The organism is Spongiactinospora rosea (assembly GCF_003315795.1).
Taxonomy (GTDB): Bacteria; Actinomycetota; Actinomycetes; order Streptosporangiales; family Streptosporangiaceae; genus Spongiactinospora; species Spongiactinospora rosea.
Window position 1 is genome coordinate 1 of the sequence record NZ_QMEY01000013.1, and the last position, 227096, is coordinate 227096.

Consider the following 227096-nt stretch of genomic DNA (forward strand, 5'->3'; position numbering starts at 1 on the left):
TCCGCCACGCCCTGGCGGCTCGCGGCCAGGCCAAGATGGACGGCTTGTACGCCGGACGGCCCGCCGTGCCCACCGGCAAGCTCATCCTCGACGCGCTGGCCGGTATCCGGCTGATCCCGGGCACCGGCCAATCACCCCCGATCATCCCGCACCCCACCGATCTCCAACTCGATCTCCTGGACCTCCTCGACATCGATCCACGAGACCTCCGCTGAAGATCACTCACGTGCGGAAAACGGGGCTAGCCGGCTATGCGGCGGCCACCTGGCCCTGCACGCGGCGGGTGACCTTGCGCTCGATCACGAACGACAGGAACGGGATCGTCCCGGCGAGCAGCACCCCGAGCGTGTACGGCCAGGTCCAGCGCGCCTTGAGGCCGAGGTTGAGCGCGGCGAGCAGGTAGACGGCGTACAGGAAGCCGTGGATCGGCGAGATGATCGACACCGGCCCCGGCACCGCGAAGGCGTACTTCAGCACCATGCCCGCCACCAGCAGCAGCAGCATGACACCGACGATGTAGGCCAGCACTCGGAACGGCTTCAGCGCGGATTGCACGGTCATCTACCTCATTGACGATTCGGACAGGGCCACACTATCGGCGTCGCCGTCGTGCTCCGGTTCGCGTTCCTCGCGGACGCGGGTGCGGTGGGCGTCGCGGACGTAGTGGAACCACAGGAAGATCGTGAAGACGCCGAAGATCCACCAGTTCGCGGCGTAGGCGAGGTTGCGCCAGGAGAACTCGCCGGGCGTGCTCGGCGGCGTGACCGGTACCGGGTCGGCCGCGACGGCGGGGGCCGGGCTCTGCGCGGTGGCGACCACGTAGCCGTCCCGCAGGCGCGCGCCCGGCCAGACGTTGATCAGTTCGGCGGTGGACACCGACAGCACCTGCCCGGCGGGCAGTGTGCGCACGTCGCGGCGCAGTGAGTCCACCTGCTCGGGGGGCAGCAGCCGCCCGGTGACGGTGACCTTGCCCTGGGGCAGGGCCGCCGCCGGATCGCCCGGCCTGGCCACCCGGCCGCGTACGACGGGCACCTGCGTGCCGTCGCCGAGGTCGAGGGAGTCCAGCAGCCAGAACCCGCCCTCGCGTCCGGCGACCAGCAGGCTGCGCGCGGGGTCGAAGACCCCTTCGGCGGTCACCTTGCGGTTGGTCGCCGCGCGGGTGATGTGCTCGCCCGGCTTGGACAGCGTGGCGAGCGCGACCGCGGGCGGGTCGCTCACGGTCTGGGGGCGGCCGGAGTCCTCGAAGACGCCGAGCTGCCAGCGGCCGAGCAGGCCGAAGGCGACCAGCGCCGCGATCGCCACCAGGTGCATGCCCACCAGGCGCGAGGAGAACACGGTCCGCAGCATGCCCCCAACGGTATCCGCCCGCAGGCCCGCCCCTTTCTCCGGCCGCCCGCGGACGCGGCTGAGGGCCCTTCTGTTGCCGCCGCCACCGGTTGCCGCCAAATAGGACAAACACCTGACGGGGGCCTTGGCTGAGTGACTAGAGTCATCGTCATGGCAGATCAGATCGACCCGGCGGGCAACACGCAGCAGTTCCGGGCCTTCGCACAGAACAACGAAGGGGAGGCCGCCAAGCAGCGGCCTTCCTACCTCATCCCCGTCGTGGTGGGCGTGGTGGCGGTCATCATCGTGGCCGTCGGCGCGTTCCTCCTGTTCAGGTAGGGCGAGCACGCGCCAAGCCGACGCCGGCGGCCCCAGGCCGCGCGGCGCTTCCGGCATTGGCGAGACCCCCGTCGCCCTTCCGGCTCATCTCTCCGTGACGACCAGCGCGCTGCCGCCTCCGCGTCTGGCCGGCTCGGCGACCGCCCGGCCCCTGCCTCCGCCGAGGAGTTCGAGCGCGGTGGCCGCCCCGATCTCCGGGGTCGGCGTGAACGAATGGCCCCGCGCGGTGAGCGCCGGGCCGTGGGCGGCGATGAAGGCGGGCTCGGCCTGGGTCTGCGCGGTGTTGCGCTGGGTGGCGCGCGGCGCGGCCAGCGCCTGTGGCAGCGTCATCCCCAGCTCGTAGCGGCCGATCAGGATCTGCAGCACGGTCGTGATGATCGTGGAACCGCCCGGTGAGCCGACGGCGAGGACCGGACGCCCGTCGTCCAGCACGATCGTCGGGGCCATCGAGGAACGGGGCCGCTTGCCCGGCCCGGGCAGGTTGGGATCTCCAGGGGCGGACCCGAAGGTGAAGTCGGTCAGCTCGTTGTTGAGCAGCAGCCCGCGTCCGGGGACCACGATGCCGTTGCCGCCGGTGGACTCGATGGTGATGTTGTAGGCCACCACATTGCCCCAGCGGTCCGACACCACCAGGTGGGTGGTCTCGGGGCCCTCGCGGGCGGGCGTCGCGTCCGGTCCCGGTACGGCGGCGCGGCACGGCCCGTAGGAGCCGTCCGGATCGCCCGGCGCGGCGGGGTGGGCGAGCGCGGTCGCGCCGATCAGGCAGGCGCGCTCCCCGGCGAAGCCGTCGGACAGCAGCTCGCGCAGCGGGACGTCCGTGAAGGCCGGGTCGCCGACGTACCTCCCCCGGTCGGCGAACGACAGCCGGGACGCCTCCAGGTACTCGTGCAGGCCGGCCTGCGGCAGGGCCTCCAGGATGTTCAGGGCCTCGCCGACCGTCGATCCGCCCGAGGAGGGCGGGGCCATGCCGTACACGTCGAGTCCCTGGTAGCCGACCCTGGCCGGGGCGCGCTCGATCGCGCGGTACGCCCGCAGGTCGGACAGCTCCATCAGCCCCGGACGCACCTTGCGGGACGCCCCCGCGCGGACCGGCGGGCGCTTGACCGTGGCCACGATCTCGGCGCCGAGCCGCCCGCCGTACAGCCAGGACGGGCCGCGCCGGGCCAGCTCGCGGTAGGTGCGGGCCAGCTCGGGGTTGCGGAACACCGAGCCGACCGCGGGCGGTGCGCCGCCCGGAAGGTACAGGCGGGCGGTGGAGGTGATGTCGGCGAACCTGGCCTGGTTCGCGGCGGTCTGGTCGTGGAAGGTCTGGTCCACCACGAAGCCGCGTTCGGCGACGCGGATCGCGGGCCGCAGCGCCTCGCGGAGGCCGATGGTGCCGAACCGGCGCAGCGCCAGGTCCCACTGCGCCACGCTGCCGGGCACGCCCGCCGACAGGCCGCTGGTGATCGCCTCCTCCGCGGGGATGGCCGCGCCGTTCTCCTGGAGGGAGGTCGCGGTCATGGCGCGCGGGGCGGTCTCCCTGCCGTCGATGGTGTGGACCTTGCCGCGGCGGGCGTCGTAGTAGAGGAGGAAGCCGCCGCCCGCCAGTCCGGCGGAGTAGGGCTCGGTGACGCCGAGCGTGGCCGCGGCGCTGATCGCCGCGTCGATCGCGTTGCCGCCGCGGCGCAGCACCTCGACGGCCGTGCGACTGGCGTCGAGGTCGACGGTGGCGACGGCTCCGCCGTACCCCTCGGCGACCGGCGTCTTTCCCGGCGCGGGAGCGGTCACCGGCCCGCTGAGCAGCAGCAACGCGGCGGCCGGTACGGCAAGGCGGGCGATCACGAAGCGCTCCTTCCCTGGCGGAACCTCAGCATGACTCAATCCGCAGGGCGACTCAACAGCCCGCGCCCGTACACCCGCTGGGGGATCGGGGCATGCCCCCGCGGGCCGACGCGACCATCGAGGCCGTGGCGTACGGTTGCGCATGTGCGAGCACCGAACCGCTGGACGGACATCGCCCCCGCCGTTCTGGTGGGCGTCTTCCAGCTCACCACCGGCCGAGGGGCCTGGGTGGTGCAGCCCGAGCGGGTGCCCACCGACGCCCGCGGCTACGCGCTGCTGGCGATCGGCCCGGCCATGGTGCTGCTGCGGCGGGTCTGGACCACGCCCGCGCTGGTCATCACGACGGTCGCGACCTGCGTGTACCTCCTGGCCGGGTACGCCTACGGGCCGGTGTTCGCGGCGCCGATCGTGATGCACTACACGGCGGTCACGCGGGGTCACCGGCGGGCGGCGTGGCTGTCGGCGCTCGGGTTCTCGGCGTTCATCTTCGCGTACACGACGTGGATCGCTCCCACGCCGCACATCGACTGGTTCCACAATCTGTCGGCGTTGGCGTTCGTGCTGCTGGTCCTGACCGTCGCGGAGATCGTCAAGGCGCAGCGCGAACGGCTGGCCGAGCGGCGCAGGGTGGCCAGCGAGGAGGGCCGCCGCCAGGCCAGCGAGGAGCGCCTGACCATGGCCCAGGAGCTGCACGACGTGCTCGCGCACAACATCTCGCTGATCCACGTGCAGGCGTCCACCGCGCTGCACCTCATGGACGACCACCCCGAGCAGGCCCGTACCGCGCTGGCCACGATCAAGCAGGCCAGCAAGGACGTGCTGGGCGAGATGCGCTCGGTGATCAACGTACTGCGCGAGGACGCGCCGCGCTTCCCCACCGCGGGCCTGGACCGGCTCGACGACCTCATCGAGCGCACCGGGCTCGACGTCGCCAAGCGCGTCGAGGGCGCGCGGCGGCCGGTACCGCCCAGCGTGGAGCGTGCCGTCTTCCGCATCATCCAGGAGTGCCTGACCAACGTCACCAGGCACGCGCCCGGCGCGAAGGTCGCCATCACCTTGGAGTACGGCCCGCGCGAGCTGGTCATCCGGGTCGCCGACACCGGCTCGGCCGAGCCGGGCGCGCTCACCGACGCGGGCGGGGGCAACGGCATCCCCGGCATGCGCGAGCGCGCCCACGCACTCGGCGGCACGCTCACCGCCGCGCCGGGCGCGACGGGCTTCACCGTCGTGGCCAGGCTCCCGCTACCCGCCGCCGCCCCGGAGGAGCCATGATCAGGATCATTCTGGCCGACGACCAGGGGCTGGTCCGGGCCGGTTTCCGGGCGCTGCTCGACGCCCAGCCGGAGATGACGGTGGTCGCCGAGGCGGCCGACGGGGCCGAGGCGGTACGGCTGGCCCGCGAGCACCGCCCCGACGTCGTGCTGATGGACATCCGTATGCCCGGCACCGACGGGCTGACCGCGACCCGCGCGATCGGCCGGGACGAGACGCTGAGCGATGTGCGGATCATCATCCTGACGACGTTCGAGCTGGACGAGTACGTCTTCGAGGCGGTCCGCGGCGGCGCGGCCGGGTTCCTGGTCAAGGACACCGAACCGGCCGAGCTGATCCAGGCCGTGCGGGTGGTGGCGGCGGGCGAGGCGCTGCTGTCGCCCAGCGTCACCCGCAGGCTGATCGCCGAGTTCGCCTCCCGGGCCAAGGAGCCGCTGGTCAGCGAGGAGCTGGACCTGCTCACCGACCGCGAGCGCGAAGTGCTCGCGCTGGTGGCCTCCGGCCTGACCAACGACGAGATCGGGGCCCGGCTCTACATGTCGCCGGCCACGGCGAAGACGCACGTCAGCCGTACGATGACCAAGCTGCACGCCCGCGACCGCGCCCAGCTCGTGGTGATCGCGTACGAGTCGGGGCTGGTCAGGCCGGGATGGTCGGCGGGCTAGCGGGAAGCGCGCGGATCAATTACTCTCTGTTGCCATACGCTTACCGCTCTCTTGGTGCGGGCGCGGGAGGGGCACATGAGAGAGCAGGCCGGCCTTTACGCCGGGGAGATGGAGCACGAGCTGCTGGCCGCGGCCGGCGGTGGCGACGCCGACGCGGCGCACCGGCTGGGCCGGTTGCACGCCAGGCGCGGCGACCAGGAGGGCGCGCGCCACTGGTGGGAGCGGGCGGCGGTCACCGGCAACGTCGACAGCGCCTACAACCTCGGGGTGTGGCACGAGCGGCACGGCACGTTCGACGAGGCGCTGCGGTGGTATGAGATGGCCGCCGGGCTGGGCGACGCGGAGGCGGCGGCCAACCTGGCGACCCTGCTGCTGGAGCGGCGCGGCGACGTGGCCGCGGCGCGGTGCTGGTTCGAGCGGGCGGCGCAGCGGGGGTCCGGCCCGGCGGCGCGGCGGCTGGCGCTGCTCTGCGAGCGCGACGGCGAGACCCGCACGGCCCGCGCGTGGCACCGCGAGGCGGCGCTGCGCGGCGACGCGGCCTCGGCGTTCGACCTCGGGTGCCTGGCGTACGAGTCGGGCGAGGACACCGAGGCGCTGCACTGGTGGGAGATCGCCGCCAGGGGCGGCCACACCGACGCGGCCTGCGCCACCGGGCTGCTGTTGCAGGCGACCGGCGACCCGGAGGGCGCGGAGGCGTTCTTCCGCCTGGCCGCCGCCGCCGAGCAGCCGGCCGCCGCCTCCCACCTGGGCGGCATGGCCCTGGCCAGGCGCGACCTGACCAGCGCCCGCGCCTGGTTCGAGCGGGCGGCCGACGCCGGGCGGGTCGGCGACCAGCGGATGGCCGGGTTCGTCTGCGTCGAGCTGGGCGACGCGGCCGCGGCGAGCCACTGGTTCGGCCGCGCGGCGGCCAGCGGCGACGCCGAGGCCGCCTACAACTTCGGGCTGCTGCTGATCGCCGAGGACGGCGACCTCGCGGCCGGGCAGCAGTGGTTCCGCCAGGCGGCGCTCGGCGGGCACCACCGCGCCGCGCGCGAGCTGGGCACGCTGCTGTCCATCACCGGCAACGCCGAGGAGGGCGAGCGGTGGCTGGCCGAGGCGCCGCCGCCCGGCCTGGGCCGGGTGTGCGACACCGCGCTGGTGGCGAGGGCGGAGCTGGCCGCCACGATCACCGGCCGCCACGGTGACGCGCCGCTCGACGCGGGCAAGCTCGTCGAGATCCTCGGCACCTGGGACCAGATCACCAGAGACCTGCCCGACCACGCGGGCGCGGTGGCCTGGCTCGGTGACCTGGCGGTGTTGCCGGAGAGCGCGATCGACCGGCTGTCATCGGCCCGCGCGACGCTGCTGCGGCCGGGCGGCGCGCCCTGGCCCGGCCCCACGGAGGTCGAGGAGGCCCTGGCCACCGCCCGGCTGCTGCGCCGGCGGCTCACCCCCGAGTCGTGCGGCGGCTGATCAGCCGGTCAGCACCTCGGTGGTGGCGGTCCACGGCAGGCCGTGCGCCTGGGCCACCGGCTCGCTGGTCAGCGCGCCCGCGTGGGTGCTGAGGCCGTGCGCGAGGGCAGGGTCGGCGCGCAGCGCGTCCCGCCAGCCGTGGTCGGCCAGCTTGACGGCGTACGGCAGGGTGGCGTTGGTCAGCGCGTAGGTGGAGGTGTTGGCCACCGAGCCGGGCATGTTCGCCACGCAGTAGAAGATCGAGTCGTGCACCGGGAACGTCGGCTCGGCGTGCGTGGTCGGCCGGGAGTCCTCGAAGCAGCCGCCCTGGTCGATCGCGATGTCCACGAGCACCGAGCCCGGCTTCATCCGGGAGACCAGCTCGTTGGAGACCAGCGTCGGGGCCTTGGCCCCCGGGATCAGCACCGCGCCGACCACCAGGTCGGCGGCCAGCACCTCCTGCTCGATCGTGTAGGCGGTGGAGACCACGGTCTTGAGCCGCCCCTGGTAGATCGCGTCGATCTCGCGCAGCCGGTCCAGGCTGACGTCCAGGATGGTGACGTCGGCGCCCATGCCGACGGCGATCTGCGCCGCGTTCAGGCCGGAGACGCCGCCCCCGATGATGACGAACTTGGCCGGGGCGACGCCCGGCACGCCGCCGGGCAGCACGCCGCGCCCGCCGTTGAACCGCATCAGGTTGTAGGCGCCGACCTGCGGGGCCAGCCGCCCGGCCACCTCGGACATGGGGGCCAGCAGCGGCAGGGTCCGGCCCACCTGGACGGTCTCGTAGGCGACGGACGTCACGCCGCGGGTGAGCAGCGCGTCGGTGCAGGCGCGGGAGGCGGCCAGGTGGAGGTAGGTGAACAGCACCTGCCCATCCCGCATCCGGGGATATTCCTCGGCTATCGGTTCTTTGACCTTGAGTATCATCTCGCCCTGCGCCCAGACTTCGTCGGCTGAGTCCAGGATCTTGGCACCGGCGTAGAGATACTCCTCATCCGGGATGTGCGAGCCTTTGCCCGCGCCGCGCTGGATGTAGACCTCGTGTCCGTGGCGTACCAGTTCATGGACGCCCGCGGGCGTGGCGGCGACGCGGTACTCGTGGTTTTTGACCTCGGCGGGCACACCGATCTTCATGGTGGTCCTTTCGTGGCGCATACGGCGGGCACCCCGTTGGGCCGGCCGCGGGCGCGAATGGTCGGAGCTCTTCAAGTGTGCATCGCAACCCCACCCTTGCCAAGGGAAAGCGTGGCATCAGTGTGAAAGAACTTCGGTAATCGTGGTGTCGAGTTGTAACCACCACGAAATCCGCGTGACGATTCCACGCTGTAACGAAGCGGGTAACCTACCCGGCGGTGGTGTGCCGGCCGGTCCGCCGCCGCCTGTGATCCAATGAGCCGGGTACGGCACTGCGGGCCGGCAGGCAAGATGAGATGACACATGTTCCGTTCCGACCCGGAGAGACGTCGTGACTCCTGACCAGATCGAGGGTGCCGTCGCCGCGGGCATGCCCCAGGCCGTGGAAGACCTCAGGCGGCTCGTCGCCATCCCCTCGGTGGCCTTCCCCGGCCACCCCGAGGAGCCCGTGTACGCCGCCGCCGCGCTGACCGAGGCGCTGCTGCGCGACGCCGGGCTGCCGGAGGTCCGCCAGATTCCGGTCGAGGGCAGCTTCCCCGCCGTCTACGGCGAGGCCCCCGCCCCGCCCGGCGCGCCCACCGTGCTCCTCTACGCCCACTACGACGTCCAGCCCGCGGGCGACCCGGCGCTGTGGAAGACCCCGCCGTTCGACCCCACGCTGATCGACGGCGAGCTGTACGGCCGGGGCGCGGCCGACGACAAGTCCGGCGTCATCTCCCACGTCGCCGCGCTGCGGGCGTTCGAGGGGCGGTTCCCGGTCGGCATCAAGGTCATCATCGAGGGCCAGGAGGAGTACGCGGGCGAGCGCCTGGAGGCGTTCGTCGAACGCAACCCCGAGCTGCTGCGCGCCGACGCCATCGTGGTCGCCGACACCGGCAACCAGCGGCTCGGCGACCCGGCGGTGACCACCTCGCTGCGCGGCATGGGCGCGTTCACCATCGAGGTGCGCAGCCTGCACGAGTCGGTGCACAGCGGGCAGTTCGGCGGCGTCGCCCCGGACGCGCTCGCCGCCCTGATCCGCATGCTGGCCGCGCTGCACGACGACAACGGCGACATTCGCGTCCCGGGGCTGCCGCGCGGCGCGTTCCTCGGCACCGGCCCGCTGGAGGAGGACTTCCGGGCCAGCGCCGGGGTGCTCGACGGCGTCGCGCTGGTCGGGTCGGGGTCGATCGCCGACCGGCTGTGGGCCTCGTACGCCATCACCGTGACGGGCGTGGACGCGCCCTCGGTCGCGCACGCCATCAACGCGGTCCAGCCGGGCGCGCGGGCCCGTGTCACGGTACGCGTGCCCCCGGCGGGCGACCCGCGGCTGACGGTCCAGGCGGTCTGCGACTACCTCCGCCAGGTCGCGCCCTGGGGCGTACAGGTCTCCTTCAGCGACGAGATCTACGGCACCGGCTTCCTGGCCGACGCGGGCGGGCGGGCCCGCGCCGCGCTCAACAAGGCCATGGAGCACGCCTACGGCCGCACGCCGCGCGACATCGGCGCGGGCGGGTCCATCCCGCTGGTGTCCACGCTGGTCAAGCAGTTCCCGGCGGCGGAGATCCTGCTGTTCGGCGCCGAAGACGACAACGCCTCCATCCACGCCCCCAACGAGCGCCTCAACCTGGAGGAGCTGCGCCGCACCGCCACGGCCGAGGCGCTGTTCCTGCAGCGGTACGCCGCGACCGCGCTGCGATGACCGGCGACGGTCCCCGCTGCGCGGACTGCGGCGGCCCCGGCGGCGCGGAGTGGTGTGCGGCGCTGTTCGGGGAGCTGCTGACGCTCGACTATTCGCGGCGGGAGCCGTGGGGAGCGCTGCACGCGGTGTCGGTGGCGTGCTACCACTTCCAGCACCCGTCGCGGGCGATCGGCGGGTCCGGCCCGTTCTACTGGTCCCTCCTGCACCTCTACCTGCGGGAGGGCCGCGATTCGCTGATCGCCGCCACCCAGCGGGCCCGCCGGAACAACACCCACCGCACCGGCGGGCGCAAGCCGGGCCCAGGCGACTTCCCGGGCGCGCCGCCCTTCCCGGCACGGGCGGTCCCGCCCGCGGCCTTCACCACCACGATCGCCGACGTGGCGGCGGGCGGCGACTTCCCGGCCGAGGGCTTCGAGGACCGGGTCCGATCCTGGGCCACCGCGACCGTCTCGGCCTGGGCCGCGCCCGGTTCATGAGCCCGGGCGGTCGCCGGGGTTACAGTGGGTGGCGTGTCGGACGCGCGGCGCGGGGCGGTGCTCGTTTGCGCGGCCTATGTGCTGTGGGGGCTTTCGACCCTGTACTGGCCGCTGCTGGAGCCGACCGGACCGGTGGAGATCCTGACCTCCCGGGTGCTGTGGTCGCTCGGGGCGCTCATCGTACTGCTGAGCGTGCTCGGGCGCTGGGTCCGGGTGCGGGCGCTGGCGCGCCGCGCGGGGACGCTCCGGCTGCTCACCGTGGCCGGGGCGCTGATGGGCGCCAACTGGGGGCTCTTCCTCTTCGCCGTGCTGAACGGCCAGGTGGTGGAGGCGGCGCTGGGGTTCTTCGTCACGCCGCTGGTCAGCGTGGCGTTCGGGGTGGTGCTCTACCGTGAGCGGCTGCGGCCGGGGCAGTGGGCGGCGGTCGGGCTCGGGGCGGTGACGCTGGGCCTGCTCACCGTGGAGTACGGCGGGCCACCCTGGATCGCGCTCGGCCTGGCCGCGAGCTTCGGCACCTACGGCCTGATCAAGAAGCACCTGAGCGTCGGCGCGATCGAAGGGCTCTTCGTGGAGACGTCGGCGCTGTTCCCGTTCGCGCTGGCGTACACGGTCGTGCTCCAGGCCACCGGGCAGGCGACCTTCGGCCACGTCTCCGCGCTCAACACCGCGCTCGGCATCGGGGCCGGGCTCGTGGTGCTGGTGCCGCTGCTGCTGTTCGGCGCCGCCGCGCCGCGCATCTCGCTCACGATGATCGGGATGCTCCAGTACATCGAGCCCGCCGTGCAGCTCCTGCTCGGCGTGCTGGTCTTCCGCGAGGCCATGCCGGGCCTGCGGTGGGCCGGGTTCGCGCTGCTGTGGGCAGCCCTGGCGATCTTGGCGATCGACGGTCTGCGGGCCGCCCGGTGAGTGGGTTGCGGTGGAACGGCCGTCACCGCTCGGCTTCCGGCGGGCGGACGTCTTGGCCGTTATGGCCGCACTCCGCGGCCAGCGCGGCGAGCAGCGCGACGGTGGGCGGCGGGTCGGGCGGCTCGCCGTACCGGGCGGCGAGGACGCGGCGGGCCGCGCCGGGCAGCTCCCTGACCCGTACGGCGGGCGCGCGGTGCGCGGCCAGCGCCAGGCCGGGCAGCACGCTCACGCCCATGCCCGCGGCCACCATCGCCTGCACCGCCACGTAGTCGTCACTGGTGAAGACGATGTCGGGGGCGAACCCGGCCGCCCGGCACAGGTCGAGCAGGTGGATGCGGCAGCGTTCGCAGCCCGCGATCCAGGGCTGATCGGCCAGCTCGGGCAGCTCACCGGTCTCGTCGCGGGTGAGCAGGTGGCTCGGGTCGTCCAGCAGGCGGGTGAGCCGGACGCCGTTGTCCTCGGGCGCGGTGTCGGCGTACCGGAAGATGACCGCCACGTCCACGTAGCCCGCCCGCAACATCCGCAGCGCCTCCGGTGGTTCGGCCTCGGTGATCCGGAGCGCGAGGCCGGGGTGCTCGCGGGCCAGGCGGGCGGCGGCGCGCGGCACGAAGGTGCCGAGCGCGGAGGGGAAGGCGGCCAGCCGTACCCGGCCGGAACGCAGGCCGACGTGGGCGGCCAGCTCGTGCTCGGCGGCGTCGAGCCGGCCGAGGATCTCCCCGGCCCGCTCGGCGAGCAGCCGCCCGGCCTCGGTGAGCCGGATGCCGCGGCCCGCCCGCTGCACCAGCTTGGCCCCCGTCTCGGCCTCCAGTTTGGCCAGGTGGTGGCTGACCGAGGGCTGGGAGTAGTGGAGCTCCCTGGCGGCGGCGGTGACCGAGCGGTGCCTGGCCACCGCGGCGAGCACGCGTAGCCGCACGATATCCAGCATGTATCAACCGTATCTATGGATCGGAACGGATATCCGCATTGGACGTGATGTATCACCGCTGTCCACCCTGAAGGTATGAAGACGACGACGATCGCACGACCGGACATGGCCGAGTTCACCCGCGCCGTCGGCGCGATCGTGGCCCGCGGGCTGTCGCCCCGGGACACCGCCCGCACGGTCGCGGCGCTGCTGCGCGAGGGCATGCCGCAGGTCTCCGCCCTGCTCACCGAGGAGCAGCGGGCGGGCGACCCGGCCGGGTACGTCTCGCACGTGCTGCACGCCCGGCCGGAGTTCTCCATCGCCGCCGTGGTGTGGCGGCCCGGCCAGCGCACGGTGATCCACGACCATGTGGCGTGGTGCGCGTTCGGCGTGCTCAGCGGCATCGAGCACGAGACGCTGTACCGGCTCGACGGCGACCGCCTGGCGGAGATCGGCCGGGCCGACAACCGGCCGGGCGAGGCGGGCGGCTTCGCCCCGCCCGGCGACATCCACATGGTGCGCAACACCAGCGCGGAGGTCGGGGTGTCCCTGCACGTCTACGGGGCCGACCTGGGCAGGCTCGGCAGCAGCATCCGGCGGGTGTACGACCTGCCCGTGGTCAGGTGACTACCTGGGCAGCCGCCGCCAGGCGGCGCGCGGGAGCAGGCTGAGCACGGTGAACGCCGGGCCGAGCAGCCGCGGCACCCACACGGTGGAGTCGTGCCCGGAGCGCAGCGCGGCCACCACCGCGTCGGCGACCTGGCCGGGGGTGCTGGACAGCGGGGCCGGGCTCATCCCTGCCGTCATCCGGCCGCGTACGAACCCGGGTCGTACCAGCAGCACCCGCACGCCCGTGCCGTGCAGCGAGTCGCGCAGGCCCTGGGCGAACCCGTCGAGCCCGGCCTTGGCCGAGCCGTACACGAAGTTGGCCCGCCGCACCCGCACGCCCGCCACCGACGACAGCACCACCAGCGTGCCGTGGCCCTGCTCGCGCAACCGGCGCGCGGCGCTCAGCCCGGTGGAGACGTGCCCAGCGAAGTTGACCATGACGTCCGCCGCCGCGGCGGCCGGGTCGGCGTCGTAGCCGTCCTGCCTGCCCAGCACGCCGAACGCGCCGATCACCACGTCCAGGTCGCCGACCAGCCCGGCCGCCGCCTCGATCACCTCAGGGTGGGTCTCCGGCCGGGCCGCGTCGAACTCCAGCAGGTGGACCTCAGCGGGAAGATCCGGAGGCACGGCGTTCGCCGCGTCCCGCAGCGCGAGCACCACCCGCCGCGCGCCGCCCCGGACCAGCCGCGCCACGACGGCCAGCCCGATCTCACTGCGCCCGCCCAGCAGCAGCACGGTGTCCACGCCGCCGAGTGAGTTCTTCACAGGTCGAGTCTCCTTGCCAGGTCGGACCGGAACACGCCGTGGGGGTCCACATCGTGGCGGATCCGCCGCCACTCGGCAAGGCGCGGGTACATGGCGGGCAGCAGGGCGGCGTTCAGCCGGGAGTCCTTGGCCAGGTAGACGCGCCCGCCCGCGGCGGCGACCCGCTCGTCGAAGCCGCGCAGCAGCCCGGCGAGCCCGGGGCGGCCCACCGGGATGTCCAGGGCGAGCGTCCAGCCGGGCATCGGGAACGACAGCGGCGCGGGAGTGCCGGGGCCGAACCGCTTGAGCACGGTCAGGAACGACACCACCCCGGCCCGCGCGAGCCGGTTGACGATGTGCCGCAGCGTCTCCTCGGCCCCGTCGGGCACCACGAACTGATACTGCACGAACCCGCGCGGCCCGTAGATCCGGTTCCAGTCCGCCACCGAGTCCAGCGGGTGGAAGAAGGGCGCGATGTGCTGGATCGTGCCGTGCGCTGCGCGGGGCGCACGCCGGTACCAGACCTCGTTGAAGGCCCGCACGGTCACCGGGTTGAGCAGCCCGCCGGGCAGCCGCCTGGGGGCCGAGAGCCGGGTTCGCGGCGCGAACGCCAGCGGGTCCCCGGCCGTGCCGGGGAGGTCGGCGCGGCGGGCGTGGTCGCCCAGGGTGAGCACGCCGCGCCCGGTCCGCGCGCCCCCGGCCAGCAGGTCGATCCAGGCGACCGTGTAGCGGTGGCGTCCGTCGGCGGCGGCCATCTCGGTGAGCGTGTCGTCCAGGCCGGTGGTGCGCCGGACGTCCACCAGCATCCGGGAGGTCTCCACGGGCACGCAGCCGAACTCGGCCTGCGCGATCACGCCGGTCAGTCCCATGCCGCCGACCGTGGCGTGGAACAGCGGGTCGCCAGGGCGCAGGGTGCGGACCGCGCCGTCGGCGGTGACCAGGTCGAGCGAGCGCAGATGGGCCCCGAAGGAGGAGTCCACATGGTGGTTCTTGCCGTGTACGTCGGCGGCGACGGCCCCGCCCACGGTGACGTGCCTGGTCCCGGGGGTGACCGGGACGAACCAGCCGCGCGGCACGAGCGCGGTCATCAGCTCGTGCAGGCCGACCCCGGCGGCGGCGGTGACCACGCCCGTCTCGGCGTCCAGCCGCCAGGACGTCAGCGCGGTGCAGTCGATCACCAGGCCGCCGGCGTTCTGGGCGGCGTCGCCGTACGCGCGGCCGAGGCCGCGGGCGATCAGGCCGCGCGGGGCGGGATCGGCGACCAGCGCGGCGAGTTCGGCGGTGCTGCGGGGGCGGCGGACGTCGGCCGGAGTGGGAGCGGTACGGCCCCAGCCGGACAGGAAGGCGGGCGGGCCTTGCGGGGTGGTCATGTCAGATGGATCCCGAGCACGAGGAGGGCGAGCTGGACGGCGATGAAGATCTGCAACGGCCGGTCGCGCAGGGCCAGTTCCTCCGGCTCCTCCCCCGCGCCCCGGTCCACCAGGAGATTGTGCCGGAGTACGACCAGCACGAACGGCACGATGCTGAGCCCGTGGAAGGGCCCGGGGTGATCGTTCAGCGCCCACAGGCAGTACGTGACGATCATCGCGCCCGAGCACATGGTACGGACCTGCGCGAGGTAGGCGGGGCTGTAGGCGGCCAGGGTCGCCCGGGTGGCCGAGCCGGTCTGCGCCCGGCGTTCGGCCTCGCGCTTGCCCGCCACGAGCTGGAGCGAGCCGAGCGAGATCACCACCAGAAACCAGCTCGTCACCGGGACGCCCACCGCGACCGCCCCGGCGAAGGCCCGTACGACATGGCATGCGGCGACCGCGACCAGGTCCACCACCGGCTGCCGCTTCAGCCAGAACGTGTAGCCGAGGGTGAGGGCCAGGTAGGCGGCCACCACGGCGGGGAGCCGCCAGCCGCCGGTCAGCGCGGCGACGGCGGGGGCGCTCACGGCCAGCAGCGCGCCCGCGACTCTGGCCAGCGGGACGGGGATCAGGCCGGAGGCGACGGGGCGGTGGCGTTTCCTGGGGTGCTGCCGGTCGGCGTCGGCGTCGGCGGCATCGTTGATCAGGTACGCGCCGGAGGCGGCCAGGCAGAACGCCGCGAAGGCGATCAGCGCGGCCCGCGCGCCTGCGGGGGTGAACAGCTCTCCGGCGGCCAGGGGGGCGGCGAGCACCAGCCCGTTCTTCACCCACTGCCGTGGGCGCAGTGCCCGGACCAGCCCGACCGCCCGCGTCCGGCGGGATACGGCGGGCCGCCGCGTCAACGCCGGCCCGGCGCTCACCCGGAGACCGTCCGGGCAGGGAGGGATGTGCCTGGGGGTAAATGGGACACCTGTGGAGTTTATCCAGCCTGGGGCTACAACTCCGGAAAAACCGACATATCAGCCTAAGAAGCTATTTCCCACGCGCGGCCGTTGCACAACGGCGGGCCGTATGTGTAGGTCCGGCCGTCGCCTACCGTGGCCACCAGCGAGTTGCCCGGCGCATGCTCCTCGCACATCCATCCGGGAAAGCTGATCGAGGTCCCCTCCCCCGGCCCCAGCACCGCGAACGGCCGCGCCTGCAACCGCCCCCGCACACTGACCGTCTCCCCCGTCCCGTTCGCGATCACCAGGTACTCCCCGGCCCCCGCCGGAGCGCACCCGCCCAGCACGACGACACACCACAGGGCCACGTAGGCCGCCGGGGTGGTGGTGGGCATGGAGGTGAGCATGGTGCGCCTTTCCTGGCGGGGGTGGTGGTGCCGGGTGTCCGCCGCCGTACTCGGCTCATTCCCTCCCGCGGGTCGCGCTAGCCGCCCGGCTCGGGGTCGCGGGGCAGGTCGAGGAGGCGTTCGGCGATGATGTTGAGCTGGACCTCGGTGGTGCCGCCGTAGATGGTCATGGCCCTGGTGGCGAGGATGGCGCGGGTCCAGTAGCCCGCGTCGCCGAGCTTGGTGTCGGCGGCGGTCACCGCGCCCGCGCCGAGGAGGGTGACCGCGCACTCGGCCACGCGCTGGGCGTGCGCGGTGGACAGCAGCTTGCGTACCGACGCCTCCGCGCCCGGCTCGCCGCCCGCGAGCTGCTTGAGGGTCACGCGCAGGGCCAGCGCCTCGATCGCGTGCGCCTCGCAGATCACCGCGGCGATCTCGGCGCGCTCGGCGGGGGACGGTTCGCGGCTGAGCCGGCCGGCCATCGCGAGCAGGTCGGGTACGGCGGCGCCGGACCGCCCCGGTCCCGACGACAGCAGCACCCGCTCGTTGGACAGCGTGTTGCGGGCCACCCGCCACCCGTCGTCCACCGCGCCGACCACCTGGTCGTCGGGCACGAAGACGCCGTCCAGGTAGACCGCGTTGAACATGGCCTCGCCGGTCATCTCGGTCAGCGGGCTGACCGTCACGCCGGCGGACTTCATGTCCACCAGGAAGTAGGTGATGCCCTCCCGCTTGGGCTTGTCCGGGCTGGTACGGGCCAGGCAGATGGCCCACTCGGCGGTCTTGGCGAAGGAGGTCCAGACCTTCTGCCCGGTGAGCCGCCAGCCGCCGGGGGCGCGCTCGGCCCGGGTGGTCAGCGACGCCAGGTCCGAGCCCGCGCCCGGCTCGCTGAACAACTGGCACCAGGCCAGCTCGCCGCTCAGCGTGCGAGGCAGGAAACGCTCCTGCTGCTCGGGCGTGCCGTACGTCGCGATGGACGGCACCACCCACGCGCCGATGAGCATGTGCGGGGTGCGTACCCTGGCGGCCCGCAGCTCCTGGGCGATCAGCACCTGTTCCAGCGGGCCCGCCGCGCGCCCCCACGGGCGGGGCAGGTGCGGCATGACGAACCCCGCTTCGGCGACCGCCCTGCGCTGCGCCGCGCCGGACAGGCGGGCGACCTCGGCGACCTCCTCGCGCAGCCGGGCGCGCACCGGCGCGGCGCCGGGCGGCAGGTCGATGCGCATGGAACGGGTCACCCCGCCCAGCGCATGATCGGCCACCACCGAGGCCCACCCCGCCGAAGGGCCGATCAGCGCGCGCAGCGACAGAGCACGGCGGTAGTACAGGTGGGCCTCGTGGTCGTAGGTGTAGCCGATGCCGCCGAAGGTCTGGATGGCGTCGGCCGCGCAGCGGACCGCGGCGTCCGGGGCGGTGACCGCGGCCACCGCGGCGGCGAAGGCCGCCTCCTCGCCCTGACCGGCGGACCTGGCCGCGTCCCACACGGTGGCGCGGGCCTGTTCGAGCGCCACCAGCATCCGCGCGATCTTGTGCTTGACCGCCTGGAACTGCCCGATCGGGCGGCCGAACTGCTCACGCGTGCGGGCGTGCGCGGCCGCGGCCGACACGCACCAGGCGGCGACCCCCGCCGCCTCCGCGCCGAGCAGCACCGCCGCGAGGTCGCTCACGCGGTCGCGGGTCAGCCCGTCGAGCACCCGCTCGGCCGGTACGACCAGCGCCGAGGCCGCGACCACGGCCACGCCGCGGGTGAGGTCCAGGGCGGGCAGCGGCGTGACCGTCACGCTCTCCCTGGGCAGCGCCACCCACTCCTCGCCCCGCTCGGTGCGCACCGCCAGCACCAGTACGTCGGCCTGCGCGCCGCCCACCACCGGCTCGGCCCTGCCGTCGACGGTGAGCGTGCCGTCGTCGTTCCTGGTGCCGGTGAGGGCCCCGCCGCACAGCGCGACCGCGCCGGTCAGGCCGCCACTGGCCAGGCCGGGCAGCAGCTCGGCGGGGGCCTTGCCGGTCGCGGCCGAGATCACGGCGGAGGCGAGGACGGTGGGCAGGCAGGGACCGGGGGTCAGGCGTTCGGCGAGGGCCTCGACGACGATGGCGGTCTCCAGCAGGCCGTAGCCGGAACCGCCGTACTTCTCCGGCAGGTGCAGGCCGAGCAGGCCCTGACCCGCCAGAGCGTTCCAGTACGCGGGCCGCGCGGTCTCGTTCTCCGGCCCTCCGGCAGCCACGGCGGCCACGGCGGCACGGACGGTCTCGGCGGGGATATGCCTTTCCAGCCAGCCGGACACCGAATCCCGGAGGGCCCGGTGTTCCTCGCTGAATCCGATCGCCATCGTCCACCTTCCCCGCACGCTGCTCCGGCCGGGCAGACCGGAACCCACAGAATCATATTCTGGTGCGGACGCCCCTCGCGGGGGCGTCCGGAAACACCGCTCAGCCCAGTGTGACGCCGTTGACCACCTTGGCGATGTCCGGCCATAGGACCTTACGGGTGTCCGGGACGCTCACGAGGACCATGCCGGGCCTGCGCTTGCCGGTGTCGGCCACCACGATCGCCGCGCGCGAGGTGTGCTTCGCGTCGCCCGTCCGGTAGGTCACCGTGTAGGTGAGCACCCAGCCCTTGCCCGCGGCGAGCGGGCGCGAGCCGGTCCAGGCCAGCGTGGCACCGGGCGGATGGTAGGCGCTCAGCGACCACCTGGCCCCGGCCGCCGCCGCGGCGCGCAATTCGGCCTCCCCGGACGGCGACGCGTGCGCGGCGCCGGGCAGCAGGCCGGACACCACCATCGTGTACGGCGCGCGCCACTTGCCCGCCCGCTGCGCCCGGGAGAACGGCGAGGAGTCCGGGACCGTCCAGGGGGCGGCCAGCCGGGGATAGGCGAGCCCGGCCTTGGGGTCCTCCACCAGGCCGATCGCCACGCTGCCCGATCCGGCGTGGACCGGCAGGCCCTTGGACTTCGGAACGGGCGGCACGCTGGGCGGGGCCGCGGGCGTGGGCGTGGGGGACGTCGTCACCTCGGCGCTGCGGACGGACGAGCGCCTGCCGTACTCGTCGCCGCCGAACACCACGAAGATCAGCACCACGACGATCACGGTCGCCACCGTGGCCGCGATCGTGTACGCCACCCGCATCGGCAACTCGGCCACCCGCGCGAACGGCCCGGTCCGCCGGTCCGCCGGCCGCTCCTGGGGCAGCAGGGAGTACACCTCGGCGGCGGGCCGCGCGGGCACGGGAGGCGGCAGCCGCCGCGGGAACGATCCAGTCTGCTTCAGATCCCGCAGATCGGCCGTGGCGGTGACGTCCACACCGGCCTCCCCCGGCCGCGCAGGCACCGGACGATGCGTCGGCCCTGCCGATCGAGGGCCCGCCGTGCCGGGCTCGGCCGGACGGCCGGGCGGCTCAGCCGATCGGAGATCGGTCGTGGTGGTGAGATCGGCGCCGGGCGGATCGGCGGGATGGGGGCCCTCGGCGGCGGAGCCGCCCTTCGCGGGTCGGGGCCGTCCGGGGGCGGGGGCGTCCTTGGTGGGGTGGGGGCGGCTGGGGGTGGGGGCGCCCTCGGCGGGGACGCGTGGCATGGGAGTGGTCGCATCGTCAACGTCCGCCATGGCCGCAGGTTACGTCACACCTCTCGTCCGCGCAGCCCCACCCGCGTCACGATCTTGCCGTCTCCCCAGGTACGGACGCCCGGCGGACTACCGGCCACCGGGTTGGGGAACGTACCAAGGATGGGGAACGTGACTCGGCGTCTGACGCTCGTCCTCTGCTCGGCCGCGCTCGCCACCGCCACCGCGTGCGGCGGCCCGCCGGGCGTCGGCGGGCAGCCCGCCACCACGCCGACCGGCCCCACTCCGACCGGTACCGCCGCCCCCACCACCACCCGATCCCCGGCCACGACCGGCACGCCGGCGACCGGGGCGCCCGTGACCGCGCCCGAGGCGGCGGTCGCGGTGGAGCGGGCGTACGAGCAGGTCATCGGTGCGGTGCTGCCGTCGATCGTGCAGATCACCACGCGCACCGGCCTCGGTTCGGGCATCATCTACGACACCGCCGGGCACATCGTCACCAACGCCCACGTGATCGGCGACGCACGGTCCTTCGAGGTCACCCCGGCGACCGGCGGCACCCCGAGGGCCGCCAGGCTGGTGGAGTCCTTCCCGATCGGCGACCTCGCGGTGATCAAGGTGGACGACGCCGCCGGTCTGGTCCCGGCCAGGTTCGGCCATGCGAGCAGGCTGCGGGTCGGGCAGATGGTGCTGGCCATGGGCAACCCGCTGGGCCTTTCCGGCAGCGTCACCGAGGGCATCATCTCCGCGCTCGGCCGTACGGTCTCCGAGCCCGAGGGCCGGGGCTCGCCCGGGGCGACGATCACCAACGCCATCCAGACCTCCGCCCCGATCAACCCCGGCAACAGCGGCGGCGCGCTGGTCAACCTCTCCGGCGAGGTGGTCGGCATCCCCACCCTCGCCGCCACAAACCCCGAGCTGGCGGGCGCGGCGGCCCCCGGCATCGGCTTCGCGATCCCGTGCAGCACGGTGACCGACATCGCCGGGCAGATCATCCGCGACGGCAAGGTGACCAACACCAGGCGGGCCGCCCTCGGCGTGACCGTCTCGGGGTCGGTCGGCGCGGACGGCCGCCCGGCGGGGGCCAACGTCATCCGCGTCACCCCGGGCGGCGGCGCGGACCGGGCGGGCATCCGCGCCGGGGACAGGGTGACGTCGGTCAACGGCATCGAGACCGCGACCGTCGCCGCCCTGTCCGAGGTGCTGGCCACCCTCAAGCCCGGCCAGACGGTCAAGGTGGAGATCACCCACCAGGACGGCTCGACGGCGACGGTCGATGTCAAACTGAGCGAGCTGCCCAGCGAGTGACCGCTATGCCAGGCTGTCCAGCCACGCCTGGTGCAGGTCCGCGAAGCGGCCGGAGGTGGCGATCAGCCGGTCGGGGGAGCCGTCCTCCACCACCCGGCCGTCCTCCATGACCAGCACCCGCTCGGCGATCTCCACGGTGGACAGCCGGTGCGCGATGATCAGCGCGGTGCGGTCGGCCAGGATGGTCCGCAGCGCCCGCTGGACCAGGCGTTCGCTCGGTACGTCCAGGCTGGAGGTGGCCTCGTCCAGGATGAGCACCGCCGGATCGGCCAGGAACGCCCTGGCGAAGGCGATGAGCTGGCGCTGCCCCGCCGACATCCGGCCGCCGCGCTTGCCGACCTCGGTGTCGTAGCCGTCCGGCAGCGACGCGATGAAGTCGTGCGCGCCGATGGCCTGCGCCGCGGCCATGATCTCCCGGCGTCCGGCCTGCGGGCGGCCGAACCTGATGTTCTCCGCCACCGTGCCGGTGAACAGGAAGTTCTCCTGGGTCACCATGACCACCGCGCGGCGCAGCGTGGTCTCGTCGAGCTCGCGCAGGTCCACGCCGTCCAGCAGGACGCGCCCGGCCGTCGGGTCGTAGAACCGCGAGATCAGCTTGGCCACGGTCGTCTTGCCCGCGCCGGTCGCGCCGACCACCGCGACCGTCTGCCCGGCCGGGATGCGCAGGTCCAGCTTGCGCAGGATCGGCACGTCGGGCACGTACGAGAACTCGACCCCCACAAAGCTCACCTCTCCCCTTGCCTCGGGCAGCGGCGTGGGCTTGGCGGGTTCGGCCACGTCGGGCTCCTCCTCAAGGACGCCGGACAGCTTCTCCAGCGCCGCGCCCGCCGACTGGAGGGTGTTGTAGAACTGGCTGATCTCCTGCATCGGCTCGTAGAACTGGCGCAGGTACAGCAGGAAGGCGGCGAGCACGCCGACCGTGACCTGCCCGCCGAAGGCGAGCCACCCGCCGTACACCAGCACCACGGCGATGGTGACGTTGCCGATCAGCTTCACCCCGGGCATGAACATCGCGACCAGCCGCATGCTGTGCGCGTTGGCCGCGCGGTAGCCCTCGTTCAGCTCCCCGAAGATCTCCTGGTTGCGCGGCTCGCGGCGGAACGCCTGCACCGCGCGGATGCCGGTCATCGACTCCACGAAGTGGACGATCACCAGGGCCACGGCCTCGCGGGTCCGGCGGTAGGCGATGCTGGACTGCCTGCGGAACCAGCGGGTGAAGAACAGCAGGATCGGCAGCGGCAGCAGCGCCACCAGGCCGAGGTGGACGTCCAGGGCGAGCAGCAGCACCGCGGTGCCCGCGAGCGTCAGCACGGCGGTGACCAGGCTGTCGAACCCGGACGCGAGCATCTCGGCGATCGCCTCCACGTCGGAGGTGAGCCGGGAGATGACCCGCCCGGAGGTGTACCGCTCGTGGAAGGCCATCGACAGCTTCTGGAAGTGGTCGAACACCCGCCTGCGCAGTTCCAGCAGCGTCTCCTGGCCGATCCGCCCGGACAGGCCCAGGAACGCCCGCCGGGTGAGCGCCTGGACCACCGCCGCGGCCAGGGTCAGGCCGACGATGACCAGCAGCGTCCCCGGCCCCTGCCCGGCCAGCATCGGCGGGATGCCCTCGTCGATGCCGACCTTGACCAGGAACGGGATGGACAGCGCCGCCGCGTTGCTGAGCACGATGATCGCGACCAGCAGGGCGATGGATCTGCGGTGCGGCCGGAGCAGGTCGCCGAGCAGCTTGCGGGAACGGGCCCGCAGCAGCACTGAGACCTGCTCGGAAATCTCGTCCTGGCTCTCACTGGCGACGCCGCGCCAGCTTCCCACGCCGCCTGCCCCTGGGCCGGGCTCCGGCTTGGTGACCGTCATCGCAGCGCCTCCCGCTGGTCCTCGGTGTCGAGCCCGGCGTCCTGCGCGAGCAGTTCGCGGTACTCCGGCACCTGGGCGAGCAGGTCCTGGTGGCGGCCGACGTGGGTGATGGTGCCCCCGCGCAGCAGCGCCACCTTGTCGGCGAGCAGCACGGTGGAGGCCCGGTGGGCGACGATCAGGCCGGTGGCCTCGCGCAGTACGTTGCGCAGCGCGGCCTCCACCAGGGCCTCGGTCTCCACGTCGAGCGCGGACAGGGTGTCGTCGAGGACCAGGATGCGCGGCCTGCTGAGCACCGCCCTGGCCAGGGCGAGCCGCTGGCGCTGGCCGCCGGACAGCGACAGCCCCTGCTCGCCGATCCGGGTGTCGAGGCCCCAGGGCAGGTCGTAGGCGAAGGCGGCCTGCGCGATCTCCAGGGCGTCGCGCATCTCCTCCTCCGTGGCGTCGCGGCGGCCCAGCGACAGGTTCTCCCGGACGCTCATGGAGAACAGCGTCGGCTCCTCGAAGGCGGTCGCCACGGCCGAGCGCAGCGCGGGCAGCGACAGGTCGCGTACGTCGTGCCCGTCGATGGTGATCCGGCCCGCGGTGACGTCGAGCAGCCGGGGTACCAGCGCGGTGAGCGTGGTCTTGCCCGAGCCGGTGGCCCCGACGACGGCGACGGTCTCGCCCGGACGTACGTCCAGCCAGACGTCGTGGAGCAGCGGCCGGTCGGCCTCGCCGGGGAAGTGGAAGCCGACGCCCTCGAAGCGCAGGTGCCCGCGGGGCGGCTCGATGGCGGCGGGGCCGCCGACGATCTCGGGCTCGGTGTCCAGCACCTCCATCACCCGGTCGGCGGCGGTCATCGCCTCCTGCCCCATGGCCAGGATGTGGCCGAGCGAGGCGATCGGCCAGACCAGGGAGAGCATCAGGGTGGTGAAGGCGACCAGGGTGCCGAGGGTCAGCGTGCCCGCGCCGACGGCGAGCGCGCCGAGCAGCAGCACCAGGGCCAGCGTGACGTTCGGCATGACGGTGAGGAACGTGAAGAACTTGGCCGACAGCCGTACCTTGGCCATGGCGCTGCGGTAGAGCGTGCGCGCGGACTCGTCGTAGCTCTCGTAGGCGTGGTGCCTGCGGCCGAAGGCGCGGATGGTGCGCACGCCGAGCGCGGCCTCCTCGACGAGCGTGGCGAGGTCGCCCTGCTCGTCCTGCACCTGCCGGGAGATGCGGATGTAGTGCTTCTCGAAGCGCAGGCACATGATCACGATCGGTACGGCGGAGCCCGCCACCAGCAGGCCGAGCGGCCAGTGCATCCGCAGCAGCAGCGCGGTCACGGTGACGAGCTGGATGATGTTCATCACCAGGAACAGCATCCCGAACCCGAAGAAGCGGCGGAGCACCGACAGGTCGGTGGTCACCCGGGACAGGAGCTGGCCCGACTGCCAGTGGCCGTGGAAGCTCATCGGCAGGCGCTGCATGTGCTCGTACACGTCGTCGCGGATCGCGGTCTCCAGGCCGAGGACCGGCCCGATGGAGGTCCATCTGCGGAGGAAGGTGAGGAACGCCTCGGTGCAGCCGAGGCCGAGCGCCAGCAGGCCGAGCGGCACGAGGGCGCCGGGGTCGCGGTGGGCGATGGGGCCGTCCACCACCTCCCGGCCGACCAGCGGGATGGCGATGCTCGCGGCGATGCCGAGGGAGGCGGCCAGCCAGAGGATCACCAGGCGGCCCGCGTAGGGGCGGAGGTAGGACTTCATCCGCCACAGGGAGTTGGCGGCGAGCCGGGTGCGGGTGGGAGGGGTGGGGGGCGCGGGAGATCTACTGTCGGAAGTCATCGCTGGGCAGGGCACTCCTCATCGATGTAGGGGGCACGGACGGTCGGGGTGTGCGGGGATCGTGCGGGGTCGGGGCCGCGCGACGCTGCGTCGCGGGCCGTACGGACGGGCGGATCGCGGCCATACGGCACGGGACGAGCAGATGCCGGGGCGGATCGGGCCGTACGCGCATCACGCGCACGCCCAGCGCGCACCCGGGCGGATCAGGACCGTGCAGGATCGTGCAGATCAGAACAGTGCGGATCAGAGCAGGGCAGGTCAGGACCGTGCGGCGGGGAGCGGATCGGGGCCGTTGCGGCAGAGCCCGCCTGGTTTCCCCCCTCGGCGGCCCCTCGAATGGGCGCTCCCCCCGTTCTAGGGTATTCCCCCCGATCAACCCATTTAATGGACGCCGGGGACACATTGCCACCACCCGCAGACACTGCGTCACGACGTTCCGCTTGCCGGGCCGCCCCGGCCGACGGATGATCGCGGATGTGACCTACCGCACACTGGATGAGATTCGCGAAACCCTCAGCCCGGCGGAGGAGCGGTTCGAGCGCGCCCGTCGTACGGCGGGGCTCTGGCTGGCGCCGCTCGCCGGCCTGGGGGTCTACCTGGCCACCCCGGGCCTGCCCGACGCGCAGCGGAAGCTGGCGGCCGTCCTCGCCCTGGTGATCGTGGCCTGGATCACCGAGGCCGTCCCGATCCCGGTCACCGCCGCCCTCGGGCTCTCGCTGTGCGCGCTGCTCGGCGTGGCTCCCGCGGCCGAGGTCTTCGGGGCGTTCGCCAGTCCGACGATCTTCCTGTTCATCGGCGGGTTCGTGATCGCCGAGGCGATGATGCGGCACGGCCTGCACCGCAGGTTCGCGTTCTGGATCCTGTCGCTGCCGGGCGTGGCGGCCTCCACGTACCGCACGATGATCGCGTTCGGCCTGGCCACGATGGCGCTCAGCGCGTTCATCTCCAACACCGCGACCACCGCGATGCTACTGCCGATCGCGCTCGGGGTGGTGGCGACGCTGTCGGGGTTCGTGGCCGGTGGCACCGACCCGCGCCGGTTACGGTTCGCCACCGCGATCATGCTGATGCTGGCCTACTCGGCGTCCATCGGCGGGCTGCTGACGCCGATCGGCTCGCCGCCCAACCTGATCGGCCGCGGCCTGATCGAGGACGCCACCGGCACCCGGATACCGTTCTTCACCTGGGTCCTCATGGCCGCGCCCATCGTGCTGGCGATGTTCGCGGTGCTGTGCGTGGTGCTGCTGTGGCTCAACCGGCCCGAGGCGCGGCGGATCGAGGGCGCCGGCGCGTACGTGGCCGCGGAACGCGCCGGGCTCGGGCGCATGTCGGCCGGGGAGCGCAACACGCTCATCGCCTTCGGCGTCGCGGTGGCCCTGTGGATCACGCCGGGTGTCGTGGCGCTGGTGGCGGGCGAGGAGTCGGCCGCCTACCGGACCGCGCTGGCCCGCGCGGACGAGGGCGTCGTCGCGATCGTGGCCGCCGCGCTGCTGTTCGTGCTGCCGGTGGACTGGCGGGCCCGCCGCTTCACGCTGACCTGGAACGAGGCGGTGCGCATCGACTGGGGCACGATCCTGCTGTTCGGGGCGGGCATCGCGCTGGGCAAGCTGCTGTCCTCGACCGGCCTGGCCGAGACGATGGGCCGCAACGCCGCCGCGCTGCTCGGCGTCTCCTCGCTGCTCGGGCTGACCCTGCTGGCCACCCTGGTGGCCATCGTGATCAGCGAGACCACCAGCAACACGGCCAGCGTGGGGGTGGTGGTGCCGATCATCCTGCCGATCGCGACCGCCGCGGGGGTCGAGCCGCTGGTCCCCGCCCTGGCCGCGGTGTTCGGCGCGTCCTTCGGGTTCATGCTGCCGGTCTCCACGCCGCCCAACGCGATCGTGTACGGCTCGGGCATGGTGCCGATCACCCGGATGGTGCGCTCGGGGCTGGTCTTCGACCTGATCGGCGCGGTCGTGATCGTGGCGGGCGTGATGCTGATGGCCCCGGCGGTCGGGCTAGGCTGAACCCCTTGACGATTACGATGGGTGATCGGAACAATACGTCTTGAACACGCTTCGCGGCGTGCGGTGAACCACCACCACTCGGCGTGAGGATCGGCATCACCCACGCGGGTGCCGCCCCCAGCGGGCCGGGGCCCGCCGCTCACCCAGAGCGGCGGCCCCGGTCCCGTGCGGTCCTGCGGCGCTGCGCGGGCTTCACGACAGGCCGGTGATCCTGGCCGAGCCGAGTGAGGCGTTGGCGATGACCTGCGCCGCGGTCCTGATCGAGGAGTTCTGGTTGAGTTCGGTCAGGGTCGCCCGGTTGAGCGCGTGGACCCTGAACTCATAGGTGTTGATCGAGCTGGGCGAGCACGGGCCCTGGTAGCCCCACAGGCTCGCGCTGCCGCGGTAGTAGATCTGCCTGGATCCGGCGGGCACCGGCGGCTGGTAGAGGTGGGCGACGTTCTGCGGAAGCGATGTCGTGCTCACCGGAATGTCGTAGATGATCCAGTGCAGCAGATTGTTGTTGCTGAGGTCGCGCATGATGATCGCGTAACTCTGCGCGCCGGCCGGGGCGTCGGACCACGCCAGCGGCACCGACTCGTTCTTCTTGCGCGAGTCCGGGGGCCTGGCGCTGGTGCACTCGTGGACGATGGGGATGGTGCCGCCCTGGGCGAAGGCGCTGCTGGTGATGGTGAACGCGGCGCGGTTCGCGCCCGAGTTCGCGGTCGCCGGGGAGGCGGCGGCGATGGCGGCCGCCGCGGCGCAGACGGCGAGCGCGACGTGCGACACGACTCGTCTGATGGTCACAGTGGGCTCCTTAAATGGGGTGACTGTGGTGCTCCATCCTTTTTCATATGTTTTTACTGTTGGTGTGGCACAGTGTACGGACGGTGCTTTTCCTTGCCTACCATCTATTTAATTGGCATATCGCCCTATGGCGAAAACGGAGGGGCGGCCACGACGTCCACCGTGACCGCCCCCGCTCCCGCGCTATGACGCCATCAGTTCGCGCAACCCTTCGTCGATGAACCGGACGTCCTCCGGATTGCTGCCGTGCCCCGCGAAGTGGCCCCAAACGCCCGGGATGACCCGCAGCCGGGCATTGGGGATCCGCTCCACGGCCCACGCCTCGTCCTCCGGCGGGAAGTAGAGATCCTTCTCCGCCGGCATGACCAGCGCCTTGGCCTTGATGGAGGCCAGCGCCGCCTCGGTGTCACCGTTGAATCCCGGGGTCAGCCCCACGTCGGCGGAGTGCCAGACGCGCAGCATGGTGAGCAGGTTGTTGGGATCTCTGTCGTCGAGGAAGAAGCCTTCCCAGAAACCGACCAGGAAGTCCTCCAGGGAGGTGTAACCCAGTCGCTCGTACAGGTGCTGCCAGTAGAACGCCTGGGAGAACCCCCATCCGGCGTAGACGCGGGCGGCGGCCCGCAGGCCGGTGGTCAGCCGCCGCTCGCCGTAGAAGCCGCCGTTGTAGTTCCCGTCGGCGGTCAGCGCGGCCCGCACGCCCTCCAGGAACACCTTGTTGTGCGGGCTGGTGTGCGAGGAGCCGCAGAAGGGCGCCATCCGCTGCACCATGTCCGGGTGGCTGACCGCCCACTGGTAGGTCTGCCCCGCGCCCATCGACCAGCCGGTCACCAGGGCCAGGCGCTCCACGCCGAACCGCTCGGTGACCAGCCGGTGCTGGGCCTCCACATTGTCGTACATCGTGACGCGCGGGAACCTGGCCTGGTCGTACGGCTCCGGCGTGTTGCTCGGCGAGCTGGACAGGCCGTTGCCGAACTGGTTGGGCACGATGATGAAGTAGCGTTCCGGGTCCAGGGTCATGCCCGGGCCGATCAGCCACTCGTTGTCCCAGTGCCGCCCGGAGTACCAGGTCGGGTAGACGATCACGTTGTCCTTCGCGGGGGACGGCTCGCCGTACGTCTTGTAGGCGAGCCGCGCCCCCCGCAGGGTCGCGCCGCTGAGGAAGGTGAAGTCCCCCAGCTCGAAGATCTCATAGTCGGACATGTCAGCTGCTGCTGGCGCAGGAGCCCCGGTCGGCCTTCCTCGGGCCGTCCGCGGTCGGGCGGATGTCGAAGTCGAAGATCTCGGTGGGCAGGTAGAGGGTGCAGCAGGCGTTCGGGATGTCCACGACCCCGCTGACCCGGCCCTCCACCGGCGCGGCCCCGAGCAGCAGGTACGCCTGCGCCCCGCTGTAGCCGAAGGTCTTCAGGTACTCGATCGCGTTCAGGCACGCGTTGCGGTAGGCGAGCGTGGCGTCGTTGTAGTAGTTGGTGTCGGTGTCGTGATCGACGGAGATGCCGATGAACGACATGAACTCCGAGTAGCGCGGCTCCACGTTGCCCGGCAGGAACACCGGGTTGGTGGTGATCCCGTACTTCTCCATGCCGCCCTTGATCAGGTCCACATGGAAGTCGATGAACCCGCCCATCTCGATGGCGCCGCAGAAGGTGATCTCGCCGTCGCCCTGGCTGAAGTGCAGGTCGCCGCCGGAGAACAGGGCGCCGGGCACGTAGACCGGGTAGAAGACCCGCGCGCCCCGGCTGAAGTTCTTGATGTCGTGGTTGCCGCCGTTCTCGCGGGGCGGCACGGTACGGGCCCCCTCGCGGCCGACGCGATCCAGGTCCGGGCCGCTGAGCGGCCCGGCGAGCACGCCGTCGCCCAGCGGCGGCAGCGCCAGCGGCGGCACCCGCTGCGGCGCGGTGTCGATCAGGGCCTGCTCGCGGGTGTTCCAGCGGTACAGCAGGTCGGGTGAGGGGGCGGTGCCGAACAGCCCCGGGTGGGTGATGCCGGTGAACCTGACCCCCGGGATGTGCCGGGAGGTGGCCTGCTGGCCGTGGAAGTCCCAGATCGCCTTGTAGGCATCGGGGTACTGGTCGGTCAGGAAACCGCCGCCGTTCTGCTTGGCGAAGATCCCGGTGTAGCCCCAGCCCTGGCCGGGCAGGCTGCCCGACTCCTGCGGCACCGGGCCGATGTCGAGGATATCGATGATCAGCAGGTCGCCCGGCTCCGCGCCCTCCACCGCGATGGGGCCGCTGAGCATGTGGCAGACCGACAGGTTCACATCACGTACGTCGTTGGCGGAGTCGTTGTTGCCGATCTGGCCGTCGGTCCATTCGCGGCACTCCACCCGGAACTCCGCGCCCGGCCGTACCGTGACCGCGGGCGGGATGTCGGGATGCCACCGGTTGTGACCCGGGGCGGCCTGGTCGCGCATGGAACGCGCCTGGTCGACGCTGAAGACGACTTCGGGCATGGCAGAGTCTCCCGTCAGATCAGGGTCGGGGAAGCTTGGCCCACCGCGGGTCGGGCGGGGGCGCCGGGCGCTTCGGGCGCGCCGGGACCCGCTGGGTGACCTGCGGTTCGTGGGCGCTCGCCCGCTCGGCGTCGAGCGCCCGTACCAGTGCGGGCGCGGTGCGCGCCAGCATCGGCGGGGTGTAGACGCGTACGGCGGGCTCGCCGCAGCCGACGCACTCCTCGGTCACCGCCGCCTCGCCGATCGGCCGCCGCACTTCGAACGGACCACATACGGCACACCGGTAGGGATACGTCGCCACGGTCATCAGCCTCCCCAGTATTGCTTCATAAGAAAACTATTTTTCTGCGAAGCAATCGTCAATGGGGCGCGGCTCGAAGTTCAGAGGTCCGCGATCACGTCGAAGCGCAGATCGTCGGCGACCGCGAGGAACATCCGCTGCTCCAGGTGCCTGGCCCTGACCTGTACCGGGCCGCGCGGCCCGTCGTACCCGAGCCCCTCCGACACCTCCAGCATCCGCCGCGCGCTCAGCTCCCCCGCCCTGCGCAGCAGCTCGGCCAGCAGGCGGACGCCCTCGTAACAGGACTCCCCCAGGCTGTTCAGCATCGGCGCCCTGAGCCCGAAGCGGTGGTGGTAGCGGGCGTCGAAGTCGAGCCCGGCGGCCGTCGGCAGCGCGGCGAAGTAACCGGCCGCGGCGAACAACCCGCGCGTCCCGGCGCTGCCGGTCGCCAGCAGCATGTTCTCCTCCATCAGCGGGCTGAAGCGCAGCGCGTCGATGCCCGCCGCGCCGTACTGCCGGTTGAACGCCACGGCGTCATCGCCCACCAGCAGCATCAGCACCGCGTCGCAGGGCGTGGCGCGCAGCCGGCCGAGCACGCCGCCGAAGTCGCCGGTGCCCAGCCTGACGTAGATCTCGTCGGTCAGCGTGCCGCCCAGGTCGGCCAGGTAGGACCGCACCTCGGCGGCCGTCCTGCGCGGCCACACGTAGTCGTCGCCCACGATCGCCCAGCGGCGTACGCCCAGCTCGGCGCGGAACCAGCGGAGCGCGGGCCGGAGCTGCCGCGCGGGCGTCTCACCGGTCAGGAACACCCACGGCGCCCGCTCGCCGCCCTCGTACAGCGCGGTGTAGACGTACGGCACGCGCCCGGCGATCCGCGGCGCCACGACCTCGCGTACGGCGGAGATGTGCCAGCCCACCACGGCGTCCACCGCGCCGCCGGACACCAGCAGGTCGATCTCGTCGGCCACCTGGCGCGGCGGGGCGCCGCCGTCCACCGTGATCAGCCTGATCTCCCGGCCGAGCACCCCCGCGCCCGCGTTGATCTCCTCGGCCGCCAGCCGGGCGCACAGCTCGCAGGACGGCCCGAATATGCCCGCGGGCCCGCGCAGCGGTACCAGGAGCGCGACGTCGATGGCCCCGGTTGATGCGACCATACTTGGTATTAGTACCGGAATCTCCCCCCACGGAACGGTAATCTTCAGGTCACAGATGGAGACGACGACCGAATCCCCGGATCCGGCGGGCGCCACCGCCCGCGGGATCGACCTGCCCCGGCTGCTCACCCTGGCGGAGCGGCGGGTCACCACGCGGCTGTCCGCCGCCCTCGGCGCGGCAGGCGGCACCGTGGAGGAGTGGCGGGTGATGGGCCTGCTCGCGGACGGCGACGGCCACCCCATGTCGGAGATCGCCGACCACGCGCTGCTGGCTCCGCCCACGCTCACCAAAATCGTGGACCGGATGGTCTCGGACAACCTCGTCTACCGCAGGGCCGACGAGACCGACCGCCGCCGGGTGCTGGTGTTCCTGTCCGAACGCGGGCATGAGGCCCACCACCGCCTGTCCACCGCCGCGGACACCGAGCTCGCCGCCCTCGCCGCCCATCTCGGCGTCCCGGAGACCGGCCACCTCGCCACCCTCCTCACCGCCCTCGCCGCCCGCCGCTGAAACCAGCGGAAACCAGGCCGAAACCGGCGTAAGGCCGGTGCTGAGATCGGCGCTGAGACCGGGCTGGATCGGTCCTGGATCCGGCTTGATCGGAGTCGGACCGGAATTGTCGGTGGCCTCCTCTATGTTGGGGCGGTTGTCACGTTGTCCACCGCGAGTGGCGTTGCTGCCCTTTTGGCCGTTTCGCCGGAGGCCCCTCTCATGACCGAACCGACCGCCGCCGACGCCGACACCGCCTCGCGCTGGTTTCGCGGCCCGTTCCGTCCCTTCCAGTACGGCCAGTACCGCCTGCTCACCGGCTCGCTGACGGCCTCCCTGCTGGGCGAGGGGCTGTGGCTGATGGCCATGGTCTGGCAGGTGATCGCGCTCGGCGGCGGCGCCGCCGACCTGTCGATCGTCTCGACCGGCACCGCCGTGGGCATGGTCGCGACCGCCCTGCTCGGCGGCGTGGTCGCCGACCGGGTGCCGCAGCGCCGTATCCTGCTGGTCACCGAGACCGTCCTGGCCACCGCCGCCATCGTGATCGCGGTGCTCGCGCTGCTCGGCGTCGTGCAGATCTGGCAGCTGGCCGCCGTCGCGCTGATCCGCGGCCTGGGCAGCGGCTTCTACTACCCCGCCTACTCCGCGATGCTGCCGTCGATCGTCCCGGCGAGTCACCTGCTCGCCGCCAACGGCTTCGAGGGCATGCTGCGCCCGGTGGCCCTCCAGGCGGCGGGCCCCGCGCTGGCCAGCCTCATGGTCGCGGCCCACTCCCCCGCCGCCGCGCTGACCGTGGGCGCGGCGGCGCAGGTGGCCGCGGCGGTCTTCCTGGTCCTGCTCCGCCCGGTCGCGCTGCGGCGCGACCGCAGCGCCGAGGCGGGCGGGCATCCCGTCCGCTCGATGCTGGCCGACCTGCGCGAGGGTTTCGTCTACATGGTCAAGACGCCCTGGCTGCTGGCCACGCTGGTCTTCTCCGCGCTGATGGTCCTGCTGGTGATGGGGCCGATAGAGGTGCTGATCCCGTTCGCGGTCAAGGACGGCGCGGGCGGCGGCCCGAAGGATCACGCGATCGTGATGGCCGCCTTCGGCATCAGCGGCGCGATCGCGTCCCTGGCGATGGCCTCCCGCAGGCTGCCCAGGCGCTACCTGACCGTGATGAACGTCATGTGGGGCCTGGCCAGCCTGCCGTTCGTGCTGATCGGGGTGGCCGACCAGATCTGGCTGATCGTGGTGGCCGCGTTCGTGCTCGGCGCGCTGTTCAACGCCCCGATGGTGATCTGGGGCACGCTGTTGCAGCGCCGGGTGCCGCCCGCGCTGCTCGGGCGGGTGTCCAGCCTCGACTTCTTCGTGTCGCTGGTCTTCATGCCGATCTCGATGGCGCTCGCCGGTCCGGTGAGCGAGGCGGTCGGCCTGACCCCGACGTTCGTGATCGCGGGCCTGCTTCCGCTGCCCATCGCCATCGCGGCGATCCTGCTCGCCCGGCTGCCCGCCGACGAGATCGCCCACCCCCTCGACCACCCGGCCGAGGACGCCGTACCGGCCCCGGCCACGAGCTGACCGGCAGGGCTCCCTCTGGGGAGCCCTGCCGGTGGGTCAGGCCAGCAGGGTCTGGCCGATCCAGCCGTCCGGGCCGCAGCCCGGCGGGACGGCGAAGACGGCCGAGCCGATCGGGATGGTCCACTCGTTCAGCAGGTCCGCTTCGGCCAGTCTGCGCTGGACGGGCACGAACTGCCGGTCGATGTCGGCCTGGTACGACGCGAAGAGCAGCCCGGAGTCGGCGGTGCCGCGCTCGGACACGCCCTCGTCGTAGTTGTAGACCCGGCGGAAGATCCGCATGCCGGGGTCTTCGACCCGGGCCCTGCGGATGTGCGCGTACTCCGAGATCATCGGCAGCCCGCTGGTGCCGAGCCGGGCGAAGTCCGGCTCGTCGTGCTCCTGGCGGCCGGTGAGGGGGGCGCCGGTGGCCAGGCGGCGTCCGACGGTGAACTCCTTGGCCACCACGTCGGCGGCGTCCCAGCTTTCCAGCTCGGCCCGGATCCGGCGCAGGACCAGCGTGGTGCCGCCGTGCAGCGGGCCGCCGCCGGTGATCCAGACGGCGCGCTCGAAGTCCGGCGTACCGGGGGCGGGGTTCACCGTGCCGTCGAGCTGGCCCATCACGTTGCGCTGGGTGAGCCCGGGGCGCTGGGTGTGCGCGGCCCGGCGGAACCCGCGCTGGGTCCACCGGACGTCCGCGAACGACCGCGCGTCCTTGACGATCATACGCAGCGCGTGCGCCACGGTGAGCGGGTCGTCCGCGCAGATCTGGACCAGCAGGTCACCGCCGCTCCAGCGGTCCTCCAGCTTGTCGATCTTGAAGCCCGGCAGGTCCTCGACCGGCGCCTTGCCTCCCACGGCGGCGAACAGCCCGGGGCCGAAGCCGAACGTGACGGTGAGCCGGGCGGGCAGCGCCGCCAGCTCCGGCTCGGTGTCGGCCAGCGCCGGTCGTCCCTGGGTGAGCCTGCGGGCGTCATCGGTGAGCAGCCGCATCATCCGCGACACGCTGTCCCGGTCGGCGCCGCGCCGCAGGTCCAGCCCGAGGAACACGGCGTGGGCCTGCGGCGACGTGGCGATCCCCGCCTGGTGCGGGCCATGGAACGCCTCGACGGCCGTCCCGTCCGCCACGCTCCCGGCCTGCGCGGGCGTCGCCCGCCCGGCCGTGGCCACCGCCCCGGCCACCGCCGCCGCCCCGCCGTACAGGATCCCCCGGCGGCTGACCCCGGCGGCCGTCCCGGACTCCCGGCGCGCCTGCCGCCGGTCACCCGCGACGGCCTTCGGGCGAGACTCCGGCCGGAGGCCCGCGTCCGCGGTCGTGCCGGGCTCCGATCGGATGCCGGGGACGGCCCTCTGGAGGGCCGGGGACTCTCGGTGGTCACTCATGGGTGCCGCCCTCGTCCATGTCCTCCATGCCCGGCTGGTAGTTCTCCTTGGCGCCCGCGAAGTCCTTGCCCATGGCGGTGAAGGAGAAGGTGCCGCCGTCCTTGAAGGTGAGGGTGAAGGGGATCTCGGCGCCGGGCTCGACCTTCTTGGCGATGTCCATCAGCATGATGTGGTCGCCGCCGGGGGTGAGCCGGTGGGAGCCGCCCGCCGGGATCACGAAGCCGCCCTCCTTCGGGCGCATGATCATTTTGCCTTTCGACTCCACGACCTCGTGCAGTTCGACCTTCGGGGACAGCGGCGTGCTGCCCGCGACGACGGTGATGTCCGCGCCGCTGTTGTTGACCAGCGTCCCGAAGGCGGCGGACATGCCCTTGTCCGCGGTCTTGACCCAGGGGTCGGTGATGCTGAGCGCCGCCCCGGTGGGCTTGCTGGACGCCGGCGCGCTCGCGGACGCCGACGCGGGGGCGGCGGCGGGGGCCGCCTGGGAGGTGCCGCAGGCCGTGGTGAGCGCGGCGACGGCCAGGCCGACAGTGGCGATGGTGACACGCTTGAACATGGATGTGAGCCCTTCTCAACTGATTCGAGCCCGGCGGGCGGTCCGCACACGCCGGGAACACCCGAACCGGCGTACGGCCGGATCAGGCGGACACGGTGAGAAGGGCTCCAGGGGGCCCGCGGCGGCCCATGCCGTGGCCGAGCGTGAGCGAGTACCGGGGCACCGGGTGCTCGGCCGGGACGATCGTGATCGGCCGGCCGTACGGCACGGGGGCGGCGATCAGGACCGGCGCGAGACGTACCGCGAACCGCCGGATCAGCGCCCACAGCAGCGCCTCGCCGCGAGCCAGCCAGATCGCCGCCAGCACGACCGCCCAGCCGTGCATGACCAGCATGCCCAGGTCGATCGTGATCGCGGCGGAGTGGCCGTGCGCGTGGGCGGCCTGCGGCTCGGCGGCGTGCGCCGCCGAGAACAGTACGTGCAGCCCGGCCTGGGCGGCGGCGAGCATCGGCAGGATCACCGCGAGCGGACGCTCCCGGCCCGCCAGCGCGTGGGCCGGGCCGAAGGAGAACAGCAGCGCCACCAGCGCCGACACCGCCGAGACCGACCCGCCCGCGAACGCGTGCGCGCCGACGCCGAGCATGACGGAGACCGCGGCGAAGGCGGCGGCCCGCAGCAGGCGCAACGGCGACGTGGCTGACATATCGCCATCATTCTGGCACCGCCCCCCGACGCCCGTCGCACCACTCCCGTGGAGATGACCTTTGACGCCCGCACGGACGTCATGAAAACGCGGAGACGGCTTCGTACGGTGACCGGGAAGGCCATCACCTCGATGGCCCGGACCAAGGGGGTTCTCATGGGACGCTGGGAAGGAAAAGACCAGTGGGGGCGTCCGGTGGAGTCGTCACCCGGCAGTGATCCGACGCTCAAGGACTCATCGCACGCGCCCGTCGAACCGGGCAATGTCACCTATCCCGACCCGGTCTCCGGCAAATATCCCGACGGATCGGACAGCGTGAAGTTCGGTGGCGGCGGCTCCGGCGATGACGGAGGCGGCTTCCTGGACATGCTCGGCGACCTGTTCTCCTGACCGGGCCCACGCGGCCCGCGGCGCAGGCGCGCATGACCGGCCGGCCTCGCTGCTCCGCCGCCGGAGCAGCGAGGCGCTCAGGCGGTGAGGCGTTCCGCCTCGTGGTACAGGGCCTCAATGAGGAGAAGCTCCACCAGCGTGTCCTTCTCCAGGCCGTCGAGCACTTCCATCGGGCCTCCCTGAGTACTCGACGCCCGGAACTGCGCGCCCGTTGACAGACCCGCGACCACGCGCATGAATCCCGGCGCGCGCGACCCCGGGCCTCAGCCGAGGTGCGCCGAGACGGCCTGACCGCCTTCCACGGCGTACCGCACCAGGGTGGTGAGCACTTCCTTGACCGACGCGCGCTCGCGTACGTCGCAGAGGACGACCGGGATGGTCCCGGCGAGGCCCAGCGCCCGCCGTACCTTGGCCGGGTCGTAGCGGCGGGCCCCGTCGAAGCAGTTGACGCCGACGACGAAGGGGATGCCGCGCTGCTCGAAGTAGTCCACGGCCGGGAAGCAGTCCTGGAGCCGCCGGGTGTCGGCCAGGACGACCGCGCCGAGCGCGCCCAGGGCGAGTTCGTCCCACATGAACCAGAACCTGTCCTGGCCCGGCGTGCCGAACAAGTACAGCCACAGCCCCTCGCGGATGGTGATCCGGCCGAAGTCCAGCGCCACCGTGGTGGTGATCTTGGCCTCCACGCCCGAGGTGTCGTCGACTCCGACGCCCCGCTCGCTCAGCAGTTCCTCGGTGTGCAGGGGCCGGATCTCGCTGATCGTGCCGACCATGGTGGTCTTGCCGACGCCGAAGCCGCCCGCGATGAGGATCTTGATGGCCAAGGCCGGAGCGACGGTCGTCGTGCCCGGCTCAGAGGCTGCGTAGTCCATGCAGCACTTCCCTGTAGATACGTTCGTCGATCGTCTGCGTCGCGGGACGCGGGCGCTCGATGGTGATGAAACCCTCGCGGCGCAGGTCGCCCAGGATGACCCGGGTGATGTTGAGCGGCAGCGCGAGGTGGGCCGCGACGTCCGCCACCGGCGTGGGCCTGCGGCACAGCGAGAGCACGGCGCGATGCTCCGGAATCAGGTCCGCGGGCTCGTAGGAGCCGCTGACCGTCCTGACGATGGCCACCAGGTCGAACGACTCGCCCTGCGGGCGCGCCCTGCCCCCGGTCAGCCCGAACAGCCGGATCAGCGGCCCTGGATCCTCGCCTGTCACTGCCTCCCGCCGTTCCAGGCGGGCGCCGGGGCCGCTCCCCTCGGCTGCGTGGAGAGGTGCTCACCGACCCGCTTGACCAGGAGCGCCATCTCGTAGGTGACCATGCCCAACTCGGCGTCGGCGGCGGCCAGTACGGCCAGCCGGGCGCCCTGCCCGGCCGCGGTGACGAACAGAAAGCCGCCCTCCATCTCGATGATCGTCTGGCGTACGCCGCCGAGCGCGAAGTGCCGTCCCGCGCCCATCGCGAGGCTGTGGCTGCCCGCGGAGATGGCCGACAGGTGCTCGGCGTCCTCCCGGGTCAGCTCCCGGGAGCCGCCCATGGCCAGGCCGTCGGCCGACAGCACGATGGCGTGCCGGATGCCGGGCACGCGCTGGGTGAGGTCGTCCAGCAGCCAGCTCAGTTCATTTCTGGGGTCGGGCATCGGGATGGTCGTCCTTTCCGTTCCACGCGTCGTCTCCCTGCTCGGCCTGGCGGCGGCCCTGCTGCCAGCCGCGTTGCATGGAGGACATCAACTGGGCGAGCTCTTCCGGAGAGCGCACCGAGACCGCCCGCCGCTCCATCGTGGAGCGGGCGGCGCGAAGCTGGGGGGCCATGCTGGCCTGGGGGACCCGCATGGGCAGCCCGTCTAGGTCCGCGTCGGCGTCCTGGGCGGGCACGGTGACGCTCCACCCGCCCGCCGGGGCCGGAGCCGGAGCCGTTCGCCGCCGCCGTTGCGGGCGCGAGGGCCCGGTCTCGAACCAGGCCCCCTGCTCAGGTCCGGGCTCGGGGGCCACGGCCGTGGTGCCGAGCGCGCGCATCGCCCGCCCGCCGGTGCGGACGACCGCCGCGTGGTCCGTCTCGGACGGCGCGGCGGCGGCCGGTTCCTCCCCGGCCAGCAGGGCGGAGGGCAGCAGCGCTATCGCGGTGGTCCCGTCGTACGGCGAGGGCCGCAGCATGATCTTGATGCCGTGCCGCGCCGCCAGCCGGGACACCACGAACAGGCCGAGCCGGTCGCTGTCGGCCAGGTCGAACTCCGGCGGGGTGGCCAGCCGGGCGTTGAGGTCGTCGAGGGTGGCCTGGTTCAGGCCGAGCCCCCGGTCCTCGATCTCCAGCGCGAAGCCGTTGGCCGCGCTCATGCCGCGGATCTGCACCGTCGTGTGGGGGGGCGAGAAGACCGTGGCGTTCTCCACCAGCTCGGCGATCAGGTGGATCACGTCGGTGACGACCGCGCCGACCAGCAGCGGGGCGTTCGGCATGGGGGCGACCGTGACGCGGGTGTAGTCCTCGACCTCCAGCACCGCCGAGCGTATGACGTCGAACAGCGGCACCGGGTCGCGCCACCGGCGGGCGGGGGCCGAGTCGGACAGGATGATCAGGTTCTCCGCGTGCCGCCGCATGCGGGTGGTCAGGTGGTCGAGCTTGAACAGGTCCTCAAGGATCTCCGGCTCGTCCACCCGGCGTTCCATCGTGTCCAGCAGGGCGAGCTGGCGGTGCAGCAGCGCCTGGTTGCGCCAGGCCAGGTTGAGGAAGACCTGGGAGACGCCCTTGCGCAGGGTGGCCTGGCCGACGGCGGCCTCGATCGCGGTACGCCGTACCGCCGAGAACGCCTGCGCCACGCGGTCCACCTCGGCGGTGTCGCCGCGGTCGAGGGCGGGCGCCTCGGTGGCGGGGTCCACGTCGTCGCCGCGGCGCAGCCGCTCCACCAGCCTGGGGAGCCGCTGCTCGGCCAGCTCGGTCGCCGACGCCTGCAACCGCAGCAGCTCGGCGATCAGCAGGCGGCCGAAGCGGAAGGACAGCGCGATCGACAGGAGCACGGCGGCCAGGCCCAGCAGCACGACCAGGCCCGACCGCCAGTAGGCCGCGGTCTTCTGCGCCTCTGTCTCGGCCATGACGCGGACCAGTTCGCGCTGGGTGCCGCGGTTGATCACGTCGAGCATGTGGGCGGCGTCGCTCTTCCACCGGACGGGGTCCACCGGCGGCGCGTTGCCGCTGGTGTCCCATCCGAACAGTTCGTCCTCGGTCGCGAGCAGCCGCTTGTAGGGGGCGCCGTGGATCAGCTCGTCGAGGTTCACCCGCAGCTCGGGGCTCGCGTCGCGCTCGGCGGTGGCGAAGATCGTCCGGCGGCTGTTGAACGCGGCCACGAACGCGGCGCGGTCGGTGGGGCCCATCTTGTTGTGCACGGTCGTGCTGGTGATGATCGCGTGCTCGCGGCCGAGATACTCGGCGGTCGAAGTGTAGGCCGCCATGCCGCTCACCGCGCGGTAGACCGACACCTCGCTCGGCGGCTGGTGCTCGCCCAACTGCTTGTTCGCGACGCTGATCAGGCCGTCGTACGCGTTGATGATCTTCAGTGGCGGGGTGAGCGCGCCCGAGTCGGCGGTGGTGCGCAGCGCCTGGAGTCCGTCCAGCGCCCGTACCACGTCAAGTACCTGGGCCGGGGTCTCCGTGTCCGGCGCCGCAAGGTCCAGGGTGCCGATCACGTCGCGCAGCCGCTCGGCCTTGCCGTCGGTGACCCGCCGCTGCTCGATCAGCGGCGCGTAGGAGCCGGTGCCGCGCGGCGCCTCCGCGGACAACTGGCGCTCTCGCTGCAACTCAACGATCAGTTGCAGCACCGGCGAGCCGATGGCCTCCCAGCGGTCCTGCGCCTGCGAGACCGTGATGATCTCCGCGACGCTGGAGGACGTGATGAACCCCCACAAGGCGACCATAGAGATCAGTGGCAGGAGCAGGATCCGAAACAGCTTGGACCGAATCGGCGGGGGCGAACTCATCCATCATGTCCAATTTTGCGTGTGGTGGTGCGGCCGGGCAGCCGTGAGCCCTGAGCCGCCCCCCGACATTGCCCGCTACGACTGGTGCCTATGGTGCGTCCACTATGCCGATGGGGCACATGTACTTCAAGCGACCTATGTGAACAATCACAGGAATTGTTCTACCAGAGCGCACATTCATGCACAGTGAGTGACCGATGTGCCCGGCTTCTCGCACACAGTGACGATCGACCGGCGTGATCCCCTGCCCGACCCGCCGATGGATCGCTCCACTATCCGATCATGAGCGCGGGCCGGGCCGGGGCAGCAGGCAACCGGCGCGGCCGAGGTCGAGCTTGCCGCCCGCGCCGACGCAGGTGGTGAGCCAGTACGTCTGCGTGCCGTACGCGAGGTTCTTGTGCACGCTGATGACGCCGTCGCGGTCCATCTCGCACGGGTTGTCCAGCGTGCACCGGCCGCCCTCCCGGTTGCTGGTGTTGTTGATCCCCACGACCTGGCCGGTCGCCGCGTCGACGATCGGCGAGCCGGACGTGCCGGGGCCGGTGTCGCACTTGCGGGTGTACCGGATGACGTCCTTGGTCACGTTGCCCGTCTCCAGCACCCGGTAGACGAGCTTGCCGATGCCACATGAGAAGATCTTCCTGTGACTGCCGGAGATGACCTTGATGTCCGTGCCCACCTGGGGGCGCTTCGATGACAGGGTCAGCGGCCTGACACGGTACTTCTGCTCCAGTTGCCGGTAGGTCTCGTTCAGCCGGTAGAGCGCGATGTCGGTACCGGTCAGCGTCACGTAGACCGCCCTGGCCGTGAAGAGCGAGGCCACCGGCTCCCCTGCGGCGTCGAGCAGGTCGAAGGCGCGCTGGGCCGGCCGGTCGACCAGCACCTCGTCCGCGACCGGCCCTGCGCCCTCGTAGCAGTGCCCGTTGGTCATGATCAGGGCCGGGTCGTCGGGCGCGCCGGACGGCGTCCGTACCAGAGCGCCCGAGCAACCGCCCACGTTGATGGTGCCCGCCAGGTCCACGGTCGCGGCCTGCGCCGGGGGCGACATGAGGGTGAGGCCGAGGAAGGCGGCGCCGAGCACCGCGCCGATTCGCCGAAAGATGGGCATGTCACGTCCGTTCGCGTTCATGGGGAGGGGCCGCGCTCACTGCGCCGCGGGGCAGGTGCCCGTGGTGGTACGGCCGGTGCGGAAGAACTCGATCACCTTGGCGCTGCACGGGGTCCGGATCACCCCGCCGTGGTCGTTGTCCGGGAACGTCAACAGGGCCCCGCCGGCGGCCTTCGCGGTGTCCACGGCCCATGAGTACGGCGTGGAAATCTCGGAGCGGTGGCCGGAGATCTGGAGCGGGCTGGTCCCCTTGACCGGCTTCCACGGTTGTTCGGGCCATGGCCACCCCGCGCAGAAGCCGGCGAACTGGGTGAACAGGCCGCCGCTCATCGGGAAGGCACGCTCGCGGGCCCGCGCGTCGGCCCACAGCCGCTCGAAGTCGCGTCCGCCGGCGCCCTCGTTGCAGAAGATCGCGTTGTACTGGACGGCGTTCAGCCCGAAGGGCGTGTCATCGAACCCGAACACCTGCGGGGAGGCCGGGTCCGGACGCGCCGACCGCGGGACGCCGCCTTCGCGGGCGGTGGCGAGGTCCCTGGCGTTGGAGACCCACGAGGAGGGGTCTCCGCCCGCCGTCGTCCGGACCCAGTCGCCGTCCAGCACCGCCCCCTTGTCGATCACCCGTGGCCTGCGGTCGAGCCGGTCGCGCAGCGCGGAGATCGCCTTGCCCGCCGCGGCGGTGGTCGTGCCGAAGTGGAACTCGTCGTCGTGCCTGGCCAGCCAGGGCAGGAACAGCTGATACTGCCGCTCGGCGAACGCTTCCACCGAGGCGTCCATGGCGGTGAGGTCCATGACGGGGGGCATCGGCGACTCCACCCACATCCTGCCCACCCGGTGGTCGAACAGCGACCGGTAGTTCACGGCCACCGCGGTGCCGTAGGACACCCCGTAGAAGTCGATCGTCGACTCGCCGAGCGCGGCCCGGATCGAATCGACGTCACGGGCGATGTTCGTGGTGGTCAACTGCCGGGCGAAGCCGGGGTCCTTCGCGACGCACCGCCTGTTGTACGCGGCGGCCTCGTCGAAGGACGCCCTGGCCCGCGCCTTCTCGTCCTTGCCGGGCTTGGCCGACGACGGCTTCTTCCGCTCTTCGTCGCCCGGACAATCGATCTTGTCGCTGTAGCCCGCCCCCCGGGGGTCGAGCCCGACCAGGTCGTGATCGACGGCCAGCTCGCGCAGGGCGTTGGCGGAGTAGGACGACGGGGCGCTGATGTTGCTGATGCCCGGACCGCCGGGGCTGATCACCAGTACGCCCCGGCGTTTGCCGGGATCGGCGGCCTTCAGCCTGCTCACCGCGATCTTGATGGTGCGACCCTCGGGTTTCGCGTAGTCCATCGGAACGCTCAGCATCGTGCATTCCGACTTGGTGTCCTCGGGGACGGGCCAGTCCTTGGCCGTCGTGGCGCACGGACGCCACTTCAGCGGCTCCGCCGCGGCGGCCGGGGCGGCGACGTTCACGACCGGCAGCCCGATCAGGAACGCGACCGCGACCGCCGCCGGGCGGGTGAGAAGGCGAGTGCTGAGCATCGTCGAGTCCTTCGGTGGTCCTGCCCGCGTGCCCGCGGCACGGCGGGGCACGGCGGGGCACGCCGTCGGGCGTGCGCCCCCAGGGTGGCCCGCCCACTTCTCCATGGCGTCGCAGCCGTGTATCGGCCACCGCGCGGCCGTGTATCAAGCCTGTATCAGCGTCTTCGCAGGACACCGGCCGTCCGGCGGGCGCGTAAGGTACAGCGTGACCTCCATCCTGCTCGTCGAGGACGACGAGGTGATCCGCAAGACCGTCGCGATGGCCCTCCAGCGGTACGGCTACCGCCTCGGCACCGCCGCCGACGGCCTGAGCGGCCTGGAGTCCTTCCGGTCCGGCGGCCACGACCTGCTGCTGCTCGACGTGATGCTGCCCTGGCTGGACGGCATCGGCCTGTGCCGCAGGGTCAGGGAGGAAAGCCAGGTGCCGATCCTGATGATGTCGGCGCGCGGCGACTCCCCCGACGTCGTGGCGGGGCTGGAGGCGGGCGCCGATGACTACGTGGTCAAACCGATCGACGTCCCGGTGCTGGTGGCCCGGATCAGGTCGCTGCTGCGCCGTACCACCGCTCCCGCGCCCGCCGCGCCGGGCGTGCTGCGGTTCGGCGAGCTGACGGTGGACCCGGCCGCGCTGGAGGTACGGCTCGCCGGACGGCTGGTCGAGCTGACGCCGACCGAGCTGCGGCTGCTGCTGGAGTTCGCGGCCAGTCCGGGGATCGTGCTGGAGCGTGCCACCCTCCTGCGCGACGTGTGGGACTACGGCTGGGACGGCGACAGCCGGGTCGTCGACCTGTGCGTGCAGCGGCTGCGCAAGAAGATCGGCGCGGACCGGATCGAGACGGTACGCGGCTTCGGCTACAAACTGCGCGGGGCCTGATGCCGCTCTCCCTGCGCTGGAAGGTCGCCGCCCTGATCACGCTGGCCTGCTGCGCGATCACCGCCGCGGTCGGGCTGCTGGTCCACCGCACGACACTCTCGCTGACCATGTCGCGGGGTGAGGAGCGGGCGCTGTACGAGGTCGAGCTGGTCGTCACCCAGTACCGCGCGAACGCTCCGCCCGACGAACGCTCCCCGTACACCGATTGGATCATGCCCGTGGACCGGCTGCCCGCGCCCCTGCGCGAGAAGCTGGCCGTGGAGTCCCCCGCCACCTGGTACTTCGACGAAAACCCCGAAGCGCTGGCGATGTGGGCGGCACGGTCGGTGGGCAAGGGGCTCGTGGCCGTCGCGCCGATGGACATGACCGCGTCCATGTCCGCCTGGCGCGCGCTCGACCGGGCCATGGTCAAGGCCGCGCTGACCGCGCTCGCCGTGGTACTGCCCGCCTCGCTGCTGCTGGCCGAACCGGCCTACCGGCGGCTGCGCCGGGTCGCCGCGACCGCCCGCACGATCGCGGACGGCGACCTGGACGCCCGCGTCGACCCCGGCCGGGGCGCGCGCGACGAGATCACCGACATCTCCGCCGCGGTGAACTCCATGGCGGCGAGCCTGCACCACCGGCTCCGGGCCGAGCAGCGGTTCACCGCGGACGTCGCGCACGACCTGCGCACCCCGCTGATGGGCCTGGTCACCGCGGCCGAACTACTGGACGACGGCGAGGCCGCGGACCTGGTACGCGACCGGGCGCGGGTCCTGCGCACCCTGGTGGAGGACCTGCTGGAGGTGTCCCGGCTGGACGCGGGAGCCGAGGTGGCCGAGCGGGTGCCGGTGCCGCTGGCCGAGCTGGCCCGCCAGTCCGCGGCCCGGGTGGGGGTGGCGGCAGGCGTACGGGCCTCGGGGGACCCGGTGGCCGAGACCGACCCGCGCCGCCTGGACCGCATCCTCGCCAACCTGCTGCTCAACGCCCACCGCCACGGCGCGCCCCCGGTGGAGATCACCGTCGGGGACCGTGTGATCGAGGTCCGCGACCGGGGGCCGGGCTTCTCACCCGACCTCCTCGCCGGCGGCCCGGAGCGCTTTCGCACCGGCAGCGCCGAACGCGGCCACGGCCACGGCCTCGGACTCACCATCGCCCTGGGCCAGGCGGGCGTCATAGGCGCGGACCTGACCCTGTCCAACGCCCCTGACGGCGGAGCCGTCGCCACCCTCCGCCTCCCCTGACCCCCTGCGGCCCCTCGGGTCAGTCGCCGCCGTCTCCGCCGCCGTCGCCGAACCCCCCGTCGCCGCCGGAGCCGCTGTAGCCGGCGCCGCCGTCACTCCCGGAACCGCTGGACGTCGTGGTCAGGAACCCGATGACACCACCGACGATCAGCATCACGACCACGAACTCCCCGACGGCCTTCCTGCCGAACACGTCCACGGCGATGATCAGCACCCCGAAGGCGAGCGCGACCCCGATCAGGAACGCGCGCACCATGACGACCTCCAAGGTTCCTGTGAACCTCATTATGGTCATCGGAAAGTAATCGATTCAATACTCAGTGCTAGATCGTCCGGTATGCTGGTGGCGGGTGAAGATGTCCAGCAGGACACCGATGGGCACGTCCGCCTCGGTCGGATAGCGGAAGTGCCGGTCGGCATTGATCGTGTAGTTGTTCCGGCGGCCGACCTTGGAGCGGGTCAGATATCCCGCCTCATGCAGGTCGGACACGATCCCCTGGGCCGCGCGCTCGGTGATGCCGATGGCCGACGCGATGTCGCGCAGGCGAGCCTGGGGGTCGCGGGCGATCTCCAGCAGGACCCGCGCATGGTGGGTCAGGAAGGTCCACGAGGAGGGCTGCCGGTCAGGACTGGTGTTGGCCACGTCACATCTTCCTACACGGCGAAGCGGCGACGCACTCCGCGTTGGCGGCGTCTTCAGAAGAATTATATCGGAAAGACTTTTCGTGTATCGTTGTTCCGACGTACGCTGGGCATCCGCCAGTTGAGCATCCATCCGCGAGCAAGGGGATAACCATGGTCGTCACACGGCACACCCGTCCATGCCGCGTATGGACCCCGCCGATCGACGCCGTCCTCTACCTGGACGGCATCTTGCGCATCACCTACACCCCGGCCCCACGCGGCGGCCGGGCCCTCCTGGTCGGCGAACTCGACGCGACCAACATCGCGGCGGTAGCCCCGATCCTGACCCAGGCCGGCGCCGAGGACACCATCACCATCGACCTCGGCCTGCTTGAGTTCATCGACATGGCCGGCCTCCGCATGCTGACCACCCTCTGCCGCAACGGCACGGCCACCCTCACCAACGTCCCACCCGCCATGAACCGCGCCCTCGCCCTCCTCTCCGAATCCGACCCCGCCGACCTCCCCGACTGCGCCTGACCCCCTCCAACCACGAAACCGCCCCTGACCTGGCAGGTCAGAGGCGGTTTGCTGAATATGGGGGCGGCGGGAGACGAACCCGCCACCCCATGGCCTCCCACCTGCGGCTCTGCCCATGGCGCCAGGTCAGGCCGGACGGTGTCGTACACCGGGCAGGCTGTGACGCCACGCCGCGCCGTACTGCGCAGTAGGGGCCGACGAGCGGGGTTCGGGGGGGAGGGCCCGCGGGCAGATCAAGCATTACCGCTGTGACACCGGCACATCCGCAAGGTGACCGGACGCGTACGTGATCACGTCATCGGCAGCGGAATCGCCGGGTCTCCAGCCGGTGTCCCGGTTCCATCGACGACCGATGCGGCTACGCCCAACGAAGTACGCGCCGCTGTCGCGTACCCTGCCGAACTCCACCTCGATGTCCCGGCCGAATGCGCCTCGGCAAGCGCGCCCCTCCACAGGGACCGACCGGCACACCGTTGATCGCCGCACGAGCGGCTGCCGTCGCCCTTCGACCGCCTGCGTGGATGCCGGGGGCCATCCGGCGGCGTGATCGAGTCGCGCTGGACGACCACGCCAGGCGCCCTATGAAGAACCCGGCTCAGCGTGGCCTTCGCTCCCCAGGTCGGCGGGATGGCGCCCGGTGGGCGCCCATCCGAAAGAACCGGCCGTGGCCGCTGAGCGCACGGCGATGCACAGGTGCCCGGCTCCGCCCTTCCACGGCGTACCGATCGCCGATCGTCGACCCCGACGCCACGGCTCGGCACATTGAACTTCTTTCAGCCGGCCGCTTGGCCCCGGTCAAAGGCGTCTTCATCGGGCTGGGGCCGGGCCTGATCCCCCGATGAACGCCTGGCCACGCGGCCTCTCACCAGGGAACTTGAGGCTGAAAAGGTTCACCGCCGCGCAGAACTGCCACCGCGACCACGCCCCGGCAGGTGACCCCGACCGGTGATTCCACTCCGCTGGACGCCCACCCACCATTCCTCGCCGAGATTCTCCTCAGCGACGGCAGGTTCATAACCGGCCGGAAATCGGCACGTCACCCTCGGTCATTTCCTCATGGTCACGTCACCGGTTCAACTGATCCGTTGTGGCGGCCCCGGCTATCGGCATGATTTTCGGCCGCCCGGTAATTGTTAATGTATCGGCATCCAGGTTCGTTGCGGCTGTTGTAGCGAACAGAATGTATTGCCGTATACAACCTCGGCGCGCGGCCTCATCATAGAATTGGATACCTATGGATACGACGATGAAAGGGCGAGGGTTTGGCCTGCTGGCCGGCGGGTTAGGAGTCGTGACCGTCCTTGTAGTCGGTTGTTCTGGTGGGACGCAGGGAAAGGGTGGTGGTGCGGCGGGCGATGAGAGCGGCCCGATAGGCTCGTCGGTCACCGAGGCGAGTCTGCGCGGCACGTGGGAAGATCGGCGGCTGCTGTTCTCTGCCGAGGAGAAGATCACCGCAGACTGCATGACCCGGCACGGATTCCGCTATGTGATGAACAAGCTGCCCGCGACCGAGGAGAAGTCGGTCGACAACACCTTGACAGGCGACGATCTCGAACTGAAGTCCAGAGTGGGATACGGTGCGAACTTCGATGATCCATCGTCCGGCGGCGAACCGGATGATCCCAATCAGGACTATCTCGACACCCGGTCGGACGACGATCGAAGTGCGTGGACGGCCCGGTTGTCCGGCACGAAGGAGCCGGTGCGGGTGACCCTTCCCGATGGCGGGGAGATGGCCGCGAACGCCGACGGATGTATCGGTGAGGCCCGCTCCAGGCTTTACGGGGACTTCAAGACCTGGCTGACCGGTTCTTCTATAGTGAACACGATGAGCGGGCGCGTTCATGCCCTTCTACCGAAAGATCCCGCCTACCTGGCGAAGGTCGCGGAGTGGCGGACCTGCATGGCGGCGAAGGGATATCGATACGACAGCCCCGACGCCTCCACCGACGCCGTGATGGCAGAGCTGGAAAAGGCGAAGAAGGCCGGAGAAGAGGCGTCCGGGCGGGCCGCCCGGCGGGCGAAGGAGCTACGCATCGCCACTGCCGACGCCGAATGCGACCGCCGGGTGCGGCTGTCGGCGACCGTGCGCGACCTTTACCAGAAATACTGGGCGCAGGAGGCGAGAAAGAGCGAGAGCGCCATCCTCGCCTATCGTGAGCTGCTGACCGCTGCCATCGGCCGCGCCAAGCAGGTCGTGCGGGAATGACGAAGGGGGTCTTTTCCGCGCGGCGCACGCTGGCGCTGTGGGCGGCGGTTTCGATCGCACTGGCGGCGGGAGCCTGGTGGCTGGGCGCGCGGGTCGAGTCACGATCGCAGGCGGCGGCCAGGGCCGCGCCCCCGCCGCCCTCGGTCATCACCGCCCCCGTCGAGTTCCGCGCGCTGGTCCGCCGTACGGTCACCCGTGGCACGGTCAAGGCACAGCGAGAGGAGATCGTCCGCGTCGAAGGCGAGCCTGCGGAGGGCCGTCCCGTCATCACCGGCGTCCATGTCGCGCTTGGAAGGACGGTACGCGAAGGCCAGGCGCTCGTGGACGTGGCCGAGCGCCCTGTGTTCGTCTTCCGCGGGCGCATCCCGATGTACCGGGACCTGACGATCGGCGCGCAGGGGCGCGACGTGCGGCAGTTGCAGCAGGCGCTGGCCCGGCTGGGCTATCCGAGCTGGGACCGTCCCGGCGTCTTCGGCCCGCGTACCGGCGCGGCCGTCCTGCGCTTCTACCAGGCGAAGGGATACACCGCCACCGTCCCCGCGCCCACCGCCCAACCGGAACGGTCGCCCAAGCCCTCGGCGGCATCGGCCCCAGAGCGGGACCACGCCTCGACGCCCGAGGCGGCCGGGGTGCGCGTCGGCGTCAACGAGGCGGTATTCGTCAACCGGCTCCCCGCCAGGGTGACGGCCGTGTCGGCGGCGGTTCGGGGCAAGGCGGACGGCGAACTGCTGCGCCTGGCCGGGGACCGGCTGATCGTGACCGCCTCGCTGAGCCAGGAGGCCAAGCGGGACGTCCGGCCAGGCGATCGGGTGGAGATCGAGGACGAGGCCCTCGGCAAGCGCTATGCCGGACGGGTCACCACGGTACGGGAGCGGGCACCGGCCACGGCGAAACGGGGCGAAGACGAAGAGCCGCAGGGCGATTCCGCCGACGAAGGCGCGTACGTCGTGACCGTGAAGACCGATCGCTCCCTGCCGCTGAGCATGCGCGGCAGGGACGTGCGCGTCGCCGTGAAATCGGGAGGCAGCGGGCGCAAGGCGCTCGTCGTACCGCTCGCGTCGGTGGTGACCCGTGCCGACGGCCATGCGCACGTGACCGTGCTTGCGTCCGGTGGCGCGAAACGCGAAGTGCCGGTTGAACTGGGACTCGCAGTGGACGGATTCGTCGAGCTGACGGGTTCGCCGAAACTCGCCGCGGGCGAGGAGGTCGTGGTCGGCCAGGAGCGGCCCGGATGACGCCGGTCGTGGAGTGGCGTGACGTCAGCCGTACCTACGACGCCGCGCCGCCGGTCGAGGCGCTCAAGCCGTGTTCCCTCACCATCGCCCGGGGCGACCACGTGGCGGTCATCGGCCGGTCCGGCTCGGGGAAGTCCACGCTGCTCAACCTGCTGGGCCTGCTGGACGCGCCGAGCGGCGGCACCTACCTGCTCGAAGGCAGCGACGTCGGCGGGCTGACCGAGGCGGCCAGGACAGGCGTGCGCAATCACCTGCTGGGCTTCGTCTTCCAGGCGTTCCACCTGTTGTCGTACCGCACCAGCCTTGAGAACGTCGAGCTCGCGCTGCTGTACTCGGGCGTCCCCCCGCGCCGACGCCGGGACAGCGCCGCAGAGGCGCTGACCAAGGTCGGGCTCGCGCATCGGCTCGACGCGTTCCCGCCGACGCTGTCGGGCGGTGAGCGGCAGCGCGTCGCCATCGCCCGCGCCATCGTCAAGCGGCCCAGCCTGCTGCTGTGCGACGAGCCGACGGGCAGCCTGGACAGCGTCACCACGGGCACGGTCCTGGACCTGCTCGACGAACTGAACGGGGACGGGCTCACCGTGGTCGTGGTCACCCACGAAGACGATGTCGCCAAACGGGCGCGGCGGCTGGTCGAGATTCACGACGGACTGCTGACCGAGGCACGGGCGTGAGCCCGGCGCGTTCCGCACGTGGCCGGGCCGACGGCGCGCTCCGCTCCAGGGTGGCCCCGCGCGACCTGATCGACGAGGCGCTGATCTGGATCGTCCGGCGCAGGGCGCGATCGCTCCTGACCGCGCTCGGCACGCTGCTCGGAGTCGGCGCGTTCGTGGCCACACTGGGCCTGACCAGTACCGCCGCCGCGCAGATCAGCGGCAGATTCGACGCGTACAAGGCCACGGAGGTGGTCATCCAGGACGGCCGTCCCGACACGCTCGATCCGCCCTACCCGCGCGACGCCGAGGGCCGTCTGCGACGGCTCAACGGCGTCGTCGAGGCGGGCGTCTTCTGGTCGGCGGCCGACGAGAGGCTACGCGTCCGCACCACCGAGCGCCGAGTGCCCGGCGAGGAGGGCGAGCACGGGATCACGCTGATCGCCGCCTCCCCCGCCGCGCTGCGCGCCGCCGGCGCCTCCGTCTCCTCCGGGCGGCTGTACGACGACGGCCACGCCCGCCGCGGCGACGACGTGGCCGTACTGGGGATCGGCGCCGCCCGCAGGCTCGGGATCACGAGCGCGGCCGGGGCCCCCGCCGTTTTCGTCGGCGACCACGCGCTGACCGTGATCGGCATCATCGACGACGTCGCGAGGAACCCCGACTTCCTGCTCGGGTTGATGGTCCCCGTCGAGACCGCCGAACGGCTGTGGGGCGACCAGGGCGCCCAGCGTAAGATCCTCATCAACACCCGGCTGGGAGCCGCCCAGCTCATCGGCTCCCAGGCCGCGATGGCGCTGCGCCCGCAGGATCCTGAACGTCTCGCCGTGATCGTCCCTCCCGACCCACAGACCCTCAGACAGGGGGTCGAGGGCGACCTCGGAAGCCTGTTCCTGCTCCTCGCCGGCGTCTCCCTGCTCGTCGGCGCCGTCGGCATCGCCAACACGACGCTGGTCTCCGTCATGGAGCGCACCGCCGAGATCGGCCTGCGCCGCGCCCTCGGGGCGCGCCGCCACCACATCGCCGGTCAGTTCCTGATCGAAAGCTCCCTCCTCGGCAGCGCGGGCGGACTGCTCGGCACCTGCACCGGCATCATCATCGTCACCGGGGTCTCGCTGGCCAGGCAGTGGAGCGCCGTCATGGAGCCCGCCCTCGTCTTCTCCGCACCGCTCATCGGCACCCTGACCGGCCTGATCGCAGGCGTGTACCCGGCCGTCAAGGCCGCGGGGATCACCCCCGTACAGGCGCTCAACCGCTGACCGAAGGACTGTGTCCCGATGTCGGCCTGGCCGCCGCCCGCCGGCACAGCCACCAACGTGTTCGGGGACATGCTCTGGCCAGGGCGTGCTTGTACCGCGGCTGGACGTGGCGCGGCGCGGGGGGCCGGCCCGGTACACGCGAGGGCTGACGTCCCCGCTCCGAGCGGGCGTATGACCATGGTGTGACCCCGCACACGAACCGCCCCTGACCCGGGTGGGTCAGAGGCGGTTCGTAGATGTGGAGGTGGCGGGAATCGAACCCGCGTCCTTCAACCCCAAAACAGGGCTTCTCCGGGCGCAGCCTGCTTTAGATTTTCTCAGCCCCGGCGATCACACAGGCATGTCGCCGACGGGCTCAGCCACTGTGAGATTTCCCGCGCGACCCCCGTGGCCGGGGTCGGCGGTTGAGCCTCCTAGCGATGCCGGGCTCGGGCCGGAGGCGGTCCCGAGTCGGCAGAGGTCACTCGCTGCTTAGGCGGCGAGGCCCAGGCTGGCCTGGGAAACCTCAGCGTGCTTCTTATTGGCACTTGTTGTTTGCGGTCACAGGATTAACGAGGTTATGTCCGCAGTCCTCGGCCCGCTTCCCACTGCCTTGCAAGGTCGAAGTCGAAGCCGGTCACCCCCATGTGCTGTTGTCAAGCTGTCGGTGTCCGTCCAGGCCCACCGAGTGATCTGACGATACCCTCTACAACACCCTTCATGCCAACATGATTCCCGATCGTCCAGGGGCCGCCATGATCGAGCTTCCGCAGGACTATCCGATCGTCGAGCGTGACGCCGTACGCCTGGTCGTGTGCGACTCCCTGGAGCGGATCCTGCTGTTCCACACGCGTGAGCCGGTGCACCCCGAGCTGGGGACGTGGTGGGAGCTTCCCGGGGGCGGGATGGACCCTGGGGAGACGTTCGTGGAGACGGCGGTGCGGGAGTTGCGGGAGGAGACGGGGATCGTCGTGGCGGCGGCGCAGGTGGGGCCGCCGAGCTGGCGGCGGCGGGCGTCGTTCCGGCATCGGGACAAGCGGCATGTGCAGAACGAGGTCGTGGTGCAGGTGCGGCTCGCCGTGCCGGGGCCCGACGTGGACGAGGCCGAGCGGCTGGACTACGAGCTGGAGGACTACTTCGGCTTCCGCTGGTGGGCCGTCGCCGACGTCGTGGCGAGCCAGGAGGCGTTCTATCCGGGCAGGCTGCCCGGGCTGCTCACCGGCTTCCTGGCCGGGGAGGAGATCGACGAGCCGTTCGAGCTGTGGTCGTGAGGCGCGAAGCCCCGGGAGCGCGGCACGCACGCACGCGCTCCCGGGGCCGACCGGCAGGGTCGCGCCGGTCCGGACGGCAAGGCTTCCCCCGAGATGAAGCCTTGTCCCATCACGGCGACTGAGCCCGCAACCCCCCAAGCGGTGCCCAGTCACCTAGTAAGACGCGAACGGCACCACCGATGGTTGCTCCGGGTGCTTCCGTTTTTTCGTAGCGTCACGCCGTGCTGTGCACGCCGTGGAAGAAGGCCCCCGCGATGGCCGCCGGGTCGTTGCCCTCGGCCAGTACGGCGACGGCCACGTCGTCCTGGTAGCCGATGAACCACGAGCGGTCACCCGTGGTGAACGAGCTGATGCCGTACACCTGCGGGCCGTTGGCGTTGGCCGTGGCGGCGGTGCCGGAGGTGACCCCGGCGCGCATGAGGCCCCTGAGCATGTCGGTGCGGGCGGGGTCGAGCTTGATCGGGTTGGGCTGGCGGACCGGTGGGGTCTCGGCGGCCGGGTCGGGGGTGGCCGGCTGCTTGACCAGGACCGGCGGGTGCCAGGTGCCGTTCTTGATCGCGCCCGCGATCAGCGCCATGGACAGCGGGCTGACCTTGATGTTCTGGCCGACGATGGCCTTGGCCCTGGCGGCGCTGCTGGTGAGCCTGGGCAGCGAGCCGGAGAAGGACTTCAGGGGCAGTTGCCAGTCGCTGCCGATGCCGAAGCTGCGGGCGCTGGCGGACAGGGTGCCGGCGTCCACCCGGCGGCCGAGCGCGGCCAGCGCGGTGACGCAGGCGTTGGCCAGGCTGCCCTTGAAGGTCGGCGTGCCCCCGGTGGAGCCGCCGGTCTGCTGGAACCGGGCGCCGCCCACCGTGCGTTCGGACGGGCAGGGCAGCCGCTGCTTGGCGGTGACCCCGGCCTGCAGCAGCGCGTCGGCGGCCACGATGGAGAACACGCTGCCCGCGGCGAACTTCCCGCCCAGCGCGTCCTTCTCCTGGTGGAACTGCTGGGTGGCGACCGCCAGGACCTCGCCGGTGGACGCCTTGACCGCGACCAGCGCGGCCTTGTTGGCGCTGGCCACGGCGACCTCGGCCGACCCCTGGAGGCGGGCGTCGATGGTGGTCTGGACCGGGGCGTTGGAGCGGCCCTCCCACTTGGCCAGCTCGGCGACCTCCTTGCCGGTCTTCAGGTCAAGGGTGATCACGCGGATCGCGGTCGCGCCGGTGAGCTGGTCCTGGTACGCCTTCTGCAGCCCGCTCAGGCCCACCGAGTCGCCCGCCCGCTGCGGGCCGCCGAGCTGCTGCTCGGTCTCCGGGGTGATCGCGCTCACCCGGCCGACGATCTGCGTGGGGGCGCCCGGGTCGACCGGCTGTTTCTGCGGGCGGATGGTGATGCCCTGGATGGCGTTCAGGCGCGACTGCAGCTCGGCGTACTTGCGGCGGCCGAAGGTGACCAGCGGCGCCAGCTCGTTCGGCGGGGCCGAGTGGATCCGGCTGAGCAGCCGGTCCTGGGCGAAGCCGGTCACCTCCGCCAGCTCCTCGCACAGCCGCTCGGGGTCCTTCAGGTGGGCCGGGGTGACCCCGGCGACGTAGAGAACGGCGTCGCGTTGCAGCGCGTCGCGGTTGCGGTCGAGCACCGGCTGGCGGCTGTCGGAAATCGGCGGGACCGCGAACCGCTGTCCCTCCTTGAGCTGCGGGTGCAGCACACTCGGCGACCAGCGGACCTTCCAGGCGCCGTCCACCAGGTGCAGCGGCAGCTTGCCGTGGTAGACCCACAGCGGGTTGTTCTCCCCCAGGTCGACCTCGGCGCGGAAACCGGCCTGCGAGGCGTCGCCGGACCGCGACACGCCGGTGAGGTGGAAGCGCAGGGACGCCGCGTCGAGCTGCAGGCGTACCTCCGCAAGGGCCTTTGCCACGTGCCCCGGGTCGCCGTCGGTACGGCGGGCGGCCATCTCGTAGTCGCCGGACTGCCAGCCGACCAGGAAGTCGCGTACCGCGTCGTGCGCCGAGGGCTCCTCGAAACAGCCGGACAGCAGCGGGGCGGAGGCGGCGAGCGCCAGGGCCGCGGCGACGGTCTTCCTGACCGGGGTCCGGGCGGGTAGGGCAGATGCCACGGTCACCTGTACCTGTGCCGCGTCTCGCGGGCCATCTCCCGCTTCGCCTGCTTCTCGGCGAGCGCGTGCCGCTTGTCCCAGTCCTTCTTGCCGCGGGCGAGCCCCAGCTCCACCTTGGCCTTCCCGTCCTTGAAGTACAGCTCCAGCGGCACGACCGTCAGCCCGCCCTCCTTGGTCTTGCCGGCGAGCTTGTCGATCTCCTTGCGGTGCAGCAGCAGCTTGCGTGTACGGCGAGCCGCGTGGTTGGTCCACGTCCCCTGGGAGTATTCGGGGATGTGGACGTTGATCAGCCACATCTCGCCGTCCTTGACGGTGGCGTACCCCTCCGAAAGCGATGCGCGACCGGCCCGGAGGGACTTGACCTCCGTGCCACGCAGCACCATGCCCGCCTCGAAGGTGTCTTCGATGTGGAAGTCGTGGCGGGCGCGTTTGTTTCTGGCGATCGTCTTGCGCCCGGTCTCGTGTGGCATGCCTTCGAGCCTACCGGCCGGTCTCAGACCCGGAGGTAACGGCGGAGCGTGACGAACGACGCCATCACACAGATGATCACGCCGATGGCCATCGTCAGCATGATCACCCAGGCGACGTCGTTCCAGCCCAGCGCGCTGCTGCCGAGGTACTGGCCGACGCTCTCGAACAGGAAGACCTTGGACATGATCAACAGGGTGGCCGCGACCACCCCGCCGACCAGACCGGCGATCATGCCCTCCATCACGAACGGGAGCTGGATGTAGAGGTTGGAGGCCCCGACCAGGCGCATGATGCCGGTCTCCCGGCGGCGGTTGTAGGCCGACAGGCGCACGGTGTTGCCGATCAGCAGGATCGCCGCGAAGACCAGGATGAACGCGACCGCCAGCGCCGACCAGCGCAGCCGTTCCAGCAGCGAGAACCAGATCTCCAGGATCTTCTTCTGGTCCACGACGTTGGAGACGCCAGGCGCGCCCTTGATCCGCTCCATGACGGCGGAGTAGCTCTCCGGGTTCTTCACCTTGACCCGGAAGGACTCGGGCATGTCCTCGACCTTCACGGCGGCGACCAGCACGCTGTCGGCGCCGTACTGGTCCTTGAAGTTCTGGTACGCCTTGGTGGCGTCCTCGTAGTAGACCTGCTGGACCTCGGGCATCGCCTGGATCTGCTGGCGCAGCGTCTCGCGCTCCTGCTCGGTGACGCCGCCGGTGTTCTTGCACGCCTCGAACGGTGAGTCCTTCGAGCAGAGGAAGGCCGAGATCTCCACCTTGTCGGCCCAGAAGGTCTTCATGTTGGAGACCTGGGCGTTGATCATCAGTCCGACGCCCAGCAGCGCCATGCCGATGGCCACCGTGACGATGACCGCGACGGTCATCGTGAGGTTGCGGCGAAGGCCGATCCACACCTCGGAAAAGATGAAATTCGCCCGCATGCTCTTCCTGTAACTCCTGGTCCGGTCTAAGGATGCTGGTCAGTACGCCTGGCCGTACACTCCGCGCGACTGGTCTCGGACGATCTTGCCGTCCTCCAGCTCTACCACGCGCTTGCGCATGGAGTCGACGATCGCCGCGTCGTGTGTGGCCATGACGACCGTGGTGCCGGTCCTGTTGATCCGGTCGAGCACCTTCATGATGCCGATGCTCGTCGCCGGGTCGATGTTGCCGGTGGGCTCGTCGGCGAGGAGGATCATGGGGCGGTTGACGAACGCGCGGGCCATCGCGACCCGCTGCTGCTCACCGCCGGACAGCTCGTCGGGCATCCGGTGGGCCTTGCCCTCCAGGCCGACCAGCTCGACGACCTCGGGAACGACCTTTCTGATGAAGCGCCGGGGCTTGCCGATCACCTCCAGGGCGAACGCGACGTTCTCGTACACGTTCTTGTTGGGGAGCAGCCGGAAGTCCTGGAAGACGCAGCCGATACGGCGGCGCAGGTGCGGGACCTTGAAGTTGGACAGGCGGGCGAGGTCCTTGCCGGCGACATGGATCGCCCCGGCGTTGGGCCGCTCCTCCTTCAGGACGAGTCGGAGGAACGTCGACTTGCCTGACCCCGAGGGCCCGACGAGGAACACGAACTCCCCCTTGTCCACGTCCACGCTGATGTGGTCGAGGGCGGGGCGGTTCTGGTTCGCGTAGACCTTGGTGACGTTATCGAAATGGATCACGGGCGCATCACGGCATGTCAGTCTAGGGGTTCGGGACGGTCGCGGGGGTGGTAGTGGCCACATCCCGCCGTTCGCCGGCCGGGGGGCGTAGATCTTTACCCTTGATCGACGTTCCGGTTGGCCATGGCACAGTCTAGGGGGAACACTGGCATGGAAGGTCCATAACGGAAACAAAACGATTGCGCGTATAGCATCGGTAGGGCAATGAAGGAGGGGAGCAGACCATGAGCTGCGATCATCTGATCTGCGCGCGGTGCGCCGGGCCGGTCGCCGAAGGCCGGTGCCCGCAGTGCCGCGCGATCAGGGACGAGCTGCACGGGCGCGGCCCCGGCGGCATTCCGCCGGCGCTCATCGTGGCCGCCCTGATCGCGCTGCTGGTCGTCTCCCTGGGGCTGCGCGAGCTGGTGCTCGGCTGACCCCGCCGCGGGCTCAGTCGCCCTTACCGGACTCCTGACGGCGCATCCAGCGGATCTCCGCCTCGATGAACGAGTCGAGGTCGCCGTCCAGGACGGCGCTCGGGTTGCCCGCCTCCACGCCGGTGCGCAGGTCCTTGACCATCTGGTAGGGGTGCAGCACGTAGCTGCGGATCTGGGTGCCCCACGAGGTGGTGGACTCCCCGCGCAGCTCGGCCATCTTCTCGGCCTCCTCCTGCCGCTTGCGCTCCAGCAGCTTGGCCGACAGCACCGCCATCGCGGTGGCCTTGTTCTGGAGCTGGGAGCGCTCGTTCTGGCAGGAGACCACGATGCCGGTCGGCAGGTGGGTGAGCCGCACCGCGGAGTCGGTGGTGTTGACGCCCTGGCCGCCGGGACCCGACGAGCGGTAGACGTCGACCCGCAGGTCCTCTTCGTTGATCTCGATGCGGTCGGTCTGCTCGACCACGGGGACGATGTCCACGCCCGCGAACGAGGTCTGCCGCCTGCCCTGGTTGTCGAAGGGGCTGATCCGCACCAGGCGGTGGGTGCCGTGCTCGCCGCGCAGCGTGCCGTACGCGTAGGGCGACTTGATCGCGAACGTGGCGGACTTGATGCCCGCCTCCTCCGCGTAGGAGGTGTCGTAGACCTCGGTCGAGTAGCCCTTGGCCTCGGCCCACCTGATGTACATCCGCAGCAACATCTCCGCCCAGTCGGCGGCGTCGACCCCGCCCGCCTGGGAGTTGATCGTCACCAGGGCCTGGCGCGAGTCGTACTCGCCGGACAGCAGCGTGCGGACCTCCAGCGCGCTGACCTCCGTGCGCAGCGCGGCCAGCTCCCGGTCGGCCTCCTGGCGGGTGTCCGGGTCGTCTTCGGACTCGGCCAGCTCGTACAGCACGGCGACGTCGTCGAGCCGCCCCGCCAGGCCCTCCACCCGGTTGTACTCGGCCTGGAGGTGCGAGAGCCTGCTGGTGACCTGCTGGGCCGCCTCCGGGTCGTTCCACAGGTCGGGCGCGGCAGCCTGCTCGCCGAGCTCCTCGATCTGCCTGCGCATGCCGTCGAGATCGAGCACGTCCTTGATGCCCTTCATGGTGCCGACGAGCTCGTTGATCTCTTCTGACGGATCGATTACTGCCACGGTTGTTAAGCGTACGCGACCGAGAGCCCCTGTCAGGCAACGAGCAGGCCGTAACATGGGCAGGCGGCGGGCTAAGGGGGAGGCGATCGGTGCGAGCGAACGGGCGGCGTCGGGTGCTCGTGGCCACGCTGATGCTGCTGCCGGTCGTGCTGGCGGCGTGTTCGGCCGGAGGGCGGGAGGCGGGAGGAGCCTCCCCCGTCGCGGCGACCACGCCCGCGGCCACGCCCGGCGGCACGGCCACCGCGAGCACGGCGCCCGTCCCGGTGGTGACGCTGGAGGAGGCCCGCCGGGTGGTGACGCGCCTGCTGGCCACCGACGACGTGCTGCGGGCGGGCGGCGAGCTGCGGATGGCGCTGGAGATCGTCCGCGACGGCCAGGCCGCGCTCACGACCGCCGCCTACCGGGCCAACGACATGGAGCCGCCCCGCTACGGCTGGGGCGATCCGGTCCTTTACGTACCACGCCTGGACCGCGCCCCCTACTGGTTCACCGCGGTGGTCGAACGGCGCGACGGCCCGGGTGGGCGGGAGCGCGAGGACGACGCCCGCTCGGCCGTGCTGACCTTCATGAAGGAGAACGACGAGTCGCGCTGGCAGCTCAGCTTCGCCACACTGCTCTACTCCGGCGCCGAGCCGCCCGAGGTGGCGCTCGACGCCGAGGGCTACGCCACGGCGCTGTCCACGCGTGACGAGAGCCTGGAGATCAGCCCGCAGCTGATGGCCCCGCTGCATGCCACGGTGGCCGAGGAGGGCTCCCAGGGCTTCTCCGCGGCGCTGATCGCGCCGGGCGAGCACACCACCGGCTACTCCGCGGAGATCGCCGAGCGCAAGCAGCAGGCCAGGCACGACGGGCTCAACTTCGACTCGATCTTCGGCGCGACCAAGTCGCCGGTGTTCGGGCTGCGCACCCGCGACGGCGGCGGTTTCGTCCAGTACGCGATGACCCGCACCACCACGCTGAGCGCCAAGCTGCCCAGCGCGCCCTGGATCGCGATCCCGCAGGACGCGCGCTGGGCCGCCGAGCAGCCGGCGATGGCCAAGGAGATGCGGATCATCGAGACCCACCAGTACGCCGCCGAGGTGCCCGCCAAGGGCTCCCGCAGGCCGGCCGAGGTGATCGCCTTCGATGGGGCGATCACCCGGGTTTCCGGCAAGTAGGGCGCGTCCTCACGCCTCGCTGTGCGGCAGTCCGCTGGTGGCCACCAGCGTCCTGATCGCGCGCAGCGCGACCGACAGCGTGGCGAGGTCGAAGGTGTCGCTCTCCCAGATCTCCGACAGGGTCTGCCGGGAGCGGGCCACCGCCGCGGAGTTGGCCTCCGACCAGTTGGCCAGGCGTTCCTCGGGGGAAAGGCCCGGCTTGGTGTGGGTGAGCACGTCGCGGGTGAGCGAGGCGTGCGCGGCGTACAGGTCGTCGCGCAACGCCGCCCTGGCCATGGAGTTCCAGCGGTTGTCGCGGGGCAGCGCGATCACGCGTTCGCGCAGCCTGGCCAGTTGCAGCCGGTCGGCGAGGTCGAAGTAGACCTCGGCCACCTCGCTCACCGGGCGGCCGGTCAGCGAGGCCACCTCCACCAGGTCGAACGTGCTGTACGCGGGCACCATGGCGGCGGTCCGCTCGGCCAGCTCGTACGGCACGCCGCGGCCGGCGAACCCGTCCCGGCGTTCTTCGAACGCGGCGAGGTCGGGCCCGCACAGCAGCTTCGGCAGGTGTGGAATGAGGCCGTTCATCCCCTTGGCGAAGAAGCTCACCGTGGACGCCAGGTCGAGCGGCGGCCTGCGGTTGCCGAGCAGCCAGCGGGTGCCCCGCTCGGTGAGCTTGCGGGCCTCCAGCAGCATGGCGAGCTGGGTGCCGGTGTCCACCTTGTTGTCCAGCGACTCCACCGCCTGCCAGAAGGTCGGCATGTCGAAGACCTCGCGGGTCACCAGGTACGCCCGGGCGATGTCGGAGACCGAGGCGCCGATCTCCTCACCGAACCGGAACATGAACGTGGTGCCACTGCTGTTGACCAGGTCGTTGACCACGCGGGTGGTGATGATCTCGCGGCGCAGCGGGTGGGAGTCCATCTGGGCGCGCAGCCGCTCGCGCAGTTCCGAGGGGAAGTAGGACACCAGCCAGGACGCCAGGTAGGGATCATCGGGCAGGTCGGAGGCCAGCAGCGCGGCGTCGGTGCCGAGCTTGGTGTAGGCCAGCAGCACCGAGAACTCCGGCGCGGTCAGCCCCAGCCCAGCCTGGCGGCGCTCGGCCAGCGCCTTGTCCGAGGGCAGGAACTCAAGGTCGCGGTCCACCCAGCCCTCGCGTTCCATCCGGCGCAGGTAGCGGGCGTGGATGTGCAGCATGGCGGGGGCCTGGGCGCGGGAGGCGGCGAGCACGACGTTCTGGGCGTAGTTGTCGCGCAGCACCAGGCTCGCCACCTCGTCGGTCATGTCGAGGAAGAGCTGGTTGCGCTGCTTGTCGGTCAGTTCGCCGTCGCGGACCACCCGGTCCAGCAGGATCTTGATGTTCACCTCGTGGTCGGAGGTGTCCACCCCGGCGGAGTTGTCGATGAAGTCGGTGTTGATCAGCCCGCCGTTGCGGGCGAACTCGATCCGGGCGAGCTGGGTGAGGCCCAGGTTGCCGCCCTCGCCGACGACCTTGCAGCGCAGGTCGGCCCCGTTGACCCGGAGGCCGTCGTTGGCCTTGTCGCCGACGTCGGCGTTGCTCTCACCGCTCGCCTTGACGTACGTGCCGATGCCGCCGTTCCACAGCAGGTCCACGGGCGCGGTCAGGATGGCGCTGATCAGCTCGTTGGGCGGCATCGCGACGACGTCGCCGGGGATGCCGAGCGCCGCGCGCACCTGCGGGGTGATCGGGATGGACTTCGCGGTGCGCGGCCACACCCCGCCGCCCGTGGAGATGAGCGACCTGTCGTAGTCGTCCCATGAGCTGCGCGGCAGCGCGAACAGCCGGGCGCGTTCGGCGTGGGACCCGGCCGCGTCGGGGTCGGGGTCCAGGAAGACGTGCCGGTGGTCGAACGCGGCCACCAGGCGGATGTGCCGGGACAGCAGCATGCCGTTGCCGAACACGTCGCCCGACATGTCGCCGATCCCGGCCACGGTGAAGTCGGTGGTCTGCACGTCCACGCCGGTGGACCTGAAGTGGTACTTCACCGACTCCCACGCGCCCCGGGCGGTGATGCCCATGGCCTTGTGGTCGTAACCGATGGACCCGCCGGAGGCGAACGCGTCACCCAGCCAGAAGCCGTACTCCTTGGCCAGCGCGTTGGCGATGTCGGAGAAGGTCGCGGTGCCCTTGTCGGCGGCGACGACCAGATAGGTGTCGTCGCCGTCGTGCCGCACCACGTCCGGCGGCGGGACGACCTCGTTGTTCACCAGGTTGTCGGTGAGGTCGAGCAGGCCGGAGATGAACATCCGGTAGCAGGCGATGCCCTCGGCCAGTACGTCCTCACGGGACCCGGAGGCGGGCGGCCGCTTGACCACGAACCCGCCCTTGGAGCCGGTGGGCACGATCACGGTGTTCTTCACCATCTGCGCCTTGACCAGGCCCAGGATCTCGGTGCGGAAGTCCTCCATCCGGTCCGACCAGCGCAGGCCGCCCCTGGCGACCTTGCCGAACCGCAGGTGGACGCCCTCCACGCGCGGCGAGTAGACGAAGATCTCGTACTTGGGCCGCGGCGGCGGCAGCACGCTGATCGCCTGCGGGTCGAACTTCAGCGCCAGGTACGGCTTGCGCCGCCCCTCCGCGTCGCGCTGGAAGTGGTTGGTGCGCAGGGTCGCCTGGATCATCTCCAGGTAGGCCCGCAGGATGCGGTCCTCGTCCAGGGAGGCCACGTCGTCCAGCGCGCCCAGGATCTCCTCGCGCAGCGCCTCGCTGACCTCCTCGCGCACCTCGGGGCCGCGCTTGGGGTCCAGCCGCGCCTCGAAGAGCAGCACCAGCAGGCGGGCCAGCCGCACGTTGCCTGCCAGCACCGACTGCATGTACTGGAGGCTGAACGTCGAGCCCGCCTGGCGCAGGTACTTCGCGTACGCCCGCAGGATCGTGACCTGCTCCCAGGTCAGCCCCGCCTGGAGCACCAGGGCGTTGAAGCCGTCGGCCTCCACCTCGCCCCGCCACAGCGCGGTGAACGCGTCCTGGAACAGCTCCTTGAACGCCTCCGCGGCGACCTCCGGCGAGGCGGCGCTGCGCAGCCCGAAGTCGTAGATCCAGGCGTCCCTGGTAGCGGGGTCGCCGTCCCGGTCCACCTCATACGGCCGCTCGTCCACGACCTCGACGCCCAGCCGCGACAGCAGCGGCAGCGCGTGGGACAGCGAGATCGGCCGGTCCAGCTTGTAGACCTTCAGGCGGCGCTCGCCCTCGGCCGCGTCGTAGGGCTCATAAAGGTTGATCTCGATGTCGTGGTCGCCCTCGGCCAGCCGTTCCAGGCGGCGCAGGTCGGCCACCGCCATCCGGGGCGGGAAGTCGGCCTTGTACGCCTCGGGGAAGGCGGCCTGGTAGCGCTTGATGAGCGCGGGGGCCTCCTGCTCCGGGCACAGCTCGGTGACCGCGTCGGCCAGGTCGTCCTCCCAGGTGCGGGTGGTGGCGGCCAGCCGGGCCTCAAGCTCCTCGGCGTCCACGCCGGCGCCGGTCTCCGGCAACGGCCTGCCCCGCTCGCCGCGGACCACCACGTGCAGCCGCGCCAGCGCCGACTCGCCGATCATCACGCTGTAGTCGATCGAGCTGCCGCCCAGCGCGGTGAGCAGGAGCTCCTGCATGCGGGTGCGGACCTTGGTGGTGTAGCGGTCGCGCGGCAGGTAGATCAGGCAGGAGATGTAGCGGCCGTAGTCGTCGCGGCGCAGGAACAGCCGGACCTGCTTGCGCTCGCGCAGCCGCAGTACGCCCAGCGCCATCGGCACCAGCTCGTCCACCGAGATCTGGAACAGCTCGGCCCTGGGGAAGGTCTCCAGGGTCTCGATGAGGTCCTTGCCGTCGTGGCTGTCGGGGGCGAAGCCCGCCTCCTGCAGGACGGCGGCCAGCTTGCGGCGCAGCACCGGGATGCGGGAGATCGACTCGTTGTAGGCGACGTGGGTGAACAGCCCGAGGAACCGCCGCTCCCCCACCACCTCGCCGTCCGGCGAGAACAGCTTGACGCCTACGTAGTCGAGGTAGGCGTGCCGGTGGACGGTGGCGCGGGTGTTGGCCTTGGTGATGATCAGGATCTGCTTCTCGCGGGCCTTGGCGCGCAGTTCGGCGGGCATCGCGGCGAAGCTGTCGGAGCCCGCCTTGTCCATCCGCAGGATGCCGAGCCCGGTGCCGGGTACGGCGTGCAGGGCGTCGCCGTCGCCCTCCTGGGCCAGCCGGTACTCCCGGTACCCGAGGAAGGTGAAGTGGCCGTCGGCGAGCCAGTGCAGCAGGTCCAGGCTGTCCTCGACCTCGGCGGGCGGCAGCGGCGGCGGCGAGACCGAAAGGTCCTCGGCGGTCCGCACGGCCAGCGCCCGCATCTTCGCGAAGTCCTCGACCGCGTAGCGCACGTCGGCGAGCACCCGCTGGAGGTCGGCTTCGAGCTGCTTGAGCACCGCGGCGTCGGGCTGCCGGTCGATCTCGATGTGCATCCACGACTCGGCGAGCCGCTGCCCGGTGACATCGTCGTCGCCGGGGCCGAGCATCTTGCCGGTCATGTCGCGCCGTACGTCCATCTGGGGGTGGACCACCAGGTGGACGCCGATCTCCTGCCGGTCCAGCTCCATGGTCACCGAGTCGACCAGGAACGGCATGTCGTCGGTGACCACCTCCACGACCGAATGGCCCGGCTCCCAGCCGTTCTCCTCAAGCGTGGGGGTGTAGGCGCGCACCAGGGCCCGGCCCTGCGGGCGGTGCCCGGCCAGCCTCCGGTGTGCCATCGCGGGGCCGTAGACGTCCACCGGGTCGCGGTCGAGAAGATCCTCTGGCGCCACGTGCCGGTAGTAGGTGCGGAGGACGTCGACGGCCTCCGCCACGCTCACATTATCGCCACCGGCCCGATGCGCGCAGGTCTCGGCCGCGGCTTTGAGCAGATCGTCCTTGGCCTCATCGAGCGACATGTCGCTGTCTCACTCCTTTGTGAGTGTGGTCACTTCGTCCGGATTCACAGCCACGAGCGAAGCTCCCACAAGAGAGGGAAGTAGTGCAGCAGGGTCCGCCCTCTCAAGTACGGTGCCCCCGTCGAGCCTCCCGTACCGGACTTCGTGCCGATCTGGCGCTCCACCATCTGCACGTGGCGCATGCGCCAGTGCGCGGCGGTCTCGTCGTGGGTCAGCAGATCCTCCGCCAGCCGCCACAGATCGTCGTGCGATCCCCGGTCCCGGGCCACGGTGAGCAGGGACTCCATGATCTCGTCGTCGGAGATCGGGAGCCCTCGCCGGGAGAGCGCGGTGAGGTAAGCATCCCACAGTGTGGGCTCGGAAAGGCGCCGCCGCAGCCGGGCGACCTCGGCGTCGCTCGCCCCGCGAAACCTTTCCAGGTAGGCCGCGTCCTTGGCCCCTGACAGGAACTCCAGCTCCCGGAACTGCACCGACTGGAACCCGCTCGCGGGCGCCAGCAGGGCGCGGAACTCCAGGAAGTCCTGGGGGGTCATGGTCTCCAGCACCTCGACCTGCTCCACCAGCACGCGTTCGATGGCGTGGACCCGCCTGAACTTGTGGCCCGCCAGCCACAGCTCGCCTTCGGCCATGGCGTCCCTGGCCTGCTCCAGCTCGTGCAGCAGCAGTTTGAACCACAGCTCGTAGACCTGGTGGACGGTGATGAACAGGAGTTCGTCGGGGGCGGAGGATTGCGGCACCTGCTGCGCGAGCAGGTCGGGCAGCCGGAGGTAGGCGCCGTACGACAGGCGCGCGCCCTCCTCACCGAAGCTGCGGGGCGGTACGGCTTTCGCCGGCCCTTCCCCGTCCGGGACGGCACTCACCTGACACCCCCCAATCCGCCCGGTCGTCATCGACCGGGAGACGTACCCGATGCATCGCCGTATCCGATATCACCTGAAAAGCCGTCGTACGTCAACGCGGCGCCCCTCCCCCGCCCGGCCGTACCCCGAGGGCGACCACGACCCGCCGTTCGGTGGCCCCGGCGCGCAGCCGCACCGCGTGCGGTGTGCCGGGGTCGAGCAGCAGGTCGAAGCCGTCGGGCAGCAGGTCGAGCAGGTCCTGGCCGCGGGCGCTGAACCACCCGGTACGCCCGGCCGCGAACCGCACCAGCGCGTCTCTCGCGGCGAACCCGACCAGGGCGGGCAGCGAGCTGAAGACCGGGATCACCATCCCGCCGTCGATCCGCCTGGCGATGAAGCCGGGCGCCTCGGCGGCCTCGCAGAAGATGTCGGAGCCGCAGAAGACCTCGTGCAGCCTGCGGGCGTCGAGCGTGCCGCCCGCGTAGCGCCCGGCCGCCTCGGCCAGCGCGCCGCCCCCGGTGTCATCCGGAGACGCCACCGCGCTTTTGGGGCCCGCGGGACGCTCGTCCCCTCACCTCCGAACTGCTCCCGGAAGCGCAGCATGATCCGCTCGGCCTCTTCGTGGGAGATCTCGATGAGGTCGCCCGCCACGTCGCCGCGCTCCCAGGCGCGGATCTTGCCGGTGGGACGCCACTTGAGGTCGCGGTGGATGGCCTCGTCCACCGGTACGCCGTTCTGCCGGACCCGCCGCCGGGCGAGCCCCGCCGGGCCGTCCCGGTCGTCCGGGCCGAGTAGGAGCACCATCGCGTAGTACTGGACCCGCTCAGCCATCCGCCCCACTGATCCTCGTCGGAATCACGATCGCCCCAGGCCCTCGCCGGCGCCGGAACCGCGTCGCGCACCTCAGCTTCATTGTTCCGCCTCCCCGGGCGGGCCCTCTCATCCGGGGCCGCCCTCGGAGGGAAGGCCGGAGGGCCGGGTCCCGGGTTCGGCCTCGTCGTGCCCGGCCGCGGCGGCCATCAGGGCCTCGGGCGCGAGCCGCCCGACGGCACGGCCGGGCGCGGCGGCCCAGGCCGCCCAGTCGGGCGCGTCGTGGGCGAACGCGACGGGCCGCCGCGCGCCGTAGACCAGCCCTTCTGCGGTGTCCCCCGGCTCGCGCCGCCAGCCGTCCGGGTCGGCCAGCCGGCGCGCGGGGGCGAACTTCCACAGCGTGCCCGCCAGGCCCGACACGCTCGCGGCGGCCTGCCCGGGGTCGTCATGGGAGCCGTCCGGCACCGGAGTGCCGGGGGCGAACACCTCGGAGTTGACGAACACCTGCTCGCCCTCGCGGAACCGCTGCGGGTCGTGCTCCACCAGGCGTTCGAGCAGCAGCAGGCGGCGGTTGACGTCGGTGACCCGCCCTCCCGCCCACGTCCCGAGGCGGCGGACCGTGTCGGCGTGCGCGGTGTCCAGCCCCGCGCTCCGCAGCAGGCCCCACAGCTCGGCCCCCGCCGCCGACAGCGAGGACTCCGCCCTGCGCAACTCCTCCATCAGCGCCCGCACCCCGGCGGGGACCATGCCCTCCAGCTCCACCGGCGGCTACTTCGGAGTCCGGGCCAGCAGGGCGCGCAGCTCATCGACCGCCCCGGTGCACGCGCCGAGCAGCGCGGCCCGGGAGGCGGCCAGTTCGTCGCCGAACCGGTCGCCCGCCGCGCCCGTCCAGACCTGCCGGGACATCAGGCCCAGCGCGCGGTCGAGATCACCGCGCACCTGGGCCGTCAGTTCTTCGGCCCGGCGCAGTGCCCGCTCCACCTGCTCGCGAGTCATGCGCACATTGCATCGCGACACGAGGGGGAGGACAAGTGCTTTGGGTCATTCGGGAATGAAGTGGGAGAGTACTTCGGGATTGGCCATGGCGTCCGGATTGGCGGCCTGCTCGACCGGGGTGCCGAGCAGGATCTTGCGTACCGGGACCTCCAGCTTCTTGCCCGACAGGGTGCGCGGGATGCCCGGGACCTCGTGGATCGCGTCGGGGACGTGGCGCGGCGAGAGCTCGGTGCGCAGCGCCGCGCGCAGCCGGGACACCAGGTCGTCGGTCAGCGCCTCGCCCGGGGCCATGGTGACGTAGAGCAGCAGGCGGCCCTCCTGGCCGAGCCTGCCGGTGTCGATCACCAGGCTGTCGGCGATCTCGGTGAACCGCTCGACGACCCGGTAGAACTCGCTGGTGCCCATCCGCACGCCGCCCCGGTTGAGGGTGGAGTCGGAACGGCCGTAGATCACGCACCCGCCGTCGGGCAGGATCTTCAGCCAGTCGCCGTGCCGCCACACGCCGGGGTACTCGGCGAAGTAGCTGTCCCGGTAGCGGTCGCCGGACGGGTCGTTCCAGAACATCACCGGCATGGACGGCATGGGCGCGGTCAGCACGAGTTCGCCCACCTCACCGACCACCGGGGCGCCCTCGGGGTCGAAGGACTCGATGCGGGCCCCCAGGCAGCGGCAGGGGATGACGCCCGCGCGGACCGGCAGCAGCGGGACCGCGCCGACGAAGCCGGTGCACACGTCGGTGCCGCCGGCGAACGAGCCGAGCGGGATGTCCGGCCTGACGTGGGTGTAGACCCAGGCGAAGCCCTCGGGCGGCAGCGGCGAGCCGGTGGAGCCGATGCCGCGCAGCCGGTCCAGACCGGTGGGCCGCAGCTCCGCCTTGAGCGAGGCCATGATGTACGGCGCGCCGGTGCCGAAGTAGGTCACGCCCTCCTCGGCCACGATGTCCCACAGCGCGGCGGTGTCCGGCTGGGTGGCGCTGCCGTCGTACAGCACCAGGGTGGCGCCGACCAGCAGGCCACCGGCCAGGTAGTTCCACATCATCCAGCCGGTGGTGGTGTACCAGAAGAAGACGTCGTCCTCGCCGAGGTCCTGGTGGAAGGAGAGGGTCTTGAGGTGTTCCAGCACGATCCCGCCGTGGCCGTGCACGATCGGCTTGGGCAGGCCGGTGGTGCCGCTGGAGTAGAGCACCCACAGCGGGTGGCCGAACGCGACCGGCTCATAGGCCATCGGCGCGGCCTCGGCGCGCAGGTCGGCCCACTCGGTGTCGCCGTCGGCCGGGGTGGTGCCCAGGGCGCGGATCCACACGGTGGCCCGCAGGCCGGGCAGTTTGCCCGCGATGTCGCGTACGGCCTGCGTCCGGTCGTACTCCTTGCCGTTGTAGCGGTAGCCGTCCACGACGATCAGGACCTTGGGGTCGATCTGCGCGAACCGGTCGGTCACGCTCGGCACCCCGAAGTCGGGCGAGCAGGAGGACCACACGGCCCCCAGCGACGCCGTGGCCAGCAGGGCGATCAGCGCCTCGGGGACGTTGGGCAGGTAGCCGGCGACCCGGTCACCGGGGCCCACGCCCAGCCGTACCAGGCCCGCCCGCACCCGCGCGACCTCGTCGCGCAGCTCGGCGTACGTCAGCGTGGTCCGCGTGCCGCGCTCGTCGCGGGCGATGATCGCGAGCCGGTCCGGCGCGGTGTCCGCCCGGCGCAGCGCGTTGGCGGCGTAGTTGAGGGTCGCCCCGGGAAACCACTCGGCCTTCGGCATCGTCCCGCCGAGCACCGGCCCTTCGCCGCGCTCGCCGACCACGCCAAAGTAGTCCCAGATCGACGACCAGAATCCCGCCAGGTCGTCCACCGACCACTGCCACAGCTCCTCATACCCGGCCTCACCACGGCCCAGCCACTCCGCGTAACGGGTGATCCGGGCGTTCGCCACCACATCGGCGGTCGGCTCCCAGAGCAGCGCGCCTTCCTCAACACCATCCACAGCCATGGCACTCATCTTGTCGTCGCGTGCGCGGAAAGTCACCACCGGCCTCCCCGTTGGCCCCCGTGGGTCCGCAGGTGGTCGATGGCCATCCGGGCCGCGGTGCCGATGACGGCGTCCGCGCGGGGCTGGTTGAGCGCGGTGGCGTGCGAGCGGGTGAAGACGGCGACGGCGTACCGGCCGCCGTCGGGGTACTCGACCACACCGGCCTCCGCGCGCAGGGTGGGCAGCGTGCCGGTCTTGCCGCTCACCGACACGTCGTCATAGGGAAAGCCCGACGACAGGCGGTGCGGCCAGACCTGGAGGCCGAGCAGGCGGCGCACGAAGGCGCACGATTCGGCGCTCGCCGCCTCGTCCCGCCAGACCATGGCGAGCAGCCGGGTCAGCTCGGCGGGGGTGCTGCGATTGGTGCTCGCCGGGTCCAGCACCCGCAGCCCGGCGATGACGCCCGGGTCGGTGACCGGCCACTCGCCGCCGTCGGTGTCCAGCAGGGCGGCCGTCTCCCGGCAGTCGTGCAGGACGCGGGTGGCGGTCAGGCCCAGGTCGTCCAGCATGGCGTTGACGGCGTCGATGCCCACCCGCGCCAGCAGCACGTCGGCGGCGGTGTTGTCGCTCACCGCGATCATCAGGTAGCACAGGTCGCGCAGCGTGACGGTGACGTCGTCGAGCATCGCGGAGATGCCGGTGGGGCCGAAGACGCGCTCGGCGGCCGGTACGGCGACCCGCTCCGCGGGGACCAGCAGCCCGGCGTCGGCCTGCCGGACGAACGCGACCAGCAGCGGCAGCTTGAAGACCGAGGCGATCGGCACCGCCGCGTGCGCGCCGAAGCCGACCTGCGCGCCGGTGTCGATGTCGGCGGCATGCAGCCAGCCGGTGACCCCGGCCGCGCGCAGCAGCCCCCCGGGGTCGAACGCGTCGGGGCCGCTCATGCCAGGAACCCCGTCGCCGGGCGCTGCCTGGGCCGCCGCCGGGGGGCCGCGCCCTCGTCGGTCATGCCGGCGTTCTCCTTCAGGATGCGTTCGGCGATCGTCGCGAACTCCGCCACCGAGGGCGTGGAGTCGCGCCACGCGGTCGAGACCCGCCAGGCCAGCGGCGACCCCAGCAGCGGACGCCAGCGGACCCCCGGTACGTCGGCCCGCGGCCCGAAGGCCACCGCCGAACCGGCCAGCACCAGCCCCAGCGACATCCCGTGGTGGACGGCGGGCGGGTCGAACCCGTGCGCGCGGCACTCGGCGACGGTCTCGGCGTGCAGGCCCGGCTCGCCCTCCCGGGGGAAGAGCACCAGGTCACGACCGGCGAGGTCGGCCAGGTGGACGGTGGACCCGGCGGTCAGCGGGTCGTCGGCGGGCAGCAGTACGCCGGGCGTCTGCACCAGCACCGTCCCGAACCGCAGCCCCTGGGCAGTGATCGGATGCCGCACGATGCCGAAGTCGAGCAGCCCCCCGGTCAGCGCCGCCACCTGGTCGGCCGTCCACATCTCGGCGGGCGCGGGCCGCAGCGCGGGATCTCGCTCGCGCAGGCTCTCCACCAGCGCCGCGATGACCGCCGCCCCGAGGTCGGGCGGCACGCCGACCTTCAGCGCGCCGCCGATGCCGTGCCTGGCCAGCTCCATCAGCCGGTCGGCGCGGGCGACGATCTCCCTGGCCTCGCCGAGCAGCATCCGCCCGGCGTCGGTGAGCCGCACCTGCCGCGCCGAGCGGTCGAACAGCCGCACGCCCAGCTCCTCCTCCAGCCGTTTGATCCGCTGGCTGAGCGGCGGCTGGGCCATGCCGAGCCGGATCGCGGCGTTGCCGAAGTGCAGCTCCTCGGCCAGCACGGTGAAATAGCGCAGGTGCCGGACAAGGTCCATGAACGGCGATGATATCCAAACAAGTATGTGATCCTGACAGATAGCCGTATTGGACATGACGGCGGCTCTCTGGTGTTCTCGAACGGCACACGAACATCGGGGGTGACACATGCGCAATCGGCTGCTGATCGGCGGGGCCGCGGTGCTGGTCGCGGCGCTGGCCTCGGGCGGCGCGCTGTGGGCGCTGCGCACGCAGGGCTCGCCGGAGGAGACCGCCGCGGCGTACCTCGCCGCCTGGGCGCGGAAGGACTACGCCGCGATGCGGCGGCTGACCGTCGGCCCGCCGGCCGACTTCGAGGGCAGGCACACCGCCTTCGCCCGCGGCCTGGACCTCACGTCCGCGACGTTCCGGCCCGGGGAGGCCAAGGAGGGCGAGGACGCCACGAAGGTGGCCTTCCGCGCCGACCTGCGCGGCACGGTGGACTGGTCCTACGACGGGGCGCTGCGGCTCGTGGAGCACGAGCGCACCTGGCGGGTGTCCTGGACGCCTGCCGCGATCCACCCGGACCTGGCCCCCGGCCGCACGATCGAGGCGGTCACCGTCAAGCCGGAGTACGCGCCGATCACCGCGGCGGGCGGGGAGCGCATCGACGGCACCGACGCCCCCGGCTCGGTGCAGCAGATCGTCGAAGGGCTGCGGGAGACCTATCGGGGGCGGCTGGTGGGGTCGGCGGCGGGCAAGGTCGTGCTGCGGGAGAAGGGCAAGACCGTGCGTACCCTGGCCGAGACCGGGGCGCGGGAGGGAAAGCCGCTGGCCACGACCATCGACCTCACGGTGCACCGGGCGGGCGCGAAGGCCCTTGCGAAGGTGAAGAAGCCGGTCGCGCTGGTGGCGCTGCGGGCCTCCACCGGCGAGCTGCTGGCCGCGGTGAACAAGCCGGGCGGGTTCAACCGGGCGCTGCTCGGCAAGTACCCGCCGGGGTCCACGTTCAAGGTGGTGACCGCCTCGGCGCTGGTCGCGGACGGCATCCGGCCCGACCAGACGGTGGAGTGCCCGGCCGAGCGGAACATCGGCGGCTTCCCCTTCCACAACGCGGGGTTCCACGACTACGGCACCCTCTCCTTCAGGGACGCCTTCGCCCACTCGTGCAACACCACGTTCGGGGAGATGAGCGTGCGGCGGCTCTCCGGCGGGCGGCTGGGCGAGGTGGCGGCCGGGTTCGGGTTCGGCGCGCCGATCACGCCGGGGGTGCCCGCCGTGCGGGCGGAGTACCCCGCGCCCAAGGACGACACCGACCTGGCCTCGGCCTCGATGGGGCAGGGCCGGGTGCTGGCCAGCCCGCTCAACATGGCGGCGGTGGCCGCCGCCATCGCGGACGGCACCTGGCGTCCGCCCCGGGTCGTCGCCGCCGACCTGGTGCCGCCCGGCGGGGCCAAGCCGCGCAAGGTGGAGGCCGAGGTGGTGCGCGCACTGCGGTCGCTGATGCCCGCGGTGGTCAGCGAGGGCACCGCGAACAAGGTGTCCTTCCCCGCGGGCTCGGCGGGCAAGACGGGCACCGCGGAGTACGGCTCGGGCAAGGAGCCACCGGCCCACTCGTGGTTCATCGGCTACCGGGGCGACCTGGCCTTCGCGGTGATCGTCGAGGGCGGCGGCTCCGGCCCGGCGGTCGCCGCCCCGGTCGCCGCCCGCTTCCTGTCGGCGCTCCCCTCTGACGGCTGACCCGGGGAGGGTCAGCCGGCCAGGCGGCCGGTGGGGTCGCCGGTGAGGCGGGCGACGGCCGCGACGACCTCTGAGGGGTTGGCCAGGTCGGGCAGCACCAGGTCGGCCCCGGCGGCGCGCAGCTCGGCGTCGGTGGACCGGCCGGAGGCCACCGCGATCATCGCGGCCCCGCCGATCCTGGCCGCCTGCACATCGCGCGTGGAGTCGCCGATCAGCACGGTGCTGGACTGGTCGAAGGCCCGGCCGTACTTGGCCTTGGCCCGGCTCTGCGCGACTTGGAGCAGGGTGGCCTTGGGGTAGACCTCCTCGCCGTAGCCGCCCACCTCGAAGTCGATGTGCCGGGACAGGCCGAAGGCGGCCAGCTTGTGCACCGCGTTGCCCTTGATCGTGCCGGTGAGCACGGACTGGACGACGCCGTGCAGCCTGGCCACCCCCGCCAGCGCGTCGGCGGCCCCGGGCATCATCCGGCCCTGCTTCGCCAGGCGGTCGCGGCGGGCGGCGAAGCTGGTGCCCAGCGCCTCGATGAACCGGGGCAGGTGGTCGTCCTCGGCGTCCACGCCGTTGATCGCCAGCGTCTCGAAGATGATCTCGGAGTCCGGGCGGCCCAGCGCGGGCGCGAGCTTCACCAGCGGACGCCCGGTCACCTGCCGGAACGCCTCCGCGTAGGCGTCGCGGGCGACGATGGTGACATCGACCAGCGTCAGGTCGATGTTCCACAGAACGAGGCGGTTAATCGGGGCCTCCGGGGGCTCGGGGGGTGGTCGCACGATGCGCCGCCCGAGATCGCGGACGACCCCCCAAGCGTACGGCCGGTCCGGTGGCCCGGTCGCCCCGCCCGCCCGATCGGGTCTGGGCTCAGGCGTGGCCGAGCGCCTCGGCGAGGGTGTCCACCACGGGCACGCCCAGGGTCTCCAGCTCGGTGCGTAGCGACATGCCGCCGGTGTAGAGCACCGCCCTGGCCCCGACGTGCTGCGCGGCGTGCGCGTCGTCGAGGCTGTCGCCGATCACCAGCACTTCGGCCGGGTCCACGTCCAGGGCCGTGAGGTGGGCGACCAGGTGTTCGGCCTTGCGGCCGCCGGCCTCGGCGCGCAGCCCGTCGATCCGGCGGAAGTGCGGGTGGATGCCGAACTCGGTGACCTTGGGCACCAGCCGTTCGTGCGTCCACATCGACAGCAGCGACTGCGAGCCGCCGGCCCGCTCCCACTCGGTCAGGCTGGTGCGGCAGTCGCCGGTGAGCCCGCAGTCGAGCATCAGCCGGTGGTAGTGCTCGTGGAAGGCGGTGTCGAGCAGCAGCCATTCGCCGTCGCGCAGCGGCCTGCCCAGCATCCGCTCATAAAGCAGCCAGATCGGGCGCGTGTAGACCTCGCGGAAGCCCTCGGCCGTCAGCGGGGGCAGGCCGTACGGCCGGAAGACCTCGTTGGTCGCCCCGACGACCGCCTCGATGTCGTGGAAGAGTGTGCCGTTCCAATCCCAGACGATGTGCGTGGCCGACTTGTCATGCTTCATAGGGGGATCAGTTTAACGGAGGAGGTCGTCGATCTCCTGGGTCGCGTACCACAGCAGCTCGTGCGCCTCGGCGCCGTCCACGGTGAACCGGGCGTCGTCGTCGCCCAGGTCGGCGGCGGGCAGCGCGGCGACGGCCGCGTCCACGTCGAGCACCGCGGTCAGGTCGTCCACGTGGACCGCGGCCATGGCGGCGAGCGGCACCGGCTCGGCCAGCCGGACCCGGCCGCGCTCTTCGAGCCCGCCGCACGGCCGGACCTCGGCGTCCTCGACCTCGGCGGCGATCACCACGCGGCGGGCGGCCACGGCGATGCCGTCGGCGCGGTCGGCGGCCAGCATCCGCAGCGACGCGCGGGCCGCCTCGGTCAGGGCGACGTACTCCAGCTCCTCGGTGTCGCCGGAGACGTACCACTCGATCAGCGACGGCGTGACGGCGAAGCCGGTGAGCGGGGCGGGGCCGAGCCGTCCGGCGGCGGCCACACGGGCCAGCGCGGGGAGCGTGCTCGGCAGATAGACGCGCATGGGTTCCTCGATCGTGACGGGATCACGCCGGACCCCGGTGGTTCCAGAGGGGCGGCACCCGGAGGGCGCCGGTCATTGCAAGAGTGTGCCAGCCCCGGCCGCGTGGTGCGCGCACAACCCGCGGGACCGGCCCCGGCTCACCCCAGGGAGGTCCCCAGCATGGTCTCCAGGCGGCCGATGGTCTCGACGGGGTCGCGGTGGTGGATGCCGGTGATGCCCAGCCCCCGCGCGGCCACGATGTTGGCCTCGATGTCGTCCACGAACACGCACTCCCCGGCGCTCAGGCCCACCTGGCCGAGCGCATGCTCGAAGATGCCCGGCTCGGGCTTGCGCATGCCCACCTCGCCGGAGATCACCACGGCGTCGAACAGCAGGTCCCAGCCCTCGCGCGAGTAGTAGTCGCCCCAGGAGTTGGACAGCAGGCAGGTGCGCACCCCGGCGGCGCGGGCGGCGGCCAGCATGGCGTACATCGGCTCGACCGGGCGGAAGCCCAGGAACATGCGGGCCAGCAGGCCCTCGGCGAGCGGCGGCACGCCGTCCAGGGTGACCAGGCGGGCGGCCAGGTCGCGCTCGAAGTCGGCGGGGTCGATCTCGCCGCGTTCCAGGGCGTGCACGATGTTGCGGGCGCGGTCCGTACCACCCGGCTCGTCCTCGTAGGCGTGCAGGATCAGCTCGCGCATCACGTCGTAGTAGTGGGAGGCGTCGATCCGGTCGGTGGCGATCCACTCGCCGATGGCATCGGGCAGGCCCGTGGTGAGCACCCCGCCCCAGTCGACCAGCACACCCTTGTACATTCCGCCTCCTGTCTCGCCGTCCCCCAAGGGTATGCAAAAGACCGCGAAAACGGAGATTCAACCTCCCGCGCGTTGCTCGATGCGCTGGGCCACCCTGCGGTGTTCGGCCGACCCGATGACCCGCGCGGCCTCCGCCGCGTCGGCCCGCGGCGCGCTCTCCAGCAGGCCGCGCGCGGCCTTGAGGGTCAGCAGCCGGCGTACCGACTGGTCCAGCCGCTCCTGCGAGATCCGCCCGGACTTCACGGCCTTGATCACGGCCGCGTGCGCCTCCGGCAGGTCCGGCGGCATCAGCAGCAGGTCGGCGCCCGCCAGCACGGCCCGGACCGCCACCTCCCCGTCGCCGTACTTCTTGCGCACCCCCGCCATGTCCAGCGCGTCGGTGGAGACCACGCCGTCGAAGCCGAGTCGTTCGCGCAGCAGCCCGGTGAGGATCTTCGGTGACAGCGTGGAGGGGTCGCCCGAGGAGTCCAGCTTGGGCATCACGACGTGCGCGCTCATCACCGCGTCCACGCCCGCCTTGATGGCGGCGGCGAACGGCGGCGCGTCCAGCTTGGCCCACTGGCTCCTGGTGTGCGCGATCACCGGCAGCCCGCTGTGGCTGTCGACGTTGGTGTCGCCGTGCCCGGGGAAGTGCTTGGCGGTCGAGGCCACCCCGGCGTCGTGGAAGCCGCGCACCGCGGCGGCGACCATGCGGGACACCTTCTGCGGGTCATTGCCGTAGGAACGCGGGCCGATGACCGGGTTGCGCGGGTTGATGTTGACGTCGGCGACCGGCGCGAAGTCGAGATTGATGCCGAGCGCGCGCAGCTCGGTGCCGGTGACCTCGGCGGCCTGCCTGGCCAGCCTGGGGTCCCCGGTCTTGCCGATGACCGCGGCGGCGGGCAGTTTGGTGACCAGCGGGGCGAGCCGGGAGACCGTGCCGTTCTCCTGGTCGGCGGCCACCAGCAGCGGGATCTCCGGCGACGCCTGCTGCATGCCGTTGGTCAGGCCGACGATCTGCCCGACGCTCTTGACGTTGCCCGCCCAGGGGAAGACGATCACGCCGCCGGGGCGGTACTTCTTGATCGCCTTTGCGGGGGTGGCCACGCCGTACCTGCTCTGGTTCTCGCCGGAGGAGGCGTCGGCCGAGGCCCCGTACAGCACCGGCATGAAGAGCTGCCCGACCTTGTCGGAAAGGCTCATGTCGGCCAGCACGCGGTCCACCTCCGAAGTCGTGCCGGTCGAGGTGCCGGTCGGGGCCGGCTCTGACGCCGGGGGCGAGGACGTGGAGGGCGCGGGGGCGGGCCGTTCGGCCGGTGCGGACGTACGCCCGCCCGCCGAACCGCCCGCCGTCCCGCAGGCCGTGGCCAGCGACCCCGCCACCAGCACCGCACCGAATCGGCTCGCCGTACCCGTGAATCGGATCATGCCTCCACGCTAACGCGTGCCCCGCCGATCACATGGCCAGGCTCGCGAGACCGGGAAGCTGGGTGCGGGCCGCCGCCCTGGCCTCGTCCGCCGAACCGGCCTCCCGCGCCGCCTGCGCGGCCAGGCCGCACTGGTCGGCGGTGTGCCGGGTCAGCGCCGCGCGCACGGCGGGCAGCGACGCCGCCCCCATCGACAGCGAGGTGACCCCCAGCCCCACCAGTACGCAGGCCAGCAGCGGATCGGCCGCGGCCTCCCCGCACACGCCGCACCCCTTGCCCGCCGACACCGCCGCCGTGGCCGCCGTGTGGATCAGGTCCAGCAGCGCCGGTTGCCACGGATCTTGCAACGCTCCAAGGGAGCCGAGCTGGCGGTCCGCGGCGAACGCGTACTGGGCCAGGTCGTTGGTGCCGATGGAGAAGAAGTCCACGGCGGGGGCGAGGTCGGCGGCGCGCAGCGCGGCCGAGGGGACCTCGATCATGATCCCGGCCTCCGGCAGGCCCGCCGTACGGCACGCCTGGGCGAACCACTCGGCCTCCTCGCGGGTGGCCACCATCGGCGCCATCACCGCGAGCCGGGCCGTGTTGCCGTCGGCGGCCCTGGCCAGCGCGCGGAGCTGGGTCTCCATCACCTGGGGATGGGCGCGGAACATGCGCAGCCCGCGCTCGCCGAGCGCCGGGTTGGGCTCCTCGCCGGGCGGCGGCAGGAACGCGAGCGGCTTGTCCGCGCCCGCGTCGAGGGTGCGGACGATGACCCGGCCGCCCGGGAAGGCGTCCAGGACCTCGCGGTAGGCGGCGTACTGCTCCTCCTCGCCGGGAGCCTGCGCCCGGTCCAGGAACAGGAACTCCGTCCGGTACAGCCCCACGCCCTCCGCCCCGGCGGCGAGCGCCGCGGGCAGGTCGGCGGGGCCGCCGATGTTGGCCAGCAGCGGCACCGGACGCCCGTCGGCGGTCATCCCGGGGCCGGTGGCCGCGGCGAGCACCGCCTGCCGGGCCTCGTCGGCCTTGCGCGCGCCGTCCACCTCGCCGGCCGGGGGGTCGGTGCGGACGATGCCGGTGGCGCCGTCCACGAGGACCGGGGTGCCCGCCTTGATGCCGGTCGCGCCCGCGCAGGCCACCACGGCGGGCACGCCGAGGGCGCGGGCCAGGATCGCGGTGTGGCTGGTCGGGCCGCCCTCCTCGGTCACGAACGCGGCCACCACCTCGCGCGAGAGCAGCGCGGTGTCGGCGGGCGCGAGGTCGCGGGCGACCAGGACGAACGGCTCGCCGCCGCCCTCCGGGACGCCCGGCATGGGCTGCCCGGTGAGCACGGCGACCGCCCGGTCGCGCACGTCGTCCAGGTCGGCCGCGCGCTCGGCCAGGTAGCCCCCGGCCGCGGCGAGCGCGTCGCGATAGCCGCCGAAGGCGTCGTAGACCGCGCGGGCGCCCGCGGTGCCCGCGCCGATCGCGGTGTTCACGGACTCGGCCAGCGCCGGGTCGCGGGCCATCATGGCCTGCGCGGAGAGCACGGCCTGGGCCTCGCCGCCCGCCTTCTCCCCGCGCGCCTCAAGGTCGGCCGCGACCTGTTCGAGCGCGGCGTGGACACGGGCCCGCTCGGCTTCGGCGTCTCCGTCGTGGCGCGCGCCGACCGGGGGTTCGGGGACCTCCGCCACCAGCAGGTGGACCGGGCCGTAGCCGATGCCGGGGCTGACGCCCGTGCCGGACAGCGCCGTCGTGCCGTCCATCGGCGTCAGGGCGCGGCGGCGATGGCGACCAGGGTGTCCAGCACCTCGTCGGCCCCCTCGCCGTCGGCCGTGATCACGATGGTCTCGCCCTGGCGCACGTCCAGGGCCAGGACCGAAAGGATGCTCTTGGCGTTCACCGGCTGGCCGCCGAGCTTGCCCACGGTGACGTCAAGGTTCACCTTGGCCGCCGTCTGCACGAACGTCGCGGCCGGGCGGGCGTGCAGCCCTACCTCGGCCATGACGGTGACCCTGCGTTCTGCCACGTTTCCTACTCCTTTGGGTTGATCTTTCAGTGCTCAGCCGTCCGGGCCTGCGCCGGGCGGCCAGGTGACGGCGGTGAGGTCGGTGACGATGAGATCGGCACCGGCCAGTTCCTCGTGGGGGTGGGTGGTCGCCACGGCCACGCAGGTCATGCCCGCGGCCTTGGCGGCGGCGACCCCGGCCGCGGAGTCCTCGAAGGCGACACACTCGGCGGGGTCGGTGTCGAGCAGGCGGGCCCCTCGCAGGTAGCCCGCCGGGTCGGGCTTGCCGATCTCGACGTCCTCGGCGGCGACGATGGCGTGCACGTGGTCGCGTACGCCGACCTCGCGCAGCCGCTTCTCCGCCCACCAGCGCATGGCCGAGGTGACCACGGCGATCGGCGAGCCGTGCTCGGCGACCGCGCCGACCAGCTCGGCGGCCCCGGGGACCGGCACGACCTCCGGGAGCCCGGCGTGGTCCTCGTAGGAGAACAGCTCGCCGATGAGGTCATCGATGTTCCGGCCGGGGAACAGCGCGGGCATCTCGCCCAGTACGTCGCGCAGCCGGCGGCCCATGAAGGCACGCAGCAGGGCCGCGTCGTAGGCGACCCGGTGGTTGACGAACAGCAGCTCGTACTGGGCCAGGCTGCGCACCTCCGTGTTGATCAGGGTGCCGTCGAGGTCGAAGAGCGCGGCCTTCATGTTCGCCTTCCGTGCTCGTCCTTTACTCGTTCGCTCGTTCCAGGGTGCCCGCCGTCTCGTGGGCCCTGCCCGCCTCAGGCCCTTTAATGGCTGTTTTGAGGGGGCTCACGCCCAGTCGAACAGGGCGTCGCCCGCCTCGATCGTGCCGTGGGCCAGCGGCACCACCGCCCCCGCCGGGGCGTCCAGCGCGACCACCGGGCAGACCGGCGAACGCCCACCGGCCTCGACCTCCGCCGGATCCCACGCCACCACCGGCTCCCCCGCCCGGATCCGGGCCCCCTCGGTGGCCAGCACGGAAAAGCCCGCTCCCCGGAGCTGGACGGTGTCGATGCCCAGATGGACCAGCACCCCCCTGCCGTCGTCGCCGACGATGACGAAGGCGTGCGGGTGCAACTTCATGATCTTGCCGTCGATGGGCGCCACCGAGACGAGCGGGGCGCGCGGCGGGTCGATCGCCAGACCCGGACCGACCATGCCCGCCGAGAAAACCGGATCGGGCACGGTCGAGAGCGGGGCGGCCGAGCCCGCCACCGGAGCGCGAACGGTGGTGCTCATGCGACCCCTCGCCCTTCGTCAGCCGAGCCCGCGAGGTCACTCGATGGTGTCCTCGATGACTTCCTCGATGTCGCTGGCTATCGTGTCGGCCTCCGGCCCCACGACGACCTGGACGATCTTGCCCGCCGTCATGACACCGTGGGCCCCGGCGGCGCGCAGCGCCGCCGTGTCCACCTTCGAGGCGTCCCGGACCTCCGTGCGCAGTCGAGTGATGCACGGCTCGATCTCGATGATGTTCTCCGCACCACCGAGACCGGCGATGATCGCCTCGGCGTCTGCCGCCATGGCATCCTCCTCGTTGTCCGTGACCAGGCTAAACGAAGTGACCCGGCGGATCGCGCGCAGCACGGCCAAGGGTCGTTACTCGGTTTGCGTGACCTTCTTCAGACCGCGCGGCGAGTCGGGGTCGACCCCAAGCCTGCGGGCCAGCGCCTCGGTGAGCAACTGGCCGGGGACGATCAGCCCGAGCGGGGCCACCCACTCCGGCAGGTCCGGACCGTTCAGCGCGGCGGTGGAGGCGCGGGCCAGGCCGTCGCCGCCGCCGATGCCGTACGCCGCCGCGCCCGCGCCGGTGACCCGCTCGGCCAGCGCCACGGTGCCCGGCAGCGTCGGCCCCTCACCGGCCGCGACCAGGATGGCCGGGGTGTCCTCGTCCACCACGGCGATCGGGCCGTGCAGCAGGTCGGCGTAGGACAGACCCATGGCGTGCAGGTAGCACGCCTCCTTGAGCTTCAGCGCGGTCTCCAGGGCGGTGGAGAAGGCCAGGCCGCGCCCGGACACGACCACGCCGGGCTTGCCCGCGAGGCCCGCCACGACGGCCTCCAGGTCGCCCGGGTCGTCGATCAGCTTGGCCACGGCGTCGGGCACGCGGTCGAGGTCGGCGGCGTCCACGTCGGCACCGAGGCCGAGGGCCAGCACCGCGAGGGCGGCGAGCTGCGTGGTGTAGGTCTTGGTGGCCGGTACGGCCTTCTCCTCGCCCGCCTCGGTGCACAGCGCCAGGTCGGCGGCCTCGGCGAGCGGGCTCTGCGGCCCGCCGTTGGTGATCGCGACGGTCTTGGCCCCGCAGTCCTTGGCCCAGGCCAGGGTCTCGACGATCTCCTCGGTACGGCCCGACTGGGACAGCCCGACCGCGAGCACGCCGGAAAGATCCACCTTGCGCTTGTAGGTCGTGGCGATGGAGGGCGCGGCGAGCGTGGCCAGCCGCCCGGTACGGGCCTCGGTGAGGTACCGGCCGTACACCGCGGCGTTGTCGGAGGTGCCACGGGCGATGAAGAGCGTCTGCCGAGTGCCCTCGGCCACCCGCTCCACCTCGCCGACCCGCGGGAGCAGCGAGTCGAGGGTGGCCCGCAACGCCGCCGGCTGCTCGCCGATCTCCCTGCGCATAAAGGTCGTCATCTTCCGCCCAGTCTCCTTGAGATCGGCCTGTTATGGATCCGTCGCCGGACGATGCGTTGACACTCAAATCCAGCATGTGGTCTAGTCCGGACTAGACCAGTACGAACCATAACTCATGCCACCCGCATCGATCGAGGGGAGGCTTCGTGGCGGAGATCGACCCGGACAGCCCGGTGCCGAAGTACTTCCAGCTTCGCGAAATCCTCCTCGACCTGATAGAGAGCGACGAGCTGCCCATCGGCGCGGCCATCCCCTCCGAGCGGGAGCTGTGCCAGCGGTTCGGCCTGTCCCGGATGACGGTACGGCAGGCGGTCGATCACCTCGTCTCCGAAGGCCGGTTGCACCGGGTCGCGGGCAAGGGCACCTTCGTGGCCCGCCCGAAGATCGAGATGGCGATCCGGCTCACCTCCTTCAGCGACGACATGCGCGCCCGCGGCCTGGAGCCCGGATCACGCGACCTCGACCGGCGGATCGTGCGCGCGAGCGCCCACCTGGCCAGGGAGCTGGGCATCCAGCCCGGCGACGAGGTCCACTTCATCGAGCGCCTGCGGCTGGCCGACGGCGAGCCGCTGAGCATCGACCGCTCGCACATCCCGGTCGCCCTGGCCCCCGACCTCTCCGCCCACGACCTCGCCAACCGCTCGCTGTACAGCCTGCTCGAATCCCGCTACGGCCTCATCCTGGACGGCGGCGAGCTGACCATCGACGGCGGCATCGCCGATCCCGGCGACGCCGACCTGCTGAAGCTCCCCCGGGGCGGCGCCGTGCTGTTGCTCCAGCGTCGTTCCTTCGCCGGCGGCGTCTGCGCCGAACTCGGGGTCTCGACCTATCGCGCCGACCGCTACCAGCTCCGTACAGTGCTGGAAATCCCGCAGCGGCGCAGCTGAATCTCCTCCCCAACCGACCCCCAGGAGGAACCCCCGATGAGCTCCACTTCGGACGCGGCACATCCTGCCGCGCCCGCGCCACAGTCGACGCTCATGGGCGCCCTGTCCCGGATCGGCCGCTCGCTCATGCTGCCCATCGCGGCGCTGCCCGCCGCCGCGATCCTGATGCGGCTGGGTCAGGACGACCTGCTCGGCCGTACCGACAACGCGACGATGGACCGGATCGCCCTGATCATCAAGGGCGCCGGCGACTCACTGTTCGACGCGCTGCCCCTGCTCTTCGCGGTCGGAGTCGCGGTCGGCTTCGCGCGCCGGGCGGACGGCTCGACCGCGCTGGCCGCGGTGATCGGGTACCTGGTGTTCGACCGCATCACCAAGCTGATGTTCTTCGAGTCCGACCTGCGGCCCCAGGTGTCACAGCGGGTGGTGGGCGCGGACAACACCATGGTGGACATGATCAACCTGGCTTCGGCCAACCCCACGCGGGTGCTCGGTGGCATCCTGATAGGTGTGGTGACCGCGCTGCTGTGGCAGCGGTTCTACCGGACGAAGCTGCCGGCGTGGCTGGCGTTCTTCGGCGGACGCCGCTTCGTCCCGATCATGACCTCGCTGGCCGGGCTGGTGCTCGGGGTCGTCTTCGGCCTCATCTGGCCGCCGATCGGCGACGCGATCAGCTCCTTCGGCGACTGGCTGGCCACCAACTCGACGGTCGGGGCGGGCCTGTACGGGCTGTTCAACCGGTTCCTGATCCCGCTCGGGCTGCACCACTTCCTCAACTCGATCGTGTGGTACCTGGTCCCGGAGTGCACGGCCGGCGTCGAGGGGACGATCGCCAACGCCGCGGGCGACCAGTACTGCTACTTCGCCGGGCACGTCGGCTCGGGGGAGTTCATGGCCGGGTTCTTCCCGGTGATGATGTTCGGCCTGCCCGCCGCCGCGCTGGCCATCTGGCGGGCCGCGCCGCCGCACCGCCGCGGGACCGTGGGCAGCATCATGATCTCCGCCGCCCTGGTCTCCTTCGTGACCGGCATCACCGAGCCCATCGAGTTCGCGTTCATCTTCGTCGCCCCCGTGCTGTTCGTCGCGCACGCCGTGCTGACCGGCGTCTCGATGGCGCTCACCGCGGCGATGGACGGCTGGCTCGGCTTCGGCTTCTCCGCCGGGCTCATCGACGCCCTGCTCAACGCCTCCAAGTCGAACACGAACAACTTCTGGCTGATCATGGGCCTTGGAGTGATCTACGGCGTCGTGTACTACGTGATCTTCAGTTTCCTGATCAGGAAGCTGAACATCATGACCCCCGGCCGCGAGCCGGACTCCGACCTGGACACGGGTGAGACCGCCGCCACCGGCGGCAGATCGCCCTCCCAGGCCACTTGACCCTCCCCCTAAAGCGGTCCCGGACGCTCCCCCTCCCCCACCTCCACGGGCGTCCGGGACCGCACCCCCTCGCCGGTATTCGCGCGAGCTGCCAGTCTGGATGTCATGAATGAGGAGCAGATCCCGCAGATCGGCCCGTGCTACGCGTGCGGGCGCGCGTTCCGCGTCGATGCGGGGGAGGTCGTGATGTTCACGGTCGATCCGGAAACCGGTCTGCCCCCGGGATTGTCCGTGCTGGGCACGCGGCGCGAACCCAGCCCGGAGGCGGTGGCCAGGGCGGTCGAGAAGCCGGTCTGCCCCGACTGCGTGGCGCGGGCCGAGCGCTTCACGGCGGAGTCGGACACCCCGCCCTCGTGGCCCACCTGGCCGTGAGCGCGGCTCCTTCTAGGGTGGCTGAGCGTTAGCGGACCGATCGGATCGGCAGGATCAGCAGCGATCCGGCCAGCGCCAGCAGGCCGCCGGCCGCGTACAGGGCCGGGTAGCCGCCCAGGCCGCCCACCACGAACGCGGCGGCGAACGGCGCGACGACCTGCGGCGCGTTGAGCGCGATGTGGAAGACGCCGAGGTCGCGTCCGGCGCCGTCGGCGGCGGGCAGCACCAGCGTGACCAGCGCCTGGTCCACCGACAGGTAGGTGCCGAAGCCGATGCCGCTCAGCACGGCCGAGGCCAGTTGCGCGTCCCAGGTCGGGGAGAGCAGCGGCAGTACGGTGGCGACGGTGATCAGCAGCGAGGACAGCAGCACGAACAGCTTGCGGCGGTCCAGCCGGTCGGCCAGCGGTCCCATGATCAGCATGCCCAGCACCAGGCATCCGGTGGTCACGGACGTGCTGGTGGCGGTCGCGGCGGCGGGTTCGAGCCCGGCGGGCAGGCGGATGTAGTCGGTGAGCGCGTACAGGCTGAAGGAGCTGACCGTGAAGTACCCGAGGAACATCACCGCGCGGGCGGCGAAGGCCCAGGCGTAGTCGCGGGTGCGCAGGCTGGCCACGGCTCCCGCGATCTCCGCCCTGATCGAGCCGCCGCGCGCGGGCGCGGGGTCCGTGGAGGGCGCGCTCTCCTTGGCGACCAGGGCCATGGCCAGCGAACCCGCCAGGAACACGGCGGCCAGCAGGCAGTAGGCCAGGAAGACCGAACCGGACAGCGCCGCGCCGATCCAGACGCCGACGGCGCCGCCGATCGGGATGCCGAGGCCGTTCAGGGTGGAGGCCAGCCCCAGGCGGCGCGCGGGCACCCGGTCGGCGACCACGGCGAGCACGATGTTGAGGCCGATATTGACCGTGCCCTGGACCAGGAACCAGCCGATCAGCAGCCCGGTGACGGTGGAGACCGAGCCGAGCAGTACCAGCGACGCGGCGGCGGTGATCCCGCCGGCCAGGAACCACGGCGAGCGGCGTCCCCAGCGGCCCTTCGTGCGGTCCGACCAGGCGCCGACGATCGGCGGCACGCAGACGGAGGCGATCGCGCTGATCCCGGTCACCAGGCCGAACGCGCCCAGCTTGCCCGCGGGGTCGGCCGCCGCGACCTGGCCGGGCAGCAGGATCGAGACGGACGCGGTGATGGCGATGTAGCCGACCGTGTTGAAGGCGAGCATCGCGCCGAGGAGCAGGGGAAGCCGGCCGGTGCGCGGGACCGCGGACCGGCTGAGCGAGGAGGTCATGCTTATTCCTTCTTGCGGGGTGGATCTGTGCGGGGCGGCAGGTCGAGACCGCCGGCCAGCTTGGTGAAGGTGCGGTCGAGGAGATCCAGGCAGACCGGGATGTCGCCGTAGGAGCCCGCGGCCCACTCCTGCAGGGCGACGCGCATGGCGGCGAAGGCGACCGAGGCCAGCACCCTGGCCTCCAGGCCGACGCCGATCGAGGAGCGGTCCGCCAGGTGGCGGGCCAGCCGTTCCTCGCGCAGCGTGAACCTGCGCATGTTCTCGCCCATGAGAGCGGGGTTGTCCTGCATCAGGGCCTGGACCCTGAAGCGGCGCTGGAGTTCGGCCTCGTCGAGTGCGGGGTCGGTGAAGTAGTCGCGGGCCGCGCGGTGCAGCGCGGTGAGGGCGGACTCGTGGTCCGGACGGGCGTCCAGCAACGCCAGCCAGTCGTCCATCACCTGTTCCTCGTGGGCCAGGACGACGTCCTCCTTGGTGGCGAAGTAGCGGTTGAACGTCTTGCGCGACACCACGACCTCGTCGGCGATCTGCTGGACGGTCGTGGCGGCGAAGCCCTGCTCCTCGAACAGGCGCAGGGCCACATCGATGAGGGCACGCCGGGTGTTGGCCTTCTTGCGCTCACGTAGTCCCGTCATGGCGGCACTGTAGGCGAAAGTGTCTCAATGGGACAAGTGTCTTGGTTATGAAGGTTTGAGCTGCTATTAGTTGTCCCGTTGGGACAGTTTTGATCGGGTTTCAGGAGGATCGAGTATGAGCGCCGCCCCATGGACCGGTGCCGCGCGGGACGTCATCGGCAGACTCGCCGGGCCGCTCGCCCACGAGCTGGACGTACGGGCGCTGCCCCGCGACGACGGCCGCGACCGCTACGAGGTACTGGCGGAGAACGGCCGGACCGTGCTGGTCGGCACCGGGCCCGTCGCCGTGGCGAGCGCCTTCAACCGCTACCTGCGCGACGTCGCGCACGGCCAAGTCTCCCGCTGGGGCGTGCACCTGCCCGCCACCGCACCGCTTCCGGCCAGGCACATCCGCGCCGCCACGCCGTACGACCACCGGGTCGCCTACAACCTCACCGTGGCCGGCTACACCACGCCCTTCTACCACTGGCCGGAGTGGGAGCGTGAGCTGGACCTGCTGGCCGCCTCCGGGATCAACGCCGCGCACCTGACGCTCGGGCAGGAGCTGGTGTGGCTGGAGGCGTTCCAGGAGTTCGGCTACACCGAACGCGAACTGCTGGAGTGGATCGTGCCACCCTCCCACCAGGCGTGGCAGTGGCTCAACAACATCCACAGCTTCGGCGGCGGCACCACCCGCGGCCTGGCCGAACGGCGGGCCGAACTGGCCGTGCGGGTCCTCGGCCGGATGCGGGAACTGGGCATCCGGCCCATCCTGCCCGGCTTTTCCGGCGCGGTCCCCGACGGCTTCGCCGAGCGCAACCCCGGCGCTCGCACGGTCCCGCAGGGCCAGTGGTTCATGGACGTCACCGGTCCGCGGCGGCCCGACTGGCTCGACACCACCACGCCCGCGTACGCCCAGGTCGCCGAGGCGTTCTACCGGCACCAGCGCGACCGCTTCGGCCACCACGACGCCTGGGCGGTGGACCTGCTGCACGAGGGCGGCCGCCTGGGCGGCGCCTCCCTCACCGACGCCGCCACCGGCATCGAACGCGCGCTGCGCGCGGCCGACCCTGACTACCTGTGGGTCATCCAGGCGTGGACCGGCAACCCGCGCGAGGAGATGATGGCCGCCATCGACCGCTCGCACGCCCTGGTCATCGACCTGACGGGCACGGTGTGGCGGAGGACGTCCGGTTTCTGGGGGACGCCGTGGGCGTACGGCATCCTGCCCAACTACGGCGGGCGGCACGGCCTGTACGGCTCCCTGCCCGACATCGCCGCCGCCCCGGCCGCTTTCGCCGCGGAATCGTCCGTGGCCGCCCCCGTGGGGCTGTCCAACATGGCCGAGGGGGTGGACACCAACCCCGTGGTCTGGGACCTGTTCGCCGACCTGACCTGGGCCGGCGAGCCCATCGACCTGGACACCTGGCTGCCCCGCTGGGTGTGGTCCCGGTACGGTCAGGTCGATCCCGACGCCCTCGCCGCCTGGCGCACGCTGCGCGCGTCGGCGTACGCGAACTGGGGCCCGCCCCTGGAGACGCAGCTCGACGACATGCCCGACATCGCCGGCGAACTGGACGTCTACGCGGCCACCGACAGCGTGTTCGCCGCCGAACCCTCCCTCTCCCCCGACCAGGCATCGGTCGTCGGCCCGCGCCGCCTGCACTACGACCCCGCCGACGTGGAGACCGCCTGGCGGCACCTGCTCGCCGCCGCCCCCCGGCTCCGCCACGCCGACACCTACCGCTACGACGTGGTGGACCTCACCCGCCAGGTCCTCAACGACCGCGCCCGCGCCCTCGCCCCCACCCTCGCGGACCCCGCCGCCCAGCAGCGCTTCCTCCACCTCCTGGACCTCCAGGAACGCCTCCTCGCCACCCGCCCGGAATTCCTCCTCGGCCGCTGGCTACGCGACGCCAGAAGCTGGGGCGCCGACGAGCCCGAGTCCCGCCAACTGGAACGCGCCGCCAAACGCCTCGTCACCGTCTGGGGCGACGCCGACTCGGCCATCCTCACCGGCTACGCCAACCGCGACTGGTCGGGCCTGATGGGCGGCTACTACAAGGAACGCTGGACCGCCTTCTTCACCAAGGGCGACACCGACTGGAACACCCACGGCCAGGATTGGTCCGACCGCCCCGAAGAGTTCCCCGCCGAGCCCACCGGCGACCCCATCGAGGTGGCCCTCACCATCCTCACCGAAAACCCCTGACCCCGCTTTTGTGTTCGTAAGGCGCTCCCCGCCGGCGCGCCGCTGATAATCTCCGGGCGAACATGGCCGGCCAGAAATCTGGCCGGCCTTCCCTCGCGTGAAATCAGCACACGGACCTGAAAGCGAACCCTTGCCTTTACGTGCGGCAAACGCATGCCCTCGTCTGCGCCACGGCCCGATGGTGGCCGCGATCGTCCTCGCCGGAGCGGTCATTAACTGTGCGCTGGGGCTGACCGACCTGTATGGATTTCGGTCGGGGATATACGACATGGTGATCTTCGATCAGGGGGTTCGCGGATATGCGAACCTCACCGGGCCGCTCTCCGACGTCAAAGGCAACTGGGAGACCCCTGGCGTGCCCTTCTCCTTGCTGGGCGACCACTTCTCCCCCATATTGGCACTGATCGCACCGCTGTACCGGCTCCATGACGGCCCCGAGACGCTGATCGTCGCGCAGGCGGCGCTGTTCGCCCTGGCGGTCGTACCGCTCTGGTCCTTCACCCGCCGGGCCCTGGGGACGTCCGCCGCATACTTCTTCGCCATCGCCTACGTCATATCGTGGCCGATCGCCGAGGCGGTGGTATTCGACTTCCATGAGTACGCGTTCGTGCCGCTGCTGACCGCGCTCGTCTTCGAGCGCATCCAAGCCGGCAAGACCGCGCACGCCCTGATATCGTCGGGCGCGCTGCTGGCGGTCAAAGAGGACATCGGGATCTTGGTGGCCGGTCTGGGCGTCGGGTTCATGCTCACGCGAGAGCATCGAAAGCCCGGGATCGTGCTGTTGTGCGGCGGTCTGTTACAGACGTTCGTCGCCACTCAGGTCGTGATCCCGGCATTCGGCGGCGGCGCCGGGCGCTATTGGTACTACTCGGGTTTGGGCGGCACTCTGCCGGACGCGGCGATCCGCATTCTGACCCATCCGGGCGACGCGTTACACGTTCTGGTGACCCCCGGCGCCAAAGTATGGACGGTGTTGTTACTCATCGGCCCGCTGTTATGCCTCCCTCTCTTCTCCCCATACGCCTTCGCCGCCCTCTCACTACTGGCGCTTCGGATGCTGGCCACCGACCAGGGCGCGGCCGGCTGGTGGGGCACCGGCTTTCACTACAATTCCGCCGTCGTCATGGCGCTCCTGTGCGCCGCCGTGGACGGCCTCGCCCGGCTTCGCCGCCGCGTCCGGCACCCGATCCTCCGATTACCCGGCCGCTACGCACCCCAGGCGCTGATGGTCGCGATGCTGGCGACAGTACCGTTCTTCCCCTTCTCGAACCTCGTCTCCCCGGCCTGGTACCGAACCCCGGCCCGCGCCCCCGCCGCCGAAGCGGCGATGGCCACGATCCCGGACGGCGTCCTCGTGGAGACCGCCAACACGCTGGGCCCGCACATCACATCGAGAACGCGCGTCGTGGCCTGGGCCGCCAAAACGGCCGCACGACCACAGCGCGCCCCTTGGGTCCTCGCGGATCTCATCGCGAAACAACCGCATTTCCCGTCGATCGACGCTCAGGCCACGGATGTCGCCGACCTTGTCGTGCGCGGCTACCGCGAAGTGTTCTCCTCTGACGGCTACGCCGTATTGTGCGCCCCGGAGGCGTGCGTCAAACCCCACCCCCGTTGAGTCCGCACACGACAAGCCGGCGCCTCTTGTGACCGCCTGATGTCCGAAGCCTGATCACCGAGCCACCCCCCTGGCTTGCCGAACGACCAGCCGGGGGCTCCATCGGCTAGGGGGCGGTCGGCCTCATACCGTGTAGTTCGACCACCTGCGCGACGGCCAGCGCACACCGGTGGTACCGGAAGTCGTCCCAGGCCACGAAGACGTTGTGCCCGGCAGGCTTCGGTTCGTGCGCCACACCGGGACGGTACAGATCCGCCAGTACCCCGGCCGGCCTGACCGTGGTCACGGTGAAGAGGGCGGAGTCCCGGCGGAGCATGGGGCACTCCGCCACGGCCTTGGGGATGCAACTCCAGCAGGTCGGGGGCGCGTTGGTACGCCCGCTGTCCGGGCCAGTGCGCTCGAACACGGTCGAGGTCACCGCCCACGGAATCAGCCCGCTATGCGGGTCCGTCGCCGTGTCACCGCAGACCTGGCAAAGCAGTCTGTCCATCGATCGCCACTGCCGCAGCGTGTTGAGCTTGCGCATCTGCGCGGGACCGCGCCGGTCCGGCCGGTCCCGGAGATCGTGGATCCGGGCACGGAGAATGCCGCCCACGCTGCCCAGCCGTCCCGCGTACGGGTCCACCCAGTCATCGGGGCGAGACGGCAGGTAGGCCAGGCGCATCCGGCCCGCGTACGGCACGAACCCGATCGGGTCGGTCACGAGTTCGTTCGCGTAGGCGATCGTGTAGGGCACGATCGTGTACCCGCTCCACCGTCCATTCATGTCACGGAACGTTACGGCGAGCCGACGGAAAGTTGTTTCCGCGTGGAAACCGGCGTCAGACTAGATTCATCCGCCAGGCTAGGCCGCGAACGTCACGGCCCCCTCGACGGTCCAGTATGTCGGCGACCAGTTCCTTGATGAACGGATGGTTGTGCACCATTGACGGGGATAGCTGCTCGGCCTTCCGCAACTCACGGACGGCGTCTTCGTCCCGATCGAGCATCGCGTGAGCGCGGGCCCGTTCCAAGAGCAACATCGCCCGGCGGCTGTGGGATGGAAGTGCGCGCGGATCGACCCTGTTCGCGTGCTCAAGGGCCTGCCCCGGACGCCCCGCCTCGACCTCCAGCGTGGTACGCCACACGCCCACGTTGGCCACGCCGAAGTACTCGAAGGCATCCGGCGCATCGCCCAGCGGCTCGGCGAGTCGCGCCGCCTCGCCCACCTGGCCGGCGGCGCCGTCGCGGTCGCCGAGTACCTCGCAGGCGAGTGCGGCGCTGAGCCGGAGCATGCCGTGCACCTGGTGCGCGAAGAGATCGTCCCCGATGTGCAGCTCCACCTCGTCAGCGATCCGGGGCGTCATCAGCAGCGGCTTCGGTGTACCCGCCGAGCAGCGCGCGTGCGCACGCCCGAACGCCGCCGCACCCCGCCAGACGGGATCCCCGAGAAGTTCGGCCGCCTGCCAGCCGCGTTCGCCGCCGAGGTAGGCCAGATGCACCTCGCCCAAGCCCCGGGACATGAACGCCGCCTTGCACCCCGCTGCCAGGATCAGCATCTTCAGGGCCTCGCTTCGCACCGGCTCCAGGCTCGTCGCGATGTGGACGTACAACTCACCGATCAGGTCCGGCAAGATCCTTATCAGCGTGGCGTCGTCGGCTCGTCTGAAGGCCATGTCCGCTTCGTGAAGCACCGTCCGCAGCACCTCAACGGGCCGCGCCGGCATGTCAGGCGGGTCATCAGGCCCCGCGTCCATCAAGACGCGTTGCAGCGGCACGAGGTTGTAGTTGGGATGATTAGGCCGAATCTCGGGTGCCGGATGACCGAGCAGGAAGTCGGCGGACACCTCAAGCGCTTCGGCGAGCGCCACGATGTCAGTGCGCTTGTCGAGCCGGGTCCTACCGTTCTCGATCTTGCTGAGCCAGCTCTTGGACCGCCCGACCAGCCCGGCGAGCGCTTCCACGGATTTGCCTCGGGCGCGACGCGCGATACGGACATTCTCACCGATCCGCCGCACACGGTCCTCAACAGGACTGGACATGGCCCTACCTTGGGGGAATTCAGTTCGGCACTGCCCAGATTACGCCTACAGCCCCGGAAGCAGGTGTGGACTTGCAGGCGGTCTTCCTAGAATGGCTTCCAGACCCACCCGGTCGAGGCGTCAGGCGAGCAGGTGCAGGACCCGCTGGGCCTGGCGTTCTAGGGTGCCTGCGGGACTGCGGGCGGTGAAGGGTCCTGCGGGGCCGAGCATGAGGAGCCAGCCGAGCGCGAGCAGCCGGCGAAAGTCGTGGATGCGGCGGTGCTCCTTTTCGGTCACGTTCACGGCGGCCAGCAGGTGCTCGGTATCGAAGGTGCCGTCGAGGCGGGAGGTGTGCTCGCAGAATTCGGCGATCTCGAAGGCTCGGTCGCTGCGGCCGGAGTCTTCCCAGTCAAGGAGGCGGACCTGCCGGTCGCCATCATCCCAGAGGTAGTTGGCGTGGTTGCCGTCGGACAGGCCGAGGACGGGCGGCAGTGGATCAGAGATCAGCCGGTCGGGGGCGTTGGTGGCCAGCCACGTCGCTCCCTCCTGGAAGGCGTGGCGGACGTCGGCGTCGTGGCCGAGGTCGGGGCGCTTGTCGGCCCAGGTACGGACCTTGGCCACGGCCGCGGCGGGTCCCCAGGCGGCAGGCTCGACCGCCTCAAGGACCGGTCCTGGGATCGCCTGGTGCAGTCGCGTGAACGCGGCGGCCACGGCATCGATTTGCGCGACGGTGGCGGGTGCGCCGCGCAGTACGTGGCCGGGCAGGCGGCTCATCACCACTGTCGGCGGGCTCACGTTGAGGTCGGCTCGTATAGGGGCGGGGGCCAGGCCGGGCGCGTGTTCGGCCAGCAGCGTCAACGCCGTCCACTCGCGTTGCGGTTCGCGTCGATCCCATGAGCGGTAGCGCTTGATGACGACTTCGTCGCCGAATTCGAGGTCATGGGTGGTGGATTGGCCGACCGCCACTCGCGCTGCCCTTCTGCCGGTGCCCGGAAGGTTCCTCCCGGGCATCTCGTGCCGGTCGAGGATGGTCTCCCGAGGTTATCGCGGGGACACCTTGCGAGGTGGGTCATCCTGAGTGAGCGCGGTCAGCGGTGTGCCTCTTCGTCGCGGCGCGAGGACCTGAGCAGTCTTGCCGTACGGCGGTCTGGCCTCGCGGTCTGGTCCTGCTGGGCTCTCAGCCTGGCGCGCCCCCATAGATGGCATTGGTCTGGTGGGCGAAGCAGGCGTCTCAGGAGGAGAGGTGGGGACGTGACCGGCGGGGGCGCTAGCGCCGGCTTTGGAAGGGCGTCCGAGCGGAGCGCGGCCCTTGCCGCGCGGTAGCGCGGCCCTTGCCGCGCGGTAGCGCGGCCCTTGCCGCGCGGTAGCGCGGCCCTTGCCGCGCGGTAGCGCGGCCCTTGCCGCGCGGTAGCGCGGCCCTTGCCGCGCGGTAGCGCGGCTTGAGGCGGCGCGCGGTAGCGTGGGCCATTGGGCGCGAAGCGCCATGAGCCGTTGGGCGTTGAGGTGTAGGTCAGTGGGGGGTCAGGAGCCGGTGCGCCAGGAGTGGAGGTAGGTTTCCTGGTCGGGGGTGAGGGTGTCGACCTCGATTCCCGCCGCCGCGAGCTTCAGCCGGGCGACCTCCGTGTCGATCTCCGGCGGCACGTCGTACACCCCCGGCACCAGCCGGACCCGTTCGCGGGCCAGCCAGGTCACCGCCAGCGCCTGGGCCGCGAAGGACATGTCCATGACCGCCGCCGGGTGCCCCTCGGCGGCCGTCAGGTTGACCAGGCGGCCCTCCGCGAGCAGCAGCAGGCGCCGGCCGTCGGCCAGTACGTACTCGTCCGTGTTGGGGCGGACCCCGGGATGGACCGTATCGGCCAGCTCCTCCAGGGCGCGTACGTCGATCTCGACGTCGAAATGCCCCGCGTTGGCGAGGATCGCCCCGTCCTTCATGGCCGCCAGGTGCTCAGCGCGGATCACGTCCCGGTTGCCGGTGACGGTGATGAACACGTCGCCGCGTTCGGCGGCCACCGCCATCGGCCGGACCTCGTACCCCTGCAAGGTCGCGTCCAGCCCCTTGACCGGGTCGATCTCGGTGACGATCACCCGGGCGCCGAGCCCGCGGGCCCGTTCGGCGACGCCCCGGCCGCAGTACCCGAACCCGGCCACGACCACCGTCTTGCCCGCCAGCAGCGTGTTGGTGGCGCGCATGATGCCGTCGAGGGTGGACTGGCCGGTGCCGTACCGGTTGTCGAACATCCGCTTGGTGCGGGTGTCGTTGACCGCGACCACCGGGAAGCGCAGGGCCTCCTCGGTGGCCATCTGCCGCAGCCTGATGATGCCGGTGGTGGTCTCCTCGCAGCCGCCGGTGACCCCGGGCAGCAGTTCGAGGCGTTCGGTGTGCAGGGTGTTGACCAGGTCGCAGCCGTCGTCCAGGACGATCTCCGGGGCGATGTCCAGCGCCTGGTTGATGTGCCGGTAGTAGGTCTCGCGATCGACCCCGGCCCGCGCGTACACGGCGACGCCGTACTCCGCCAGCGCCGCCGCCACGTCGTCCTGGGTGGAGAGCGGGTTGGACGCGGCCAGGGCGATCTCCGCCCCGCCCGCCCGCAACGCCCCCATCAGCACGGCGGTCTCGGCGGTCACGTGCAGGCAGGCGGCGATCCGCATGCCGTCGAGCGGGCGCTCGGCGGCGAAGCGTTCGCCGACCGCCCGCAGTACCGGCATGGCGCGGGCGGCCCACTCGATCCGCCGCTCGCCGGCCTCCCCGGAGATCTCCACTGCGCACCGACCGCCGGATGACTCAGTAGCGGTAGTGGTCGGACTTGTAGGGGCCTTCGACGTCGACCCCGATGTACTCCGCCTGCGCCTTGGTGAGCTTGGTCAGCTTGACCCCGAGGGCGTCGAGGTGCAGCCGGGCGACCTTCTCGTCGAGGTGCTTGGGCAGGGTGTAGACGCCGAGCGGGTAGGCGTCGGTCTTGGTGAACAGCTCGATCTGGGCGATCACCTGGTTGGTGAAGGAGTTGGACATCACGAACGAGGGGTGGCCGGTGGCGCAGCCCAGGTTCATCAGGCGGCCTTCGGCCAGCACGATGACGGAGTGGCCGTCCTCGAAGATCCACTCGTCGACCTGCGGCTTGATGGTGTTGCGCTTGATGCCGGGCAGCTTGGCCAGGCCCGCCATGTCGATCTCGTTGTCGAAGTGGCCGATGTTGGACACGATGGCCTGGTGCTTCATCGCGGCCATGTGCTCGGCCGTGATGATGTCGAAGTTGCCGGTGGCGCTGACGAAGATGTCGGCCTGGCCGACGATCTCCTCCAGGGTGGTGACCTGGTAGCCGTCCATCGCGGCCTGGAGGGCGCAGATCGGGTCGATCTCGGTGATGACCACTCGCGCGCCCTGGCCGCGCAGCGCCTCGGCGCAGCCCTTGCCGACGTCGCCGTAACCGCAGACGACAGCGACCTTGCCGCCGATCAGGACGTCCGTGGCGCGGTTCAGGCCGTCGAGCACGGAGTGGCGGCAACCGTACTTGTTGTCGAACTTCGACTTGGTCACCGAGTCGTTGACGTTGATCGCCGGGAAGAGCAGCGTGCCGTTCTTGTGCATCTCGTACAGGCGGTGGACACCGGTGGTGGTCTCCTCGGTCACGCCCTTGATCGCCTCGGCGGTGGTGGTCCACTTGCCGGGGCTCGCCTCGATGGTGCGGCGCAGGGTCTCCAGGATGATCTTCCACTCTTCGGGGTCGTCGGCGCCGGCGGTCGGCACGGCGCCCGCCTTCTCGTACTCCGCGCCCTTGTGGACGAGCAGCGTGGCGTCACCGCCATCGTCGAGGATCATGTTGGGGCCGCCGCCGTCAGGCCAGCTCAGCGCCTGCTCGGTACACCACCAGTACTCCTCCAGCGTCTCGCCCTTCCAGGCGAACACCGGCACGCCCTTGGGGTCGTCGGCGGTGCCGTCCGGCCCGACGACCGTGGCCGCGGCGGCGTGGTCCTGGGTGGAGAAGATGTTGCAGCTCACCCAGCGGACGTCGGCGCCCAGCTCGACCAGGGTCTCGATGAGCACGGCGGTCTGGATCGTCATGTGCAGCGATCCCATGATCCGCGCGCCGCGCAGCGGCTTGCTGCCCGCGTATTCACGGCGGACGGCCATGAGGCCGGGCATCTCGTGCTCGGCGAGGTGGATCTCCTTGCGCCCGAAGGCGGCAAGCGACAGGTCGGCCACCTTGAAGTCCATGTCATTCCCCTCTGGCTGATGTCGTCGTCAGCGAGTTTATGGGCCCGGTACGCCCCAGCGCACGCCGAGAGGGCTGATCCTGACATAGGATTGTAAGAATGCGGATCACGGAGGCCGCCAAGCGGCTCGGCATGTCGCCCCGGATGCTGCGCTACCGGGAGGCGCTGGGGCTGTTGCCCCCGGTCCGTGGGCAGGGCTCGCACCGCCGGTTCGGGGAGGAGGAGCTGGCCGCCGTCGCGCACGCGATCGAGCTGGAGCGGCGCTTCGACGCCTCACCGGCCGAGCTGTCCTTCGCGCTGCGGGTGCTCACCGAGCCGGGCGTCGCGCACGCCGTACGCGAACTGGGCCTGCGCATCGGCCGCATCCAGGCCCCGCGCCGGGCACTCGACTTCGAGAAGGAGAAGGCGCTGCGGCTGCTGCGCGGCCGACCGGTGCTTGATCGTCGCTCGAAAGAGTGACGACAGGCCGGGACGGCACGACCACAATTCCTGGCATGTCGCTCACCAGCAAAATCGACAGTGCCGAGGAAGCCCTGTCGAAAATCGATCTCGGCAGAGTCGTCCGGTCTCCGCTGCTCGACGTGGCCATAGGCGTCGCTCTGACCGTATGGGGCCTCATTCCGACCTCGATGCCCCCGATCCGGTACGGGGTGGACCACAGCCCCGGCATGGTGGTGCTGAGCGGCCTGTTGCTGGCCACCGCGCCCCAAATGGTGCGGCGGCGATTCCGCGTCCCGGTGCTCGTCCTGACCTATCTGGGCGCCGGCGTTCTGGCGCTGAGCGGCGTGAGGCTCGCCGAGATACCCTTGCCGGTCTATGTCTCCGGAGTCATCTCGACCTACACGCTGCTCGTGATGCTGCCCCGCCGGCTGCGGTGGGCGGGCGCGGTCGCCGTCGTCGTGGGCGGGCTGACGGCCGCCCTCGGCATCGGCGGCGGCAGGGGCGGCGCGTTCGCGATCGTCGCCGTGACCGTCGCCGCGCTGACCCTGCTGGCCGACCTGCGCGGCAGCCGCAGCGAGCTGAACCTGTTCCGGGCCGACCGGCTGGACCAGGTCAGGGAGCGGGCGGCGATGGCCGAGCGGGCCAGGATCGCCAGGGAGATGCACGACGTCGTGGCCCACTCCGTCTCGATGATCGCGGTACGCGCCGAGACCGCGCCCTTCACGCTCGCCGAGGAGGGCGACGAACTGGGCGAGGCGACCAAGCGCGAGTTCGCCGACATCGCCGGCAACGCCCGCGACGCGCTCGCCGAGATGCGCAGGCTGGTCGGCGTACTCCGGGCGGACATCCCCGACGCCGCGGAGACCGCGCCCCAGCCCGGACTCGCCCAACTGCCCGAGCTGATCGAGCAGCACCCCGGTGACGTGGACCTGGACGTGGTGGGCGAGGAGCGCGAGCTGCCCCAGGCGGTGGACGTCAGCGCCTTCCGCATCGTGCAGGAGTCACTGAACAACGCCCGCGTCCACGCCCCCGGCGCACGGGTCTCCATCGAACTGGCGTACCGCCCCACCCTGCTGGCCATACGCGTCGCCGACAACGGCCCCGCCGAGGCGGCCGAGGACACCGAAGGCGGCCACGGACTGATCGGCATGCGCGAACGCGCGCTCGCCCTCGGCGGATGGTTCACCGCCGGCCCCGGCCCACACGGAGGCTTCCTCGTCCAGGCCGGACTGCCGACCGAATGACCACCGTCTCCGTACTGATCGCCGATGACCAGCCGGTGGTGTTGCGCGGCTTCGCGGCGGTGATCGCCGCTCAGCCGGGCCTCACCGTTGTGGGCACCGCCGCCGACGGGGTCCAGGCCGTACGGCTGGCCGAGCGGACCCGCCCCGATGTCGCCCTGCTGGACATCCGGATGCCCAGGATGAACGGCATCGAGGCGGCCCGCCGGATCATCGAGGCCCATGACACCAAGGTCATCATGATCACGACTTTCGACCTCGACGACTACGTCTACGACGCGCTCTCCGCGGGGGCGAGCGGGTTCCTGCTGAAGGACGTGCGGTCGGGTGACCTGGCCGAGTCGGTGCGGATCGTGGCCAGGGGCGAGGCGCTGCTGGCCCCGAAGGTCACCCGGCGGCTGATCGCGACGTTCGCCGCGCGGCGGCCGGCCGTACCGGAGACACCGGGGCTGACGCCGCGCGAGGGCGAGGTGCTGCGGATGATCGCCAGGGGCCTGTCGAACGCGGAGATCGCCGCCGAGCTGGTGGTCTCCGAGCACACGGTGAAGACGCACGTGGCCCGGCTGCTCACCAAGCTCGGCCTGCGCGACCGCACCCAGGCGGTCGTCCACGCGTACGAGACGGGGCTGGTCACCCCGCACCGGGCACCGGGGCGGTAGCGGCGGAGCCCCTGAGCGTTACCGGATCACCCGGCACCAGGCGCGGGGGCGGTGGCGGCCTGGTCGGTGCGCTCGGAGCGGTAGAGGTCGGGCTCCAGGTAGATGACCCGGGCGATCGGCACGGCGGCGCGGACGCGCTGCTCGGCCGCGTCGATGCCGCGGGCGACCTCGGCGGCCGTGTCGTCGTGGTCGATCGCGATCTTGGCGGCGACCAGCAGCTCCTCCGGGCCGATGTGCAGGGTGCGCAGGTGGATGACCCGGGAGACCTCGGGGCCGCCGGTGAGCGCGGCGACGATCTGGTCCTCGATGTCCTCGCCCGCGCTCTCGCCGATCAGCAGCGACTTGGTCTCCACGGCCAGGATGACCGCGATGATCGCGAGCAGTACGCCGATGGCGATGGTGCCGACGCCGTCCCAGACGCCGTTCCCGGTGATCACGGCCATGGTCACGCCGAGCAGCGCGAGGATCAGGCCGACCAGCGCGCCGAGGTCTTCCAGCACGATCACCGGCAGCTCGGGGGCCTTGGCCCTGCGGATGAACTGCACCCACGACTGCCCGTTGCGTACGTGGTTGGCCTCCTTGATCGCGGTGCGGAAGGAGAAGGTCTCGGCGATGATCGCGAAGATCAGCACTCCGAACGCGATGATCGGCGTCTCCACCGGATGCGGATCACTGATCTTGTGCACGCCCTCGTAGATGGAGAACACCGCACCGACCGTGAACAGCACCACGGCCACCACGAACGCGTAGAAGTAGCGCTCCCGGCCGTAGCCGAAGGGATGCTTGGGGGTGCGGGCCCGCTGCGCGCGCTTGCCGCCGACCAGCAGCAGCACCTGATTGCCAGAGTCCGCGACCGAGTGGATCGACTCGGCCAGCATCGAGGAGGACGACGTGAACAGATAGGCCACGAACTTGGCCGCGGCGATGGACAGGTTGGCGATCAACGCCGCGACGATCGCCTTGGTACCGCCACTCGCGCTCACGTGTCGTCTCCACTCTCGATCATCCGGCCGGGGTACCGGGGAACAGCATCTGGATCCTATTCGGAAAGCCGCATCTCCAGCTCACGGACCACCGGGACCGGAGACGGATCGATACCGTACCCCAAAGCCAGATAAACGCTCCCATAATCCAACAAACCGACCAGCGTCGCGATCCGCTCCAGCGGGTGCCCGCCCTCGGCCTGGAGTTCGGTGACCGAAACGCCGCGGTCCTGGGCCATCCGCAGCGACAGCTCCCGGCGGCGCGTCACGCTCGGATGCTCGTCGGTGTCGCGCAGCACCACCAGGCGCAGCGTGCGAGTGCCCTCGTCGGCGAAGATGTCGCGGACGGCCATCGGGCCGTCCAGCGTCCCCGCCTGGTCGTGGCCGACGTCGGGAATCTCCCCGTGCAGGGCGGGCAGGCCCGCGTCCTGGCCGAGCCGGGCCGCCAGCCGGTGCGCGGCCACGGCGGTGAGCGGCGAGGACCCCCAGATCATCGGGACCGTCTCGGCCAGCTCCATGGCCAGGCTCTTGCCGGGGTTGATGAACGACTCGCTGGCCGGCCGGCAGCGGTGCGCGATCTCCTCCAGCCGCCCGGCCACCGCCTCGAACAACGCGTCGTCGGCGCTGGTCAGCTTGATGGCCGCGGCGGCGCTGACCAGCGGTACGAGCATCGCCCACAGCCCGGCCCGCTCCGGACCGGCCGCCTCGACGGGCACGAAGAGCGCGCCCGCCTGCCGGGCGACGGCCTGCAACGGCGACCCGGCGCGCCCGACCGCCAGCAACCGGCACCCACGGCGGACCGCCTCACGGGCCAGCGTCAGCGTCTCCTCGGTGTCGCCGGAGAAGGACACCGCGATGACCAGGTCGGCGGTGCCCACCCAGCCGGGCAGCCGGAAGGAGCGGACGGTCAGGAACGGCACCGGCGCGCCCGGCCCGCACACCGCGGCCAGCAGGTCGCCCGCGAGCGCCGCGGCGCCCACCCCGGCCACCACGACCGCGCGCGGCCTGCCGTCGGCGGCCAGCCCGCCGTCGATGCCCGCACCGGCCACGGCCCGCCCGGCGATGCGCACCTGCGCCGCGGCGGAGGCGAGCACGGGCAGCATGCCGCCCGGGTCCGCCTCGGCCAGATGTCCCTGATCGTCGAGCCTGTCCGCGTCCCAGCGCAGGTCAGGCGGCGAGGTCACGGTTTGCGGGCCTCGTCGACGAGCAGCACGGGGATGTCGTCGCGCACTGGATAGACCAGCCCGCACGCGCTGGAGGTGCAGGTCAGCTCCTCGGCCTCGGAGTCGGCCCGGAGCGGCGACTTGCACGCGGGGCAGGCGAGGATCTCCAGCAACCAGTCGTCGATCTTCACAGCTATCTCCTCACGAGGGCCAGGACCTCGTCCCTGACCTCCGTCATCTTTCGCTCGTCGGCCGCCTCGGCGTTCAGCCGGAGCAGCGGCTCGGTGTTGGACGGGCGGAGGTTGAACCACCAGCCGTCGCCGGTCACGGTCAGGCCGTCCAGCTCGTCGAACGTCACTCCCTCCCGGCCGTCGAAGGCGGACCTGACCCGCTCGACGGCCGCCCGCTGGTCGGCGACGGTGCTGTTGATCTCCCCTGACGCCACATGGCGGGCGTAGCGCGCCACCACCTGGGACAGCGGCCGGTCCTGCGCCCCCAGGGCGGCCAGCACGTGCAGCGCGGCCAGCATCCCGGAGTCGGCGTACCAGAAGTCGCGGAAGTAGTAATGGGCCGAGTGCTCGCCGCCGAAGATCGCTCCGGTGCGGGCCATCTCGGCCTTGATGAACGAGTGACCGACCCGGGTGCGGATCGGTACGCCGCCGTGCTCGCGGACGATCTCCGGCACCGCCGCCGAGGTGATCAGGTTGTGAATGATCTTGGAGCCGGGGTGCTTGGCCAGCTCGCGGACGGCCACCAGCGCGGTCACGGCGGACGGCGAGACCGACTCCCCCGTCTCGTCCACCACCCAGCAGCGGTCGGCGTCGCCGTCGTAGGCCAGGCCGAGGTCGGCCCCGTGCTCGACCACGGCCTTGCGCAGGTCGAGCAGGTTGGCCGGCTCGATCGGGTTGGCCTCGTGGTTGGGGAAGGAGCCGTCCAGCTCGAAGTACAGCCGGGTCAGCTTGACCGGCAGCCCGTCGAACACCGCGGGGACCGTGTGCCCGGCCATGCCGTTGCCCGCGTCGACCACCACCGACAGCGGGCGCATCGCCGACAAATCCACCAGTGTGCGCAGGTGGCCCGCGTAGCCGGGGAGCAGGTCCTTGACCACGACCTCACCGATGACCGGGCCGGGCCGCGGCCCGCCGTCGGCGATCAGCTCGGCGGCGCGGTCGCGGATCTCGGTCAGGCCGGTGTTCTCGCTGATCGGCACGGCCCCCGGCCCGCAGAGCTTCATGCCGTTGTAGCGGGCGGGGTTGTGGCTGGCGGTGAACATCACCCCCGGCCTGCCGAGGCTGCCGCTGGCGTAGTAGAGCAGGTCGGTGGAGGCCAGGCCGATGTCGAGGACGCCCGCTCCGCGCGAGGTCGCGCCCCTGGCGAACGCCGCCGCCAGCGGCTCGGAGGACGCGCGCATGTCGCGCCCCACGACGATGGAAGCCGCCCCGGTCACCTCCGCGAAGGCGGCCCCCACGGCCTCCGCGATCTCCGTGTCCAGCTCGTCCGGGACCACGCCGCGAACGTCATAAGCCTTGAAGATCCTGGCGAGGTCGCCCACTCCCAGCTCCGCCCTGGTGATCGATTGTCCGTCTGGCCGAGAACGCTTCGAGCCTACTAGCGGTCGCGCTGCGGTCGCGCGGATCGGAGCACCCGTAGATGGCCGCGCCTGCCGACCTCGACCCCCTGGCCCACCGGCTCTCCGCTGCCGGACTTGGCCGGCTTGGCCGCCTCGCGCACCGCGTTGGCGAGCGCTTCCAGATCGTCGCTGCTCGGCCGCGCCGCCTCGCTGGGCAGGCGCACGACCTCCCATCCGCGGGGGGCGGTGAGCCGCTCGGCGTGTTCGGCGCACAGGTCATAGCAGTGCGGCTCGGCGTACGTCGCCAGCGGGCCGAGCACGGCGGTCGAGTCGGCGTAAACGTACGTGAGCGTGAAGACGGCAGGCTGACTGCAGGCGGTGCGCGAACAGCGGCGGACGGGGCTCACGGAGGGACCGTATCCGGTAAGAGTCCCAGGCGCCACTATCCAGGCGGCTCTTAACGAGCGTGTCGCCACAATTCGGACAGGTGTCATGGCTTTCACCGTCTTGCGTGCTATCCGTGCGTGCTATCCGTGCGTGCCGTCCGGCCCCCGCTGTCGCACAAGCCCGGGGCGAACGGGCCTGCCGATCCGGGCGGCAGCACCTAAGCTTGCGCTGTGAGCTCCGCAACAGGGGGCACGCCCGGTGGGGCGCCCCGCCCGCGCGGCCCGCGCAGGCGTGACCGCCACGGCCGTGGCATGCGCGGTCCGATCGCGCCCCCGCACGTGCCGATCGCCAGGTCCAGGAGCGAGCGCTTCGACGACTTCGTGCTCGACGCCGTGGACCGGCTCAAGCCGCGCTGGGCCAGGCAGCTGGCGTCGGTGGAGTTCTCCGTGGAGGAGGTCCCCCCGGCGAGCGAGCTGGGCGACGGCCCGGAGCGGGTGATCGGCGAGCCGATCCCGTTCGGGCGGGCCGAGCCCGCGGCGGGGTCCGGCCCGGCCGCCGTCGTGGTCTACCGCAGGCCGCTGGAGGCGCGGGCGCGCGACCGTGACACGCTGGGCGCGCTCGTCCACGACGCGGTGGTCGAGCAGGTCGCCAACCTGCTGGGGCTGTCCCCCGAGACCGTCGATCCCGGTTACGACGACCGGCACTGACGCCGCCGGAGGTCAGGGCAGTACGGCCACGGCGGAGTCCACCACCGGCGGCACCAGCGCGAAGGCGCGGCCGAGGGCGAGCGGCTGGACGGTGATCAACGGGCCGTCGCCGGTGCGTTCCGAGAGCGCCCGCCCGCCGTACACCGGGCCGGAGCCGGGCAGCGGGGTGACCGTCAGCGCGTACTCCCCACCCACCTTCGGGAGCTTGACCTGCGCGGTCCGCTGGGCGGGCACGGCCGCGTCCACGGGCGGCGGGGCCTGCCCGCGCGCCGGCACCACCTGGACGCGCACCTTGGCGGCCCCTTCCGGGGCGGTGAGCAGCAGGCGGGTGGTCCGGCCGCTGCCGCCGCCGTTGTCGGCGACCGTGCTGCCCAGGCCGATCGGCGGGCCGCCCGCGCTGAACGCCACGTCCGGGCTGCTGCCGGTACCGGTCACCACCACCCCGGCCACCACCGGGACCTCCGCGCTCAGCATCAGGGCCGCCGCCCCCGACGCGATGCCGCTGGACACGTCGAGCGTGGCGACCGACCCGGCGGGCACCTCGACGGTCTCGCGGCCCTTGAGCGCGTAGGAGCCGTCCTCGGTGACCGCCTTGACCGTGACCACGGCGTCGGACTCGCCGGGCGCGGCCACGTACAGTTCCCGCTTGCCGCCGCCGCCCGGGATGCCGGGCACCACGACCTTGGTCGCGGGCGGCGCGGCGGCCGGGAGCCAGTCCAGGCCGCCGCCCTTGCGCCCGTCGCCGAGCCGTACGTGCACGGCGGCGGCCACCCGCCCGGTGCTCGTGCGCACCTCCACGGCCATCACCAGCGGCGTGGGGGCCAGTTCCTTCAGGGAGACCGCCTGGTGCTCGCCCGGCCCCACCACGACCCCGTGGTCGCCGATCAGCGGGCCCTCCCCCGCGTAGATCCGCACCTGCGCGGCGGCCGGGGCGGAGTCGGCGTTGGTCAGGTGCAGCGTGACGTCGGCCGCGGCGGCCGGGCCTGGGCCGACGAACCACGCACGCGAGGACGGTTCGACGCATCGCACGCCCGACAGGCCGCGGTCGCCGCCCGCGGTGGCCATCGTCGTCTGCGCCGCCTCCAGTCCGGCGGCCGGCGGTCCCGTGCCGGTCACCACCACCGGTCCGGACCGGTCCGCGGCCTTCTTCCGCCACAGCGCGCCCGGCTTCCCGGCCACGACGGGCTTGCCTTTCCCGCCGAGTTCGGCGACGGTGACCGCGCCGCCCTGCCCGGCCTGGGCGGGGGTCACGACGCTGAGCGTGGCGCGGGCGGGTCCGGGGCACACGGCGGTCACCGACTGGACGGCGACCTTGGCGCGCGGCGGCGGACCCGGACGGGCGGGCTCGGGCCGGGTGGCGCCCGCCACGCCGTACATGGCCAGCAGGGCGAGCGCGACCAGAACCAGCAGCCCGAAGCGGTTCCCGATCAGGACCTTCATCGTCCGGCCATCTCCTTGCGCCGGGAGCGGCGCGGGCGGGGCTGCCCCGCGGCCTGGTCGCCGTAGTCGGGCACGATCTCCTCGGCGCGCCTGCCCGGTGAGGCGAGCACCAGCACCGCCGCGACCAGCACGGCCTGCGCCCACAGCCAGACCCGGTGCAGCGGGTCCTCGTGGGTGATCCGGACCGTGGCGGGGGCCTTGAGGGCCTGCCCGAACGTGAAGCCCTGCGCCCAGCCGTCCACGGTGGCGGGGGTGACCTGCGCCCCGGTGGCCCGATGGCCGTCCGCCACCGGCTCGGCCAGCACCAGCGTACGTCCGGCGCTCCCCGCCGGGACCGTCACCGTGAGCCCTCCCCCGGACCCTGTGACGGCCGGGACGGGCGTCCGCACGCCTCCCGGGCCGGTGATCCAGGCCAGCGCGGGCGGAGTGGTCAGCCGCCACACGCCCACGGTGTCGGACAGGCTCAGCCGGCCCAGCGCGGGCTGGGAGTCCAGTGCCCCGGCGACCTCCGGATCGACGCGTCCGCCCTCGGGGGCGCGGACCACGACGAACCGCACGCCGTACGTGGCCAGGACGCCCGCGTCCGTGCCGCCCCGCCCGGCCGCGAGCCCCGCGGCGGCGGTGGCCAGCCGGGCCTTCGCCGGGCCCGGCACGGGCAGGTCGGCCTCGCCGACCAGCGGCCCGCGCGAGCGCAGCACGGTGTAGGCGAGACCGCCGACCGCGCTGCCGCGCAGCACCAGCGTGCGCTCGCCGGGCGTGCCCCCGGCCACGGCGAGCGGCGTGACCGGCGCGTCGGCGCGCAGCGGCCCGGCCAGGCCCGTCGCCACCCAGTGGCCCGCGCAGATCAGCGGGGCGGAGCAGGCGGCCGCCGCCAGCGCGTACGCCAGGATCCTGCGCACCCCGCCCGCCGCCCGGAACTCGGCCAGCCGGTGCGCGGTGAGCGCGGCCACGACCAGCATGCCGGTGGCCGCGAACGCCAGCGGCACCCCCGGCCAGGCCGCCGCGGGCGGTCCGCCCGCCGCCGAGGTCACCGTCGCCCGGCTCACCAGGATCGCCGCCAGCACGCCGTACAGCGCCACGCCCCAGCCCAGCGCGACGGCCATCCGCTGCCGCCGCATCAGCAGCGCGGCCGGCGCGGCGGCGAGCACTCCGGCCACCGCCCACAGCGGCGGCATGCCGGGACCGCCCGGGCTGAGGGTGAGCAGCGCCTCGGGGGACAGCGCGGGATCGGTCAGTTCGGGCCGGTGCAGCCCGGCCTCCAGCAGGATCTGCCCCGGATCACCGGCGAACCGCCCCAGCCACGGGAACAGCAGGACCAGCGGCACGCCGAGCGCGATGCCGACCGAGATCGCCACCCCGCGCCTGGCCGCGCCGAACGCCAGCGCGCCGAGCAGGCCGATCACGGCCGTCAGCGGATAGACGAGCGGGACGAACGCCGTGCCGATCGCCAGCAGCAGCCCCAGCCCCCAGGCGGCCCGGCGCGACCTGCGGCCCTCCCCGGCCAGCAGCGCGGTCGCCAGCGACGCGTAGGCGGGCAGCAGGACCAGTACCACGGCGGTCCCCAGCCGCCCCGCCGCGACCGCCCCGGTGGCCACCGGCAGCAGCGCGTACGCCGCCGCCAGCCACACCCGCCCGCCGGTGCCCGGAATGATCGAGCGGGTCGCCAGGTACGCCGACACCCCGGCCAGCGGCACGCAGCCGAGCAGCAGCACCGCCACCGCGAGCCAGGTCTTGCCGAACGCGAGCGTGGCCAGCCCAGCCAGCACCGCCACGTACGGCGGGGCCCACGCGTCCGTGCCCAGGCCGCCCGCGTGGAAGCTCTCGGTGTAGAGCCGCCACAGGTCCGAGGCGCCCCCGGTCACCGGGACGAGCGCGCCGCCGCCGAGCCCGGTCCCGCCGAGCAGCCGCCACTCGGCGGCCACGGTGACCGCGGCCAGCCCGAGGAACAGCAGCACCCCGGGGTTGCCGAAGCTCCGCTGCATGAGACCGGCGTCGGTGAGCAGCAGTTCCTCATCGGGGGAACGGCCCTCGGAGGCGGCGGCGTGGTGGCGTCCGGCCGACTCCACGGGCCCGGAGCCGGACAGATAGCCCTGGACCATGTCGGCGAACCGCCGGAACACCGCCCCCGGCGGCGTCAGCAGCTTCTTGACCTGCGGGTAGTGCCGCCTGCGGCCGTAGGCGCGGGCGCGTCTGGCCTTGGCCAGACGGACCGGGTGACCGAGCACCCCGCCGAGCGCGCGTACCTCGTCCAGCGCGCTGCCCGGCTGTTTGGCCAGCACCAGCAGGACGGTACGGAAGATCGAGCCGAGGACGTTGCGCGGCAGCGTCCACAGCAGGGCGCGGAGCGGCACGTTGGCCAGCACCACGAACAGCGCGTTGCGCCGGTCCAGGCGGCGCGGATGGTTGTCGCTCACGGCGATCCGCCTGCGCCTGCGGGCCGCGGCCTCGGCGTGCCAGGCGACCGCCTGGGTGACGTTGAGCACCCGGTATCCGGCGTTGCGGGCGCGCCAGCACAGGTCCAGGTCGTCGCGGAAGAGCGGGAGGGCGGGGTCGAGGCCGCCCAGGTCGTCCCACACGTCGCGGCGGATCAGCATCCCGGCCGTGGAGACCGACAGCACGTCGTGGACGCCTTCGTGCTGCCCCTGGTCGTACTCCCTGGGCTCCAGGCCGGTGTCCCTGCGCCCGGTGCGGTCCACCGTGACGCCGACCTCCAGCAGCAGCTTGCGGTCCAGCCAGTCGCGCAGCTTGGGACCCAGTACGGCGGCACGCGGATCTTGCGCGGCGGCCCCGAGCAGCACCTCAAGGGCACGGGTGTCGGGGGCGCAGTCGTCGTGCAGGAGCCAGATCCACTCCTGCACCTCGCCGCCCTGGGACGCGGGGAGGCGGTCCAGGACCTCCTCCACCGCGTCGCCGAAGCCGGTGGAGCGGGGCAGTGTGAGCACCCCGCCCTCGCCGATGCGCGCGGCCAGCAGCCGCCCGCAGCCGTCGCGGCTGCCGTTGTCGACGCCCACGAGGCGGTCGGGCGGCCTGGTCTGGCCGAGCACCGCGGCCAGGGTGTCATCGAGCCACCGGGCGCCGTCGTGGGCGACCACGATCGCGGTGACGGTGACCAGGGTCACGGAGGTTCCGATCGCGGACATATGTCCTGTTTTGTCGGGACAAATACCGATTACGCCGATGATCGACGCCCGACAAAGATACGGCACGACCGGCTCGCGCGCGCGAGGTCCGCCGAACGCGTCTGCGCCCGGACGACCTCACGACGACCTCACGATGGCCTCACGACGAACGCCGCCCCCATGAAGACGAGCCCCTTACGAAGGGACGCCCTCACCGAGACGGCACCCGAATCACCGCCCGACTCGCGCGAGGCGGTCAGCCCGCTTCGCGTTTGATGCGACGCCGCTCTCGCTCCGACAATCCACCCCAGATGCCGAACCGCTCATCGTGCTCAAGTGCATATTCCAGACACTCGGCACGAACCTCACACGCGCGGCAAACCTTCTTGGCTTCCCTCGTCGAGCCGCCCTTTTCCGGAAAGAACGCCTCGGGGTCGGTCTGCGCGCACAGGGCGCGCTCCTGCCAGCCAAGATCTTCAGCGCTGAGCGCCTGTGCATCGACCAGGTCGGCCACTGCACACCTCCCTGCCGCCCGCCCGCAATGGAGCCCCCCTAGTGAACGCCCTCCGTCATACCCACCCGGTGGAGGGCGTAACTACACGTCTGTAATTACACTCATGTGCCCCGTGTGGCGTCAAGCCGCATACCGGTATCCGGGGAAAGACCCGCTCTCCCCGGTTCACAGACGTGATGCTCTTCATCGCGGCGAACGCTACCCCCGTGGCAGGTTCGCGTGCCTTGTTCAGCGCACTCGCCGGTCGGAAACGTACCAGGACATGTTCTGGCCGTGACCCGGGCTCACCTTCTCTCTGTCCGCGGATTGCCGGGTCATTACGCGCGGGGTTCACCCGGGGTGTATATGGCTGTCGGATCGATCGGCTCGCCCGCGTTCTGCTGCTGCCCCGGCTGGCCCGGCTGCCCCTGCTGCTGGCCCTGGTGCTGGCCCTGGTGCGGCTGCTGGTCGCGGTAGGCGTTCGGGTCGAAGCGCATCGTCGACTCGCCGGGGGCCTCCTGGCCCCAGCCCTGTTGCTGGCCCTCGTACTGCGGCGTGGCGGGCGCGCTCTGCGGGTGCCCGAGCGGGGAGCCGTAGGCGCCCTCGGGCGGGTAGTTCACCTCGGGCTGGGTGCCGGTCTGTCCCGGCTGCTGGTACGCCTGACCGCCCTGGTAACCCTGGTTCTGGTAGCCCTGGGACTGGTAGTTGTGCGCCTGCTGGTACGCCTGGGCGAGCTGCTGGGCGCGCGGGTCGGCCGGGTTCGGCTCGTCGTAGCGGCCGTCGGGCCGCTGGGCGTACTCCTGGCCGGGGTAACCGGCCTGCGCCTGCTGCCCGGCGTTCGGGTCGTAACCGGAGGAGACGTAGCCACCGGTGTTGCCCGGGTAGCCCTCGTAGGCGGGGGCGGAGGGGGCGGCGGGCTGCGCCTGGTAGGTGTCGTAGGACTGGCCCTGGTCGGCGGAGTAGTCCGCCGGGGCGTACTGCTGGCCGAACGCGCCCTGGCCGCCCTGCGCCTGCTGGTAGCCCTGGTGGTCGCCGTAGGCGCTCTGCGGCGGCTCGGCCGGATACGAGGGCGCCGCGCCGGGCTGGGCGTAGGCGTCCTGGCCGTAGCCCTGCTGCCGGCCGTAGCCGGAGTACTGGTTGTAGGAGGCGTCCTGGCCGCCGTCGGGCGGCGGCAGCGCGGGCAGCGAGGAGGAGGGCGGGGCGTAGCCCTGCTGCGCGCCCGGGTCCGGCTGCTGGTACTGCCCGGACTGCGGGGCCGCCGGCTGGTACGTCGGGGCGGCCTGCGGCTGCGCGGGCTCCGGCTGCTGCGGCTGCTGGGAAACCTGTTCGTACTGCTGACCGTAGGACTGCTGGGCGTACTGCTGCTGGGCGTAGTCCGGCTGCTGCCCGTACTCGGGCTGCTGGCCGTACATCGGCTGCTGGGGGGCCTGCGGAGGCGCCTGCTGCTGCGCCTGCTGTTGCGCCTGCGGAGGGGCCTGCTGCTGGGCGTAGTCCGGCTGCTGCTGGCCGTACATGGGCTGCTGCGGCCCCCCGTACGGCGGCACCTGCCCGCCCTGCTGCCCCGGGTAGCCGGGGAAGCCCTGCGGCTGCTTGGGGGCGCGCGGCGTCGCCGGGAACGCCTGCGGGATCAGATAGAGCAGCGCGACCGCGAGCAGCGCGAGCCCGGCCAGCCCGGTCAGCAGGATCTCCACGATCGCTTCGCCGGAGGCGATGCCGCGGATCAGCGCGATCACGCCGAACAGCGCCGCGACGCCCAGCGCCACGGTCGCGCTGATCGTGATGGCCTTGGCCATGGGGCTCGGCTCGCCGACCTTGGTGGTCAGCACCACCGCGCCGACCAGCAGGGCCACGTTGACGGGCGAGACCATACCGTCGAGGCTGGCATAGGAGAGCAGCCCGAGGTTCGGGGCCAGCAGGCTCAGCACGCTGAGCAGGATTCTGACGACCGCCACGGCGAACATGATCCACGCGGCCGGGTCACGGAGCCGGCTCGCCTCGATTCTGATCACAACTTGCCCCCATCAAGGTCCGTATGGCACAGCGAAGTTTTCCACAAGGGCGACATTTGTGTCGGAAGACCCAGCAACCTCATCCAACCCAATAAGCGTTCCTACGGTTGTCAATCCACGAAATTTCGTGGTACTCAGCGAGGTTACGGACGCCCCGAAGCTCCGGCCGTCCGCCCGGGGAACCCCCATCGGCACTGGTCGACGGGGTGTGGTGGAAGACTGGCCGAATGCGCATAGTCTCCCTCGCCGGCGGGATCGGCGGCGCGCGCTTCCTGCGTGGTCTCAAGGCCGCGGCCCCGGATGCGCGGATCACCGTGATCGGCAACACAGGTGATGACATCACCCTGTTCGGCCTGCGGGTCTGCCCCGACCTCGACACCGTCATGTACACCCTCGGCGGCGGCATCGACGAGGACCAGGGCTGGGGCCGGGCCAAGGAGTCGCACGCGGTCAAGGAGGAGCTGGCCGCGTACGGCGTGGAGCCGCAGTGGTTCGGGCTCGGCGACCGCGACTTCGCCACCCACATCGTCCGCACCCAGATGCTCGCCGCCGGATACCCGCTGTCGGCGGTCACCGAGGCGCTGTGCGACCGTTGGAAGCCCGGCGTGCGCCTGCTGCCGATGAGCGACGAGCGCACCGAGACCCACGTGGTGATCGAAGACGAGCAGGGCAGGCGGGCGGTCCACTTCCAGGAGTGGTGGGTGCGGCTGCGGGCGTCGGTGCCTGCGCTTTCGTTCGCGCTGGTCGGGGTGGAGAACGCCCGTCCGGCCCCCGGCGTGCTGGACGCGATCGAGGAGGCCGACCTGGTCGTCCTGCCGCCGTCCAACCCGGTGGTCAGCATCGGCACGATCCTTCAGATCCCCGGCATCCGCGAGGCGGTGTCGGCCAAGACCGTCGTCGGGGTCTCCCCCATCGTCGGCGGCGCGCCGGTGCGCGGCATGGCCGACGCCTGCCTGACCGCGATCGGCGTCCAGACCAGCGCGCAGGCCGTGCTCGAACTCTACGGCGCGGGCCTGATCGACGGCTGGCTGGTCGCCGAACAGGACACGGACGTACGGCTGGACGGCGTCCGGGTGGAGGCCCGGCCGCTGATCATGCACGACGTCGCCGCCGCCGCCGACATCGCGCGGGCGGCCGTGGCACTGGGCGGTGAGCTGGCATGATCACCATCACCGGGGTCCCCGGCATGCCCGAGGTCCGGCCCGGCGACGACATCGCCGAGCTGCTGGACCGCTGCGCCGACGACCTGCGCGACGGCGACATCATCGTGATCACCTCCAAGATCGTGAGCAAGGCGGAGGGCCGGGTGCTCATCGCGCCGGACCGCGAGGCGGCCATCGCGGCCGAGACCGCGCGGGTCGTCGCCCGGCGCGGCGACACGGTGATCAGCCAGACCCGCAGCGGCCTGGTGATGGCCGCCGCCGGGGTCGACGCCTCCAACACCGAGCCCGGCACCGTGCTGCTGCTGCCCGATGACCCCGACGCCTCCGCCCGCGCCATCCGCGCCGGGCTGCGCGGGCGCCGCGGCGTACGGCTGGGCGTGCTCGTCTCCGACACCTTCGGGCGGCCCTGGCGCAACGGCCTGACCGATGTGGCGATCGGCGCCGCCGGGGTACGCGTCCTCGACGACCTGCGCGGCGCGACCGACTCCCACGGCAACCCGCTGGCCGTGACCGTCACCGCGGTGGCCGACGAGCTCGCCGCCGCGGCCGAGCTGGCCAAGGGCAAGATCACCGGCATGCCCGTGGCGGTGGTCAGGGGCCTCGGTTCGCTGGTCACCGAGGACGACGGGGCGGGCGCGGCCGAGCTGATCCGTCCCGCCGACGAGGACATGTTCCGGTACGGCTCGCGCGATGTGGTCTTCGCCCGCCGTACGATCAGGGAGTTCTCCGCCGAGCCCGTGGACGGCGACGCGGTGCGCAGGGCCGTGGCCGCCGGGATCGCCGCGCCCGCCCCGCACCACACCACGCCGTGGCGGTTCGTGCTGGTGGAGCGGGCCGAGACGCGGCTCAAGCTGGTCGACGCGATGCGCGAGGCGTGGATCGCCGACCTGCGTTCCGACGGCTTCTCCGAGGACGCCGTGGCCAAGCGGATCAAGCGCGGCGACGTGCTGCGTAACGCGCCCTACCTGGTCGTGCCGTGCCTGGTCATGGACGGCTCGCACACCTACCGCGACGACCGGCGCAACGCGGCCGAGCGGGAGATGTTCGTGGTGGCCACCGGCGCGGGCGTCCAGAACCTGCTGGTCCAGCTCGCGATGGAGGGGCTGGGCTCGGCCTGGGTGTCCTCCACGATGTTCTGCCGGCCCGTCGTACGCGAGGTGCTGGACCTGCCGCCGTCCTGGGACCCGATGGGCGCGGTCGCCGTCGGCCACGCCGCCGCGCCCCCCAGGGAACGTCCGCCGAGGGACGCGGCCGACTTCATCGCGGTCCGTTAGGCGCCTTCGGCGGTGCCGATCAGCGGCAGGGTCCGCCGCACGCTCTGGCAGACCCCGTCGCTGGCCGCCGCGGCGGCGCGGCGCTCGGCGTCCGGCTCGCCGTACCCGGTCAGCCGCTGCCGCGGCGGGCGGCCGGTCGGGGCGACCATGGCGGCGATCTCGCTGATCGTCTTGTAGGAGCCGTTCTCCGAACCGGCCATCCGGCTGATCGTCTCCTCCATCAGCGTGCCGCCCAGGTCGTTGACCCCGCCCTGGAGCACCGACCGGCACAGGTCGTCGCGCAGCTTGACCCACGAGCACTGGATGTTGGCGATCGCCCCGTGCAGCATGATCCGGGCCAGCGCGTGCACCGCGCGGTTCTCCCGCGCGGTCGGGCCGGGGCGGGCCACCCCCGCCAGGTAGATCGGCGCGCTGTGGTGCACGAACGGCAGCAGTACGAACTCACTGAACCCGCCCGTCTCCTCCTGGATCTGCCGGATCAGCCGGATGTGCCGCACCCAGTGGGCGTGCGTGTCCACGTGCCCGTACATCATGGTGGAGGTCGTCGGGATGCCGATCCGGTGGGCGGTGGTGATGACCTCCACCCACTCGCGGGCGGGCAGCTTGCCCTTGGTCAGCACCCAGCGCACGTCGTCGTCCAGGATCTCGGCCGCCGTGCCCGGCAGCGAGTCCACCCCGGCCTCGCGGGCGGCGTGCAGCCACTCCTCGATGGACAGGTCGGTGCGGCCGACCCCGTTGATCACCTCCATCGGCGAGAACGCGTGGACGTGGATGCCGGGCACCCGCTCCTTGACCGCGCGCGCGATGTCGAAGTACGCCGTGCCGGGCAGGTCGGGGTGGATGCCGCCCTGCATGCACACCTCGGTCGCCCCGGCCAGCCACGCCTCCTGGGCCCGGTCGGCGACCTGGTCGAGGGAGAGCGTGTAGGCGTCGGCGTCAGTACGGCGCTGGGCGAACGCGCAGAACCGGCAGCCGGTGTAGCAGACGTTGGTGAAGTTGATGTTCCGGTTGACCACGTAGGTCACGTCGTCGCCGGCGGCCTCGCGGCGCAGGCCGTCGGCGATCCGGCACAGTTCGTCAAGGCCCGCGTCGTCGGCCCCCGCGCCGGAGGGGTCGCCGGCCAGGCCGAGCAGCGTCAGGGCCTCGTCGTCGGTGAGCCCGGCCGGGTCGGACTCGGCGCGGCGCAGCGCCTGCCGTACGTCGCCGTTCACCGCACTCTCGCCGCGCACGGCGGCGGCGCGCTCGCGCAGCGCGTCCCAGTCGCCGTAGACGTGGTCGAAGTCGTCACGGCGGTCGGCGGAACGGCCCTCGGTGTCCACGGCCACGTGCAGGTCGGTACGTCCCGTGGCGGCGTGCCCGCCGTCCGGCTCCTGCCACGGGCGGCCCACCACGACGGCGTCCTCCCTGGCCAGCCCGGTCTCCGGGTCGGCCAGCGCGGCGACGTGCCCGGCCACCCGCGGGTCCAGCCAGGGCTCGCCCGCGAGCACGTACTCGGGGTAGACGGTCAGCCGCTCGCGCATGGTGAAACCGGCGCCCGCCGTGCGTTCGGTGAGAACGTCGATCTGCGGCCATGGGTGCTCGGGGCTGACATGGTCCGGGGTGACCGGCGAGACGCCGCCCCAGTCGTCGATGCCCGCCCTGATCATCAGCTCGTACTCCGAGCCGATCAGGTTGGGCGGCGCCTGGATGCGCGCCCGCGGCCCGAGCACCAGCCGCGCCACCGCGATGGTCGCGGCCAGTTCCTCAAGGTCGGCGTCCGGCATGCCGCGCATCGCGGTGTCGGGCTTGGCGCGGAAGTTCTGGACGATGACCTCCTGGACACCGCCGTACTCGCGGGCCACCCGCCGGATCGCGAAGATCGACTCGGCCCGGTCGGTGATCGTCTCGCCGATCCCGATCAGGATGCCGGTGGTGAACGGCACGCTGGTCCGGCCCGCGTCCTCAAGCACCCGCAGCCGTACGGCGGGGTCCTTGTCCGGCGAACCGTGGTGCGGCTGCCCCTTCTCCTCGAACAGCCTGCGCGAGGTCGTCTCCAGCATCATGCCCATCGAGGCCGCGACCGGCTTCAGCCGCTGGAAGTCCTGCCAGGTCAGCGCACCCGGGTTGAGGTGCGGCAGCAGGCCGGTCTCCTCCAGGACCCTGATCGCCATGGCCCGTACGTAGGACAGGGTGTCGTCGTAGCCGTGCGCGTCCAGCCACTCGCGGGCCTGGTGCCAGCGGTCCTCCGGGCGGTCGCCCAGGGTGAACAGTGCCTCCTTGCAGCCCAGCGCGGCGCCCTGACGGGCGATCTCAAGTACCTCGTCCGGGCTGAGGAACTCACTCTGTAGTTTGTGCGGGGCGGTGGCGAACGTGCAGTAGCCGCAGCGGTCCCGGCACAGGCGGGTCAGCGGGATGAAGACGTTGCGGCTGTAGGTGATCACTCCGGGGCGGCCCGCGTGGACGAGTCCCGCGTCGCGGACCCTTCCCGCGTGGCCGAGCAGGGTGGACAGGTGTTCCCCTCGCGCGCCGAGCAGCACCGTGGCCTCGGTGACGTCCAGGGTCTTGCCGTCACGGGCGCGGGCGAGGGCGCGTCGCATCGCGGAATCCGCGGGCGCGGGATCAGTCATACCCGGCACCCTACGGCCCGGCCTTCACATGATCACTAGAGGCCCTGTGGTGTCAAAACGAGCGGTAATCGCGGGCGGCCATCCGGGGGCCGCGGGCGGGCGGGCGTACGCCGCTCAGCTCGACCAGCCGGGCCGCCCGGTGCCGGTGACCGCGGAAGGGGGCGAGCAGTTCGAGCATCCCGGCGTCGTCGGTCTTCGCGCCGGTCAGCGCCCAGCCGACCAGCGAGCACAAGTGGTAGTCGCCCACCGACACGGCATCGGGGTCGCCGAAGGCGCGCTGGCGGATCTCGGCGGAGGTCCACACGCCGATGCCGGGCAGAGCGCGCAGCAGGCGGTCGGCGTCCTGGCTGGTCGCGGCCGCCTCCAGCTTGACGGCGTGCCGGGCGGCGTTGACGATCGTGCGGGCGCGTACGGCCTCCGCCCCGGCCCGGTGCCAGTCCCAGCTCGGGACGGTCCGCCACACCTCGGGCGGCGGGAACACCCGCATCTCCTCGGGCGCGGGGCCGGGCGCGGGCTCGCCGTACTTGCGCAGCAGCCACCGCCAGGCCCGGAACGCCTCCCGCCCCACGACCTTCTGCTCCAGCACGGCCGGTACCAGCGCCTCGAACACCCGTCCGCTGCGCCCGATCCGGAACCCGGGGTGCCGCCGGGCGGTCTCCCTGAGCACGCCTTCCGGGGCCTCGAAGCCGGTGGCGTCGTCGTGCGCGCCGAGCAGCGCGGGCAGCATGTCCAGCGCCCAACCGGCTCCGTCGCCCCAGGCGGACGCCCGTACGGCGCCCTCGGCCCGCCGCACGGCGACGCGCAACGTGACCGGGCCGTCGGGAGTGCGCGACGTCCGCCACACGGACCCATCGGGCCCACGCCGCCACGCGGGATCACCACTCCCGCGCCGATGCACCGCCAGCGCGAGAGCCACGTCCACCGGCCCCTCCGGCCGCCACACCCGCTCTCTCACCTGCCCAGTCTGCCCCTCATTCGCCGTGAACGAGTACTGCTCAGGCCGCCCGCCGCGCCAATCGGGGGTGGTGCCACTCTGGGGACTTTTACATCAAGTGTAGTAATTTTCCTTGATCGTAACCCGCGTTCTATGCACTGTACATGCATCAAATGCATGATCTTTACGTGGGCGAGAGAAGCTCTTCTCGCAAGCGAAAGTTCGTTCGGGGAAGGTAAGCATGAAGCTCTTGTTCAAGACGATGCTGGCTGGTCTCGGTGTGGCGGCGGCGACCCTGGCCGTCGCGCAGCCCGCTTCGGCCGCCTCGTTCTCGTGGGGCGTCGGCGACGGCGTCGTCACCTACGACGACGCCGGCGACCGCATCTGCGCCCAGGCGTACAACAGCGAGGGACAGCGCTGGGTCGAGGTCAAGCTGACCCCGGTCAACGGCGGCGGCCCCTCCTACACCTGGCGGGACAACAACAACGCCTACGGCCACCCGGGCAGCACCTGCCGGAGCCTCTCCACCGCGTACGAGGACACCCTGTACCGCGCCACGGTCCGCACCTACTGGGGCGAGCGGGGCACCACCGTGAGCCGCGGCAGCCGCAACTTCAACAGCTGACCCGCTCCCCGACCCACCGGATCCCCGCACCCCGCTCCCGGCGTGCGGGGATCCGCCCATTCCCCCAGCCCATAGCCCCCTCCCCACCACCCACGTCGTACACCCCCACGTTCCGCGCGCCCCACACGAACCCATACCCCGCGCTCCGCGCGGGACCTGATCGCCTTCGCTCCGCTCAGCCCTTCTCCCATGCCGGTTGATCACTAACCGCCTTGAACGCCAGAGGGCCTGGAGATCGGCTGGGCCGGCCCGGCCCCTGGGGGCGGTGGAACGCGAATCCTCAGGACAGGCACCACGGGTCGCCCTATGATGAACATATGATGATGAGCACAAAGCCGATCACCATCACCGTGGACGAAGACCTTCACCGCTACATCCAGCGGGAAGTGGAGGCCGGGCACGTTCGATCGGTTTCGGCATTCTTCAACGCCGCCGCCGCGCGTGCCGTCCGGATGGATCAGGAGGCCGATACTGCCTGGAAGGCCGCCGTCGAGCGGGCCCAGCAGGATGATGAGGCATTCGAGCGTGGTCGCAGGCGGGCCCGGCGTGCGCGCGGAGTGCTGCTCGACCGTGAGACCGACAGTGCGGGATGAGGCGGCGTTCGTCTTGGACTCGACCATCTTGGCCGAGTGTGCGCGAGGTGACACCGAACTGATCGGCATGATCCAGCAGTTCGACGCCGACGGGGTGACGCTGGTCGTACCGGCACTTGCCGTGTCGGCCGCAGTGATGGGCATCGCGGAGCGGCCGGAACGGAGTGCCGTCGTCCGGGGGATCTGCAGGCTGGCGTCGGCCGAGTTCGCCGGCCTGGTGACCTTCGACGACGCCGTCGAACTCGCGCGAGCCCGCGCCTATGAAGCCCTTCTGCGCGAGCCGTGGGACGCACATGTGGCCGAGGCCGCTCTGAACCGCCGGGTGCCGATTCTCACACTTGACGGAGAACGCTGGAAGAACGCGGTCCGCGACATCTCCGGCGAACTGGCCGTGGTGGTGGTCGCCGACCTGGGTGAATGACTACGGCGTCGGCGATGCCTCGGGGAGGCGGGACATGACCTGGTCGACGAAGCGTTGGACGGCGGCCGGAGCGAGGCCGGCGGCGGGCAGGCATCGTTGACGGTCCAGGGCGGTCTGGATCAGCTCCCGCTCCGGGACCGAGGTACGGTCGAGCGCCCATAGACCGCCGTCCACCTTGGACACGAGGACGCGGTCCACGGCGAAGCGCCAGGCGCGGCACGCGTTGAGCACGGCGTACTCCCCCACCGCGTGCTCGGTGCCCCAGCGCAGTTCGTCCCTTAGCTGGGCAAGAACCAGTTCACCGGGGACTCGCCCGAACACCTCGGACGCCGGGCGTCCAGGGCCGAGCAGGCGGCCCGCCTGGCGGCAGACGGCGAAGCCCAGTACCAGGTCCGGGTCTCCCTCGTGCCCATGCCCGTCAACGACCTTGGTATCGTCCGGCGCGGTCGTCACATGCAGCTCGAACGCCGGCCGTGCCGTGGGGTTCCGGGCCACCGGGAGAGTGACGATGCTGAGTTCCAGCCCGTGCGCGGGGCACGGCAACCGATCATCGCCCAACGCCTCGGCGGCGGCCGACCGCTCGTCCGCCGCGATCGGGCTCTCGCAGACGACCAGGATGTCGACATCACTGCGACGCGCGTCGAACCCACCGAGCACCGCCGACCCATGCAGGTAGACGCCCACCAACCGGCCGCCCAACACCGCCCCCATCGCGGAAGCGACCTCACCTGCGTAGCGCTCCAGCGTCCCGTCCATGATCACCACTATAGGTTTCCCGATGCCGACCCGTCCGAGCCGAGCCGCAGTACCGAGGCTGCGGTAGCCGATCAGAACTCCGGCTCGGGTTTGGAGGCCGCAGGGGCCTGCCCGGCCGTTATCGCCGGAGTCGACCACAGAGCGGTCAGTGGAATGCGCCGGCCTTGATCTCCTCCAGGAACGCTCGCCAGTCATTGCGCGAGAAGGCCAGCACCGCCCCCGCTGGATCTTTACTGTCTCTCACCCCAACGAGCCCAGGAACACCATCAGCCACTTCAACGCAGTTACCGCCGGTATTGCCACTTCGAGTGCTCTTCCTCCAGGTGGTGCCGGAAAAGGCTGCCCTCATCAACTCATGCTGGTCCATTCGTCCAGAGCTTCCTTTATCAGCCTCAGTGAGTCGGCCGGCCGGTATGCATCGGTTCGTATTCTGTCATATTTCGCCAAAATCGCCGATACCGCTTCCGGGTCCGCACTGACTTCGCCCACACCGGCCGACTCCACGGACACCGCGGTCGGCCCGCCTTCGAGTTCCGCGATGACAAAAACTCGACAGCAGGCCATCCGAGCACCACGTGTCGTAGGGCACGAGTTGGATCGTGACGTTACGGCGCTGGGCCAGCTCCAAGAGGTGTGCGAGCTGCTCCGCCATCACGACCGGCCCTCCGATCGGCCGCCGGAGAACCCACTCGTCCAGGATCACCGATAGTGTCGGCGGATTCGGCCGGTTCAGAATCTCCTGCCGTCGCATTCGTGCCGCAGTCAATTGCTCGACCTCTTCCTCTGGAGCCAGCCGTCCCCGGAACAGTGCCTTGGCATACTCAGCCGTTTGCAGGAGACCAGGGATCAACAGCGGGTCCCAGGTACGCAGAACCACGGCAACGGGCTCGATCTCCTCTGCCCAGCGGGCATACCAGTGCGGTCCGCCGATCGGGCGGTGTATCCGGTCGGCCAGACGCTCGAAGAAGTGCGTGTCGGTCAGACCGAAAAGCCGGTCCATCGCCTCGGCGAAGTCGAGCTGGGGCACCCTGATCGCACGTTCTATCCCAGAGATGAGACTGCCGGAACAGCCGTAGGACCGGGCCACCCGCGTCTGCGTGAGCCCGGCCTTCTTCCTCAGACGACGAAGCTCGCGTCCGAAGATCTGCGCGGGGGTCTCCGTGACCCCGACCTGCTGCGCCATGCCCCCTCCTCCAGCTTCACCCACTCATTGCACACAGTTATCACACGAGTACACCGAGAGACCTTCTGTTCTGGAACCCGGATTCAATGACTGTCAACAAGCGTCGCCAAGCGCGTACCAACGCCGTCCACATGGACCAGGGCAACGGGCTCCAGCGCGACCGCAGGCGGGGGGACGCGAGGCGAGCGGCGATCGGTGACCGGATGAGGCCGCCGACTCCGAGGAGGTGGGAGGACATCGGATCTTTTTGTCGGACCCGGGTGCTTGGATGGAGATCAACAACCCCCGAACAAGGGAGGAAGATGGCTATTCGCCATAGCGGCAGGCGACTACTCACGGTGAGCATCGCCGTGGGGCTCGCGTTGGTCGCGACCATTGCGCAGGCGGCCGCGGGGGCGGCCGGGGCGGCGGCGGAGACGGCTGTGGCCGGGCAGGTCGTCGCGTGGGGGAGCGACTACGACGGGCAGTCGTCGCCGCCGGAGTCGGTCTCGTCGGGTGTGACGCAGGTGTCCGCAGGGCTGGCGCACGGGCTGGCGCTCAAGGACGGCGTGCCGATCGCCTGGGGCAACGCCGGGGATGACCGCACGTTCGTGCCGATCGACCTGCGCAGAGGCGGCGTTACGGCGATTTCTGCAGGTTACAAGCATAATCTGGCGATCAAGAACGGCAAGGTGTGGTCCTGGGGCCGGTTCACGCAGCCCGGCGGGAGCCTGGCTCCGCCCGCGGGGACGGAGTCCGGCGTGGACGCGGTGTCCGCCGGATACCTGCACAGTCTGGCGCTGAAGGACGGCAAGGTCTTCGCGTGGGGCTTCGGTTCGCACGGGGAGACCGACGTACCGGCCGAGGCGCTGTCCGGCGTCGATGCGATCGCGGCGGGGATGTACTTCAGCGTCGCGCTCAAGGACGGAGAGGTCATCTGCTGGGGGCCGAACCACTTCGGAGAGTGCACGATCCCCGAGGAGGCCAGGTCCGGAGTCACGGCGATCGCCGCCGGTTCGACGTTCACTCTGGCGATCAAGAACGGCAGAGTCATCGGATGGGGTAACAACAACTATCACCAGCTCGACATGCCCATCGAGGTGGACGACCACGTGGTCGCGATCAGCGCCGGTTCGCAGCACAGCCTCGCGCTGAAGGACGACGGGCAAGTGGTGGCGTGGTGGTACAACGCGCAGGGGCAGAGCACCGTACCGCCGGTGGCCACCACGGGTGTGAAGGCCATCTCGGCAGGTGGCTACTTCAACCTCGCGATCAAGTGATCATTTAGCCGTCGCACTGTGGGGAGCCGGTACGGCCGACCGGCTCCCCACAGCCGCGGTCAGACTTCGGAAGGACGTGTGCCACTGGAGTCGCAGCTGTGCGCCGACCAAAGTCGCAGGTGGATGCCACACGTTGGAACGATGTGCCGCCACGGTCGGGTCGGGAGCATGGACGTCATGACAATGAAGATCAGCCCGGTGGGCGGCGCGGCCGTGGGCCTGCTCGCCCTGCTCGCCGTCCTGCCGCTCGCGTCGTCGGCGGCGGCCTCTGCCCCGGCCGCCGCGCCCATGACGAGCGTCAGCACGGCGCCCACTGCCCCTCTGACGCTCCCGCGGCCGACCGGGGCTCAGCCGGTGGGCGCTGCCACGTTCCATCTTGTGGACCGGAGTCGTCCCGACCCGTGGGTGCCGGCGGAGAAGGCCAGGCAGCTCATGGTCTCGGTGTGGTACCCGGCGAAGAAGGGCGGCGGTGGGCGCACCGCCCAGTACATGACCGGTCCGGAGGCGCAGGCGTTCCTGGAGGGCAAGGAGGTCACCGGGGTGCCCAAGGAGGCGCTCAGCGAGGCCAGGACGCACGCGGTGGCCGGTGCCCGCCCGGCCGGGCGCAAGGGTACGTTGCCGCTGGTCGTGCTCTCCCCCGGCTTCACCCTCTCCCGCGCGTCGCTCACCGGCCTGGCCGAGGAACTGGCCAGTCACGGCTACGTGGTGGCCGGCATCGACCATGTTCACGAGTCGCACGGCACGAGCCTGCCCGGCGGGCGGCTGGCCGGGTGCGTGGCCTGCGTGGAGCAGGAGGCGGACATCCGGAAGTTCGGGGACAAGGCGGTACGGTCGCGGCAGGCCGACGTGTCGTTCGTGCTCGACCGGCTGCTCGGGCGGCGGCCCGTGTGGAACGGTGCCCGGCTGATCGACCGCTCGCGCATCGGCATGGCCGGGCATTCGCTCGGCGGTGCCGCCGCGTCGTGGACGATGTTGCGGGACAAGCGGGTGCTGGCCGGGATCAACATGGACGGCGCGTTCCACGTGCCGGTGCCGGAGGCGGGGCTGAAGGGGCCGTTCATGCTGATGGGCGCGGGCGAGGTGCACGAGCCCGGCGGCCGGGACACCACCTGGGCCCGCGACTACGCGCGGATGACGGGATGGAAGCGGTGGATCACGGTGGAGGGCGGCGACCACGGCTCCTTCACGGATTACCCGCTGGTCACCAAGGGGTCGCCGCGGGAGGTGGAGATCACGCGCGCGTACGTGAAGGCGTTCATGGACCGGCACCTGCGCGGTGCGGACCGGCCGGTGCTGGACGGGCCTTCCACGACCTTCCCCGAGGTCAAGTTCTGGAAGTAGTGCGCCGGGCAGGCCCTGACGGGCTCGGACCGGCACGATCGCAGGCGGGAAGCCCGGCACCGGGAACGTGCGCCGCTTCCCGCCTGCGACGATGACCGGCTCCCCCGTTCGGGCCCTGGCCGGTGACCACCCGGTGGCCGGTACCGCCGCTGTGCCCGCGCCTTCGAGGAAGGACCGCGCCGACGAGATGGCCATCGCCGCCCGCTCCCCTCTCCCAGGTCCATCCCCCACCCGGTCCATTCGGCCCGCCGCCGCGCCCGGCCGTGAACTCGGTGGCCGCCTGCGGGAGACAGGGTGGTGAACGACCGATCTCACTAAGGAGGGCCGTTGACCATAGAGACGGCCGAGCTCGACGACGCCGAGCTGATCCGGCGGTCCGAGGGCGACCCCGAGCAGTTCGCCGCGCTGTACGACCGGTACGCGCGGCAGATCCACCGGTACGCGGCGCGCCGGATCGGCACACAGGCCGCCGACGACATCGTGGCCGAGACCTTCCTCGCCGCCTTCCGCAGGCGCGGTACATATGACCGTTCCGTGCCGATGGCCCGGCCCTGGCTGTACGGCATCGCCACCACGCTCGTCGCCCGGCACCGCCGGCAGGAGGAGCGGATGCTGCGGGCGTTCGCCCGTACCGGGATCGACCCGCTGCCCGAGCCCGAGGCCGACGCCGTGGTGGAGCGGGTGGCCGCGCTGGACAAGGAGCGCGAGCTGGCGGGGGCGCTCGCGGCGCTCTCTCGCGGCGACCGGGACGTATTGCTGCTGGTCGCCTGGGAGGACTTCAGCTACGAGGAGGTCGCGCAGGCGCTCGGGATTCCGCTGGGGACCGTGCGGTCGCGCCTGCACCGGGCCAGGAAGAAGGCCAGGGCGACACTAGGGGAAGAGGAGCTGGGATGAGCACGATCAAGGAGTTCCGCGGCGGCACTCCGCCGATGAGTGAGCAGGCCGAACGAGCGGCCAGGGAGCGGCTGCTGGCCGCGGCGCGGGGCGAGGTAGCCGGGCCGGTCCGGCCCCGGTGGCGGTCGCACGGCGTACGGCTCGGGCTGCGGCTGGCGGTCGCGGGCGCGCTGGCCGTCGCAGTCGGGGCGGGCGTGGTGCTGGCCCGCGACCAATCGGGCATGTCCCCGGTGGCGAGCGTCAGGGACCTGGGCGAACGGGCCGCCCAGGCCGCCTACAACGACACGGGGATGACGCCGAACCCCGGCCAGTGGCTCTACATCAGGCAGCGCCAGGCTCCCAACGAAGGTTTCGGCGTCGACCTGTCCAAGCGGACCACCTCGGAGGAGTGGAACAGCGTGGACGGCGAGCAGACGGCCTGGTACCAGCCCGATGGCAAGCTGCTGGTCCAGGGCAATCACCCCGGACTCGGCGATGACGACCTGGCCAGGCCACCGGTGACGCCGGAGGGCGTGCTGGGCAGGATCCGGGCGGTCCTGGAGAAGCAGAAGATGAGTTCGGACGGCCCCATGCCGTCCATGGACGAAAGGGTCTTTCAGGCCGTCTACCAGCTCATGGGCACCCAGGTCCTGTCCCCCGAGGTGCGGGCGGCGCTGTTCCGCGCGCTGCCCACCATCCCCGGTGTGACCTCCACTCGGGAGGTCGAGGACGCCGACGGCAGGAAGGGCGTGGCGTTCAGCCACACCGGCGACTGGATTCGGTACGACCTGATCCTCGACCCCGTGGACTTCCGCTTCCTCGGCACCTACGGCGTCACCGTCAAGGACCACACCATGCACTACACCGACCAGCCGCCCATCTTCGTCAAGGCGGGCACGCCGCTGACCCTGACGGCCCGCCTGGAGACCAAGGTGGTGGACCGCCCAGGCCAGCGCTAGACGTCGCTGGAGAAGCGGACCGCGCACGCGGGCAGGTGGACCCCCGGCCAGAGCCGGGCGCCTGCCCGCAGTTCGTTGCCCGGACCGACCACGGCCTCGTCGCCCACCACGGAGTCGCGCACCACCGCGCCGGACTCGATCCGCGCGCCCGTGCCGACCACCGAGTCGGACACCACCGCGCCCGCGCGGATCACCGCGCCCGCGCCGATGACACTGCCGCTGACCTGCGCGCCGGACTCCACGACCGCCCCGGCGCCGACCACCGTGCCGCCGCCCACCTTGGCGTCGGAAGGGATCATCGCACCCGGCAGGGCCAGCACCTCCCCGGGCGGGCCGGGCAGCGCGGGCGAGGACAGGGTGCCGAGCACCAGGTCACGGGAGCCCTGCACGAACGCGGCGGGCGTGCCGACGTCGAGCCAGTACGACCGGTCGGCGTAACCGAGGACCTGCTCGCCCGCCTCGATCAGCCCGGGGAAGGTCTCCCGCTCCACCGAGACGACCTCCCCCGCCGGGATGGTGTCGATCACCGAGCGGGTGAACACGTAACATCCGGCGTTGATCCGGTTGGTCACCGGGTTGGGGGTCTTCTCCAGGAACGCGGTGACCCGCCCGGATTCGTCGGTCGGTACGCAGCCGAACCTGGACGGGTCGTCCACCTCGGTGAGGTGCAGGGTCACCGCCGCGCCCGCGGTGACGTGCCGCTCGACCTGCGCGCCGATGTCGTGGCCGGACAGGATGTCGCCGTTGAGGATCAGCACGGGCGCGCCGGGCGGGGAGGTCAGCGCCTCGGCGGCGTTGCGGATGGCGCCGCCGGTGCCGAGCGGGGTCTCCTCCGTCATGTACGCCAGTTCCAGCCCGAAGGAGGAGCCGTCGCCGAACGCCTCGGCGAACATCGAGGCCCGGTAGGAGGTGGCGAAGACGATCCTGCGCACGCCGTACGCGCGGGCCCGGGCGAGCTGGTGCGCCAGGAACGGGACCCCGGCGGTGGGCAGCAGCGGCTTCGGGACGCTCAGTGTCAGTGGCCGCAGCCGGGTGCCCTTGCCGCCGACCAGCAGAATGGCTTCGAGATCACCGCGACCTTCCAGGTCAGCGCGGCGGGGGGAGGAAATCTCCGTCACCCCCGCGAGCGTAGTGCACTATTCGACCGCGCGCTGATAACACGTGAGATGTGCTTCGGCCGAAGCCTCCCAGCTGAACTCCCTGGCCCGGTCGAGGCCCGCCGACGCCAGCCGTTCGCGCCGCAGCGGCGAGCCGAGCAGGTCGGAAAGGGCCTGGGCGATGCTGTCGATGTCGGGCTCGGTGTAGGCGACGGCGTCGCCGCCGACCTCGGGCAGCGACGTGCGGTGGGTGGTCAGCACCGGGGCGCCGCAGGCCATCGCCTCAAGGACGGGCAGCCCGAACCCCTCGCCCCGGGACGGGAACGCCACCGCCAGCGCGCCCCCGAGGAACCCCGGCAGGTCGGCGAACGGCAGGTAACCCGGCCGGACCACGCGGATCGCCGCAGGCACCTCGGCCACCGCCGCCTCGACGCCCTCGTCGCGGATGCCCCCGGCGAGCACCAGCGCGGGCGGCTCGGCGAACCCGCCGACCGCGCGGGCGAAGCCACGGATCAGGTTGGGGACGTTCTTGCGCGGTTCGAGCGCGCCCAGGAACGCGACATACGGCTGACCATGCAGGCCGAGCCGGTCGGCGACCCGCTTGACCTCCTGCTCGGCGGGCCGGTAGAAGATGCGGTGGTCAACGCCGTGATAGGCCACGTCGATGCGGGTCGGGTCGGCCGACAGCACCCGGACCAGCTCGTCTCTGGTGGCCTTGGAGGGCACCACCACGCGGGTCGCGTGGCGCACCGAGCTGCGCGTGGCCGAGCGGAAGAACGCGGCCTTGACCGCGCCGTGCTGCTCAGGGTCGGTGAACCAGGTGACGTCGTGGACGGTCACCACGGTCGGCAGGCCGGGCCGCAGCGGGATCGAGTAGTAGGGCGCGTGGATCACCTGCGCGCCGACCTGCTGGGCGAGCACCGGCACAGTGGTCTGCTCCCAGTTGAGCCGGGCGGCCCGGTTGGTGATCGACGGCGGGCCGGAAAGCACCCGCGCGGACGGCGCGAGCCGCTGGTAGCGCTCGGCGTCGGCACGCTGGCAGGCGACCGCGAAATCGGCGCCGGCATGGTCGAGAGCGGCGACGAGCCCATCGACATACCTGCTCAGCGCGCCACGATCGGCCGGAACCGCTGCCGCGTCGAGGAGCACTCGAAGCGTCAAGACGGATCGCTCCCCCCATGGTCTACGTGGTCACGCGGGACCGTGCGTCCCCCTCTCCAGACAACTCTATTGCCAGCCTCCCCGAAAACGTGCGGTAAATCACAGGGCATTTCGGGGCGCGTTGTCGCTCTGTGGTCCGGCCTCAGGTACGGCGGCCGACCGCGCGGCCAGCGCGGCCGTGCCCGCGCACAGCAGATCGCCCGCCACCAGCACGATCCGGGAGGCCAGCGCCACCGCGATGGCGGGACCCGCGGCGAGCACCGGGGACAGTACGGCCACCATCGCCAGCTCGCGCACCCCGGCCCCGGCGGGCACCACGAACGTCATGATGCCGAGGCACCACGACAGCGCGAACGCGCCCGTCGCGAACACCACCAGCCGCGCGCCCGGCACGCCGGTCGCGCCCGACTGGCCGAGGATCACGGCGAGGTGCAGGCCGTACGCGGCCCAGCCGGCCAGCGACCAGCCGAGCGCGCCGAGCATGCCGCGCCGGGTGAGCGCGCGTTCCAGCGGCTCGCGGCGCAGCAGCCGCAGCCCGAAGCCGATGATCGCGTTGATCACGCGCGGTTCCAGCAGTACGGCCAGCACCGGCACCAGCAGCAGCGCCCAGGCGTAGGGGCCGATCGCGGCGGGCCCGGCGGTGAGCAGGGTCACGGCGGCGACCAGCAGGCCGCCGGCCATCTGGATCGGCAGGGTCAGGAAGAACGCGGCGGCGCTGCGCGAGCGCGGTACGCCGAGGTCGCGGCCCATCTCCATCTGCGCGAGCACCGGCCACAACGACCCGGGGATGTACTTGCCGAGCTGGCCGACGAAGAAGACCTTGGCCGCCTGGCGTACCGGGAGCGGCGAACCCAGGTCGGCCAGCAGCGCCCGCCAGGTCAGCATCCCGCCGCCCAGCGCGGCGATCACCGCCGCCACCGACAGCAGCACCGATGTCCACGAAAGCCGGGAGAACCCGGCGACCACCTCGTCCCACTCGCGGGCCACCGCCCACGCGCCGAAGCCCAGTGCGACGGCCAGGAAGCCGATCCGCACCGCGCCCTTGACGGTGACCCTCAAAGGGGACGCACCCGGTCGGGTGGCTGGGGCAGCGGCATTCCGGCGGGGCGCAGGTCGCCGATGGTGGCGACCCACAGATAGGTCGGGACCAGCGGCAACAGCGCGCGCAGCGCCGCGCGCGGCATGCCGCCGAGAACCGCGCGCGCCACCTTCCCGGCCACGCCGGGGAACAGCTCGCCGCCCGCGAACCGCTCGGGCGTGGCGAGCACCGGGAAGGTGTAGTCGTGCACCCGGAAGCCCCTGACCATCCTGCGCAGGCCCCTGCGGGTGCGGAAGCGCTCGTAGTAGTTGTCGGCGCGGCCGCTGGCCCGGACGTAGCGGTCGGCGAGGGCGGGCGGCAGGTAGGACAGGAAGGGGAGCTTGTAGTGCGGCTCGATGATGCCGAGGCGGTTGCCCAGGCCGAGGTAGAGCACGCCGGTCGGGGCGAGCACCCGGCGCATCTCGGCCATGATCGCGTCGGGATCGACCACGTGCTCGTAGATGTGGTTGAAGACCAGCACGTCGATCGAGCCGTCGGGGAAGGGCAGGGCGGTGCCGTCCGCGCACACGAACTCCACGCGCTCGCCGAACCGCGCGTCGGCCTTGCGCAGCCCCGGCACGTCGATGTCCAGGCCGAACGTGCGGGCCGCCCCGGCGGCGGCCAGCTCATCGGCGATGAACCCGGCCGAGCAGCCGACGTCGGCCACGGTCAGCCCGGCCAGCGGGGCCTCACCGGTGCGTCCCAGGAAGTGCGCGAGCACGGCGATGATCTTGGCGGCCTTCCTGCGCCGCTTGGCCTCGTCGAGCATCGCGGCCTGGAACTCGGAGTATTCGAGCTGCGCCTGACGTTGGCTTCCCACGCCGCACAACAGTACCGGGGCCGGGTGGTCCTTGGGTCAGCCGTCGAGCAGGCGGTCGCGGTAGGCGGCCCAGAACGGCTCGGGATCGACGGACTTGACGCCCGCGCGCAGCCGTTCGGGCTCGCCGGGCTCGTAGAAGCGTTCGATCGCCGCGCGCAGCGCCGGTACCGAGCCCGGCTCGACCAGCAGGCCGTCCACGCCGTCGGTGACGTTGTCGGCCAGCGCCCCGACCCGGGTGGCGATCACCGGGACGCCGTGCTCGTGGCCGAGCCAGACGTTCTGGCTGGCGGTGGCGTTGCGGTAGGGGAGCACCAGCGCGTCGGCGCGGGCGAACAGGCCCGGGACGTCATCGGCGGCGACGTAGCCGGGCCGCAGTTCCACGCGGTCCCCGAGGCCCAGCTCGGCGATCAGCGCCTGGGTGTCGTCCAGGCCGCCCCAGAACTCGCCCGCCACGGTCAGCGAGATCCCTTCGGGGAGCGCGCGCAGCAGCAGGTCCAGCCCCTTGTAGGGGCGGACGATCCCGAAGAACAGCAGCCTGCGGTGCACCTCGCCGCCCGCTGTGGACGTACCGGCGGCGGGCAGGTGTGGCGGCAGCGCGGCGACCGCGACCGGCGCGGCGGCCAGGGCGCGGGCCAGCCCGGCCTGCTGCTCGGAGTGGACGAGCACCCGATCGACCCGCTTGAGCAGGGCCTTCATCAGCGGCGTGTCGTAGGGCTTGCGTTCGTGCGGGAGCACGTTGTGGCAGAGCGCCACCACACGGGTCCGGCGGCCGAGGCCGGCCAGAATGCCCAGGTACGCGGGCACCTGCACGGGGCTCAGCACGGTCAGCACCACCAGGTCGGCGCCGCGCAGCCGCCGCCCGCAGCGCACCCAGCCGTCCGGCCGCCGCCAGTCGAGCGCGCGCAGCACGTTGGGGTACGGCGTGCCCTCGGGCGTGTCGATCGTCTGCCGCCCGGGATAGAGGAACGACGGGTACTGTGCGCGCCAGGATTCGATCACCACGTCGTGGCCCACGGCGGCGAGCCGGTGGGCGAGTTCGGTGGTGTGCTGGGCCCCGCCTCCCTTGTAGGGATATGTCGGGCCGACGATGGCGATCCGCATCGGTTGGTTGTTCCTCTGGTCGTTCCGCTAGTCGGTCCTCGACCGGACGATCAGGTCGGCCAGCAGCGCCACCGAGCCGATCAGCATGCCGGACAGGAACGTCACGACCGCGTTGCTGGTCAGGTAGAAGCCGTAGTGCAGCACGTCGTAGACGCCCTTGCCGAACCCGATCATGGTCAGCCCCAGCGCCGGGGGCATGAGGACCTTCAGCGGGTTGAAGTACATGACCATCCGCAACACCTGAAGGATGTAGCGGTAGGCGTCGGACACGAAGCCGAACTTCGACTTGCCCGCCCGCTTGCTGTACTCGATCGGCATGTAGTAGACGCCGTGCTGGTTGGACAGGAAGGCCAGCGTGATCGTGGTGACGCAGGAGAAGCCGGGCGGCAGCAGCCGCAGGTACGGCCTGGCCACCGACTTGCGGAACGCCCGCAGGCCGGAGTTGAGGTCGGGGATCTTCTGGCTCGCCAGGCGTTCGGCCACCTTGCGGATGAACCACTTGGCGGGCACCCGCAGCAGCTTGTGCGAGCCCTCCTCCGAGGTCCGCGCACCGACCACCTGGTCGATCGCGGCGTCCTTGTGCAGGACGTTGATCAGTTCGGGGATGCGCTCGTTGGGGTAGGACATGTCGGCGTCGGTCCACACGACGATCTCGCCGCGCGCCTCCTGGGAGCCGATCCGGCGTACCGTGCCCGAGCCGCCGTTGCGGAGGAAGGCGCGCACGCGCAGGTGCGGAAACCTCGGCGCGGCCTCTCTGAGCCTGTCCAGCGTCTCGTCGGTGGAACAGTCGTCCACCGCGACCAGCTCATAGGTGTACTCGCTGTGGTCCATCGCCTTGCAGATGCGCTCGACCTCGGCCACGACGTGGTCCTGCTCGTTGTAACAGGGCAGGACGATCGTGACGTACGGCGGGGCGTCCGCCTGCTTCTCTTCCACGGTTGATCGGCTCTCCGGCGTTTCGGACGGGCTCATGACGGGCGAGAATACCTTTCCCCACAGGGGCTCGGTTGCACATCCGCCCTTTCCGGCCCGCTCTAACGCGCGAAAGTCGTCACCTGGCGCACACCCGGGAGACGGCCCACCGCGCGCTCGACGGCACCGGCGGCGGCCTTGTCCTCCAGTTTGACGTAGAAACCCACGGACCTGCTCTCGTCGTCCCGCTGCCCGCCCGTGTAGACCATCGAATGCTCCTCGACCTTCCGGGAGTGGGCCGCGTCGCTGAAGTAGACCTCCTCGACGCCCGAGAACTCGAAAAGCCGCTGGGCGATCCGGTCCTTTTCCTGGTCGGTCACCTCCTGGCGGTCGGCGCAGGGGTCCTTGGGGTCCAGGGGCGGGGACTTGGGGCACATGAGCACCCCGAGGTCGGCCTTGCCGAGCCAGAAACTGGGCCGCTCGACGTACGCGACGCTGACGCCCGGCAGGCGTTCGGCCTCCTCGATGAACGCCAGGGGCCGGGCCGGCGGCCGGAGCCCGCCGCGGAAGGACTCCCCCATGTCGTCCACCTCGACCGAGGCGAGGAACTCCGCGTTCGTCACCTTTCGCGCGAATTCCTGGTACTGCTCCTTCTTCGACCAGTAGCGCACCGCGGTGACCCCGGGCATGGCACGCAGCCTGGCCTCGATGGCCCGGCGCTGCTCCCGCGTGGGGGGCGGGCACATCGGCCCGCACAGCTCGACCCGGAACTCCCCGGTGTCCGGCCACGGCCCGCCCGGCGGCGGTACCGGTACCCGCCGCGCCACCTGCACCCCCACGGCCGCCACCCCGGCCACCAGCAGCACGGCCAGCCCGCCCAGCACCCGGCGGCCCCACACCCGGCCCCGCCCCGGCTCTGGCCCGAACTCCACTTCCTCCGCGCTCGACGTCACACGCCCGAATATCCCCCACTTCGCAGCCCCGCGGCAAAAGACGCCCGGTCGGCCACCCGGAAGACCAGTGACACGCCGGGCAGGCCGGTGACCGCCCGGCGGATCGCGGGGACGGTCAGGGTGCCATCGATCTCGATCCAGAAACCGGCGGCAGCGCCGTTGCCCTTCCCCGCCGGAGCGGTGCCGGCCTGGAAGTCATCCTCGCCGAACAGGTGCGCCCGCACCTTTCCGGCGTGCTTCTCGTCGGCGAAGTAGAACGTGCGGATGCCGTCGATCGCGGTGAGCCGGGCCGCGACGGCGTCCCGCTCCGCACGGGTCACGGCACCACGGCCCGCGCACGGGTCCTTCGGCCGGTCCCCCGCCGTCCGGTAGTCGTTCATCAGGTGCTCCGTCATCCGCTCCTCGGGCGGCTGGCACAGCAGTACGGCCACGTCCGCCTTGCCCTCCCAGAACCACGGCCTCTCGACGTGGACCCTCTCGACACCCGGCAGGCGGCCGAGCTCGTCTTCGAACGCCCGCGCCCGCTCACTCGTCCGGAGCCTCCCGCGGTACATCTCCAGCATGTGGCCCACGCCTATGTTGCCGGGAACCAGCTCCAGGAGGGCGGCGCCCTCCCGCCGCAGCCTGTCGTAGACGTCCTCCCGTGATTCGAACTCGACGCTCTCCACCTGCGGCATGGCCCGCAACCTGGCCTCGATGGCCGCCCGCTGCTCCCGCGTCGGAGGCGCGCACGTCACCTTGCACAGCGTCACCGAGTAGGTCCCGGTCATCGGCCACGGTCCCCCCGGCGGCGGCCACGGCCCCACCGGCCGCACCAGCAAGCGAACCCCGCCCACCACCAGCCCCAACAGCACCACCGCGGCTACTATCCAAATGACCTTGCCTCGCCCCGCCGCCCCGGGTCCCCCGTCGAAGGACAGCACCTCAGCATCTCCAGGCTCCGACGTCATACGCCCGAATATGGTGTATTCGCGGTGACATGGTGGCGGCAATCCGGAAGGACGTTCAGATCTTGATCAACGCAGGCCGGATCACCGGATCGGCGACATCGGTCAATGCGGCCAGGTCATCAGGGTCGGAGGTGACGATCGCGGCGGCGGCCATGATCGCCACGACCACCACGGTCGCGTCGACCACGTCCATCGGGGCCGTTCGCCGCCGGGTGGCCGTCCTACCGCAGAGCACCCCGGCTTCCTTGCCGATCCGCTCGGTCATGTCGGCGATCTCGCAGCCGAAAAGGAGCCGCGCCAGTGACGCCTGCCGGGCCGATCCGCGCCACACCTGTGCGAGCACGGGCACCGGCACGATGATCCGGCGCTTCTCGTCAAGCGCCTGCCGATGCAACCGCCACATCCGCGGCTGATTCGCCTCGGCGGCGATCAGCGCGCCCGCGTCGTAGACGATCGCAGCGCGCGGCGCGCTCGCCCTCATCCGGTCAGCCGTGCGTCATCCGCTCCGCCGAACATCCGCGCATCGGCGTCGGCGAGCACCGCGGCCGCCTGGGACAACTCCCCGGCGGTGATCGCACCGTGCTCGGCCTCCCACTCGGCCACCGCCGCGAGCCCCGCTTCGATCCGCGCGGAATGCGCAGCGGCACGCGTCATCCAGGCCGACACCGTCAGCCCGGCCCGCTCGGCCGCGGCCACAACGGCCTCCGCGACCTCCTCGGGCAAGGAAACCGATAGCTTGCGCACCGCCATACCACCAGCATACGCCCTTGGTAGGAAGTGAGTAGGAAGAACTATCCGGGAATGGCCATCCAGACGTCGATGGACAGGGACCAGGTGGCGTCCGGGGGGGAGGTGAGGCTGCGTTCGTCCTGGCGGCTGCGGAGGTGGAAGGTGTGGCGGGGGGCCGGGGCGTAGGGGGTGAGCTGGCTCTGGGCGGCGGCGAGCAGGACCGGGCGGCGGCCGGCCTGGCGGATGCGGGTCATCAGGCGCTTGACATCGGCGGGCTGGGCCACCTCCTTGTGGATGGTGGAGAGGATACGGACGCGGGCCGCCGGTACGCCGCACAGGCCACGGACGACCTGGGCGAACCGGTCGCCGGTGACCCGCTCCACGAGCAGCACGGACGCGTCGGGGGGGATGGCCGCGCACAGGCCGGAGACGGCGGCGGCCTCACCGCGCTCGACGGGAGTGAAGGCGGTGCCACCGGACACGAAGGCGGGCGGTACCAGGACCAGCACGACCCCGGCCACGGCCAGGCCACGCCGTGCCCGAAGGCCGTACCCCCGCTCGCGTGCCTTGGCGAGCACCCAGCGCAGGCCCCAAACCCCGAGGAGCACCATGCCGGGCACGACCACGGGGACCAGGCGGCGGGAGGCGAAGGGATGGTCGGGCGTGATCGACGGCAACAACAACGTGCTGAACGTCGTCCACCCAATGATCGCCAACGCCACCGCCCACCCGAACCCCCCACCCCGCCCCGCCTCACGCACGGCCCGGTCAGCACGGATAGCCCCGCCCGCCTGATCGGCCTCAGCGCCCCCGGCGATCGGGGCTGCCTGGCCCGGCCCATCGGCCCCACCGGCGCTGCCAGCACGCTTGCCCGGCCCAGCAGCTCCGGACGTCCCAGGCTCGGCCCCGGACGACTGATCGGTCTCGCCGGCCTGAGCGGTCGCGTTGTCGGCCTTGGTGAGCGGGACGGTGGCCCTTGTCGGGCCGTCGGTTTTAGCGGCCCCGATGGTCCTGCCTGCCCCCGAGGGCCTTGCTGGTCGGTCGGACCCGGGGGCTGCAGGGAGCAGGCCCGGGTGGGGGGTGGTGGTGAGGTTGGTCAGTCTTCGGGCGAGGATGGCGGCGGCCAGGGTGGCGAGGAGGACGACGGGGAGGCCGACGTACCAGGTCACCCAGGTGAGGCTGTGTTCGTAGTAGAGGCGGTGGGGGTCGGGGGGGAGGCCGTTGCCGCGTTGGATGGCCTCGATGAAATCGGCGGTACGGCGGTCGTAGTCGTTGTCGGGGACACGGCGTACGGTCTGGAACAAGGGGCGGGCCGCGAGGATCAGGGTGACCGTGACGACCAGTGCCGCCACGACGCCGGGCAGGCGGGACGGCAGGCGCAGGGCGGCGAGCCGTGGCGCGAGGGCCGCGCCCAGGACCGTCAGCACCAGCACCGCCGCGCAGATCAGCAGCAGCGGGACCAGCGAACCTCGTAGATATTCGAGGTAGGGCCACGACAGCCGCCACGCGGCGGTGAACCCGGCACCGGCCCCCAGCACCAGGCCGCCCAGCAGCCAGACACCGAGCCCGCCCGGCCCCTCTCGCCGCGCGCGCGACCGCGCGACCAGCAGCCCGGCGAAGGCGAGGACCGGCAAGATGTCCCGCAGCCCGTCGATGCGGACCAGCGTGGCCAGCCCGAACACCGCCCCGGCCAGCCCCGCCACCACCCGCCGACCGCTCCCAGAGCCCCCGGAAGTGGCGTCGAGAAACAGGATCACCCCGCCGAAGATCATGATCAGGGACGGGATCTCGCTGAACGTGGTGCGGGAGGTGTACAGGATGGGCAGGCTGACCGCGAACGCGAGGGCGGCGAGCGGGGCCCAGCGGCCGCCGATCAGGCGGGCGGCGGCCCCCGCGACGGTCAGGACGGCGAGCGAGCCCAGGACGGCCGGGGTGAGCAGCAGGCCGGTCACGCCACCGGCCCAGTGGCCGATCGCGTAGATCAGTGACGGCCCCGCCACGAACTGCGGGACGACCGCGCCCTGATGATCGAAGAACCCGACGCTCTCGAAGATCAGCGCCGGATCGGTCCCGCCGAACGCCGCGTCCTGGTAGGGGATCGGCAGCGAGCCGTGCTCGGCGACCCAGGCCGCGCTCAGCGCGTAGGTGGCCGGATCGCGCCGCACGATGAGCTGCTCGGCGTGCAGCAGCGCGTTGAACACCCCCGACCCGATCGCGACGGCGAAGACCGCCACGACGTGCCAGGGGCGCGCCTCGATCGGGGCCGACGCCCGGCGCACCCCCGCCCAGCAGGCGAGGACGGCCAGCGGCACGCCCGTGAGCAGGGCGAACACGGGCGTGAAGCGGCCCGCGAGCAGCAGCGGCAGGGCCGCCGTGAGCCAGCCGGCCAGCGCGAGGGCGGGCGCGGCCGAGCCCACGGCGAGCACCCGGCCCGCTCGTGGCCACCGCGTGAGGTCGAAACCGGTACCTTTCATGACTGAGCGCGAGCCTAACGGGAGATCGCCGCCGAGTCGGCGCATCCGGCCTCGCCTGTGGACAACGGAGGTGGCGTGACCCGGCTACGGCTGTGGACAACTGCGAACCGCTGGTTCGCCGGCGTGCTCGCCCTGGGCGTCGTCCTGCGCATCCTCGCCATGCTCGGCTTCCAGCACGCCCTGTGGTTCCCCGACACCTACACCTACGTCGTCACGGCCATGCGGCCGAGCCCCGACCTGGTACGCCCGGCCGGCTACTCCTTCTTCCTGCTCCTGCTGCGGCCGTTCCACTCCTTCGGGCTGGTCGTGTTCGTCCAGCACGCGCTCGGCGTGGCCATGGGCGTGCTGGTGTACGCGGTCGCGCGGCGGCTGCGGGCCCCCCGCTGGGCGGCCACCCTCGCCGCCGCGCCCGTGCTGCTGGACGCCTACCAGATCGAGCTGGAACACCTGCTGGTCTCCGACACGCTGTTCGCGTTCCTGGTGCTGTCGGCGGTGTGCCTGGGGATCTCGCGCAGGCCCCGGTGGCGTACGGCGTGCGCGATCGGGCTCCTGGTCGCCGCCGCCACGCTGACCAGGTCCGTGGGGCTGCCGCTGATCATCGTGATCGGGGCGTGGCTGCTGCTCCGCCCGGCCGACCTGGACGCCGGGGAGGCGGGTGAGGACCGGCGGCGCGGGGCGCGGGGACGTGCCGTACGGGCCGGGGTGATGGCGGCGGCGGCCCTGATCCCGATCTTCGTGTACGGCGGCTGGTTCTACGCGACCCACCAGCGGGTCGGACTGGTCGGCGCGAACGGCGTGTTCCTCTACGCCCGCACGATGTCGTTCGCGGACTGCTCGGTGATGCGCCCGCCGCCCGACCTGGCGCGGCTCTGCGACCCCCGGCCGCCGTCACTGCGCCCGCCGTCCCAGGAGTACATCTGGGCCGCCGACTCCCCGCTCGTGCGACGGCCCGGCATCACGTTCTCGTCCGCCAACGACTCGCTGGCCGGGGGGTTCGCGCTGCTGGCGATCAGGAGCCAGCCGCTTGAGTACGTCGGGTCGGTGCTGTCGGAGCTGACCCGGACGTTCGCTTGGGACCGGCCGGTCTATCCGGACGCCGAGATCTACGCGTACTACGAGTTCCCGGAACGGCCACCGCCGCCCCCCGGCCGCTACCCCGCGCGGGTCGGGGCCGAGGCCGCGAAGGTCTACGAGGAGGGCGAGATCGGCACGCGGATCGTCGAGCCGTTCGCCGGGGTGCTGCGTGCCTACCAGGACGTCGTACACCTGCCGGGGATCGGGCTGCTGGCGGTTCTGCTGATCCCGCCGGGCGCGGTCCTGGTCAGGCTCGTACGCCGGGCGCGGCGGTCCGGCACGCTCAGGGACGCGATCCCCGGCTTCCCGCCGCATTCGTGGAAACGCGCGGTCTGGACCCTTCCATGGGCGGTGGCTTTGGTACTGCTGGTCACCCCGGCGGCGGTGGCGGAGTTCGACTACCGGTACGTGCTGCCCGCATTGCCATTGGCCACGCTGGCGGCGGTGATCTGCGTACGGCCGGAAGAGGAACGGCCGGAAGACACGCAGGCAGACGCGTAATCCCAGTAGGTTTCCCCAAACATTCCACGAAATGTCCGAATCTGAGTATGCTGAGCAACCAGATCACCACGGCGAAGCCGGAATCGGTCGTGGACCGATTCGCTCGATCATGGCGTCGGGCACCGGATGATTGACCTACCCTTTTTCGCGACGAGCAGGTGAACCGGGGTGCTCGCGGCTGCGGGCCTCGCACGACCAGGGAAGGGGACCTTGAGCGAGCGAGCGATCAGGCGGCCCGTCACGCGGTCGCCGAAGGCGCCGGCGAAGGAGGCCCCGTGACCGAGCATCGGGTCGACCCTCAGGAACCGGGCGGGCGTCGCGCCGCGCGCCGGGCCGCCCGTGGCATGCCCGGGGGCGAGCCGCCGGACGAGCAGGCGGGCTACCAGCGCCGCCGCCACGTGCCCCAGGCGGACCCGCCGGACCCCGATCGCACCGCTCCCCGCCGCCGCAGGGACGAACGCCCCTCCGCCTTCGAGCGCAGCGCGGGCCAGGAGCACGGGTACGCCCGCGGCGGCCACGACCCCGCGGGCCCCGGCCGTACCGGATACACCAACCCGGGCGGCGGCTACACCGACCCGGGCGGCGCCTACCCCGAGCAGGGCCGCGCGGGCCGCGGATACACCGACCCTGACGCGTACGCCGAGCGGGGCCGCCCCGGGGCCGCCGGTCCGCGGCGCGACAGGCCCTCCCACCCCGACCCCGGCCACGAGCAGCAGGGCGGCAGGCGTTCGCGCCGGGCCGCGCTCGCCGACCAGGCGGAACACTCCGGACGCGGCCACGGGCGCACCGGCCACTCGGAGCAGGGGCACGACAGGTCCGCGCGGGGCGAACCGCCGAACGACGACGACGGCACCGGCCGCAGGCGCAAGGAGGGCGACGACGGCGGCGGCAAGATGCGTCTGCTGGCCTGGGGCAGCATCGCCCTGACCGGCCTGGTGGTGGCGGGCACGCTCACCGGCTACACGCTCTACCGGTCCCTCTCCAGCGGCATCACGACCGAGGACGTCAACTCCAAACTCGGCGACAAGCGCCCGCCCAACAGCACGGGCGCGCTCAACGTCCTGCTCGTCGGCTCCGACACCCGCGAGGGCGACAACCTCAAGTACGGCAAGTACATGCTCAACGCGGGCAAGCGCACCGACACCATGATCCTCATGCACATCTCCCCCGACCGGGACAAGGCCACCCTGATCAGCTTCCCGCGCGACTCGGTGGTGCAGATCCCGTCCTGCCCCGGGCCGAACAACTCGACGCTCCCGCCCAGGGTCGAGATGATCAACGCCGCCTACAACCAGGGCGGCGTCACCTGCACGATCGCGACCCTCGAATCGCTGACCGGCGTCCGCATCAACCACTTCGTCGAGGTCGACTTCACCGGCTTCAAGAGCATCGTCGACGCCCTCGGCGGCATCCGGGTGTGTCTGAAGCAGCCGGTCAACGACCGCAAGGCGAAGCTGGAGCTGAAGGCCGGCTGGCACAACCTGAAGGGCGAGGCCGCCCTCGGCTACGTACGGCTGCGCGGCTACGGCGACGGCAGCGACATCGGCCGGATCAAGCGCCAGCAGGTCTTCCTGTCCCAGGTGGTCAAGAAGGCCACCAGCAGCGACCTGATCACCGACCCCGGCCAGTTGTGGAGCTTCATCAAGGCCGCGACGAAGTCGGTCAAGATGAACCCCGAGCTGGCCAACAACCCGGACACGCTGTTCCAGATCGCGCAGAGCGCCAGGAAGCTCACGTCGAACGGCGTGCAGTTCATCACCGTGCCCTGGGGGCCGCACCCCGACGACGAGAACCGCGTCATCTGGAAGCAGCCCGCCGCGAACCAGCTGTTCGCCGCCATCAAGAGCGACATCGAGGTCAAGCCGACGCCCAAGCTCACCCCCTCCCCCGGCGGCAAGACCACCGGCCCCGCCAAGCCGGTGATCAAGCCGGCGCAGATCAAGGTCCAGGTGCTGAACGGCACCACGGTGCCGGGCAGGGCCAAGGAGGTCGCCGACGCGCTGACCGCCCAGGGCTTCAAGGTCGTCGAGGTCGGCAACGCCAGGGCGGGCGGCGTTGACGTGCCCAAGACCCAGATCCTGTTCGGAAAGAAGGCCGCGAACGGCGCCGACTACGCCTCGCCGATCGCCGCCAAGCTGCTGGCCAAGGTCTCGCCGCAGGCCGGGAAGATCAAGCCGGTGCAGGTGGAGCCGTACACCGCCGCCGCGACCACCGGTCCCAGCTCCACGGCGACCGCCTCCCCGGCGACGGGCGCGGGCGCCGATGACGGCGCGACGCCGGTCGTCCAGCTCATCGTGGGCGCCGACTGGGAGGGCGTGAAGGCCCCCATCAAGATTCCGGACGACCTGAAGGGCAGCGTCGTCAACGCCAAGACCAACCCGTGCCAGTGAACAAGACCGACCCGTGCCAGCGAACCCGGGCGGATTCGTAACGATTCCCTGGGTTCCTGTAGGGGATTCGGCGGCAACCGCTACATATGATCAAGGAGCCCGTTAGGGTGGTCGGGTCGGTGAGGGCGAGCACCGATCGTCCTCGCCCCGCGCCTTGACGGCGCGCCCGACTGCTCACTGACTCCGACAGATAGCAGAGCTTTTCCCTGTGAGTGACGCCCGATCCACCTTCCGCCATGTGCCACGCCACGAGGAGTCCGGCTCGGAAGGAGGAGCCGGGAACGGTCACGAGTCGCCGTATCGGGCCCCCGAAACCGGTTCCGCGCACGAACCGAACGCGGCGGCCCACGACCGGCACGCGGAAGGCGTACGGGAGGCCACCCGGGACGCCACGGGCACACCGGCTCCGCGCCGCCCGCTGGACGGCGAGCCCGCCCGCCGCAGCCCCTATCCGCCCGCCGCAGGGCCCAGCGACTGGTTCACGCCGCCCAGCGCGCCCGCGGCGGCCCCTGAGCCCGCCCCTGGCGGCCACGCCTTCACCGACCGGCACAGTGCCGCCCACGAGCCGCCGAGCCGGGAGGAGCCCGCCGAGCTCCGCCTCGACGACACGGCCCCGCACGGCTTCCCGCCGATCCCGGCGGCCGACGCGCCCCCGCACAAACCGCCTGCGGCCCCGCACAAACCGTCCGCGCCCCCGTACGAGCCGCCCGCGACCGCCACCGCGGCTCCCTACGGCGTGCAAGGCTTCCTCTCCCCGGCCCAGGAGGCGGCTCCCCCGCCCCTCCCGGCGACCCAGCGGCTCGAAGTCCCGCACCCGGCCGACGCCCCCGGCAAGGCGGCCCCCCCGGCTCCCCCGAAGCGGAAGAGCACCCTCCAGGCCGCGCCCAAGCCCCCACGCCCGGCCAAACAGCGTGAACCGTACCTGGACAACGTCAAGTTCCTACTGATCGCGCTGGTGGTGATGGGCCACTCACTGGTGCCCACGCTGGACGCGGGGTCGGCGCGCTCGGCGTACCTGTTCATCTACAGCTTCCACATGCCGCTGTTCGTGCTGATCAGCGGCTACCTCAGCCGGAACTTCTGGAACTCCAACGCCAAGACCAACAAGCTGGTCGACACCTTCCTGATCCCGTACCTGATCGTGGAGATCGGCTACGCCGCGCTGCGCTACGCGCTGGGCTCCAAGTGGAGCCTGACGATCATCGACCCGGCCTGGCTGAACTGGTACCTGCTGGCCCTGCTCCTGTGGCGGCTGTCCACCCCGGTGTGGCGGCGGATGAAGCAGCCGCTGCTGGTCGCCGTGGCCATCTACCTGCTTTCCGGCTTCTCGGAGATATCCGGCGACTTCAGCTTCGACCGCTTCTTCGGCCTGCTCCCCTTCTTCGTACTCGGCCTGATGATCAAGCCCGAGCACTTCGAGCTGCTGAACCGGCTGTGGGTCAAGATCGTCGCGGCGGTCACGCTGGCCGCCGCCGCCGTGGTGGCGATCATCATCGCGCCGCACGTCAAGCTGGCCCCGATCTACTTCAAGGACAGCTACCACGACCTGCACCTCTCCTGGTGGATGGGTCTCGGCCTGCGCGCCGCGCTGCTGGTGGCGGCGCTGGCGATGTCGTTCTCCGTCCTGGCGCTCGTGCCGCGCCGCCAGACGTGGTACACCGACCTCGGCACGCGCACGCTGTACGCGTACCTGCTGCACGGTGTCCCCGTGATGATCGCCAAGGAGATGGGCTGGCTGAGCCTGCCCTGGCTGTACGGCCCGCTGGGGGCGATCGCGATCATGACGATCTGCTTCACGCTGGCGATCGTGCTGTGCCTGCCCGGGACGCGCACGCTGTTCAAGTGGATCATCGAGCCCCGCCTGACCTGGCTGTACCGCCGCCCCGCCAAGCCGGCCACCGCCACCAGAGGACAGAAGGCGCAACCCGGAAAGACCTGAAGTTAAACGGTCGTTCCACCAGCATTTACGCAACACATCCGGGCGCGACGGGATGGCGGCGCAGCATCGAAGCATGCGCGTATGCGTCGCGACCGTCGTCCACCATCCCGAGGACGCGCGGATTCTGCACCGGCAGATCCGCGCGCTGCTCGATGCGGGGCACGAGGTGACATATATCGCGCCTTTCACGCACTGCAACGTCACGCCGAGGCCCGAAGTACGCGCGGTCGACGTGCCGAGGGCCGTGGGGCGCAGAAGATACCGGGCGATCAGGGCGGCGCGGCGGGCGTTGCGGCGGGCCGCCAAAGAGTCCGACGTGATCGTCGTGCACGACATCGAGCTGCTGTTCGCGCTGCCCAGAGGGCGGCGGCGTCCGCCGTGCGTCTGGGACGTGCACGAGGACACGGCGGGGGCCCTGGTGGCCAAGCAGTACCTGCCCGAGGTGCTGCGCCGGACGCTGCCGCCGCTGATCCGGCGGATCGAGGCGAACGCCGAGCGCCGGATGCGCCTGATCCTCGCCGAGGACTCCTACCAGGGAAGGTTCGACCGCCTGCACCCGGTGATCAGGAACACGACGTTCGTGCCGGAGTCCGCCCCGCCGCCGCCCGGCGACGACCGGATCGTCTACGTCGGCCACCTGTCGGAGGCCAGGGGCGCGCTGGAGCTGGTCGAGCTGGCCCGCAGGCTGGCCGAGCACGGTGTCCGGATGGACCTGGTGGGCGCGGCCGACCCCGGCGTGCGCCCGGTACTGCGCGACGCGCAGCGCGAGGGCCTGCTGGACTGGTTCGGCTACGTCCCGAACCGGCACGCGCTGCGGATGGCCGAGGGCGCGCTCGCGGGCCTGTCGCTGCTGCACGACGTGCCCAACTACCGGCAGTCGCTGCCGACGAAGGTCATCGAGTACATGGCGCGGGGCATCCCGGTGATCACGACGCCGCTGCCGCTGTCGGCCTCGCTGGTGGGCCGGATCGACTGCGGCGTGATCGTGCCGTTCGGCGACGTGGACGCCATGGTGCAGGCCGTGCTCCGGCTGCGCGAGGACCCCGAACGGCGGGCTGCCATGGGCGCGCGCGGGTACGCCGAGGCGCTGCACCACCACAACTGGCCCGAGCACGCCGCCGAGTTCGTCGCGCTGCTGGAGGAGTGGGCGCTGGCCGCCAAGATCGCCTCGGCCCCGCCGCCCGGCAAGGCCGTCACGGTGTAGGCGGTGCGTGACGCGGGCACGGGGTGTTGGTCTACTGGAACCATGGCACACCACTTGATCCAGGGACGATTGGTCACCATGCCGGTGCGCGTCCGGGAGGCGACGGCCTGCGTGGCGACCTATCTGGTCCGCGCCGACGCCGCCCGCGCGGTGATCGCCTATTCGGGGCTGGACATCACGGAGGTGCTCCCCGGCAGGGCCGCCTGCACGCTGACGTTCGTCCGGTACACCGAATCCGACCTGGGGTCCTACGCCGAGTTCGGGGTGTCCTTCCTGGTACGCCCGCCGGGGGCGGCCCGGGTCCGGGGCGGCGGGGCGCTGGCCGGCCTGGCCGACGTACGCCGGGTGGGCACCGGCGCGTTCGTCCACTGGCTCCCGGTGGACCAGGCGTTCACCATGGAGGCCGGGCGCGGCATCTGGGGGTTCCCCAAGGAACTGGCGGACATCGACCTGCGGCTCGACTCGCCGTACAAGCGCTGCGTGCTGCGCAGGGACGGCCGCCTGGTGCTCGACCTGCTGGTCAAGCCCGGCTTCCCGGTGCCGGTCGCGCGCACGGCCGCACCCCTCGACGCCTACGCCGACCTCGGCGGCGTCATCCGGCGCACCCCGTGGTCGATGTCGCCGCGCGGGGTGCGGGCCCGCCCGGGGGGCGCGCTGATCCGGCTGGGCAACCATCCGATCGCCAAGGAGCTCAGCGAGCTGGGGCTGCCCAAGCACGCGCTGATGACCGCGACCATCGCGAAGCTGTCCATGACGATCGGCGAGGCCACACAGGCCACACAGGTCACGCAGACGTGAGAGTGGGCGCTAGACGATGGGCGGGCGGCCCAGGCGGAGCATCCGCCAGGCGGTGCGCCAGGCCATCGGGCGGCGCTCCCCGGCCGGTTCGCGCAGCCCCTCGGAGAAGCCCTTGAACCACGCCCGCAGGGCCATCCCCGACCGCTCCCGGAGCAGCGTGAGCACGACCCAGTCGAGCAGGTAGAGGGCGGCCAGCGGCCAGGGCAGGTTGCGCCGGGCCAGCCAGACCCGGTTACGGGCGTTGAGCCGGTAGAAGTCGGCGTGCCGGGTGGGCGGCACCTGCGGGTGGTACATGACCGTCTCGGCGTCGTACTCGATGCGGTAGCCCTCACCGAGCAGCCGCCACGCCAGGTCGGTCTCCTCGTGCGCGTAGAAGAACCGCTCCGGCAGGCCACCGACCTGGAGGAACGCCGAGCGCCTGATCGCGCACGCGCCGCCCAGGAAGGTGGTCACCGGGGAGGACCGCTCAGGGTCGCCGGCCCGCAGCCGGGGCACGTGGCGGCGCTGGCCGTTGCCGCCCTCGGGGTCCATCACCCGGAAGGAGATCACCGCGAGGTCGGGCTCGGTCGCGAAGCGCTCGCGCACGTGGGCGGCGACCTTCTGGTTGGCGTACCAGCCGTCGTCGTCGAGGAAGAGCACGACATCGCCGGAACTCTCCTCGACCCCGCGGTTGCGCCCGGCGGGGATGCCGGTGTTGCGCGGCAGCCGGACGATCTTGACCGAGGAGCCCGGGAGCGGCTCGGCGCGCAGCTCGGGCACGTCCGCCCCGTTGCCGACGATCACCACCTCGACGTCGCCGTCGGCCTGGCAGAGCGCGGACTCCACCGCCCGGTCAAGCTCGGCGACCCGGTTGCCCATGGTGAGGATGACGCACGAAATCTTCAATGCGTCATCGCCTTGACGCGTTGATCGGCCGTGCGCTGCATACTTCCATGATCACCGAGTCTGCCTTGTCGGGCAATTCCGTCCGAACGCTCCATTCCAGATTTACCGCGAAATAAGCGTATCGGAACCGCTAGCAAACCCCCACCGAACAGTGAGTGTCTTCCACATACGACGTACCGCGCCGCCGGTCGGTTCCCGGTCGGCGCGAACGCGCTCACGATCATGTGAGCCGCCGTGAGGCCAGGATGCTGACCAGGTGCAGCACGAGCTGGAGCACCGCCACGACCGCGCAGGCCACCACCAGCACCCGGGTGGCCGCGCCGCCGCCCGTCAGCGCGTCCCAGACCGCGGCGATCACCACCAGGATGGACAGCTCGACGGCCTGCACGATGCGGTGGAAGCGCAGCGCTGCCGCCGCCTTGCGGGCCAGGCCGAGCCGCCGCGAGGCGAAGTGCTCGGCCGACGCCTCGGTCGCGGCCACCAGCCCGGACCTCGCTCTGGCCACGTCCACCAGGTCGGTCTCCGCCTTGATCAGGATGGCGCCGAGCGCCGCTGCGAACCCCAGCACGGTGTACCAGTCGGGGGCCGTCACGGACGCGCGAAAGCCCAGCCCGATCAGCAGCGCGGCCTCGGCGAAGTAGTGGCCGACCCGGTCGAGGTAGACGCCGGTGATCGAGGTGCGGCCGGTCCAGCGGGCCAGTTCGCCGTCCGAGCAGTCCAGCAGCAGGTAGACCTGGACGAGCACGGCCGCGCCCACCGCCGCCCACAGGCCGGGCAGCGCGAGCACCGCCCCGGCCAGCAGGCCGCACAGGATCATCAGGCCGGTCGCCTGGTTGGGCGTGATCGGCGTCTTGGCCAGCGCCCAGGTGACGTAGACCGACAGCTTGCGCATGTAGAGCAGGCCGGCCCAGTGTTCGCCGCTGCGGCGGTCCATCGTGCCGGCCGGCTGCGCGACCGCGCGGATCTCAGCGACCGACGGCCTGGACATACGCTCCCACCCGCTCCCGCACTTCGGTGTCGGACAGGCGAAGGTGCTCCAGGATCGTGTACCGGCCCGGACGTGTCGCCGGGGCGAGCGTCACCGCCTCGGCGAACTGCTCGTCGGTGAGGCCGACGTCGCCCGGTGTCACGGGCAGCTCGTGCGCCCGCAGGCAGCTCGCCACCTGGGCCAGCCGCTGCGTGTCGTCACGCAGGAAGAAGCAGAAGGCGGCGCCGATACCGGCCAGCTCGCCGTGATTGGAGGTGCCGGGGTAGAGCTGATCCACGGCATGAAGGATCTCATGGTCGCCGCCGCTGGCGGGACGAGATGACCCTGCGATGACCATCGACATGCCGGACAGGATCAACGATTCGGCCAGAACGGTCAAAAAGGCATCGGACTCAATCGAATCGGTCCGGCCGACCACGGCCTCGGCCGCCGTACGCGACATCGAACAGGCCAGCCCGTCGATCGGCTCGCCCCGCTCGGCCGCGGCCAGTTGCCAGTCCTCGATCGCGGAGAGGTTGCTCACAACGTCGCCGATCCCGGCGCGGACCAGCGACGGCGGCGCGTCGTGCACGAAGTCGAGATCGACCATGATCGCCAGCGGCATCGGCACGCCGAAGGAGCCCTTTCCGCTCTCGTGCGTCAGGGACGCGGTGGGCGAGCAGATGCCGTCGTGGGACAGGTTGGTGGCCACCGCGACCATCGGGATGCCGGCCAGCGAGGCGGCGTACTTCGTCGCGTCGATGGTCCGGCCGCCGCCGATGCCCACGACCGCCTCGAAGGCGCCCTTGCGCAGGTCGGCCCCGAGCGAGACGGCGGCGTCGACCGAGCCATCCGGCACGCGGAACAACTCCGCCTCGCCCAGCGAGGGCGCGATCATCGTGGCGATCTTGTCGCCCTGCCCGGCCCCGACCGCCACGGCCACCCGGCCGGAGGTCGCCACCCGGCTGTCGGTGAGCACCGAACCCAGCTCCGCGATGGCTCCCCGGCGGACCTGCATGGTCAGGGGGGCGGGGAGCATCCTGGCTAGTATCGGCATGCGATCTCCCGGGCCTTGGCCAGGTCGTCGTGGTTGTCGACCTCGACCCACTCGACCTTGCCGATCGGCGCCACCGCGATCCGCTCGCCGCGCGCGACCATCTCGGCGTAGCCGTCCTCGTAGTAGAGCTGCGGGTCGCGCTCGAAGGTGGCGCGCAGCGCGTCGGCCAGCCGTTCGGCCGCCCCGGGGCGGATGAGCGTGGCCCCGATGTACTCGCCGTACGCGGCGGCCGGGTCCATCAGCTTGGTGATCTCCCGCAGGTCGCCCTCGGGCGACAGTGTCACCTTCATCTCCTCCTCGGCGAGCGTCTTGACGTCGTCCACCGCGAGCAGCACGTCGGTCGTGGCGGGCGCGCCGAGCAGGGTCTCCTCGACCGAGACCGGGTGGACGGTGTCACCGTTGACCAGCAGCGCCCCCTGGGCGAAGTGCTCGCGGGCGCACCACAGCGAGTAGGCGTTGTTCCACTCCTCGGCCTTGTCGTTGTGGACCAGCGTGAGCCGCACGCCGTGGCGGCGTTCCAGATCGGCCTTGCGCTCGTGTACGGCCTGTGCGGCATAGCCGACCACCACCACGACCTCGCGCAGATCGACCGCGGCGAGGTTGCGCAACGCGATGTCCAAGATCGTGGTGTCTCCGTCGACCGGCACGAGGGCCTTGGGCAACGTGTCGGTGTACGGCCGCAGACGACGTCCGGCCCCGGCGGCCAGCACCATTCCCAGCAACGTGCAACTCCTCATCCGCGCGTCACATTCGTAGGCCCAAAGGTTAGTTGCCTTCCGGCCCTGATCGTGTAATCCCCCGTTAGCCGGGCCCTCGAATCGCGTTAACGCACCGGCGCCGAGCCGGCCACGTCAGTCCTGGGCGCCGAGGTCGGCGGCCTCCAGCCCGGAACGCGGGGCGGCGAGCCAGCAGGTCACGCTCTCCCACAGGAACAGGCACCACAGGTAGAGCCCGAGCAGCACGAACAGGAGCGTCACCCGGCCGGCGAGCCCGCCGAGCGCGACCAGGAGCATCCGCCCGTCCCAGCCGAGCCCTGCCGTGGCCAGCCAGGAGGGCGGATAGACGCGCTGACGCACGCGGTAGACGACATCGTAGTGGTGAAAGGCCATCGCCCCGAGCAACGCGAAGATCAGCGCGGGCGGGACGTCCCTGGCGAACCCCACGGAGGCGACGAAGACGTACTCGGTCAGCCGCAGGGTGGGCGGCACCAGCCAGTCCAGGCGGCCGTCGTGGATGTGCGAACTGCCCGGCCCGGCCAGCAGCAGCGCGACCGCGGGGGCGAACACCGCCAGGCCGTCCGAACCGGCCACGCCGACCACCAGCAGCACCGCCGTCACGAACGCCCCGGCCAGCGCGGGCGGCAGCGGCGGCAACTGCCCGGCCACCAGCAGGCCCATCCCGCGCGACAGCGAGCCGTCGTCGCGGTAGGCGACCAGCGTGCTCGGCGGCACCGGGGTCATGTTCACGGAGATCACCGGCTCGTACCTCCCCCGCCGGTCACGAGACCGACCTCGCCACGCGCCCGGCCACGGTGTAGAGCATGGCGAGGCCGCCCCAGCCCAGCAGGGCCAGGAAGGTCACCCGGGCGTCGAACAGGCCCGCGGTGACCGCGATCAGCGCCATCCGCTCCCCGATCGGCAGGACCACGATCTTGCGCAGCCACCGGACGGCCCCCTGGTCGAAGCGCCCGGACAGGCGCACCAGCGGGCTGGGCCGGGCCGGGGACGGGGTCTCGGGCGGCACGTCGCCGGGGTCGGCCAGCGAGCGCGGGCGTACCGGGCCGGCACGCTCGGCCCCGGCCACCGACGCCTTGAAGGAGAAGTCGATCGTGTGGCGCAGGGTCTGCAAAGCCATGGCCGAGACCGCCAGCGCCCAGATCCCGCCGGGCAGCGCCACCGCCCCGGCGTACCCGGCCGCCAGGCCCACGTACACCGCGTACTCCTTGGCCCGGTCGGAGATCGCGTCCAGCCAGGCCCCGAGCGGCGAGAACGCGCGGGTGAAGCGGGCGAGCTGGCCGTCCACGCAGTCGAGCACGAACGACAGCAGCACCAGCCCCGCGCCCGCCAGCATCGCGGCCCGCTGCCCCGCCGAGAACCACACCGCGGCGAGCGCGGCCAGCCCGAGCGACATGCCGGTGACCGCGTTGGGGGTGAGGGACAGCCGGGCGCACAGGCGTACCGGCCAGGCCGACCACGAGCTGACCAGGTGGGTGGCGACGAACCCGTCGTCGGACTTGATCGCCGCGTCCAGCCGGGCGGCGGTCTCATCGACCTCGGCCAGGCGGCGTACGGCGTCGGCGGCCTGGCCGGGGCCGGTCACCCGGTCGCAGTGCAGCGGCCCGAGCATCACCGCGCGCACCGGGACGCCCGCGCGGACCAGGCCGACCAGGATCAGGTCGCCCACCTCGGCGCCGGTGACCGTGCCCAGCCGGCCGCCCTGCACGTGCTCGGCCAGCTCCTCGGCCACCCCGGCGAGGCCGCCGAGATCGGCCTCGCCGACCTGTAACACGCCGCGGAAGGTGCCGTCTGGCCGGACCACCCGGTGGTAGGAACTGCCCGCGGCGGCCACCCGGCCGCGCTCGACGCGCACCGGCGGACGCAGCGGGCCGCCGTCCCCGCCATCGGCCGCGACCAGCGCGGCGGTGTCGCGGGCGGGGTGTTCGAGCACCATCGCCAGCGCCTCCCGGTGGGCCACCAGGTCGCCGGGCAGCACCGCGACGGGCCCTGAGGACGCCCTGGCGACCTTCGCCACGCTTCTGAGATCGTCCACCAGGCCCCGGGCGCCGTCGGCGGCCCCGGGACCCACGGCGACCGCCGTGCGCGCCACCACGTGGACGTCACGGACGGGCAGGGTGTCGAGCTGGCCCGCGAGCCGGTCGAGGACAGTGCCGTCGGCAAGGACGGACCTGGCCGCGGGGGTGGTCGCGAGCACCACGGCCGCGGCGCGCGAAGGCCGGTGGCCGGCCTGCGCCTGGGTGGGCGGCGACGGCGGGGACGGTGGCATCACTTCGGCATCACTGCCAAACGGCTACTCCTTCGCTCCCTCACGCCGGCGGAGCCGTCGCGCGAACGGAAGTGCGCACCCAGCGTAGCGGGATGTCGACCTGAGTTCACGACCACGACGGACGATTCATTCCTGATCAGACGGTGGTGTGTCCCTGCCGATACGCTCGGGTCATCCGCACCCCCCTCGACGTGGAGGAAGCATCCGTGACCGCTAGTGACGACCGGCGTCGCCGTACCGTGGCCGCGATCCTGGCGGGCGGTGTCGGGACGCGGGCCGGGCTGAAGACCCCCAAGCAGTTCGCGCGGGTGGCGGGGCGGAGCATCCTGGCCCACACGCTGGCGGTGTTCGAGGGCGCGCCGGAGATCGACGAGATCGTGGTGCTGATGACGCCCGGCCACGTGCGCGAGACCGAGGAGATCATCGCCCGGGAGGGGTTTCGCAAGGTGCGGGCGGTGGTCGAGGGCGGCGCCAGCCGTACCGAGACGACCTGGCGGGCCCTTGAGCACATCGGCGAGGGCGACGCCGACGTGCTGCTGCACGACGCGGTGCGGTTCCTGGTGGAACCGGCGATCATCACCGGCTGCGTGGCCGCGCTGGCCCGCCACCGGGCGGTGGGGGTGGCCGTGCCCAGCTCGGACACCCTGCTGCGGGTGGACCCCGCGGGCGACGGCGAGGTGATCCGCGACATCCCCGACCGGGCGGTGTTCCGGCGGGCGCAGACGCCGCAGGGGTTCCGGCTGGAGGTGATCCGCGAGGCGTACCGCAGGGCGCTGGCCGACCCCGGCTTCGCGGGAAGACCCGCCACCGACGACTGCGGGGTGGTGCTGCGCTACCTGCCCGAGGTGCCGATCCACGTCGTGCCGGGCAGCGAGCGCAACATCAAGGTCACCCATCCGACCGATCTTGCCATCGCCGAGACGCTTTTCCACCTCGCCACCACGGCGATTCCGCAAAGTGCCACGGATCTGGCCGCGCAGGCGGTGACGGTCCTCGGCGAAGGCCCGGTCGCGGACGCGCTGACCGCCCTGGCCGCGCGGCACGGGGCCAAGGTCGCCACGGCCCTGGACGGCCCGGCCGACCGCGTGGTGATCGTCGCGGCCGGAGGGCCGGGCTCCCTGGGCGAGGCCGCCGAGGGCGACATGGCGCGGGCCGTCGAGCACGGGATCCTCGGGCCGGTACGCGCCGCGCGGGCGGCCCTGCCGTACCTCCGGGAGTCGCGCGGCCACCTGCTGTTCTGCACGGGCGGGGGCGACGGGAGCCTGGCGGCCGTGCCGGAGTCCGCGCTGGCCGGGCTGACCCGCGCGCTGGCGGGCGAGGAGGCCGCGTACGGCGTGCGGGTCAACTGCGTCACCGCCCGCACGGCCGGCCCCGGCACGATCGCCGAGGCCTGCCTCGCCGTACTGGCCTCCGCCACGACCGGTCAGGTCACCGAGGCCCGCTGAATCACCGTTGCTTGCTGAGCCGCGGCGGGCTGGTGATGAAACCCCATCCCCAGGCGAGGTGCATGGTCGCGTACACCAGCGGCAGCCGCGCCAGCGCGCCCGCGGGCAGGCCGCCCCCGGTCAGCAGCGCGCCGCCGACGATGGCCGCGAGGTAGCCGAGCGGGATGAGCAGCGCGGGCCAGAAGAACGGCGCGGCCACCAGCCCCGCCACGATGGCCAGCACCGCCGCGGGCGGGGCGAGGTAGCGGAGGTTGATCGTGCCCTGGTGGGTGCGGGCCACGACCCTGCGCCAGCGCCCGTAGTGGAAGTACTGGCGGGCGAGGGCCCGCACGTTGGGCCGGGGCCGGTAGGACACCTGCATCCGCGGCTGGAACCACACCAGGCCGCCCGACTCGCGGATGCGGTGGTTCATCTCCCAGTCCTGGGCGCGCTGGAAGTGCTCGTCGTAGCCGCCCACGCGGTCCAGCGCGGACCTGCGGAACACGCCGAGATAGACCGTGTCGGCCGGGCCGGGCTCGCCGCCGGTGTGGAAGCGCGCCCCGCCCACCCCCAGCTTGGAGGTCATCGCCCGCGCGACCGCGTGCTCGAACGGCGTCTCGCCCTCGGCGGCCATCACGCCGCCGACGTTGTCGGCGCCGGTCGCCTCCAGCGTCTCGACCGCCACCTTGAGGTAGTCGGGCGGGAGCATGGCGTGGCCGTCGACCCGCGCGATGATCCCGTTGCGGGAGGCGGCGATGGCGGCGTTCAGCGCGTTGGGGGTGCGGCCGGTGGGGTTGGCCACGACGACCACCCGGGGGTCGGCCGCGGCGAGCGCGTCGGCGACCTGCTGGGTGCGGTCGTGCGAGGGACCCACGGCCAGGACGACCTCGATCGGCCCGTCGTACGCCTGGGCGAGCACCTGCCGTACGGCCTCGTCGAGGTGGCGCTCTTCGTTCAGCACCGGCATGACGACGGAGACGGGAGGCCAGACCCGGGTCGTGGCGGGCGGCTGCGGAATCGCGTGGGCGCCGGTCGATGACGCGCTCGGCGCGGGCGAGTCTGGGAACTGCTTCATGGCTGAGGTCACGCTACTGTACGAGCGGGTGGGGTCGGCAACCCATCGACCAGCCGAGTTCGGGAGGGGGTGGCGGATGCGCGACCCGGACGCCCCCGGCGTGGGCGAAGACTCGGGGGTGCGCGTCGGCGGCGACGCCTACGGCGGCGTACGCCTGCCGCCTGCGCGGACGCGGGGCCGCACCGCGCGCGGAGCGCGCACCCGGCGGCGCAAGCTGCTGGCCGGCGGCGTCCTGTCGATGGTCGTGCTGGCCGGTTCGTGCGCATCCTGGGCGCTGCCCAACTACGCGGCGGGCCGGATCGGCAAGGTCGACGCGGGCGTGGCGGGCTCGGAGGCACGCGGCGCCCTGAACATCCTGGTCGTCGGCGTGGACAAGCGCGACAACCTCACCAGGCGGCAACAGAACCTGCTCAAGCTGGGCCGGGAGTCCGGGCAGCGTACCGACACGATGATGCTGATCCACCTGTCGGAGGACCACAGCAAGATCACCGTGGTCAGCCTGCCCCGGGACACCTGGACGGCGATCCCCGGCAAGGGCACGCACAAGATCAACTCCGCCTACCAGTTCGGCGGGGCCAAGCTCGCCGTGAAGACCGTCCAGAACGTCACCGGCCTGACCATCAACCACTACGTCGAGGTCAACGTGCTCGGGTTCATCGACGTGGTGGACGCGCTCGGCGGCGTGTCGGTCTGCACGCCCGTGCCCATCAACGACCCCAAGACCTCACTCAGCCTCCGCCCCGGCACCTACGAGCTGGACGGCATCAAGGCCCTCGCCTACGCCCGCACCCGCGCCACCGCCCGCTCCGACCTCGACCGGATCGACCGCCAGCAGCAGGTCATCTCCGCCCTGCTGAACCAGGCGCTGAGCCGGGGCACGCTGACCGACCCCACGAAGCTCTCCGCGCTGATCGACTCCGCGCTCGGCGCGCTCACCGTGGACGACGCCCTGTCCGACGACCTGCTCGGGCTCGCCACCCAGCTCAAGGACGTCTCCACCGACGACGTGACCTTCGCCCAGGTGCCGCTGGCCGACCCCGACTACGAGACCTCGACCGGCGAGAGCGCCGTGCTGTGGGACAAACAGCGCTCCCGCGACCTGTTCCGGCGGATCGCCGCCGACGAACAGCTCACCAAGCCGTCGCCGAAGCCGAGCGTCAAGGCGTCCGTGGGGGCCACGCCCTCGGCCACCACATCGGCCACCACATCGGCCACCACATCGACCAAGGCCACGCCGGACGCGCAGGCCGTCACGATCCCGCCGGAGCGCATCGCGATCCGCGTCCTCAACGGCACCGGCGTCACAGGCCGGGGCGCGACGGTGCGGGCCGACCTGCTCAAGGTCGGCTTCCGGGTGCCCGACCAGGCGGGCAACGCCGCGCGCACCGACTTCCAGAAGACGGTGATCCGGTACGGCCCGGGCCGCGCCGACTCCGCCCGCACGGTGGCCGCCGCGCTCAAGGGCGCCGAGCTGCGCCGCGCCGACGAGCTGGGGGCCAGGATCGAGGTGGTGGTCGGGCGCGACTACCCGGGGGCCAAGAAGGTCACGGTGAACGCCGAGCAGCCCCCGGCGCAGCCCACGACCCCGACGGCCGCGCCCACCTCGTCGCCGACCGCCAAGACCGCGACCCAGAACATCTGCAAGAAGTGACCCTGGGGTTCCCGGTCGGCTGAGCCGGTGACGCGGCGCGCGGTCGCGTGGGAAAGTGGGCGCTGCACGAGTGTCCCGCCGTACGCCCCCACGGGAGCCCGCCGCCATGCCCGCCGTTCCCCCGAACGAGTCGCACGGACGGACGTTCAGTGTCCGGGTGACCTCCGGGGCCGAGTTCCTGGGCGTCGCCGGGCCGTTCGCGGTGGAGGTGCCGTGGTGGTCGGAGGTCGAACCGGTCATCGCGTGCCTGCGGCGGGCGCTGGGCGTTGAAGTGCTGGTGCTGCGGCTGCTGGGCGTGGAGGGCGGCGAGGGCGGCCGGGACGGGCACGTCACCTACCACGTCGAGGCGCTGGAGCGGCCCGCGCCCGGCCTGCTGTCGCCGGCTCCTGCCTGGCCGTCGCTGTTCGCCCCTCATGAGCTGCGTTCACCCTGGGCGCGGCTGGAGGGCGTACGCGAGCTGTACGGCTGGGCGTCCGCCGCGCTGGCCGCCGCAGGGCGTACGGTGACCGGCCCGATCCGGCAGCGCCGCACCTGGAACCTCTCGGGGCTGTTCCGCCTGCCGACCGACCAGGGCACGGCCTGGCTCAAGGCCGTCCCGCCGTTCTCCGCCGACGAGGCCGCGGCCATCGCCGCCTTCGCCGCCGTGGACCCCGGCCTGGTGCCCACCGTCATCGCGGCCGGGCAGGGCCGGATCCTGCTGGAGCACCTGCCCGGCGTGGACGGCTGGAACGCGCCGGCCGGAGTCCTGACCAGCGCGGTGACCCGCCTGGTCGCCGCGCAGGCCGCGCTCGCCGGGTCCGCCGTGCCCGGGCTGCGCGAGCTGCCCTGGCGGTCGCGGGCCGAGCGGGTCCGCGCGCTGCTGGCCAGGCTCGGCGAGGCCACCCCGCCCGCCGGGCTCACCCGCGAGGAGTCGGCCGCCGCCGACCGGCTGATCGGCCGCTGGACCCTGCTGGAACGCTGCGGCCTGCCGGAGACCGTCGTCCACGGCGACTTCCACCCGGGCAACTGGCGCGCCGACGGCGGCCCGCCCGTCGTGTACGACTTCTCCGACGCCCACATCGGCGACCCGGTGCTCGACGGGCTGCGGGTGCTGGCGTTCCTGCCGCGGGACCGGCGTCCGGCCGCCGCCCGCGCCTGGATCGACGCCTGGCTGGCCCACGCCCCCGGCAGCGACCCGGCCGGGGCCCTGGCCATCGCCGAACCCCTGGCCCACCTGCACTACGCCGTGCGCTACCAGGAGTTCCTGGACGGCATCGAACCCTCCGAGCGGATCTATCACCTCGACGACCCCGCCACCGAGATCCGCGCCGCGCTGCGCGCCGCCGGCCCTTATTGAAGGGGGCGCCTGCCGGCGTGGCCGGCACCAGGTCCACCGGCTGGAACGCGAGCCCGGCGCCGAGGATCCGGGCCGATCGCGCGTCAGCCCGCGGCGCGGCGCAGGATCTCCTGCTCGACCAGCGGATCGGCGGGATGGTGGCTCAGGCACTGCGGCGCGCGGATCAGCGCCTCGGCGATGCCGTCGCTCGCGGCGTAGAACTGCCCGGCCTCCAGCCGCCCGACCCGATCGGCCTTGCCACCGCGCGACTGCGCCAGCTCCTTGACCACGCTGATCTGCGTGGGGCTGTTCATCCTGCCGATGAACTGCGTGGTGGAGTTCCCGGCGATCTGGTTGTGCAGCCCGCGCGGGGCCTGCGTGGCGAAGACCAGACCGAGGCCGTACTTGCGGGCCTGCGACGCCAGCGTCAGGGTGCTGGCCAGCGCCTCGGTCTTGGGCGCGGCGGGGACGAGGGCCTGCGCCTCGTCCATCACGTACAGGCCGCCCAGCGGACGGCCGCGCGCCGGATTGCGCTTGATCCAGGAGAACAGGGCCATCTGCAGGCGGCTGACGAATCCCGGCCTGGCGTCGTCGTTGAGGCCAATGAAGCTGATGACCGAGACGCGGGCCCGCTTCCCCTCGGACGGCGTGAGCAGCCGCGCGGGGTCGGCCGCCTCGCCACTGCCCGCGAAGAGCGGGTCGGTGATCGTCGCGGCGGTTAGGAGCTGCCCCATCTCGGCGGCGATCTGGTCGGCCCCGTGGATCTGGCTGGCCTCGAACGGCAGCTCCGACAGCATCTGGCGGAACGCGGCGAAGTCCCCGCCGCCCGAACGCGCGAAGTGCTCCAGCGCCTGGCGCAGCACGGCCTCGCCCTTGCGCGCCTTGGCGCTGTTACCGCTGACGCCCGCGCGGGGAGCGAGCGTTTCGACGGCGACCGCGAGGACGGAGTCGAGTTCGTCACGGTCGTCGAGCACGGCGGAGAAGTCGGGGAGCGGCTGGAAGCTCAGCGGACGTCCCCGGGTGCGCCCGGGGGTCCAGACGACGACCTCGGTTTCGGCGAAGTACCGGGCCGCTCGTTCTTCGTCACCGGGGCCCCATCCGGGGGGCGGGGCGGGCCACTGGTCGCCGAGGCGGGCGAGATCGTTGTTCGGGTCCAGGACGATCGAGGACACACCGTGCAGCGCGCACTCCTCCACCAGGCGGCGCAGGAACACCGTCTTGCCGGAACCTGAGCCCGCGAACACGGCGGTGTGACGGGCCAGGACGCCCAGCTTGAGTTCGAGGGTGGCCCCGGTGTCCAGCCGCGTGCCCACCGCGATGATGGGGGCTTGTCCAGGCGCGGGCGGTGTGGGGCCTTGTGGTACTTGGGCTGCCACGTCGCTGAGGATGTCACTGAGCAGTTCGGTGCCGGAGGCGGGACGCCGGGACCGCAGCCACAGGTCGTACTCCGGGTCACGGTCGGCCTCCATCAACCGCAACGCCTCGAACACCCGCAGGTCATCACTGCGCAACGGAATCGACCGCCCGCCGGAGTCCTCCAGGAGGTCCAGTTGCTTCCGGGTGGAGGGACCGTCCGCCCATGCGTGATTGCGCAGCACGATGAAACAGCGGTCCGGGGTCTTCGGGCCGATACCGGACTCCGCCATGCCGTCCTTGAGCCGTTTGAGGGCGGCGGTGTGATGCGGCGCGCCGATCACCCGGAACGTCCAGTGCCGTTGTTCGTCCGTATCGGGGTCGAGCACCTGACGCAGGCGGGCGTGGATGGGCGGCTTGTGGCCTTGCAGCGGATCGACGGAGAACCCGCGACCGGCCTCTCCCTGCTCGGTGATCCAGGCGGTGAGACCGGCGGTGAGCAGTACGGGGGCGACCTCGTCCTCGTGCTGAGCGTCGAAGGCGTCCTCCACCTCGGCCTGGTCACGGAGTTTTTTATAACGAGCGTCGAGCCTGCCGAAGTCCGGCTCCGGTTCGTGGCGCACGGAGGGCGGGATGACAACAGGGGCATCGGTACTGAATCGTTCCAGCGGACGTACCACGCCATCGGCCCGGCACCCGTCGATGTGCTCGCCGATCCTTCTGAGCAGCACTCTCGGGGTGAGGCCGGTCGCCGTGGCGAACGCGCCGGGCCCGATCGGCCACACCGGATGCGGCGGAGTGTAGCCCGCATTGGCGAACGCCACCTCGAACCGCCGCTCGACCAGCTCCCTGGCGATCTCGGGACTCGGTATCGATTCGAGGATCAGCGACGAGCGAAAGCGGTCCCGTACCGTACGAACGGCATGATTCTTGATCCGGTTCCAAGAGGTGGGCAGGCAGGCCACCAGGCAGAGCGTGCGCCGGGTGGCGTGGCGCAGCCCCATGAGCCCACTGGCCATCTCGTCAACCGTTCCGCCGCCCGGCTCCGTGCCGGTGTCCTGCGAACGGGAGTGCCGCAGGATCGCGTCGATCTGGTCCACCGCGATGACGCTGGGGCCCGTCAGCGCCAAGATCGCCGACAGCTCGATGGCGATGTCGTGCGGCGGCTTGACCAGCCTGCTCATCCCCCACGCGCGGCGGTCGCCGTCCTCGGCCTCCTCCGCTGATCTCAGGTGATCGTAGGCGACATCGAGGCCGGGGCCCTTGGCGATGGCGTAGAGGGCGAGCGCCCGGATGGTGTCCTTGTAGTGGAGGAGCTGCCGGTCCTTCGCCAGCAGGCCGTTCACCAGGGCATCGAGATCATCTCGGGAGAGCCCTGACGGACGCTCGGCCGCGGCCTGGATACGGTCCCCCACTCCGGCCAGATCGGCGATGGCGCGCAGCGCCACCATGGCCTGGACGGGACCGTCCGCGCCATCGGCCGACTTGCCCAGGTCGGCCACCATCGCCGCCGTGGTCCGGTGCCAGAAGTCGTCTCCGGCACTGAAGTCCACCAGGAAGAAGTAGCCGCCCACCCGCGCGACCTCACCCCTGACCCAGCCGAGCAGATGGGTCTTGCCCGCGCCGCCCTCTCCCTCGACCACCACTCCGAGGGGGCTGGTGGTGGTGAGTTCGGCCGCCTCCTCGATGCCGTCGAGGATCAGCGGCTCGGCCCTCGGGTGCATGCCGCTGACGTGGTACGGAAGCGGGTTCCAGGCGTGCTCGGCGGTGGCCGCCCAGTCGAGGATCTGGTTGATGGCACGCAATGCGCGCCGCTCTGCGTCGTTCATCGTGCCTCGATCGCCAGCAGGTGCTTGCTCTCGCCGCCAATGAACACGGCCGCCCTCCTGTCGTCCTCGCTCAGGGTCTTCTGATCGGCCTCGGGCGTGAAATGGACCCCAGAGACCTGCCCCAGCAGCCGCAGCGCCTCATCGACCTGGTCTCGGGGGGCGTCGCCGAGGAGCGGCCGGAGCTCGGTGAGCAGCACCCAGTCCTGCGGTTCGCGGGCCAGTCGCCAGTAGGCGTCTCTGATGCTCTGGGTCAAATCGGCCGAGGCGGGCTCCGGGGCGCTTTCCCCGCGAGCGATGACGACGAACTCCGCCAGGCTGGTATCCCTGACATCGAGATAGCCCTTGATCACGCCGAGCACCCCGTACAGCACCCGCCCGAGCGGTCCCTGTCGTGGTGGAGCGCTGCCATCAAGTTCCGCTGCGCAGCGGGCCCAGCCCTTGTCAGTGAGCGTGTGGTGGAACGTCTGGCCCCGCTTCTCACTCTCCACAAGCCCGAACTCATTCATTCGCGTACGAGGCTTGCCCACGAGCGTGTTGGCGACATGGTCGCTCAGCTCAGTATTGGACGCTGAACCGCCGAGGGTCATCAGGGCGAGGAGCAGGGCCCGCTCCACGGGCTTGAGTTCGATGTCGTCCATGGTCAGGTGGTCTCCTCGGATCGATCGTCCGGCAGGGGGTCGAAATGGGTGGCCGCCAGTTCGCGGCGGCCGTTGACGTTGTGGAGCGTGCCTTCGGCCCGTACGAGGGTCCCGCTCCGGTGTGCCGTGACCGCCAGGTCGTACGCCGCCTCGCCGGGCAGTCGCACCCAGATGAGCTTGTCCGCCTCATCCGCCCCGGTCACCAGGGCTCCGCGTACCTGGACCCGGAACCGGTCCCGGTCGCCGTCATCGCCGAGCATGACGATGCGGCCGGTGACCGACGCGCTCTCGCTGTGCAGGCGGCGGAACCGGTGCGCGGCGCGGCTCAGCACGGCCTTCGTGTCGGGGTCGAACACCACCGTCCGCGCGGGCACCTCGGACGGCACGGCCCTGGCCCAGCGGAAGCCCGCCTCCATCCGGCTCCCGGGGTCGGACCCGGCCATCTTGGCGAGCGCGTCGCAGAGGTCGGCCGACACTCCGTCCCGCACGATGCCGTCGAAGACGCCCATGTCATGGGTGTCACGTACCTGAGCCACAGCGTCGCGCAGCAGTACCATCGCGCGCTGGAGCAGGATCAGGGTGCGGCGGGCCAGTGGGATGTCGTCCGCTTCGTCACGTTCCAACGGGACACGGATCGTCAGGACGTCCGTGGACGGCACGATCGGCCCGACCCGCACGCGGGCCAGCAGCTCCCGCACCTCCCGGGGCGGCGCTCCGGCGAACACCGGCCGGCCGGGAGCCAGTACGGCCCGGGCCGCGGCGGTGATGGCCGTCTGGGCGCTCTTGAACGCCTCGGCCGCGTCCCCGAGCCCCAACTGGCCGTCCGCCGGGAAGATCGGCGAGCGGTACCACTGGACGTCGGCCATGGGCGCGCCGATGTCGGAGGCGATCTCCTCGCGGGACCGGCCCTCCAGGCGGGCCAGCAGCGCAAGGATCTCCCTGACCCGCCGAGGTCCGTCGGCGAAGTCGTCCGTACCGGGCACGAAGACCTCGTGGTCGCCCTCGCGCACCCACACGGCCGCGCCCCGCCACTCCTCCGGCTGACGGACCCAGCCGGTCACGGCGAGGTAGCTGTTGATGTCGGCGCCCGACAGGTTCGTGATCACGCGGGCGCCCCCACGAGTTCGCGCAGCGCGCGAACCGTGAGGACATTGCCGAGCGACAGCCGTACGGCCCGCCGCCGCTTTCCGCTCGGCTCATCGATCGGCCGCTCGCCCTCGAAACCCCGGTAGTAACAGAGCCGGCTGAGCGTCAGGCCCTCGGTCTCCACCCGCGCGTACCGTTCCCGATCGGCGGGGACCACGACGACGAACAGGTAACGCGGCACGAGGAACGGCCCGGCTACGAGCTTGTTGTACTGCAACTCGTTCAGCCCGTCGTAGTGCAGATCCGGCCCTTTACCCGAAGGCACGGACCACGACTTGACCTGTACCTCGATCGCGGGAGAGGCGATATGCCCGGCTCTGCCCGGATAGCGGAACCCGAAATCGATCCCATCGTGGTCGATATCGTCTTTGTAGACGATGAGCCCGGCCGCCGAGGCCAGTGCCCTGACATAGTCTTCGGCGAACTTGCCCTGATGGTTTCGCTGGTCCAGCACGCTGAGAGTATCGTCCGGACGCCCCACAGACGTTTCGGTTTCTCCACTGTTGATGCGCGATCGCGTCCTTTTCCCCACACCGGCGACCTGCACATGGCTCCACCAAGGGTCCCCGTCCCCCTGGGCGACGTTCGGCCGGGCGTGGCGGGACGGCGCTGATCGACCACGACTGGTCCGAAATCGCCTCCCTCAAAGCCGACGAGCCGTCCACGGGGACCGCCCGCCTGCACAGCTACAAATTCCGCGAAGGCGGCGATCCGACCATCTTCACCAGGATGTCAACATCCTCGGGCCTAATATCAGGCCCGAGGGCACCAAACACCCCGTAGCCCCAACCTCGCGCCCTGGCCGAGCGCGCCACCGGCGTCCACCTCTCCCCCTGACCCTGATCACGGCGAGCTGTCCAAGCCGCCTGATTCCCGTCCCCCGCCCAACCCGCTCCTTAACGTCAGGTGACCGAGCACGCACAGTTGATCTACGATTGTGCAATCGTCAGACGGAGGGTCGATCACGTTGGCGGGTGGACGTAGCGCGTGGGAGCGGCAGCAAGCGGCGTTGCGCAGAGAAGCCGAAAGGCAGCGGCGCGAGGCCGAGAGACTGGCCAAAGAGCGGGAGCGCGAGCGCCAGAAGCGGCATCTGGAACGGCAGCAGGCGACGGCCGAGAAGAAGAGCGCGGAACTTGAGAGGCGTGTCGCGGAGCTGGACCAGGTCTTGGTGGCCGCCCTTAGCGCACCTCCGTTCACCTTCGGCCGGTCACGAGTCGTCGCCTCGGTACCGCCCTTTGCCCCAGGCCGCCTCGCCGTCGCCGAATCGGCCCCGCAGTGGGAATCCTTCGCACCATCGCCCCCCTCGGCATTGGGCCGGGTATTCGGAGGGAGATCGCGTTACGAGCGCGAACTCCAGGAGGCCCACGACCGCTTCGACAGCGCGATCGCCGAGCACCAGGCGAGGGAGCATCAGCGACTGCTCGACCTCACCACCGCCCGCACGACCTATGATCACCAAGTGGCAGCCGCCAACGCGCAGGCGGCAGCCCAGAACGCCCGATTGAGCCGCCTGCGGGCCGACTTCGAAACGGGCGTGCCAGAGGCCGTGGAATGGGTCGCCGGCCAGGTCTTGGAAAGATCTGTGTATCCGAGCGGGTTCCCCCGCATTTTTCAAGTGGCGTACCGTCCGGAGAACCGCGATCTCGTGATCGAGATCGAGCTCCCGCCACAGAGCGTCATTCCCAATGTCCGTGCGTACAAGTACGTCAAGACGCGCGACGCGATAGAGCCCGTGCCCCGCGCCGAAACCGAGATAAAGAAGCGGTACGCCACGCTGCTCGCGTGCGTGGCGCTGCGCACTCTCCATGAGATCTTCGCCTCGACTCCAGGCGCGATCGTTGAGGCCGTGGTCTTCAACGGGCGTCTCAAGACGATCGACCAGGCGACCGGCAAGAGGGTACGACCTCACTTGGTGAGCGCCGAGGCCGAGCGAGCCGACTTCGAAGAGCTAGTTTTGTCCGAGGTCAACCCGATCGCCTGCCTGAAGCGACTGAACGCCCTCGTCTCCCCCAATCCCTACGACCTTGAGGCCATCGAGCCGTTCATCACCTTCGACCTCAAGAGGTTCCGGTTCTCCACCGACATGGATGTCGTCGCGGGGCTTGATTCGCGCCGCGACCTGCTCCAGCTCTCGCCCACGGAGTTCGAGCACCTGGTCAGGGAGCTGTTCGTGGCAATGGGCGCGGAGGCATGGACGACCATCCCCTCCAAGGACGGGGGCGTGGACGCTGTGGCGACCAGCAAGAACCTCTTCTTCGGCGGTGTCTGCCTCATCCAGGCCAAGCGATGGTCGGGACTGGTCGGATTGGAGGCGGTTCACGCGCTCACCGGCGTCATGGCGGACCACAACGCGACCACCGGCGTCCTTGTCACGACATCATGGTTCGGCCGCGCCAGTGAGCAGTTCGCCCAGCGGAATAGGATCACTCTGATCAACGGCGCAGAACTCAAGCACCTCATAAAACAGCACCTGAACATCGATGTCATTCCTGGGACGACGCCCCCTAGGAACGCCAGGGCGTCCAACAACACCCAGTCCGGCCGCCCCGGCCCGACCATCTGATCGGCCTCACCGGCCGAACGTCACGTACCGCCGGTGGCGCGCTGGTAGAGGGCGGGTATGCCGCCGATGGCGTCGATGGCCTTGCGCAGGCGGGTCTGGGAATCGACGAACCAGTCGAGGTAGGCGTCCCAGGCATCGGTGTCTTCGATACTGCCGGGCCGGTACACGGCTATCCGGCACGCGATCTTGCCAGGTAGCGGCTCAAAGTCGAGCGGACTGCCGTAAGCGGCTTCAAGCGCCTCCCGGTCGGCTCGCAGGACGGCGAGCACCCGATCATTGGACCCGGCCTCGCCACCGAGATACAGCTCGCTGCGTAACTTCTTCCAGGAGAAGGAGACGCCATAGTAGATCCCGCTCACCCCGGCGGGTAAGTCGAGCCAGTTCTGGGCGGGAGGCTTGCGGACCTTGGTCCACCCAGGCCGCTGCGACCGCGCCCGCTCAATGAACCGCTCCCAGAACTGCTGGTACGCGAGATTCCGCCCGGCCACCGCGGGCGGACTCGCCTGCTTGACCCGCTTACGCCAGTCATTGGGCTGCACCACGACCCGGAACAACGGCGCCGGCACCGACTCCCCCACCCTGACCAGGCGGATCTCCACCCCGAAGAACCGGGTGTTCTCGTCGGTCACGGCGTTCAGCCACTCCAGAGCCGCCCGATGCTCGTCCCGGAACTCCGTGGCCACCCAGATCACGTTCTTGGCCGCGGTCCCGCCCGCGTACGTGAGGAGCTGCCCCAGGTGAGTGTGATCGGTGGACGTCAGCTGGTTCTCGATGATGACCCGCTCATTGGTCTGCGCATTCACGCCGATCAGATCGAGCTGAAACCCCCCGACCCGATGCTCGGCGGCCTCCAGCACGAGATCCATCCCCAGTTCCTCACCAAGGACATCGGCACTCTCCAGCAACCAGGGCGTGAAATCCAACGCCTCATGCCGCCACACATCCCGCAAATCCACCGAAACCAGCCGACCCAACCCCCGCCGACCCTCACGCCCCACACCCACATCGCCCGTCATGCCCGCAGGATAACCACCCAATGACACACTGTTCACAGGTCTTCCGAAATGTCGGTATCCCACCCCGAAGGGTCATCGTTGATCCCGCCGATGGCGGGCTATCCGCGGAAGCCTGCGAGCCAATTCCTGTTCATCGTCGAAGTCCCACTGCTCCCCATGGGGAACGGCGCCGATCGCGGGGACCAGAGGAAAGCCACTCGAAGCGCCCCGGGCGTACGCGGCTTCGCCGAGTTCGTCCGGATTCTTCCCGGTCACCTGTTCGTAGGCGTGGTACGCCACACCGGCCAGCAACTCGAACTCAGGCGACTCTTCCCACAGCCGCTCCGAATCCTGCGGCCGGATCTCGGCGGACCTGACGTACGAACGCCGCAACTCCAGGACGTGGTGCACCTGAGGCAGCTCGATCAGCCGATCAGGGCAGTCGGAGACCGCCTCGAACGCCTCGCGGCCGAGACTGATGAGCCAGTTCACGAAATACTCGAAGCCATCCAACGACCCCGAACAGAATACGAACCGGTAAGCCGCGAACAGATCGACCGTGCAGGCGCGGTTCTGAGCCTTCGTCCACCAGATCTCATAGTCGATGATCTGTTGCACCGGGCGGCGAGAAAGCTCGTCCACCAACCATGCGACACGCGTGTCCCGGGTGTCGGTCTCACGTCCGGAACGCTCGATCAGATCCCAGAACCCATCGACATCCATGCCGCGTGATGCTGGCACCCCTGAGCCGCCGTGTAAAGATCACAGAACAGGGGCGCATCTGCGGACCCGGCACACCCGCGGAAAGCGCCGGGTCTCCACATCTCAACGCCTTACAGAGCAGGAGGTCTCTCATGGCGATTCCGAAGAAGGCTGCGCGGCTCATCACCGTCGATGGCACAGTGTTCCGCTGGCGCGTCCGCCGTAAGCCCACGTATTGCCAGGGGAACGGCTGGGGCCCGATGACGTTCGCAGTGGAACTGGCCGGCGCGTCGGGTCGCGTCCTTCTGGTGTCGCTCCCCTGCTCACGCCCGGACGCATGGTCGGGAGAACGGACGATGGCCATACGGCCGGCGCTCGTGACGGCGACCATACGCATGGCGCTCGACCACGGGTGGGATCCGCAGCAAGCGGGCAACGCCTGCGAGCTTGCCCTCACTGACGAGAACCTGGCGGAGCTGATGAACGGCCGGCCACCTGTTTACGACGTCCCTTACATGCGGAGATGGCTTCCCCGGGCGGCCGACACGACCGTCCGTGAAATTCCGACCGGGCCCTATCGCGTGTCGGCGGGCGAGGTGGAAGGAGGATGAGGAGGCTGCGGGCGGGGTTGGACCGAACGGCCGTCCGCCGTACTCGGATTCGGACACGTTCTTCCGCTGACCGTCGTCGTGTTGGACCGCTGCTTTTCGGCCGCGCTCGCCGCGCTGTGAGTCGCGTTGGGCCCTTGTAGCGCCTGGTAGAGGTGGTTACAATGCGAAAAATATTAGGAAAGTTTCCTAACGGTAAACTTCACTCCTTCGCTCTCTGTGAGGCCGCTCCGCCGCGCATACCCACCTTGAGGCGGCCTTGCCGTTCGACCGGCGGGTCACGCGATGCCGAGCACGATCCCGGCCTCGGCAGGGTGGCCCGGTGGTGCACACGGCCTGGCCCGTGGCCGTCCCGCCCGCGCGCGGGGGAGGCGACCGCGCGGGCAGGTCATCGGCACACTCCACCCTCCACCCCCCAGGGAGTGTCACGTGAGATCCCGCGTCCTCATCCTCGCTTTACTGACCGTCTTAGTGACGGGCCTCGGCCTTCCGGTGCCGGCCGAGGCCCACGCGGCACAGCAGGTGGGCGTCCAAGCCGCCGCCGTCGACTGGGCGCCATGGACCGCCTACACCGCCGGCACGATCGTCACTTACAACGGCGTCCCATACCGGTGCAAGCAGGACCACACCTCCCTTCCCGGCTGGGAGCCCCCCAACGTCCCGATGCTGTGGGAGAGTCTGCTGCCCTCGGCACCGGCGAACCCGCGCGTCACCGGCGTCACCACCGGCAGCGTCTCGCTGGCCTGGGACGCCGCAAGCGGCATCGTCACCGGATACCGGGTCTATGAGGGCAGCACGCAGCGCGCGCAGGGCGCCGCCACCACCGTCACCTTCTCCGGCCTCGGCAAGTGCGAGACCCACAGCTACACGATCAAGGCGTACAACGAATACGGGGAGTCCGCGGCCGGTAACGTGAGCGCCACCACGATCGCCTGCACCCGGGTGCCCTGGGAGCCCTCGACCGCCTACACCGCCGGCACGATCGTCATCTACAACGGTGTCCTCTACCAGTGCCTACAGAACCACACGGCCATTCCCGGCTGGGAGCCCCCCAACACGCCTCCGCTGTGGAGGGCCGTCCCCGTGTGGGCACCCTCGACCGCCTACACCGCCGGTACGGTCGTCACCCACGACGGCGTCCCCTATCAGTGCCTGCTGAACCACACCTCCGCCCCCGGCAAAGAGCCCGACCGCGAACTGACGCTGTGGCAGCGCGTCACCGTCAGCGACGACGTCGCGCCCTCGTTCCCGGCGAACCTGCGCGTCACCCGCACGACCTCCAGCAGCGTCGCGCTGGCCTGGAACGCCTCCACCGACAACGTCCGCCTCGCCGGATACGAGGTCTACCGCAATGACACACTGGTGACCACCGTGCCGGGCACCACCTATACCGACACCGGCCTGGCCCCCTCGACCGCCTACACCTACATGCTGCGCGCCCGCGACACCTCGGGCAACCGCTCGGACGCCTCCTACGTCGCCGCCACCACCGAGGCACCGGCGCCCAGCCAGCCCGCCACCGCCGTGGCGACCGCGGGCGACACCAATGTCACGCTGAGGTGGGGCACCGGCGGCGGCACCGTGACCGGGTACCGGGTCTATGAGGGCACCACGCAGCGCGCGCAGGTCATCTCCACCACTGCCGACATCTCCGGCGTCGGCAAGTGCCAGACCCACAAGTACACGATCAAGGCGTACAACGTGACCGGGGAGTCGGCGGGCCGTGACGTGAACGCCACCACGACCGGCTGCTCTGGCCCCAGCCCCAACCCGGACAGGCTGCCCGGCGCCCCGTACCTGTCGGCGGCCGCGGGACCCTCACCGGCCACGGTGATGGGCGCCACCGGCGTCAAGTCCTTCACGATGGCCTTCGTTCAGGCGGCCGGCAGCGCCTGTAACCCGCAGTGGGACGGCGTGCGCCCGCTGAACGGCGGCCCCGACGCCAGCGCGATCGGCATGATCAGGTCCAGGGGCGGCAGCGTGGAGATCTCCTTCGGCGGCCCGACCGGCAGCAAGCTCGGCCGCACCTGCTCAAGCCCGCCGGCCTTCGCCAACGTGGTCCAGTACGTCATCTCCGCCTTCGGCCCGACCGCGGTCGACTTCTACCTGGAGCCCGACGAGTTGGAGGACATCGTCGTCCAGGACCGCATCCTCAACGGCCTCAAGATCGTCAAGCAGAACTTCCCGAACGTCAAGATCTCCGTCACCCTCCCAGCGCTCAAGACCGGCTTGACCCCCGCGGGCGTTCGCCTGGTCAATCAGGCCAAGACCCTGAGCGTGCCGATCGACGTCTACACGATCAGGGCGTTCGACTTCGGCGCCTACGACGTCTACCAGGAGACCGTCAACGCCTCCGAAGGGCTCAAGAGCACGCTGAAGAGCGTGTTCGGCTGGAGCGACGCCCAGGCCTACGCCCACATGGGCATCGCGGGCATGAACAACAGGTCCAACATAGGGGAGAACACGACCCCGGCCCTGTGGACCGAGATCCGTAACTGGGCCATGGTCAAGGGCCTGACCCGGCTCACCTTCTGGGCGGTCAACCGCGAGCCGGGCGGATGGCCGTTCACCCAGATCACCGCCGGCTTCTGACGGCACGACCCCACCACGACCCGACGAAAGGGGCGGGCACCCACCCGCCCCTGGTCTTGAGGGGAGATCAGGCCTGAGCAGGTCAGGGCCTATTTGAGGAGTTGGCGGGCCATGACCATGCGCTGGATCTGGTTGGTGCCCTCGTAGATCTGGGTGATCTTGGCGTCGCGCATCATGCGTTCGACCGGGTAGTCGCGGGTGTAGCCGTAGCCGCCGAGGAGTTGGACGGCGTCGGTGGTGATTTCCATGGCGGCGTCGGAGGCGGCGCATTTGGCGGCGCTGGAGAAGAAGGTGAGGTCCTTGGGGGAGGCGCCCTGGGTGGCGGCCTCGGATTTGGCGGCGGCGGCGTAGGTGAGCTGGCGGGCGGCTTCGAGCTTCATGGCCATGTCGGCGAGCATGAACTGCACGCCCTGGAAGTCGGCGATCGGCTTGCCGAACTGCTTGCGTTCCTTGACGTAGCCGATGGCGTAGTCGAGGGCGCCCTGGGCGATGCCGAGGGCCTGGGCGGCGATGGTGATGCGGGTGTGGTCGAGGGTGGCCAGGGCGGTGCGGAAGCCGGTGCCGGGGTCGCCGATCATGCGGGAGGCCGGGATGCGGACGTCTTCGAGGATGACCTGGCGGGTGGGGGACGCCTTGATGCCGAGTTTCTTCTCCTTGGCGCCGAAGCTGACGCCCTCGTCGTCCTTCTCCACCACGAAGGCGGAGATGCCGCGGGGGCCGGCCGAGGGGTCGGTGACGGCCATGAGGGTGTAGTACTCGGACACACCGGCGTTGGTGATCCACATCTTGGTGCCGTTGAGGACGTAGTGGTCGCCGTCGCGTACGGCGCGGGTCTTCATGGCCGCGGCGTCGGAGCCCGCCTCGGGCTCGGACAGGGCGTAGGAGAACATCGCGTCGCCGCGGGCGACCGAGGGCAGGTAGCGCTGTTTGAGCTCCTCCGAGGCCGACAGCAGCAGGGGCACGGTGCCGAGCTTGTTGACGGCGGGGATGAGTGAGGAGGAGGCGCAGGCACGGGCGACCTCCTCGATGACGATGACCGTGGCGAGCGCGTCGGCTCCGGCGCCGCCGTACTGCTCCGGGACGTGCACGGCGTGGAAATCGGCCGCGACGAGGTCTTTGTAGACCTCCCACGGGAACTCCTCCGCCTCGTCGGCCTGCGCCGCACGCGGGGCGATCTTCTCTTCGGCGAGAGCCCGGACGGCCTGACGGAGCATGTCGTGCTCCTCAGCGGGCGCATAGAGAGGGAAGCTCATGGACAGATACTAGGACGTCCAACAAAACGCTTCCATGGCGCACCCAGCGGGCAAGGGTTCCGCTGAAGCGAGAGGCACGTGGTTTTCACCCGGTGCGGAACATGGAACGCGAGGGGCCGATAGCATGCCTCGGCAACCCGACCAGGATGATTGGTCCATACATCATTGGCGCTGTCGAGAGGAGCGCAGACGTGGCGTATCGCCTCACGGTGCTGGGAACCGGCTATCTCGGCGCGACGCATGCCGCGTGCATGGCCGAGCTGGGCTTCGAGGTGCTCGGCCTCGACGTCGACGCCGCCAAGATCGAACGATTGCGCGCCGGTGACCTCCCGATCCACGAACCGGGGCTGCGCGAGGTGCTGGTACGCAACCTCGCCAACGGACGGCTGCGCTTCACCACCTCCTACGAGGAGGTGGCCGAGTTCGGCGATGTCCACTTCGTGTGCGTGGGGACGCCGCAGAAGCGCGGCGAGAACGCCGCGGACGTCTCCTACCTGGACGCCGTGGTCGAGTCACTGGCACCGCACCTGACCCGCGAGTGCCTGGTGGTGGGCAAGTCCACGGTGCCGGTGGGCACCGCGCAGCGGCTGGCCGACAAGCTGGTACGCCTGGCGCCCTCCGGAACCAACGCCGAGCTGGCCTGGAATCCGGAGTTCCTGCGCGAGGGCTTCGCCGTCCAGGACACCCTGCACCCCAACCGGATCGTGCTCGGCGTGGCCAGCGAGCGCGCCGAGAAGATCCTGCGGGACATCTACGCGCCGCTCGGCGAGGACGTGCCCGTCGTGGTCACCGACTACCCGACGTCGGAGCTGGTCAAGAACGCGGCCAACGCGTTCCTGGCCACCAAGATCTCCTTCATAAACGCGATGGCGGAGGTCTGCGAGTCCTCCCACGCCGACGTCAAGCAGCTCTCGCTGGCGCTGTCCTTCGACGAGCGGATCGGCGGCAAGTTCCTCAACCCGGGGCTCGGCTTCGGCGGCGGCTGCCTGCCCAAGGACATCAGGGCCTTCATGGCGCGGGCCGGTGAGCTGGGGGCCGACCAGGCGCTGACGTTCCTGCGCGAGGTGGACGCGATCAACATGCGGCGCCGCGCCCGGATGGTGGACCTGGCCCGCGAGCTGGTCGGCGGGTCCTTCCACGGCTGCACGGTGGCGGTGCTCGGCGCGGCGTTCAAACCCAACTCCGACGACATCCGCGACTCGCCCGCGCTGGACGTGGCGGTGACGATCGGCCACCAGGGCGGGCGGGTGACGGTCTACGACCCGGTGGCCCTGGACAACGCGCGCATGGCCCACCCCGAGCTGACGTACGGCGAGTCGGCCCTCGCGGCGGCGCGCGGCGCGCACGTGGTGCTGCTGCTGACCGAGTGGCAGGAGTTCATCGACCTGGACCCTGAGGAGCTGGGCCAGGTGGTGGCGACCCGCAAGATCGTGGACGGGCGCAACGCGCTCGACGCCGAGACCTGGCGGGCCGCCGCCTGGCACTACCGGGCGCTGGGCCGCCCCTGAGACTCCCGGAGCCGTTCGCCCTTGGCGTGGGCCTGGGCCCGCAGGTCGTCCTGGAAGGCGACCATGCGCTCGCGCAGCGCGTGGTCGCCCGCCGCCAGGATGCGCACGGCCAGCAGGCCCGCGTTGCGCGCCCCGCCCACCGCCACTGTGGCCACCGGCACCCCGGCCGGCATCTGCACGATCGACAGCAGGGAGTCCATCCCGTCGAGGTACTTCAGGGGGACCGGCACGCCGATCACCGGCAGCGGCGTCACCGAGGCGAGCATGCCGGGCAGGTGCGCCGCGCCGCCCGCGCCCGCGATGATGACCGACAGGCCGCGGCCGGCCGCGCGCTCGCCGTACGCGATCATCTCGTGCGGCATGCGGTGCGCCGAGACGACATCGGCCTCGTACGGCACGCCGAACTCCTCCAGCGCCTCCCCGGCCGCCCGCATCACCGGCCAGTCGGAGTCACTGCCCATCACGATCCCGACGACCGGCGTCACGTGTAGATCCCTTCGGAGAGGTAGACCGCCGCGTGGCGGGCGCGCTCGCGTACGGAGGCGAGGTCGTCGCCGAGCGCCGTGACGTGGCCGATCTTGCGCCCGGGGCGTACCTCCTTGCCGTAGAAGTGCACCTTCACCCCGGGGTCGTGGGCCATGACGTGCTCGTAGCGGGCGAACAGGTCGGGGTCGTCGCCGCCCAGGACGTTGGCCATGACCACCACGGGCGCGGTCATGGACGGCGAGCCGAGCGGGAGGTCCAGCACGGCCCGCAGGTGCTGCTCGAACTGCGAGGTGCGGGCGCCCTCGATCGTCCAGTGGCCGCTGTTGTGCGGGCGCATCGCCAGCTCGTTGACCAGCATGCCGGTCTTGGTCTGGAACATCTCCACCGCGAGCAGCCCGGTCACGCCCAGCTCGTTGGCGATCTTCAGGCCGACCCGCTGCGCCTCGGCGGCGTGCTCGGGGTCCAGGCCGGGGGCGGGAGCGAGCACCTCGACGCAGATGCCGTCGCGCTGCACGGTCTCCACCACCGGGTAGCTGACGCCCTGCCCGTGCGGGGAGCGCGCGACCAGTACGGCCAGCTCACGCTCGAACGGCACGTACGCCTCGGCCATCAGGGCCACCCCGCCGCCCAGGACCTCGGCCGCCTCGGCGGGATCGTCGCAGATCCACACGCCCCGGCCGTCGTAGCCGCCGCGTATCGCCTTGAGCACCACCGGCCAGCCGTGCTCGTCGCCGAACTCCCTGACCTCCGCCTCTGTGGCCACCCGCCGCCACGGCGGGCAGGGCGCGCCCACGGCGGTCAGGCGTTCGCGCATGACGGCCTTGTCCTGGGCGTGGACCAGGGCCTCGGCGCCCGGGCGTACGGCGATCCCGTCGGCGGCCAGGGCCGCGATGTGGCCGGTCGGCACGTGCTCGTGGTCGAACGTGACCACCGCGCACCCCTTGGCGAAGTCGCGCAGGTCGTCGAGGTCTCGGTAGTCGCCGACGCGGACGTCGGAGATGACGCGGGCCGCGCTCTCGCCGGTGCCACCGGCCAGCACGCGCAGATCGACGCCCAGGCCGATGGCGGCCTGCTGGGTCATCCGGGCGAGTTGCCCGGCGCCCACCATTCCGACCACCGGCATACCGGCATCAGGCATATCGTGGCTGCTCACGTCGGCTCAGCTTACCGGTGGTCACCGAGCGGCCCACCACACCCAGGCGGCGAGCACCCCGGCCCCGGTCACGGCCTGCGCGGCGAGCGTGGCCGCGAGCGCCGACGGCCCGGTAAGGGCGGTCAGGAACGGCAGGCTGCCGATGACGGCGATGTCGATGCCGGTCAGCGCCCAGATCATGGGGCCCAGCGGGATCGCGCCGCCGGGGGTCTCGAAGGCCGGCATCGAGTGGTCGATCGGCCGCCGCGCGGCCATCCGCAGCGCGCCCGCGGCGATGGCGGGGGCGGCGAGCGGGGCGAACGGCAGCAGGCCGGGCAGTCCGAGGAACACCAGGGCGAGGGCCAGCCAGGCGCAGCTCAGCAGGGCCGGGAGCAGGCTTCTGGCCGCCCGGGTGGGACGGGGGGCGAGGCCGAGCAGGCGGGACAGGGAGGGGTCGCTGGCGTCCCGGCGCATGCCGGCCGTACCGGCCACGGCGGCGGTCATCGCGCCGCCGAACAGCAGGACCGCGGTGAGGCCGCCCTGGTCGGGCGCGGCCAGGGCGGGCAGCGCGGCGGACGCGGCCAGCGCCACGGCCCGCAAGGGGCGGCGGGCGAACCTGCGCCAGTCGTACCAGGCCGGCGCCAACGACGTGCGGAACCCACGCCGGGCCGTGGTCAGCAGAGCGGGCCAGGGGCGGGAGCGGAGGACGCGGGAACGCCAGTGGTTGTCCTCGGCGATCCAGGTGAGGGTGGACGGGTCGAGTCCGGCCGTGCCCGCGGCCAGGTGCCCGGCCCTGGTGGAGGCGGCCAGTACGGAGGCGGCGGGCAGACGGGTCAGGGCGGCCCAGGCACGCCGGGCGAGCAGGGCCGCGGCGACCACGGCGGCGGCACTGCCCGGTACCGGGACGAACACGGCGGCCAGCACGACCAGCACGACGAGTGTGAGGACCGCCGCGGGCCACGCCCGGTCCCAGCCGGGGTCGGCCTGCGCGAGTACGCTCAGCGCCATCCCGCCCGCCGAGGCGGACATGCCGAGCACCGCGGAGGTCAGTACGGCGGCCGCGAGCCCGCTCTCCGGCCCCAGTACGGCCAGCAGCCCGAACCCGATCGCGACCCCGGCGGCCAGCGCGACCGCCAGCAGGATGCCCGCGGACCGGCTCAGCACCGCGCGGCGGGGCAGCGGCGAGAGCACCAGCCAGGCGGCGTCGGCCGCGGACACCGCGACCGGGCCCAGGGCGCGGGCCGCGGCGAGGAAGGCGCCCAGGGCCAGCACGACCAGGATCAGGCCGGGCACGATCCGCGCGGGGTCGGCCTGCCGGGCGACCGCGCCCAGCGCCAGCGAGAGCGGGTGCGCCAGCAGCACGGCCGCCATGGCCAGCCCGAACACCGCCGCGTAGCGGTCGCTCCAGCTCCGGGGCCGCGGGTGGTCCTGCCGCCGCGACCTGACGTACGCGCGTACGGCGAGCACGGTCCGGTCAGCGTTCATCGGGCGACCGCCCGGCCCTCGGACAGCCGTACCAGGCGGGCGCCGGCGGACTCGGCGAGGCCCTGGTCGTGGGTGGCCATCACCACCGTGCCGCCCGCCGCCGTGTACCCGCGCAGGATCTCCCCCAGCCGGGGCCGGAAACCGGCGTCGAGCCCGCGTTCCGGCTCGTCGAGCAGCAGCAGGCGGCTCGGCCGCAGCAGGGCCATGGCCAGCGACAACCGCTGCCGCTGGCCCGTGGAGAGGTTCAGCGGGGCCACGTCGGCGCGCGCCCGCAGGTCGAAGGTCGCCAGGGCGTCGGCGGCGGTCATGCGCGTCTCGCCGTACACGGCCTGTACCAGGCCCAGGTGCTCCTCGACGGTCAGGCCGGGGTACCAGCCGGGCTCGTCGGCCACCAGCACCACATCGCCCCAGAAGGCCGCGTCGTCGCGGGGCGGGCCGCCGCCTAGTACGTCGATCTCGCCGGAGTCGAGCCGCTGCAGGCCCGCCAGACCGCGCAACAGCGTGGACTTCCCCACCCCGTTGTCCCCCATGATCGCGACCGCCTCGCCGGTCGCGGCGCTCAGGTCGACGCCGTCGAGAACCAGGTTGCCGCCCAGCTCAACGCGGGCATCGGCCACAGTGAGGGCGGATTTCCGCCGGATTGCCATCACCCCTCGGATGCTAGCCAGACCCTCCGGCGGTCGCCCCATAACGTGCGCAGATGCGAAGATTATCCGCATTCACTGTGAAAGATCAGTCAAAGCCTGATATTTCCATCCTGGCAGAACGGTGCAACCGTGGTGCCTTCCAGTAACAGGCGTACACAGGCGACCACTCCCCCGGTAGCCTGATGAACAGAGACCAGCCGGCCGGTTCCCGGGCGGCGAACCGAAAGGACCGTACCGAAGCCGTGCAGCTTCTCACTCGCGTCTACCAGCGCATCGCGGCCCTGGTGCATGAGCTGGCCAAGTTCGGCACGATCGGCGCCATCGCGTTCGTCATCGACTACGGCGGCTCCAACCTGCTGCGTTTCGGTCTGGACCTCGGCCCGCTGGTCTCCAAGGCCATCCCCACCGTCCTGGCCGCCACCTTCGCCTACCTCGGCAACCGCTTCTGGACCTGGCGGGACCGCCAGCAGAGCGGGCTGGCCCGCGAGTACGTGCTGTTCTTCGCCCTCAACGGGGTCGGCCTGCTGATCTCGATGCTGGTGATCGGCTTCGTGACCTACACGCTCGGCCTGGAAGACATACTGAGCTACAACATCGCGCTGATCATCGGCACCGCCCTGGGCACGCTGTTCCGGTTCTGGTCCTACAAGAAGTGGGTCTTCCTGGAGTCGGCCGAGACCAAGCCCGAGTACACCGAGGCCCGCTGACGTCGCGCGGGTTCACGCGGGCCCGCTCACCGCGCGGTTGCGGCCGTCGCCGTTCTCGCCCGGCTCCGCCGCCTCCCCCAGCTCCTCCTCCTGGCCCACCGGCAGCAGGAACACCCCGAACACCGCCGGACGTGGCCGCAGCAGTTCCAGCCGCCCGCCGTCCGCCGCCGCCAGGGCGCGGGCCAGGGTGAGCCCGAGCCCGGTGCCCCCGCCGCCGCTCACGTGCCGCTCGAACACCCGCGAGGCCAGGTCGTCGGCGATCCCCGGCCCCTGGTCGCCCACCTCGATCACGATCGACTTCTCGGTGCTGCTGGTGGTGACGATGACGGGGCCGCCGCCGTGCTCCAGGGAGTTCTCCAGCAGCGAGGCCACCACCTGGCCGAGCGCGCCCGGGGTGGCCATCGCCCGCAGGCCGCGGTCGCCGTCCAGCATGAGCTTCCTGCCGGACCTGCGAAACGCCGGCTCCCACTCGGTGACCTGCTGGACCAGGATCGGGTCGATGGCGATCGGCGCGGCCTGGGAGTGCCGCTGCCTGCGGGCCGCGGTGAGCAGTTCGTTGATCACGGCGGTCAGCCGTTCGGCCTGCACGATGGCCGCCTCGCCCTCCTCGCGTACCACCTCGGGCTCGTCCGCGGCGGCGACGATCTCCTCCAGCCGCATGGTGAGGCCGGTGAGCGGGGTGCGGAGCTGGTGGGACGCCTCGGTGGCGAACTCCCGCTCCCGGCTCAGCAGGTCGGAGATGCGCGTGGCGCTGCGGTCGAGCACCTGGGCGACCCGGTCGAGTTCCTGGATGCCGTAACGGTGCTTGCTCGGGCGCGCGTCGCCCGAGCCCAGCTTCTCGGCGATCATGGCGAGGTCGCGCAGCGGCAGCGTGAGCCGGCGGGACTGCACGATCGCCAGCCCCACCGCGACGGCCAGCGCCGCCACCGCGAGCGCCACGATCAGCAGCAGCCGCGCCCGGACGTCCTGTTCGACCTGGCCGCGGTCACGGCTGACCTGCACCCACACCCCGCTCTCCGAGTGGGCGTCGGCGGTCATCTTGCTGCCCGCGGGCGGCTCGGTCCCGACGATCGTGGCCCTCGGGGGGTTGCCGCCCTCGTACACCTGGATGTAGCGGTCAGGGTAGTTGCGCGCGACCTGCTCGGCGTCGATGGGTTCGTCCTGGATGCGGGCGTACTCGACCTCGCCCAGCAGCCGCCGCGCGTCGGACTGGAGCTCCTGTCCGGCCTCGTCCACGATCAACCGGCTCACCACGACGCCGAGCGGCACGCCCAGCAGGAGTACCGCGATGACCGCGACGACCAGGGTGGAGGACAGTAGTCGTCGGCGCATCGCCTACTCGCGCTCGAACCGGAACCCGACCCCCCGGACCGTCGTGATGTACCGCGGCTTGGCGGCGTCGTCACCCAGTTTGCGGCGCAGCCACGAGATGTGCATGTCGAGGGTCTTGGTGGAACCCCACCAGTTGGTGTCCCACACCTCGCGCATGATCTGCTCGCGGGTGACCACCTTGCCGGCGTCCCTGACCAGCACCCGCAGCAGGTCGAACTCCTTGGTGGTCAGATGCAGCTCCTTGTCGCCCATCCAGGCGCGGCGGGAGTCGGCGTCGATCCGCACGCCTTGCACCACCGGCGTCTCGGAGGTGCCGCGGCGCAGCAGCGCCCGCACCCGTGCCAGCAGCTCGGCGAGCCGGAACGGCTTGGTGACGTAATCGTCGGCTCCGGCGTCCAGCCCGACTACCGTGTCCACCTCATCGACTCGCGCGGTGAGAATGAGCACGGGCGTGCCGTGCCCTTCCGCGCGAATCCGGCGGGCGACTTCCAGGCCGTCCATCTCCGGAAGGCCCAAATCCAAAACGATCAGGTCGATGCCCCCCGACAAAGCCCTTTCCAGGGCCTGCGGGCCGTCGGGGCTCACCTCCACCTGATAGCCCTCGCGGCGCAGTGCGCGCGCGAGCGGCTCGGAGATCGAGGTGTCGTCCTCGGCGAGAAGTACGCAGGTCATGAAGCGATCGTAGGACCTTAGAGGATCGTTTCCCGCATGCAGCGCACGGTTTGACTTGTCATTGACCTATCCATTGACCTGGGCAAACATTGATAAATGACGGTTTGTCATCTTGCATCGCCCGTCGTTTCGCGCGTCCGCCCGGCCGACGCGGCATAACCCTTCCCCCAAAGCCGCCCATCCAAAATTCCATCGGAATCGCTAATGCATGTCAGATCCCAATTCAGCGGGCGTGTCTCCGCTTATCCCCCGAATCACCCCGTACACGTCAGGGGAGCGAGATGAACAGCGCCTCCCCGGCGCGGCGGTAGCCGACCCTGGCGTACACGCGGGCGGCCGCATCGTCGGCGGGGGTGAGGAACGGCGTGGTGATCCCGGCGTCGGCCCCGGCGCGGGTCAGCAGCGCGGTGATCGCCCCGGCGATGCCGCGCCGCCGGTGCGAGGGCAGCACCGCGATGCCCGCGACCTCGGCCACCCCTTCGTGCGGGCCGCCGAGTTGCCCGGCCCCCACCACGTCGCCGCCGTCCGTGTCCACGGCGGTGGCCACGAGCCCGCCACTGGCGAGGACGCCCCGCAGCCGCGCCACGTCGTGCTCGCCCGCCTCGGGGGCGTCGAAGGCCGCGTTCATCACCCGGGCGGCGGCCCAGAGGCCCGCGTCGCCGGTCACCAGGGAGACCCGTACGGCGGCGTCCACAGGCGCGTCCACCACCCCGCCCGGCGGGCACACCAGCAGCGGGTAGCGGCCCTCCACGGTGAACCCGGCCGCGAGCAGCGCCGCCTCGACCTGCGGCGCGGCCTGCGGCACGTACTCCAGCCGCGGCATCCTGCCCCGCTCCCGGAACTCCGCCACCAGCGCCGCCACCTCGTCCGCCGTGGGGGCCACGCCGTCATCGGGGATCGCGTAGTTGAACGGCGGGGCGTCGTCGTGCTCGTCGAACCGGATCACGAACGGCCCGGCCCGCCGCGCCCGCTCGCCGGCCACCGACCTGAGATAGGCGTGCACACCGGCGCTCACCACGTGAGGTCCCCCCGTTTAGATCATGTTTCAGGCACGCCAAAGGTAACATTGGCGCACATCGGCGGCTCTGACTGGAGTGTCCATATGATCCGCATGAGGCGAACCGTGCTGCGCCGGTCGCTGGATCGGCTGCTCACCGACCGGGCCGGGAAGGTCCTCGCGCTGGCCGGGCGGCAGGCGGCGGCCCGCGAGCAGGACGTCACCCCGGAAGACCTGCTGCTCGCCATCGCCGGCCTCGATCAGGGCGTGGCGGTGCTCTCGCTGGAGCGGCTGGGCATCCGCCCGCGCGACATCCAGCGGTCGTTCCGCTCCGATGACGGGCCCGGCGGCCGGACGGCGGACGTGCTGCGGCTGGCCCGGGTTTCGGCCTTCGAGCTCGGTCACCGGTACATCGGGACGGAGCACATCCTGCTCGGCATCATCCGGGAGGGACGGGGGGCCGCCGCCCGTGCGCTCGCGGGCCTCGGGGCCGGTCTGCCGGCCGCCCGCGACGCGGTCAAGGCGACGCTGCTCGCCTGACGTGACGCGCGCCCCCGTCCGTGGGTGAGCCGGTGGCTCAGTCGTCCCCGGCGGAGGGCGGCTCGGCGAAGCGGGCCAGGTACAGCTGCTCACCGAGGGTCTCGATGAGGGCCAGCTCGGTTTCGAGGTAGTCGATGTGCCGCTCCTCGTCTTCGAGGATGTCCTCGAAGATCCGGGCCGAGGTGATGTCGCCCTTCTCGCGCATCAGCGTGATGGCCGGACGCAACCGGCCCACGACGCCGACCTCCAGCTCAAGGTCGGCGCGCAGTTGCTCCGGTACGTTCTGGCCGACCTGGATCGTGCCCAGGCGCTGGTAGTTGGGCAGCCCTTCAAGGAAGAGGATGCGGTCGGTCAGCCGTTCGGCGTGCCGCATCTCGTCGATGGATTCGGCTCGGGTGTAGTCGGCGAGCTTGGTATAGCCCCAGTTCTGCTGCATCTTGGCATGCAGGAAGTACTGGTTGATGGCGGTCAGCTCTGACGTCAGTTGCTCGTTCAGCAGCTCGATGATCTGCTTGTCGCCCTGCATCGGCAGGCCCCTTGCGCTATACGGTCGGTACCAATTCCTCAGACCGTTTCAGGATCGCACAGATCCTTCGCACACAGGAGGCACAGTCGCCGCCCGCGCCGGTGGTGTCGCGGATCTCGCGGGCGGACTTGGCGCCCGCCGCGATGCAGTCATGGACCTCGTTCTCCGTGACCGCACGGCAGACGCAGACGTACATGGCTGGGCAAGGGCCCTTTCAAGTGAGATCATTTCTTAGGTAAGGCACACCTAAGATAACTCACTTCGGTAAGGCTTGCCTATGTGCTTTGGGCCACAGTCTCATGAAGCCGTTATCGCAGGTCCTTCCGCCTCGATCGTCGTCGATTCGCCGTGGCCGGTACGCACGACGGTGTCACCGGGCAGGCTCAGCAGCCGGGTCCTGATCGACTCGATGATGGTGTCGTAGGAGGAGTAGGACCGGCCCGTCGCGCCCGGCCCGCCGGAGAACAGCGTGTCGCCGGTGAAGACCGTCCGCTCCTCCGGCGCGTGCAGGCACACCGCCCCCGGCGAGTGCCCGGGGGTGTGCAGCACCTCCAGCCTGATCCCGCCGACGGTCAGCGTCTCGCCGTCGGCGAGCGGCGCGTACGGCAGGGCGTCGCCGTACTCCATCCGCCACAGGACGTCGTCGGCCGGGTGCAGCCGGACGGTCGCCCCGGTGGCCTCCACCAGCCCGCGGGCGGCGTTGATGTGGTCGTTGTGCGCGTGCGTGCACACCACGGCCTTGATCCGCCGGTCGCCGACCGCCGCCAGGATGGCGGGCGCGTCGTGGGCGGCGTCGATGACGACGACCTCCTCGGCCGAGCCGACGATCCAGACGTTGTTGTCGACCTCCCAGGTGCCGCCGTCGAGGGCGAAGACGCCGGAGGTGACCACCTTCTCGATCACAGGACCACCACCGAGCGCAGGACCTCGCCCCGGCCCATCCGGGCGAACGCCTCCTCGACGTCGCCCAGCCCGATGGTCTCGGACACGAACTTGTCGAGGTCGAGCCGCCCCTGGAGGTAGAGGTCGATCAGCATCGGGAAGTCACGGGAGGGCAGGCAGTCGCCGTACCACGAGGACTTGAGCGCGCCGCCCCGCCCGAACACGTCGAGCAGCGGCAGCTCCAGCGTCATCTCCGGGGTGGGCACGCCCACCAGCACCACGGTGCCGGCCAGGTCGCGGGCGTAGAACGCCTGCTTGTAGGTCTCCGGACGGCCGACGGCCTCGATCACGACGTCGGCCCCGTGGCCCCCGGTCAGCTCGCGGATCGCCTCCACCGGGTCGGTGGCGCGGGAGTTGACGGTGTGGGTGGCCCCGAACCCGCGGGCCCATTCGAGCTTGCGGTCATCGACGTCCACCGCGATGATCGTGCGCGCCCCGGCCAGGGACGAGCCCATGATCGCCGCGTCGCCGACGCCGCCACAGCCGATCACGGCCACGCTGTCCCCGCGGGTGACGCCCCCGGTGTTGATGGCCGCGCCGAGCCCGGCCATCACGCCGCAGCCGAGCAGCCCGGCCACCGTGGGGCTCGCCGCCCGGTCCACCTTCGTGCACTGGCCCGCCGCCACCAGCGTCTTCTCCACGAACGCGCCGATGCCGAGGGCCGGGCTCAGCTCCGTGCCGTCGGCCAGGGTCATCTTCTGCCGGGCGTTGTGGGTGTTGAAGCAGTACCACGGACGGCCGCGCAGGCAGGCCCGGCACTCGCCGCACACCGCCCGCCAGTTGAGGATGACGTAGTCGCCGGGGGCGACCGTGGTGACTCCCTCGCCGACCGCCTCGACCGTGCCCGCCGCCTCGTGGCCGAGCAGGAAGGGGAACTCGTCGTTGATGCCGCCCTCCCGGTAGTGCAGGTCGGTGTGGCAGACGCCGCACGCCTGCACGTTGACGACCACTTCGCCCGGACCGGGGTCGGGCACCAGCACGGTCGCGAGCGAGACCGGTTCGCCCTTGGCTCGCGCGATCACGCCCTGGACTTCATACGACATCGTGCACCCCTCACATCTCTGCGGCTCACCGTCAAATGATCATTACTACCGCGCCGCGGTCAAGTGCCCATTGTCACTTGGCGTCCACCTCGCCGTCCGAGGCGTCCTCCACGGCGCGGAAGAGCTGCGAGCGCACCTCCTGGATGCTCGGAATGTCGCGCAGCGCGATCTGGCCCCGCTCCCCCGCCGACTCCACGGTGAGCGTGCCGCAGCCGAGCAGCCGCTCCACCAGGGACTGGTCGGAGCTGACCGTGTTGACCTTGGCCATCGGGATCTCGTCGGTGGACTTGTTGAGCACGCCGGTGCTGATCGTGAAGCGGTGGGTGGTCAGCACGTAGGCGGTGTTCTTCCACCGCAGGTACGGGACGAACGACCAGACGGTGAGCAGGATGACCGCGATCACCGCGATGGCGATCCGGGTGTACGCGGCGTAGGCGAAGTCGGCGGGGACGAAGAAGATCCCCGCGCCCGAGGCGACCGCGATGATGACGAGGGCGAGGAACGGAACGACCAGCCGCTTCCAGTGCGGGTGGAAGGAGCTGATCCGCAGCTCGCCCTCGGTGAGATGGTGATCTGGCAGGCCCATGCCGGAAATCGTGGCACGTCCGGGCGGTGTCCGCCACGCGCCTCTCCAGGCGGGATTCAGGCCACGCCCGGACGTACGTGGACGACGTCGCCCGCGCTCAGCGCGTGCTCCCTGCCGCCGGAGAAGACGATCAGGCAGCCGGTGTCGTCCAGGCCGGTGGCGGTGCCGGTCAGCGGCGCGCCGCTGGGCAGCTCGACGCGGACCTCGCTGCCGATGGTGGCCGAGGCGGCCAGGTAGGCGGCGCGCAGCCCGCTGCGGTCGGGGTCGCCGCCCACGGCGTCCCACTCGCGGTAGCGGGTCTCCAGCTCGCGCAGCACCGCCCGCAGCAGCGGGTCACGGTCGAGGCAGGCGGCCTGCTCCACGGCCAGCGACGTGGCGGTCTCGACCGGCAGCTCCGCGGCGTTGAGGCTGACGTTGAGCCCGATCCCGACGATGATCGAGGTCTCCACCCGCTCGGCCAGCACCCCGGCCAGCTTGCGCTCGCCGATCAGCAGGTCGTTGGGCCACTTCAGGCGTACGTCCACCTCCGCGAGGCGGCCCACGGCGGTGGCCGCGGCGAGGCCGGTGAGCAGCGGCAGCCAGCCCTGCCTGGGCGGCGGCACGGTGGGCCGCAGGATGACGGAGAACATCAGGGACGAGCGCGGCGGCGCGGACCAGGTACGGCCCAGCCGCCCGCGGCCCGCCGACTGCAGCTCGGCGACCAGCACCGCGCCCTCCTGGCCCCCCCGCGCCCCGGCGCGCACGGCGGCGGCCAGGTCGGCGTTGGTGGAGCCGGTCTCCTCCACGACGGTGACGCCGCTCCAGAGCCCGCCGGGCCGCACGAGCGCGCGGTTCAGGGCCTCCTGGGACAGCGGAGGACGGTCCAGATCGGTGTACGGCGATTCAGCCACTCTGTAATCATGCCCGCTTCAGGGCCAATATGGGTCCATGAAGAAACGTCTCGATCCGCGTAACTGGGCCAGCGTGAAGCCGTTCGGCATCGGCGAGCGCAAGCCCAACAACTACCTGGAGCTGGTGAAGGCGTTCCAGTCGGTCAAGGGGAACCGGCGGTACGCGTGGCGAATCTTGACCCAGGGCACCTGCGACGGGTGCGCGCTCGGCACGCGCGGGATGCGGGATTGGTCGATGGACGAGATCCATCTGTGCAACATCCGGCTGCGGCTGCTCAAGCTGAACACCATGCCGGCGCTGGACGTGTCGCTGCTTTCGGACGTGTCCGCCCTGGCGGGCAGGCGGAGCGCGGAGCTGCGCGACCTGGGCCGCCTGCCGTACCCGATGCTGCGGCGCTCGGGCGAGCCCGGTTTCCGCCGGATCGGCTGGGACGAGGCGCTGACGCTCGCGGCGGACGGTGTGCGCGACGCGCGGTTCGGGACGTACCTGACCAGCCGGGGCGTGCCCAACGAGAACTACTTCGCGGCCCAGAAGGCGGTCCGCGCGATGGGCTCGCCGAACATCGACAACGCGGCGCGGATCTGTCACTCCCCCTCCACGGTCGCGCTCAAGGAGACCATCGGCGCGGCGGCCACGACCTGCTCCTACACCGACTGGATCGGCTCGGACCTGATCGTGTTCATCGGCGCGAACCCGGCCAACAACCAGCCGGTGGCGATGAAGTACCTGTACCACGCCAAGCGGGCCGGGACCGAGATCGCGATGGTCAACGCCTACCGCGAGCCCGGAATGGAACGTTACTGGGTGCCCTCCAACGCCGAGTCCGCGGTGTTCGGCACCAAGATCACCGACCACTTCTACGGCGTCCACATCGGCGGTGACGCCGCCTTCCTGAACGGCGTGCTCAAGCACATGGTCGAGCAGGACTGGCTGGACCAGGCGTTCATCGACGCGCACACCACCGGGTTCGAGCAGGCCGGGAAAGCGGTCGAGGAGATGTCCTGGGAGGATCTTGAGGCCCAGTCCGGCGCGTCCCGCAAGAGCATGTTCGACCTGGCCAGGCGGCTGGGCCAGGCGCGTTCGGCGGTGCTGGTCTGGTCGATGGGCATCACCCAGCACGCGCACGGCGAGGACAACGTGCGGGCCATCGTGAACCTCGCGCTGGCCAGGGGGTTCGTCGGGCGCGACCACTGCGGGCTGATGCCGATCCGCGGGCACAGCGGCGTGCAGGGCGGGGCCGAGATGGGCGCGTACGCGACCGGGCTCCCCGGCGGGCTGCCGGTCACCCCGGACAACGCCGCGAAGTTCGCCGAGCTGTGGGGCTTCCCGGTGCCGGACGCCCCCGGCCTGACCGCCACCGACATGATCGACGCGGCGCACGCGGGCGAGCTGGACGCCCTGGTCTCCTCCGGCGGCAACTTCCTTGAGGTGCTGCCCGACCCCGCGCACTGCCGGGAGGCCCTGGCCCGGCTGAAGCTGCGGGTGCACATCGACATCGTGCTGTCCTCGCAGATGCTGGTCCCGGCCGACGACGGCGACGTGCTGCTGCTGCCCGCGCAGACCCGCTATGAGATGGTCGGCGGGGTGACCGAGACCTCCACCGAGCGGCGGATCATCTTCTCCCCCGAGATCGAGGGGCCGCGCATCGGCGAGGCGTGGCCGGAGTGGAAGATCTTCACCGAGCTGGCCGCCCGCGTCCGGCCGGAGTACGCCGACCGGGTCACCTACACCGGCACACCGCAGATCCGCGCCGACATCGAGCGGGCGGTGCCGTTCTACGCGGGCATCGCGGGCCTGTCGCGGTTCGGGGACAACGTGCAGTACGGCGGGCGGCACCTGTGCCCCGACGGGAAGTTCGCGACCCCTGACGAGCGCGCGAGGTTCTCCGCGGTGCCGCTGCCCGCGCTCACCCGCGCCGACGGGTCGTTCATGGTCGCCACCCGGCGCGGCAAGCAGTTCAACAGCATGGTCCACGAGCGCAGCGACGGCTTCAACGGCGCGACCAGGGAGGCCGTGCTGATGAGCCCGTACGACGCCGACCGGCTCGGGCTGCCCGACGGCACCGCGATCGAGCTGCGCGGGCCTGGCGACCGTACGTTCCGGGGGGTGGTGCTGCGCGCTCCGCTCACCCCCGGCAACCTGCAGATCCACTGGCCGGAGGGCAATGTGCTGCTGGACGAGGCGCGACGATCTCCCGACGCCCGCATCCCCGACTACAACGCCATGGTCACCGTGTCCAGGCCGGCGCCGTGAGCGTCCGCAAGGGGCCGACCACGCGCACCCGGCTGCGCGAGGTCAGCGGCGAGCGGGTCCGCGACCGGCGGGACGACCTGGTCACCGAGGAGCCGCTGGAGATCCGCGTCCAGGCGGGCGGCGCCCGCCGGACGCTGGCGATCACCATGCGGACCCCCGGGGCGGACTTCGAGCTGGCCGCCGGGTTCCTGCACGGGGAGGGGGTGGCCGGTCCCGGGGACATCGCGGCCATCGGCTACTGCACGGACGAGGACGTGCCGGATGAGGCCCGGTACAACACGGTGACGGTACGGCTGGAGGCGGCGGAACTGCCGGACCTGCCCTCCCTTGACCGGCATTTCATGACATCGAGCGCGTGCGGGGTGTGCGGCACGGCGTCCATCGACGCGCTGCGCTCGCGCAGCATGCCGTACCTGGCGGCGAGCGACGGCCCGCGCATCGCGCCCTCCGTCCTGTACGGCCTGCCCGGCAAGCTGCGCGAGGCGCAGAGCGTGTTCGGCAAGACCGGCGGCCTGCACGCCTGCGGCCTGTTCACCCCGGACGGCACGCCGCTCGCCACCCGCGAGGACGTCGGGCGGCACAACGCGCTGGACAAGCTGGTCGGCTGGGCCGTGCTCGGCGGCCGGGTCCCGCTGCGCGATCACGTACTGCTGGTCAGCGGGCGGACCAGCTACGAGATCGTGCAGAAGGCGGTGGCCGCCGGGATCTCGGTGGTGTGCGGGGTGTCCGCGCCGTCCTCCCTGGCCGTGGAGCTGGCCAGGGAGTTCGGCATCACGCTCGCCGGGTTCCTGCGCGGCGAGCGGTTCAACGTGTACGCGTGCCCGGAGCGGGTCCTATGATCAGCCGGTGTTCTGGAGGCCCGCGGCCACGCCGTTGACCGACAGCAGCAGGAGCGTGGACAGCTTCTCCCGCTCCTGCTCCGGCAGCGTGTCGCCGCCGGCCCGCAGCGCGGCCAGCGCGCGGAGCTGGAGGTGGGACAGCGCGTCGACGTACGGGTCGCGGAGCTGCACGGCCCGCGAGAGCACCCGCCTGCTCTCCAGCAGGCGGGTGTGCCCGGTGACCATCAGCACCAGGCGGCGGGTCAGGTCGTACTCGCCGAGCACCTGGTCGGTGTAGTCGTCCCGGCCACCGAGCGCGAGGTAGCGCTCGGCGATGGCCCGGTCGGTCTTGGCCAGCGACATCTCCACGTTGTCCAGGAGCGAGGCGAACAGCGGCCACTCCTGGTAGGCGGCCCGCAGCTCGTCGATCCCGGACTCGGCCATCACGGCGTCAAGGCCGCTGCCCAGGCCGTACCAGCCGGGCAGGTTGACCCGGGTCTGCGCCCAGGCGAACACCCACGGGATGGCCCGCAGGTCATCGAGCGAGCGCGGCGCGCCCAGCCCGCGCCGGGCGGGACGCGAGCCCAGCCGCAGCGCGCCGATCTCCTCCAGCGGGCTGACCAGCGCGAACCACTCCGGGAACCCCGGTGATTCGGTCAATGCCCGGTAGGACCGCTCGGAGGCGGAGGCGACCCGCTCGGCCAGCCCGCGGAACCGGTCGGCCGCCGCCGCGGTACGCCGCTCCACCGCGTCTGTGGAGGCCAGCAGCACGGCGTGGGTGACCTGCTCGGTGTGGCGGCGGGCGATGGCGGCGTGGCCGTACCGGGCGAAGATGACCTCGCCCTGCTCGGTGACCTTGAACCGGCCGCCCACCGACCCGGGGGCCTGGGCGAGCACCGCGCGGTTGGCCGGGCCGCCGCCGCGCCCGAGGGCGCCGCCGCGACCGTGGAAGAGCGTCAGTCGAACGTCGTTGTCGCGGGCCCAGGCGGCCAGCGCCTCCTGCGCCTGGTACAGCCGCAGGGTGGCGGCGGCGGGCCCCAGTTCCTTGGCCGAGTCGGAGTAGCCGAGCATGACCTCCAGCCGCCGCCCGGTGGCGGCCAGCCGCTCGCGTACGGCGGGCAGCTCCAGCATCCCCGACAGCACGGCGGGCGCGTTGGCGAGGTCTTCGCCGGACTCGAACAGCGGCACCACGTCGAGCACCGGCGCGCGCTCGCCGAGCGCGTGCCCGGCCAGCTCGTACACGGCGGCGACGTCGTCGGCGCTGCGGGTGAACGACACCACGTAGCGGGAACAGGCCGTGACCCCGAACCGCTCCTGGATCCACGCGATGACCCGGATGGTGGCCAGTACGTCCTCGGTGCGCTCGGAGACCTCGCCGGCGGCGATCTCGGCGAGCGCGGTGGCGTGGACCTGGGAGTGCTGGCGGACCTCCAGCTCGGCCAGATGAAAACCGAACGTCTCCACCTGCCAGATCAGGTGTTGCAGCTCGCCGTACGCCTGCCGGGCCGCGCCGCCCTCGGCCAGCGACTCCTGGCACACGCGCAGGTCGGCCAGCAGGTCGGCGGGCGTACGGTAGGCGAGGTCGAGGTCGCGCCTGCGGGTCGCGGCGATCCTGGCGGCCACGAACAGCAGCCACTGGCGGTGCGGCTCGCGCGGGGAGCGGGTGGCCATCTCCGAGACGATGTCGGGGTGGGCGTCCTCGGCGTCGGCGATGGCGGCCCGCAGCCGCGCGGAGGGCGGGGCCAGCTCGGCCGAGACGGTCAGGCCGCGGCCGATGCGGGCGGCGGTGTTCTCCAGCGCGATCAGTACGTGTTCGGCCTGGATCAGCACGGCCTGGCGGGTCACCGACGAGGTGACGTTGGGGTTGCCGTCGCGGTCGCCGCCGATCCAGCTCCCGTAGCGGATGAACGGCCGGGCCAGCGGCGGGCGGGTGCCCGTGCCCGCGCCGAGCGCGGCGTCGAGCGAGCGGTAGACCTGCGGCACGACGCGGAACAGCGTCTCGTCGAAGGCCGCCATCGCGGTGCGGACCTCATCGAGCGGGTCCAGCCGGGTGTGCCGGAGCTGGGCGGTACGCCACAGCAGGTCGATCTCTTCGAGCAGCCGCCTGCGGGCCTCGGCCCGCTCCCCCGCGCCCCTCGCGGGCGCGTTGTACTCGGCGAGCTGCGCGCTGACCCGCTGGATGGCGGTGGCCACCGCGCGCCGCCGCGCCTCCGTCGGGTGCGCGGTCAGCACCGGGTGGAACTCCAGCCCGGACACCAGCTCGGCCGCCCGCTCGGGACCGACCTCGTGCACGGCGGCGGCCAGCGACTCCGGCAGCGGCGCGTCGCCGGTGTCGCGGGCGCGCAGGGTGCGGATGCGGTAGTGCTCTTCGGCGAGGTTGGCGAGGTGGAAGTAGCAGGTGAACGCGCGTGCGATCTGCACGGCCCGATCGACGGGCCAGCGCGCGACCATCGTGGCGATCTCGTCGATCGGCTTCTGCCGCCTGCGGGCGGCGATCACGCCCTTGCGCAGGCGCTCGACGTCGGCGAGCAGGCCGGGACCGCCGTGCTCGGCGATCACCTGCCCGAGCAGTTCGCCGAGCATGCGCACGTCGGCCCGGAGTTCGTCCGGCATCTCGACGACGGCGCTGTGGCGTTCGGCTGATGCGGTGGCGACCATGTCTCGAAGGGTAGCGAGTCGCCGCGCGCGGCCGGAGACCGGTCTCACCAATTGGACTAGACCACTTGTTCTACGTAGGTCGGGACACGGCGGACAGAATCTCCGGGAAACGCGCGTACCCGATGTGCCCGGCCACCCGGCGGCCCGCCCAGGCGATGAGCAGCCCGTACGGCAGCGCGGCCAGGCTCACCCACGGCAGGCCCACCACCACGGGCAGCACGACCGGCAGCGCCACCACACTGGAGACGATCATGGCCAGCAGGGCGGACGCGAACGCCACCCCGCCCTGGCCGGGGGCGGCGCCGGTGAAGGCGTTCAGGCGTTCGGGGGCGGTGTAGGGGTAGACCACGCTGATGACCGCGCCCACGCCGAGCGCGACGGCGAACAGGCCCCAGGCGGTCAGCATGGCGGGCAGCGCCCAGATCGGCGTGCCGGACAGGACGCCGGTCACGATGGACACGAGCGCGATCAGCGGCCCGGCCAGCAGGGCGACCGCGAGGTGGCGTCCGGCGAGGTCGGCGCGCAGCGCCCGGCCGGAGCCGTAGACGACGGCGTTCATCCACAGCGCGCGGCCGTCCAGGGCGAAGGCGTTGGCCGACTGCATGCCCATCACCAGCGCGCCCAGGCAGGCCGGGCCGACGGCGGTGGCGAGTGTGCTGGGGAGTCCGCTGTCCTGGGTCAGGGAGTAGGAGATGACGCCGCTGACCATGATCGCGGCGAGCCAGGCGATCCGGCCTCGCGGGTCCCTGCGGGCGTACTTGAGGTCCTTGGCCACCACGGCGGCCACCGGCCCGTCGGGGAGCAGCCCCGCCACCCCGCGCGACCTGCGCACCTTGGTGCCGCCCGCCTGTGTGGAGGCGTCGGTGGTGACCAGGGCGCGGCGCAGCGCGAGCGTCCACAGCCACCCGACCAGCGCGACCAGTACGGCGAGCACCGCCACCTCGGCCAGGCCCGCCGCGCCGCCGTCGGCGATGGCGTGCGCGGCCATGCCCGAGGGCGTCCAGCGCATCATCGCCGCGACGGTGCCGATCAGCACCTCCGGGTCGGCGGAGAGGCCCTTGTTGAGCATCAGGTTGGGGATCTGGAGGGCCAGTACGACCAGGATCGCCGACACCGCCAGCAGGTCCCGGCCCCGCCTGCTGCGCAGCACCCCGGACAGGCCCGTGGTGATCGCCCGCGAGGTGACCAGGCACAGCGCGAACAGCACCAGCACGGCGACGACGCCGAGCACGGCCCCCTGCGCGGACCTGGCCGCGCCCGCGACCGCCCCCAGCATGACGATCAGGCCGGCCAGCGGCCACGCCCCGGTGGCCGAGGCGGCGAACAGCCCGGCGGTCAGGGGGCCGCTGCGTACGGGGAACAGGGCGAGCTTGGCGGGGTCGAGGGTGTCGTCCACGCCGAACAGCAGGAGCGGCACCACGGCCCAGCTCAGAAAGATGAGGGTGAACGCGATGATGGCGACGTCGCGCGCCATGTCGGGTGTCGCGAAGCGGAGCAGCGACATCATGAAGAACCCGCCGGCGGCGACGATGAGCGCGATGGCGGCGGTGAACGCGAATCCGAGCTGCCTGGCGAGGTCACCGCGCAGGTTGCCGCCGATGAGCCGGAGCTTGAGGCGTACGAACAGCCCTATCGTGGCCTTGGCCGTCAGTCCCCTGGTGGGTTTCGTTACGACCGCGCCGCTCCCAGCCATGAAAGCCCGTCCTCCTCTCCGCCGCCGTTACGCACCCCGACCAGGTCCAGGAACGCCTGGTTCAGCCCGCGCTCCCCGCGTACCTCTGCCAGCGGCCCCTGCGCCACGATCCGGCCCCGGTTCATCACCGACACCCAGTCACAGAGGCGTTCCACCAGATCCATGACGTGGCTGGAGAACACCACGGTCGAGCCGGAGGCCGTGTACCGGCGCAGCACCTCGACGAGGGTGTTCGCGCTCACCGGATCGACGCCCTCGAACGGCTCGTCCAGGAACAGCACGGCCGGATTGTGCAGCAGCGCGGCGGCCAGGCCGATCTTCTTCCGCATGCCGGTCGAGTAGTCCACGACCAGCTTGTCCGCCGCCTCGGTCAGATCCATGACCTTGAGCAGTTCCCCGGCCCGCCGCTCCACCTCGGCCTTGGGAATGCCGCGAAGCTGGCCGTTGTAGGACAACAACTCCCGCCCGGACAACCGCTCGAACAACCGCAACCCCTCGGGCAGCACACCGATACCGGCCTTGACCACCACGGGGTCCTGCCACACATCCACCCCGTCGACCAGAACGACCCCGCCGTCCGGCCGCAACAGCCCCGTGATCATGCTGAGCGTCGTCGTCTTCCCGGCCCCATTGGGCCCGACCAGCCCCGCGAAACTCCCCTTGGGCACCACCAGATCCACCCCACCGACGGCGACCTGTTCCCCGAAACGCTTGAAAAGCCCCTGCGTGCGCACCGAATCGGCCATATGCCCCACTCTGCCAGATCAATCACCCACCATCCCAGGTAAAGCCACCCACCTGACAGGGACCCGCTGAAGTACTCTGGAGCCGTGCCGGACCGCGCCGGTCGGTGGACGGGCCGGTATGGAGAGGAGGCATCATGAGCGCGCAGCCGTACGACTTCCGGCCGACAGGGCTGCTGCCGGAGAAGAGCCTGCGTGCCATCCGTGCCGCTCTTACCGTGCCGCAGGATCTGGAGGCTTTCGACTCGGGCCTGCGCGTCGTGCTGGCCGAAGTACGGGTTCAACTCGACGCGGCTCGCCTGGCCGAGTTCATCGACACCTGGTGGCTGATCGCATGCGACTCGGTCAAGGACCCTCAGGGGCGTAGAGAGATGCACGAGCGGGCCGCCCACGCCACAGCCGCCGCCGCTCGCGGGGAGCCGTTGCCCAGGGGAGACAAGACCTGGGAACAACTCCTTGCCGCACGCGGTGTCCAGCTCTGAACCTCAGACTGGCCATCGATGTACTCCACCGTGCAGCCTGATCCCATCGCTCAGGAGCAGATACTCGCGCTGCCGGACGATGCACTCATTTACTTGTCCGATGCTTTCAAGCTCCTCCAACTCGCGCCGTGGGCCGGAGATCCGTTCGATCCGGCCAACCCCGAAGGCAACCTGCGGACCTTGAAGTTCGGGGGGCGCGGGCTGATGACCTATTTGGTGCTGGAGCCCCAGCGCGAGGTGTACATAACGCGCGTGCAGTGGATCTGACTCTAGGAAGCCCTTCGGGATCATGAACCGATATCTGCTCGTCTATCACCGTCGCGAGGGGCGCGTCCTGAGTGTGCGGGCGTTTCTCGACTCGCATGAGGCGTTGCGGGACCGCTTCGCCGTAGAGCGGGAACACGCCGGCGATCCTCATATCGAGGTCGTGGTGCTCGGCGCTCGCTCACTTGAGGATTTGCGGCGTACGCATGCCCGGTACTTCAAGACCGTGGCAGAGCTGGCGACGGGCGCTATCGCTCGGTGTGAGTGGCGAGGTTGGTGAGGGATGAAGCCAGGCCCTCGGCGTGGGCTTCGGCGGGGATGCCGTCGGGGACGTTCTCGGCGATGATGTCGATGCGGGTGTGGTCGTCGCCGTTGTCGGTGATCGACCAGGTCATGAGCATGGTGCCGGAGTACGTGGGGTCGTCGGAGACGAAGTCGATCGCCTGGACGACCCGCTCACCGGGGACGATGTCCACGAATCGGGCCTCCACGATGTCGGAGTCGGCGGTGGCCTTGCCCGGGGCGTCCGAGGGATCGGCGTAGGTCAGGACCATCCGGTAGGAGCCGCCCGGGCGGGGGTCGAAGCGCTCGAACCTGCCGGTCATTCCGCTCGGTGGCAGCCAGGCGGCAAGTGCGTCGGGATCGATGAGAGCGGCCCAAACGCGCTCAAGCGGGGCGGCGATCAGCTTCGAGGCCCTGTCGGTACGTGGCATCGTGTGACGCTATCACCCGGCGGGCTATTGCGCGGAATTCTGATTTCGCGTGCGGCTATCGAGAAAATAGCGCGCTATAGATCAGCGTCAAGACCTTGCGGCAATTCATCCCGTTTTTGAGTGATGTTCAACTATACGCATGGAATGCATCTGGATCAGCGAGTTGCGGCTATATACGCTCACGGCGACACGACGTTGCCTAGAAAGGCCATACCGGTGACACCAAAGACTCTCAGCAGACTACTCGCCGTCCTCGTTGTCATGCTATCCACGGTATCCCTGACGACCGTCCCGGCGCACGCGGCACCCGGCGGCTGGGTGCACCTTCAGCACTTCGGGCCCACTTCCAATCCGTGCTGCGACGGGCGATACCTTCAAATATGGAAGGTCGGAGCCGGCTTCACCTACGAGTCCAGCTCGCGGCGTTTCCAGTTCATCAACAAGGGCAACGGCTACGAGATCGTTCAGGACGACCCCGTATGGACCTGCCTCGACGGCAACAACTCGGGCGGCGCTTACGGTCACGCCTGCAACAGCGGAAACTACCAGCGGTGGGACGTCATCTCGGCCGGTACTCGTTACAGCTTCGATGCCTCCAGGTATGTCGAGGTGTTCCGCCTCCGCAATCGACAGACCGGCGCATGCCTCGATGGCAACGGCAGAAGAGTCTATTCGGGTGGCTGCAACGGCGGCGACTACCAGCTCTGGGGCGGGTGGTAGGCCGTAACCCGGTGATTGCACGGTAAACGGTGACACCCGGGCGGCTCGACGGTCCCCGACCATCCACCTGCTGGATGCGCAGACCGCCGACCGCCCGGCCCTATTGGAGGACTAGGGCAGCTCGAATTCGCCGTTCTTGGCACCATCCAGGAAGCAGGCCCACTCGTGCGGCGTGAAGACCAGCGGAGCGCGCTCAGGATTCTTACTGTCACGGACGGCGACCACGCCAGCGATGTTCGTGGCGACCTCAACGCATCCGCTGGTCGCCTGGTCGGTAGACATCTTCGCCTTACGCCAAGCGGCATGACTTAGGTCAGCACTGCTCAGATCTGCATGCTCCATTTTTCGATCGCGTCCCTGATCACCTGTTGTGACTGCTTCTTGGGGTATGCGTGCGCCCGTATCGTGTCATAACGCTTCTGATGCTGGGCGACCACTAGGGAGTCAGTGACCACATGCCCGCCTCCCGTGGACTCCATCAGCACGGCACCAGGTCGGCCCGGAACCTCGGCCAGGGTAAAGGTTCCCACAAGGCCAGGGGCACAACCCGCCCACATAGGCACTATTTGTATCGTTATAGCCGGATTATGGGCTATCTCCAGCAGGTAGCGGAGTTGCTCCACGAGCACCGCCGCACCTCCGATCGGGCGATGCAGCACCCCCTCGTCGATCAGATCCCAAACGGCGGGCGGTGGAACCCGGTCGAGGACCGCCTTACGCAGCATCCGTCCGTTGATCTGCTCTTCAATCCGCTCTGCGGCGGGCGGAGCCATAGGCGACGATGTGAAGATCTCCCGGGCGTATGCCTCTGTCTGGAACAGTCCCGGCACGAGAAGCGGTGCCCATGTCCGTAGGACGGTCGCGAACGGTTCGATCTCGTCCGCCCATTTCACCGACCATCGTGGCGACCGCGCCTCCCGCACTATCTGCTCGTAGATCGGGACGAACACGCGCCGTTCGGTCAGCCCGAAGAACTCGTCAAGCCGCTCGGCCTGGTTGCGCTGCGGTGTCCGCTTGCAGTTCTCCAAAGCACTGATCAAGGTCTGATCACACGAGAGCGCCCTCGCCACCTGATCCTGGGTCACGTTCCTCAACTGGCGGTATTTCCGCAGCTCAGCCGCAAAGGCAGCCTGAGCCGACGTGCGCGGGTCGAGGTTCGGCGAGTTGGCTGCCATCCTGCCTCCCAGGACTGGTTAGGTGACTCAGGGCAGAGATACGACAAATTAGTACGTCCGCTTTTGTCATATCTGTCGTTCAGCGTCACCTGGTGTCAAGTAATATCGATCCCCATCGTACGGGAGTACGGGCAATCTGATCGGGCAACGTGCATTTTCTGGCCGACCGCAATTGCACCAAGCCGGACATTGACACAAAAGCCGACATACTAATCCTGGATTGCCCATGCCCAGCCCGACAGAATCCCCGATACTCCGCCACGACGCCCTTACCCTTATCGCTCTCCCCAATTCCATTCATATCGGGCGCACGTACGCGACGGCCGTTCTGCGCGGCTGGGGCCACTTAGACGATGACTTCCTCGCCGACGCCCAACTCGTCGTCTCCGAACTCCTCACCAACGCCGTGGACGCCCTCGGATTCACCGACCCCCGTGTCGTCATCACCGCCCGCGCCGTCGTACGGATCTACCTGTCAGAGCTGAGCGACTGCGTCCTCATCGAGGTATGGGACCCGCACCCCCGCATCCCCCACCCGCGCGGCATGCCGCCCCCCGACGCCCTGCGCGGCCGTGGCCTGGAGATCGTCCGGCACCTCACCCGGGACAGCGGATACAGCGTCCTCCCCGACGGCGCCCACGCAGGCGGAAAGATCGTCTTCGCCACGCTCCCCTTCCCTCAGGAAGAGCCGCCACGCGCCCCCTGACTCCCCGCCAGACGGCAGCCGACGAAAGGAGATCCACAGCTCGATAGCCCCACCTTCCCCTTATCCATAAATATCCACCCACTACACGAAAGAAGGCAAGTGAGCCCCAACCTATACGCCCTTCCCTCCGCCAATGCCACTCTTGTACGGCTCTGCGGCGGGAACAACAATGAGGACGGCGAAGGTGAAGCCTGCATGCTGATCGGCAGGATTCCCGGAACGTCCGACGCCTACCTCATCGCCGACAGTAAGAACCCGGCCGCCTCCCCCCTGCGGTTCACCGAAGCCGAACTGCGGGCCGCCGGTATCGACACCACCGCCGTGCGCTAAGCGGCCTTCCCGACGCCCCCGCTTGTGATAGTTACTGCGGGGGCGTCATCAGCATGAGGAACCCAATGCCAAACGTAGATCACTTCCATGCGTACCAGTGGATCGGCCAGCGCGTCACCCTGGACAAAATGGATGGATTGCGGAGTACCCCCCTCGATCTCGGCAATCCCGAATTCCGCAGCGCGGCCTGCCCGCCGTTCCGTATGTGCGACTACCTGCTCAAAGCCCCCGCCCAGATCCGAAAGACCGCCCACACCGTGGACGAGGCGGTCACCTGGCTCGCCGAACGCTTCGACGAACTCGCCCCCGCGTTCGCCTCCAAGGAGAGCATGGGGCCACTGGCCGACCGCGCATACCTGCTCACCGCCGCCTCCGCCCACCTGGCCGAGGCCGACAGCGTTTGCTGGGGCTTCTGGCTCACAGCAGAGCGCTACAGCACCATCGCCGTCGTCCACTGCCCCGATTTTCATGCTCCCGGCTACAATTGCCCAATTGGCCGGAAGCGACGAAGTTCGTGAAAGCAGAAAACTCGTCAATACGAGTCAGTGAAATAACGGCCCTCCCAGCCCGTGATCCGCCACCATATTGCAGGTGAGCCGACGCTCAGTACACCGGATGACATTCGCGACACTGGCCATCATCGCGCTCATAGCGCTAATGATCATGGTCGCTCGCATAGTCGATCCGAATGCGAAGGCGACTCTTCTCGATCTCGCCGCGTTCATCCCCCCGGTGGTCGGCGCGATGATCGCTCTGGTGGCATGGGCCAGACGTCCCCCCTCCGCCCCCATGGACCTGGACAAGGCCGCCGACGCCCTGGCCGCTCTGGTGGAAAGGCAATGGCGGGCCGAGGCACGGCGTCGTCTGCTCGGCGATCCCGAGCCGATCCCCGTCCATTGGAAGCCTGTGGGCGATCAGCAGGCCATGAGCCCGCCGGATCTGGTGAGCCCCAAGCGTGCCCGCCTCACCGCGCGCAGCGATGACATGCCCGAGCTGGCCCGGTTGTTCCGCAACCTCACCCGGAGACGGCTGATCATCACCGGCGGCCCCGGTACCGGAAAGACCACCCTTGCCGTGCAGTTGCTGCTGCATCTGCTCTCCACCCGCGCCGAGGACAAGGCGTCCGCCGGGCCCGGTGAGACGGTCCCGGTGCCCGTGCTGATCCCCATCAGCGGATGGGACCCCGCCGTTCACCCCCAGTTGCACGACTGGCTCGCCGTACGACTGGCCCAGGACTACCCCGCCCTGACCGCCCCCGAGCACGGGCCGGACGCGCCCGCCGCGCTGGCGCACGGCGGTCACATCCTGGCCGTGCTGGACGGGCTCGACGAGATCGGGCCGGAGGCTCGCACCGAGGTGATCAAGGCGCTCAACGCCTCCCTCGACGGCCGCGACCAGCTCATCGTCACCAGCCGCAGCGCCGAGTTCGGTGATGCCGTCGCGCGGACGGGCCGCCCGCTGACCGGGGCCCTGGTCATCGCCCCCGAGCGGGTGCCCGCGAAGGTCGGCGCGGACTACTTGCGCGACTGCCTGGCAGGAACGCCCTCCGAAGCCTGGTCGCGGGTGCTCACCGCGCTGGACGACCAGCCAGCGCCCGGCCTGGTGGCGATAGCCGCCACCCCGCTGGGCCTGTGGCTGATCCGTGCCGTCTACCTCAATACGGGCGTCGATCCCGCTCCCCTGGCCGGACCGCTCGGTCAGGACCCTGAGGCGTTGCACGCGCATCTGCTCGACCGCCTGATCCCCGCGCTCATCGCCGGACGACCGCCCAGCACCGAACGCGCCGATCATTTCCGCCCCTCCCGCCCGCTCGACCCGGATGCCGTCCGCAAGTACCTCGGATTTCTGGCGAGGCGCTTCGATCCGCAGGCGACCCGCGACATCGTCTGGTGGCGCCTGGCCCGCACGTCGCGGTGGTTCCCGCTCACGGTGGCGCTGGCGACGCTGCTGACCAGCATGGCGCTCAGTGCGGTGAGCTTCGGGGTCTGCGGCGCGATCATGTACGCCGTGGCATCCGGGCCGCATGCCGCCGGTATCGGGATGCGGTCGGGGCTGACGACCGGCACCCCCCTCGGGACGATGCTCGGGCTCGCCTTCGGATCGGCGGCCGGGCTGTCGGCAGTGCCGATGGCAGGCAACAGGGTCCCTGCCGGACGCGCTCGCTCTTTCATACGCAGGGCCGGTCGCGGGTTGCTGCCGGGGGGCGCGTTCGGCGTCCCCTTCGGGCTGTGGGCCGTCAACGCCAGCGGTAGCCCATCCATCGGCGCCCTCTTCGGCCTGACCGGTGGGTTCGCCATCATGGTCGCGGCCGGCGGCGCGTGGGTCGAGCAGGTGCCGGGCTACGCCGGACTGCGCAGACGTGGGCGTCCGGCACCCGGCCCGCTCTGGCACAGGATGCGGCGCGCGATGTCGCGCGGGCTGGCACCCGGTGTGCTCTGTGGGCTGATATTCGGGCTTTCGGGTGGATTCAGGGTCGGCGTGCAATACATACTCGTCGCCGGGATCTGCTTCGGCTTGGCGTTCGGGCCGATGATCGGCCTGATCAGGTGGGTGGAACGGCCGCTCGTGACGGCCCTCGGCACGCCGCTCACCTCTTATCGCGCCGACCGTGCGCTGACCCTGCTGCGCGCGTGCCTGACGGGGCTGCTCTTCGGGCTCGCCATAGGACTCGTGCTCGCACTGTGGCCGGCCTTCCGCCAGACCGCACTGCTCGCGGGCCTCGCCACCGAGGCGCGGGTCGTGATCGGGCTCGTGTTCGGGTTCACCCTCGGCTTCGTCTTCGGGTTCATGTTCGGGCTGGTGGCCGGGAATCATCACGCCTGGCTGGTGCTGACGTACACCGCCGTGCCCTCGGCCCTTCTGCGCAGACTGCCCTGGCGGTTCATGGGGTTTCTGGACGACGCCCATCGGCTGGGGCTGCTGCGGGCCGTCGGTCCGGTTTATCAGTTCCGGCATGCGGCGCTGCACGATCATCTCGCCGGGGCTCGGTACGGCGGGGCGTGACCAGGGCCATCGCCTGATGCACCTCGCGGACGGCCTGGGGCGGGTCGCCGCACTGGAGGTTCGCCAGGGTGGCGGTGGTGACCTTGTCGAGCTCGTCGGGGTATGCGTGGTGGAGGGCCTGGGCGAGTCCGCTCTGGGTGGCCATGTAGCGCTGGAGCAGGCGGGCCTGCGACACCAGCGCAGACCCGGCGAGGCCGCTGGTCAGGTCGCTGTCCCAGGCGTCGGCGATCATCTGCCGCATCGCCCTGACCAGGACATCCGCCGGCGCTTCTGTGGTGCCGCGCTCGGCGACCGCGCTCAGCGCGAGGTCGATCCGTACGTCGGCCTTGGCGAAGAGCACGTCCTCCTTGGCCAGGAAGTGGAGAAAGAAGGTGCGGGTGGACACTTCGGCGATATCGGCAACGGTGACCGCTTCGTCCCCTTGCCCCGACTTTCCACATACCCGCTTACCTGTGCCTCGCAGGCCAGAAAGGCAAGGGTGACTGAGGGTGGACTACTTCACCAGTCACAATTAAGACATTACGCGCGTTCAATGAAGAAGTCCGCAAGGCAGTTGTCCGACCGACGGCGATTCCGACACCATACCGAAGATGGGCCGACGCTCGACACAGCGGGCGATACTCGCCGCGCTGGCCATCGCCTCACTGGCGGCGATCGTGATCGTACTTACGCGTGCGTTGAAGGCGGACGCCAAGGCCACCGTCAACGATCTCGTCATCCTCGGCGTGGCCATAATTCCGTGGACGGTCGCCATAATCGCCTGGGCCCGGCGACCGCCGGCCGCCCCGATCAATGTGAACGCCGCCGCTGACGATCTGGCCTCCCTGGTCAAAGAGCAATGGCGGGCCGAGGCACGACATCGTCGGCTCAATGACCCGAAACCGATTCCCGTCCCCTGGCGGATGGCCGAAAATCTGGAAAGTACCAGCCGATCCCACCTGATCGGCCCAGACTTCTCCGCCTTTACCGGGCACAGCGATGATGTGCCGGGGCTCATCGGCTTCTTCCGCGAACTGGGCCAGCGACGATTGATCATCATCGGCGACCCGGGCACGGGAAAGACCACGCTGGCCATGCAGTTGCTCCTGGGCCTTCTGGACATCCGTGCTGAGCACAAACAGTCGGCCCGGCCCGATGAGATCGTCCCGGTGCCCGTACTGATCCCGATCAGCGGGTGGGATACGAAAATCCACCCTTACCTGCAAGACTGGCTCGCCGTACGACTGGCTCACGACTATCCGGCCCTCGCCACGGCCGCGCACGGGAAGGGTGTGTTCGCCCGGCTCGTCCGGGAGGGGCACATCCTTCCCGTCCTGGACGGCCTCGATGAAATCGAGGAATCAGCGAGCGCAGAAGTGATCAGGAGACTCAACGCCTCCCTGGACACGAACGCCCAACTGATCCTCACCAGTCGCCGCGCCGAGTGGGAACGCGCGATCGCCTCCGCAGGGCGTCCACTGAACGCGGGGGCCACCATCGCCCCCCTGGTGCTCTCCCAGCCCGCCGGCGCGAGCTATTTGGGTGACTGCCTGGCCGCGTCGCCTCCGGAGACCTGGAAACGCGTACTGGCGGCATTGGGCGACGATACCGCCCCACGCCTGACCGCACTCGATCTATGGTTGATCCGCACGGTCTATGTGGACACCGGTAAAGACCCCGGCCTCTTGCTCGAACTGCTGGCCTCGAACCGGGCTCCTGCCGAGCTTCGGGCCCATCTCCTGAACGAACTCATTCCCTCGCTCATCGAGACCCGATCGCCCAGCACCGACCCTGCCGACCATTTCCGGCCGTCGCGCAGGCTGGATCCGTCCACCACCCTGCGCTATCTGACCTTTCTGGCCCGCCGCTTCCCGCCGCCCGGTGACATCACCTGGTGGCGGCTCGCCCGCACGTCGCGTGGATTTCCACTCAAAGTGGGAGTGGCGATCTTTCTGTGCTCGGTACCGGTGTTCTGTGTCACTGGCGGAATCGCCGGGGTGTTATGGGCGGGGCTGGCCGGGTCCTCCATCCTCGACTCATTGCTGGCGGGCCTGTTAGCAGGCGCGCAGCTTGGTTCCCCGCTCGGAATGGCATTCGGGGCGGCGGCGGCGATCGCGGCCATTAGTCGTCCAAAGGAGCGGACGCCGGCGAGCCGACCGCGTGTCTGGGCGCGCAAGGTGGCACGCGGGCTGCTTCCCGGAGCCGCGGCCGAAGCCACTGTGGGAGTGTGGGGATGGGCCGTCACGGAAAGCCCTGAGTGGTTCTTGTACGGGCTCATCAGCGCTTTCGCCATTGGGGCCGTGGCGACCGATTCATGGGGCGATGATCTGCCCGGCTATATGGGATTTCGGCTACGCCGACGTTCAAAGACCCGCTCGCTGCCTCGCGAACTGCTGCGCGGAGTGGGGTTCGGAGTGCTGCTCGGCTCGCTGTGCGGGCTGCTGTTCGGGCTGCCGTTCGGGGTCGAACTGGGGCTTCTATACGCCTTCCTCGGCGGGATCATGTTCGGAGTGGCGTTCGGGCCGGTGATCGGACTGATCAGGTGGACGGAACGCCCGCTGGCCGACGAGGTCAGCACCCCGCAGTCCAGCCATCGCGCCGACCGTCACCTCACCTTCCTCCGGGTGATCATGACCGCCACGCTCTTCGGGCTCACCATCGGCGCGGCGGTGGCCGTACCGATGTCCCTCGTCCTCAGTATGTTCAGCGATGTGGACTACGTATCCGGGTCCGCCATCGGGCCCGCCATCGGATTCGGATTCGGGTTCGGGTTCGCCATCGGATTCGGATTCGGCTGGCTGTTCGGGCTGGTGGCCGGAAAGCATCATGCCTGGCTGGCGCTGACGTTCACGGTCGTGCCGCTGGCCCTCGTCGGGAAACTGCCCTGGCGGTTCATGAGTTTCCTGGACGATGCCCATCGGCTGGGGTTGCTGCGGGCGGTCGGTCCGGTGTACCAGTTCCGGCATGCCGCCCTGCACGACCATCTCGCCCGGGGGGCTCACCCGCTCTCACCACGACGGGACGTGACAAGGGCCATCGCCTGATGCATCGCCTCGCGGACCGCCTCGGGCGGGTCGCCGCGCTGGAGGGCGGCGAGGGTGGCGGCGCTGACGGCGCCGATGGCAGCGCCGACCAGGGCGGCGGCGCTGACCTCGTCGAGGTCGCGCGGGTACGCCTGGTGCAGGGCGCGGGACAGGTCGGTCTGGGCGGCCATGTAGCGCTGGAGGAGGCGGGCCTGGAGCACCGGTGCGGACACCGCGAGGCGGGCCCGTAGGGCGGCCAGGCCGCTGGTCAGGTCGCTGTCCCAGGTGTCGGCGATCATCTGCTCCATCGCCCTGTCCAGCACGTCGGCCAGTCGGTCCGTGTCGCCGCGCTCGGCGACCGCGCTCAGCGCGAGGTCGATCCGTACGTCGGCGTTGGCGAAGAGCACGTCCTCCTTGGCCGGGAAGTGGAGAAAGAAGGTGCGGGTGGACACCTCGGCCGCCTCGGCGATCTCGGCCACGGTGACCGCTTCGTACCCCTTCTCGGCGAACAGGCGGACCGCCGCCTCGACCAGCGCCTGCCGCGTGCGCTGCTTCTTCCGCTCCCGCAGGCCGGGGCTCTCCGTCGTCATTGCCACATGCTATTGCATCTTGTGCATCACTTCATTCAGTGTAGTGTTACATCGAGTGAAGCGAGTTGGAGGAGGAGAGGGACATGGGGAGCCTGGACGGACGCGTCGTACTCATCACCGGCGCGGGGCGCGGCATCGGCCGTGAAGAGGCGCTGTACTTCGCCGGGGAGGGCGCGAAGGTCGTCGTCAACGACCCCGGGGTCGCCATCGACGGCAGCGGCGGCGACACGGGCGTCGCGGCGGCGGTGGTGGAGGAGATCACCGCGCGCGGCGGGCAGGCGGTCGCCAACACCGACAGCGTCACCGACTGGGAGGGCGCCCGGCGGATGGTCGAGACGGCCGTGGACACGTTCGGTGACCTGCACGTACTCATCAACAACGCCACCATCGAGCGCAACCGGGGCATGGCCGACCTGAGCGAGGAGGACTTCGATGTGGTGGTCGCGGTCAAGCTGAAGGGCACGTTCGCGGTCACCCGCTGGGCGGCCCGGTACTGGCGCGAGCGGCACGCGGCCGGTGAGCGCGTGGACCGCGCGGTCATCAACACCTCGTCGGGCTCGGGCCTGCTCAACCCGCTGCCCGCGCAGTCGTCCTACGCGGCCGGGAACGCGGGCGTCGCGGCGATGACCACGGTCGGGGCGCTGGAGCTGGGCCGGTACGGCGTGCGGGTCAACTGCATCTCGCCGTCGATGGCGCGTACCAGGCTCACGCTGGAGGTTCCCGGGATGAGCGAGAAGCCGGCCGACGGGTTCGACCCGCTGAGCCCGGCCGCCAGCGCGCCTGTGGCGGCCTACCTGGCCTCGGCCGGGTGCCCGCTGACCGGGCAGGTGCTGTCGGTCCGTGCCGGGTCGGTGGCCGTGAACCACCCGTGGTCGCGCGGGGACCGGGTGCACAAGGACGGGCTGTGGACGGTGGAGGAGCTGGCCGAGGCGATGAAGGGGGTGTCGGTGGACGACCCCTTCGACAAGCTGGCCCAGGCGCTGGGCGGGGCCCTGGGGACCACCGGGCACGCGCAGATCCAGGAAATGATCGATGCCCTGCTGGACGGGGGATCGTCGGAGGGCTGACCGGAAAACGCGGTTGAAACGCACCGGGTGCGGGCCTTGCCCGCGCCCGGTTCGGTCGTGGCGATGATGTGGATGATGTGTTCGGAATGCAGGACTTGGTCCCCTTTTTCGCGCCATCGCGGTCACGCACAACTCATAATGATCTTTTGCGACACGGCTTAAACTGGTCGGGCACCAGGGGGTCACCGGTTTACTCTCTGCGCGGGAGGCTTGCATGCAGGTAGGCGGCAAGGTCTGGCACATGTACCTTCCGGACGAGCCCCGCGTCTCAGAGGTGGCCGAATGGGAGCGCAGGGCGGCGCGGAGGGCGGCGACCGGCTACATCGTGACACCCAACGTCTTCGGCCACCCGGTGGACCAGGTGTGCCCGTACTGCAAGGTCAAGGTCGTGATGACGCCGATGGAAAAGACGCTTTGAATGGCCGAATGCCGTCCATGCAAGGGTGTGGGCACCATCACGGAGCGCATTCGCGTCAAGGACCCGCAAACCGGTGAGGTTCATTACGAAGTGAGCACGAAGACGTGCAAATTCTGTGGTGGCACCGGGCGGCGCGGTTAGCCGCACCCCGCGAAACCCGGGCACCGGGCCGGGACCGGCGACGGTGGGCGGCGTTCAGTGGGCATGCCGTACTGAACAGCGCCCTCACGCGGAGGCGATCACGCTGAGCCAGCGGTCCACCGGGCCTGCGGTGAGCAGGCCGCTGCCCGCGCCCGCGAGCTGACCCGCGGCGGGCCGCAGCCGGGCATGGACCTGTTCGAGCACGAGCCGGTCCCCCAGCTCCAGGGCGACCGCCGCCTGCACGCAGCACAACGCCTCATAAAGCAGGTCGGGAGGCGGTTCCGGCAGCGCGCGCAGCGTGGTCCGGGCCTCGGTGCGGCGGCCGGAGCGCAGCAGGGCGTACGGCTCGGCCCAGGCCGCGTACGGCCCCCAGTCCGCGTCCGGGTCGATGTGCCCCGCCGCCTCCCCGGCGGACAGCGGATCATCCGCCAGCCGCAGGCACAGCAGCGCCAGCGCCGGCAGCCCCCGCTCCACGCCCGGCATCCCCGCGCCCTCCAGCCGCCGGGCGGCGGCCCGATAGGCGTCCTCGGCCTGCGCGAAGTCCCCCCGGACCGCCGGCCGCAGCGCCCGGTACCACTCGGTGAACACGCCCGCGAGCGGCCGTTCGTGCCGCTCGGCCAGCAGGTCCACGGCGGCGGCGTGCTCGTCGGCCGCGCCCAGGTCACCGAGCGCGCTGAGCGCCTGTACGCGGATCAGGTGCCCGAGGATCTCGTACGTCACCATGCCGTGCCGGGGCGCGAGATCGAGCAGTTCCGCGCCGATCGCGGCCCGCTGCGGCGCGAGCCCGGCGCGGGTGCACGACTGCGCGTACATCCCGTCCAGGGCGAACGCCAGCAGCGCCGGATCGGCGAGGGCGCGGGCGATCCCCTCGGCCTCGCGGGCGGCCCGCGGACCGCGCGGGGAGCGGACGCCGCGCGTCTCCAGCGCGACCGTGACCAGCAGGCGGCAACGTAGGGCCGCGTGCGGCCCGCCGGTCGGCAGGGCGGCCAGCGTGCGCTCCGCGATGGCCGCGATCCGCGCGGACTCCTCCGGATCGTCGCTGCGCGGCCAGATGGTCGGCACGTCGTACGCGCCGATCACCCGGGCCGTCAGCTCCGGGTCACCGAACTCCTCCGCCGCCGCGATCGCCGCCATCCGGTGCTCCCTGGCCGCCCGCAGCCCGCCGCCCCCGGCCATCGCGAGGTCGCGCAGCAGCCCCACGCTGGACTCCAGCCGGGCGCGGGCGCCCACGGCGACCGCACGGTCGTACGCCTGCGCCGTACGCGCCCAAAGCTCGCCCGCCGACGCCGGGCCGTAGGGCCGGTCCAGCCGAGGGTCCTGCGCCAGGATGTCGGCGTGCAGGCGGCGCAGCTCCGGGCCGGGGTCGATGCCCAGCTCATCGGCGAGGACGGTCCTGGCCCGGCGCAGTACGGCCAGCGCGTCGCCCTGGCGGCCCGTCCGATACAGCGCCAGCGCGAGCAGCCGCCAGGCCCCCTCGCGCCAGGGGTGTTCGGTCAGGTGGGCGTCCAGGTCGGGCACCGCGTCGGCGGCCAGGCCGAGCGCCAGCCGGGCCTCCGCCCGTCGTTCGACGGCCTGGAGCCGGAGTTCGCCGAGCCGGGAACGTTCGGCGCGGGTCCACTCCTCCTGGGCGAACTCCGCGTACGCGGGCCCGCGCCAGTCCGCCAGCGCCGCCTCGATCCGGCCGAGCGCCTGCGCGGGAGGCAGCGCCGCCGCGTCGGCGACGGCGGCCTCGAACCGCCAGGCGTCCACGTCGCCGGGCGCGGCGCGCAGCGCGTAGCCGGGGCCCTCGGTGACCAGCAGACGGGCGGGCGATCTGGGCGGGCGTTCGGGTTCGAGTACGCGGCGCAGCGCGCCCACGAAGGTCTGCACCGCGCCGACGGCTCCGGGCCCTGGGTCGTCCCACAGGTCCGTGACCAGGCCGGACACCGGTACCACCCGGCGGCGGGCGATGATCAGCCGGGCCAGTACGGCGCGGTGCCGGGGCCCTTTCAGACCCAGCGCGACGCCACCGCGCTCGGCCACCACCGGCCCGAGCACCCCGAACGCGACCCGCTCCGCCACCGCCTCTCACCACCTCCCGGCACCACGGTAGGGGGCTGACGCTGACCGGATGCTGATTCGCGGGTTGCAGGCTCGGTGGTGTCCGCCATCCGGCGGTTCGCTTCAAGGAGGTTCGCCATGGCACCGACCATCTCCGGTTTCGACTACCAGCGCGTGCGGGTGAGCGGCGATGTCGCGCTGAACGTGGCGGTGGGCGGCTCGGGTCCGCCGATCGTGCTGTTGCACGGCTTTCCGCAGACCCATTTGATGTGGCGGCATGTCGCGGGCGATCTCGCGGCCGACTACACGGTCATCTGTCCTGATCTGCGGGGGTACGGGGCCAGCGACAAGCCCGTCGGGGCTGATCCTGATCTCTATGCGAAGCGGACGATGGCGGCTGATGTGGTCGGCCTGGGCCGGGCGCTCGGCCATGAGCGCTTCGCGCTGGCCGGGCACGACCGGGGGGCCTTGGTCGCCTTCCGCGCCGGGCTCGACCACCCTGACGTGGTGACTCACCTGGCCTGCTTGGACGTGCTTCCGACTCTGGACATGTGGGAGGTGATGCGGGGGACGAGCGCGGCGGTGGGGTTCCATCTGTATCTGATGGCGCAGCCGCCGGGGCTGCCGGAGAAGATGATCGGGGCCGCGCCGGATGTCTTCTTCGGGCACTTCCTGGATGTCTGGGGCGGGGGGCCGGGTGCTGTGCCTAGTAAGGTTCGGGCGGCGTACTTGGCGGCCTGCCGGGAGGCGGTGCCATCGATCGTGGCCGATTACCGGGCTTCGGCGACCGTTGACGTCGAGCACGACCAGGTGGCCAGGGAGGCGGGGGCGCGGCTGGCGATGCCGGTCAGCGTGGTTCAGCAGGACTGGGGGGCGGCGCTGGGGTATGACGCTCGGGCGGTCTGGGCGGCTTGGGCGCCTGATCTGGTTCACACCACCGTGTCGTGCGGGCACTTCATGGCGGAGGAGGACCCTGAACTGATCGCGGGCGAACTCCGGGGGCTTTTGCGCCGGTGAGACATGGCCTCGTATCGGCGCGCCGGTTCAGGTGTGCACCTCGCCTATGTGGATATGCGAAAGGCTGTCCTGACCGGGAACTCCCACGGGATCCGCGGCCGGGTGGAAGTCGTGTCGGGTGCTCCTGGCGACTTCTCGTCACGTTCCTTTGGCCGCTTGAAGTCAGGTCAGGGGCGTCTCCATCGGACTCGGGCCGGGCCTGATGCCGCGAAAGAACGCCTGGTCATGCGGATACGGCACCTCGCTCCGGGGGCCGAAAGGCGCTCACGCCTGCCGGAAATGCCGTGGGCGGCAGAGGGCATAGGTTGGGCCTTTGACGGCCTGACGAGAGGGAGCAGATGTCCTTTACCGAGGAAGAGATCGAGTATCTTCGCTCGCAGCCGGTCGGGCGGTTGGCGACCGTGGGCGGGGAGGGGCAGCCGGATGCCGTTCCGGTCGCGGTCGAGTATGACGGCGCCTTTTTGTGGGTCGGCGGGGGTGCCACGGTCACTCGGACGCGGAAGTTCCGGAACGTCGGCGCGGGGCATGACAAGGTGGCTCTTGTCATCGATGACGTGCTCTCGATGGACCCGTTCATCGCCCGTGGGCTACGGATCTACGGGCTCGCGGAGCAACCGTTCGAGCGGGTCGGCATGGTCGGGCCGGGGACGTATATCCGCATCACTCCGACGGTGTCGTGGAGCTGGAACCTCTCGGGGAAGCCGGTGGGGGACGATTGGTACGAGATGCGGAAGGCCGTTCATTCCCCTCCTTCGGCGTAGTGGTACGCGGGCAGGGGACGACGTTGTGATCAAGGCCGGGCCATGAGGGCGTGCCGCCGAGTGGTGTAGGCGGGAATCTTCGTATCGGGACATCGCACAGGCCGGCCGGCCCAGGCTGCGGGGAACGCCCACCACTTCCCGGGACGCGATGCGGGCCCCCGCCATCTGACCTGCGCCTGACGGACGCGTGGATCGATTGCGGCATGTCAGCGTTTACCGGATCTACCGGACGCCCCGTGAGTAACCGGGGGCGCAAGCGTCGGGCGAAGCCCGACCGGGGAAGATCGTCCGAGCGTAGCGCGGCCGATTGCGCGCGGAGCGCGGGACGACGCCCGTAGGGCGGCGGGAATGGAACAACGGCCTACACGTTCAACGGCGCGAGGGCTGGCGAGGGCTCGTTTCGGCCAGCGCTCGAACGGCGAGGAAGCCCCGCGCACGCGAAACCCGGGAACAGGGCTCAACTGGCGACGGCGGGCGGCGGGCACCACGGCTCTGCCGTACTGCAGTTTGCAGACTCCGACGTGCGCGTACGGCACGGCCCCCGGCACGAACGTCGGGCGAAGCCCGACCCAGGAAGCTCGTCCGAGCGTAGCGAGGCCCAAAGCGCGCGGAGCGCGACACACCCGCGAAGCGGGGGCGACGCCCGGAGGGCGGTGGGGGCGGCGGTGGGTAACGGTGGTCAACTTGCCAACGGTGTGACGGGCACGCGGGTTTGGGCCGTTTGGCCGGTGGGCGAACGGCGAGGGAGCACCGCGCACGCGAAACCTGGGAACAGGGCTCAACTGGCGACGGTGGGCGGCAGGTACCACGGCTCTGCCGTACTGCAGTTTGCAGACTCCGATGTGCGCTTAGGGCACCACCTGGGCATGGGCGTCGGGCGAAGCCCGGCCCGGGAAGATCGTCCGAGCGTAGCGAGGCCCAATGCGCGTGTGGCGCAGGCGCTGGGGCGGGGGAGGGGAATTGTGCGTGGGGCTGTACGGCGAGGGGGAGTTGTATAGCGGGGAACGGACATTGGCGGATGGAACGGGCGGGGGTGGCGAGTCTCGGAAAGGGGGAATTACCGGAAGGGGCGGCCCGGCGTTGGGCGGTTGGCGGGAGTGGTTACCCTGGCGGGCATGAGTGCTGAGCCCGTATTCGAGGATGTCGACATCCACACCACGGCGGGGAAAATCGCCGATCTGGAGCGCCGGATGTACGAGGCCGCGCATGCGGGCTCGGCACGGGCCGTGGAGAAGCAACACGCCAAGGGCAAGATGACCGCCCGGGAACGGGTCATGGCGTTCCTCGACGAGGGCAGCTTCGTGGAGTTCGACGAGTTCGCCAGGCACCGGTCCTCGGCGTTCGGGCTGGACCGTGAGCGCCCCTACGGCGACGGCGTGGTGACCGGTCACGGCACGGTGGACGGCCGGCCGGTCGCGGTGTTCTCGCAGGACTTCACGGTGTTCGGCGGGTCGCTCGGCGAGGTGTTCGGCGAGAAGATCGTCAAGGTGATGGACCACGCGCTCAAGACCGGCTGCCCGGTGGTCGGCATAAACGACTCGGGCGGCGCGCGCATCCAGGAGGGCGTCGTCAGCCTCGGCCTCTACGCGGAGATCTTCAAGCGGAACGTCCACGCCTCCGGCGTGATCCCGCAGATCTCGCTGATCATGGGCCCGTGCGCGGGCGGCGCGGTGTACTCCCCCGCCCTGACCGACTTCGTCCTGATGGTGAAGGAGAAGTCGCACATGTTCATCACCGGCCCGGACGTGATCAAGACCGTCACCGGCGAAGAGGTCTCCTTCGAGGAGCTGGGCGGCGCGCACACCCACAACTCCCGCTCCGGCGTGGCGCACTTCGAGGCGGCCGACGAGGAGGAGTGCCTGGAGTTCGCCCGCACGCTGCTCTCCTACCTCCCCGGCAACAACCTCGACGAGGGCCCCTCCTACGACGTGACCCCCGTCCTTGAGGTCACGGATGAGGACCGCGAGCTGGACACGCTCATCCCCGACTCCGCCAACCAGCCCTACGACATGCAGGAAGTCCTCGCCCACGTGCTCGACGACGGCGAGTTCCTGGAGGTGCACGCCCAGTTCGCGCCCAACATCGTGGTCGGCTTCGGCCGCGTGGAGGGCCGGTCCGTCGGGGTCGTGGCCAATCAGCCGATGAGCCTGGCCGGGACGCTGGACATCGGCGCGTCGGAAAAAGCCGCGCGATTTGTCCGTACCTGCGATGCGTTCAATATCCCCGTTCTCACATTTGTTGATGTTCCCGGATTCCTTCCCGGAACCGATCAAGAATGGAACGGAATCATCCGCCGCGGGGCCAAGCTCCTCTACGCCTACGCCGAGGCGACCGTCCCGCTGGTCACGGTGATCACCCGCAAGGCGTACGGCGGGGCGTACGACGTCATGGGCTCCAAGCACCTCGGCGCGGACATCAACCTCGCCTGGCCCACCGCCCAGATCGCGGTGATGGGCGCGCAGGGCGCGGTCAACATCCTCTACCGGCGCGAACTCGCCACCGCCGAAGACCCCGACGCCGCCCGTGCCCGGTTCACCACCGAGTACGAGGACACGCTGGCCAACCCCTACCTGGCCGCCGAGCGCGGTTACGTGGACGCGGTGATCCGCCCTTCCGACACCCGCGTCCAGGTGACCAGGGCGCTGCGCGCGCTGCGCAACAAGCGCGCCACCCTGCCGCCCAAGAAGCACGGCAACATCCCTCTTTAGCGGGCGATTTAGCGAGCGACCTTTCTGGGCAGGAGACGTGCGGGAGGACGGAACATGCCAGATGCCGACATGAACATCGTTCGCGGTGACGCCACGGCGGAGGAGATCGCCGCCGTCGTGCTGGCGATCGCCCGGCGGGCGACACCCCCGAAGGCACCGTCCGCGAGAAAGACCGACCCTTGGAGGGATCCGACCCATAGGATGCGAAAGCCACTGGCCCATGGGCTCGGCGCTTGGCGAAGCGGTTCTCTACCGATTTAGACCGGAGGATCCCCCAGACAGGGTGTCAACTTCCTCAAGTGTTGGGACTATCTAGAAATGGGCGAATATAGTCAGCCGATCATCTAGTCCCGAGGCCTGGAGGACGACATGGCCATCCCGGACCTCTTGCCACATGCCGTGGTCGCCAAGTACGCGGTCCTCGTAGACGTCGGCTATCTCTATGCCGCCGCGGGCGAGGTCATCCTCGGGGCCAAGGAGCGCAAGGAATATCGCGTCGCCGCCGACGAGCTGATCCAGGCGCTGCAGAAGCACGCCGAAGATCGCATCTCCGGCGAACTACTGCGGATCTACTGGTACGACGCGGCCCGCGACCGCGTCCCCACCGTCGACCAGCGCGTCATCGCCCAGCTTCCCTGGGTGAAGGTGCGGCTGGGCAACCTCAACGCGCGCGGCCAGCAGAAGGGCGTGGACGCCCAGATCAGGAGCGATCTGGAGGCACTGGCCCGGCACCACGCGGTCAGCGACACGATACTGCTGGCGGGCGATGAGGACATGGTCCCGGCGGTGGAGGCCGCCCAGGCGTACGGGGTGCGGGTGCACCTGTGGGGCGTGGAGCCCCCGTACGGCACCAACCAGGCCGAGCGCCTGGTGTGGGAGTCCGACACGGTGGAGGTCATAAACGCCGACTTCCTGCGGCCCTACTTCAGCCGCGCGCCGCAGGCCGCGGTGCCGCCCGTGCCGGTCACGCCGTCCCCGGCGCAGGTGTTCGCCGGGCGCGCGCCGCTGGCCGCCAAACCACCGGTCAAACAGGGCCAGGTGGCCAAACTCGGCCCGAACCGCCCGCACGTCGAGGAGGTCGGCGAGCACGTCGCGCAGAAGTGGATCCTCACCCGTGGCCGCGACAACATCCGCGACCTGCTGCCCGGCCCCATCCTGCCCACGGTCATCGACACCGAGCTGCTGATCGAGGCGGAGAAGGAGCTGGGCCACTCGCTGCGGCCCTATCCAGAGGCCCGGGTGTGGTTGCGCGACGGGTTCTGGGCGCGCGTCTACCGCGAGTTCGATCTCGGGGTGGGCGTGTCCAGCAAGTGAGGCGGGGCGCGTTCCCGCAGGTCACCGCGTACAGGTCCGAAACCCGCCAGTCATGGCCTCTGGCATGCGGATACCGTGGAAAGCATGTTGTTGAAGGCGGATATCTCCGGCCTGGACTTCGACGCCTGTTACCGTGCCGCGTCGGCCAGGGACGCGCGGTTCGACGGCCGCTTCTACACGGCGGTCAGCACGACGCGCATCTACTGCCGGCCGATCTGCCCGGCCCGGACTCCCGCCCGGCGTAATGTCAGATTCTACCGGCATGCCGCCGCCGCGGAGGCGGCCGGGTTCCGGCCGTGCAAGCGGTGCAGGCCCGAGCTGAGCCCCGGCGACCCCGGATGGAACGTCCGGGGCGACCTGGTCGGCCGGGCACTGCGGCTGATCGACGAGGGCGTCGTGGACGACTTCGGGATCAGCGGCCTGGCCGCGCGGCTGCACATCACCGAGCGCCACCTGCACCGGCTGTTCACCACCGAGCTGGGCGCGGGGCCGCTCGCGGTGGCCCGTACCAAGCGGCTGCTGCTGGCCAAGCAACTGCTCACCGAGACCGCGCTGCCGGTCACCGACGTGGCGTTCGCGGCGGGGTTCGGCAGCGTGCGGCAGTTCAACGCCACGATGAAGGAGACGTACGGCTTCGCGCCGAGCGAGCTGCGCGCCACGGCCGGCGGCCCCCGGCCTGAGACCACGGAGACGAAGGTCCCGCTGAGCCTGCGGCTGCACCACCGCCGTCCCTACGACCCGGTGAGCCTGCTCCGCTTCCTGGCGATGCGGGCGATCCCCGGCGTGGAGGAGGTGGACGACACCACCTACACCCGGGCCGTGCCCGGCGGCTCGGTCACGGTGACCGTCGCGGACGGCCATCTCAGGCTGACCGCGTCGGTCTCCGACACCCGGCACCTGGCGCGCATCGTGGCCCGCTCCCGGCGGCTGTTCGACCTGGACGCCGACCCGGAGGCGGTCGGCGAGGCGCTGTCGGAGACGGCGCTGCGCCCGCTGGTCACGGCACGGCCGGGGCTGCGGGTGCCGGGCGCGTGGGACGGCTTCGAGGTGGCCGTACGGGCGGTCGTCGGGCAGCAGATCTCCGTGGCCGGCGCGCGTACGATACTCGGGCGCATCGCCGGGCGCGCCGGAAGCGACGGCCTGTTCCCCACCGCGGAACAGCTCGCCGCGGCCGACCTCACCGGGCTCGGCCTGACCGGCCGCAGGATGACCACGCTGCGGGTCCTCGGCGAGCGGGTGGCGTCCGGGGAGATCGACCTGGACGGCGCGCAGGAGCCGGGCGAGGCCGTGACGGAGCTGCTGGCGATCCCCGGCATCGGGCCGTGGACCACCAGCTACATCGCCATGCGCGCGCTGCGCGACCCGGACGCCTGGCCCGGCGGCGACCTCGGCCTGCGCAAGGCCATGGCCTGCCTGAACATTCCGGAAGAACACATCGAGCGGTGGCGGCCCTGGCGGGCCTACGCCGCGATGCACCTGTGGAGTTCCTCATGATCCGAGCACAGATACTGCCGACGCCCCCCGGTCCGCTGTCCCTGCTGGTCCGTGACGGCGTACTGGTGGCGGCGGGGTTCACTGCGGACCCCAAGGAGATGTTCGACCGCCTCAAGCCCGAGGTGCGCGCGGAGGGCCTGGAGGTCGTGGACGACCTCGGCGCGCCCGCCCAGGCGGTACGCGACTACCTGGCGGGCGACCTCGCCGCGCTGGACGCGATCCCGGTGAGCCAGCCGGGCAGCGACCGGCGGCAGCGGCTGCTCGCGGCGCTGCGGGCGGTGCCGGCGGGCGTCACGGTCACGTACGCCGAGCTGGCCGAACGCGCCGGGATGCCGCGTACGGCGGCCAGGGCGGCGGGCGGCGCGTGCGCGCAGAACCTGATCGCGCCGTTCGTGCCCTGCCATCGGGTACTTCCCGCGGGGGGCGGATTCGGCGGCTACTACTACGGCACCCCGGTCAAGGAGTGGCTGATCGCCCACGAGGCCGGCAGGGCCTGACCGCACCGGCCCCGGCGTCCACAGGGGTACGCCGGGGCCGGTCGGACGTCAGGAGCCGGAGCCGGACTCCCGCACGGTGGTCTGCACCTCGCCCACCGGTATGGAACGGGTGGCCGACACCTCGATGTCCTCATAGGCGAACTGAGGGTCGGAGGTGACCCCCCAGGCCGTCGTCGCGGTCAGCACGTACGCGCCGCCGGGCTGCCCGTCCGACGCACGCTTGTATATGATCCCGCACTTCAGCGGCTGACCCTTCGAGTAGGTCTGCCCGAGACCATCTCGGCAGTCCTCCGTGATGGACTCGGCTGCGGAGGTGCCGGGCTTGAGCGTCAGGCTCGTCAACCTGGCGGTGACGGTCGCGCTCGCCACATCGGGCAGGGTCGCGGTGACCGATCGGGTGGTCGCGCCCATCCCCGTCAGCCACACATAGGTGCCCAGTCTGACGTAGCTCTTCGTGCCCGGGCTCGTCCTGATCTTGAACTCCGGCACGGTGAGCGCCGCCCGCGCGATGTCGCGAAGCTCCTCGCGCGTGATCCCGCCCGGGGGCGTCTCCCCCGGCGGCACGAACACGAACGGCTCCAGCGCCGTCCAGCAGGCCATTCCGTTGGGGTCCTTGTTGTTGTAGGCGGGACGCCACCAGCGGCCCTTCTTGCCGACCTGATCGGAGAACTGCTTGATGTACTTCTTGAAGTCGTCCTCGGTCGCGTTCGGCTGCAGCTTGAAGAAGTAGGGCCGTACCTCCTCCTGCTCCTTCAGCATCTGGTCGGCGTCCGGCCCCGGCTCGTACCAGCACGGCCGCTTCAGCCGGAAGCCGTCGCCGCGCTTGCCCCCGATCCCGTTGCCGCTCAGGATGATCTGCGAGTGCGTCAGTTCGATCCCGACGGTCCGGCCGTCCTGGTACTTCTGGCCCTTGGGGTCGTCGGCGGCGGCGGTACCGGCCATACCGGCCGTGGTGAGCGCGAGCGCGCCCACGCCGAGCAGCACGAGCAGACGAGGCGTCACAGGCGTCATCGTCGGCATCCCTTCGCGCGTTCGTTCGTCAGTTCGGCGTAGCGGAACAGCTTGATCCGCCAGTTGCCGTCGTCGCCCCGGCGGACTCCGGCCGACTGGAGGTAAACGGACTCGCCGTCCGCGCCGGGCTCGGCGGGCAGGTCGTCCCCGGTGCGGGCGTCGACGTACCGGACCTGCGTCTCGTCCACGCACACGTCCACCTGAGCGGCCCGGTCCTGCTCACTGCTGACCTTGAGCCCGAACAGGCGGGCGGTGCCGCGCACCGACCGCTTCTTGTCAAGATATTTCTTGACCCACTCGAAGGAGGTCTTCCCGGCCTCCAGCTCCATGAGGGTCATGTACTGCTCGTCGCGGCCCCGGGTCACGACGCCCCTGAACATCCCGGCGTAGGCGTCGCGGAAGGTCTCCAGCATCTCGGTGTGCTCGGGTGTGATGCCGCCCGGCCACTCGACGATGACCTTCAGGCCGGAGCCGACGGCCAGCGTCTCGGTGCGGGGGGCCGCGCCGGACGCGGTCGCGGAGCCGGCGGCCGGGCCGCCCTCGCCGCCGCCCGGAACGAAGGGCCGATCCGCGCCGGAGGCCGCGCATCCGGCGGTGAGCACCGCGGCGATCGCCGGCGCGATCAGCCCTCGCATGCCGATCACAGTAAGACGGCGCGGCACATCCGGGCCAGCGCTATATCCGGATTGGTATGACCCCGGCCGTCGCCGCACGTCAACCCCTTTCCTCAGATGTCATGCCGAGGGCACCGACTGGATGCGCCAGGCCGGATACAGCTCGTCGATCAGGGCCTCGGTCTCGGGGGCCATGCCGCCGCCGTAGGGGTGGGAGGCGGCCCGGCGGTGCAGGGCGTCCACGACCGCGCGCAGCCGGGCCGTGTCGCCGGTGGCGTGCGTGGCCCGCAGCAGGTCGCGCCACAGGCCCTCGTCGTCGGCGGCCAGCAGCAGCCCGGCGCGGACCGCGGCGACCGCTTCGGTGGCCTCGCCGCGGGCCAGCCGTACCTCGCACAGCCGGTGCGCGGCGTCGGCGACCTCGGCGGTCACGTCGTACTCAAGGTCGTCGTCGGCCAGCCAGGCGTACCGGCCGCGCGGGCGCGGGCTGAGCAGCGGCCCGCGTACCAGGCCGAGCGCCCGGTCCAGGAGCGCGGCCCGCCCGGCCGCGTCGCCGTGCGAGCGGCGGACCAGTTCGCGGAACAGCGTCCAGTCGGTGCGGACCTCCGGTCCCAGCCGCAACCGGCCCGCCCGGTCGGTGAACAGGTGGGGACGGCCCTCGGAGTCGTTGCCCAGCCAGCCCACGACCCGCTCGATCGTCGCGTCGCGCACGGCGGTCTGCACCCCGCGCGGCCACAGGACCCCGCCGAGCACCACCGGATGCACCCCACCCGGATGGGTGGACAGGTAGACGATCAGCTCGGCGGCGAGCGCCATCCTGCCCTCCTCCAGCGGTTCGGCGGCGGAGATCTCGATCGGGCCGAGGATGCGCACCTCCACTGCGGGCGGCCGGGCCTCGATCGGGGCCTCCCGCTCGGCGGAGAGCGGCTCGCCGTCGAAGCGCTCGGCCGTGCCGAACAGTTCGACCAGCGCGGCGTACTGGCGGCGGGGCAGCAGTTGCGCGTTCACCTCGAAGCCGAGGGCGTCCACCTTGGCCCGGCCCTCCTCGGTGATCTCCCACGTCCAGGTGGCGTGGTCCACGTCGCCCGCGACCACGTAACCGGCCGCCGTCCGGGTGCCCTCCCTGGCCAGCAGGGCCAGCCTGCGGGCCTCCTCGGGGCTCGGCGCGATGGCCGACAGCAGGTAGTGCGGCGGCCAGGCGGGGTCGGCGGCGCGGCCGTTGACCCGGCCGGTCAGTACCTCGCCCTCGCGTACCTGGTCGCGGACCCGCGCCTCCAGCTCGGGCAGCACCTCGGCCAGGCTGCCCGCGCAGGTGATCCGCTCGGGGGCGATGGCGGCCAGCTCGTCGCCGAATCCGACGAGCGTCACGTGCATCCGGTCCGACCAGCGGTTGGTGCCCAGCTCGACGGCCAGCGCGGCGAGCGCGGCCGTGGTGTTCGCGCCGGTGATGTTGATCAGGCCGTGCGCGGCCTCCAGGTCGACCAGTACGCGTCCGGACTCGTCGGTGCCCAGCGACACCAGTCCCGGGTACGGCGCGGCGGCGTCGGCGACGGAGTGCTCGTCGAGCATCCGTCCCTCGTGCGCGGCCAGCCGCCACACCCGGCCGCCGTCGTGCGCGGTCCAGGGCGCGGGCGGTTCCTCCTGCGGTGGGTGGATCCACAGGTCCAGGCTGGTCGCGGACAGGTGTGCGGCGTAGATGGTGGGCGGCGTACGTCCGCGCAGCGCGAGGTTGCGGCCCAGCACCCGCAGGCCGATGTCGAGCATCCGGGTGCCCGGCGCGTCGGCCCCGAGCCGCAGCGCCACCTCGGCCTGCGCGGCGTCGTCGCGGGGGCGGGCGATCCGGCGTCCGAAGGCCCTGCGCCAGAGCTGGGCCCTGCGCCGCCTGCCGAGCAGTACCAGCAGCCCGGCCGCGGCCAGCGACATCCCGGCGAGGTAGTGGCCGATGTCGAGGTGCAGGCCCTGCTCGGCGGCATCGCGCTCGGCGCGGGCACGGTCCTCCTCGGCGAGCTGGGCCCACCGGTCGTCGGCGGCCTGCCGCTCTTCGGGGGGCGGCTCCTGGGCGGCCTCCTCGCGTTCGGCCCGGGGCGTCTCGGCCTTCTCCTCCGGGAGGGCCGTTTCCGCTGGGAGGGCTTTTTGTGGCTCCTTGTGCTTTTCGGGGGTCTCGGCCTCGGCGCGCGGAGTGACGGCCTGGGTCTCGCCCGCGCCCTTGCCCGCGTCGTAGCGGGTGCTCCCGTCCAGCTCGGCGGGGCGGCCCCGGTGGTCGTCCAGGGTCTCGGCGCGCGGCTGGTCAGCGGGCACGATGTGCACGTTGACCGCGTCGTCGGGCATGTCCAGGACCCAGCCGGGGCGGATCAGGTCGGCCATGTGCAGGCGGGTGCCGTCCGGCTGTTCCTTGTGCTGGTTCAGCTTGAAGATCTCCGGGTACCTGCGGCCCTCGCCCAGGCACTTCTCGGCGATCTCCCACAGGCTCTCGTGGTGACGGCCGTGCGGCGGCTGCACCACGTAGACCTTCTTGGCCTTGCGCACCTCGTGCAGGACCTGCCGCTGCTCGGCGGCGGCGGCCGACTCCTGGTGGGTGACCGCCGCGACGGTGGTCACGTTCGGCTTGACGGGCGGGGCCTGGGCGCGTACCAGCGGGATGACCACGGCCGACGCGGTGAACAGCACCAGCGCCGCGGAGACCAGCCGGTTGGCCACCGCCTGCGTGCCGCCGGAGAACGGCACCCGGGCCGGCATGCCGACCCGCCGGATGCCCGCGTAGACCTCGACGGCCACGCAGATCAGCAGGCGGAACCAGACGATCCACAAGATGAGGTTCAGGATGGGGATCAGCGTGCTCGGCCCGACCTGGCTGGTGAGCAGGTCGATGTCGAGCAGCGCCGGGCCGATCGGCGGGCCGGTCAGGCGCAGCAGCGCGTACGGCACGCCGCCGACCAGCGCGACCAGCACCGCCAGTGCGCCCAGTCCGGTGACCACGTCTCCGAACGTGCGCCTGGTGGCGATGCGCTGCGGCTGTCGCGTCGGCATGCCCCTCCTTCCTATGCGCCGGGAGTCTGTGTGTTCGGGTGTTGCCGTCTTCGGGTGTTGCCGGGCTCTCGCTCAGGGTCCTCCTCAACGGTCCGGTAGGCCAGAGACCGGCATTTCGGTCGGTATCTCGCTGGGCTCGGTCGGCACCGGGATCGTGCCCTCGCCGGTCTCGGGACCCGCGGTCGCGGAGCCCTCCATGTCCATCCCGGGAAAGCCGATCGCCGACAGGAAGAACGCCTCCCAGCGGACGCTCACCCCCACCGTCACGGTGGTCAGGTCGCCCGCCGGCTCGCAGCGGGTCCGCCGGATGGCGTCGTCGCCGTGCGCCGTCACGATCTCGTCGGCCTCGGCGCACACCGCGCCCTCGTCGTCCTTCAGCCTGGCCTGGCCGGTCGTGCGCAGGTGGTCGTCGTCGATGACGTCGGCGGCGGCCCTGGCCGCCTGTTCGGCCACGTCGTTGGCGCGCAGCCTGGCGTTGATCGCGGCGCCGCCGTCCACGAGCATCCCGGCCAGCAGGAAGACCACGACGGAGAACACCACCACGAAGATCGACATCGAGCCGCGGTCCCGCCGGGCCCGTGCCGCGGCGGCCCCGCTCATTCGAACCTCCGGTAGCGCTCCAGGGGGACCACGGCGACGCCGGTCATGGTCTTGGCCGCGCCGAACCCGAGGAACGACAGGTCCAGTTCGCAGGTCACCTCGGCCCTGACCTCACCCGCCTGGGGCTCCCCCGCGCCCTCGCCCTCGTCCCGGCGGATCTCCAGGCCGACCTGCGGGCCGGAGCACTGGCCTTCCAGCACGGCGGTCACGGCCTCGGTGGCGGCGGACTGCGCCGCCCCGTCGTCGCGCTGCACGGACGCGGCCCGCGCGGCGTCCCTGGCCGCGCCGTTGACCTCGCCCTGGGCCTCCACGAGCCGCCCCGCCCCGGCCAGGAACAGCAGGAACAGCAACAGGACCGGGGCCAGCAGCACGGCCTCGGCCGACATGGAGCCCCGCTCGCGCCCGGGGCGGTTCATTCCTCGCAGCCCTCCGAACCGTCGTCGGGCCGGAAGCACTCCACCGGCCCGCCGAACCTGGCGGTGACCGTGAACGTCAGTTCCGGCAGCAGCGGCACCACCTGCACGGCGGTACCGGTGACCTGCACGCCGCGCTGGTCGCCCTCCTCCCAGGGCTCCGCCTTGCTGTTCTTCAGCAGTTCGGGCCCGACCGTGTTCACGACCTCCTCGGCCCGCTGCCGGGCCCGCCCGTCCCAGTCGGTGGAGTCCCAGCCGGCCGAGCGGGCGATCCGCGCGCCCTCGCGAGCCGCGGCGTCGGCTATCTGCCGCCCGTGCACCCAGAGCGTCACCTGCACCACGAGCAGGATCAGCGCCAGCACGATCGGCATGATCAGGGCCAGCTCGATCACGGTCGCCCCGCGCTCGCGGCCCCGCGCCCGCTCCGGGGAGGCCGGGATCACGGCTGAACACCACCGTCCCCGCCGTCCCCGCCGCCGAACTTGTCCTGGATCTCGGACTGTTTCTCCTCGACGAGGGTCCGGATGAGGGTGGCCAGGCCGAGGGCGACGCCCGCGATGATCGCGGTGATGATCACCCATTCGACGGCGGAGGCCCCCTTGGTGGGAGCGGTGCGCGCGCGGTGGATCCGCACGTTGAGCATGGCGACCAGGTAGATGACCCACGGGTGATTGAGCATCGGCTAAGACCCCAACATCTTCATCGCTGCCGGATAACTGAGGAAGATCACGAAGCCCGCGCACAGCAGCAACTGGGCCACGAGCATGGACTGCGAGCGCTCCCCCGCCCGGCCCTCGATCTCGGCGAGCTCGCGCCGCCGGAGGGTCGCCGCGCGGGCGGTCAGTGAGGCGCGGACCTTCGCGCCGTCGTCGGCGACCAGGCCGAGCGCGGCCGACAGGTCGCGGAGTTCGTCCACGTCGATCTCGTCGCCGAGCTGGCCGAGGGCCTGCCAGGGGGTGATGCCGACGATCCGCGCGTTGGACAGGGCCTCGCGGATGCGGGACATCGCCCAGTTGGACTCGTCCGGGCCGCCGCTGACGGAGACCGACATCAGCAGGGCCTCCGGGACGCCCCGGCCGCCCGCGAGGTTCATCGACACCAGGTCCAGGAACGCGCCGACGACGTGCCGGAAGTCGCGCCGCCGGGTCGCCGCGTCCCGGCGGATCTGCAGGTCCGGGAGCATGAAGAAGACGACCGCGAAGGCCAGCGCCGACCACAGCGGGACGGTCGGCGAGGCCCCCCAGCCCATCACCGTCAGCCAGCCCCACAGGATCGGGAACGCCAGCAGCCCGGACACCGCGAGCAGCACCTTGGTGGCCAGGAAGCCCTCGAAGGACCGGCCGACCAGGGCGAGGTCGGCCTTGATGGAGCGGGCCTCCCAGCCGCGGGCGGCGTAGAAGCGGGCCACCCGCTCGCCGAGGGTGCGGCGGAAGGCGCTGACCTCCTCGTCGGGCAGTACGAGCTGCATGCGCGGCGAGTCGCCGTCCTGCCTGGCCGCGTCGAGGGCGAGCAGCCGGGCGACCAGGCCGGGCCTGGCCGGGAACAGCGCCCGCAGCAGCAGGAACAGCCCGAGCCCGAGGACCCCGCCCGCCATCAGCGTCTCAGTCATCGCCGCCTCCCTTGCGCACGCCGCCCGTGGCGGCGGCGACCTGCCCGTTGGCGCCCGCCTGCCCGCCGCCCGGCGGGGTCGCGGCGGAGCCCGGCAGGCCCGCCCGCAGCAGCCTGCTCGGCTTGTCGAACCTGGCCAGCCGCCGCATCCAGGCGAACCCCGCGCCGAACAGCCCGGCCACCACCACGAGCACCGCCTGGCCGAGCGTGTCGTCGTACTCGGCCACGTAGGTCGGGTTCCAGACCACCAGCAGGGCGGCGAAGCCGACCGCCGTGCCGACGACGATCTGCACGCTGCGGCGGGTGGCGCGGCGCTCGGACTCCACCCGGCGGCGCATGTCCAGCTCCTCGCGGGCCGACACGGCGAGCGCGCCGAGAACGTCGCGCAGGCCGGGGCCGCGCAGCCGGGCGTTCAGGATGAGCGCGGCGATCACCAGGTCGGCGGAGGGGTCGTTCAGCTCGTCGGCGAACAGCCGCAGCGCGTCGGGCAGCGCCATCCGGGTGTGCAGGCGGTCCACCATCGCTCGCAGGTGCGGGCGCAGGGTCGGGGCGGCGGCCCTGATCGACGCCGGGATGGCCTGCTCCAGGCCGGAGGCCCCGGCGATGGTGTCGCGCAGCGATTCGGTCCAGGCGGCCAGGCCCTCCAGGCGGCGCATCGCGGCGCGTTCCTCGCCCGCGCCGCCGGACAGGCCGCGCCAGGCCAGTACCAGCAGCACCGCGCCGCCCGCCATCACCGGCCAGCCGGTGACCATCAGGACCGCCGCGCCGCTGATCGCGGCGATGGCGGTGCGGGTGGAAAGGACGCGCAGCAGTTCCTTACGCCGGGCGCTCTTGTCCGGCACCGGCGGGCGGGGGCGCATGCCGTAGATGGACAGGCCGAGCAGGAACAGGCCGCCACCGATGGCCGCGCCCGCCAGCAGTACGAGCGGGTCGAGCAGACCGGACGACGGCGTCATCCCCACCCCCCCGGCACGTATCCGTGCGGGACCAGCTCGTCCAGGCAGGACAGCGGGGCGTGCGGGACGGCCAGGCCGTCGGGCGAGGGGCGGAACACCTCCGACGACAGGACCCGCCCGTCGCAGCCGGTCACCTCGCGCACGCTGGAGACGAAACGGCGCAGCCGGCCGCCCCGGGCGTAGTCATTGTGCTTCTCGATGAAGACGACGAAGTCGATGGCGCCGGCGATGAGCATGTGGGTGGCCTCGATCGGCAGCCGCTCGGTGGCCTGGAGGGCGTAGGTGGCGACGCGGTTGAAGACCTCCATGCTGGAGTTGGCGTGGATGGTGGACAGCGAACCGTCGTTGCCCTGGGTCATCGCGTTGAGCATGGTGACGATCTCGTCGCCGAGGACCTCGCCGACGATCACCCGGCTGGGGTTCATGCGCAGGCTGCGGCGGACCAGCTCGGCCATGGTGATCTCGCCCTGGCCCTCGGAGTTGGGCAGCCGCTGCTCGAAGGCGACGACGTTGGGGTGCAGCTCGGGGAACTGGTCCAGGCCCAGCTCCAGCGCGCGCTCGACGGTGATCAGGCGTTCGTGCACGGGGATCTCGTTGGCCAGGGCGCGCAGCAGGGTGGTCTTGCCCGCGTTGGTGGACCCGGCGATCATGATGTTCTTCCGCGCGCCGACGGCGGCGGCCAGGAACCTGCCCACCTCGGGGGTGAGCGTGCCGTTGCCGACCAGGTCGCTGAGGAAGACCTTGCCGAGGCGGGCGCGGCGGATGGACACGGCGGGGCGTACGGTGACGTCCATCACGGCCGAGAGCCGCGAGCCGTCGGGCAGGCGCAGGTCGAGCTGGGGGTTGGCGGTGTCGAAGGGGCGGCTGGACAGGCCGCTGTAGGCGGCGAGGATCTGGATCAGCTCGATCAGCTCCTCGTCGGACTCGGCGACGGGCTCCTGCATCTCCTCGCGGCCGTCGGCGTATCCGACGAAGACGCGGTCGCAGCCGTTGATGTCGATGTTCTCGACGTCGAGGTCGTCGAGCAGCGGCTGGAGGCGGCCGACGCCGAACAGCGCGGCGTGGATGCCGGCGGCCAGCGCCTCCTCCTCCTCGGCGGTCGGCGGCACCCGGCCCACGCCGATCTCGCCCCTGGCGTACTCCTCCAGGACCTGCGCGATCAACGCCCGCGCGAACTGCCGCTCGTCCTCCCCGCTCATCGGCGGCAACCCGGACGCCTGATCCAGCCGCCGCTGATGCGCCAGCCGATCCCCGACCTCCTGCCGGAACCGCTTCACCAGGGAATGATCAGTGCTCATTGCACTCGCTCCGCTCGCGCGGGGCCCGGGCGCCTTGAAGGTCGCGCCCTCCGCTCCTCGCTCCCTCGCTCGTTCCTCGCTCGATCGCTCGTCGCTGCGGACACGACCGCGCCCGGGCCCGTGCGTGGTTGCGGTGAGTGCGTCCCGGGACAAGCTGATAGCGCTCGCTTCGCTCGCGCGGGGCCCCCTCGCACACTGCTTCGGGGGTCAGTGTTGTGGCTCATGGAGGGGGCTCCGGGGGGCGGTGTGGGTGGCGAGGCGGGTGGCGAGTTCGCGGGCGGTGCGGATGAGGAGGGAGCGGTCCAGGCGGCCGCCCCATTGGCCGCGGAGGAGTTCGGCGCCCTTGGGGTCGTGGGCGAGGCCGCCGACGAAGGCGACCTCGCGGCCGGTGGCGGTGACGATGCGGCGGACCTCCTCGATGGAGGAGCGGTACTGGCGGGGGTCGGCGATCACGACCACGCCGAGCTGGGGGCCCTTGGGGAGTACGGCCAGGCGTTCGCGCAGGTGGGCGACGTGGTCGAGGCTGGCCCTGGCGAACAGCACGGCCAGCTCCGCCTCGGTGATCAGGTCGTTGATCTCGGGGTGCGCGCCCAGCCGGCCGCAGTCGGCGAGCACGTCGGCCCCCGGGACGGACGCGAACGTACGGCCGAGCGGGCCCCACAGCCAGGTCAGGCCCGCCGCCTGCTCGCCGTGGGTGAGGCCGGTCAGTACGTCGAGGCCGCCGACGATCTTCTGGGAGTGCTCCTGGACCTGCTGGACGGTCAGCCCCCTGCGGGCGGTGGCGCCCAGCGAGAGCAGGCCCCTGGCCGGGTTGAGCACCCCGCCGTCGGCGGCCGGGAGCCGGTAGGCGAGGTCGCCGCCCGCCGGGTCGCACTCGGCGAGCAGCACCGAGCGGGGCCAGACCGCGCCGAGCGCCGTGGCCGCCGTGGTGACGCCCGGCGCGCCCTTGTCGGCGGCGAGGACGATGAGCGCCATGTCAGTGCGCTCCCGGCAGTTCGGCGATGGCGATCTCGCCGATCGTGGCGTACCCGGCCACGGTGGGCGAAAGCTCGCTGTTGACGATCACCGTGACCTGCCCGCTGGACCCGCTCCTGCCCGCGGCCCCGACGCTGTCCACCAGCGCGCTCTGCGCCAGTACCTCGGGCTCGGCGTCGCCCGCCCGCCCCGGTACGTGGATGATTTGGACCCGGTCTCCGGCCTTGACCCCCGAGGGGAGCTGCCCGGCCTTGAGGGACAGGCCGACCCTGGCCTTGCCGGGGCCGAGTTCCTGGCTGGCGGTGACGACCATCTGCTCGGTGAGCAGGGTGCCGGGCAGCAGGGTGACCTTGGCGAAGGTCTTGGTGACCTGCTGGCGGTGCACCCAGGCGACGTAGCCGATGCCGGTGTTGGCGATCTGCACCTCTTCCATGGCACTGATCGGGATCGCCTGGCCCGCGCCGACCTGCTGGGAGATCCGGATGGCCGAGACCCGGTCGCCGCTGCGCATCACCAGCAGCGTGGTGGCGAGGGCCCCGCCCAGGATGAGCAGGACGGCCACGGCGGCGAGGGCGGGACGGCGCTCGCGCGGCGGGACGGGCAGCTTGCGGGAGGCGGGGCCGGACAGGGTGCCCTGAGCACCCGCGGCGACCGTGTTACGGCTGTCGCGGGCGGGCGTCTCACTGATCCTCATGGGTCGGGGGCTCCCAGGAGTCGGTGGATCCGCCCACGCGCTGGAGCGAGGGCTGCGATCACGATATCGGCCGGACGTGAACAACGGAATTCACGTCATTATGTGCGTCGCGACGATGACCGTAGGAGGTTATACGCAGACCCATGCTCGTTTCATCAAGCTGACCATGTCAACACCGGAGGAGCAAGACCCGTTCGTTAAGACGCTGGATTCGGGAGGGATTACCTGGTAATGCGGATGGAATTTAACTTCAGTAACAGACGCACCATAAATCCCACTGGTCGGACTCGGACACTCAGACGAACCAGGCGATTGGCACGAACCCCATCGCAACGGAGCCTCCGCCTGGTTACGTTGAAACGCGGAGCACACCAAGGAGTCCCGATATGCGGATCATGCTCACTCTGGTGGGCGAGCACGGTGGTCGTGACGTCGTCATCGAAGGCGACGAGGGCACCACGGTCGCCGCGGTGGCGGAGGCGCTCGGCGGCGCGACCGGCGAGCGGCTGGCCAAGGTGGTCCGCCTGTCGCGGGCGCGCGCGCCGTACGGGATGGACCGGCGGTCCCTCATCCCGGCGCAACGGACACCCGAAACCACCGACGGCGTTCCGCGGCTCTGGCGTGGCGGGCGGCCACTGGACCCCGGGGCCGCGGCCGTCCGGGTGCTGCGCAACGGCGACCTGGTAACGCTCGACGCGCGGCTCGCCGGGGCCACGGTCACCGAGGAGCCCGGCGGGATCGTCGAACTGCGGGTGGTGGGCGGGCCCGCGGCGGGTTCGGTGCACCGGCTGGGGCTCGGCAGTCACGTGATCGGCTCGGCGGCGGCGTGCGCGGTCGCCGTGCCCGACCCGGCGCTGCCGCGGGAGGCGGTCCGGCTGCGGATCACCACCGAGGGCGTCACGGTCGAGCCGCCCGTCGTCACCGCCGCGCCGCCCGCGCCCAAGCGCCGCAGGCGGCGCAGGCGCAAGGGCGTCGTCGCGGAGATGCCCCTGCCCGGCCCTGAGATCGCCGTGGCGCAGCCGACGCCGGTGCTCGAAGGCAAGTACCTGGCCGAGGCCACCCCGTGGCCCTGGGGCGCTCTCATGGTCTGCGGCAGCTCGGCCTTCACCCTGACCGAGATCGAGCCGCCCGACGCCCACCTCGACTCGCGCGCCGACGGCGGCTTCGCCTACAACCGGCCGCCCCGGCTGGCCAGGCCCGACCGGGTGCGCCGGCTGGAGGTGCCCGCCGAGCCCAAGCGCAGCGACGGGGTCCGGTTACAGCTCCTCGCCGCCATGCTGCCCGCCGTACTCGGGCTGGCCCTGGCGTACTTCCTGCAGACCTGGTACTTTCTGCTGTTCGCCCTGATGACCCCGATGATCATGATCGGCCAGTGGTGGAGCGACAAGCGGCACGGGCGCAAGCAGTACCGGCAGGCCCTCAAGGAGTACAAACAGCGGATCGCCGCCTTCGAGCAGACCCTGGAGACCGCCAGGGCAGCCGACGAGGTCGCCCGCAGGGCGCTCGCCCCCGACCCCGCCGAGGTCCTGCTGACCGCGACCGGCCCGCGGCGGCGGCTGTGGGAGCGCCGCATCCACGACTCCGACGCGCTGCGGCTGCGCGTCGGCCTCGCCGACCTGCCCGCCGACCTGGAACTCGTGCCCGAGCGCAGCGCGTCCGCAGACGCCGTGCTGCCCGGCCCGCCGGTCTCGCGCGCGGTGCCCGTCGCCCTGGCCATGCGCCGCCTGGGCGTGGCCGGCATCACCGGCCCGCGCGCACAGGCCGCGGGCCTGGCCAGGTGGCTGGTCGGGCAGGCCGCCGCGCTGCACAGCCCGAGGGACCTCGCCGTGGTCGTGCTGTCCGCGCACGGCGACGGCGGCGACCACTGGAGCTGGGCCCGCTGGCTGCCGCACTGCGCCCCGCACGGCGGGGAGGACTGCGTGGCGCTGATCGGCGCCGACCCCGAGGCCGCCGCCCGGCGGGTCGCCGAGCTCGCCGCCCTGATCGACGAACGCCTCGGCGAGGAGGCCGCCTCCCCCGGCTTCGGCAAGGTCCCGACCGGCTGGGACGACCTGGGCTGGGGCGGCGAGCGCAAGTCGTCCGCCTGGGGGGCCACCGAGGAGCCCGCCTTCTCCTCCTACGACGATCGCCCCTACGACGTTCTGGTCGTGCTCGACGGGGCGCAGGTGCTGCGCGCACTGCCCGGCATGCCACAGGTCCTGCGCCAGGGCCCCCGGGCGGGCGTCTACACCCTGGCCCTGGACGAGGACCGGCGGCTGCTCCCCGAGGAGTGCGCCACGGTCGCCGACTGCGACACCGGCGGGCGGGTCCGCCTGCTCGGCGGCGGCCTCGACGCGCTCGGCGACATCCTGGCGGACCAGGTACCGGCCTCCTGGTGCGACCGGCTGGCCCGCGCGCTGGCCCCGATCCGCGACGTCAGCAGGGACGAGTCCGCCTCCGCGCTGCCCGACTCGGTCCGGCTGCTGGACCTGCTGAGCATGCCCGTCCCGTCGGTGACGGCCATCAGCGAACGCTGGAAGGGCGCGACCACCCGCGCGCAACTCGGCATCGGCCCGGACGGCCCCTTCGCCGTGGACCTGCGCCGCGACGGCCCGCACGCCCTGGTCGCGGGCACCACCGGCGCGGGCAAGTCCGAGCTGCTGCAGACGTTGATCTGCTCGCTGGCGGTGGCCAACCGGCCGGACGAGATGACGTTCGTGCTGATCGACTACAAGGGCGGCGCGGCGTTCAAGGAGTGCGTACGCCTGCCGCACACCGTCGGCATGGTCACCGACCTGGACGGTCACCTGACCAAACGGGCCCTGGCGTCGCTGGCCGCCGAGATCCGGCGCAGGGAACGCCTGCTGCTCGACGCCGGGGCCAAGGACATCGAGGACTACCAGGCCGAACAGGGTTCGCGCCCGGCGCTGCCCCGGCTGGTGCTGATCATCGACGAGTTCGCCGCGATGGTCACCGAGCTGCCCGACTTCGTGACCGGGCTGGTGGACATCGCCAGGCGCGGACGTTCGCTGGGCGTCCACCTGATCCTGGCCACCCAGCGGCCCGCGGGCGTGGTCACCGCCGACATCCAGGCCAACACCTCGCTGCGGATCGCGCTGCGGGTCACCGAGGGCGTGGAGTCCACCGACGTGATCGACCGGCCCGACGCGGCGCACATCTCCAAGTCCACGCCGGGCCGCTGCTACGTCAAGTCCGGGGTCGGCGCGGCCACCGCCGTGCAGGCCGCCAGGATCGGCGGACGCGCGGGCGGGCAGGGCGGCGGCGGCCGGGTCAGGGTGGCCGAACTCGGCTGGCGCGCGCTCGGCCACGCGCTGCCCGCCGCCGCGGCCGAGCAGCAGGAGACCAGCGCCGCGAGCGACCTGTCCACG

Annotated in this window: 211 protein-coding genes and 1 other RNA gene (1 of these 212 running past the window's edge); 78 read left to right on the top strand and 134 right to left on the bottom strand. The window is 71.4% G+C overall.

Annotation, left to right across the window (positions count from 1 at the left end):
- The coding region (locus tag DP939_RS46325) for a hypothetical protein (protein ID WP_199565114.1) at positions 1-215 on the top strand (215 nt) is incomplete at its 5' end.
- Positions 216-249: 34 nt separating this feature from the next.
- Here the strand turns inward: DP939_RS46325 and DP939_RS26175 are convergent.
- Both DP939_RS26175 and DP939_RS26180 read right to left on the bottom strand, forming a co-directional pair.
- A complete protein-coding gene (locus DP939_RS26175; protein ID WP_113983433.1) occupies positions 250-561 on the bottom strand; it encodes a DUF3817 domain-containing protein in 312 nt (103 codons plus the stop codon).
- Positions 562-1347 (bottom strand): SURF1 family protein, encoded by a 786-nt coding sequence (locus tag DP939_RS26180; RefSeq protein WP_113983434.1) that lies wholly within the window; start codon positions 1345-1347, stop codon positions 562-564.
- Positions 1348-1497: 150 nt separating this feature from the next.
- Between DP939_RS26180 and DP939_RS47125 the strand changes: the two genes are divergently transcribed.
- On the top strand, positions 1498-1665 hold the full coding sequence (locus tag DP939_RS47125; protein ID WP_199565421.1) for a hypothetical protein: 168 nt from the start codon (positions 1498-1500) through the stop codon (positions 1663-1665).
- 84 nt (positions 1666-1749) lie between these two features.
- Here DP939_RS47125 and DP939_RS26185 read toward each other — a convergent pair whose 3' ends face one another.
- Positions 1750-3489 (bottom strand): gamma-glutamyltransferase family protein, encoded by a 1740-nt coding sequence (locus DP939_RS26185; RefSeq protein ID WP_225878507.1) that lies wholly within the window; start codon positions 3487-3489, stop codon positions 1750-1752.
- Positions 3490-3633: 144 nt separating this feature from the next.
- On the opposite strand from DP939_RS26185, the gene DP939_RS26190 reads away from it, so the two are divergent.
- The 3 genes from DP939_RS26190 to DP939_RS26200 all read left to right on the top strand — a co-directional run bounded on the left by DP939_RS26190 (position 3634) and on the right by DP939_RS26200 (position 6878).
- Positions 3634-4761, top strand: a complete 1128-nt coding sequence (locus tag DP939_RS26190) for a sensor histidine kinase (protein ID WP_225878508.1) — start codon at positions 3634-3636, stop codon at positions 4759-4761.
- Entirely contained in the window at positions 4758-5426 is a 669-nt protein-coding gene (locus DP939_RS26195; protein ID WP_113983437.1) for a response regulator, read from the top strand. The genes DP939_RS26190 and DP939_RS26195 overlap by 4 nt, the downstream gene beginning before the upstream one ends.
- A gap of 75 nt (positions 5427-5501) precedes the next feature.
- Entirely contained in the window at positions 5502-6878 is a 1377-nt protein-coding gene (locus DP939_RS26200) for a tetratricopeptide repeat protein (protein ID WP_113983438.1), read from the top strand.
- Here the strand turns inward: DP939_RS26200 and ald are convergent, their stop codons facing one another.
- Positions 6879-7994 carry an alanine dehydrogenase gene (ald, locus tag DP939_RS26205; RefSeq protein WP_113983439.1) on the bottom strand — a complete coding sequence of 372 codons (1116 nt, stop codon included), beginning with the start codon at positions 7992-7994 and terminating at the stop codon, positions 6879-6881.
- A gap of 331 nt (positions 7995-8325) precedes the next feature.
- On the opposite strand from ald, the gene DP939_RS26210 reads away from it, so the two are divergent.
- Genes DP939_RS26210 through rarD form a run of 3 tightly spaced genes read left to right on the top strand, consistent with a single transcriptional unit; the run spans position 8326 to position 11057 of the window.
- Positions 8326-9675, top strand: a complete 1350-nt coding sequence (locus tag DP939_RS26210; RefSeq protein WP_113983440.1) for a M20/M25/M40 family metallo-hydrolase — start codon at positions 8326-8328, stop codon at positions 9673-9675.
- The gene (locus DP939_RS26215; protein WP_113983441.1) at positions 9672-10151 is read left to right on the top strand and encodes a DUF5946 family protein; all 480 of its coding nucleotides are present in this window, start codon (positions 9672-9674) and stop codon (positions 10149-10151) included. Before DP939_RS26210 ends, DP939_RS26215 begins: the two co-directional genes overlap by 4 nt.
- Positions 10152-10184: 33 nt before the next feature.
- The gene (rarD, locus tag DP939_RS26220; protein WP_113983442.1) at positions 10185-11057 is read left to right on the top strand and encodes an EamA family transporter RarD; all 873 of its coding nucleotides are present in this window, start codon (positions 10185-10187) and stop codon (positions 11055-11057) included.
- Positions 11058-11079: 22 nt separating this feature from the next.
- On the opposite strand, the gene DP939_RS26225 is transcribed toward rarD, so the two are convergent.
- Positions 11080-11982: a LysR family transcriptional regulator gene (locus DP939_RS26225; protein WP_113983443.1), complete on the bottom strand. Its 903-nt coding sequence runs from the start codon at positions 11980-11982 to the stop codon at positions 11080-11082.
- 75 nt (positions 11983-12057) lie between these two features.
- Here DP939_RS26225 and DP939_RS26230 point away from each other — a divergent pair, with 75 nt between their 5' ends.
- Positions 12058-12588 (top strand): cysteine dioxygenase family protein, encoded by a 531-nt coding sequence (locus DP939_RS26230; protein WP_113983444.1) that lies wholly within the window; start codon positions 12058-12060, stop codon positions 12586-12588.
- Here the strand turns inward: DP939_RS26230 and DP939_RS26235 are convergent, their stop codons facing one another.
- The 6 genes from DP939_RS26235 to DP939_RS26260 all read right to left on the bottom strand — a co-directional run bounded on the left by DP939_RS26235 (position 12589) and on the right by DP939_RS26260 (position 19590).
- Positions 12589-13335 (bottom strand): SDR family NAD(P)-dependent oxidoreductase, encoded by a 747-nt coding sequence (locus DP939_RS26235; RefSeq protein WP_113983445.1) that lies wholly within the window; start codon positions 13333-13335, stop codon positions 12589-12591.
- A complete protein-coding gene (locus DP939_RS26240; RefSeq protein ID WP_113983446.1) occupies positions 13332-14684 on the bottom strand; it encodes an FAD-binding oxidoreductase in 1353 nt (450 codons plus the stop codon). Before DP939_RS26240 ends, DP939_RS26235 begins: the two co-directional genes overlap by 4 nt.
- Entirely contained in the window at positions 14681-15583 is a 903-nt protein-coding gene (locus DP939_RS26245) for a decaprenyl-phosphate phosphoribosyltransferase (RefSeq protein WP_113983447.1), read from the bottom strand. Before DP939_RS26245 ends, DP939_RS26240 begins: the two co-directional genes overlap by 4 nt.
- 104 nt (positions 15584-15687) lie before the next feature.
- Positions 15688-16002 carry a hypothetical protein gene (locus DP939_RS26250; RefSeq protein WP_147268141.1) on the bottom strand — a complete coding sequence of 105 codons (315 nt, stop codon included), beginning with the start codon at positions 16000-16002 and terminating at the stop codon, positions 15688-15690.
- An 89-nt stretch (positions 16003-16091) separates the two neighbouring features.
- The gene (locus DP939_RS26255) at positions 16092-18320 is read right to left on the bottom strand and encodes an acyl-CoA dehydrogenase (RefSeq protein ID WP_113983449.1); all 2229 of its coding nucleotides are present in this window, start codon (positions 18318-18320) and stop codon (positions 16092-16094) included.
- Between the two features lie 100 nt (positions 18321-18420).
- On the bottom strand, positions 18421-19590 hold the full coding sequence (locus tag DP939_RS26260; protein WP_158578695.1) for a hypothetical protein: 1170 nt from the start codon (positions 19588-19590) through the stop codon (positions 18421-18423).
- Positions 19591-19710: 120 nt separating this feature from the next.
- Between DP939_RS26260 and DP939_RS26270 the strand changes: the two genes are divergently transcribed.
- Positions 19711-20856, top strand: coding sequence for a S1C family serine protease (locus DP939_RS26270; protein WP_113983451.1), 1146 nt, complete (start codon positions 19711-19713; stop codon positions 20854-20856).
- A 3-nt stretch (positions 20857-20859) separates the two neighbouring features.
- Here DP939_RS26270 and DP939_RS26275 read toward each other — a convergent pair whose 3' ends face one another.
- Together DP939_RS26275 and DP939_RS26280 are read right to left on the bottom strand one after the other, a co-directional pair.
- On the bottom strand, positions 20860-22713 hold the full coding sequence (locus DP939_RS26275) for an ABC transporter ATP-binding protein (RefSeq protein WP_113983452.1): 1854 nt from the start codon (positions 22711-22713) through the stop codon (positions 20860-20862).
- On the bottom strand, positions 22710-24518 hold the full coding sequence (locus DP939_RS26280) for an ABC transporter ATP-binding protein (protein ID WP_225878510.1): 1809 nt from the start codon (positions 24516-24518) through the stop codon (positions 22710-22712). Before DP939_RS26280 ends, DP939_RS26275 begins: the two co-directional genes overlap by 4 nt.
- A gap of 476 nt (positions 24519-24994) precedes the next feature.
- On the opposite strand from DP939_RS26280, the gene DP939_RS26285 reads away from it, so the two are divergent.
- On the top strand, positions 24995-26527 hold the full coding sequence (locus tag DP939_RS26285) for an SLC13 family permease (RefSeq protein WP_225878511.1): 1533 nt from the start codon (positions 24995-24997) through the stop codon (positions 26525-26527).
- Positions 26528-26719: 192 nt separating this feature from the next.
- On the opposite strand, the gene DP939_RS26290 is transcribed toward DP939_RS26285, so the two are convergent.
- The 5 genes from DP939_RS26290 to DP939_RS26310 form a co-directional block, all read right to left on the bottom strand.
- Positions 26720-27313 carry a YbhB/YbcL family Raf kinase inhibitor-like protein gene (locus DP939_RS26290; RefSeq protein ID WP_199565422.1) on the bottom strand — a complete coding sequence of 198 codons (594 nt, stop codon included), beginning with the start codon at positions 27311-27313 and terminating at the stop codon, positions 26720-26722.
- 183 nt (positions 27314-27496) lie between these two features.
- Positions 27497-28513 (bottom strand): alpha/beta fold hydrolase, encoded by a 1017-nt coding sequence (locus DP939_RS26295; RefSeq protein ID WP_113983455.1) that lies wholly within the window; start codon positions 28511-28513, stop codon positions 27497-27499.
- A 1-nt stretch (position 28514) separates the two neighbouring features.
- Positions 28515-29762, bottom strand: coding sequence for a formamidase (gene fmdA, locus DP939_RS26300; protein WP_113983456.1), 1248 nt, complete (start codon positions 29760-29762; stop codon positions 28515-28517).
- Between the two features lie 19 nt (positions 29763-29781).
- Complete coding sequence (locus DP939_RS26305; RefSeq protein WP_113983457.1) at positions 29782-30069, bottom strand: FmdB family zinc ribbon protein; 288 nt, start codon at positions 30067-30069, stop codon at positions 29782-29784.
- Between the two features lie 74 nt (positions 30070-30143).
- Entirely contained in the window at positions 30144-31196 is a 1053-nt protein-coding gene (locus DP939_RS26310) for a substrate-binding domain-containing protein (protein WP_113983458.1), read from the bottom strand.
- Positions 31197-31251: 55 nt separating this feature from the next.
- Here DP939_RS26310 and DP939_RS26315 point away from each other — a divergent pair, with 55 nt between their 5' ends.
- Both DP939_RS26315 and DP939_RS26320 read left to right on the top strand, forming a co-directional pair.
- Positions 31252-31707: a MarR family winged helix-turn-helix transcriptional regulator gene (locus tag DP939_RS26315; protein WP_113983459.1), complete on the top strand. Its 456-nt coding sequence runs from the start codon at positions 31252-31254 to the stop codon at positions 31705-31707.
- A gap of 201 nt (positions 31708-31908) precedes the next feature.
- Positions 31909-33243 carry an MFS transporter gene (locus DP939_RS26320; RefSeq protein ID WP_113983460.1) on the top strand — a complete coding sequence of 445 codons (1335 nt, stop codon included), beginning with the start codon at positions 31909-31911 and terminating at the stop codon, positions 33241-33243.
- Between the two features lie 36 nt (positions 33244-33279).
- Here the strand turns inward: DP939_RS26320 and DP939_RS26325 are convergent, their stop codons facing one another.
- The 3 genes from DP939_RS26325 to DP939_RS26335 form a co-directional block, all read right to left on the bottom strand.
- Complete coding sequence (locus DP939_RS26325) at positions 33280-34602, bottom strand: Dyp-type peroxidase (protein WP_113983461.1); 1323 nt, start codon at positions 34600-34602, stop codon at positions 33280-33282.
- A complete protein-coding gene (locus DP939_RS26330; RefSeq protein ID WP_113983462.1) occupies positions 34595-35158 on the bottom strand; it encodes a copper chaperone PCu(A)C in 564 nt (187 codons plus the stop codon). The genes DP939_RS26325 and DP939_RS26330 overlap by 8 nt, the downstream gene beginning before the upstream one ends.
- Positions 35159-35240: 82 nt before the next feature.
- Positions 35241-35801, bottom strand: coding sequence for an MFS transporter (locus tag DP939_RS26335; protein ID WP_147268142.1), 561 nt, complete (start codon positions 35799-35801; stop codon positions 35241-35243).
- A 156-nt stretch (positions 35802-35957) separates the two neighbouring features.
- On the opposite strand from DP939_RS26335, the gene DP939_RS26340 reads away from it, so the two are divergent.
- Positions 35958-36191 (top strand): hypothetical protein, encoded by a 234-nt coding sequence (locus DP939_RS26340; protein ID WP_147268143.1) that lies wholly within the window; start codon positions 35958-35960, stop codon positions 36189-36191.
- A 263-nt stretch (positions 36192-36454) separates the two neighbouring features.
- Here DP939_RS26340 and DP939_RS26345 read toward each other — a convergent pair whose 3' ends face one another.
- From DP939_RS26345 to DP939_RS26370, 6 genes are all read right to left on the bottom strand, one after another.
- Positions 36455-37060, bottom strand: coding sequence for a GTP-binding protein (locus DP939_RS26345; RefSeq protein ID WP_113983465.1), 606 nt, complete (start codon positions 37058-37060; stop codon positions 36455-36457).
- A complete protein-coding gene (locus tag DP939_RS26350; RefSeq protein ID WP_199565423.1) occupies positions 37041-37391 on the bottom strand; it encodes a DUF742 domain-containing protein in 351 nt (116 codons plus the stop codon). The genes DP939_RS26345 and DP939_RS26350 overlap by 20 nt, the downstream gene beginning before the upstream one ends.
- Complete coding sequence (locus DP939_RS26355) at positions 37388-37813, bottom strand: roadblock/LC7 domain-containing protein (RefSeq protein ID WP_113983467.1); 426 nt, start codon at positions 37811-37813, stop codon at positions 37388-37390. The genes DP939_RS26350 and DP939_RS26355 overlap by 4 nt, the downstream gene beginning before the upstream one ends.
- A complete protein-coding gene (locus DP939_RS26360) occupies positions 37794-40079 on the bottom strand; it encodes a sensor histidine kinase (RefSeq protein WP_158578696.1) in 2286 nt (761 codons plus the stop codon). Before DP939_RS26360 ends, DP939_RS26355 begins: the two co-directional genes overlap by 20 nt.
- A 343-nt stretch (positions 40080-40422) precedes the next feature.
- Positions 40423-41250 carry a S1 family peptidase gene (locus DP939_RS26365; RefSeq protein WP_113983469.1) on the bottom strand — a complete coding sequence of 276 codons (828 nt, stop codon included), beginning with the start codon at positions 41248-41250 and terminating at the stop codon, positions 40423-40425.
- Between the two features lie 36 nt (positions 41251-41286).
- Complete coding sequence (locus tag DP939_RS26370; protein WP_158578697.1) at positions 41287-42774, bottom strand: alpha/beta fold hydrolase; 1488 nt, start codon at positions 42772-42774, stop codon at positions 41287-41289.
- Between the two features lie 205 nt (positions 42775-42979).
- Between DP939_RS26370 and cseB the strand changes: the two genes are divergently transcribed.
- Together cseB and DP939_RS26380 are read left to right on the top strand one after the other, a co-directional pair.
- On the top strand, positions 42980-43648 hold the full coding sequence (gene cseB / locus DP939_RS26375; RefSeq protein WP_225878512.1) for a two-component system response regulator CseB: 669 nt from the start codon (positions 42980-42982) through the stop codon (positions 43646-43648).
- On the top strand, positions 43648-44871 hold the full coding sequence (locus tag DP939_RS26380) for a sensor histidine kinase (protein ID WP_113983472.1): 1224 nt from the start codon (positions 43648-43650) through the stop codon (positions 44869-44871). Before cseB ends, DP939_RS26380 begins: the two co-directional genes overlap by 1 nt.
- A 19-nt stretch (positions 44872-44890) precedes the next feature.
- Here DP939_RS26380 and DP939_RS26385 read toward each other — a convergent pair whose 3' ends face one another.
- A complete protein-coding gene (locus tag DP939_RS26385) occupies positions 44891-45157 on the bottom strand; it encodes a hypothetical protein (RefSeq protein WP_147268144.1) in 267 nt (88 codons plus the stop codon).
- Positions 45158-45181: 24 nt separating this feature from the next.
- Positions 45182-45514, bottom strand: a complete 333-nt coding sequence (locus DP939_RS26390; protein ID WP_225878513.1) for a helix-turn-helix transcriptional regulator — start codon at positions 45512-45514, stop codon at positions 45182-45184.
- Between the two features lie 152 nt (positions 45515-45666).
- Between DP939_RS26390 and DP939_RS26395 the strand changes: the two genes are divergently transcribed.
- The 5 genes from DP939_RS26395 (at position 45667) to DP939_RS26415 (ending at position 51391) form a co-directional block, all read left to right on the top strand.
- Positions 45667-46035 carry an STAS domain-containing protein gene (locus DP939_RS26395; protein ID WP_113983475.1) on the top strand — a complete coding sequence of 123 codons (369 nt, stop codon included), beginning with the start codon at positions 45667-45669 and terminating at the stop codon, positions 46033-46035.
- Positions 46036-47269: 1234 nt separating this feature from the next.
- Positions 47270-48244 (top strand): hypothetical protein, encoded by a 975-nt coding sequence (locus tag DP939_RS26400; protein ID WP_147268145.1) that lies wholly within the window; start codon positions 47270-47272, stop codon positions 48242-48244.
- Entirely contained in the window at positions 48241-49479 is a 1239-nt protein-coding gene (locus DP939_RS26405; protein WP_113983477.1) for a peptidoglycan-binding domain-containing protein, read from the top strand. Before DP939_RS26400 ends, DP939_RS26405 begins: the two co-directional genes overlap by 4 nt.
- Positions 49476-50153: an ABC transporter ATP-binding protein gene (locus tag DP939_RS26410; protein ID WP_113983478.1), complete on the top strand. Its 678-nt coding sequence runs from the start codon at positions 49476-49478 to the stop codon at positions 50151-50153. Before DP939_RS26405 ends, DP939_RS26410 begins: the two co-directional genes overlap by 4 nt.
- The gene (locus DP939_RS26415; RefSeq protein ID WP_113983479.1) at positions 50150-51391 is read left to right on the top strand and encodes an ABC transporter permease; all 1242 of its coding nucleotides are present in this window, start codon (positions 50150-50152) and stop codon (positions 51389-51391) included. The genes DP939_RS26410 and DP939_RS26415 overlap by 4 nt, the downstream gene beginning before the upstream one ends.
- Before the next feature lie 236 nt (positions 51392-51627).
- On the opposite strand, the gene ssrA is transcribed toward DP939_RS26415, so the two are convergent.
- Positions 51628-52015, bottom strand: a transfer-messenger RNA (tmRNA) gene (gene ssrA / locus DP939_RS26420).
- A 110-nt stretch (positions 52016-52125) separates the two neighbouring features.
- Here ssrA and DP939_RS26425 point away from each other — a divergent pair.
- Positions 52126-52641 carry an NUDIX hydrolase gene (locus tag DP939_RS26425; RefSeq protein WP_199565424.1) on the top strand — a complete coding sequence of 172 codons (516 nt, stop codon included), beginning with the start codon at positions 52126-52128 and terminating at the stop codon, positions 52639-52641.
- A 214-nt stretch (positions 52642-52855) separates the two neighbouring features.
- Here the strand turns inward: DP939_RS26425 and DP939_RS26430 are convergent, their stop codons facing one another.
- Genes DP939_RS26430 through ftsE form a run of 4 tightly spaced genes read right to left on the bottom strand, consistent with a single transcriptional unit; the run spans position 52856 to position 56861 of the window.
- On the bottom strand, positions 52856-54733 hold the full coding sequence (locus tag DP939_RS26430; RefSeq protein WP_113983630.1) for a penicillin-binding transpeptidase domain-containing protein: 1878 nt from the start codon (positions 54731-54733) through the stop codon (positions 52856-52858).
- A 2-nt stretch (positions 54734-54735) separates the two neighbouring features.
- Complete coding sequence (gene smpB / locus DP939_RS26435; RefSeq protein WP_113983480.1) at positions 54736-55203, bottom strand: SsrA-binding protein SmpB; 468 nt, start codon at positions 55201-55203, stop codon at positions 54736-54738.
- Between the two features lie 23 nt (positions 55204-55226).
- Positions 55227-56132 (bottom strand): permease-like cell division protein FtsX, encoded by a 906-nt coding sequence (gene ftsX / locus DP939_RS26440; protein WP_113983481.1) that lies wholly within the window; start codon positions 56130-56132, stop codon positions 55227-55229.
- A 39-nt stretch (positions 56133-56171) separates the two neighbouring features.
- Positions 56172-56861, bottom strand: coding sequence for a cell division ATP-binding protein FtsE (ftsE, locus tag DP939_RS26445; protein ID WP_111167030.1), 690 nt, complete (start codon positions 56859-56861; stop codon positions 56172-56174).
- 224 nt (positions 56862-57085) lie between these two features.
- Between ftsE and DP939_RS26450 the strand changes: the two genes are divergently transcribed.
- Positions 57086-57277, top strand: a complete 192-nt coding sequence (locus DP939_RS26450; protein ID WP_113983482.1) for a hypothetical protein — start codon at positions 57086-57088, stop codon at positions 57275-57277.
- Positions 57278-57290: 13 nt separating this feature from the next.
- Here DP939_RS26450 and prfB read toward each other — a convergent pair whose 3' ends face one another.
- Entirely contained in the window at positions 57291-58409 is a 1119-nt protein-coding gene (prfB, locus tag DP939_RS26455; protein ID WP_113983483.1) for a peptide chain release factor 2, read from the bottom strand.
- An 89-nt stretch (positions 58410-58498) separates the two neighbouring features.
- Here prfB and DP939_RS26460 point away from each other — a divergent pair, with 89 nt between their 5' ends.
- Positions 58499-59566, top strand: coding sequence for a hypothetical protein (locus DP939_RS26460; RefSeq protein ID WP_147268146.1), 1068 nt, complete (start codon positions 58499-58501; stop codon positions 59564-59566).
- Positions 59567-59575: 9 nt separating this feature from the next.
- On the opposite strand, the gene DP939_RS26465 is transcribed toward DP939_RS26460, so the two are convergent.
- The 3 genes from DP939_RS26465 to DP939_RS26475 form a co-directional block, all read right to left on the bottom strand.
- Entirely contained in the window at positions 59576-64459 is a 4884-nt protein-coding gene (locus DP939_RS26465) for an NAD-glutamate dehydrogenase (protein ID WP_113983485.1), read from the bottom strand.
- Positions 64460-64503: 44 nt separating this feature from the next.
- A complete protein-coding gene (locus tag DP939_RS26470) occupies positions 64504-65319 on the bottom strand; it encodes a tryptophan 2,3-dioxygenase (protein WP_199565425.1) in 816 nt (271 codons plus the stop codon).
- 91 nt (positions 65320-65410) lie between these two features.
- Complete coding sequence (locus tag DP939_RS26475; protein WP_113983487.1) at positions 65411-65836, bottom strand: SseB family protein; 426 nt, start codon at positions 65834-65836, stop codon at positions 65411-65413.
- Positions 65837-65919: 83 nt separating this feature from the next.
- On the opposite strand from DP939_RS26475, the gene DP939_RS46330 reads away from it, so the two are divergent.
- A complete protein-coding gene (locus DP939_RS46330) occupies positions 65920-66093 on the top strand; it encodes a hypothetical protein (RefSeq protein ID WP_158578698.1) in 174 nt (57 codons plus the stop codon).
- A gap of 144 nt (positions 66094-66237) precedes the next feature.
- Here the strand turns inward: DP939_RS46330 and DP939_RS26480 are convergent, their stop codons facing one another.
- From DP939_RS26480 to DP939_RS26500, 5 genes are read right to left on the bottom strand one after another with little or no spacing between them, the layout of a single operon-like run.
- The gene (locus DP939_RS26480; RefSeq protein WP_147268147.1) at positions 66238-66870 is read right to left on the bottom strand and encodes a hypothetical protein; all 633 of its coding nucleotides are present in this window, start codon (positions 66868-66870) and stop codon (positions 66238-66240) included.
- Between the two features lie 6 nt (positions 66871-66876).
- Positions 66877-67104 (bottom strand): hypothetical protein, encoded by a 228-nt coding sequence (locus DP939_RS26485; RefSeq protein WP_147268148.1) that lies wholly within the window; start codon positions 67102-67104, stop codon positions 66877-66879.
- Between the two features lie 45 nt (positions 67105-67149).
- Positions 67150-69084, bottom strand: coding sequence for an acetoacetate--CoA ligase (locus DP939_RS26490; RefSeq protein ID WP_113983490.1), 1935 nt, complete (start codon positions 69082-69084; stop codon positions 67150-67152).
- 32 nt (positions 69085-69116) lie between these two features.
- Positions 69117-70007, bottom strand: coding sequence for a serine hydrolase (locus tag DP939_RS26495; protein WP_113983491.1), 891 nt, complete (start codon positions 70005-70007; stop codon positions 69117-69119).
- Positions 70004-70927: a LysR family transcriptional regulator gene (locus DP939_RS26500; RefSeq protein WP_113983492.1), complete on the bottom strand. Its 924-nt coding sequence runs from the start codon at positions 70925-70927 to the stop codon at positions 70004-70006. Before DP939_RS26500 ends, DP939_RS26495 begins: the two co-directional genes overlap by 4 nt.
- A gap of 109 nt (positions 70928-71036) precedes the next feature.
- Between DP939_RS26500 and DP939_RS26505 the strand changes: the two genes are divergently transcribed.
- On the top strand, positions 71037-72587 hold the full coding sequence (locus DP939_RS26505; RefSeq protein WP_113983493.1) for a penicillin-binding transpeptidase domain-containing protein: 1551 nt from the start codon (positions 71037-71039) through the stop codon (positions 72585-72587).
- 11 nt (positions 72588-72598) lie between these two features.
- Here the strand turns inward: DP939_RS26505 and DP939_RS26510 are convergent, their stop codons facing one another.
- From DP939_RS26510 to DP939_RS26560, 11 genes are all read right to left on the bottom strand, one after another.
- Positions 72599-73354, bottom strand: coding sequence for an HAD family hydrolase (locus DP939_RS26510; protein ID WP_225878514.1), 756 nt, complete (start codon positions 73352-73354; stop codon positions 72599-72601).
- An 88-nt stretch (positions 73355-73442) separates the two neighbouring features.
- Complete coding sequence (locus DP939_RS26515) at positions 73443-74093, bottom strand: HAD family hydrolase (protein WP_113983494.1); 651 nt, start codon at positions 74091-74093, stop codon at positions 73443-73445.
- A gap of 12 nt (positions 74094-74105) precedes the next feature.
- Positions 74106-74612 carry a DUF6912 family protein gene (locus tag DP939_RS26520; RefSeq protein WP_113983495.1) on the bottom strand — a complete coding sequence of 169 codons (507 nt, stop codon included), beginning with the start codon at positions 74610-74612 and terminating at the stop codon, positions 74106-74108.
- A 137-nt stretch (positions 74613-74749) separates the two neighbouring features.
- The gene (locus tag DP939_RS26525) at positions 74750-75406 is read right to left on the bottom strand and encodes an HAD family hydrolase (protein ID WP_113983496.1); all 657 of its coding nucleotides are present in this window, start codon (positions 75404-75406) and stop codon (positions 74750-74752) included.
- A gap of 57 nt (positions 75407-75463) precedes the next feature.
- Positions 75464-76813, bottom strand: a complete 1350-nt coding sequence (locus DP939_RS26530) for a glycoside hydrolase family 3 protein (protein ID WP_113983497.1) — start codon at positions 76811-76813, stop codon at positions 75464-75466.
- Positions 76814-76841: 28 nt separating this feature from the next.
- Positions 76842-78533 carry a phosphoenolpyruvate--protein phosphotransferase gene (gene ptsP / locus DP939_RS26535; RefSeq protein WP_113983498.1) on the bottom strand — a complete coding sequence of 564 codons (1692 nt, stop codon included), beginning with the start codon at positions 78531-78533 and terminating at the stop codon, positions 76842-76844.
- 5 nt (positions 78534-78538) lie between these two features.
- Entirely contained in the window at positions 78539-78796 is a 258-nt protein-coding gene (locus DP939_RS26540) for an HPr family phosphocarrier protein (RefSeq protein ID WP_113983499.1), read from the bottom strand.
- Between the two features lie 33 nt (positions 78797-78829).
- Positions 78830-79474, bottom strand: a complete 645-nt coding sequence (locus DP939_RS26545) for an HAD family hydrolase (protein WP_113983500.1) — start codon at positions 79472-79474, stop codon at positions 78830-78832.
- A 105-nt stretch (positions 79475-79579) separates the two neighbouring features.
- On the bottom strand, positions 79580-80029 hold the full coding sequence (locus DP939_RS26550; protein ID WP_113983501.1) for a PTS sugar transporter subunit IIA: 450 nt from the start codon (positions 80027-80029) through the stop codon (positions 79580-79582).
- 36 nt (positions 80030-80065) lie between these two features.
- The gene (locus tag DP939_RS26555; protein WP_111171517.1) at positions 80066-80314 is read right to left on the bottom strand and encodes a glucose PTS transporter subunit EIIB; all 249 of its coding nucleotides are present in this window, start codon (positions 80312-80314) and stop codon (positions 80066-80068) included.
- Between the two features lie 75 nt (positions 80315-80389).
- Entirely contained in the window at positions 80390-81424 is a 1035-nt protein-coding gene (locus tag DP939_RS26560; RefSeq protein WP_113983502.1) for an SIS domain-containing protein, read from the bottom strand.
- A gap of 146 nt (positions 81425-81570) precedes the next feature.
- Here DP939_RS26560 and DP939_RS26565 point away from each other — a divergent pair, with 146 nt between their 5' ends.
- The 3 genes from DP939_RS26565 to DP939_RS26575 all read left to right on the top strand — a co-directional run bounded on the left by DP939_RS26565 (position 81571) and on the right by DP939_RS26575 (position 84063).
- Positions 81571-82311 carry a GntR family transcriptional regulator gene (locus DP939_RS26565; protein WP_111171512.1) on the top strand — a complete coding sequence of 247 codons (741 nt, stop codon included), beginning with the start codon at positions 81571-81573 and terminating at the stop codon, positions 82309-82311.
- A gap of 36 nt (positions 82312-82347) precedes the next feature.
- On the top strand, positions 82348-83691 hold the full coding sequence (locus DP939_RS26570; protein WP_113983503.1) for a PTS transporter subunit EIIC: 1344 nt from the start codon (positions 82348-82350) through the stop codon (positions 83689-83691).
- Positions 83692-83796: 105 nt separating this feature from the next.
- The gene (locus DP939_RS26575) at positions 83797-84063 is read left to right on the top strand and encodes a hypothetical protein (RefSeq protein WP_113983504.1); all 267 of its coding nucleotides are present in this window, start codon (positions 83797-83799) and stop codon (positions 84061-84063) included.
- A gap of 28 nt (positions 84064-84091) precedes the next feature.
- Here the strand turns inward: DP939_RS26575 and DP939_RS26580 are convergent, their stop codons facing one another.
- Complete coding sequence (locus tag DP939_RS26580; protein WP_113983505.1) at positions 84092-85345, bottom strand: MFS transporter; 1254 nt, start codon at positions 85343-85345, stop codon at positions 84092-84094.
- Positions 85346-85347: 2 nt separating this feature from the next.
- Positions 85348-85977, bottom strand: a complete 630-nt coding sequence (locus tag DP939_RS26585; RefSeq protein WP_113983506.1) for a TetR/AcrR family transcriptional regulator — start codon at positions 85975-85977, stop codon at positions 85348-85350.
- Positions 85978-86092: 115 nt separating this feature from the next.
- Between DP939_RS26585 and DP939_RS26590 the strand changes: the two genes are divergently transcribed.
- A complete protein-coding gene (locus DP939_RS26590) occupies positions 86093-88168 on the top strand; it encodes an alpha-N-acetylglucosaminidase (RefSeq protein WP_113983507.1) in 2076 nt (691 codons plus the stop codon).
- Positions 88169-88346: 178 nt separating this feature from the next.
- Positions 88347-89786 carry a DUF2079 domain-containing protein gene (locus DP939_RS26595; RefSeq protein WP_113983508.1) on the top strand — a complete coding sequence of 480 codons (1440 nt, stop codon included), beginning with the start codon at positions 88347-88349 and terminating at the stop codon, positions 89784-89786.
- Positions 89787-89892: 106 nt separating this feature from the next.
- On the opposite strand, the gene DP939_RS26600 is transcribed toward DP939_RS26595, so the two are convergent.
- The 5 genes from DP939_RS26600 to ahcY all read right to left on the bottom strand — a co-directional run bounded on the left by DP939_RS26600 (position 89893) and on the right by ahcY (position 95999).
- Positions 89893-90552 carry a hypothetical protein gene (locus tag DP939_RS26600; RefSeq protein WP_147268149.1) on the bottom strand — a complete coding sequence of 220 codons (660 nt, stop codon included), beginning with the start codon at positions 90550-90552 and terminating at the stop codon, positions 89893-89895.
- A gap of 55 nt (positions 90553-90607) precedes the next feature.
- Positions 90608-91807, bottom strand: coding sequence for a helix-turn-helix domain-containing protein (locus DP939_RS26605; RefSeq protein ID WP_113983510.1), 1200 nt, complete (start codon positions 91805-91807; stop codon positions 90608-90610).
- 120 nt (positions 91808-91927) lie between these two features.
- Positions 91928-92752 carry a phosphotransferase family protein gene (locus tag DP939_RS26610; protein ID WP_158578699.1) on the bottom strand — a complete coding sequence of 275 codons (825 nt, stop codon included), beginning with the start codon at positions 92750-92752 and terminating at the stop codon, positions 91928-91930.
- A gap of 555 nt (positions 92753-93307) precedes the next feature.
- Positions 93308-94546, bottom strand: coding sequence for an adenosylhomocysteinase (locus DP939_RS26615; protein ID WP_113983512.1), 1239 nt, complete (start codon positions 94544-94546; stop codon positions 93308-93310).
- Positions 94547-94568: 22 nt separating this feature from the next.
- On the bottom strand, positions 94569-95999 hold the full coding sequence (gene ahcY, locus DP939_RS26620) for an adenosylhomocysteinase (protein WP_113983513.1): 1431 nt from the start codon (positions 95997-95999) through the stop codon (positions 94569-94571).
- A 98-nt stretch (positions 96000-96097) separates the two neighbouring features.
- Here ahcY and DP939_RS26625 point away from each other — a divergent pair, with 98 nt between their 5' ends.
- Genes DP939_RS26625 through DP939_RS26635 form a run of 3 tightly spaced genes read left to right on the top strand, consistent with a single transcriptional unit; the run spans position 96098 to position 98339 of the window.
- Complete coding sequence (locus DP939_RS26625) at positions 96098-96457, top strand: MerR family transcriptional regulator (protein WP_113983514.1); 360 nt, start codon at positions 96098-96100, stop codon at positions 96455-96457.
- 35 nt (positions 96458-96492) lie between these two features.
- The gene (locus DP939_RS26630) at positions 96493-97683 is read left to right on the top strand and encodes a sensor histidine kinase (RefSeq protein ID WP_113983515.1); all 1191 of its coding nucleotides are present in this window, start codon (positions 96493-96495) and stop codon (positions 97681-97683) included.
- A complete protein-coding gene (locus DP939_RS26635; RefSeq protein WP_113983516.1) occupies positions 97680-98339 on the top strand; it encodes a response regulator in 660 nt (219 codons plus the stop codon). The genes DP939_RS26630 and DP939_RS26635 overlap by 4 nt, the downstream gene beginning before the upstream one ends.
- Before the next feature lie 26 nt (positions 98340-98365).
- Here DP939_RS26635 and DP939_RS26640 read toward each other — a convergent pair whose 3' ends face one another.
- The 5 genes from DP939_RS26640 to DP939_RS26660 are packed head-to-tail and all read right to left on the bottom strand — an operon-like array spanning position 98366 to position 102462.
- The gene (locus tag DP939_RS26640; RefSeq protein WP_113983517.1) at positions 98366-99322 is read right to left on the bottom strand and encodes a cation diffusion facilitator family transporter; all 957 of its coding nucleotides are present in this window, start codon (positions 99320-99322) and stop codon (positions 98366-98368) included.
- 56 nt (positions 99323-99378) lie between these two features.
- A complete protein-coding gene (locus DP939_RS26645; RefSeq protein ID WP_225878515.1) occupies positions 99379-100506 on the bottom strand; it encodes an SIS domain-containing protein in 1128 nt (375 codons plus the stop codon).
- Complete coding sequence (locus DP939_RS26650; RefSeq protein WP_199565434.1) at positions 100503-100682, bottom strand: Trm112 family protein; 180 nt, start codon at positions 100680-100682, stop codon at positions 100503-100505. Before DP939_RS26650 ends, DP939_RS26645 begins: the two co-directional genes overlap by 4 nt.
- Positions 100679-102037 (bottom strand): phosphomannomutase/phosphoglucomutase, encoded by a 1359-nt coding sequence (locus DP939_RS26655; RefSeq protein WP_113983519.1) that lies wholly within the window; start codon positions 102035-102037, stop codon positions 100679-100681. Before DP939_RS26655 ends, DP939_RS26650 begins: the two co-directional genes overlap by 4 nt.
- Positions 102038-102093: 56 nt before the next feature.
- Positions 102094-102462 carry a DUF3499 domain-containing protein gene (locus DP939_RS26660; RefSeq protein ID WP_113983520.1) on the bottom strand — a complete coding sequence of 123 codons (369 nt, stop codon included), beginning with the start codon at positions 102460-102462 and terminating at the stop codon, positions 102094-102096.
- A gap of 210 nt (positions 102463-102672) precedes the next feature.
- Here DP939_RS26660 and DP939_RS26665 point away from each other — a divergent pair, with 210 nt between their 5' ends.
- Positions 102673-103149 carry a metallopeptidase family protein gene (locus DP939_RS26665; RefSeq protein WP_404828610.1) on the top strand — a complete coding sequence of 159 codons (477 nt, stop codon included), beginning with the start codon at positions 102673-102675 and terminating at the stop codon, positions 103147-103149.
- 12 nt (positions 103150-103161) lie between these two features.
- Here DP939_RS26665 and DP939_RS26670 read toward each other — a convergent pair whose 3' ends face one another.
- From DP939_RS26670 to DP939_RS26685, 4 genes are all read right to left on the bottom strand, one after another.
- Positions 103162-104589, bottom strand: a complete 1428-nt coding sequence (locus tag DP939_RS26670; protein WP_113983522.1) for a DUF5719 family protein — start codon at positions 104587-104589, stop codon at positions 103162-103164.
- Positions 104586-107729, bottom strand: coding sequence for a glycosyltransferase family 2 protein (locus DP939_RS26675; RefSeq protein ID WP_113983523.1), 3144 nt, complete (start codon positions 107727-107729; stop codon positions 104586-104588). The genes DP939_RS26670 and DP939_RS26675 overlap by 4 nt, the downstream gene beginning before the upstream one ends.
- Positions 107730-107964: 235 nt before the next feature.
- On the bottom strand, positions 107965-108222 hold the full coding sequence (locus DP939_RS26680; protein WP_111170288.1) for a WhiB family transcriptional regulator: 258 nt from the start codon (positions 108220-108222) through the stop codon (positions 107965-107967).
- A gap of 317 nt (positions 108223-108539) precedes the next feature.
- Entirely contained in the window at positions 108540-110210 is a 1671-nt protein-coding gene (locus DP939_RS26685) for a hypothetical protein (protein WP_113983524.1), read from the bottom strand.
- Between the two features lie 227 nt (positions 110211-110437).
- On the opposite strand from DP939_RS26685, the gene cofD reads away from it, so the two are divergent.
- Both cofD and DP939_RS26695 read left to right on the top strand, forming a co-directional pair.
- Positions 110438-111373 (top strand): 2-phospho-L-lactate transferase, encoded by a 936-nt coding sequence (cofD, locus tag DP939_RS26690; protein ID WP_113983525.1) that lies wholly within the window; start codon positions 110438-110440, stop codon positions 111371-111373.
- Complete coding sequence (locus DP939_RS26695) at positions 111370-112647, top strand: coenzyme F420-0:L-glutamate ligase (protein ID WP_113983526.1); 1278 nt, start codon at positions 111370-111372, stop codon at positions 112645-112647. The genes cofD and DP939_RS26695 overlap by 4 nt, the downstream gene beginning before the upstream one ends.
- On the opposite strand, the gene DP939_RS26700 is transcribed toward DP939_RS26695, so the two are convergent.
- Both DP939_RS26700 and DP939_RS26705 read right to left on the bottom strand, forming a co-directional pair.
- The gene (locus DP939_RS26700) at positions 112644-115253 is read right to left on the bottom strand and encodes a bifunctional FO biosynthesis protein CofGH (protein ID WP_113983527.1); all 2610 of its coding nucleotides are present in this window, start codon (positions 115251-115253) and stop codon (positions 112644-112646) included. The two genes, DP939_RS26695 and DP939_RS26700, sit on opposite strands and share 4 nt — an antisense overlap.
- A 52-nt stretch (positions 115254-115305) precedes the next feature.
- A complete protein-coding gene (locus DP939_RS26705) occupies positions 115306-116208 on the bottom strand; it encodes a DNA-3-methyladenine glycosylase family protein (protein ID WP_113983528.1) in 903 nt (300 codons plus the stop codon).
- Between the two features lie 220 nt (positions 116209-116428).
- Between DP939_RS26705 and DP939_RS26710 the strand changes: the two genes are divergently transcribed.
- The 3 genes from DP939_RS26710 (at position 116429) to DP939_RS26720 (ending at position 117826) form a co-directional block, all read left to right on the top strand.
- Entirely contained in the window at positions 116429-116812 is a 384-nt protein-coding gene (locus DP939_RS26710) for a hypothetical protein (protein WP_113983529.1), read from the top strand.
- Between the two features lie 323 nt (positions 116813-117135).
- Positions 117136-117405: a hypothetical protein gene (locus DP939_RS26715; protein ID WP_147268150.1), complete on the top strand. Its 270-nt coding sequence runs from the start codon at positions 117136-117138 to the stop codon at positions 117403-117405.
- Positions 117395-117826 (top strand): hypothetical protein, encoded by a 432-nt coding sequence (locus DP939_RS26720; protein WP_113983531.1) that lies wholly within the window; start codon positions 117395-117397, stop codon positions 117824-117826. The genes DP939_RS26715 and DP939_RS26720 overlap by 11 nt, the downstream gene beginning before the upstream one ends.
- Here the strand turns inward: DP939_RS26720 and DP939_RS26725 are convergent, their stop codons facing one another.
- From DP939_RS26725 to DP939_RS26735, 4 genes are all read right to left on the bottom strand, one after another.
- A complete protein-coding gene (locus DP939_RS26725; protein WP_158578700.1) occupies positions 117827-118582 on the bottom strand; it encodes an aminoglycoside adenylyltransferase domain-containing protein in 756 nt (251 codons plus the stop codon).
- A gap of 145 nt (positions 118583-118727) precedes the next feature.
- A complete protein-coding gene (locus DP939_RS26730) occupies positions 118728-118949 on the bottom strand; it encodes a DUF397 domain-containing protein (RefSeq protein ID WP_225878516.1) in 222 nt (73 codons plus the stop codon).
- Positions 118931-119092, bottom strand: coding sequence for a hypothetical protein (locus DP939_RS49360; RefSeq protein WP_404828611.1), 162 nt, complete (start codon positions 119090-119092; stop codon positions 118931-118933). Before DP939_RS49360 ends, DP939_RS26730 begins: the two co-directional genes overlap by 19 nt.
- Positions 119016-119765 carry a helix-turn-helix domain-containing protein gene (locus DP939_RS26735; RefSeq protein WP_113983533.1) on the bottom strand — a complete coding sequence of 250 codons (750 nt, stop codon included), beginning with the start codon at positions 119763-119765 and terminating at the stop codon, positions 119016-119018. Before DP939_RS26735 ends, DP939_RS49360 begins: the two co-directional genes overlap by 77 nt.
- A 338-nt stretch (positions 119766-120103) precedes the next feature.
- Here DP939_RS26735 and DP939_RS26740 point away from each other — a divergent pair, with 338 nt between their 5' ends.
- The 4 genes from DP939_RS26740 (at position 120104) to DP939_RS26755 (ending at position 124197) form a co-directional block, all read left to right on the top strand.
- Entirely contained in the window at positions 120104-121024 is a 921-nt protein-coding gene (locus DP939_RS26740) for an RCC1 domain-containing protein (protein WP_113983534.1), read from the top strand.
- A 177-nt stretch (positions 121025-121201) separates the two neighbouring features.
- A complete protein-coding gene (locus DP939_RS26745) occupies positions 121202-122365 on the top strand; it encodes an alpha/beta hydrolase family protein (protein ID WP_113983634.1) in 1164 nt (387 codons plus the stop codon).
- 327 nt (positions 122366-122692) lie between these two features.
- Positions 122693-123259 carry an RNA polymerase sigma factor gene (locus tag DP939_RS26750; protein WP_113983535.1) on the top strand — a complete coding sequence of 189 codons (567 nt, stop codon included), beginning with the start codon at positions 122693-122695 and terminating at the stop codon, positions 123257-123259.
- The gene (locus DP939_RS26755) at positions 123256-124197 is read left to right on the top strand and encodes a CU044_5270 family protein (RefSeq protein ID WP_113983536.1); all 942 of its coding nucleotides are present in this window, start codon (positions 123256-123258) and stop codon (positions 124195-124197) included. The genes DP939_RS26750 and DP939_RS26755 overlap by 4 nt, the downstream gene beginning before the upstream one ends.
- Here the strand turns inward: DP939_RS26755 and DP939_RS26760 are convergent.
- The 11 genes from DP939_RS26760 to DP939_RS26810 all read right to left on the bottom strand — a co-directional run bounded on the left by DP939_RS26760 (position 124194) and on the right by DP939_RS26810 (position 135472).
- Complete coding sequence (locus DP939_RS26760; protein ID WP_225878517.1) at positions 124194-125315, bottom strand: mannose-1-phosphate guanylyltransferase; 1122 nt, start codon at positions 125313-125315, stop codon at positions 124194-124196. The genes DP939_RS26755 and DP939_RS26760 overlap by 4 nt on opposite strands.
- Positions 125316-125333: 18 nt before the next feature.
- Complete coding sequence (locus DP939_RS26765; RefSeq protein WP_113983537.1) at positions 125334-126455, bottom strand: glycosyltransferase family 4 protein; 1122 nt, start codon at positions 126453-126455, stop codon at positions 125334-125336.
- A 99-nt stretch (positions 126456-126554) separates the two neighbouring features.
- Positions 126555-127514, bottom strand: coding sequence for a lysylphosphatidylglycerol synthase transmembrane domain-containing protein (locus tag DP939_RS26770; protein WP_113983538.1), 960 nt, complete (start codon positions 127512-127514; stop codon positions 126555-126557).
- The gene (locus tag DP939_RS26775) at positions 127511-128353 is read right to left on the bottom strand and encodes a class I SAM-dependent methyltransferase (RefSeq protein ID WP_113983539.1); all 843 of its coding nucleotides are present in this window, start codon (positions 128351-128353) and stop codon (positions 127511-127513) included. Before DP939_RS26775 ends, DP939_RS26770 begins: the two co-directional genes overlap by 4 nt.
- 36 nt (positions 128354-128389) lie before the next feature.
- Positions 128390-129454: a glycosyltransferase family 4 protein gene (locus DP939_RS26780; RefSeq protein ID WP_113983540.1), complete on the bottom strand. Its 1065-nt coding sequence runs from the start codon at positions 129452-129454 to the stop codon at positions 128390-128392.
- 27 nt (positions 129455-129481) lie between these two features.
- Positions 129482-130426 carry a glycosyltransferase family 2 protein gene (locus DP939_RS26785; RefSeq protein WP_113983541.1) on the bottom strand — a complete coding sequence of 315 codons (945 nt, stop codon included), beginning with the start codon at positions 130424-130426 and terminating at the stop codon, positions 129482-129484.
- 62 nt (positions 130427-130488) lie between these two features.
- A complete protein-coding gene (locus DP939_RS26790; protein WP_147268152.1) occupies positions 130489-131319 on the bottom strand; it encodes a permease-like cell division protein FtsX in 831 nt (276 codons plus the stop codon).
- Complete coding sequence (locus DP939_RS26795) at positions 131316-132089, bottom strand: permease-like cell division protein FtsX (RefSeq protein WP_147268153.1); 774 nt, start codon at positions 132087-132089, stop codon at positions 131316-131318. The genes DP939_RS26790 and DP939_RS26795 overlap by 4 nt, the downstream gene beginning before the upstream one ends.
- 235 nt (positions 132090-132324) lie before the next feature.
- Entirely contained in the window at positions 132325-132750 is a 426-nt protein-coding gene (locus DP939_RS26800; protein ID WP_113983544.1) for a PIN domain-containing protein, read from the bottom strand.
- The gene (locus DP939_RS26805) at positions 132747-133019 is read right to left on the bottom strand and encodes a hypothetical protein (protein WP_113983545.1); all 273 of its coding nucleotides are present in this window, start codon (positions 133017-133019) and stop codon (positions 132747-132749) included. The genes DP939_RS26800 and DP939_RS26805 overlap by 4 nt, the downstream gene beginning before the upstream one ends.
- A gap of 41 nt (positions 133020-133060) precedes the next feature.
- Complete coding sequence (locus tag DP939_RS26810; protein ID WP_147268154.1) at positions 133061-135472, bottom strand: hypothetical protein; 2412 nt, start codon at positions 135470-135472, stop codon at positions 133061-133063.
- Positions 135473-135547: 75 nt separating this feature from the next.
- Here DP939_RS26810 and DP939_RS26815 point away from each other — a divergent pair, with 75 nt between their 5' ends.
- The 5 genes from DP939_RS26815 to DP939_RS26835 all read left to right on the top strand — a co-directional run bounded on the left by DP939_RS26815 (position 135548) and on the right by DP939_RS26835 (position 143378).
- Complete coding sequence (locus tag DP939_RS26815) at positions 135548-137047, top strand: phospholipid carrier-dependent glycosyltransferase (protein ID WP_225878518.1); 1500 nt, start codon at positions 135548-135550, stop codon at positions 137045-137047.
- A gap of 275 nt (positions 137048-137322) precedes the next feature.
- Positions 137323-139437, top strand: a complete 2115-nt coding sequence (locus DP939_RS26820; RefSeq protein ID WP_225878519.1) for an LCP family protein — start codon at positions 137323-137325, stop codon at positions 139435-139437.
- A 208-nt stretch (positions 139438-139645) separates the two neighbouring features.
- Positions 139646-141376 (top strand): acyltransferase family protein, encoded by a 1731-nt coding sequence (locus tag DP939_RS48825; protein ID WP_147268155.1) that lies wholly within the window; start codon positions 139646-139648, stop codon positions 141374-141376.
- Between the two features lie 73 nt (positions 141377-141449).
- A complete protein-coding gene (locus tag DP939_RS26830) occupies positions 141450-142580 on the top strand; it encodes a glycosyltransferase (protein WP_113983548.1) in 1131 nt (376 codons plus the stop codon).
- Positions 142581-142622: 42 nt separating this feature from the next.
- On the top strand, positions 142623-143378 hold the full coding sequence (locus DP939_RS26835) for an acetoacetate decarboxylase family protein (RefSeq protein WP_113983549.1): 756 nt from the start codon (positions 142623-142625) through the stop codon (positions 143376-143378).
- Between the two features lie 9 nt (positions 143379-143387).
- Here DP939_RS26835 and DP939_RS26840 read toward each other — a convergent pair whose 3' ends face one another.
- The 6 genes from DP939_RS26840 to DP939_RS48835 all read right to left on the bottom strand — a co-directional run bounded on the left by DP939_RS26840 (position 143388) and on the right by DP939_RS48835 (position 149290).
- Positions 143388-144263 (bottom strand): glycosyltransferase, encoded by an 876-nt coding sequence (locus DP939_RS26840; protein ID WP_113983550.1) that lies wholly within the window; start codon positions 144261-144263, stop codon positions 143388-143390.
- Positions 144264-144483: 220 nt separating this feature from the next.
- Positions 144484-145251, bottom strand: coding sequence for a CDP-alcohol phosphatidyltransferase family protein (locus DP939_RS26845; protein ID WP_113983551.1), 768 nt, complete (start codon positions 145249-145251; stop codon positions 144484-144486).
- Positions 145229-146269 carry an iron-containing alcohol dehydrogenase family protein gene (locus DP939_RS26850; protein WP_199565426.1) on the bottom strand — a complete coding sequence of 347 codons (1041 nt, stop codon included), beginning with the start codon at positions 146267-146269 and terminating at the stop codon, positions 145229-145231. The genes DP939_RS26845 and DP939_RS26850 overlap by 23 nt, the downstream gene beginning before the upstream one ends.
- A 5-nt stretch (positions 146270-146274) precedes the next feature.
- Positions 146275-147009 carry a phosphocholine cytidylyltransferase family protein gene (locus tag DP939_RS26855; protein ID WP_113983553.1) on the bottom strand — a complete coding sequence of 245 codons (735 nt, stop codon included), beginning with the start codon at positions 147007-147009 and terminating at the stop codon, positions 146275-146277.
- A 129-nt stretch (positions 147010-147138) separates the two neighbouring features.
- Complete coding sequence (locus DP939_RS48830; protein ID WP_113983554.1) at positions 147139-147762, bottom strand: DUF5941 domain-containing protein; 624 nt, start codon at positions 147760-147762, stop codon at positions 147139-147141.
- 22 nt (positions 147763-147784) lie between these two features.
- On the bottom strand, positions 147785-149290 hold the full coding sequence (locus DP939_RS48835; RefSeq protein ID WP_113983555.1) for a CDP-alcohol phosphatidyltransferase family protein: 1506 nt from the start codon (positions 149288-149290) through the stop codon (positions 147785-147787).
- Positions 149291-149496: 206 nt separating this feature from the next.
- Between DP939_RS48835 and DP939_RS26870 the strand changes: the two genes are divergently transcribed.
- A complete protein-coding gene (locus tag DP939_RS26870) occupies positions 149497-150735 on the top strand; it encodes a bifunctional cytidylyltransferase/SDR family oxidoreductase (protein WP_199565427.1) in 1239 nt (412 codons plus the stop codon).
- 1 nt (position 150736) lies between these two features.
- On the opposite strand, the gene DP939_RS26875 is transcribed toward DP939_RS26870, so the two are convergent.
- Entirely contained in the window at positions 150737-151789 is a 1053-nt protein-coding gene (locus tag DP939_RS26875; RefSeq protein ID WP_113983556.1) for a glycosyltransferase family 2 protein, read from the bottom strand.
- 76 nt (positions 151790-151865) lie between these two features.
- On the opposite strand from DP939_RS26875, the gene DP939_RS26880 reads away from it, so the two are divergent.
- Positions 151866-153440: an LCP family protein gene (locus tag DP939_RS26880; protein WP_113983557.1), complete on the top strand. Its 1575-nt coding sequence runs from the start codon at positions 151866-151868 to the stop codon at positions 153438-153440.
- A 106-nt stretch (positions 153441-153546) separates the two neighbouring features.
- Positions 153547-154776: an aminoglycoside phosphotransferase family protein gene (locus DP939_RS26885; protein ID WP_199565428.1), complete on the top strand. Its 1230-nt coding sequence runs from the start codon at positions 153547-153549 to the stop codon at positions 154774-154776.
- Positions 154777-154859: 83 nt separating this feature from the next.
- Here the strand turns inward: DP939_RS26885 and DP939_RS26890 are convergent, their stop codons facing one another.
- The 4 genes from DP939_RS26890 to DP939_RS26905 are packed head-to-tail and all read right to left on the bottom strand — an operon-like array spanning position 154860 to position 160175.
- Positions 154860-157937 carry an ATP-binding protein gene (locus tag DP939_RS26890; protein ID WP_113983559.1) on the bottom strand — a complete coding sequence of 1026 codons (3078 nt, stop codon included), beginning with the start codon at positions 157935-157937 and terminating at the stop codon, positions 154860-154862.
- Entirely contained in the window at positions 157934-158575 is a 642-nt protein-coding gene (locus DP939_RS26895) for a hypothetical protein (protein WP_225878520.1), read from the bottom strand. Before DP939_RS26895 ends, DP939_RS26890 begins: the two co-directional genes overlap by 4 nt.
- 2 nt (positions 158576-158577) lie before the next feature.
- Positions 158578-159681, bottom strand: coding sequence for a hypothetical protein (locus tag DP939_RS26900; RefSeq protein WP_225878521.1), 1104 nt, complete (start codon positions 159679-159681; stop codon positions 158578-158580).
- Positions 159678-160175 carry a DUF4365 domain-containing protein gene (locus DP939_RS26905; protein ID WP_113983560.1) on the bottom strand — a complete coding sequence of 166 codons (498 nt, stop codon included), beginning with the start codon at positions 160173-160175 and terminating at the stop codon, positions 159678-159680. Before DP939_RS26905 ends, DP939_RS26900 begins: the two co-directional genes overlap by 4 nt.
- A 555-nt stretch (positions 160176-160730) precedes the next feature.
- Between DP939_RS26905 and DP939_RS47130 the strand changes: the two genes are divergently transcribed.
- Entirely contained in the window at positions 160731-162284 is a 1554-nt protein-coding gene (locus DP939_RS47130) for a restriction endonuclease (RefSeq protein ID WP_199565429.1), read from the top strand.
- A 20-nt stretch (positions 162285-162304) separates the two neighbouring features.
- On the opposite strand, the gene DP939_RS26915 is transcribed toward DP939_RS47130, so the two are convergent.
- Entirely contained in the window at positions 162305-163300 is a 996-nt protein-coding gene (locus tag DP939_RS26915) for a DUF4268 domain-containing protein (protein ID WP_113983561.1), read from the bottom strand.
- A 72-nt stretch (positions 163301-163372) separates the two neighbouring features.
- Positions 163373-164002, bottom strand: a complete 630-nt coding sequence (locus tag DP939_RS26920) for a DUF4240 domain-containing protein (RefSeq protein WP_113983562.1) — start codon at positions 164000-164002, stop codon at positions 163373-163375.
- Positions 164003-164133: 131 nt separating this feature from the next.
- On the opposite strand from DP939_RS26920, the gene DP939_RS47135 reads away from it, so the two are divergent.
- Together DP939_RS47135 and DP939_RS26940 are read left to right on the top strand one after the other, a co-directional pair.
- Positions 164134-164592, top strand: a complete 459-nt coding sequence (locus tag DP939_RS47135; protein ID WP_199565430.1) for a hypothetical protein — start codon at positions 164134-164136, stop codon at positions 164590-164592.
- Between the two features lie 426 nt (positions 164593-165018).
- Positions 165019-167181 (top strand): carbohydrate-binding protein, encoded by a 2163-nt coding sequence (locus DP939_RS26940; protein WP_225878522.1) that lies wholly within the window; start codon positions 165019-165021, stop codon positions 167179-167181.
- Positions 167182-167270: 89 nt separating this feature from the next.
- On the opposite strand, the gene DP939_RS26945 is transcribed toward DP939_RS26940, so the two are convergent.
- Complete coding sequence (locus DP939_RS26945; protein ID WP_113983563.1) at positions 167271-168434, bottom strand: acyl-CoA dehydrogenase family protein; 1164 nt, start codon at positions 168432-168434, stop codon at positions 167271-167273.
- 191 nt (positions 168435-168625) lie between these two features.
- Here DP939_RS26945 and DP939_RS26950 point away from each other — a divergent pair, with 191 nt between their 5' ends.
- Positions 168626-169942: a UDP-glucose dehydrogenase family protein gene (locus DP939_RS26950; protein WP_113983564.1), complete on the top strand. Its 1317-nt coding sequence runs from the start codon at positions 168626-168628 to the stop codon at positions 169940-169942.
- On the opposite strand, the gene purE is transcribed toward DP939_RS26950, so the two are convergent.
- Genes purE through DP939_RS26970 form a run of 4 tightly spaced genes read right to left on the bottom strand, consistent with a single transcriptional unit; the run spans position 169918 to position 173692 of the window.
- Positions 169918-170403 (bottom strand): 5-(carboxyamino)imidazole ribonucleotide mutase, encoded by a 486-nt coding sequence (purE, locus tag DP939_RS26955; RefSeq protein ID WP_113983643.1) that lies wholly within the window; start codon positions 170401-170403, stop codon positions 169918-169920. The two genes, DP939_RS26950 and purE, sit on opposite strands and share 25 nt — an antisense overlap.
- 20 nt (positions 170404-170423) lie before the next feature.
- Positions 170424-171566 carry a 5-(carboxyamino)imidazole ribonucleotide synthase gene (locus DP939_RS26960; RefSeq protein WP_113983565.1) on the bottom strand — a complete coding sequence of 381 codons (1143 nt, stop codon included), beginning with the start codon at positions 171564-171566 and terminating at the stop codon, positions 170424-170426.
- A 36-nt stretch (positions 171567-171602) separates the two neighbouring features.
- Positions 171603-173045 (bottom strand): DUF6297 family protein, encoded by a 1443-nt coding sequence (locus DP939_RS26965; RefSeq protein WP_113983566.1) that lies wholly within the window; start codon positions 173043-173045, stop codon positions 171603-171605.
- Positions 173042-173692, bottom strand: coding sequence for an ABC transporter ATP-binding protein (locus DP939_RS26970; protein WP_113983567.1), 651 nt, complete (start codon positions 173690-173692; stop codon positions 173042-173044). The genes DP939_RS26965 and DP939_RS26970 overlap by 4 nt, the downstream gene beginning before the upstream one ends.
- Positions 173693-173934: 242 nt before the next feature.
- Here DP939_RS26970 and DP939_RS26975 point away from each other — a divergent pair, with 242 nt between their 5' ends.
- Positions 173935-174399 (top strand): GtrA family protein, encoded by a 465-nt coding sequence (locus tag DP939_RS26975; protein WP_225878523.1) that lies wholly within the window; start codon positions 173935-173937, stop codon positions 174397-174399.
- Positions 174400-174411: 12 nt separating this feature from the next.
- Here the strand turns inward: DP939_RS26975 and DP939_RS26980 are convergent, their stop codons facing one another.
- From DP939_RS26980 to DP939_RS26990, 3 genes are all read right to left on the bottom strand, one after another.
- On the bottom strand, positions 174412-175731 hold the full coding sequence (locus tag DP939_RS26980; RefSeq protein WP_113983569.1) for an ATP-binding protein: 1320 nt from the start codon (positions 175729-175731) through the stop codon (positions 174412-174414).
- 3 nt (positions 175732-175734) lie between these two features.
- Positions 175735-176403, bottom strand: a complete 669-nt coding sequence (locus DP939_RS26985; protein WP_012888073.1) for a response regulator transcription factor — start codon at positions 176401-176403, stop codon at positions 175735-175737.
- Positions 176404-176671: 268 nt separating this feature from the next.
- Positions 176672-177418 (bottom strand): GNAT family N-acetyltransferase, encoded by a 747-nt coding sequence (locus DP939_RS26990; protein ID WP_147268156.1) that lies wholly within the window; start codon positions 177416-177418, stop codon positions 176672-176674.
- 96 nt (positions 177419-177514) lie between these two features.
- On the opposite strand from DP939_RS26990, the gene DP939_RS26995 reads away from it, so the two are divergent.
- Positions 177515-177940, top strand: coding sequence for a Clp protease N-terminal domain-containing protein (locus DP939_RS26995; protein WP_158578701.1), 426 nt, complete (start codon positions 177515-177517; stop codon positions 177938-177940).
- A gap of 37 nt (positions 177941-177977) precedes the next feature.
- Here the strand turns inward: DP939_RS26995 and bfr are convergent, their stop codons facing one another.
- The 6 genes from bfr to DP939_RS27025 all read right to left on the bottom strand — a co-directional run bounded on the left by bfr (position 177978) and on the right by DP939_RS27025 (position 181927).
- Positions 177978-178466, bottom strand: a complete 489-nt coding sequence (gene bfr, locus DP939_RS27000; RefSeq protein WP_113983572.1) for a bacterioferritin — start codon at positions 178464-178466, stop codon at positions 177978-177980.
- Between the two features lie 16 nt (positions 178467-178482).
- The gene (locus tag DP939_RS27005) at positions 178483-178662 is read right to left on the bottom strand and encodes a (2Fe-2S)-binding protein (protein ID WP_111167446.1); all 180 of its coding nucleotides are present in this window, start codon (positions 178660-178662) and stop codon (positions 178483-178485) included.
- A 101-nt stretch (positions 178663-178763) separates the two neighbouring features.
- Entirely contained in the window at positions 178764-179369 is a 606-nt protein-coding gene (locus tag DP939_RS27010) for an MBL fold metallo-hydrolase (RefSeq protein ID WP_113983573.1), read from the bottom strand.
- Entirely contained in the window at positions 179366-180451 is a 1086-nt protein-coding gene (locus tag DP939_RS27015; protein WP_113983574.1) for an S-(hydroxymethyl)mycothiol dehydrogenase, read from the bottom strand. Before DP939_RS27015 ends, DP939_RS27010 begins: the two co-directional genes overlap by 4 nt.
- A 73-nt stretch (positions 180452-180524) precedes the next feature.
- Positions 180525-181037, bottom strand: coding sequence for a PH domain-containing protein (locus tag DP939_RS27020; RefSeq protein ID WP_113983575.1), 513 nt, complete (start codon positions 181035-181037; stop codon positions 180525-180527).
- Between the two features lie 56 nt (positions 181038-181093).
- Positions 181094-181927: a biotin--[acetyl-CoA-carboxylase] ligase gene (locus DP939_RS27025; protein ID WP_113983576.1), complete on the bottom strand. Its 834-nt coding sequence runs from the start codon at positions 181925-181927 to the stop codon at positions 181094-181096.
- A 37-nt stretch (positions 181928-181964) separates the two neighbouring features.
- On the opposite strand from DP939_RS27025, the gene DP939_RS27030 reads away from it, so the two are divergent.
- Together DP939_RS27030 and fdhD are read left to right on the top strand one after the other, a co-directional pair.
- The gene (locus DP939_RS27030) at positions 181965-184181 is read left to right on the top strand and encodes an FdhF/YdeP family oxidoreductase (protein WP_113983577.1); all 2217 of its coding nucleotides are present in this window, start codon (positions 181965-181967) and stop codon (positions 184179-184181) included.
- Positions 184178-185020 carry a formate dehydrogenase accessory sulfurtransferase FdhD gene (gene fdhD, locus DP939_RS27035; RefSeq protein ID WP_113983578.1) on the top strand — a complete coding sequence of 281 codons (843 nt, stop codon included), beginning with the start codon at positions 184178-184180 and terminating at the stop codon, positions 185018-185020. The genes DP939_RS27030 and fdhD overlap by 4 nt, the downstream gene beginning before the upstream one ends.
- Here fdhD and DP939_RS27040 read toward each other — a convergent pair whose 3' ends face one another.
- The 3 genes from DP939_RS27040 to DP939_RS27050 all read right to left on the bottom strand — a co-directional run bounded on the left by DP939_RS27040 (position 185021) and on the right by DP939_RS27050 (position 190096).
- Positions 185021-187657 (bottom strand): phosphoenolpyruvate carboxylase, encoded by a 2637-nt coding sequence (locus DP939_RS27040; protein WP_113983579.1) that lies wholly within the window; start codon positions 187655-187657, stop codon positions 185021-185023.
- A gap of 70 nt (positions 187658-187727) precedes the next feature.
- The gene (locus DP939_RS27045) at positions 187728-189350 is read right to left on the bottom strand and encodes a hypothetical protein (protein WP_113983580.1); all 1623 of its coding nucleotides are present in this window, start codon (positions 189348-189350) and stop codon (positions 187728-187730) included.
- Positions 189326-190096, bottom strand: a complete 771-nt coding sequence (locus tag DP939_RS27050) for an ABC transporter ATP-binding protein (RefSeq protein WP_113983581.1) — start codon at positions 190094-190096, stop codon at positions 189326-189328. The genes DP939_RS27045 and DP939_RS27050 overlap by 25 nt, the downstream gene beginning before the upstream one ends.
- 134 nt (positions 190097-190230) lie before the next feature.
- On the opposite strand from DP939_RS27050, the gene DP939_RS27055 reads away from it, so the two are divergent.
- The gene (locus tag DP939_RS27055) at positions 190231-190575 is read left to right on the top strand and encodes a DUF6247 family protein (protein ID WP_113983582.1); all 345 of its coding nucleotides are present in this window, start codon (positions 190231-190233) and stop codon (positions 190573-190575) included.
- Between the two features lie 18 nt (positions 190576-190593).
- Positions 190594-190842, top strand: a complete 249-nt coding sequence (locus DP939_RS27060; protein WP_113983583.1) for a hypothetical protein — start codon at positions 190594-190596, stop codon at positions 190840-190842.
- Positions 190843-191087: 245 nt separating this feature from the next.
- On the opposite strand, the gene DP939_RS27065 is transcribed toward DP939_RS27060, so the two are convergent.
- Complete coding sequence (locus DP939_RS27065; RefSeq protein WP_113983584.1) at positions 191088-191552, bottom strand: SRPBCC family protein; 465 nt, start codon at positions 191550-191552, stop codon at positions 191088-191090.
- 120 nt (positions 191553-191672) lie between these two features.
- On the opposite strand from DP939_RS27065, the gene DP939_RS27070 reads away from it, so the two are divergent.
- Positions 191673-192272 carry an RICIN domain-containing protein gene (locus DP939_RS27070; RefSeq protein ID WP_147268157.1) on the top strand — a complete coding sequence of 200 codons (600 nt, stop codon included), beginning with the start codon at positions 191673-191675 and terminating at the stop codon, positions 192270-192272.
- Positions 192273-192383: 111 nt separating this feature from the next.
- Here the strand turns inward: DP939_RS27070 and DP939_RS27075 are convergent, their stop codons facing one another.
- Both DP939_RS27075 and DP939_RS27080 read right to left on the bottom strand, forming a co-directional pair.
- Positions 192384-192614 (bottom strand): DUF397 domain-containing protein, encoded by a 231-nt coding sequence (locus tag DP939_RS27075; protein ID WP_113983586.1) that lies wholly within the window; start codon positions 192612-192614, stop codon positions 192384-192386.
- Positions 192596-193447, bottom strand: coding sequence for a helix-turn-helix domain-containing protein (locus tag DP939_RS27080; protein WP_113983587.1), 852 nt, complete (start codon positions 193445-193447; stop codon positions 192596-192598). Before DP939_RS27080 ends, DP939_RS27075 begins: the two co-directional genes overlap by 19 nt.
- Before the next feature lie 226 nt (positions 193448-193673).
- Between DP939_RS27080 and DP939_RS27085 the strand changes: the two genes are divergently transcribed.
- From DP939_RS27085 to DP939_RS27105, 5 genes are all read left to right on the top strand, one after another.
- The gene (locus DP939_RS27085) at positions 193674-194153 is read left to right on the top strand and encodes an ATP-binding protein (protein ID WP_113983588.1); all 480 of its coding nucleotides are present in this window, start codon (positions 193674-193676) and stop codon (positions 194151-194153) included.
- 195 nt (positions 194154-194348) lie between these two features.
- Complete coding sequence (locus tag DP939_RS48840; RefSeq protein ID WP_263972350.1) at positions 194349-194483, top strand: hypothetical protein; 135 nt, start codon at positions 194349-194351, stop codon at positions 194481-194483.
- 137 nt (positions 194484-194620) lie between these two features.
- Positions 194621-195001 carry a hypothetical protein gene (locus DP939_RS27095; protein ID WP_147268158.1) on the top strand — a complete coding sequence of 127 codons (381 nt, stop codon included), beginning with the start codon at positions 194621-194623 and terminating at the stop codon, positions 194999-195001.
- Between the two features lie 97 nt (positions 195002-195098).
- Complete coding sequence (locus DP939_RS27100) at positions 195099-197486, top strand: hypothetical protein (protein ID WP_147268159.1); 2388 nt, start codon at positions 195099-195101, stop codon at positions 197484-197486.
- A 590-nt stretch (positions 197487-198076) separates the two neighbouring features.
- Positions 198077-200509, top strand: coding sequence for an NACHT domain-containing protein (locus DP939_RS27105; RefSeq protein ID WP_113983592.1), 2433 nt, complete (start codon positions 198077-198079; stop codon positions 200507-200509).
- On the opposite strand, the gene DP939_RS27110 is transcribed toward DP939_RS27105, so the two are convergent.
- Positions 200464-201078, bottom strand: coding sequence for a TetR/AcrR family transcriptional regulator (locus tag DP939_RS27110; protein ID WP_113983593.1), 615 nt, complete (start codon positions 201076-201078; stop codon positions 200464-200466). The genes DP939_RS27105 and DP939_RS27110 overlap by 46 nt on opposite strands.
- Positions 201079-201161: 83 nt before the next feature.
- On the opposite strand from DP939_RS27110, the gene DP939_RS27115 reads away from it, so the two are divergent.
- A complete protein-coding gene (locus tag DP939_RS27115; RefSeq protein WP_113983594.1) occupies positions 201162-202145 on the top strand; it encodes an SDR family NAD(P)-dependent oxidoreductase in 984 nt (327 codons plus the stop codon).
- Positions 202146-202359: 214 nt separating this feature from the next.
- Complete coding sequence (locus DP939_RS27120) at positions 202360-202563, top strand: hypothetical protein (protein WP_113983595.1); 204 nt, start codon at positions 202360-202362, stop codon at positions 202561-202563.
- A gap of 225 nt (positions 202564-202788) precedes the next feature.
- Here DP939_RS27120 and DP939_RS27125 read toward each other — a convergent pair whose 3' ends face one another.
- The gene (locus DP939_RS27125) at positions 202789-204765 is read right to left on the bottom strand and encodes a BTAD domain-containing putative transcriptional regulator (protein WP_113983596.1); all 1977 of its coding nucleotides are present in this window, start codon (positions 204763-204765) and stop codon (positions 202789-202791) included.
- Positions 204766-204882: 117 nt separating this feature from the next.
- Between DP939_RS27125 and DP939_RS27130 the strand changes: the two genes are divergently transcribed.
- The 7 genes from DP939_RS27130 (at position 204883) to DP939_RS27160 (ending at position 212535) form a co-directional block, all read left to right on the top strand.
- The gene (locus DP939_RS27130) at positions 204883-205761 is read left to right on the top strand and encodes an alpha/beta fold hydrolase (RefSeq protein WP_113983597.1); all 879 of its coding nucleotides are present in this window, start codon (positions 204883-204885) and stop codon (positions 205759-205761) included.
- A gap of 338 nt (positions 205762-206099) precedes the next feature.
- On the top strand, positions 206100-206522 hold the full coding sequence (locus tag DP939_RS27135) for a PPOX class F420-dependent oxidoreductase (protein WP_113983598.1): 423 nt from the start codon (positions 206100-206102) through the stop codon (positions 206520-206522).
- A gap of 1115 nt (positions 206523-207637) precedes the next feature.
- Positions 207638-209230, top strand: a complete 1593-nt coding sequence (locus tag DP939_RS27140) for an acyl-CoA carboxylase subunit beta (RefSeq protein WP_113983599.1) — start codon at positions 207638-207640, stop codon at positions 209228-209230.
- A 69-nt stretch (positions 209231-209299) separates the two neighbouring features.
- Positions 209300-209491, top strand: coding sequence for an acyl-CoA carboxylase subunit epsilon (locus tag DP939_RS49365; protein ID WP_225878531.1), 192 nt, complete (start codon positions 209300-209302; stop codon positions 209489-209491).
- Between the two features lie 108 nt (positions 209492-209599).
- Positions 209600-210544: an NYN domain-containing protein gene (locus DP939_RS27150; protein WP_113983601.1), complete on the top strand. Its 945-nt coding sequence runs from the start codon at positions 209600-209602 to the stop codon at positions 210542-210544.
- An 84-nt stretch (positions 210545-210628) separates the two neighbouring features.
- Positions 210629-212038, top strand: a complete 1410-nt coding sequence (locus DP939_RS27155) for a DNA-3-methyladenine glycosylase 2 family protein (RefSeq protein WP_113983602.1) — start codon at positions 210629-210631, stop codon at positions 212036-212038.
- The gene (locus DP939_RS27160) at positions 212035-212535 is read left to right on the top strand and encodes a methylated-DNA--[protein]-cysteine S-methyltransferase (RefSeq protein WP_113983644.1); all 501 of its coding nucleotides are present in this window, start codon (positions 212035-212037) and stop codon (positions 212533-212535) included. Before DP939_RS27155 ends, DP939_RS27160 begins: the two co-directional genes overlap by 4 nt.
- Before the next feature lie 48 nt (positions 212536-212583).
- Here the strand turns inward: DP939_RS27160 and DP939_RS27165 are convergent, their stop codons facing one another.
- From DP939_RS27165 to DP939_RS27220, 12 genes are all read right to left on the bottom strand, one after another.
- Positions 212584-213546: a hypothetical protein gene (locus tag DP939_RS27165; RefSeq protein ID WP_147268160.1), complete on the bottom strand. Its 963-nt coding sequence runs from the start codon at positions 213544-213546 to the stop codon at positions 212584-212586.
- The gene (locus tag DP939_RS27170) at positions 213543-214181 is read right to left on the bottom strand and encodes a hypothetical protein (protein ID WP_113983604.1); all 639 of its coding nucleotides are present in this window, start codon (positions 214179-214181) and stop codon (positions 213543-213545) included. The genes DP939_RS27165 and DP939_RS27170 overlap by 4 nt, the downstream gene beginning before the upstream one ends.
- 99 nt (positions 214182-214280) lie before the next feature.
- Positions 214281-217184: a BTAD domain-containing putative transcriptional regulator gene (locus DP939_RS27175; RefSeq protein ID WP_113983605.1), complete on the bottom strand. Its 2904-nt coding sequence runs from the start codon at positions 217182-217184 to the stop codon at positions 214281-214283.
- An 84-nt stretch (positions 217185-217268) separates the two neighbouring features.
- Positions 217269-217784 (bottom strand): pilus assembly protein TadG-related protein, encoded by a 516-nt coding sequence (locus DP939_RS27180; RefSeq protein ID WP_225878524.1) that lies wholly within the window; start codon positions 217782-217784, stop codon positions 217269-217271.
- Positions 217781-218200: a TadE/TadG family type IV pilus assembly protein gene (locus DP939_RS27185; RefSeq protein ID WP_225878525.1), complete on the bottom strand. Its 420-nt coding sequence runs from the start codon at positions 218198-218200 to the stop codon at positions 217781-217783. Before DP939_RS27185 ends, DP939_RS27180 begins: the two co-directional genes overlap by 4 nt.
- A complete protein-coding gene (locus tag DP939_RS27190) occupies positions 218197-218640 on the bottom strand; it encodes a TadE family protein (protein ID WP_225878526.1) in 444 nt (147 codons plus the stop codon). The genes DP939_RS27185 and DP939_RS27190 overlap by 4 nt, the downstream gene beginning before the upstream one ends.
- Positions 218637-218876, bottom strand: coding sequence for a hypothetical protein (locus DP939_RS27195; protein ID WP_113983607.1), 240 nt, complete (start codon positions 218874-218876; stop codon positions 218637-218639). Before DP939_RS27195 ends, DP939_RS27190 begins: the two co-directional genes overlap by 4 nt.
- 3 nt (positions 218877-218879) lie before the next feature.
- Entirely contained in the window at positions 218880-219806 is a 927-nt protein-coding gene (locus DP939_RS27200) for a type II secretion system F family protein (protein ID WP_113983608.1), read from the bottom strand.
- A complete protein-coding gene (locus DP939_RS27205) occupies positions 219799-220761 on the bottom strand; it encodes a type II secretion system F family protein (RefSeq protein ID WP_113983647.1) in 963 nt (320 codons plus the stop codon). The genes DP939_RS27200 and DP939_RS27205 overlap by 8 nt, the downstream gene beginning before the upstream one ends.
- A complete protein-coding gene (locus tag DP939_RS27210; protein WP_113983609.1) occupies positions 220758-222059 on the bottom strand; it encodes a CpaF family protein in 1302 nt (433 codons plus the stop codon). Before DP939_RS27210 ends, DP939_RS27205 begins: the two co-directional genes overlap by 4 nt.
- A gap of 207 nt (positions 222060-222266) precedes the next feature.
- Positions 222267-223034, bottom strand: a complete 768-nt coding sequence (locus DP939_RS27215) for a hypothetical protein (RefSeq protein ID WP_113983610.1) — start codon at positions 223032-223034, stop codon at positions 222267-222269.
- 1 nt (position 223035) lies between these two features.
- Complete coding sequence (locus DP939_RS27220; RefSeq protein WP_113983611.1) at positions 223036-223728, bottom strand: hypothetical protein; 693 nt, start codon at positions 223726-223728, stop codon at positions 223036-223038.
- A 386-nt stretch (positions 223729-224114) separates the two neighbouring features.
- On the opposite strand from DP939_RS27220, the gene DP939_RS27225 reads away from it, so the two are divergent.
- Positions 224115-227096: the 5' portion of an FtsK/SpoIIIE domain-containing protein gene (locus DP939_RS27225; RefSeq protein WP_113983612.1), read on the top strand. Its footprint extends 1653 nt past the window's final position; only the first 2982 of its 4635 coding nucleotides appear in the window; it begins with the start codon at positions 224115-224117; the stop codon falls past the right edge of the window.

Excerpts from the sequence above, each read along its gene's own strand:
- DP939_RS26175 (WP_113983433.1), bottom strand. The coding sequence starts at position 561 with ATGACCGTGCAATCCGCGCTGAAGCCGTTCCGAGTGCTGGCCTACATC.
- DP939_RS26180 (WP_113983434.1), bottom strand. The coding sequence starts at position 1,347 with ATGCTGCGGACCGTGTTCTCCTCGCGCCTGGTGGGCATGCACCTGGTG.
- DP939_RS47125 (WP_199565421.1), top strand. The coding sequence starts at position 1,498 with ATGGCAGATCAGATCGACCCGGCGGGCAACACGCAGCAGTTCCGGGCC.
- DP939_RS26195 (WP_113983437.1), top strand. The coding sequence starts at position 4,758 with ATGATCAGGATCATTCTGGCCGACGACCAGGGGCTGGTCCGGGCCGGT.
- DP939_RS26200 (WP_113983438.1), top strand. The coding sequence starts at position 5,502 with ATGAGAGAGCAGGCCGGCCTTTACGCCGGGGAGATGGAGCACGAGCTG.
- ald (WP_113983439.1), bottom strand. The coding sequence starts at position 7,994 with ATGAAGATCGGTGTGCCCGCCGAGGTCAAAAACCACGAGTACCGCGTC.
- DP939_RS26215 (WP_113983441.1), top strand. The coding sequence starts at position 9,672 with ATGACCGGCGACGGTCCCCGCTGCGCGGACTGCGGCGGCCCCGGCGGC.
- DP939_RS26225 (WP_113983443.1), bottom strand. The coding sequence starts at position 11,982 with ATGCTGGATATCGTGCGGCTACGCGTGCTCGCCGCGGTGGCCAGGCAC.
- DP939_RS26230 (WP_113983444.1), top strand. The coding sequence starts at position 12,058 with ATGAAGACGACGACGATCGCACGACCGGACATGGCCGAGTTCACCCGC.
- DP939_RS26240 (WP_113983446.1), bottom strand. The coding sequence starts at position 14,684 with ATGACCACCCCGCAAGGCCCGCCCGCCTTCCTGTCCGGCTGGGGCCGT.
- DP939_RS26250 (WP_147268141.1), bottom strand. The coding sequence starts at position 16,002 with ATGCCCACCACCACCCCGGCGGCCTACGTGGCCCTGTGGTGTGTCGTC.
- DP939_RS26255 (WP_113983449.1), bottom strand. The coding sequence starts at position 18,320 with ATGGCGATCGGATTCAGCGAGGAACACCGGGCCCTCCGGGATTCGGTG.
- DP939_RS26260 (WP_158578695.1), bottom strand. The coding sequence starts at position 19,590 with ATGGCGGACGTTGACGATGCGACCACTCCCATGCCACGCGTCCCCGCC.
- DP939_RS26270 (WP_113983451.1), top strand. The coding sequence starts at position 19,711 with ATGGGGAACGTGACTCGGCGTCTGACGCTCGTCCTCTGCTCGGCCGCG.
- DP939_RS26275 (WP_113983452.1), bottom strand. The coding sequence starts at position 22,713 with ATGACGGTCACCAAGCCGGAGCCCGGCCCAGGGGCAGGCGGCGTGGGA.
- DP939_RS26280 (WP_225878510.1), bottom strand. The coding sequence starts at position 24,518 with ATGACTTCCGACAGTAGATCTCCCGCGCCCCCCACCCCTCCCACCCGC.
- DP939_RS26295 (WP_113983455.1), bottom strand. The coding sequence starts at position 28,513 with ATGTCCGACTATGAGATCTTCGAGCTGGGGGACTTCACCTTCCTCAGC.
- fmdA (WP_113983456.1), bottom strand. The coding sequence starts at position 29,762 with ATGCCCGAAGTCGTCTTCAGCGTCGACCAGGCGCGTTCCATGCGCGAC.
- DP939_RS26305 (WP_113983457.1), bottom strand. The coding sequence starts at position 30,069 with ATGACCGTGGCGACGTATCCCTACCGGTGTGCCGTATGTGGTCCGTTC.
- DP939_RS26310 (WP_113983458.1), bottom strand. The coding sequence starts at position 31,196 with ATGGTCGCATCAACCGGGGCCATCGACGTCGCGCTCCTGGTACCGCTG.
- DP939_RS26315 (WP_113983459.1), top strand. The coding sequence starts at position 31,252 with ATGGAGACGACGACCGAATCCCCGGATCCGGCGGGCGCCACCGCCCGC.
- DP939_RS26320 (WP_113983460.1), top strand. The coding sequence starts at position 31,909 with ATGACCGAACCGACCGCCGCCGACGCCGACACCGCCTCGCGCTGGTTT.
- DP939_RS26325 (WP_113983461.1), bottom strand. The coding sequence starts at position 34,602 with ATGAGTGACCACCGAGAGTCCCCGGCCCTCCAGAGGGCCGTCCCCGGC.
- DP939_RS26330 (WP_113983462.1), bottom strand. The coding sequence starts at position 35,158 with ATGTTCAAGCGTGTCACCATCGCCACTGTCGGCCTGGCCGTCGCCGCG.
- DP939_RS26335 (WP_147268142.1), bottom strand. The coding sequence starts at position 35,801 with ATGTCAGCCACGTCGCCGTTGCGCCTGCTGCGGGCCGCCGCCTTCGCC.
- DP939_RS26340 (WP_147268143.1), top strand. The coding sequence starts at position 35,958 with ATGGGACGCTGGGAAGGAAAAGACCAGTGGGGGCGTCCGGTGGAGTCG.
- DP939_RS26345 (WP_113983465.1), bottom strand. The coding sequence starts at position 37,060 with ATGGACTACGCAGCCTCTGAGCCGGGCACGACGACCGTCGCTCCGGCC.
- DP939_RS26355 (WP_113983467.1), bottom strand. The coding sequence starts at position 37,813 with ATGCCCGACCCCAGAAATGAACTGAGCTGGCTGCTGGACGACCTCACC.
- DP939_RS26360 (WP_158578696.1), bottom strand. The coding sequence starts at position 40,079 with ATGGTCGCCTTGTGGGGGTTCATCACGTCCTCCAGCGTCGCGGAGATC.
- DP939_RS26365 (WP_113983469.1), bottom strand. The coding sequence starts at position 41,250 with ATGCCCATCTTTCGGCGAATCGGCGCGGTGCTCGGCGCCGCCTTCCTC.
- DP939_RS26370 (WP_158578697.1), bottom strand. The coding sequence starts at position 42,774 with ATGCTCAGCACTCGCCTTCTCACCCGCCCGGCGGCGGTCGCGGTCGCG.
- DP939_RS26380 (WP_113983472.1), top strand. The coding sequence starts at position 43,648 with ATGCCGCTCTCCCTGCGCTGGAAGGTCGCCGCCCTGATCACGCTGGCC.
- DP939_RS26385 (WP_147268144.1), bottom strand. The coding sequence starts at position 45,157 with ATGAGGTTCACAGGAACCTTGGAGGTCGTCATGGTGCGCGCGTTCCTG.
- DP939_RS26395 (WP_113983475.1), top strand. The coding sequence starts at position 45,667 with ATGGTCGTCACACGGCACACCCGTCCATGCCGCGTATGGACCCCGCCG.
- DP939_RS26400 (WP_147268145.1), top strand. The coding sequence starts at position 47,270 with ATGGATACGACGATGAAAGGGCGAGGGTTTGGCCTGCTGGCCGGCGGG.
- DP939_RS26405 (WP_113983477.1), top strand. The coding sequence starts at position 48,241 with ATGACGAAGGGGGTCTTTTCCGCGCGGCGCACGCTGGCGCTGTGGGCG.
- DP939_RS26410 (WP_113983478.1), top strand. The coding sequence starts at position 49,476 with ATGACGCCGGTCGTGGAGTGGCGTGACGTCAGCCGTACCTACGACGCC.
- DP939_RS26425 (WP_199565424.1), top strand. The coding sequence starts at position 52,126 with ATGATCGAGCTTCCGCAGGACTATCCGATCGTCGAGCGTGACGCCGTA.
- smpB (WP_113983480.1), bottom strand. The coding sequence starts at position 55,203 with ATGCCACACGAGACCGGGCGCAAGACGATCGCCAGAAACAAACGCGCC.
- ftsX (WP_113983481.1), bottom strand. The coding sequence starts at position 56,132 with ATGCGGGCGAATTTCATCTTTTCCGAGGTGTGGATCGGCCTTCGCCGC.
- DP939_RS26450 (WP_113983482.1), top strand. The coding sequence starts at position 57,086 with ATGAGCTGCGATCATCTGATCTGCGCGCGGTGCGCCGGGCCGGTCGCC.
- DP939_RS26465 (WP_113983485.1), bottom strand. The coding sequence starts at position 64,459 with ATGTCGCTCGATGAGGCCAAGGACGATCTGCTCAAAGCCGCGGCCGAG.
- DP939_RS26485 (WP_147268148.1), bottom strand. The coding sequence starts at position 67,104 with ATGACTCGCGAGCAGGTGGAGCGGGCACTGCGCCGGGCCGAAGAACTG.
- DP939_RS26490 (WP_113983490.1), bottom strand. The coding sequence starts at position 69,084 with ATGGCTGTGGATGGTGTTGAGGAAGGCGCGCTGCTCTGGGAGCCGACC.
- DP939_RS26495 (WP_113983491.1), bottom strand. The coding sequence starts at position 70,007 with ATGAGCGGCCCCGACGCGTTCGACCCCGGGGGGCTGCTGCGCGCGGCC.
- DP939_RS26500 (WP_113983492.1), bottom strand. The coding sequence starts at position 70,927 with ATGGACCTTGTCCGGCACCTGCGCTATTTCACCGTGCTGGCCGAGGAG.
- DP939_RS26505 (WP_113983493.1), top strand. The coding sequence starts at position 71,037 with ATGCGCAATCGGCTGCTGATCGGCGGGGCCGCGGTGCTGGTCGCGGCG.
- DP939_RS26515 (WP_113983494.1), bottom strand. The coding sequence starts at position 74,093 with ATGAAGCATGACAAGTCGGCCACGCACATCGTCTGGGATTGGAACGGC.
- DP939_RS26520 (WP_113983495.1), bottom strand. The coding sequence starts at position 74,612 with ATGCGCGTCTATCTGCCGAGCACGCTCCCCGCGCTGGCCCGTGTGGCC.
- DP939_RS26525 (WP_113983496.1), bottom strand. The coding sequence starts at position 75,406 with ATGTACAAGGGTGTGCTGGTCGACTGGGGCGGGGTGCTCACCACGGGC.
- DP939_RS26530 (WP_113983497.1), bottom strand. The coding sequence starts at position 76,813 with ATGATCCGATTCACGGGTACGGCGAGCCGATTCGGTGCGGTGCTGGTG.
- ptsP (WP_113983498.1), bottom strand. The coding sequence starts at position 78,533 with ATGGACGGCACGACGGCGCTGTCCGGCACGGGCGTCAGCCCCGGCATC.
- DP939_RS26545 (WP_113983500.1), bottom strand. The coding sequence starts at position 79,474 with ATGAAGGCCGCGCTCTTCGACCTCGACGGCACCCTGATCAACACGGAG.
- DP939_RS26550 (WP_113983501.1), bottom strand. The coding sequence starts at position 80,029 with ATGAGCACCACCGTTCGCGCTCCGGTGGCGGGCTCGGCCGCCCCGCTC.
- DP939_RS26555 (WP_111171517.1), bottom strand. The coding sequence starts at position 80,314 with ATGGCGGCAGACGCCGAGGCGATCATCGCCGGTCTCGGTGGTGCGGAG.
- DP939_RS26560 (WP_113983502.1), bottom strand. The coding sequence starts at position 81,424 with ATGACGACCTTTATGCGCAGGGAGATCGGCGAGCAGCCGGCGGCGTTG.
- DP939_RS26570 (WP_113983503.1), top strand. The coding sequence starts at position 82,348 with ATGAGCTCCACTTCGGACGCGGCACATCCTGCCGCGCCCGCGCCACAG.
- DP939_RS26575 (WP_113983504.1), top strand. The coding sequence starts at position 83,797 with ATGAATGAGGAGCAGATCCCGCAGATCGGCCCGTGCTACGCGTGCGGG.
- DP939_RS26580 (WP_113983505.1), bottom strand. The coding sequence starts at position 85,345 with ATGACCTCCTCGCTCAGCCGGTCCGCGGTCCCGCGCACCGGCCGGCTT.
- DP939_RS26585 (WP_113983506.1), bottom strand. The coding sequence starts at position 85,977 with ATGACGGGACTACGTGAGCGCAAGAAGGCCAACACCCGGCGTGCCCTC.
- DP939_RS26590 (WP_113983507.1), top strand. The coding sequence starts at position 86,093 with ATGAGCGCCGCCCCATGGACCGGTGCCGCGCGGGACGTCATCGGCAGA.
- DP939_RS26595 (WP_113983508.1), top strand. The coding sequence starts at position 88,347 with ATGGTGGCCGCGATCGTCCTCGCCGGAGCGGTCATTAACTGTGCGCTG.
- DP939_RS26600 (WP_147268149.1), bottom strand. The coding sequence starts at position 90,552 with ATGAATGGACGGTGGAGCGGGTACACGATCGTGCCCTACACGATCGCC.
- DP939_RS26605 (WP_113983510.1), bottom strand. The coding sequence starts at position 91,807 with ATGTCCAGTCCTGTTGAGGACCGTGTGCGGCGGATCGGTGAGAATGTC.
- ahcY (WP_113983513.1), bottom strand. The coding sequence starts at position 95,999 with ATGGACTTCAAGGTGGCCGACCTGTCGCTTGCCGCCTTCGGGCGCAAG.
- DP939_RS26625 (WP_113983514.1), top strand. The coding sequence starts at position 96,098 with ATGCGGATCACGGAGGCCGCCAAGCGGCTCGGCATGTCGCCCCGGATG.
- DP939_RS26630 (WP_113983515.1), top strand. The coding sequence starts at position 96,493 with ATGTCGCTCACCAGCAAAATCGACAGTGCCGAGGAAGCCCTGTCGAAA.
- DP939_RS26635 (WP_113983516.1), top strand. The coding sequence starts at position 97,680 with ATGACCACCGTCTCCGTACTGATCGCCGATGACCAGCCGGTGGTGTTG.
- DP939_RS26670 (WP_113983522.1), bottom strand. The coding sequence starts at position 104,589 with ATGAAGGTCCTGATCGGGAACCGCTTCGGGCTGCTGGTTCTGGTCGCG.
- DP939_RS26675 (WP_113983523.1), bottom strand. The coding sequence starts at position 107,729 with ATGTCCGCGATCGGAACCTCCGTGACCCTGGTCACCGTCACCGCGATC.
- cofD (WP_113983525.1), top strand. The coding sequence starts at position 110,438 with ATGCGCATAGTCTCCCTCGCCGGCGGGATCGGCGGCGCGCGCTTCCTG.
- DP939_RS26695 (WP_113983526.1), top strand. The coding sequence starts at position 111,370 with ATGATCACCATCACCGGGGTCCCCGGCATGCCCGAGGTCCGGCCCGGC.
- DP939_RS26700 (WP_113983527.1), bottom strand. The coding sequence starts at position 115,253 with ATGACTGATCCCGCGCCCGCGGATTCCGCGATGCGACGCGCCCTCGCC.
- DP939_RS26710 (WP_113983529.1), top strand. The coding sequence starts at position 116,429 with ATGAAGCTCTTGTTCAAGACGATGCTGGCTGGTCTCGGTGTGGCGGCG.
- DP939_RS26715 (WP_147268150.1), top strand. The coding sequence starts at position 117,136 with ATGAGCACAAAGCCGATCACCATCACCGTGGACGAAGACCTTCACCGC.
- DP939_RS26725 (WP_158578700.1), bottom strand. The coding sequence starts at position 118,582 with ATGGACGGGACGCTGGAGCGCTACGCAGGTGAGGTCGCTTCCGCGATG.
- DP939_RS26730 (WP_225878516.1), bottom strand. The coding sequence starts at position 118,949 with ATGGACCAGCATGAGTTGATGAGGGCAGCCTTTTCCGGCACCACCTGG.
- DP939_RS26735 (WP_113983533.1), bottom strand. The coding sequence starts at position 119,765 with ATGGCGCAGCAGGTCGGGGTCACGGAGACCCCCGCGCAGATCTTCGGA.
- DP939_RS26745 (WP_113983634.1), top strand. The coding sequence starts at position 121,202 with ATGACAATGAAGATCAGCCCGGTGGGCGGCGCGGCCGTGGGCCTGCTC.
- DP939_RS26755 (WP_113983536.1), top strand. The coding sequence starts at position 123,256 with ATGAGCACGATCAAGGAGTTCCGCGGCGGCACTCCGCCGATGAGTGAG.
- DP939_RS26780 (WP_113983540.1), bottom strand. The coding sequence starts at position 129,454 with ATGCGGATCGCCATCGTCGGCCCGACATATCCCTACAAGGGAGGCGGG.
- DP939_RS26785 (WP_113983541.1), bottom strand. The coding sequence starts at position 130,426 with ATGAGCCCGTCCGAAACGCCGGAGAGCCGATCAACCGTGGAAGAGAAG.
- DP939_RS26795 (WP_147268153.1), bottom strand. The coding sequence starts at position 132,089 with ATGACCGGGACCTACTCGGTGACGCTGTGCAAGGTGACGTGCGCGCCT.
- DP939_RS26800 (WP_113983544.1), bottom strand. The coding sequence starts at position 132,750 with ATGAGGGCGAGCGCGCCGCGCGCTGCGATCGTCTACGACGCGGGCGCG.
- DP939_RS26805 (WP_113983545.1), bottom strand. The coding sequence starts at position 133,019 with ATGGCGGTGCGCAAGCTATCGGTTTCCTTGCCCGAGGAGGTCGCGGAG.
- DP939_RS26810 (WP_147268154.1), bottom strand. The coding sequence starts at position 135,472 with ATGAAAGGTACCGGTTTCGACCTCACGCGGTGGCCACGAGCGGGCCGG.
- DP939_RS26830 (WP_113983548.1), top strand. The coding sequence starts at position 141,450 with ATGCGCGTATGCGTCGCGACCGTCGTCCACCATCCCGAGGACGCGCGG.
- DP939_RS26835 (WP_113983549.1), top strand. The coding sequence starts at position 142,623 with ATGGCACACCACTTGATCCAGGGACGATTGGTCACCATGCCGGTGCGC.
- DP939_RS26845 (WP_113983551.1), bottom strand. The coding sequence starts at position 145,251 with ATGTCCAGGCCGTCGGTCGCTGAGATCCGCGCGGTCGCGCAGCCGGCC.
- DP939_RS26850 (WP_199565426.1), bottom strand. The coding sequence starts at position 146,269 with ATGCTCCCCGCCCCCCTGACCATGCAGGTCCGCCGGGGAGCCATCGCG.
- DP939_RS48835 (WP_113983555.1), bottom strand. The coding sequence starts at position 149,290 with ATGCCACCGTCCCCGCCGTCGCCGCCCACCCAGGCGCAGGCCGGCCAC.
- DP939_RS26875 (WP_113983556.1), bottom strand. The coding sequence starts at position 151,789 with ATGAAGCAGTTCCCAGACTCGCCCGCGCCGAGCGCGTCATCGACCGGC.
- DP939_RS26880 (WP_113983557.1), top strand. The coding sequence starts at position 151,866 with ATGCGCGACCCGGACGCCCCCGGCGTGGGCGAAGACTCGGGGGTGCGC.
- DP939_RS26885 (WP_199565428.1), top strand. The coding sequence starts at position 153,547 with ATGCCCGCCGTTCCCCCGAACGAGTCGCACGGACGGACGTTCAGTGTC.
- DP939_RS26890 (WP_113983559.1), bottom strand. The coding sequence starts at position 157,937 with ATGAACGACGCAGAGCGGCGCGCATTGCGTGCCATCAACCAGATCCTC.
- DP939_RS26895 (WP_225878520.1), bottom strand. The coding sequence starts at position 158,575 with ATGGACGACATCGAACTCAAGCCCGTGGAGCGGGCCCTGCTCCTCGCC.
- DP939_RS26915 (WP_113983561.1), bottom strand. The coding sequence starts at position 163,300 with ATGACGGGCGATGTGGGTGTGGGGCGTGAGGGTCGGCGGGGGTTGGGT.
- DP939_RS26920 (WP_113983562.1), bottom strand. The coding sequence starts at position 164,002 with ATGGATGTCGATGGGTTCTGGGATCTGATCGAGCGTTCCGGACGTGAG.
- DP939_RS47135 (WP_199565430.1), top strand. The coding sequence starts at position 164,134 with ATGGCGATTCCGAAGAAGGCTGCGCGGCTCATCACCGTCGATGGCACA.
- DP939_RS26945 (WP_113983563.1), bottom strand. The coding sequence starts at position 168,434 with ATGAGCTTCCCTCTCTATGCGCCCGCTGAGGAGCACGACATGCTCCGT.
- purE (WP_113983643.1), bottom strand. The coding sequence starts at position 170,403 with ATGGGCAGTGACTCCGACTGGCCGGTGATGCGGGCGGCCGGGGAGGCG.
- DP939_RS26960 (WP_113983565.1), bottom strand. The coding sequence starts at position 171,566 with ATGCCTGATGCCGGTATGCCGGTGGTCGGAATGGTGGGCGCCGGGCAA.
- DP939_RS26965 (WP_113983566.1), bottom strand. The coding sequence starts at position 173,045 with ATGAACGCTGACCGGACCGTGCTCGCCGTACGCGCGTACGTCAGGTCG.
- DP939_RS26970 (WP_113983567.1), bottom strand. The coding sequence starts at position 173,692 with ATGGCAATCCGGCGGAAATCCGCCCTCACTGTGGCCGATGCCCGCGTT.
- DP939_RS26980 (WP_113983569.1), bottom strand. The coding sequence starts at position 175,731 with ATGCGCCGACGACTACTGTCCTCCACCCTGGTCGTCGCGGTCATCGCG.
- DP939_RS26985 (WP_012888073.1), bottom strand. The coding sequence starts at position 176,403 with ATGACCTGCGTACTTCTCGCCGAGGACGACACCTCGATCTCCGAGCCG.
- DP939_RS26995 (WP_158578701.1), top strand. The coding sequence starts at position 177,515 with ATGAGGCGAACCGTGCTGCGCCGGTCGCTGGATCGGCTGCTCACCGAC.
- bfr (WP_113983572.1), bottom strand. The coding sequence starts at position 178,466 with ATGCAGGGCGACAAGCAGATCATCGAGCTGCTGAACGAGCAACTGACG.
- DP939_RS27005 (WP_111167446.1), bottom strand. The coding sequence starts at position 178,662 with ATGTACGTCTGCGTCTGCCGTGCGGTCACGGAGAACGAGGTCCATGAC.
- DP939_RS27015 (WP_113983574.1), bottom strand. The coding sequence starts at position 180,451 with ATGTCGTATGAAGTCCAGGGCGTGATCGCGCGAGCCAAGGGCGAACCG.
- DP939_RS27020 (WP_113983575.1), bottom strand. The coding sequence starts at position 181,037 with ATGGGCCTGCCAGATCACCATCTCACCGAGGGCGAGCTGCGGATCAGC.
- DP939_RS27030 (WP_113983577.1), top strand. The coding sequence starts at position 181,965 with ATGAAGAAACGTCTCGATCCGCGTAACTGGGCCAGCGTGAAGCCGTTC.
- DP939_RS27040 (WP_113983579.1), bottom strand. The coding sequence starts at position 187,657 with ATGGTCGCCACCGCATCAGCCGAACGCCACAGCGCCGTCGTCGAGATG.
- DP939_RS27045 (WP_113983580.1), bottom strand. The coding sequence starts at position 189,350 with ATGGCTGGGAGCGGCGCGGTCGTAACGAAACCCACCAGGGGACTGACG.
- DP939_RS27050 (WP_113983581.1), bottom strand. The coding sequence starts at position 190,096 with ATGGCCGATTCGGTGCGCACGCAGGGGCTTTTCAAGCGTTTCGGGGAA.
- DP939_RS27055 (WP_113983582.1), top strand. The coding sequence starts at position 190,231 with ATGAGCGCGCAGCCGTACGACTTCCGGCCGACAGGGCTGCTGCCGGAG.
- DP939_RS27060 (WP_113983583.1), top strand. The coding sequence starts at position 190,594 with ATGTACTCCACCGTGCAGCCTGATCCCATCGCTCAGGAGCAGATACTC.
- DP939_RS27065 (WP_113983584.1), bottom strand. The coding sequence starts at position 191,552 with ATGCCACGTACCGACAGGGCCTCGAAGCTGATCGCCGCCCCGCTTGAG.
- DP939_RS27075 (WP_113983586.1), bottom strand. The coding sequence starts at position 192,614 with ATGGAGCATGCAGATCTGAGCAGTGCTGACCTAAGTCATGCCGCTTGG.
- DP939_RS27080 (WP_113983587.1), bottom strand. The coding sequence starts at position 193,447 with ATGGCAGCCAACTCGCCGAACCTCGACCCGCGCACGTCGGCTCAGGCT.
- DP939_RS27085 (WP_113983588.1), top strand. The coding sequence starts at position 193,674 with ATGCCCAGCCCGACAGAATCCCCGATACTCCGCCACGACGCCCTTACC.
- DP939_RS48840 (WP_263972350.1), top strand. The coding sequence starts at position 194,349 with ATGCTGATCGGCAGGATTCCCGGAACGTCCGACGCCTACCTCATCGCC.
- DP939_RS27100 (WP_147268159.1), top strand. The coding sequence starts at position 195,099 with ATGACATTCGCGACACTGGCCATCATCGCGCTCATAGCGCTAATGATC.
- DP939_RS27105 (WP_113983592.1), top strand. The coding sequence starts at position 198,077 with ATGGGCCGACGCTCGACACAGCGGGCGATACTCGCCGCGCTGGCCATC.
- DP939_RS27110 (WP_113983593.1), bottom strand. The coding sequence starts at position 201,078 with ATGACGACGGAGAGCCCCGGCCTGCGGGAGCGGAAGAAGCAGCGCACG.
- DP939_RS27115 (WP_113983594.1), top strand. The coding sequence starts at position 201,162 with ATGGGGAGCCTGGACGGACGCGTCGTACTCATCACCGGCGCGGGGCGC.
- DP939_RS27120 (WP_113983595.1), top strand. The coding sequence starts at position 202,360 with ATGCAGGTAGGCGGCAAGGTCTGGCACATGTACCTTCCGGACGAGCCC.
- DP939_RS27130 (WP_113983597.1), top strand. The coding sequence starts at position 204,883 with ATGGCACCGACCATCTCCGGTTTCGACTACCAGCGCGTGCGGGTGAGC.
- DP939_RS27135 (WP_113983598.1), top strand. The coding sequence starts at position 206,100 with ATGTCCTTTACCGAGGAAGAGATCGAGTATCTTCGCTCGCAGCCGGTC.
- DP939_RS27140 (WP_113983599.1), top strand. The coding sequence starts at position 207,638 with ATGAGTGCTGAGCCCGTATTCGAGGATGTCGACATCCACACCACGGCG.
- DP939_RS49365 (WP_225878531.1), top strand. The coding sequence starts at position 209,300 with ATGAACATCGTTCGCGGTGACGCCACGGCGGAGGAGATCGCCGCCGTC.
- DP939_RS27150 (WP_113983601.1), top strand. The coding sequence starts at position 209,600 with ATGGCCATCCCGGACCTCTTGCCACATGCCGTGGTCGCCAAGTACGCG.
- DP939_RS27155 (WP_113983602.1), top strand. The coding sequence starts at position 210,629 with ATGTTGTTGAAGGCGGATATCTCCGGCCTGGACTTCGACGCCTGTTAC.
- DP939_RS27160 (WP_113983644.1), top strand. The coding sequence starts at position 212,035 with ATGATCCGAGCACAGATACTGCCGACGCCCCCCGGTCCGCTGTCCCTG.
- DP939_RS27165 (WP_147268160.1), bottom strand. The coding sequence starts at position 213,546 with ATGACGCCTGTGACGCCTCGTCTGCTCGTGCTGCTCGGCGTGGGCGCG.
- DP939_RS27170 (WP_113983604.1), bottom strand. The coding sequence starts at position 214,181 with ATGCGAGGGCTGATCGCGCCGGCGATCGCCGCGGTGCTCACCGCCGGA.
- DP939_RS27175 (WP_113983605.1), bottom strand. The coding sequence starts at position 217,184 with ATGCCGACGCGACAGCCGCAGCGCATCGCCACCAGGCGCACGTTCGGA.
- DP939_RS27180 (WP_225878524.1), bottom strand. The coding sequence starts at position 217,784 with ATGAGCGGGGCCGCCGCGGCACGGGCCCGGCGGGACCGCGGCTCGATG.
- DP939_RS27185 (WP_225878525.1), bottom strand. The coding sequence starts at position 218,200 with ATGAACCGCCCCGGGCGCGAGCGGGGCTCCATGTCGGCCGAGGCCGTG.
- DP939_RS27195 (WP_113983607.1), bottom strand. The coding sequence starts at position 218,876 with ATGCTCAATCACCCGTGGGTCATCTACCTGGTCGCCATGCTCAACGTG.
- DP939_RS27200 (WP_113983608.1), bottom strand. The coding sequence starts at position 219,806 with ATGACTGAGACGCTGATGGCGGGCGGGGTCCTCGGGCTCGGGCTGTTC.
- DP939_RS27205 (WP_113983647.1), bottom strand. The coding sequence starts at position 220,761 with ATGACGCCGTCGTCCGGTCTGCTCGACCCGCTCGTACTGCTGGCGGGC.
- DP939_RS27210 (WP_113983609.1), bottom strand. The coding sequence starts at position 222,059 with ATGAGCACTGATCATTCCCTGGTGAAGCGGTTCCGGCAGGAGGTCGGG.
- DP939_RS27215 (WP_113983610.1), bottom strand. The coding sequence starts at position 223,034 with ATGGCGCTCATCGTCCTCGCCGCCGACAAGGGCGCGCCGGGCGTCACC.
- DP939_RS27220 (WP_113983611.1), bottom strand. The coding sequence starts at position 223,728 with ATGAGGATCAGTGAGACGCCCGCCCGCGACAGCCGTAACACGGTCGCC.